Origin of the sequence: Flagellimonas aurea, assembly GCF_017313785.1 — a bacterium.
Lineage (GTDB): Bacteria > Bacteroidota > Bacteroidia > Flavobacteriales > Flavobacteriaceae > Flagellimonas > Flagellimonas aurea.
In genome coordinates, this window is the sequence record NZ_JAFLNL010000002.1 from 172,619 (window position 1) to 403,304 (window position 230,686).

Below are 230,686 nucleotides of genomic sequence, written 5' to 3' on the forward strand. Positions count from 1 at the left end.
CATTCAACAATTGGTGGAACTTTCAAATTCCATCGGTTCCACTTCTGGAAACAGTCAAGATGCCAATAGCTTGGCTGCCCACCAAAAAGCTTATTTGGAAAAAGCGAAAAGATTGTTGGAGGAAGGAATCAAAAATCTCGGTGGAGAAGAATAATTCCTCCCCTTTTATTAACGAATCAATTTTTTGTACTTGATACGCTTGGGCATGATATCCGTTCCCAAGCGTTTCTTTTTGTTCTCCTCATAATCCGAGAAAGAACCTTCAAAAAAGTATACTTGTGAATCACCTTCGAATGCCAAAATGTGTGTACAAATCCTATCCAAGAACCATCTGTCGTGAGATATGATCACGGCACAACCCGCAAAGTTCTCCAAACCTTCTTCCAACGCACGTAGCGTGTTTACGTCCAAATCGTTCGTGGGCTCATCCAATAGCAGCACGTTGCCCTCTTCCTTTAAGGTCATGGCCAAATGCAGACGGTTCCGCTCACCTCCGGAAAGCATGTTCACCTTTTTGTTCTGTTCGCTTCCCGAAAAGTTAAATCGACTCAAATAGGCACGGGAATTTACTTGCTTCCCTCCCATCATAATCAACTCTTGGCTATCGCTGAAGTTTTCCCAAATAGATTTCTCAGGGTCAATATTTGAGTGTGATTGATCCACATAGGCCAACTTGGCGGTATCCCCAACAATAAATTCTCCTTTGTCGGGTGTTTCCTCGCCCATGATCATTTTGAATATGGTAGTCTTACCGGCACCGTTCGGCCCAATTATACCGACTATACCAGCCTGAGGTAGATTAAAATTAAGTTCTTCGTACAACAATTTATCCCCAAAGGCCTTACTGACACCCTTTGCCTCGATTACATTGGTTCCCAATCGAGGTCCATTTGGGATATAAATCTCCAACTTCTCCTCTATTTGCTTTTGGTCTTGGCTCAAGAGTTTGTCATAATTTTTCAAACGCGCCTTTTGTTTGGCCTGTCTTCCCTTTGCACCTTGGCGAACCCAATCCAGCTCCCGCTCCAATGTTTTTTGACGTTTGGAGGCCTGCTTGCTCTCTTGTTCCAATCGTTTTGCCTTTTGATCCAACCAGCTAGAATAGTTCCCTTTCCAAGGAATTCCCTCGCCGCGATCTAGTTCCAAAATCCAACCGGCAACGTTATCCAAGAAATAACGGTCGTGTGTTACGGCAATTACTGTACCTTTATATTGGGCCAAATGGTGCTCCAACCAGTGCACGGATTCGGCATCCAAGTGGTTGGTAGGCTCATCCAACAATAAAACATCAGGTTCCTTCAACAATAGTCGGCACAGGGCCACCCTTCTTCGTTCCCCACCGGAGAGCACTCCTATTTTCTTATCGCTTTCAGGCGTACGGAGCGCATCCATCGCAATCTCCAATTTTGTATCCAGCTCCCAAGCATTGGATGCATCGATCTGATCTTGAAGCGCTGCTTGCTTGTCCATCAACTTTTGCATCTTGTCCGCATCTTCATATACTTCTGGAAGACCGAACATATCGTTGATTTTATTATACTCATCCAAAATGGCAACGGTTTCGGCAACACCCTCTTTCACTACTTCAAGAACGGTCTTGTTCTCATCCAGCTGTGGTTCCTGCTCCAAATAACCCACGGAATACCCAGGTGAAAAAACCACATCTCCCTGATAATTTTTATCGACCCCTGCAATAATTTTGAGCAAAGTGGATTTACCTGATCCGTTTAGACCCAAAATTCCAATTTTGGCTCCGTAGAAAAAGCTTAAATATATATTTTTAAGCACTGGGGTATTTGCCGTTTTATAGGTCTTGGTAACCCCAGACATTGAAAAAATGACTTTCTTATCGTCTGACATCTATTACTAAATTAAATTGTTAAGAAAAAGAGCCTACACCCTACCTTTTAGGGCATTGAACACCCAAGCTACGGCAAAAAAACCGATTCCGACAGCAGCAAAGCCCCAGCCCGCCACTTCATCATATTTAAAAGCTCCTAGTGCGATCATACCGACCCCCACAAAAATCATAATCCATGTGGCCCAAGCTAGCACCGTGTTTTTATTCATTCCCATTCTGTTAGTTTCTGAAGAATTTCAAATATCGTAAAAATAGGAATAATGTAAAGCCATTATCAAGGATTATGTTTCAAAAGGAAAGCTTACACCACACTTTTTTCGGACAGTGTCCAATAACTCTGACAAATCAAGGCTATTTTGATGTGACCATAGATCACTCTCAATTTTATTGCTTCTTAAACATTCATGAACCTCTAGGATTTCATAATAGTAACCAATACCTTTCAAGGGTAGGCTGAACTTTTTGGTTTCGTCTTCCTTCACCATCGTATATTCGTCCGCTTCGTGCCATCTCGATTTTAAAAATAATTGCCCTTTGTTGCCAGAAATCTCGGCTTCCATTCGCGAGCGGCTTGTAAAACCACTGTACAACATGGCCTGTGCCTTGGGATAATCAAAAATCATGCTGGTCTGGAGCTCCGTACCATTATTGTGAAATTTGGAAGTAGCCAGAATATTTTCGGGCATGCCCAATAATAGGTACGATAGAAAAATGGGGTAAATACCGATATCCAAAATTGTTCCTGAAGCCAAGTCTGGATTCAATAATCGGGAGTCCTCATCCCTGTCCAGCGCGTAGAATGCAAAATCCGCATAAAGATATTTTAGCGCCCCTATCTCACCTGTATCGACCAATTCTTTCACTTTTTTGATGGATGGATTGAACCTGGACCACATGGCCTCCATTAAAAATGCATTATGCTTCTTTGATGCATTTACCTGCTCTACCACTTCGTCCCTGTTGACCCCCATTGGTTTTTCGCACAAAACCCCTAGGCCATTTTCAAGTGCCTTAATGGATAAATCTCTATGAAAATTATGTGGTGTGGCAATGTAAACAACATCTACAGTTCCTGATCGGAACAATTCATCATAACTACCAAATGTGTGTTCCACATCATATTCTTCGGCAAATTCCTTGGCCCTTTCCATTGACCTTGATGCCACGGCCGTGACTTCCGCATCCTCTACCAACAAAAGGTCCGAAACAAATTTTCTAGCTATTTTTCCTGGGCCAACTATGCCCCATCTTATTTTGGTTTCCATATCTTCAAAAGTAATAATTATAACTCCTTATCTTTAACCAGCTAAATGAATTTGTAGTAGAATGGATTTAAACTTCAATAAGAACGAAGACCATAATAAATTAAAACTGTCCAACCTGAAGCGCAGATTGACGAAAGTGAAGCTCGGTGGCGGCAAGAGCCGTATCGAGAAGCACCATGCCAAAGGTAAACTGACAGCACGGGAACGAATCGATTATCTTCTCGATGAAGAAGCCCCATCCATTGAAATTGGAGCCTTTGCAGGAGAGGATATGTATGAGGAACACGGAGGATGTCCTTCTGGTGGCGTGGTCGTTAAAGTTGGTTACGTCAAAGGCAAGCAGTGTGTGGTTGTTGCAAACGATGCCACGGTAAAAGCCGGTGCTTGGTTCCCTATTACCGGAAAGAAAAATTTACGGGCCCAAGAAATTTCAATTGAGAACAAATTGCCCATTATTTATTTGGTGGACAGTGCGGGGGTATACCTCCCCATGCAAGATGAAATATTTCCGGATAAAGAGCATTTTGGGCGCATTTTCAGGAACAATGCTGTAATGAGCAGCATGGGAATTACCCAAATAGCCGCAGTTATGGGAAGCTGTGTTGCCGGCGGTGCCTATTTACCGATTATGAGCGACGAAGCCCTGATCGTGGACAAAACAGGAAGCATTTTTTTGGCGGGAAGTTATTTGGTAAAAGCAGCAATTGGTGAAAGTATTGACAATGAAACTCTTGGTGGTGCTACAACCCACTCCGAAATCAGTGGGGTAACCGATTACAAGGCCAAGGATGATAAAGATGCTTTGGACAAGATTAAAAATATTGTGGACAAGATAGGTGATTTTGACAAAGCCGGTTTCAATAGGGTTGAATCGAAAAAGCCTGCTGAAAATCCAGATGACATTTTTGGCATATTGCCAGCTTCCCGAAGCGACCAATACGATATGGTAGAGATCATCAAGCGATTGGTGGACGACTCCGAGTTTGAACAATATAAGGAAGGCTACGGACAGACCATTTTAACGGGTTATGCTCGTATCGATGGTTGGGCCGTGGGCATAGTCGCCAATCAACGGAAGGTGGTAAAGACCAAGAAGGGCGAAATGCAGTTTGGAGGTGTTATCTATTCCGACTCTGCGGACAAGGCCACCCGTTTTATCGCCAACTGTAACCAAAAGAAAATTCCTTTGGTGTTTTTACAAGACGTGACCGGATTTATGGTGGGCAGCAAAAGTGAGCATGGTGGAATTATAAAAGATGGTGCCAAAATGGTAAATGCTGTGAGCAATTCAGTAGTGCCAAAATTTACTATTGTTATCGGAAATAGCTATGGAGCAGGAAACTACGCCATGTGCGGAAAGGCTTACGACCCTCGGTTGATTGTGGCCTGGCCAAGCGCTGAGCTTGCCGTGATGAGCGGAAACTCAGCCGCCAAGGTACTTTTGCAGATTGAAAAAGCCAGTTTGGAGAAAAGTGGTAAACCAGTAGATGCAGAAAAGGAAAAACAGCTTTTTGATGAAATAAAGCAACGTTACGATGATCAAATATCACCGTATTACGCTGCTGCTAGACTTTGGACGGATGCCATCATCGATCCCTTGGATACCCGCAAATGGATTTCCATGGGAATAGAAGCGGCGAACCACGCACCCATTGAGAAAAAGTTCAATATGGGAGTGCTACAGGTTTAAATTTCTAGTTGCCCAAGTGCGATTTTGGTCTTGGAATAAGCAGTAATTCCGTTTGTCTACCATTAATGTAACGGAAGCCATCCTCACCAAAAAAACCGGGCTCCTCCAGCATAATTCGGATATCCCTGTTCCATTCCGGGATGTTGACAGTTGCATTCAACTCAATGGCATATGCGGTGTTAGGGTTCAATGGATAATTTTCGCCATCGTCCTTCATGACTCCACCTTGAGAATCCCACATACCTATGGTTGTACCGGCAGAATGGCCATACATGCCCATTGGATGGGTATAAATGGATGGTTGCAGACCTGCGGCCTTGGCATCTTTAAGAGCTTTCGCCAAAATCTCGTTCCCCACTTTGCCCTTGACCATATTCTGGGTCAAAAAATCCTGTACACGATTCCCATCATATAGGGCATTCACCAAAAACGACGGTGCTTCGGTTTCCTCTGGTTTTAGAACATAGGCCAATTCTTGACAATCTGTGTTCAAACGCAAATAGGTGATACCAAAATCGCAATGCAACAAATCTCCACGTTGAATTACTTCATCGTCCGGTCTTCCTGAAAATGAATACAGATGCCCTACCAATTCCTCACTGGTACGTTGCACATCAACAGTAGGGTGAAACCATGTTTCCAATCCCAAATCGGTAACTTTTTGACGCATCCACCATTCTACCTCAGTGGTTGTAGTAATCCCCGGAGTGATTACTTTTTCCGAAAAGGCCTCGGCAATAATATCATGGGTAATGTCCGTCAACTGGTTGAAAATAGTCATTTCCCGTGGTGTCCTGGTTTCTATCCAGCGTACAGCCAACTGTTCTGCGGAAACTACCTTAGATTGGTATTTTTTGGGCAAATTAGCCATGAATTCATCATAATCGGTTTTATCCAACCCATCCGCAATATTATGGTCCTCAGAAAAATTAAGTCCGATTTTCTCCGGGTTCCGTTCAACGATCAATTCCATCAAACGTTTCCACTGATTGGGCTCTTTGTCCTTATCCCAAGCGGAAATAATGCTTTTTCCGATATTATAACGGGCGACGGCCAATTTGTCAATGGTATTCTTTTCTTTATCCCTGTAAAATAGAATAATTGTCCTTCTCCTTGCATTGAGCCAAGTTGCGGGCAACATGGTTCGCAACACAGGGTCTTCGTTGTACTCTCGGGAGATCAATACCCACATATCCAAACCTGCATCGTCCATTAGTTTAGGAAGGAGATTGTTGAACCGCTCATCAAGTATTTCGTCAACGACCCTTGCCCGTTCCACTTCGGGAAGGATTTGTTGGGAAATAACAATAAAAGGTAAAAGCAGCAGTACTAGGTTGATGGTTTTTCGCATGGTTGATTTTTAAAGTTTTGAATGTACAAAACTTAGCCTATTTGTTCCAAGGTTTTTTTTCTATCCACCTTTCTTGTTGAGGTCTCTACAAAGGATCTAACAAAGTATACCTGCTTAGGAACCTCATATTTTGATATCCCCTCCAAAGCTTTAATGGTCTTTAGTAGTCCTTCTTCATCCATTGGTCCACATTCCATCACAAGAACCAATTTTTTACCTAATCGATTGTCTGGTAAACCAGCTACAAAGAAGCGTGGCTCGATTAAGGTTGAAAGCTTTTGCTCTATTCTTTCAGGAATGAGTTTGATTCCTCCTGAATTGATTATGGAATCATGGCGCCCCAACCAATGAAATTGATTTTTGCTGATAAGCTCAACCACATCATTAGTGATGATATTACTATCTGAAATTTTCGGCGCATCAATCACAAGGCATCCTCTGTCATCTTGTGAGACAGAAACATCTGGAAGCGTTTCAAATGGATTCACATTCTTCCCATCTATTTTTTTTACCGCAATATGGGTAATGGTTTCCGTCATACCATAGGTTTCATAAGCACGAACGGGCAATTTGGATAGCTCGTTCCTTAAATTCGAATCCACAGGAGCACCGCCGATTATAATTTGGCCTACCCTATCCAATTGATGTATCGAATTTTGGACCTGTAACGGTACCATGGCCACAAAATCATAGATGTTATCAGTATCTTTTAGTGGGCTTGAAGAAGGTTCTGCCATATCTAAATGCAGCCCGAGAACCATGGCACGGACCAACATCATTTTGCCGGCAATACCTGTGCAAGGAAGGCATAAAAGTGCTCTCTGTTCTGGCTTTAACCGAAAATATTCACCTGTGGCCAAGGCCGAATTGACCATGTGCTCTTTTTTAAGGACTATGGTCTTTGGTTTTCCTGTAGATCCCGATGTTTGAACTTGTACAGTAGATTTTTGGGAAGTCCAATCCAACAAAAACTCACCGATAGATTTTTGAAAAGGTTGGCCTTCCTCCACTAATTCTTCAGCGAACTTTTCAAGTCCTCCGACCGAATAGGAGGCTTTATTTAATTGAAAGGCAGGATGAATTTTATGCCAAGTCGGATTCTCCATCATTTAGTGCCATATATTCTTCTCTGGACAAAACTCTTCCAAAAAGTTTCTCCTTCCAGTTTTTCCAACCATACTTTTTAGAGAAAATAAACAGTAAAATTGGATAAATTACAAACACCGGAATTAATACATCCCATCCTAAAACCGGTTCGGAAACATCCCTGTAAATGGAATGGGTCCGGAATGCGGTCCAATCAGCGGTGACAAGGAGCGCCGTAAAGAAGTTGTTGGCCGCATGAAAACCCAAGGGCAATTCCAATCCTTCGTCCATCAATGTCAAAATGCCCAAGAAAAAACCTGTTCCTATGTAATAGATCAAGATGCCATACCCCAATTTATCAACCTCTGGATTGAGAATATGTAGCAATCCAAACAAGGACGAACTCACCACAAAGGGCAACCATTTATTTTTTGATGCGATACCGATAGACTGCATAAGATAGCCTCTTGTAAAATATTCCTCGAAACTGGTCTGGATAGGTATAAAGATGATGGAAATCAACAATAGCACTAAAAATGGACCTGCTTCAAAGGAAAACTCATAGTTCTCCGGTGAAAAATAAATATCCAAAAACACCAGTGCCGACGACACCACTCCCCATAAAACGAATGAAAACGTGATTCTTTTCCAATCGATTCGTTTTCTTGATGTGGTAAAGTCCTTAAATGAAAGTCTGTGTATGAATTTAACAGCTACCCATAAACTTACCATGGCCGCAAAAAAGGTAAGCAGCACCAATAAAAAGAAAAAATTGAGGCCCAAGGTATCGGCCATAGCTCCATAATCCGTGGATATTGAATTGATTGAGTCCGACTTTAAGATCATTGCTGCAATTAAGGGTATGCCTCCCAAAAATTGCCACCCAACGATGACAATCAGAAATCCAACAAAATATCTCCAACGTTCGGTAAATCCTTTGTATGCTTGTTCTATGTACATATTTCCTGTATTAAATCCATGTTCCAGGTCCTCGTTCGCCTATAAAAAAGTTTGCCTTCGAAAACTTTCAAAGGGCTATCAATATTATTGGTGAACAGACTTCCTGTTCCAAGCCCTTGTGGCATTTTAGTGTTCAAAGAATATGTGAACTGTGCTATTGCGTTCAATCCAATATTACTTTCCAATGCACTGGTTATCCACCAATCTATGTTATTATTTTCGGCCAAAGTTATCCATTCTTTACTGCCGCCAATACCCCCCACTAAACTTGGTTTTAGAATAATGTATTGAGGTTGTATGGTTTGTAGTAGTTTCTTCTTTTCCGTTACATCAAAAACACCGATTAATTCCTCGTCCAAGGCAATAGGAAGTGGAGTGCTTTCACAAAGATTTGCCATTTCTTCCCATTGGCCCGCTTTAATGGGCTGTTCAATGGAATGTATCTTGAACTGTGCCAGCCTTTCCAACTTTTCCTGTGCCTCTTTGGGTTCAAAAGCGCCATTGGCATCCACTCTTAATTCGATGTCCTCAGGGGAAAATCTTTCTCGGATGGATTTTAGTATGGATATTTCCTTTTCAAAATCTATGGCCCCTATTTTCATTTTGATGCACCCGAAACCATCCTTTAGTTTTTGTTCCAATTGTTTGAGCATATAGTCTGTATCCCCCATCCAAATGAGACCATTGATTGGAATCGGTGATTCCTTTTGGGTGAAATCTGAAGCGAATAATTCAAATGGATCGGTGGATTGTAAGGACAACAATGCTTGTTCAAGTCCAAACTGGATGGAGGGAAACTCTTTAAGTTGATTCAACAACTCTTCCTTATCCAAATGTATGTTGGCACAGGTCCACTGCAATTTTTCTTGGAAATCAGGTCGGTCATCCACGCTTAATCCACGTAAAATACCACATTCCCCTATACCAAATCCTCTTTCACTTTTTATGATGATGAACCAAGTTTCCTTTTGCGTCATAACCCCGCGCGAAGTACCGCTGGGAACTTTAAAATTGAGGGTATACTTTTTATAGGTTGCTTTCATGGGGTGTGGATTCAAATTTAAGTTTTTTTTGAATCCTACAAGACCGGATATGGCCAAATCAACTAAAGTTGAACCAAAAACGAACGCCCTCGACCTGTCTGTCCACATTCAATTTGGACTGAAGCTGATTGACCAACCTATTGATCAAACGAATACCCATAGAGGAGTTTGACCGTTCATCGGTATCATCTGGAAGTCCCACACCATTGTCGGTATATTCAAAATAGCCCTGGTCCCCATTTTTTCGTAGATGAATGTAGATTTTTCCGTTTTCGTCGTTTTCGGGAAAAGCATATTTAAATGAGTTGGAAACGAGTTCGTTCAAGATCAACCCGAACGGAATTGCACGGTCAATGTCCAGTTCGGTACCTTCCGCATCAATGGTGATACTGATATTGTGTCCGCCCTTTTTGTAAACGGATTGCACGCTATTGATCAAACTTTCAATATATCCCTGCATCTCAATCACGGAGAGGTCATCGTTTTGATACAATTTTTGATGAATCAATGCCATGGCCTTCACCCTACTCTTTCCTTCTTCCAGAGCTACTATTGCTGCTTTGCTTCGCGTGTTCTTCGTCTGCAAGCTCAATAGGCTGCTCACCATCTGAAGATTGTTCTTGACCCTATGGTGGATTTCTTTCAACAGTGAATCTTTTTCAACCAGCGAGTTTTCTATAATATGTTTTTGTTCCGCGATCAATCGCTGGTTTTTGATACTTTTTAGATAGGCATAAACCAGTCCAGCAAAACCCAATAAGGTAAATATCAATGAAATAAACACTAGGTTGATTCGCTCATCCTTGGCTTTCATTTCGCTGCGGGCCAGCTCATTGATACGTTTTTGCTCGTCGATAAGCCTTTGGGAATTCTCTAAATCCTCGTTGGCCACAATGGTCACCAACTGTTGTTTGATCAATGCCGACTGTTTTTTGGCCAACGAATCTTTTATTCTTTCGTTGCGCTTGTAATAGATGGAAGCATTCTTATAATTTTCCACTTTGTCATAAAAAGCAGCTAAAAGACTGTTCTTTTTAATGATCTGAAGAACGGTAATATTGTCAAATTCGGTATCCAAATGTTTTTTTGCTTCGGTAAATCGTTCCAATTGCAGATTGGCCTCGGCCAAGTACATAGTATTCTCCACCACCTCACTCTGATCGTTATTGTTCGGTGATTTCTTTAAAGTTTCAATGCTCGTTTCCAAAAGAGGTATGGCTTCCTCATATTCTCCCAGCATTACATGGCATTTAGCAATATTCCCCTCTATTTCCGCTTTTAGAAGTTCGCTTTCGAATATGTCCGATTCACTTTTATGGGTGGAAATATCGTTCATGTAAACCCCAAGGTAGGAATTCGCTTTTTTTAGCTCGCTCAAGGCGGTAGGAGCGGAATCATCAAGACGTAAATAGTTTCCAACCTTGCTGTGGTATTGGGCCAGCTTAAAGCTTTCGTTATCGGCAATGGTGGGCTTTACCTCCATTATGTACTGATTCCTGGCCTTTCTATATAAACCAAGATTGCTGTAGATATCGTAAAAGGAAACGTTGTTTGTGATGCCCAACTCCCGTTTTTGCTTCCTTATTTCAATCTGTTTGTCGAACAATTGAAGATTTGCATAGTTATCGTCGAGCACCTCCAAAACAATTTTCTGTGACTCTGGATCCAAGGAACCCTTGATATCATAAAGCTCCTTGGCCAAAGCAGTGCTCTTGTCATATTCGCCCAGATCATTGTATATCTGTGCCTGCATCACCTTATATAGCTGCACCGCAGTGGAATCTGAGGTTTTTTCGGCGTTGGCCATGTAAATTTTAATGGTATCCAACCAATCGTATGCCGAGTTCACATTGTAACGGTCCAAGGAATTGAAGAATACCTCAAAACGAGCCGATGGTAGATCGGTGTCCTCGAACTCCTTTAGTACACTTTGCTCATTATCATCAATATTCTGAGCGGTAGAGGTAAAAAGAAAAACAAAGTATACTGCGGTAAATAAAAATCTTACGTAACGTCCCATTAATTAAATTGATACAGTGACCCGGAATCTTCCAACAGCCCTATATTATTATCGTGCCCTTTTTTCCTTTATTGTACCCGATATCCTAAATCAATGCCAAAATTGAACATTATGTGAAATTAAAAGGTATGGGGTATATAAAGAACGTTAGTTTGACCACAAAATTAAATGCCAAGCTATAGACTTGACCGTTATTGTTGTGAAAGTGTTGTTTTGTGTTGTGAAACTACCCAAGCAGTATGTGAAGTTGTATTTTATCGATGTTTTCTGCTTTTTATGGAATCTCACAGTAAGATAGGATACTTGTAAAATTGAAAAAGGCCCTGCTTTTTACAACAAGACCCTTTTACGAGAACACTATATGAAAATGAAAAAATTACTTTCTGAATTATTAACACGGCTAAAATATGACCGATTCACCCATCAAGAAAAATATTGTTGCGAACTCCTTAAAAGTTGTGGTCTTTCTCTTTTAAAAGTGTGGTAGCACAAAAAAAGCGCCCTTATGGAGCGCTTATATCTTTTGTTAAATCACTTGGACGTTAGCTGTTCATCGAAGAAAGGATGAACTCCTTAAAGTCTTTTGAAATAGGTATCAAGTTATTATTGATCATAATATCCTTTGAGTTAATGGCATCAATATGATCTACGTTAACGATATATGACTTATGCGCCCTATAAAATTTATTCTTTGGTAATTTCTCCAAATAATCCTTTAAGGGGGAACGTACCAAAAACTTTTTATCGGCCGTGTTTACTTCCAAATAAACGTTATCGGCCTTAATAAACTGAATATCACTAAACTGGATTCTATAATAGAGATGCTGCTTCTTGACAAAAATAGAATCTTTCAATATGGAATTCGATGTTATCTCATCTGCTGCATCGTCATCCGCTACCTTCTGGTTCCCTTTTTTCTCGTAGTTAAAATTGGAAAGGGCAATTTCAATAGAGGTATAAAGATCTTGTTGTTCAAAAGGTTTTACCAAATAGCCATCTGGTTTTACTGTCTTGGCATTCTCTACCGTGGCGCGGTCTGAGTTGGAGGTAACAAATATGAACGGAATGTTATAGGTATCGCGAATATGCTTTCCAAGGTCGATACCTGTTTTGTCCGAGGCCAAAATAATATCGATAAGCACAAGGTCCACGTGATTATTCTTCAATACGTCCACGGCCTGCTCATAAACAATGACATTGTCCACAATCTCATAGCCGATTTCCTCCAACATGGATTGCATGTCATCTGCGATGATGACATTATCCTCTACGATCAAAATTTTTATCGGATGTTCCAAGTTCCTCTAAGTTTATTTGGTTGTATTCAAATTTACAAAAAAATATTAACAGATATTAAGAATAAAATAGCTAAAAGAAAGGTACTCAGGGCTACTTTTTTTAATTCCGTGTCCAAATCTCCAGGGTTTTGTGTCAGCCCTACTTTGCGTAAATGTATCAAAAGGGGAACAAATGCCAACATAAAAAAAGACGTTTTCCAATTTAAGTCTTCTATCCAAATAAATAATGCGAAACAGAACAAAGCCATCAATATCAAGAAAAAGTGATAACGCTTCCCATTATCGAACCCCATTTTTACGACCATTGTGATCTTACCATGTTTTTTGTCAGATACCGCATCACGAAGATTGTTCAGGTTCAATACCGCTACGCATAAAAAACCAATGGCAACAGCTGGCAAAACATCGTTCCAACCCAAGGATTTTGTATAGAGAAACTTGCTGCCCAACACTCCGAGCAAGCCAAAAAATAGGAACACAAACAAATCCCCCATCCCTCGATAACCATAAGCATTGGAACCAACAGTATACTTTATAGCGGCCCAGACGCTTAAAAGACCAAGTACAAAAAAAATAAGTATGTAAAAGAAGTTCTCCAAGCCAAAAGCCAAATAAATCAGTGCTATAGCGATTAGCATACTTATAACAATGGAGATAATTATCCCTTTTTTGAGAGATCCTCTGGTTATGGAACCACTTTGGATGGCCCTAGCAGGCCCTATCCTATCTTCGTTATCGGTTCCCTTTACCCCATCTCCATAATCATTGGCAAAATTTGAGGTGACCTGAAAGCCAACAGTGGTCAAGAGGGCCAAAATAAATATAGTACCATCAAACTGGCCTTCCATTACGGCCAATCCAGTACCTACAATGATTCCCGAAAAAGAAAGAGGGAGTGTGCGCAGTCTAGCAGCTTGTACCCAAGCCTTAGTGTTTCCCAAGATTAATACGGATCTTCTATTTTAACTCTTTGGCCATCCTTATAAGATGCCACAAATGCATCTTGGAAACCCATTTGCACCAATTGTTTTCTAAATTTCTGAGCTTCTTCCAAAGTCTCAAAATTACCCAGTGAATAGGCATAAAAAGGGTTGGTCTTCACAAAAAGTGTATTTGTCAACGCCTCGGAGGCCAAGGTCACATTGTTTTCGACAAAGGATTTTACCTGAACAGAATAGATTTTCTCTTTGTTCAAAAACTCCTTTGCCAAGTAAAACTCCTTTACCAAGCTCAATTCTTCATTCTGGGATTTCAGATTGTTTATTCTTGCCTTTATCACGTCCAAACTATCCAATGATACCAAAACATTGCTTTGGTTTTCAAAGGACTGCTTACTGCTCAGTCCGGCCGTAAACGATGTGATGGCCAACGTTCCAATTACAAAGAGACCTACAAAACCCAACAAGATGTTTCGTTGTAGTTTAATCTTTTTTAGATCTTTATTTTTGAATTTTATTTGATCGAGCAGTCTCTCGTTGATAATCTGGGCCTTGTCTATATCCTTATGAAGGTCCAACAAATCGCTTTCTTCAATAAAAGGCATATTGTATAGGGAGTTATAATTATGCGCTACGCTAAAAGCATAACAACCAATAAGTTAATCTGAATTGTTACAAAAATAAAATATTTGTTCAAAGAAAAAAACTTTATGGCTCTAAAGCTTGCAATAATCTGCTCTTCAAGACTTTTATTATAATAAATAGATGCCATCTTCTTGAATGTTTATTTTTCGCTGTCGATATAAAATGCCCGCTCCTTTTTTGAAAGCTTTTTTGCTCATGTGAAGCGTACTCATAATTTCATCAGGTGATGATTTATCGTGCAATGGTAAAAACCCATCGTTTTGCACAAGCTTGTCCAAAATCGTTTTGGCCGTGGGCTCCAGCATTTTAGAACCAATGGGCTGCAGGGAAATATCCAATTTTTTATCGTCCCTTACGTTCTTGATAAATCCTTTAAGGTAATCACCAACATTGACCGGCTTAAAAATATCACTATCAAATATGAGTCCTTTGTAACGATTATCCACGATTACTTCCCAGCCCAAAGGAGTCTTTCGGTGCACCAAAAGGTCGACTTCATCATTCTGTTCGTACGCTACATTTTCATTGGATAAAAACTTATCTACCCTACTCGAACCGGTCAACCGCATACTCTCCTCGTCCATATAACAATGAACTATGTATGTATTGCCTTCCTCCATGCGTTGGGACTGCTCCCTAAAGGGAACAAGTAAATGTTTCTCCAACCCCCAGTCCATAAAGGCTCCGTATGCCCCCACTTCTACCACTCTTAAATAGGCAAATCCGTTTCGAATGACCTTGGGCTTCAAAGTGGTCGAAATCGGACGTTCCGCATTGTCCAGATAACAGAACACCTCCATTTCTTGGTCAATTTCAAAATCCTCGGGCACATATTTGTTGGGCAAAAGTATTTCCGTGCCCTCATCATCTCCCAAAAAAAGTCCTATGCTGGTGCTCCTGAGCACCTTAAGGGTGTTGTAGTTTCCCAATTCTATCATAAGGCAAAGGTAGCTGTAAATTATGGGTATAAAAAAAGCTGCCCTAATTTGGACAGCTTCTTTACATGGTTCGTAATCTTAATTATAAACCGATTCCTTTCCAAAGTGTTTTGTCAACATATAATAGATGACAGCACGATGTTTATTTTTTTCCGACTTTCCATACGCATCAATAACGCTGTTAACAGATTCCATTAAAGCCGGTGTCTCCGCCAATCCCAATTTCTTGATCAAGAAATTGTTCTTTACCGTTTCCAGTTCCTTTTCGTCAGACCCAGAAACTTTGGAAGCATCCAAATTATAAATGGCTGGCCCCAAACCTATGGCAACTTTTGTCAACAAATCCATATCTGGAGTTTGTCCAAATTTACTTTTAATGTCCTCGGCGTACTTTTCAATTAATTCGTCTCTTTTACTCATAGTGTGTTAGTGTTCTTAATGGATTTTATAGCTAGGCTTCTAAGATATAAAATCGAAGTACCCAAGCAAAATTTTATTGTTCAAAACCCTTGGTGTTGCGACTTCTAGGATTTTTGGCCTTTCCGAGCTTGAATAAAATTCCTCCAATCCAACCTCTAATTCATTCTCGTTCTTTGCTGTGATATGGTCAAAACCATACATTTTGGCTAGATGCTTTGCAGATAGTTGGTGGCTGGTCTCAAAAAAGGTCTCAAACTCTTCGGTATCCTCCTTGCCCGGTAAGATCCTAAAAATGCCACCTCCTGAATTGTTGATGAGTACGATTCTGAAATCAGGTCTCAAATACTTGTTCCACAGCGCATTACTATCATAAAAAAAACTAAGGTCGCCTGTGAGTAAGACGGTTGGCATGTTGCTGTAAATGGAACTGCCTATAGCTGTGGATGTTGTGCCATCGATTCCACTTGTCCCACGATTGCAGAACACTTGCAAGGAAGGGTCCATGGCAAAAAGTTGTGCATACCTTACCGTGGAGCTATTGGCCAAATGTACCTGATACCCTTTGGGTATGTTTTTGATGATACGGTCAAAAGCCATAAAATCAGAAAATGGAATTTCCTTCAAATAGTCCTTGCGCTTTCTCTCGTAGTTATCTTTTCTTTTTTCCCAAAACGTTTTAAAATCGCTCTCATCAGAATCATTTGCCCCCATTCTTTTAAAAAACTGATTGGGATTGGTTTTGATGTGTTTTGTCAAACAATAAAAAGTGTCATTGGCTTTCTTGGTATCGATATGCCAATGCTGCTTGGGCTTGTACTCCCTCAAAAAAGCCTTTATTTTTTTGGACACGATCAAACCTCCAAAGGTTACCAAGAGTTCAGGTTGCAACTTTTGGAAAAGCTCTTGCCTGTTTTGAGATTTTTCAATCGGCGCTATAATGCTGTCTATACTCTCAAAAAAATCTGGGTGATGCAGGTTAGATGTAGTCTCGGTGAACAAGACCGTATTCGGGTCGTTGGCCAATATCTCCAAAACATCTTTATCAATGGCATTGGGACGATTAACACCGACCAAAACCATTTTTCTAGAACTGTTGTTCCAAATTTTGGCCAATTCATGCCAATTTTCTTCAGTCGGGGTGCCTAAGCCTGTCTCAATCTCAACGTTTTGTATCCGGACAGAAGGCTCCTCTTCCCTTCCATACAAAGGCTCCTCGAATGGAATGTTGATGTGAACGGGGTACTTTTCATCAAAAGCAACTGCCAGTGCTTTGGCAATCTCTTTCTCGTTATGCACCTGTACTTCTTGCTGACTATTTCCCAACAAGGATTCTCCATATTTTGAAATGGTCTTGGTTGCATGGGAAACGTCCTGCTTCAAATTAGCAGAATAGCCAATATGTTTTTCCAGCACATTTTCCTGTCGTATGGTCTGTCCATCGCCAATATCTATTCGATAGCTGGGTCTATCCGCAGATACCACGATCAATGGGATATCGCTATAATATGCCTCCGCTACGGCTGGGTAAAAATTCAACATGGCACTACCGGAAGAGCAAAGTACGGCAACGGGTTCTTGTAAGTGCTGCGCCATTCCCATCGCAAAAAAAGCGGCACAGCGTTCATCAACAATGCTGAAACAGTTAAAAAATGAATTTTTGGTAAAACTAATGGTCAATGGGGCATTTCGGGACCCCGGAGAGATAACTATATTTTTAACACCCTTTGATTTAAAATACAAAACCAAGGTCTGCGCAGCGGGTATATCTGAGTACATCATGGACTACAAAAATACATTATCTGGATGGTAAAAAGCCTAAATAACCAGCATCAATTTACAGGACACCCAGCATAGTCTTGCTCTTGTTCTGGGTTTCTATCCATTCGCTTTCAGGATCAGATGCTTCCGTGATTCCGCCTCCTACAAAAATAGAAGCGACATCTGTCTCCAATTGCATACACCTAAGGTTAACATATAGGGACAGCTCTCCTTGAGCCCGCAAATTCAACTCGCCCAAAAAGCCCGTATAAAAGGTTCTTTGGTAATTTTCGTTGGCCTGTATGAATTGTTGTGCCTCCTTGGTTGGAATTCCGCATACGGCAGGGGTTGGATGCAAGGCTCTGATTACTTCCTTAACCTTTAGGTTAGGTAGCATGGTGCCGCGTACCTCCGAACGCAAATGCCATAAGTTACCGGCTCGTACGGACTCTGCTTCATCTATTTCCAAGCGTTCCATGGTATGGGCCAATTTATCGCCAATATACTCGGATACCATTTGTTGTTCCTCGATTTCTTTTTCTCCCCAATCGGGCTTTTTGTTCTCCACATAGGGTAAGGTGGCAGCCAAGGACATGGTCTGTAATTTCTTATCTTTTATCTTCACCAATGTTTCTGGAGTTGCCCCGCACCACGTTCCAACTTTGGGGTGGTAAAAAAGATATCCAAAGGCATTCTGATATCTGTTCAGAAGGGTCTTGAATATGTTGATGGGCGATTTGGTCAAAGGAACCTCAATTTTTCTGGAAAGCACCACTTTTTGAAGTCTCCCCTTTTGAATTTCCCTTATGCCATTTTTCACCAGTTTGATATGACTTTCCTTTCCCGAATCATCGAGGGAAATATCCGAAGTATTTTCTGCTTCTTCGCGCGTGTAAATGCTTTTCCAGAATGTATTGGGCGTCACCAAAACTGTTTGTTCCCCCTCCTTAAAAGGGGCAAAAACAAAACCTTTTTCCGTAAAATCCAAGGGTTGATGGTGTTCCGCGTCGGTTTGAAAAACACCAAAAATATCGTTCTCTCGGGGCTTACGATAGATTACAAAGGGCAGATGATCTTTAAAACTGGCCTCTACCCTATTCCAAATTTCTTGAAGCTCCTTACTTTCTGGGTAACGCAATGGTGGTCAATTTACAGTTGGAAATCAAACGGTCCTCCTCGTCAGTGATTCTTATCTCCCACAGTTGAGTGGTTCGACCTTTGTGAAGAATGGAGGCCTTAGCATATACAAAGCCTTCCTTAATGGAACGTACATGGTTTGCCGCAATTTCGATACCGCGAACAAAAAACTTTTGACCATCCAAAAAAATATAGGATGCGGCGCTTCCCACGCTTTCGGCCAAAGCCACCGATGCTCCTCCATGTAGAACGCCATCGGGTTGGTGAACTTTGGGCGTGACGGGCATTTTGGCCAAGAGAAAGTTTTCGCCTACATCAATATAGGTAATATCCAATGTTTCCATTAATGTGCCCTTGCAAATTTCGTTGCAAACGGACAGAATCTTCTCTTTATGCTCGTTCATCCTTCTACTTTTTTGTAAAATTACATAAAGCTTTGCCAATATCTAAATCAGCAATTTTAAACATGTCCAATACCGAAAAGACTGTTACCTACACTACCGAAAATACATACTTGACCCAGAACGATTTAACCTCCAAAACCAAGAATGTATGGTTGGTTTTTCATGGAATAGGCTATTTGAGCCGCTATTTTGTGAAGTATTTTAAAGGGTTAAATACTGATGAAAATTACATTATAGTTCCCCAAGCACCTTCCAAGTATTATCTGAAAAATGAGTACAAATATGTTGGTGCCAGTTGGTTGACCAAAGAAAATACGGAAGCTGAAGTAAATAACGTCCTTAATTATATTGATGCAGTGCTTGAAGCCGAGAGCATACCAAAAGATGTAAACCTTATTCTCTTTGGATTTTCGCAAGGAGTTTCCGTAGCTACGCGATGGCTGGCCAGCAAAAAGGCGAGTTGTAAACTAGTTACATTATATGCCGGGGGCATTCCCAATGAATTAAAACCCGAGGATTTTGATTTTATGGACTTCGACTCCACAAAGATTAAAATAGTTTATGGCGATCAAGATGAGTTTTTGACACCGGATAGATTAAAAGGCGAAAAAGTGAAAATTGACAGACTGTTTCAAAACAAAGCAGAAACCTTGGTTTTTGAAGGTGGCCACGAAGTGAAGCCTGAAATTATTGAAGGTCTGCTGAAATAGGTTTAATTATTTGTCTCTTCCTTTACTGTTTCTTCTTGATAATATTCGATGTTCCTTGTAATATAGGTATTATTGGGTGTTACAATTTGTTTTACCCAATTGCTGGGCGTGTGATTATCGAACTGAAAAATATATTTATCGGTAGATTCTGTGTTCACCGTTTTCTTTACCATTCTGCTCAACTTACCATCGGTGTAATAGTAAAATCTCTTTTTCTGTGATACAAATTCCTTCCCTGCCATGTCATATAAAAAGTCTTCGCTGGTCACCACTTTTCCGTCTGCATTAAAAACTTCTTCCAAGGCAGTATTGGGCTCGCCGTCAATATATTCTTTGGTCAACACAACCTTTTGGTTGCCATTTGGTCCCTTTTTGGTAGAGGTTCTAACAGTTTTTTGTAAAATTCCATTGGTGAAGGTGCTCACTGTTTGCTCGTTCTTTACCTGGGAATATTCAAAAGTAGTATCATCAACCCCTTCATCGTTTGAGGAAATCATTTTTATCAATTTCCCTTCGTCATCATAATGGTATTGTTGCTGCTCCAAGAACTGTTTATCGTATGAGATGATTTTTTCGATAACCTTTCTGTTGGGAACTGTATCGATCTCATAGAAATTGGCCATGGAAGTAGACTCGTCCAAAACCTTGCCCTTATAACTTTCCATTCGCTTCTCCACCAACTCACCATTATCATATTTATAATAAGTAATATCCTGGTCGGTGTCGTTGTACTGTGTTACGGTCCTTGTCAATGTGCCATCTCGGTTAAACTCGAACAGTTCCTTACCGTAGTCCGTGGTTACCAAACATGACTTTACAGGGCCTTTAAGGTCAAAATCCTCTACTTTGAAAATCTGGATTTCTTGGGACCAAAGTCCAAGAACCTGTATCAATGAAAAAAAGGAAAAGATGGTGTAGTGTTTTTTCATGCTGTAAAATTACTTGTAAAAAAATCAACTGAAAAATCTGAACCGCATATATCCTGCCAGAATAGACAAGAAATCACTTAAAATTTACGTAGGGGATCAATTGGGGAAATATCCATAGAAGTTTTGGCCCCAGATATAATTTCGGTAACCAATTTTCCCGTGGCAGGTCCAAGGCTCCATCCCATCATGGCATGACCTGTGGCAATGGTTAGGTTACTTACATTCTTTGGCTTTCCTATGTAGGGAAGACCATCGGGTGATACGGGACGAAGCCCACATTTTGCATTCTGTTTTGCCTCTTCCGGAATTTGAAGTCCCCTATAATAATGTTCAACGCCCTTAGCAATGGCCTCTACCCTCTCTTTTCGGATAGTATGATTGATACCGGAAAACTCCATGGTCCCCGCAAAACGGGTAAAGCCCTCCATTGGTGTAACGGCAATCTTTTTCTCCATTAAAATGGCCGGCATGGTAATGTTTGTGGGTTCTTCCACATTGATTCGATATCCCTTCCCCGCCTGCAATGGCAATTTCAGGTTTAATTTTTTGGAAAGTTCTGATGTCCAAGACCCCGCGGCAAAGACCACTTCGTCAGCTTTATAGGATGTGTTTGCGGTCTTTACTTCTGAAATTCTTCCCTCTGAAAAAGAAAGATCGGTAACCACTTCGTTTTTATGGATGGCCACACCGGACCTTTGCAAATATTCCACCATTCTTTTCATGATTAGCGGTGGTGTGGTATGCCTGTCACATTCCCAAAGTATGGCACCCTCTGCATTAAAATCAACCCCTGGCTCCAGCTTTTTAAGCTCCTCTTTTGAAAGATGCTTTCCAACCAAACCCATTTCAGCTCCTTTTTTTACAACTTCCATTTCATGATCGAACGCCTCATTGGTCTGGTAGACCATCATCAAACCTTGATCTCCAATATTAAAATCCCCTAGATCACCGGAAGCCCGAATGCCCTCATATAACTCCCTGCTCAAAAGGTTGATATCCCTAATAACGGGCATTGCCTTTTCTACCTTGGCCCTGGTTGACGATTTTTTGAAATATAATGTCCATCGCAAAAAATCCAAGTCCAATCGCGGCTTCATATAAAATGGACTGGAAGAATTGAACATATATTTCAACCCTTGGGTAATCATCCCCGGTGAGGCCAAGGAAACGATATGGCTCGGGGTAAGGTACCCTGCATTTACGAAGGAAGCCCCGGAAGTAATATCCGATTTGTCCAGAACGGTAACCGTATGCCCTGCCTTATGTAAATAGTATGCCGTGGATAGCCCCACGATTCCTCCACCGACCACTACAACACTTTTGTTCTTGCCCATTGTCACAACTTTAAGGTATTCATCAAAAGAGCAGCCAAGATACATAAAGGCCCTGAAAATGTTAATCGGAACAAAGGGATTTCTTTATCAAACTTTTGACTATTTTTGGAAGATTTTGAAAAATACAGACGAATGAAAAAATTATCCTTACTGGTCTTGGGCTTGGCCTTTGCCTGCAATTCTTCACAAAAAACAGTTTCAGAGGCTCCGAAACCGGTTGTTGATCCTGTTCCCTATGCGGAAACAATAACTCAGGATGACCTAAAAGAACACTTATACACTTATGCTTCGGATGAGTTCGAAGGCAGGGAAACCGGTACTCCCGGCCAAAAGAAAGCGGTGGAATACATTAAGGCACACTACCAGTCCTTAAATGTACCGGCTGCACAATCCAACGGCGACTATTTTCAAAAAGTTCCTTTGGAGGTGTCCAAAGTTCCCGAAGGCAGTTTAAGCATCAACGGTACGTCCTTTGAGGTTGGTGAAGATGTATTGACCTTCGCACAAGCCAAGGGAAACTATAATACGATACTTTATGCCGGATATGGAATAGAAGATGGTGACTATTCAGACTATAGTGGAATTGATGTGAAAGGAAAGTTTGTTTTGATCAAAGCTGGCGAACCTGTAGATGATAGCGGAAACTATTTGATCACAGGAAATATGGAAAAATCAGTTTGGAGCAACGCATCCGAAGCGATTGGAAAAAAACGTGACATCGCAAAAGAAAAAGGGGCCATCGGTGTACTTTATTACGATATGTTGAGCTTTCCTCGATTCCAAGGCTATTTTCAGTTTATGAAGAACAATGACAGCGGCAGAATGCAATTGGCCGCAGATAGCAGCGATGACATCCTTATTTATTTAAATGATGAAGCTGCTAAAGCCTTGAAAAGTGATATTGAAGAGGACAATGTTCCCAAATCCATTTCTGCCGATATAAAAATGGATATCACCAGCGGAAATGAGCAAGTCGGTTCAGAAAATGTGGTGGCATTCATCGAAGGAACAGAAAAACCTGATGAATACGTGATTATCTCTTCACACTTGGACCATATAGGAATAACAGGTGATGGACAAATCAATAATGGTGCCGATGATGACGGTTCTGGAACCGTGGCATTGCTTGAGATTGCACAAGCTTTCAAAAAAGCTGCCGATGAGGGCAATGGTCCTAAGCGTTCTTTAGTGTTTTTACATGTTACCGGCGAGGAAAAAGGACTATTGGGCTCTAGATATTATACCGATGTTGAACCCGTTTTTCCATTGGAAAATACGGTGGCAGACCTAAATATTGATATGATAGGTAGAATAGACCCAAATTATGATGGAGCCAGAAACTACTTGTATTTGATAGGTTCGGATAAATTGAGCACAGAATTGCACAAGCTGTCCGAAGAGGTCAATAAAAAATACAGCAATATTGAATTTGATTACACCTATAATGATGAGAACGACCCCAATCGTTTTTATTACCGAAGCGATCACTACAATTTTGCTAAGAACAATATTCCGATCATTTTCTATTTTAATGGTACACACGCGGATTATCACCGACCCAGCGATACTCCCGATAAAATAAACTATGATCTTTTGGAAAACCGAACCCGTCTTATTTTCCATACGGCATGGGAAATTGCTAATAGGCCAGGAAAATTGGTAGTGGACAAAGCTGCTGATTAAAAGCTTGATTGACAAAATAATAAAGCCCTCTTGATGAGGGCTTTTTTTATACTCTAAAGATTTAAAACAAAAAATCCCAAACCATTTTGGCTTGGGATTTTACAAACTCAAGGGTGGAAGACCGGGTTCGAACCGGCGACCTCTGGAACCACAATCCAGCGCTCTAACCAACTGAGCTACAACCACCATTTAAAGCGGATGCAAAAATACTTTTTTGTAATGATTCAACCAAAATATTTTTAAAATTCCAGTGATTTATTATTTCAATCCATATCCATTGCCATTCCAACCTTCTGAAAATGTGATGGTCAATTATAACAACCCTGACGTATAATTTTCCGACAAAAAGCACGTTTTTAAGACCAAACACACATTTTTGAACATTTCACAACAATTAATTTCCAAAGTCGTGTTGCCAAATTATTTTTGTCACATATATTTTTAACTGGGTGTTGTCAGAAAAAAACCTCATAATCAACTGTAAAAAAACACTATATCCTATAGTGCTTTGCACCCTTTTGCTCTGTACCTCGTCCTCAGTTCTAGCGCAATCCTCCAACGAAAGAGATAGCTTGGCCTACAAGCTACAAAGTCTCAAATCGACCAATAGGTTCAACCCTAAGGATACAACCCATATCAAGCTTGTGGCCGACCTTGCTTTCTCTTATCAATATTTGGACAGTGATAGTTTATATTCCATCGCCAACAAAGCACTGGAATACAGTAGGGAAATCAACTACCCCCACGGCATTATCAGAGGGCTCGACGCATTGGGGTCCTACCATTATAATAAAGGGAACAGAGAAAAGGCCATTCCAATGTTCAAAGAGGCACTTGAACTTGCCAAGTACATTGGTGACGTAGATTCCGAATTGTCCATCATTAATACCATGGCCCAAAACTATAGCTTTGAAGGGAACTATGCGGAAGCTTTGAACCTTAACCTCAAGGGAATAGATTTGGCCAGGGAAATCAACGATCAGTCAACACTATCTGTACTCAACGAAAATATTGCCGGCTTATATGCTGACCAAAAAGATTTTAAAAATGCACTGATGTTTTATGACACCGTGCAAAAATTCAATAGAAACCTGGGCAATGAGGTCGTGGATGCAGAAACACAGAGTAACATGGCTTCACTTTATAAAGATGCCAAGGACTATAAAAATGCAATGTTCAATATCAACAGAAGCATCGTTACGTTTGAAAAGCATAAAGTTTACGACTGGCTTGCTTATGCCTATCAAGTGAAAGGAGATATTTATCTAGATCAAAAAAAATACAAATGGGCCCTCTATTGGTATGATCAAAGTGATATGCTCTTTAAACACCATATTGAGGACGACCGTATTCAAATTCAGTTGATGAATGGTATGGCAAAAGTATATTTTGGATTGGAAAACGATAGTCTATCCTTGATATATGCCAAAAAAGGATTGGCCATGTCCAACAAGATCAAGTCCTTGCAAGGTCAAATAGATTGCTCTGAAACCTTGTACAAAGTCCACAAGAAAAAGGGTGACAACACAGAAGCCCTAGCCTATCTTGAATCTTTTAAGACCTTGTCCGATTCATTGTTTATGGACAAGAACAAGCAGAGTTTATCTCTGTTGGAAACCAAGTTAGGCTACGAACAAGAGAAAAAGGAATTAATCGAGGCAAACGAAGAAGCTCTTGCCAAGCAACGGAATTACATCTATTTTTCCATTATCATACTTTTGATTTTGAGCATCATCACTTTTGTGATCAGAAGGAGTGAGAATATCCAGAAAAAACTGAACAGAGAGCTTAAGGACAAATCAAAGGCCGTGACACAGCGTGAAGCCCAGTTGCATGAAATCAATAAAACCAACACCAAGCTTTTCTCTATAATTGGTCATGACCTACGTGGCCCCATCGGTGGTCTACAGAGTATTTTGAAAATGTTTACGGAAGGAGATATCTCCACAAAGGAACTGGTCTCCTTCATTCCTAAACTAAAAACGGATGTGGACAATATTTCCTTCACATTGAACAACCTTCTTTCGTGGGGGCTTAACCAGCTTAATGGTGTGGTAACCAAACCAAAAAGATTTTCTCTGTCCTATTTGGTAAACAATAATATTAAATTGCTTTCGGAGATTTCCCAGAGCAAATCCATTAAAATCATAAACCAGCTACCAGAAAACCCACGAATTTGGGCCGATAACAACCAAATAGATATTGTAATAAGAAATATTTTAAGCAACGCAATAAAATTCACCCCAGAGAATGGGCTGATTACCATTGAAGCTGAGGAGAAGGGCGATATGTGGCAAATTTCCATTAGGGATACCGGAGTTGGAATGACCGCTGAAGTGCAAAGAAACATTTTCCGGGATTCTTCCAACATTACCACTTACGGTACCAATAATGAAAAAGGGACAGGACTTGGTCTTTCCCTATGTAAGGAGATGGTACACAAAAACAATGGTGAAATTTGGGTGGAAAGTATACCCCGCAAAGGCACAACCTTCTATTTCACCCTCCCAAAGGCTCAAAATAGATATCAAAAGGCCTCTTAGATCAAATCCCCAAGGCTGTCCACCCCAATGAATCGTTCCACAGTAAAGCCTTCCGCATATTCCACACCTATAATTCTTCCTAGGTCTCTAGCACGGTAATTTACACTATCGGTAAAGTTTTTGCTACTGATCGGTGTTTCCGGTTCTTCACTGTCTGGATCATAAAATTGAGAACTATATGCCATAATGGCCTCGGTCTTTGTTTCAATAAATCCGGATACGTCAACAACAAAATCTGGCTCCAAATTCTTCCATTGGATAAAATGATAGACCAACTTCGGTCTCCAAGCCTCTTGCCATTGGTCGTCTCCGTCCATTTTGGTCTCAATTTTCATCAAACCGCTCAAAAAGCAGGCATCACTCACCAATTTACTGCCCTTAGCGTGATCAATATGACGGTCCTCGACAGCATTGCACAATACTATTTCCGGCCTATATTTTCTAATAATCTTAATCAATTCCAGTTGATGCTGCTTATCATTTACAAAAAATCCATCGGCAAATTCCATGTTTTCCCGTACGGCCACACCTAAAATTTCTGCAGCCTTGGCAGCTTCCCTGTCCCTGATTTCCGCAGAACCACGGGTTCCAAGTTCGCCACGGGTCAAATCAACAATTCCAACCTTTTTTCCTTTGGAAACTTCTTTTGCAATGGTGGCCCCAGCCCCCAATTCGGCATCATCAGGATGCGCACCGAATACTAAAATGTCTAATTTCATATCATCTTAAGCGGTAACGCTCATGGATTTTACCTTGGCGATTGCCTGTTCAATATCCGCTATTAAATCTTCTGTTTCCTCGATTCCAAGGGAAAAACGAATCAACGAATCCTTTATCCCCTGTTTTGCCCTGTCTTCCGCGCTCATTAGTGCATGTGATGTTTGTGTCGGCGAAAGCACCGTACTTTCAATTCCTGCCAAGCTCATGGATGGTTTTATCAATTTTAGTTCCTTAAAAAATTGCGAAGCATCTATTTCTGGATTCAATTCAAAAGATAGCATACCACCAAAACCTTTCATCTGCGATTTGGCCAGTTCATGACCTGGGTGGTCCTTAAGTCCGGGATAGTACACATGGTCCACATCCTTGCTTTGGCTCAAATAGGTGGCCATTTGCATCGCATTCTCATTTTGGGCCTTTACTCTAATCGCCATTGTTTTTAAACTTCGTTCCAAAAGCCAGACCGTGTAATCGCTCAAGCTTCCTCCAAAACAAATTCCAGTTTGCCACAACTTGTCCATGTGCTCCTGTGATGCGGCTACCACACCAGCACAGATATCGGAATGTCCTCCCATATATTTTGTTGCACTGTGCACCACCACATCAATACCAAAGTCAACTGGATTTTGGTTGATAGGGCTGGCAAAGGTATTGTCGATCATGGTCAGGATTCCTTTCTGTTTTGCCAAATCGGCCACTCCCTTTACATCGGTAATGGTCAACAAGGGGTTGGATGGCGTTTCCAAATACAGCACTTTGGTATTGGGTTTGATTTCTTTTTCAAAATCTTCGACTTCCCAACCTGTGGTAAATGAATATTCAATACCAAATCGTTCAAATTGGCTTACGGCAAAATGATAGGTACCTCCATAAATGGTCTGCTGAAGCACAACATGGTCACCAGCTTGAAGAAAAGTCATCAGAGCAGTACTGATAGCGGCCATGCCGCTACCAAAAATCAAAGCAGCCTCGGTATGCTCCAAGGCTGCCAGTTTTTTGCACAATGCCTCTTGATTGGGCGTGTTGTAATATCTTGGGTATCTTTTGATGTCCACATCCTCAAATTGATAGGATGTACTCATATATAAAGGGGAAACAGCTCCCTTGAACTCCTTGTCCTCCAACTCCCCTACATGGGTACAGATGGTATTGAGTCCTTTTTTATCGTTTTTCATGTTGGTTTTCTTTAGGATAAAGATACGAAACCCATCATACTTGGACTTTCTTCCACTTTCCTTTTTTAAACCAGACCATGGCCAAAACCGCTATAAGTATTTCCGCCGAGGTGATGGCCACAAAAACGCCGGTTGCGCCCCAACCCAAAACCAAGGCCGATATATAGGCCAATGGCAATTGGAACAACCAAAAAGATATGAAATTGATTTTTGTCGGCGTTCGGGTATCCCCTGCCCCATTAAAGGCTTGGGTCATCACCATACCATAGGCATAAAAAATGTACCCCAACGCAATGATCTGAAGGCAAAGTGCCCCGCTCTTTACCACTTCTGGAGTTGTATTGAACCAAGAAACAATGGTTTTTGCAAAAATGAGGTATCCCAAAGAGACCGTGCCCATAAAATAGGCATTGTACTTCCCTGTTTTCCAAACGGACCGCTCGGCCCTATCGGGTTGTTTCGCCCCAAGATTTTGACCCACCAAAGTGGCAGCTGCATTGCTCATGCCCCAAGATGGCATCAAGGTGAACATCATTACACGAATGGCTATGGTATATCCTGCCAACACTTCGCTTCCAAACTCCGACATAATGCGCATCAAGAAAATCCAACTTGAAGTTCCTATCAAGAATTGGGCAATACCGCCCAAGGAAACTTTGATCAAATTGAGCATCACCTTAAAGTTCAAAACCAAGTCCTTGACCATTAGTTTGATTTTGCCCCAACCAAAAAACAGAATCCCCAATTGAAACAGAACTGCCGTTCCCCTACCAATGTTCGTAGCTACGGCCGCACCCTTAACGCCCATTTCTGGAATTGGACCAAAACCAAAAATGAACATGGGATCCAAAATAATATTGAGTCCGTTCGAAAGTACCAAGGCCCACATGGCTATGGAAGCATTGCCTGCACCACGGAAAATGGCGTTGATCAAGAACAAAAGTACCACGGTGATGTTTCCTCCGATCAAAAATTGGGTATACCCATATCCTTGTTCGATCAAGTCGGGTTCACCGCCCATCAGCGCCAAAATATCTTTGGCATAAATGATTCCGATGATCCCGATTATAATGGAAATCACCACTCCCAAACTAATGGCCTGTACTGCGGCAATCCGAGCTCCGTCAACATCCTTTTCGCCTATCCTGCGTGCAACAACAGCAGTGGCGGCCATACTCAACCCAATGGCCAACGCATACACCAAAGTAATCACGGATTCAGTGAGGCCGATGGTGGCCACGGCATTGACGCTTACTTTGGAAACATAAGCAATATCCACTAGCGCAAATATGGATTCCATGAGCATTTCCAAGATCATGGGAATGGAAAGCATAAAAATGGCCTTTCGGATGCTTCCAGAGGTGAATTCTGTTTCCTTTCCAGAAATGGCTATCCAGAAATACCGTATAAATTTTTTAAATGAAATTGTATGTTGACGTGTCATTATCAAAGAATTATGTGTGAAAAAAGAAGTAAAATGTCAAGTTTCCGAAAAGTGTTCGGTTACATAAATCGGGTTTCCCCAATGGTGACATCTATCGCGTACATAATTCTTATAGCTTCATGATGATGCAAATATGCAAAAAAATCCGATATATTATTAAAAAATTTTTATTTACAACTCCGACTCATGTCGTTACCTTCGTAACCAAACCAACTCAAATAATTCAAAACCATGCGTATTAAAAGTTTGATTGCCATCGGAATATTGTCCTCCATGGTGCTTTCATCTTGTAAAAAGAAACCAGAAACTGCCGAAACAGAAGAAAAAACGGGATACCAAGGTCAGGGCAAAAGCCCTGTTGTGCCCACGGTGGACAAACCCGTTCAAAAACAATGGAGAGGTGTTTGGGCCTTTAACGATAGTACTACTTTCTTTTCCAATACATTTGACGGTGCCCGTTTGAACGGTGTCGCCTACGACGGTGACGATCATTATACCATTTGGGTGACGGCAGAAAACACCCCCATAAACGTGAGCCCTTGGTATGCTTTCCAAGTATGGTCGGAGAAGCCTCGCAAAATTACAGTTCAGTTAAACTATCAGGATTCCAGAAGCAGGTATTATCCAAAAATCAGTACGAACGGAAGAGACTTTGCTCCGCTGGACAGTACAAAATTTAAGGCCATCAACCCTGGTGAGGGTGAATTTGGCATACAAGCGGCCCCAGAATCCGCAGAACTCACCATTAGTGTGACCGAAGAACCAACTTGGATTACCGCACAAGAACTATACACATCATCCGTGGTAAAGGAATGGGTGGATTCCCTGAGCCAAAAACCATTTATCGAGAATTATCCCATTGGTCTTTCCAAAGAGAAACGTACCATGTACTTGATGGAAATAAATGAAAGTACAGATTCCAAAAAGGCAATTATGATTATTTCCAGACAACATCCGCCCGAAGTAACTGGTTTTTTAGCGATGAAATCCTTTATCGAAACCATTTCTGGTGATTCTGAACTGGCCAAAGCATTTAGAAAAGAGCACACGGTTTTTGTGGTGCCATTGATGAATCCTGATGGAGCCGACAACGGACATTGGAGACATAACATGGGTGGTATTGACCTGAACAGGGATTGGCAAAACTTCAATCAGCCTGAAACCAGAAACGTCCGAGATTTTCTTGTGGAAAAGGATAAAGAGTATGATTTTGTTTTCGGAGCAGATTTTCATTCCACTTGGGACGACATCTACTACCCTATTGATACGACCGTGACCGGTGAAAAAGGAAAAATCATTTTTGATTGGATCAAGAACATCAGTGAAAGATTACCGCAAAAGAAAACCAATGTGAGCGCCTCCGACGAAATTGACCCTACCATGGTATCGAGCAAATACTTTTACGTAAATCACGGAATGCCCGCCATTGTGTTTGAGCTTGGTGACAACACCTCCAGATCTTTCTTAAAGGAAAAAGGCAAGGTGGCAGCAGAGGAAATCATGAAACTTTTAAAGGAGCAATAACCTATTTTTTGGCGTAATGCACTTTGTAGCGCCAAAAACTGATTCCACCCAGAATAAAGACCCCTAGTACTGTGTACCACACAAAGCTTGGGGTTATTACTTGGTCTCCACTAGCATAACTGTGCAGTCCTACCAAATAGAAGTTTACGCCAAAATACGTCATCATAATGCTGGCATAAGCCACAATGCTGGCAAAATTATAGACCCATTTGCCACGAAGACCGGGAACCAATCGCATGTGTAGAACAAATGCATAGATCATAATCGAAACCAACGCCCAAGTCTCCTTGGGGTCCCAGCCCCAATAACGGCCCCAGCTTTCATTGGCCCATTGGCCTCCCAGAAAGTTACCTATGGTCAGCATCACCAAACCTGCCGTTAGTGCCAGTTCGTTGATAACGGTCAGCTCCTTTATATTGATGTCCATTCGTTTTTTGTTCTTTTTGGTGGTAAGCACCATCAACAACAAGGCGACCACACCCAAGATCATTCCTACGGTCAACGGCCCATAGCTACCCACAATTACGGCTACGTGAATCATCAACCAATAACTATCGAGAACGGGTTGTAGATTGGCAATAGCGGGATCAACCCAGCTTTGGTGTGCGACCCACAATAACATACAGGTAACAAATGCGCTGGAAGCTATGGTCAACTCACTCTTTCTACCAAGTGCCAATCCAATTCCCATGGTTGCCCATGCCACATAGAGTATACTTTCATAAGCATCGCTCCATGGAGCGTGCCCGGATATGTACCAACGCAAAATCAAACCAATGGTATGCCATATAAAAAATATGATGATGGTACCTTTTAATGCATAGGCGGTAGCGTCAAGAAATTTACGTTCCTTAAAAATTTTGGCTATCAAAACAAAGAACAACAACAAACCAACTATTGCGTAGTACTTGTACAACCGGTTAAAGAGATCTAACTTATTATAAATGATCTCGATTTTTATCTTGTTATCCGATGGCAATATTTCCTCCCCATGATTGGTTTGGTTCTGCTTGAATGCCTCCAACAATTTATCCGGTTGGGAATAGTCACCTGTTACTATGGACTGTTGCAATGAATTCAAATAGTAGGGCATTGCATTCTTGATGAAATTGGCATAGAGCGAATCCTGAACCTGGTATTCGCCTCCACGATACTCCACGGCAGAGATCCATTTGTTATTTTCATCGTTCAGCAAGGGGAATATCTTCACCATTTGACCGCTCAGGGCAACGTCCAATAAACTTAACCGCTCCCCTACTTTCTTAAAATCCTTTTCGAATTTGTTAGGGTTTGCCTTGGAGGTCGCCTTCTCCAAAAAAGGCCTGAGTTTATAACTTCCTTTGGCATCAAAGAAATCTGTTGCCTTAACAAATTTTGTTTCTTCAGGAACACCGATAACCTTACGAATACTGTCATTTCCCTTATCTCCCAAGGCAATAATGTCGGTAGTGTACCAAACGCCAGGGTTCAGCATCATGGAAAGGAAAACTTGATTGGCTGAAAGGTCTTGATATTTGTCGTTCCCGCTTAATTTTCGCAAAAGTTCGGAAGCGAAAGTGTTCACGGGCTTCATTCGTCCATTTTCATCCTGTATGATCAATGCGCCAAATTTTTCGGCATGCTCTTCGGCCACAGTAGTAGCTTGGATCACAGAATCAATTTGTTTTTGGGTGGGTACCGACGAATGCTCGTGTGCATCCTGCGCATTTGCATTGATCGCAGCAAATAAAAGAGCTATCGTGGTCAACGCAGCCTTCTTTTCCTTTATTTTTTTGAGCATGACCTGTAAATCCCTGAAACGTGTTTTACCAAAAAACATAATGCCCATCAACCCGATGTAAAGCAGAAAATATCCAATATAGGTTATCCAGGTACCCCACCAATCATGGTTTACGGAAAGACCGGTACCTTTTTCATCTGGATCAAAATTCGCCTGAAAAAAACGGTATCCCTTATGGTCCAAAACGTGGTTCATATAAATATCGTAATCAAAAGGGCGATCGTCGTGTACTGTAACCTTGCTCATAAAAGAAGCATAGCCCGCTTCTGTTCCGGGATATTTTTCCGCTATAAAATCGTTCAATTCAATGGAGAAAGGAAGTTCGTATACTTTTGATCCATAGCTCAATGAAAAATCCAAGCCACCAACGTTGATCTTATCGGAGAAGTTGGCACTCCCCTTGCCTCCCAATAATTTTACCTCTTGGGTATCCCCATTTGCAGAGATGGATACCACCAATGCGTCTTGTGTTGCAGGGGTAATTTCTTCCTCGGGAACTTCGACGACCCCGTACCTACCTTTGATCAAGGGCTCGGGCACCACAAACTGCATCCCCCCCATGTTGTAGAGCGAACGTAGTTGGAGCGGCTGAATGCTGTCACTGGTTACTGTTCCCCTAAACTGGTCGGCCATACGCATAAAATCCCCTTCAAAAGGTGATTTGATACGGTAACCGTTCTCCTCATCATAAAAAATGTTGATGGCACCGTCGGTTTCGTTGTTCAGGGCAAAAAGAATATTATGGACACTGGCTATTTTCCCATTTTCCAAATAATGTTCATGTCGTTGTCCATCGCCCGCTTCCACAATTTGTAAATATTCAGCTCCATTTTCATCTGGCACCAACCCTTCTTCCGCTCCCTGGATAAAATCAACATAGGAGATGGAAAATGGTTGCCCATTAAAATCGGATTTCCATGGCAGACTGGTACGTTTCCCTTCAGGCGTTACCAAGATATCGTCCTCCAGCACCCTTCTTTTGGTTTCTCCATTGATCTCCCCATCAACAAACGCCGTTAAAAAGGTCTTGTCCGAATAAAAAACTTTTTCAGTAGCACCTTCCCTAATGGGCATCATACCCTCGTAACTGATGTAACGGGTCACAAAAGCACCAATAATGATCAAAATCCACGAAAGGTGAAGAACAAGTACTGGCCATTTTTTCCACTGCAATAACCGATATCTGTAAATATTTCCGAAAAAATTGATTACAAAAAATACCATGATGGCCTCGAACCAAGTAGCATTATAGATGTAAATTCGTGCGGTTTCGGTACTGTACCAAGTTTCCACAAAAGTTCCCATGGCCAATGCCGCAGCAAAAACCAAAAATAGAACAGCCATAAGTCTTGTGGAAAAAAGCGTTTTTTTAAGAATATCTATCATGGAAATTCGGTCTACTTTCGGCTTGCAAAAATACGGCCTTTTTAGAACTTCCTTACTGCCCAGAAGGATAAAAATCGTACATATTTGTTAATTCTCAGTATAATCCATAAACCCTAAATTTGTAGTTTTGGACATGCTAAAGATTGTGATTCTGGGTACCGGAAACCTCGCCAAACACCTGTACACTGCTTTTTTAAAAGCCGATGATGTCGATGTGGTGCAGGTTATAGGCCGTAATGTGAAAGAATTACAGCAGTTTTCCAAACATTCAACTATCACCACTGATTTTGATGCCATTGCCGATGCTGACGTATATTTGATTTCTGTAAAAGATGATGCCATTGGCGAAGTCTCTAAATATCTATCAAACAAAAAGGGAATCGTGGCCCACACTTCGGGGGCCATCGATATGAATACTTTACAGTCCGGGAAAAAAGCGGTTTTTTATCCCTTACAGACTTTTACCAAGGATAAAGAAGTGGATTTTTCAAACATTCCGATCTGTATCGAAGCTGATCATGAAAAATCCTTGAATACCTTGAAGAGTTTGGCGATGTCCATTTCCAAAAACGTGTGTCAGATTGACTCAGAACAGCGAAAAAAATTGCATCTTGCGGCCGTTTTTGTGAACAACTTCACCAATTACCTGTACAGCATTGGCGAAGAACTTTGTTTGGAAGAAGGCCTTTCTTTTGATTTATTGAAACCTTTGATCATGGAAACGGCCCATAAAATTCAGACCATGTCACCCCAGAAGGCGCAGACTGGTCCAGCTCGCCGAAATGATATCAAGAGTATGGAAGGCCACCTAGAACTCCTGAACAAGAAAGAACACATTACACTCTATAAATTATTGAGCCAAGCCATAAAACAAGCCCATGAAAAAGAATTATAAAGAGCTATTGAGCAACATTACCACCTTTGTATTTGACGTTGACGGTGTTTTTACCGATGGAACGGTTTTAATCACCTCCGATGGAGAGTTGCTTCGCAAAATGAGTGTTAAAGATGGGTATGCCCTAAAAACTGCGATACAAAAGGGATACAATGTCTGTATAATTACCGGCGGGACCAATAAAGGGGTAAAAGAGCGCTTGAAAGGTCTTGGGGTAACCGATTTTTATATGGGTGCCCACCACAAACAAGAACCTTTGGAAGAATATTTGGAGATTCATGGTATTGACCCACAAACCGTTGTTTACATGGGAGATGACATGCCGGATATTCCTCCTATGAAAATGGTCGCCCTTGCTACTTCTCCGCAAAATGCGGTGCCGGAGGTAAAGGCAATTTCCGATTATGTTTCGCATAAAAATGGTGGCGATGGCTGCGTTCGAGACATTATTGAACAGGTTTTAAAGGTTCGTGGGGACTGGAACGATAATTTTAGCGCAGAGAATGACTAAAAATCCACTTAAAGAAAAACTCAAGGACAAAAAAATCATTCTGGGCTCCGGTTCACCAAGACGGAAAATGTTTTTGGAAGAATTGGGAATCGACTTTGAGGTGCAGCCCAAATCCGTGGAAGAAATCTACCCCGATGAACTGAGAGGGGGAGAAATATCCGAATATCTGGCCAAACTAAAGGCCACACCATTTATGGATGATGTGGAAGACAATCAAATCGTGATTACTTCGGATACCGTGGTGTGGCACAACGGTGTATCTTTAGCGAAAGCGGCCAACCATGACGAAGCATTTAAAATGCTGCGCACCCTCTCGGGTGATTGGCACGAGGTAATCTCATCCGTATGTTTTACCTCAAAACATTTCCAAAAAACCGTTAGTGGCGTCACCAAGGTGAAGTTGAAAGACTTTTCGGATGACGAAATCAATTACTACATTGAAACTTGCCAACCGTTCGATAAAGCTGGAGCCTATGGGATTCAAGAATGGATAGGGATGATCGGAATCTCCGAAATTCAAGGTTCGTACAATAATGTGGTAGGACTTCCTACCGATTTGGTCTATGAAACCTTGATAAATCTGGTTTCTTGAGTTTGGATGCGTAACTTTACGTAAACCCTGTTCTATGAAACCTTCAGATTTAGCCAAGATATTAGTCAGTTTAATGGCTTTTTCCCTATTGGGAGCATGCAATGACAACCGTCAAAAAACTGATGGTTCCACATCTTCTACCCCACCAAAAGAAGACACTCCAAAACCAAAGACACCACTTTCTGATGAGTTCAAAGCATATTGGTATGCCGGTGAAGCAGAAATCACATCCTATAAACTGGAACAAGCAAGATATGGTGAGCTCAGGGATGGAAATGCAGTTTTAATTTATGTGACCGAGCCATTTTTGCCCAAGGAACAGGTAAAAGCGAACAACAACAATCCAGAAAACATATCGGTCTTAAAATTGAATGCCACTAAAAAGTTTTTGACAGGTATTTACCCCTACTCTATCATGAGCGGCACCTTTTATCCCGTTCATGACAATCAACATGCGCTTAAAACAAGTTTATCCGTACAGGAGTGGTGCGGGCACGTGTATTCCCAGTTGAACAATAGGAATCAATTTGAGTTTACTTCGCATTCTTATTTTGAAGGGGAGGCAGACCAAAATTTCTCCATGGAAAAAGCAATCCTCGAAAATGAAATTTGGACCAAAATCAGAATAAATCCAGAAAATCTTCCTACCGGTGAAATTTCAATAATACCTTCTCTGGAGTATTTAAGGTTAAGGCATCAAGAAATGAGACCATATAATGCCATTGCCCAAATTTCATCAAAAGAGGGGATTACAACCTACACTATTTCCTATCCAAATTTGGAACGAAATTTGATGATAAATTTCACGACAAACTTCCCATATTCCATCGTAAGTTGGGAGGAAAAATTTAAAAGTGGATTTGGTTCAAACGCAAAAACATTGACCACCTCCGCATCCAAAATCAAAACATTGAAAACGGCCTATTGGAAACAAAATGAAAATAAAAATCTAGTTTTAAGGGATAGTTTAGAGCTATAAGTCCTTTTAACAACCCTCGGGGAGCGTTAAAACTCTTCTAAACAAACCAATAACTGAATACAAACTACCTATATTTGATTTAACCGCTAAACGACCAACTATGAAGCATTTTTGGGTACTCCTTTCCTTAACCATATTACTAGTCACGAACACTTTTGCCCAAAAGCCCGATAAGCCTACCTCTGCTGAGCTTTTTCATGAAGTCCAAAAATTGAATTTTCTGGGAACGGCTCTCTATGTTGCCGCGCATCCGGATGATGAAAATACTAGCCTTATTTCTTATATGGCCAACCATAAAAAGGCAAGGACCGTATATCTGTCCATGACGCGTGGAGATGGCGGGCAAAACTTGATAGGCCCCGAGTTGCGTGAACTTTTAGGAGTGTTGCGAACCCAAGAACTTTTGGCGGCAAGACATATGGATGGCGGAGAACAACGCTTTACACGCGCCAACGACTTTGGTTTTTCCAAACATCCAAAAGAAACATTGAAAATTTGGGACAAAGATAAAGTCTTGGCCGATGTGGTCTGGACGATCAGACAAATTAAACCTGATGTCATCATCAATCGTTTTGACCATAGGACCCCGGGCTCGACCCATGGACATCATACCTCCTCTGCCATTTTAAGCATGGAGGCATTTGATTTGGCAAATGACCCCAATGTTTATTCCGAGCAATTGGAACAGACAACCACATGGCAGCCAAAGCGTATTTTCTACAACACATCTTGGTGGCAATATGGAAGTCAAGAAGCATTTGAAAAGGTGGATAAATCAGGTATGGTAAGTTTGGATGTTGGCACCTACTATCCCGAACTAGGGCTTTCCAATAACGAAATCGCTTCAATGGCGAGAAGTCAACACCTTTGTCAAGGGTTTGGTAGGTTGACCGATAGGGGTTCCGATATGGAATACATTGAACTTCTGAAAGGTGATATGCCTAAAAGCAATGATGTTTTTGAGGGTATCAACACGACCTGGTCCCGAGTAAAAGGAGGCGAGGCCATAGGGGATATTTTATACAAGGTAGAGGCTAATTTTGATTTCCAGAACCCATCCAAGCACATTCCCGAACTTGTCAGGGCCTATCAATTACTTCAAAAAGTGGAGGATAAGCACTGGAGGACCCTTAAATCTGAAGAGTTAAAAAATATAATTTCGGCCGCTTCAGGATTATATTTGGAGGCCAGTTCAGCAAGTGCTTCCACAACTCCGGGCAGCAAAGCAACAATCAATATTGAAACTATCAATAGGTCATCACAAAATGTAACTTTAAAAGATATTCAAATTGTTGGGGCCGGTGCCAAACTAACACCGAATAAGGTTTTGGGAGACAATCAAAAGGAGAATTTCGAGGTCAACTTTACTGTACCCGCAAACACACCATACACCAGTCCATATTGGTTGAACGAACCTGGAACCTTGGGGACCTATACGGTAAATGACCAAAGCCTAATTGGCAAACCCGAAACCCCAAGTGCCTTTAAGGCCATTTTCAATCTGGAAATCGATGGTGTGGAAATTCCATTCGAGAAATCAGTTGTCCACCGCTACTCTAAGCCAGATAGAGGCGAACTTTACGAGCCATTTGCTATTTTGCCCGAGGTTACCTCCAAAATTGATGAAAAGGTCTTGATATTCGCCGATTCCGACACAAAAAGTGTACAGGTAAAAATCAGAGCCGGGAAAAATGATGTGTCAGGTACAGTCGAATTGGACCATCCAATGGGCTGGAAAGTTTCCCCAAACAGCATTCCATTCTCCATAGCCCAGAAAGGAGAGGAAATTTCAGTAATATTTGAGGTTACCCCTCCAAGTACTGAAAGCGAAGGAAAAATTGAACCTAAAGTAAGTGTCGGCAATAAAATTTACAGAGATGAACTTGTAGAAATTGATTACAATCATATTCCAAAGCAATCCATTCTACTCCCATCAGAAGCCAAAGTGGTTCGTATGGATATAAGAAAATCTGGTGAGCACATTGCCTACATCATGGGTGCGGGAGACAATGTTCCCGAAAGTTTGGAGCAAATCGGTTACCAAGTGCATGTGGTGGACCCAAATGATATTCAACATGGAGATTTGGACAAGTATGATGCTGTAGTGGTGGGCATCAGGGCCTACAATGTTGTGGATGCCCTGAAATTCAAGCAACCCGTTTTGTTCGACTATGTCAAGAATGGTGGCACCATGATCGTGCAATATAACACAGCAGGAAGATGGGCAGGTCAATTTGAAAATATTGCACCTTACGAGGTCACCCTTTCCCGCGACAGGGTTACTGACGAGAATGCAGAAGTCAAAATATTGGCGCCCAACAATTCATTGGTAAACTTTCCAAACACCATCACGGAAAAAGATTTTGATGGATGGGTACAGGAACGGGGATTATACTATCCAAGCCAGTGGAGCTCGGAATTTACACCTATCCTCTCCATGCAAGATGAAGGCGAGACCGAGAAACAAGGCAGCCTCATAGTAGCACCCTATGGAGAAGGTCACTATATTTACACAGGACTGAGCTTTTTCAGGGAATTGCCTGTTGGGGTTTCGGGAGCATATAAACTGTTTGCAAATATGCTTTCCATTGGAAAAGATGAAGTAAAAAGAGACAATAATGTCAAAGGATAATATGGATACCAAATTCGAATGGAAGAAAGAGTACAGCATTGTTATTCTTTTGAATGCCATATATATTTTAGTGTTTTACCTCATAATGATTTTAAACAATTAAACCCTGAATGGCATTACTCGACTGGATTATTCTTGGTAGCACCCTGATTTTCATCGTTGCTTACGGTGTTTGGAAAACCCGTGGCAACAATAGTGTAGACGATTATGTTCGCGGAGGTGACGATGTAAAATGGTGGACCATTGGCTTATCGGTAATGGCAACACAGGCAAGTGCCATCACATTTTTGTCCACTCCCGGCCAGGCATTCCACGACGGTATGGGGTTTGTTCAGTTCTATTTTGGACTTCCCTTGGCCATGATCGTCATTTGTTTGGTATTTATTCCTATTTATAAAAAGCTAAAGGTATTCACCGCTTACGAGATGCTCGAAGGACGTTTTGACCTTAAGACCCGTACACTGACCGCCCTACTGTTTTTGGTACAACGCGGTTTGGCAGCAGGGATTACCATTTTTGCTCCTTCAATAATCCTCTCCGCCGTTTTGGGGTGGGACTTGAGGACTTTGAACATAATCATAGGGATTTCGGTTATTATCTATACCGTTTCGGGTGGCACCAAAGCGGTAAGTGTTACACAAAAGCAACAGATGTTCATCATAATGCTGGGGATGTTTTTTGCATTTTTCTTTATTTTGGGAGCTCTTCCAACCGATATTTCCTTTGATAAAGCCTTAAAAATAGCGGGGGCGAACAACAAACTCAACATTCTTGATTTTTCTTTTGACACCAACAACAGATACACGTTTTGGAGTGGAATCACAGGTGGTTTCTTTTTGGCCTTGGCCTATTTTGGGACAGATCAAAGCCAAGTACAACGCTATCTGTCCGGTAGGAGCGTAAAAGAAAGTCAATGGGCATTGATTTTTAATGGAATTTTTAAAATACCCATGCAGTTCTTTATTCTTTTGGTAGGTGCAATGGTGTTTGTCTTTTATCAGTATAATTCCTCCCCCTTGAACTTTAACCCCGCTGCCACCGAAGCTATCATGCAGTCAGATTACGCCAATGATTATCAAGCCCTGGAGAACGACCATAAAGAATTGGAAAAGGAAAAACGCATGGCACAACATTCTTTCTCCGCGGCCCTAGAATTAAAGGAGTACAATGCTATTGAACAGGCCAAGCAGGATATCATAAAAATCAATGAGAAAGAAACAGCAAACAGAGAAACTGCCAAGGATCTGATTGCAAAAGCGGATGCTACAGTTGAGACCAACGATAAAGATTATGTCTTTATCCATTTTATACTGAATAATCTGCCTATGGGACTAATTGGTCTTCTTTTGGCCGTTATACTCTCAGCAGCCATGTCATCAACAGCTTCTGAGTTGAATGCGCTTGGCACCATTACCGCATTGGACCTATACAAAAGGAACGTAAAAAAAGAGCATGGCCAAGAACATTATTTAAAGGCAACCAAAGCTTTTACCCTACTATGGGGCATAATTGCTATCATAATCGCAAACGTTGCCAGTCTCTTTGATAATTTGATTCAGCTGGTCAATATCATAGGTTCCATTTTCTATGGAAATGTGCTGGGTATCTTTTTACTGGCTTTCTTCTTTAAGTTTGTGAAGGGAAATGCGGTTTTTGTAGCGGCTATTGTAACCCAAATTATTGTGATCATTGGCTGGTATTTGGACTGGATGTCCTATCTATGGTTGAATGCTTTCGGGTGTGTCTTGGTAATTCTGTTGGCAATAATCACACAATTGTTCGATAACTTCTTGGGCAATTCTCCCATTGAACAATAAAAAAACCCACTAAAAAGTGGGCTTCTTTATTATTATATGGGAATAAAGCCTATTTACATTTCGGCCCATTCCTTTAAGGAATCCTTGTTCATTTTTACATAATCTTGGTTTCCGGCGGCCTGAGCAGCAGCCATGGATTTTTTAGCAGCTTCGATAGCAGCCTTTTTATCGCCCATTTTTGCGTAAATCAACGATTGTGTGCGCATCATCCAAAAAGCTTTGCCATCACCCATCTCAACAGCCTTATCAACCCATTCTTTGGCCTGTTCCATATTCATGCCCTCGGCAAAATAATAGGAACCTGCGGCAAAATAGTCATTAGCGGTCAGGTCTTTTTTGTTCGCCATGGTCGCCTCGATACTTTTGATCGCTTTCTCCACAGTTGGAACAACAAATTTTACACCCACATAGGTGTTCTCCCACATGATGCCAAGAGTTCCTCCATTATTGTGAAGGTCATCAAAAGTAATCGTGAAAGTTTCAATGGGCATCGGAATGTCAAATGTTTCAACCTTTACTGTAGCAGCAACTTTAGAGGCATCCCACTCCTGCGGAGTTCCCCAGTTGTCAGTTGCAGTGTAAAAGAATACTTCCCAAACCGCCTCAGCGGGTCTAGTGTAGATAGCGTAAGTGCCTGCTTTCAGTTCCTTCCCTTCCACAATAACATCGTCACTAAAGGAAATTGTGGTGTTTTCATTGGCACCTGTTCTCCAAATAGCTCCAAAAGGAACCAAATCGCCAAATATTTTTCTTCCCTTCATGGCGGGACGGGAATATTTAACGGTAACATCGGTCAATCCCACCTTCTGCTCCAAAGTTGAAGCCGGACTGGGCGCTGGTGTCTGTATTTGTGCCTGTAGCGAAAAACACATGGACACCGCAAACAATAAGAGTGTAAAATTTTTCATAGTTGTTGTATATATTAAATGTTCAGCAGATCAAAATTAAGATAAAGCGATGCCCTATTTGTTAATTAAATCTTAAAACAAAAATAAGCAATAATTCTTCTGATTTAATTTTTGTTTAACTATTTATTATTTTTATTAAACATTTAACTGCTATCTTTGTATAAACCACTTAGGATGCAACTGTATCAATTGAAATCTAGGCAAGTATTCCCCATAAGTAAAAAGGAGGCCTGGGACTTTTTATCAGACCCGAAAAATCTGGCAGTGATAACTCCACAACACATGGGTTTCCATATTTTGGCCGGAGCGGATAGACCCATGTTCCAAGGGCAGGTGATTCAATATATAGTAAAACCGTTTCCTTTTGTTTCCACAAAATGGGTAACTGAGATAACCCATGTTAAAGAAGGCGAATATTTTGTGGACGAGCAGCGTTTTGGCCCCTACTCCCTTTGGCACCACAAACATTTTTTAAAAGAAGTTCCCGAAGGTGTGGAAATGGAAGACATCATTGATTACAAATTGCCCTTTGGTTTTTTGGGGCAACTCACTCACCCCTTGTTGGTAAAGAAACAACTGCAGAAGATTTTTGAGTTTCGGGAGCAAAAACTTGCCGATTTATTTGGCCAAGTGGATGGAAAAGAGAACTATTTAAGCATCAGAAAAGTATAACATGAAAAAGAATATATTATTGATCGGTGGCTCTTATGGTATAGGTTTGGAAATGGCAAAAATGCTTTCCAAAGAGAATGAAGTATTCATTGCCAGTAGAAGTAACGAACATCTTTCAAACATTGACGCTACTCACATCCCTTTTGATGCCCTAAATGAGGACATTAACGATAAAGCCATTCCTGAAACATTGGACGGTTTTGTGTACTGTCCTGGAAGCATCAACCTGAAACCTTTTAAAACAATGGGAATCGACACCATTCAAAATGATATGGAAATCAATTTTATTGCTTTGGCCAGAACGGTCAAATCCATCATCAATAGAATGAACGAAGGTTCTAGCATGGTTTTTTTCAGTACTGTGGCCGTGGGGACAGGAATGCCCTTCCACACCAGTGTATCGGCGGCTAAAGGAGCTATTGAAGGTTTTGCCCGAGCCTTGGCGGCGGAATATGCTCCTAAAATTAGAGTGAATGTTATTGCCCCATCTTTAGTGGACACTCCCCTATCGGAACGACTGCTGAGCAACGATAAGAAAAAAGAGATGATGTCCGAAAGACACCCCATGAAAAGGGTTGGCAACGCAGCGGATATAGCTAATATGGCCACCTTTTTGTTGAGTTCCGATAACTCATGGATTACAGGGCAGGTTATTGGGGTCGACGGTGGAATGTCCAGCTTAAACGTGAATTCATGAAAGATAAAATCAATATTTTTTGGTTTAGGCGTGATTTGCGGCTGGATGATAACGTTGGACTATATCAAGCACTTCAAGATGATGTTCCCGTCTTGCCAATATTCATTTTTGATACCGAAATACTGGAAAATATCCCAAAAAATGATGCTAGGGTAACCTTTATCCACGAACAACTGCAAAAATTAAATAATCAGTTAGGTGCCAACCATGATAGTGGAATTGCCCAGTTTTACGATACCCCAAAAAAGGTCTTCAAGCAATTATTGAAAGACTATAAGGTGGAAGCCGTCTACACAAACCATGATTACGAGCCATATGCCAAAAAACGTGATGGTGAGATAAAATCATTTTTGGAAGAAAATAAAGTGGAGTTCAAGACTTTCAAGGACCAAGTGATTTTTGAAAAAGATGAAGTGGTGAAGGACGATGGAGATCCTTACGTGGTGTATACACCATTCATGAAAAAATGGAAGGAAAATTTTAATCCGTCTATTCATCTTGTCGAGTATGATACATTGAGTGACCTTGGTAAAAACTTGTATCCATCCAAAAATCTACCAAAACTTTCGCTGAAAGATATGGGGTTTGAGGAGTCTTCCATAAAAGTTCCCGATTTTACCGTCACTTCCGATTTGATTCAGAAATATGAAGACACACGGGACTACCCCGCCAAAGAAAAAGGAACTTCTCGTTTAGGTCCGCACTTGCGATTTGGTACCGTTTCCATCAGAAAAATGGTAAAAAAAGCCATTGATGAAAAAAACGAGACGTTTTGGAACGAACTGATTTGGAGAGAGTTTTTTATGCAGATTCTGTGGCATTTTCCACATACCGTTAATGAGGCTTTTAGAGCCAAATACGATAGAATTGAATGGCGAAACAACGAGGATGAATTCGAAAAATGGAAAAATGGAAAAACAGGCTATCCTTTGGTAGATGCAGGAATGCGCGAGCTGAATGAAACCGGTTATATGCACAATCGGGTACGTATGCTGGTGGCAAGTTTTCTCTGCAAACATCTTTTAATCGATTGGCGTTGGGGCGAAGCCTATTTTGCCGAAAAACTGCTCGATTATGAAATGGCCAGCAATGTGGGCAACTGGCAATGGGCCGCTGGCAGTGGCGTAGATGCTGCCCCCTATTTCCGGATTTTCAACCCCACTACACAGATAAAGAAATTCGATAAGGACAAAAAATACATCAATAAGTGGGTGCCAGACCTTCAAGAAATGAATTATCCCGACCCTATTGTTGATCATAAAACAGCCCGCGAGCGATGTTTAAAAACATATAAAGAAGCGGTAAGTTGAAGCTTTTTCGTTAATTTTAGTTCTCTGTTGGGACGATTTTGTTTTATCTCAAAAAAACTAAATCAAATCAACGGAACATAACTAACTCAAAACCTTTAAAATGAAGAAACTTTCAACCTTACTCCTTTTGGGATTGATGTCGCTCAACCTAGCGGCCCAAAAGATGTCCAAGGACAAAAAAGCCGTTGTTGCTTCCGTAGAAAAACACAAAGAAAACCTTATCAAAATCAGCGATTCCATTTGGGCTTTGGCCGAAACTGCTTTTGAAGAATCCATTTCTGCCGAATTGCTGGCCGATTATGCCGAAGAAAATGGGATGACCGTTACCCGTGGTGTGGCAGATATCCCAACGGCTTTTATAGCAACTTATGGTTCGGGGTCTCCCGTAATCAGTGTCTTGGGCGAGTTTGATGCACTTCCAGGCCTTTCACAAAATACCGTCCCCACCAAAGACCCAAGAATCGAAGGTGAACCAGGTCATGGCTGTGGACATAACATGTTCGGTGCCGCAAGTTTGGGAGCGGCCATCGCCATTAAAGAACAAATTGAAGCGGGGACAATCAAAGGAACTGTAAAATTCTTTGGAACACCTGCCGAGGAAAAATTCTTTGGAAAAGTTTGGATGGTAGAAGCCGGTCTTTGGGACGATGTAGATGTTAATGTAAGCTGGCACCCATCAGCTGAAATCGAAGCCGACGTACAGAGTGGATTGGCCTTGGTTGATTTTATGGTAGAATTCTACGGACAGGCTGCCCATGCTTCCGCAGACCCATGGAATGGTCGTAGTGCCTCCGATGCCCTAGAATTATATACGACAGGAATCAATTACTACAGAGAGCACATTAAACCCACATCCCGCATCCACTACCACATCCAAGATGGCGGGCAAGTGGTTAACGTGGTTCCGGATTATTCAAGACTGTGGGTGCGGGTACGTGATCCAAAGAGAGATGTAATGCTTCCCACTTTTGAGCGGGTAAAGGCCATGGCCGAAGGTGCAGCCATTATGGCCAATGTAGAGTACAAATATTCTTTGATTTCTGGTATCTACGAAACTTTGGTCAATCGTGAAGGCGGTAAGATCATGCAGAACAATCTGGAGCTTTTAGGCCCGATCACTTACACCGACGAAGAGATTAGCTATGGTAAAGCCATTCAAGAAGCGACCGGAAAGCCACAAGTGGGCATGGACGGAGAAGTCCATCCCCTGAAAGAAACACAGGAACTGCCCGGTGGTGGCTCTACTGATGTGGGCGATGTAAGCTGGAATGTACCGAACATTAACCTCGGGGTTACTGTGGCTCCAAAAGATACGCCGTGGCACTCTTGGGCCGTAGTAGCCTGCGGTGGAATGAGCATTGGGCACAAAGGAATGATCTATGCTTCCAAAGCCATGGGGATGACCATGCTGGACCTTTTTGATGACCCGAAATTGGTGGAAAAAGTAAAAGAAGAATATAAGACCAGAAAAGGTGATGTAAAATATGAGGCCATGATCGATGGTCCGCCACCTATCCCTGGCAAATAACTTAAATTACAATTTGATTGAAAAGCCTGCCCTTCGCAGGCTTTTTAATCTTGAAAAATTAAACATTACGCTATGAAAAATCCTATTATTCAAACCTTTCCGTTAAGCTCCCCTTGGCAAACCCTTGACCCTTTTTTGTTCAGTGTGTACCATTTGGACCGTTTTCCAAAAGGAAACGGAGATATGGGGCCAGATGAATCTTTGCTGAAAGGGCGAAATCTAGGTAGTGATTTTAACCCCAATGCCGAATGGCGTATGTACCACGGTCAGACGATTTCTGGGTTCCCCTTCCATCCACACTGCGGTTTTGAAACGATTACCATCGTCAACAAGGGGTTTTGTGACCATTCCGATTCCCTTGGTGCGGCCGGTAGATTTGGCAAGGGCGATGTACAATGGATGACAGCAGGAAGAGGCGTACAACATTCAGAAATGTTTCCATTGCTAAAAGATGATGAGGAAAACACGTTGGAACTTTTTCAAATCTGGTTGAACCTTCCCAAAGCCGGAAAGTTTGTTGATCCACACTTTAAAATGCTATGGAACGAGGATATTCCGATTATTGAAGAAGAAAACGCGAAAATCAAAGTAGTTGCAGGTACCTACAAAAATGTGAACCCTATTGACCCTGCTCCGGATTCATGGGCAGCCAATCCCGAAAACGAAGTAGCGGTTTGGAACATTCATGTGGATGCAGATTCAGAATATACGCTGCCAAAGGCGAATTCTTCTGAAGTAAACCGTGTGCTCTATTTTTATGAAGGTGATGAAATTTATATCGAGGACAAAAAAATCAATCCAAATTTTGGAATTGTTCTGGACCCAACGCAAGATGTCAACATCAAAATAGGTTCTGAAACAGCTCATTTTATGATTCTGCAAGGAAAACCTATCGGAGAACCCGTTGCCAAATACGGTCCTTTCGTGATGAACACACAAGAAGAAATCCAAAAAGTAATGGAGGAATACCGCCTTACACAATTTGGTGGATGGCCATGGCCACATCCTGATAATGTGCACGATAAAGACCGTGGCCGGTTCGCACTTTATCCTGATGGGAAATTGGTCGAGAAGTAATAAGAATTAAACCCTAACAATATTGGCCCCGATGGCACGCAAGCGCTCATCGATGTTTTCGTAACCACGGTCTATCTGTTCGATATTATGGATAGTGGAAGTCCCTTTGGCGGACAATGCCGCAATCAAAAGGGAAACCCCTGCCCTAATATCGGGAGATACCATGGTGGTGGACTTTAATGTGGATTTGAAATCATGCCCAATGACCGTGGCGCGATGTGGGTCGCAAAGAATGATTTTTGCTCCCATATCGATTAATTTATCCACAAAGAACAAACGGCTCTCGAACATTTTTTGATGGATAAGCACTTCTCCTTTGGCCTGTGTTGCCACAACCAAAATGATGCTCAACAAATCTGGGGTAAGTCCAGGCCAAGGAGCATCTGCAATGGTCAGAATGGACCCATCAATAAAATTCTGTATCTCGTAACCGTCTTCATGCTTTGGGATAAATATGTCATCACCCTTTCTTTCCACGGTTATTCCCAACTTACGGAACACGTTTGGAATCACTCCTAAATCGTCCCAACTCACATTCTTAATGGTGAGTTCACTTTGGGTCATTGCCGCTAGACCGATCCAGCTACCAATTTCGATCATATCGGGCAACATGGTATGCTCGGTACCTCCTAAGGCATCCACACCTTCAATGGTCAACAAGTTGGAACCGATACCAGAGATCTTTGCTCCCATGCGGTTAAGCATTTTGCACAATTGCTGTAGATAAGGCTCGCAAGCAGCATTGTAGATAGTAGTTGTGCCTTCGGCCAAAACTGCGGCCATTACAATATTTGCCGTTCCAGTAACCGATGCTTCGTCCAAAAGCATATAAGTCCCTTTCAGCTTATCGGCCTCAACTCCGTAGAAATGGTCTTCCTTATTGTATCGGAACTGTGCTCCCAATTTTATAAAACCTTCAAAATGGGTATCCAACCTCCTTCTACCTATCTTATCTCCCCCGGGTTTTGGAATATATCCTTTTCCAAATCTTGCCAATAGTGGGCCCACCAACATAATGGAACCACGAAGCCCTCTCCCATCTTCTTTGAATTTGGCGGATTGCAGATAATCAAGGTTTACATCATCTGCCTTAAAGGTGTAAGACCCCTTGCCTTTCTTCTGGATTTTTACTCCCAAATCCTCTAGAAGGGCAATCAACTTATTGACATCTACGATGTCGGGTATGTTATTAATGGTAATTTTTTCTTCTGAAAGCAATACAGCGCAAAGAATCTGTAGTGCCTCGTTCTTTGCCCCTTGGGGTGTAATTTCACCGTGCAATTGGTGTCCACCCTCTATTCGAAATGTACCCATGTATTCCTTTGGAGTTTAATATCTTTTTTTGCGGCCCCTCTGTCCTTTTTTTCCTCGGTTATTGCTGTTATTGTTGGACCTGCTTGGCTTATTTTTAAGAAACTGCCCACTTTCTGTAAGGCTTTCGTCACTTTTTGCCAAATCTATTTGTCCATCACTAAGTTCCTTAAGGTGATTAAAGATTACACTATCCTCGACCGTGTCCTTGTTCCAAACCAAATAACACTTTTTCATGTGGTTGGCTATGGCATATTCCAATCCAGATCGCATATCACCTTTGTCCCAGCTTACGGCAACATCTATCATTCTTTTGATATTGTTCCCGTAAAAACGGTACTTTGGGTGGTTCTGTGGGTAATCCAACGGTTCTGGGCGTTGTTGCAAAACCTCTTTTGACGTAATCGGAAACGGGGAATCGACATCCAATTTAAAATCGGCCATAATGAACAATTGGTCCCAAAGTTTATGCTGGAAATCAGGAACATCCCTAAAGTGGGGTTGTAAATTTCCCATTACACTGATAACGGATTTGGCCACTCTGTTACGTTCGTCGCGGTCTTCGATCGACACAGCATGATCTACCATTTTTTGGAAATGACGACCGTACTCCGGGATAAAAAGGTGTGGACGTTCCGTGTTGTATTCTAAATTAAATATTTCGTTCAAAGTAATGTGTTTAGAGATTTGATACTTGGAAAGTAATCCGATAATGTCCGCAAAGTAATAAAATTATAGCAAATAAAGGGTCTACAAAGAAATAACCCCTTCAACAACGGAAACTTCCTTATATTTTTGGATTACTGCATCCGGATCTTCCAGATCCACAGTAATGGATAAACTGGTATATGTTCCTTTTTTAGATTTTTTTGATTCGATTACGGCACCGGTATTGTCAAAAATATCTTGAATCTGCGAAATACGTTGCTCATCCGTCGGAACTATGAATTTATAGAGATATGTGGATGGCCAAGTGGTACTTTCCTGTAACTTTTCTTTCAGCTTTGCGTAAAACTCTTCTGTATCCTTATTATCCATACCTCAATTTTATACAAATATATGGCTTACCCATCAATTTTTTTTCCTTAAGTCGATTTCATTACTTTGTAATATAAATTCAAGGTCTTTGGGAAAGAAGAAAATAGTTGTCACGGGAGCACCGGGAACCGGTAAAACTTCCATCGTAAATGGACTGGAAAGCATGGGTTACCATTGCTTTCATGAAATTATCCGTGATATGACCTCAAAAGCGAAAGAAGAGGGACAAACGGAACATTATATTTCCAATCCCTTGGTTTTTGTGGATGATGCGTTGCAGTTCAACAAGGATTTATTGGAAGGAAGAACGTTCCACTACAAGGAGTCCCTTAAAATAGATGTTCCCATCAGTTTTTTTGACCGTGGTATCCCTGATGTACTGGCATATATGGATTTTTTTGGACAGGAGTACGATGATTTTTTCACTTCCCATTGCGAAAATCACAGGTACGATTCCATTTTTATTGTTCCACCTTGGAGAGAAATCTATGTTTCCGACTATGAACGAATGGAAACCTTTGAAGAAGCAGAGAGCATTCACCATTCTTTGATGAAAACATATACACAATTTGGCTATAACCCCATCGAAGTGCCAAAAGATGACGTCCCAAATCGGATTGATTTTATTTTGAAGACACTTAAAAATTTATAGTGGATAAGGATACCACAAGCATTTTAAAACAATTTTGGGGGTATGATGATTTCAGGGGATCCCAAAAACAAATCATCAGCACCGTTCTGTCCGGGCAAGATGTTCTCGCATTGATGCCTACTGGAGGAGGAAAATCTATTTGTTATCAGGTACCTGCACTGGCCAAAGACGGTATTTGTATTGTAGTCTCTCCGTTGGTAGCATTAATCCAAGATCAAGTATCCCAATTAAAAAAAAGGGGCATTAAGGCCATTGCGTTAACAGGAGGCATCCCCCCCAACGACTTGAACGACCTTTTGGATAATTGTGTCTACGGCAACTATAAGTTTTTGTATCTATCTCCCGAACGCTTGCAGCAGTCTATCGTCCAGGAACGTATCCAGCAAATGAACATCAACCTCATTGCTATTGACGAGGCCCATTGTATTTCGCAATGGGGCAACGATTTTAGGCCCGCCTACCTTGAATGCTCCATTTTAAAAGAACTGGTTCCCGGAACCCCTATGATAGCCCTAACGGCAACTGCAACTCCGCGCGTAGTAGCGGACATTGTAGAGAATTTGGAATTGGAAAATGTTGAGATTTTCAAAGATTCCTTTTCCCGTTCCAACATTAACTTTAAGGTAAAACGTTCGGAGGACAAACTGTACCAGCTCAAAAAGTATATGGAGAAAATTAGCGGGAGCTCCATTGTGTATGTGCGTTCCAGAAAAATGTCCATATCGTTGGCCAACTTTTTGATAAAAAACGGCATTTCCGCATCATTTTTTCATGGTGGGATTCCCAAATCCGATAAAGAAGAAAAACTTAACCTTTGGTTAAGTGGCAAAGTTAGGGTGATGGTGGCCACCAATGCTTTTGGTATGGGAGTGGACAAACCGGATGTGCGGTTGGTTATACATTATCAAATACCCGACAGTTTGGAAAGTTATTTCCAAGAAGCCGGTAGGGCCGGACGTGACGGGGAATCATCAACAGCAATCATCATCACTTCCAACGAAGATGAAGATAAGGCCAAAAAGCAATTTCTATCCACTCTGCCCGATGTGGCTTTCGTGAAACAGGTCTATTCCAAGCTCAACAATTATTTTCAGATATCCTACGGCGAGCTTGTTTCCGATTCTTTGTCCTTTAAGTTCAATGAGTTTTGTAAGCGATACGAGTTCAACCCGAACATGACCTTTAATGCCATTCGCATTCTTGACCAGAATTCCGTGCTATTGCTTGCTGAGAATTTTAAGGAGAAAACCACGCTTCAGTTTGTAGCTTCCAAAAATGAGATATTCAATTATTTGGACAAAAACAGGAAAACGGCCCCCATCATCCAAACCATTCTTCGCACATATGGGGGCATTACGGAATATGAGACAAAAATCGACCTATACATGTTGTCCCGAAAAACAGATGTGAACGAGGGGCGTTTAAAAAAGATATTACAGCAACTTGCAGACGATAGGATTGCGGAATACGTGAACAATACATCTGACCTGGAAATTACTTTTTTGGTACCCCGTGAAGACGACCATACCATAAACCTGTTCGCCAAGAAAATCAAAGATTTTAATCAGGTAAAACAGAACAACATGGCGGCGATGTTGGGATACGTTTCCAATAAAAAGCTGTGCCGTAGCATATACCTATTGAATTATTTTGGAGAAAAGACTGCGGAAAAGTGTGGCACATGCGATATTTGCACCAAGAAAAAAGTAGTGGCTTCTCCCCATGATTTGGAGAAAAGGGTCATGGAACTCCTGGAAATCCGCCCCCATACGTCACGACAGCTCGAAAAGGCCATTGGGGCAAAAGAAAAAGAACTTTTAAAAACGTTGGAGCGGCTGCTGGAAGATGAGCAGGTCTCCCTAAATTTTAAGAATGAGTACATCAAAAAATAATCCACTTCGCATTGTATTTATGGGCACCCCCGACTTTGCTGTGGGAACTCTAAAGAATTTATTGGAAGCCGATTTTAATGTGGTCGGCGTAGTGACTGCACCCGACAGGCCCGCTGGCCGTGGGCGTAAGGTCCAAGAATCGGCCGTAAAGCAATTTGCGGTACAACATGGCTTAACAGTCTTACAGCCTACCAATTTAAAGGATGAGGATTTTCTCGAGGAACTAAAGGCGCTAAATGCCAACTTGCAGGTAGTGGTCGCCTTTAGGATGCTGCCCAAAGCCGTTTGGCAAATGCCTCAGTACGGTACTTTTAATCTTCATGCTTCCCTCCTTCCCCAGTATCGTGGTGCGGCACCCATCAATTGGGCGATAATCAATGGCGAAACCGAAACGGGTGTCTCTACCTTTTTTATTGATGAAAAAATTGATACGGGAAACATTATCCTTCAAAAAACAGAAAGAATATTACCAGCGGACAGTGTAGGTGACCTGCACGACAGATTGATGGAGCTTGGAGCTAACCTTGTTGTAGAAACCTGCAAACAGATTGAAGCAGGTACAGTTTCCCGACAACCACAAAATGAAAACATGGTACTCAAACCCGCACCAAAAATACATAAAGACACCTGCCGGATTGATTGGAACGCACCCTTGGAAAGTATTTATAACCATATTAGGGGATTGAGTCCATACCCCGGCGCTTGGACCATGTTGGTGAACGATGGCAAAGAGGACCAAATGAAAATCTTTAAAACTGAAAAGCTTCAGGCAGAGCACAATCACAGTATTGGAAAAATATTGATAGAGAAAAAATCATTGAAAATAGCGGTGAAAGAGGGTTATATTTCGCTTTTGGAGTTACAACTTCCAGGGAAACGCCGAATGCAGGTCAACGAGGTTTTAAATGGCCTAAATCTGGAAAATGACGCCTATCTTCGCTAAAGCCTTGCTGTGATTGGGCTAGGAAATGTTGTCATTTTTTTCCCACTTTATCAACAAACGTTTCAAGTTATCAACAAAAACCCTTATTTCCCTTGGTTTTACTTGCGTGAGACGCAAATCCATATAAATTTGTTCAGCATTAAAATTATATTAACAACAATTAATTTAATTCCATTATGAACAAAACAGAATTAATCGATGCTATGGCAGCTGATGCTGGCATCACTAAAGCAGCAGCAAAAAAAGCATTGGAATCTTTCTTGGGAAATGTAGAAGGAACGCTTAAAAAAGGAGACAGAGTTTCCTTGGTAGGTTTTGGTTCTTGGTCAGTTTCCAAAAGAAGCGCTAGAGAAGGTAGAAATCCACAAACTGGAGCTACTATTAAGATTGCCGCTAAGAACGTTGTAAAGTTCAAAGCAGGTGCTGAATTGAGCGGTGCAGTTAACTAATCAATTATTTATTTAATATATGAAAGCACTCCTTTAGGGGTGCTTTTTTAGTTTATATGCGTTGTGTTTTTTGCATATGTAGAATAATATGTTAAATTTAAGTACAAGAAAAAATGTAAATGGTAAGTCAAAAGCCTAAAAAAGGGAATTTACTTGTTGCAGAACCATCACTTACCGGTGACGTTTCTTTCAACAGGTCTGTTGTACTTATTGCCGAACACAACCACGAGGGTTCGGTTGGCTTTATTCTGAACAAACCTTTGGACTACACCATTTGCGACCTTGTTTCTGATATCACCATTCCTTTTCAAGTTTTTAATGGCGGACCTGTGGAACAGGACAATCTTTATTTTATCCATAAGGTTCCTGAGCTCATTGAAAACAGTATCGAAATTTCCGATGGTATTTTTTGGGGCGGTAATTTTGAAATGACAGTGGAACTCATCAATAGTGGAACCATAACCGAACAGGACATCAGGTTCTTTTTGGGATACTCTGGTTGGGGTATCAGCCAACTGGACCAAGAACTGTCATCAAAATCTTGGGTAGTGTTGCCCAATGAATACGAAAGCAGCATTCTGGAAAAAGCTGCGAACGCTTTTTGGAAAGAAAAGATGATGGAACTTGGCGGAGATTATGTTCTATGGTCCAATGCCCCCGAAAATCCTTCGCTCAATTAACCGATACGCGCCTTAGCATTCAATTTTCCCACGAGGCTTTTTGCAACCTTGGCCTCAAATTCTTTCTTCCTGTATTTGCTGATGGGTTGAATGCCCACAATGGAATTGGTAATAAAAAGTTCGTCCACTTTTTGAAGTTCGAAGGGAGAGATGGAATCCTCGACCAAATCGTACTCTTCGGAACCTGCAATGATTTTCATCAAATTTTTACGGATGATACCATCCAAACAACCATCACTTAAGGGCGGGGTCTTGATTTCATTTCCCTTCACCAAAAATAGGTTTCCGTTAATGGCCTCTACCACCTTTTTATCGGTATTGACCAATAAACAATTGGCATAGCCATTTTCTTCCGCATACACTCCTGCCACAACATTCAATATTTTGTTGGTGGATTTTAGGTTGGAGAGCATATCTTTGTTCACATAGTAATCTTTGAACAATTCCACTTCGTACTCGCCTTCTTCAATAATAAAGAAAGGGGATTCCATGGCACTAGTCTCTATAACGTAGGATACCTCATTTGTGGATGGGGTATACAATCCTCCTTCATTTCTAAAGACGGTTAAACGGACGCGAACCGCTCCACTATACAATTTATTTGAGGTAATGGTCTTTTTAATTTCCTCTTCCAAAAACTCCAGTGTGAATTCCATTGGAATTTCCATACGCAAGATGCGCATAGAGGCCATTAACCTAAAATAATGATCTTCCCAAAAAAAGAGGGTTCCATTTACGTATCTAACCGACTCAAAAAGGGCATCTCCATATTTAAAGGCCCTGTTATTGTTCGTAAAAATTGGCTTATCCTCTGTTAAAAGTTCTCCGTTGTAATTGACCATAAAAAAGTCCCGATTTAAATCGGGACCAAAGATACGGTTTACTTGAGAATAGGACTAGGTGGAACCAAGAACCTGTTTAAGGTCGGAAACCTGGTTTTCCCAAAGCATTTTTGCCTCATCCACCTCGTCATCCTCAGCAAAGTCTGTTATAAATAGTGAAACATCCTTTGTTATTTCATCAACTATTATTCTCATTTCAAAAAATGAACCATCCTCATTTTCTTCCCATGCCAGCTTTACGAATTCCTCACTTTTTCGCTTAAGCAGTTTTGCGCGCTCTTCTGCACCATCCCAAATAAAGGTGAAAATTTCTCCACGGGAATTTACATTATCGGCATACCATTCAGACAGTCCCGAGGGAGTGGAAATATATTGGTAAAGCAACTGAGGTGAAGCTTGAATAACAAACTCCAGTTCAAATTTGACCTTATCACTCATTGTCGTGTTCTTTAAATCGTTATTTCAACTTTTGTATAATTTGGGAAGATATAAAAATAAATATCAAATAATAAATTAATAATGAATTTTGATTCAGCGAAAATTTAAACATATATTTGCACCCGCTTAGCAAAATGACGGCGAGGTAGCTCAGCTGGTTAGAGCGTCGGATTCATAACCCGGAGGCCGGGGGTTCAAGTCCCCCTCTCGCTACTAAAAAGACCACTTTAAAAGTGGTCTTTTTTTGTTTTGTCATTTCCATATTTAAAGTCAAACACTAATTTTTGGGTGCATTTTAAGCCTTTATATTTTCTTCCTGATCAACAACTTATTCACATCTTTTTAAGACAATAGAAGTATTGTTATATTCGAAAACAGGCAAATAGGCCAAATATAAAAAGACCGCCTAAAACTTTTTAGACGGCCTCTTTCTGTGTCCTCTCTTTATTGTTATTTTTTGACCATCCACTCCTTTTTAGGATGACCCTTTAAGTAATGGTCTATCCACTCCTTCATCCGCATTACAAGGTCTCTTTTGTTTTCCTCATTCAAAATGGTATGCCCTTCTCCTGGATACACCAAGAGTACATGTTCCCTTTGGAGCCGTCTCAACGCCAAGAACAGTTCCACGCTTTGATACCAGGACACATTAGGGTCTTCCTTACCGACCCAGGCCAACAAGGGTGTCTTGATCCCATGCACGTTATGAACCGGCGAATTGCGGACAAAGCCCTCAAAGTCCTCCTTAAAACTGTTGCCCATCCGAAATTGATGGTGTTCATAACGCCAAGCTTCGCCCTGTCCGCTCTTTTCATTTATAGAGAGGTACCGGCTCACTATATCGGTTATGGCAGCTCCCGCAATTGCTGTTGCAAACATATCGGTTTGGGAAATGATATAGGTCGTTTCAAAACCCCCGAAGGATGCCCCGTAAAGTCCGATCCTTTCAGGGTCGGCCAAACCCATGTCAATTACCTTGTTGACCGCCGATACCACACAGTCCAACGCACTCTCACCGGTCTTGCCCAATTCATATTTGATATCGGGATAAAGTACCGAGTATCCCTCGGAAGCCAGGACCGATGGATTCAAGTAGTCGGTATTAATGGACTCTGTGGGCACAACTGACCTATATAATCTGCCCTGTTGTTCCTCATAAATACGTACCACCAAGGGGTATTTTTGGCCGGGGTCGTAATTGGCCGGATGTACCAATACACCTTTTAACAGTTCTCCATTCTTGTTTTGATAACCGATCAACGAGGATCTGCCCCATGCATATTCTGATTGAAAGGCATTGGGGACGGCCAAGGTCTTGGGATCCTTTCCCTTTTTGAGGTGGACCAGTCGCGTCGGTTCTTCAAAGGTCTCCTCCAGATACATATAATCCTGGGTGTCCTTTGCCTTTCTTAATCCATATATCCGTTTCGGTCTATACACCAATGTCTGCAGGCCCTTTTTCTTGCTCCAAAAAAAATAACCGGAACCCTGGTCATCCCCGGACCCCTGAAGTACCAATCCCTTACCCAAATCAAATCTACCCCCCATAAAAGCGGGAAATGTGTGGGTATAGGGTTCCATAAGACTGCTTGCATGGATTCTGTATCGAATCCCCTTTTCCCTTCCCTTGGTCAACCGCTTGCGGTTCCTCCCATCGACCGTAACCTTCCAAATGTCATAACGGTCATAAACAAGGACCTCCTTCCCTGTTTTGTCCCAACCTGGGCTCCCATAGGCCATAATATTGTCCCTGTTGTCCCTTTCCATATAGGACCAATCCATGTCCAGACCCTGGGTCAAGTTGATGTGCCGCTCCGCTTTTACATCATATAGCCACCAATTTCCCTTTTTGAAATATTTCAGGTATTTACCGTCGATTGACATGGTCAAATATTTTACCTGATAGGTCAATTCATCAACAACCAGTTGTTTGTTCCCCGTTTCCAGGTCGGTGATATAAAAATCCAGATCTGCATTGCGCTTGTACTGGGGTTCATTATCCCAAAGGTTAAAGGACAAAACCCGAGAGAAATCGGGAGTGGGAACCACGTTGGGGTGCAAGGGACTCCCTATTCGTTGGACCTGGCCGGCCCCCGGTCCCCAGATGTAGTCATATAGTCGATTTGATTCCATGCCCAATGCCCTCCTCCTGGGATAAATCAATTTGTCCTTTGAATGCCATATTTCCACAACCGGTTCCTCCTCTTTGCTTTTCTCCCCCATCTTACCAGCCTTGAACATCACCTTGGAACCATCAGGGGAAATCAGTAACCGATGGTCCGCGACCATCAGCGTATCACAATCCCCGGACCCCAAGCGGGACCATTGCCCCATGGAACCTATCTTGTGGAAATAAAGGACGAGGCCTCCCGATTCACTTTCCTTCTGAAGGAATGCAAAACTGTTCCCCGAAGGACCCCAGACCAAATGTTGGAAAGGGTATTTGGATGTCATCAACAAAGTGGGCTTCGGTTTCCCTGAACCCAAATCCAGGAGATTGAGGGTATACCCATCACCTTCCTTTCTCGCAAAGAGAAGCTTTTCACCCTTTGGGGAGGCCAAATGGGACTCCACTGCGGCCAAACGGCATACTTTTCCGGTTTCCCAAAAGCGTATTTCAAGACTTTGTCCCTTATTTTCCCCTCTTGGCCTTTTTATTAGGGCCCAAGTCCCTTTTTGGCCCATTTCAATACCCAGAACAGGTTCCAATTCCTCTATCCTTCCATTGTCCAGCTCCTGTACGCGCAAAGTCCCATCTTTTTTGATCAACACCCTACTTCCATCAGGACTGAAATCCGAACGTCCCCCACCAGGGTGGACATATCGGTCCTTCCCATCTGTGGAGCGTATAAAAAGGGTGTCCTGGCCATAATCATATTGCTTGATATAGGAGACCCATTTGCCATCATCGGAAATTTCGGGCATCAAAAGAGTACTCCAACGATGGTAATCCTTTGGGGTCAGGGACTTTTTCGAGGTTACCTGCCCCCATAAGGGGCAGGTGGCCAACATCAATAAAATAAATGAGAACAAAACCTCGCGGTTTGTCTTTGGTTCCCTTTCTCCCTTTCCTGGAACAAGAGCCGGTATCCCCTTGTTTTGATGTGTTCTAATAACCATCGTTCTGGGGCCTTAGATCAGGGTTTGCCAATAGTTCCGATTGCGGTATGGGAAAAAGTAGGTGGCTCTCCTGCCAGTTCGGCTTTAACGGTCCAAGTACCTCACCGGCCTTTTGAAAACGTTTCAGATCGAACCAGCGATGGCCGAACTCGGTAAAGAGCTCGTACCTTCTCTCCCGCAACAGGGCGGTTTCCAGTTCTTCCCCATTCAGTCCGGCGAGATCTGGAAGACCTGCGCGGCCACGGATCTTGTTCAGGTCCGCCATCGCTCCCTCAAGATCTCCCAATTGCATACGGGCCTCCGCCCTGATCAAATAAAGCTCGCCCAATCGTAGAACTACGGAATGTTCCACCGAACTTCCAGAAGGCCCCCTAGCCCTGTATTTGTAAGGGTGGTACCAAATATCGGTTCCATCGGTAACGCTCTTTGTCCATTGAACGGCGCGCTGATCATTAATGGCAAAACCATCCATAAGGGATTGGGAGAGGGCTCCCATTGTGGGGGGGCCTTGCTCAAATATAAATGTCAACGCCTCCAATGTATTGTTCCCCGGCGTTCCCGGACTCAATTGCCATAGAATCCCCTTGCTCCCCTTCAAAAACACATTGCCCAGATCTTCTTCCCAGACATATTGGCCCGTGGCCCCCAAAACGACATCCGTAGCGGAAAGTGCATCCTCCCAATACCCAAAATAGAGTTGTATCCTGGCCAAAAGGGCCATGGCGACAAATCGGTTTGCCCTTACCCTATCAGCTGCCACATATTCAATGGGAAGCAATTCCATGGACTCTTCCAGATCATGGACCAGATGTTCATGTATCCCCGAAGCCCCCAATTTCCCTATGGTAGCATTTACCATATGGTCTGTTCGGGTCACATAGGGTATATCGCCAAATAGCTGGGAGAGATAAAAATGGATGAACCCCCTAAGGAAAAGGGCTTCTCCCTTTATCTGTGCCCGATGGCCCCCTGGCAGGGACATACGCTCATCCAACCCTTCCAAAATGGAGTTACAGGCATAGATCAGGTTGTAACTGTCGTTCCACAATGTGGCCACTTCGGAATTGGTCGCCAACACGGAATGGACTGTAAAATCATGGAGGGACGCGGTCTCCGAACCATAATAATCCAGTTCATCCGCATAGTGGGCCAAAATATTGCCGATACCGCGGGAACCGCCGGTGATCAGGGTGCGGTCCCGAAGGGAGGCATAGATATTGGCCAAAGCGGCGGTGGCCGTGGCGGGATCGTTAAAAACCGCCTCGCCCGTCAATTGGGAGGGTGGAAGTTCCATCTCAACAAAGTCCGTGCACCCCACTGTTATTGGGAGCCAAAGTGTCATATAAAGTTTGAACAGTAATCGTTGTTTTATCATTGCTAAGAGGTTTTACGTTAAAATGTAAGTTTAGTGCCCAGGGTGATCTGTCTCAATGGGGGCAACCGACCACCTCCCGTGAACTCGGGGTCGCCCCAACGGTATCCCGAAATTGTCAGTAGGTTATGGCCCTGTAGATAAAGGGTACAATCCATGCCGCTATCGTTCGAATTGGGTAGGTCGTACATCAGGGATATGGTCTTTAATCTCACAAATGAGGCGTCCGATATAGCCATATTGCTACTTCCGTAACGGTTAAAACCTTGGACGGCAAGTGTATTTCGGCCAGTCGTATATTGCTGTATTGGGCCGTTGTCCCCTGCTTCCCGCCAACGGTCCAATACATCGACCGGTTTGTTCGACATCAATCCAGGGTAGCTTCCGTTGAAAATATAGTTCCAGTTCTGTTGCTTCTTGAACTGAAAAAGAAAATCCAGCGCAAAAGGGCCAATGCCGAAACTGTTCACTATGCCCCCAAAGTAATCAGGGCCCACATCCCCGATCCATTGCTGGTCGTTGGGTGCCGAAATAACACCGTCCCCGTCATAGTCCCTGAATCGGTAGACCCCGGTAGCAGGGTCCACACCGGTACTTAAATACAGTTTACGTATGCCCAATGGCGCTCCCACCACTAGGCGGTCGGCATACGTAGAGGTCTCCAGTCCGGGAAAGGAGAGCAGTTCGTTCTTGGGTATGCTCAGGTTCATGCCCAGTTCCCATTTGAATTTAGGGGAATCCCATAATCGGGAAGTAATCTCCAGTTCAACCCCCCTGTTCTGGACCACAGCATCCAAATTGGCCTGGAGGCCGGTGAAGCCCGTCGTGCCCGGCATGGGAATGCCCACCAGTTGATTGGATGACCGGTTGCGGTAATAATTGCCCGCCAGCAGGATACGGTCCCGCCAGAGACCAAGCTCCAGCCCAACCTCCAATTTATCATTGCGTTCCCATCCAAAATCGGGATTGAACAGACGGGAGGGCACCAATGTTTCGACCCCATCATAATTGACCCCTCCCAAGCCATAACTCTCAAAAAATTGATAGTCCCCTATCTGGTCGTTCCCCGTGGTCCCGTAGCTGCCCCTTAATTTTCCAAAGCTCAAAAAAGGAAACGCTCCCTTGATCATGCTTTCTTCCGAAAACAGCCATGCGGCCCCAATGGCGCCAAAATTGGCGAACTGCCTACCGGGACCAAAACGGGAGGAACCATCGCGCCTGCCGGTAAGGTTCAGGATGTACTTCTTTTGATAGGCCACGTTGACCCTTCCAAAAACAGCTTGGTACCTATATGAATCATGCGTGTTCCGATTCACATCAATATAATTGGCGGCAGAGATATCGTCCAAGAGATGGTTGCTTGAAAAGCCTTCCCCATAAAGTCCCAATTGCTCTTTCCCCTCTTGTTGGAAGGTACTTCCCACCAAAACATCAATCTTGAGCCCTTTTGCTCGGCCTTGCCATTGCAACTGGGGCTCCAAGATCCAAGATGCCCGCGATGCAATTCCCTTATAAACGACTGAATATCGGCTATCGGCCCCGTAATAGGGATTGTACCTGGTCGAGGGCAGGATCCTGCTATCCTTCATCCGTGTATCGGTATAGCCCATGTTCAACTTGGCCATGAGCCCTTTAACAACTTCATATGTGGCGACACCATTTGTGGTCAGGGTCTTGGTGATCGAAGAAAAACGGCTCTCAAGATCTGCTAAGGGGTTGTTCCATGTATTGTCGGCCCAGTTCAGTTCCCCATGATCGTCATAAAGGGCGGGGGCGTTGGGGGCCAAGGTACGGGAGGTAAGGGTAAGGTCCGCTGCGGGCAGGTCGTTGTCATCGACAACATAGTTTCCGGAGAAATGGAGCTTGAAACGTCCATCGTCAGAACTATGGTCCAGATTCAACAGGACACTTCCCTTTTGATAACCGGACTCCCCGGGAAAAACCGTGTTCTCCCTTTGGTAGGTCCCGCTCATCAGGTAACGGGTGCCGTTGCTGCCACCGGATACGGATGCCTGTGCCATGGTCCGGTGCACCGTTCCCCCGATCAGTTCCTTTTGCCAGTCGGTGTACCGGCCCTGGTCCCAATTACCGTTCACATCGTGGGCGTTGGCGGGGTACTCTTCGATGCCATCATTGGCAAAGGCCTCCCTTCTCATCTCCAAGTACTGTGGTGTGCTCAACAGGTCCATGGACCGGGTGGCCCTGCCCAGGGTGGTATTGAGGTGGATGTTGACCTCTGCCTTGCCCGACCGCCCTTTTTTTGTGGTGATCAAAACCACCCCATTGGCGCCACGGGACCCATAGATGGCCGTGGCATCGGCATCCTTCAGCACCTCGATCTTTTCTATATCCGCGGGGTTGATCCCATTGAGCGGACTGATGCTCCCTCCCAGGATGCCCGAGGTCTGGGTATTGTTGATCGGGTCGGAGGCAAAGGGTACCCCATCCACAATATAGAGCGGATCGTTGCCTGCGGCGATACTGTTCCGTCCCCTGATCTGGATGTTGAAACCTGCGCCCGGTAGGCCCGAGGTCTGGGTGATGTTCACCCCGGCCATCCGTCCCTGTAGGGCCGCCAACGGATTGGAGACGGGCTGTTTTTCGATTTCGGAAGCTGTCACCTTGCTGATGTTCCCCGTACGCTCCCTTTCGGTAACGGTATAGTAGCCCGCATTGAGCACCACTTCCCCCAATTGGGTCACGTCCTCCTCCAGCATGACAGCAATTTTGTCCCTACCCGAAATGGGCACGGTAAGGGGTTTAAAACCGACCATGGAAAAGACCAGCACATCGGACGGAGAGGCTTGAATGGAAAAGGATCCGTCCAAACCGGAAATGGTCCCGATACGCTTGGACTCCACCACAAGGTTCACCCCGGCCAGGGGGTTCCCCGAAGTATCGGTCACGGTGCCGGAAACGGTGGCCTGTGGCGGTTCCAAGACTGTGCCCGCCTGCATATATAAGGCACAAGAGGGCATTAAAAAGATATAAAGGAGCATGAGTAGGGAGACCCTTCGCATACATATTGATAATTGTTTCATTTTGTTGAGTTCGTTTGATTAAAATGTCGGTTGTCATTACAATACCAAAGGACAATGGACTATCCATAGGTCATCATGTACACGGCCCCAAAAGTCACGGCAAAGACGTAACTCCCAAAAAGGCATCAAGGTTCGGGCATAGGCCACCCTGTCCAAGCAGTAATCGTACCTGGAACTAGGGTTCCTTAACTAAAAAAGACTATGGTTTCGTGATAGGGCCGGTTGCCCAAAAGGTGTATCTGTTCAATATGGGACAAAAAGATAGTTTGAACCGGAAAAAAGTGTAGCGTGCATCCCATATATAGCCTTAAGGATTAAATGGGGTTTCTAGGTTTTTTCCTAAATAGTAAATGAAATGTAGATATTAGAACATTCCTTAAATAGTAAAGCATTATTTTTGGGTTTTAGTTGGTCATAAATCGTTTAAGCAAATCTGTTTTCAAAAGTCCCCGGCCATGTCCATTTGCCGTTAAAGGATAAAGAAGCTACTTTTATGGTCATTGTAATTGATGTTGAAAAAATAAAACCGCCTTTAGCTCGGTAAACCCATATTTTCTGTGGGCAAGGGGTTTGTATTGTCGGACAGTGGTCAAAGGGTTTGCCCCCTTGGCCTGCATGGAGCCACGTCCTTGCTTTTAGTGCTAGAATTTTTGGGTGCTCATTTGAGGCGCATTTGATGTTTTTTGAAATAGGTTGAAGGGATTGTAAATGACGGATACTGGCATAGGTAATATCACTGCTGCCAGTGAACTTCGGACTGTGACTAATGGTGATTTTACAAACTTCGTTTTCATAATGATTATGTAAACGATGTGTACTCGGGAAGCCGGAGAAAAGCCTTAATGGGCAAAACCAATAAAGCGAGCCTCAATGCTTTGAACGTGGTACCGTCAAGAACCGCCACAACCAAAGTTGTGGTTCCCCAAAGACTGACATGAGACCCGCCCTATTGGTTTATATCGCGAAGATACAAATTCCAATAGATAGCGAGCTCACAGTCGGCTCATAGGGAAAATTGACGGTTTTCGTTTATGAGTGACATCGTGTTAAGAAAGTATCAAAAACTCTTTCTTTTAATTGTCGCTTAAATAACTAAAACAAATATAAAAACAAAAATTAAACGCTCCAAATAATCGGAGCATATTTATGAAAACTTTTTCAATTAAAATATCCAAGCTTGACTACGAAATAATAAATCAAGTTAGAAAATTACGTGAGAAAAAAGGCGTCTCCCAACGAGATTTAAGTGAACTTATGAATTTAAGTAAAAGTTTCGTGGGAAAAGTTGAGGCCTTAGGACAGCCCGACAAGTACAGTATTAGACATTTAGCTTTAATAGCAAAAGCTTTAAAACTGAAATCTCTCTATGAACTTTTACCAAAGTCCATTCCAGATGAGGATATTATTGAAATAGTATATACTAAAGTTCCCAAAATAAACAAGGACGGGAGTGAAAGTAAACAATTAGAAGAAAGAATAATAGAAATATGGTCAATTTAAGAGACAATACTCTTTCCACGGTCAAAAAAATTTTTGGGCAACTATATATCTGTTTACACATGTTAGTGGAAACGCCGGATATAATATACCACACTCGCCGGATTAAATCGAGTACCCTTCAAGCCAACACAAAAACCTGACTTTCATATGACTAAAATCAAATAGTGGGCACCAAATCATCATAACTGGGTGGAAGAAGGCTCAACTGATCCTGGTCATTGGTCTTCCATACTACTTTTCGGCTCATAACTAAAGTTATGAGCCCTTACAGTTTTAAACAAAAAAAGAGACTGCCTTTTTAGACCTCTTTTTATATCCATATTGCAACATATAGTTACGTTAAAAACTTACGCCATTATGAATTAAGTATTTCAATGCCCATTAAAATATCCATACATCTGGTAGACAAACAAACAGATACCTGCAATAATCAAATAAACGTTGGATGCTTTATAAAATGCTTCATAGCTGGCTTTATCTCTCCATAGGTTAATCAGTAGAATAATTGGAATCAAAGCGACGATTTGTCCCAACTCTACACCAACGTTAAAACTAATAATCTTCAGTAAAAATTGGTCTTGCCCCATATCAAAGGTTTGCAAACGTGTGGAAAGTCCCAAACCATGGATAAGTCCAAATAAAAATACCATCATCAATAAATTTGGAGCTCTGGTTCCAAGTTTTTTAAAGCCTTCCAAGTTTTCAAACCCCTTATAAAGTACGCTTAATGCTATGATGGCATCAATTAGGTATTCATTGACCTGAACCCCTAGGTACGTCCCTCCTAAAAGCGTAATGCTGTGTCCTATGGTAAAAACGGTGATAAACTTTAAAATGTCCCGAAACCCTTTCAGGAAAAAGATAACCCCTGCCAAAAACAGCAAGTGGTCATAACCTGTAAGCATATGCTTGGCCCCTACCCAAATATAGGATAACAACCCACCGCTATCCAATATCTGCTGGTCACCTGAGCTAACATCATGAGCCAGTAACAGCATTGGAAAAAGTAACATTACCAAAAGAGAGAAGCTGGCTCCTACTGGTTTTATGTACATTATTTCTTCTTGCTTTTAAAGTAAAAGAAAAGGCCGGCAACAATTACCAAACTTACAAGGAGAAAAATGTAGGATGGAAAACTTTCTTCTTCATGTGCATGATGATCTTCATCTTTATCCGTCCCATGCGCTGCACTATGACCAGAACCTACGGCGAAGGTCAGCGTGGCCCAGTTTGACTCGTGGGTGAGACCCTCTTCCTCCGACTGTACCATATAAATGGTTCTCATATGCCATACTCCTGCATTGGTTATTTCAAACTCTAAAGTACCGGCATCATCAGTACGAAGTTGCAAACCAGAATTATGGTCATGGTCCGGGGTTTCTCCACTTTTATGCGTATGCGGTTCCCCTCCATCATGGCTATGCTCAACCATACTGCTTTCACCAGATACATCCGAGCCAATAATAACCAATTGGTTGGCCAAAGGCTTCCCTTTGTACAGCAATTGTACTTTTAAGGAATGCCCGGCATGAATATCATAGGGGTTTTCTTGTGGAATAAATTCAATAGGATACCCCAATGCAGTTTTCCAGTCATCAGACAATTCCTCTCCTACTTGAAAAATAGTTTTAACGTGCTTGGAGTATTTCTCAACCGCATCCTGGTCCAGAGCATTGTTCTCTTTTCTCCATTCCAACATGTCTACCACTCCATCATGTTCCAAATAATCGTTGAACGATTTTGCATCCAATGCAATATTCTTTGCTGCAGTTGAAACACCTGCTACCCAAGTACCGGGGCCACCGGTCTTAAAATTCAAAAATGTAATACTGTCCTTTTCGGTCCATTGAGCTGAATCTACTTGGATACGCTGACCATTACCCACCAAGCTCATATCGAGCATACGGTTCCTGTCTATTACATTTTCACTTTTCTCAAAAGTGCCATTAAATAGTTGAATTGCTGCATTTGTGTTCGGGTCAAGGAAATAATTGTCCATTTTCAAGAACATATCGTGGCTACATAATAGCACGATGGCCAAAAGGCCAAAAAAAACTTTCTTCATTATGTTTTTGTTTATTAAAGATCAGGTGGTGAAATCAATTACCGACCTTGTGGTACAAATATCCACAAATCATCTATTTTGTCCATACCCAAAATTTCAAAAACATAAAAATATCGTCCGTTTTGAAGTCTGGATAGTCGGCTACATATTTACAAATCGATAGAGATCATCGGAAGCTTGCAAGAGTTTTCCCTTTAATGAAGGTTCAAGGCCTGGGTGATTTTTCAAATATTCCTCCACTATTTGATAAGCTTCTTTGGACTGATATTGCCCCACTGTAGCTGACAACCATCTTTTAGGAAAGAAAATGTCACCTGTCCTTTGAATCTCCTCCAATAAGTCCAATGCCAACGGAAGTTGTTGTATTGCGGTTTTTTGTCGTAAAGGATGGTGCAGATATCCACAAGCGGTTCCCACCCAAGATTCTTTTTCCCTGTTTTTGGTATCTCGGAACGATTTAAAAAAGGTTTCCCTCACCGCAGCATCAGATGAAAGTCCGGGCTGTAAGAATTCAAATCGTTTTATCTTGTCTGCATTATCCAATTCGGATTTGGCTGTTTCCAGAATTTCACCAGCTTTTTTATGATTGTATAGGGCCAAATCCATTGCCATATCGGTATAATCGTCCTGATTAAGCTTTAGACCTGGTATTTTCATGTTTTTGCTCCAAACGGCATACAGCCTCTCCTTGGCCCTTTCAGAATATGCTAAACCTTTCCAGAGTCCAAAAATATTTTTCTTGATATTGGGCTCATATGTATCCTCGAACAGTTCGTTCCAAAGCAAGTTTTCGACCAATGGCTGTTTTTCCGCTCTCTGTTCTTCGGTAAAGTAACTCCAAAACAATTGTGAAGCCTCCCCACTGACCATTCCATGAACAAATTCGTTTTCCTCTTGTAGGATGACATCCATATATAAATCAAAGACCTCGAGAGCAGGGATTTGCCCAGATAGAACGTTCTCATAGGCATTGAGATAGGTATATCCACGGGCGACTTCATCTTTTAGCGTTGGGATTACATTCAACTTGGACGAATCCAAAGGAAAAATACCATAGCCAAAGGCATTTGAATTATAAATTATCGTCTCGGGTCGTGGGAGTCCCTCCGCTAACTTCACATTTACAACACTATCTGATATCGTCACTGGGATGACTCTGGTGCTATCCGGATATACCAAGGTTATCTCAAAGGATTGCGGCCATAATTTATCGCTTCCGTCTTCTGCTTTTTGAGAAAGCGTGAAACTTGCTATTTTCCCATTTTCATAATCAATCCCCTCGGTTATGATAGGTCTACCAGATTGATTCACCCATACTTCACTCCAATCTTTTAGGTTTATTGACGTCCTTTCATCCAAAATCTCTACCAAATCGTTCCATGTGGCATTTCCATAGGCATAGGTCTGTATGTATCGGCGTATACCATCTCGGAAGGCCTTCTCCCCTATTGCAACCTCTAGTTGCCGCATCATAATTGGTGCCTTGTTATATATGATGCCCCCATAAAGACTGCCGGCATTTTTTAGGTTATCCAAATGTTGCCGTATAGGATTGGTGCCACGCGTTCTATCCTCACCGTAGGCACCACGGTAATGGGAAATCATAAACTGGAGCTTATGGTTGATTTCGGGAAAGGTCGGGTTCATGATCTTATCGGCCATAAAATTGGCAAACACCTCTTTCATCCACACATCGTTGAACCAACCCATGGTGACCATATCCCCAAACCACATATGGGATGTTTCATGTGCTATAAGTTTGGCACTGCCCATAAGACGGCGTTCGGTAGCACTTTCATCCAAGAAGATAGAGGATTGACGGTATTGAATGGCTCCGACATGCTCCATTCCTCCGTATTGAAATCCTGGAATGGCGGCAAAATCCAATTTCTTGAAAGGAAATTCATATTGGGTGTAATCTTTTAAAAAATCGATTGATCGCTGATGCAGGTCGAAAATCTTGGGAACACTGTAAGCAATTTTTGCTGAATCTGTTTCACGGTAAAGCATTGTCATATCAAACACACCTGGGTTTTCGGTAACCGATTCAAACTTCCCTGCAACCAAAGAAAACAGATAAGTGCTCATAAAATCGCTTTCCTCAAATGAGTAATGTACCGTTTCGCCTTTTGGCTTTGCTTCCTTTAGTGGCGCTCCGCAAAGAACTTTCCAGTCGGCAGGTGCCATAACATCCACCACATAACGTCCCTTGATGTTGGGCTGATCAAAACAAGGGAACAATGTACTGGCACGATCAGGTACCAAAAGGGTATATAAATAATTTTCATTCCGATTCAAGGACAGTTCTCCCGCATTAAAGGTAATTTCAATCGTATTAGGCCCTTCCTCAAGGTTTTTCGAAATGATAATGTGTTCTTGTTGATGAACAACCTCTTGCTCTTGACCATTTACCCGAATAGTTTTTAACAATGAAGCGGCTGCATTAAAATCCAGATATAGGGGTTGCGAAAGGTCTTGAAGGTCCACATCCAATTTTAATTTTGAAGCTATTGGACGATTTATATCAGCTGGGATATCAAAAGAAAGTCCATAGACCACATTGGACACTTGGTCAACTCGATACTCTGCCAGTTGCTGCGGAATACCCTCTGCCAATAAATCTTCTTTTTTTGTTGACTCACAGGAGGTTGAAATTATCAATACACCCACACAGGCCAGAATGCTTGTTTTCATAAAAACTTGGTTGATTCGGTTCCCTTTTGCTCATCAAGGTAGCTAAAATCATCTTGATAAAGCATTAAAAAACAAATACTTAATCCCTTACCACATAGTTGACGATATCCACTCCTGTATTCCCGGTTTTTGGGTTGTAGGCATAAACGGTGATTTGATAATATCCAGCTTCCTTGATTCCAAAGTGGCCTTGAAAGCTGTTTTGTGCTGGATTGTCCAATTCGACCTCCCCTACACTCTCTCCGTCCTTTTTGACCATGGCTTTCACTTCAATTAATTTGGAATCCCAAATTCCATCTACTTCTATTGGGCAACCGCACATCATAACGATATGGGCCTCTATCGGTAACCCTGAATCGGGTATAGATTCCAGATTAATATATTGATGGGTATTGGGCTTTAAAATATCTACCACAAAACCAGGTATTTCCAATACTATACCATCTCCTAAAATGTGTTTGCCGGGAATCAGCCAAAGTTCCGTACTGGCCTGTACACGAGCATTTTTTTTATGGATTGGCGATAGCACTTCCACCTGCACAAAAACGGGCTCGTTGATATCCAAAATGGCCAAAAAACCTGCGGTCTTATCATCGCTGAGTTCCGTATAACGTTCATGGGCACTCTTCATGATCAGGTCAGTGTTTCCCGTTGCACCAGTGGTATTACCCTCGGCCATGATCTCACCGTTCAAACTGTTACGGACGATTACGTGGGCTCCTCCAATGGAACTTCCAACGAACTTGGCATCCTTTGCCTTGGCACGTACCATGAGTTTTGTCTCGGTGGCAAAACCATGTAAACAGATAAGAAGTAATGTTAGGGATAGAATTGATTTCTTCATTTTGTTTGATTTTTCAATCCTAAAATTAAGGCTTTTAAAAAGTTCTCAGCGACGAAATCCGTTTTTTATCCCAATTCAATTACTACGAACCAACTTGTGAACGTAATTGCTTAAGTTCATCTCTGGCCGCCTGAATAAGCTGTTTTAATTGATTGGAATCCTTTTTGGGGCAAGATTGCCCCAAATGATATTCGGAGCTTTCTATAACTCTTTGACAATAGGAAATTTGTTCTTGCAGTGGACACTTGCAAATGGTCTGGCCGTATAAATTGTCCAATTGGCGCAAGGAAGGGGTCGGGGCACTATTTTTAAAAATCTTCAACATAAATCAAACAGATAATCTCGTCACACAATACTGTCACAAAAATCAAGCCACAGTATTTTGCTACTCTCCCTCCACCCTCAGCATAAACCCACGACGGCTTACATTTACTATGCTCAGTTTGGGGTCGTGCGCCAGATGTTTACGTAAATGTGATATAAAAACATTGAGACTTTTTTTGTTGAAATAGTCATTCTTGTCCCAAACCGTGGTCAAGATTTCTTTATGAGTACACAATTGATTTTTGTTCTTGGCCAATAATGCCAGAAGGTCAAATTCCTTTCCTGTTAATTTGATAGGCTTACCGTTGTGTTTGAGTTCAAAATTATCCATGTTGAGAACGTAGTCGCCAATCTCATATTCGGACACTTGAACTTCTTGTTCCTCATCCTTTACCAACCTGGCCAATAATGCATTGATACGCACAACGAGCTCTTCTTCATCTATGGGCTTTTTAAGATAGTCAACAGCACCCATTGAAAACCCTTTAAGAACATCTATCTTGAGCGACCTTGCTGTCAAAAAAATAAAGGGCAGCTCGGGATTGATTCCTTTTATCTTTTGTGACAGTTCAAATCCATCCAAATCGGGGAGCATCACATCTAAAATGGCCAAGTCAAAAACATTGGTCTTGGTTTTTAGCACAGCCTCCGAAGCATCTTTGGCCCATGTCACCACAAAACCTTTCATTCCTAAATATTCCGATAATAGATACCCTAGGGAATTATCATCCTCAACCAATATCAACTTATATTTTTTATCCATTTTTGGTCAATTTAAAGGACATGGTAAATGTGGTTCCTTGTCCTGGTTCGCTTTGCACCGTAATTTTTCCACGGTGCATTTTGATTATTTTTTGCACATAATACAATCCTAAGCCGTATCCTTTTACCTTGTGGACATCTCCATTTTTAACCCTATAATATTTTTTGAAGATTTTGGCCATATCCTCCTTGGCAATACCTTGTCCATTATCGGTAATCCTGATGAACAATCGTCCCTTTTGTTTGCTTGCGGTCAATTTTATTTGGGGATTGTCCGAATACTTTTTTGCATTTTCCAATAGGTTGCCCACCACATTTTCCAGATGGAACCTTTCGGCCCTAATAATGTATGGACCTTCTTCGAGTTCGAACTCAAACTGAATTTCTTCATGCTTGGCCAATAAACTAAAACCTTCGCAAATTCGCTCCAGTTCTGGTTTGAAATCAATCTCCTGAAACTGCAATAGTTTGTTTCCGGACTCCATGCTGGCCAACTCCAACACTTTATCGATATGCTTTTTGAGCCTGTTCGATTCGGCACGAATCAATTCCACCACGGCTTTTTTATTCTCAGGCACATCTTCTTCCAAGATTTTGCTTGCCAATCCTATGGAGAATACGGGTGTTTTTAATTCATGTGTCAGGTTATTGATAAAATCGTTTGTGGTAGTATTGATGCTTCGCTGTAAATAAAATGATCTAAGGACCCAGATTACCACTATGATTATCATCAACAAGAATAATAGTCCAGGAACGATGAGCCCCCGTAATTGTCCCAAAAAGTACTTGTTCAAATCTTCAAAACCAATCTCCAGAATAATTTCTTTTTGGAGCAATTCTGGCAAATATCCCTTCACTTTAATTGGGTAAGTAAGGTCTTCTTGCGCTTTTATGTGAGGGCGGACGGAACTCAAATATGTTATGGAATCGCGGGAATATAGTTTATAGGTGAAAGGGGCATCAATTCCGGAAAGGTTTAATTGGTAGGAGATATAGTCGTTTAAATAATATTGGGATGCCTTCTCTAGGCTATCCAGCCCGATCCTGACCTCTGATGTATCTTTTCTGATAGTATTGCCCAGTGTGTAGGTCAATGAGTTTACCGCTGAGAGCTCACTGTTTATATTATCTCTGGCCCGATCCATTTTATCAGAAAATTGGACACGGGCCAAACCTAGTCCCACTCTCAGATATTGGTATTGCACCACCAACAAACCGACAACTGCGATTATAAAAAAAATAACATAGAGGTTCCTTTTGGTCAGCATACCGCTAAATAAACAAAAATATACCAGCTAATTACCCAATGGTTAACCCTATTAGTCTTTCATTAACCTTTTTGATCTTTCATTAGTCCCTGTGCTCAAACACAAGGTTTATATTAGCATTGAGTTTAGTTAAAACATATAAAGTAGTAAATCTTCAAACCGACCTGTTCTAGGTCGGTTTTTTTATTTTAATGCAACGGAAGCCCTAATTTAATTTTTCGGCTATGGATTAAGGTTTTATATACTTTATCTTTGGATTCCAAATTTTATGCATGATAAGTATTTTTCAGAAGAAAATTTACTTGGTCGATTATTTGAGCGGCCTTGTGGATATCCACAACCACATTTTACCTGGTATTGACGATGGCGCCAAAACTATTGGGGATTCGTTGGAGTTGTTCAAAGGGTTTTCCGATTTTGGGGTGACTAATTTTATATGCACGCCACACATCATGCACAATTACTATGACAACACTCCTAGTACAATCAAAAAGGCACATGGTCAACTTTATAATGAATTGCAAAAAAATGATGGTTTGCAAGTCAATTTGGAGTATGCCGCTGAACACATGATCGATGATAATTTTGAAAACATACTCCATGGCAAACAAGTAATGCCTTTGGGAAAGGATTATTTGCTAGTTGAAATGTCGTATTTACAGCCATCCTTCAATTTTGATGTGGCCGTTGACCAAATCGCCAAGCACAAATATTTTCCAATACTGGCACACCCGGAAAGGTATATGTACTATCATGGCAAATATGGGAAGTATGCGTCCTTAAAATCTGAAGGAGTCTTGTTTCAGCTCAATCTATTGTCGTTGAGTCCCAAATCCTATGGAAAGGCTGTGCATAAAACAGCTGAGAAACTATTGAACGACGGTATGATCGATTTTGTAGGAAGCGATGTCCACAACATCAGGCAATTGATGTTGTTGAAAGAAATCAAAATATCAAAAAAGACATTGGATCATCTCTTCCCTATCATCGAAAATACAATTCAGACCTTTTATTGATCTTTAGGAGAAGTTCCACCATTTTTTAACGGACTTTCCGTAACCGTAGCCGTATTTTCCACCATAGCCCAATTCGGATTGCTTTACATTGTTGACCACAAAGGACAGTCCTTTTAATTTGCCTTCCTCTTTCAGCTTTAATGGAAAATCGATGACTTTAAGTTCAGTTGCACCCGCCTTGACCACATATAGAATTTGGCTGGCATACTCACTGATCAACAACGTGTCGGTCACTACCATTAATGGTGCGGTGTCCACGATAACATAATCGTACATTTTGGATACCTTCTCAAATAATTCGCCCATTCTAGGGTTCATCAGTAGCTCTGTTGGGTTTGGCGGTATTTTTCCAGAAAATATAAGGTCTATTTCGTTTTCATTGATGTGAGCCGGAACGGTGATGTCCTGTACCTTCAAATCAGAATTGACGAGAAACTCTGTCAGTCCTGCCTTTGTACTCCTTCTGGTTTGAATACCCTTTCCCATCTCAACATTTTCGTCACTGGAAAAGAAATCATACAGTTTAGGGTTTCGGATATCCGCTCCCAACAATAAGACCTTCTTCCCTGTATCAGCATAGATCTTGGCCAGATTGGATGAAATGAATGTTTTACCCTCTCCAGGAACGCTGGAAGTTATAAATATAAGATTGTCCGGTTTCGATTTCTGGCTCTTTTGAATATAGTTAAGGTTTGTCCTTAAGATTCGTAAGGACTCCGCCAATACTGAACGATCGTCCTTTTTTACAATCTTTCGATCCTTTTTTCCAATCTTTGGAAGTTCGGCAATAACAGGGATATTGTTCCCTATGACACCTTCCAAATCCTGTTTGCTATTTAACGTGTTGTCCAATAATCCCGATACATAAATAAACATGAACGGAAGTACAAACCCAAGGAACAAGGCCGCCACATAATTGATCATTTTGTTGGGGGCCACTGGGGCAGAACTGGTGCTATATGCAGCATCCACAATGGATGATGGCGGGGAAGCTGAGGCAAAGGCTATTTGAGCCTCCTCCCGCTTTTCCAAAAGGTATAGGTACAGAGACTCCGTGGTCTCCAATTTCCGTGTAATATCACGTAGTTCGCGTTCATTTCCGGGTGCTGAATAAATCTTACTGTTGATTCGGGATTGTTGTCGGGCCAAACTATTTATTTGCAATTCCAGGTTTCCCGTGGTATTGTTCAAACTCGAAAGTAAACTACTTTTTAAGGTATTAAGCTCCTTGTCCAAATTTTGAACCACAGGATTCAGATTACTGGAACTTTCCAACAACCTGTTTCTTTCTGCAACCAATTGATTGTACCGCGCGGTAGTTCCTGTAATCGTTTGGTCGGAGAGCCCAAGGTTTGATGGCAAAATCTCATAACCGTCTTGGTTTTCGACCATGTCCTTCATGGAAGATGCCATATTCAATTGCAAAGAAGCACTTTCCAACTGTTGTCTGTTCTCCATACCCACACTTAAGTTGATATTGGACTCGGATGATATATCCGTAATTCCACGATTGGTCTTGAACTCTTCCGCGGATTGGTCGACATTGTAAAGGTTAGAGTAAATCTCGGTAATACGGGCATCAATAAAATTAGAAGTCTTGTCCGCGGCAATCTTTTTGTCCTCAATAGCATTTTCATTATAGACTGCTATAAGTTCATTGATAATGTCCTGTGCCCTGTGCTGAATCCTGTCCTGAAGATAAAGGGACAAAATATTCGAAGACCGTTCCAATGGAGTAATTTGAACACGGCCTCGATAACTATCAGCAACCACAGTAGCGGGTCTGATTACAATTCTAAATTCATTATCCTTGTAAATCTTTATGTTTTCAACACTTGGCGTTATGATCATATCTCCCAATGGAGTTGAAATATTGGAGCCAAAAGTGTTTTGTTTATAGGGCTCATCTTCCTGTCTCTTGTAACCAAATGTTGCATCGGACATTACATTCAAATAAAAGCTGAAGCCAGATTGGCTTACTATGGAATCCGATTCTTTAAAATTTAAATTGAAAGGAGAGTCTCTGTATATCTCAGAATCTAGAATATTACCCAATCTAAAAATTTGTGTGTTCAGCTGAAGCTTTTTTACAACTTCTACAAAGTTAGACCGAGATTTGATGATTTCAATCTCATCGATAATTGGATTCATCTGTCCCTGAAAAGCACCCAAATCCTGAAAAACCGCAAGTTCGGGGTTATTGTTCCCCTCCATCTCTATTTTGATTCGAGCCTGGGCATCATAGAGCGGTGCTGTATAGCGATTGTAAAGGAAAGCTATACCTAAACAAAACATAATAGCGAGTAAAAACAAATACCACTTACTCGTATATTGTCTAATTATTTCCTTGAAATCAATACTTTTAAATGAAAACTTGTTTTCCAAAGATTACTATTTAAGAATTTGAAATGGTATTGTAAATTAATTGCGCGTCAAGAATAACGTAGTTGTTACTATCAAAGAAAGTATGGAAAGTGCTATCGTAGTTCTATTGTCCAATGAAGAAGAGACAGCAGCCGATTTGTTTGGTTCTACATAAACCACATCATTTTGTGTGAGGTAATATGCTGGAGAGTTCATTACATTCTTGGAAGTCAAGTCCAACCTATTATAAACCTTTACGCCATCAAAGTCCCTGATTACCATTACATTTTCCCTTCTACCTTTAATGGTCAGGTCTCCTGCCAATCCAAGCGCTTCCAATATTGTCACTTGTTCCCCAATAATTGGATAGGTTCCCGGGCTACGTACCTCTCCCAATACAGTTACGGTGAAGTTTCTCAATCTTACATTAATAATTGGATCTTTTAAGTAAGATGAAAGCCTTTCCTTAAGATCAACCTTAAGTTCCTCCGGGGACAACCCCAATACATTTACTTTTCCAATCACAGGGAACTCAATATCCCCGTTTTTATCGACGATATAGTCCAATGATTCCGATTGTCCGTTGGCCGCAACCCCTATGGTCAAGTTAAAAGGAGCACTAGCTTCTGGGTTCAAGGTCGCCACATAAATACTGATCACATCATCCACCTTAAACTTGGGTTCAAATCTGTTTTCGGTAACAATTGTTTCAAAATCCTGTGAATCTTGAAAATACACAACTTTTTTTGATGATGTGCATGAGACCACAACACAGGATATGGCAAGCAGTATTATGGCATGTTTAATTTTTTGATGCATCGGGAAAGTGTTTAGTTATTGAATTGAGGATATCCAATCTTAGAGGTTTTCGGTGTTTCCTTTATTGGTGTTTTCTTGTCCAATTTACAAAAATCTGAATTGTTGGATATATATTCCGGAACTATGTCCTTCATTAATTTTACCACATTGTCCTTAAAGAACAAATTGGAAATACAAAGTTCGTCTATCATGGTTCGAGTTCCCACATAATCGATTTCACGCACCTTACTGATCATAATCTTGTCATGATAGGTAGGAAGCGTATTCTCACCATTTGCCAAAAGCTCTTCATACAGTTTTTCACCTGGCCTTAGCCCGGTTACCTTGATATCGATATCATCCGGATAGTGAAGACCTGAGAGTCGTATCATATTCTTGGCCAAATCCATAATCTTAACGGATTCTCCCATATCAAAAATAAAGATTTCACCACCTTTGCCCATGGCCCCGGCTTCCAATACCAATTGTGAAGCTTCTGGAATGGTCATAAAATATCTGGTAATGTCTTTGTGCGTTACAGTCAATGGGCCTCCCTTTTCGATTTGCTTTCTGAACAAAGGAATCACGGATCCATTTGATCCCAGTACATTCCCGAACCTTGTCGTTATAAATTTTGTTTTTCCCTCTTGCTGTCTACAGCTAATGTACATTTCTGCAATTCGCTTGGTCGCACCCATAATGTTGGTCGGGTTTACCGCCTTATCCGTCGATACGAACACAAACTTTTCAACTTCATATTCGCAAGCGAGATCGACAATGGTCTTGGTACCGGCAACATTGATCTTGATCGCCTCATATGGATTTTGCTCCATAAGGGGTACGTGCTTATAGGCTGCCGCATGAAAAATCCGATCGGGTTTATATTGCTCAAAAAGCACACGCATCTTGTTCTTGTCCCTAATGTCGCTCACAATGGGCACGTAATTGAAAAAGCCGGCCTGTTTCAACTCCTGCTGTAGATCATAAAGAGCTGATTCTGCTTGGTCTATCACAATCAAAGAGCGATAGTTGTATTTGCAAATCTGCCTTACCAATTCACTTCCTATAGAACCAGCGCCCCCGGTCACCATAATGACTTTGTCATCAAAATCCTTCATCACCTTACTATTCTTGATCTCAATAGGTGGACGGTCCAATAAATCCTCAATTTGAACTCGCTTGATCTGCGAAACCTTGAGCTCTCCATTGATCCAGTCCTCGACAGGAGGGACAATCTTTACCTTTACTGGAAGATCTACAATCTCATTGACAAGGATCCTCAATTGTTTGGGATTGATGCTCTGTATAGAAAAAATTACTTCTGAGATATTGTGGAACTTGACAAAATCCTCGGTCAAAATCGACTTGTCATATACCTTGACCCCATTGATCTGTTTTCCTACTTTCTGCAAGTTATTGTCTACAAAACCAATGACCTTTGCTCCCATCTTAGAGTGATTGGTCAATGTATTATATGTAATGATTCCTGATTCCCCGGCACCATAGATAATCAAGTTCTTAGTTGGTACCTGATTACCGTTCATCAAGCTTTCAAAAGCAATCTTAAATACCATCCGAGATGCGGACAATGCTATGAAGGTAAGCAAGCTATTGATTATTATTATGGACAAAGGGATGGTGAATTTTTCAAAGAACACCATATACCTATTGAACATTACAACGCCAATGGCACCTATACTTGCCAAACATACAGCATTAAAAATGGCATAAACATCCTTTATACCGGTGTGTCTTACCACACCCTTATAACTACCTGATATAAGGAAGGCCAAAAAGAACAATACAACTACAACTGGCAATTGCATCCACAACTGCTCCACATCAAAATCGAAGCTCAGGTTAAACCTGATAAAGTATGCAAGAATAAAGGAAAATGAAACTATACAAAGGTCTATCAAAAGTACGGTCCACTTTGATGCGTATCGCTGGCCGGTCCTAAAAAAGAATTCTTTTATCATTTTAATTCACTTTTGATAATTCCACAAATTCTTTCCAGATCACTGGTTTCCAAACTGGACCCACTTGGCAAACATAGTCCACGATTAAACAGGTCTTCACTGACACCGTTTACATACGAACTATTATTTTTGAATACTGGCTGTAAATGCATTGGCTTCCACAAGGGCCTTGATTCTATGTTCTCGTGTTCAAGGGCAATTCGTATTCCCTCCCTGTCCTCAAAAGAAGGGGTTAAAATACATGTGAGCCAACGGTTGGATATACTACCCTTAGGTTCTTCCAGAAATGTGATTTTGGACTGGTCCGACAGGTGCTCCCTGTAGTATTCATAATTTTTTCTTCTTGCGGCCACTCTATCTCCCAAAACCTCCATTTGCCCTCGTCCAATACCCGCTAGCACATTGCTCATTCTGTAATTGTAACCTATATGGGAGTGTTCGTAATGGGGAGCATTATCTCTCGCCTGTGTGGCCAAGAAAACAGCCTTCTCCTTTGTCTTTTGGTCTTTGCAAAGTAGGGCACCTCCACCTGATGTAGTAATAATTTTGTTTCCATTGAAGGATAGGATTCCAATCTCACCAAAACTTCCGCAATTAAATCCTTGATACGAACTTCCCAGTGCCTCGGCACTGTCCTCTATCACAGGAATGTCATATTCCTTTGCTATGGCGTGGATTTCATCCACCTTATAGGGCATACCATATAAATGCACTGCTACAATGGCTTTGGGTTTTTCACCATTTGCCAATCTATCCTCAATGGCCTCCTTTAATAATGCAGGGGAAATATTCCAGGTTTCTTCTTCACTGTCCACAAATATGGGCGTGGCACCCAAATAAGTAATTGGATTTGTGGAGGCGGCAAAAGTAAAGCTCTGGCAAATCACCTCATCACCATGGCCTACACCTAAAAGTTCAAGACCTAAATGTATAGCTGCCGTTCCAGAGCTCAAGCCAGCTGAATGAACATTGTTGCCTATAAAATCCTCAATTGATTTTTCAAATTGTTGTACGTTGGGGCCCAAAGGGGCTATCCAATTGGTTTCAAAGGCTTCCTTTACATAGGCTTCCTCATTTCCGCCCATATGGGGTGGCGACAACCAAATTTTTTTTAATACTGTGGTTTCCATTATCAGTTTTGGGTTGATATAAGTAGGACAAGAATTTCTTCTCGAAAGTAAATGTAATAGTAAAATTGGGGCTGGAAACCATTTCGCTTTACTATTCGCCAAACACAAAAAATAATCGATTAAGTGTTGGAATGATGGTAAGTTGAAAGAATTGCAATCAGGTGAAAGTTGAAAATTTACGTTTACGGCACTGTACTTTTTAAAGTGTATACAAAACCCTCCATACTGTCTAAAATAACGACACAAATTAGTTTTACTAAAAAGTAGTCCGCGAATTCCATTAATTCCCCATTTTTGTATAAACTTTTCAACTATGAGAATTCTGGTAACCGGGTGTGCAGGATTTATAGGGTATCACTTAACCCAAAAATTGATTGAAAATGGCCATAATGTGATGGGTATCGACAATCTCAACGATTATTATGATGTCCGGTTAAAATTGGACCGTTTAAAAGAGCTTGGTATCGATTCGGATAATGCGCTTCATCAAAATAAGGCAGTGGCAAGTGATTCTTTTAAAAGTTTCAAATTTGTTAGAATGTCGATTGAAGACCGCGAAAATTTGCCACAATTGTTCAGTCACAATCATTTTGATGTCGTTTGCAATTTGGCCGCGCAAGCTGGGGTACGTTACAGTCTTGAAAACCCAGAAGCTTATGTGGACAGCAATATTGTAGGTTTTTTGAATATTTTGGAATGTTGTAAGAACCATAAGATAGAACATTTGGTGTATGCCAGCAGTTCCAGTGTGTATGGAATGAACAAAAAAATACCCTTTACTACCACCGATTCTGTAGACCATCCCATAAGCCTGTACGCTGCCTCCAAAAAGAGCAACGAGTTAATGGCCCACACATACAGTCACCTTTATGGTATAAGAACCACCGGGCTGCGTTTTTTTACCGTGTATGGTCCTTGGGGACGACCTGACATGGCCATGTTTTTGTTTACGGACGCCATCCTAAAGCATAAACCGATAAAAGTCTTCAATCACGGAAAGCTTGAAAGGGACTTTACCTATATAGATGATATCGTACAAGGAATTACCCAAATAGTTGAAAACAGGCATACGGCTGCCTATAATTCTGACAACCTTTATCATCTGTACAACATCGGAAACAGTAAAAGTGTCAAATTGCTAGACTTTATCGAAGCAATAGAAGATGAGATTGGCTTAAAAGCATCTAAAGAAATGATGCCCATGCAACCAGGGGATGTGGAAAAAACTTGGGCCGATGTATCAGGACTGGAAAGAGATTATAACTACCGGCCGAACACTCCCATCAAATCCGGTATTCGAAAATTCATTACTTGGTACAAAACCTATTATAGCAGTAGAAACGAAGTACATGGAAACGGAAGCACATCAGCATAAAGTTTGTTCAATCACGGAGACACCATTTTTCTTAATTAAACAGCCATTTTGACACTAAACATGTATTTTGTCCGTTTTATCAAAAGTTCACCTAAAACCAGCGTGGTTCTAATTACTTTTCTTCATATTTGCTCGAAATTTTCTTAAACACCCATGGATATATCACACCTTGACCTAAACAAAGAACATTCTATTTTAGTTACGGGAGGAGCTGGATTTATTGGCTCCAACCTATGTGAAGCATTGTTGGACAATGGAAATAAAGTAACCTGTTTGGACAACTTTTCCACAGGTAAAAGAGAAAATATCGCCCACTTACAATCCAATCCCAATTTTAAATTGATAGAAGGTGATATTAGAAATCTGGATGATTGCCAAAAAGCCTGTGAGGGCGTTGATTACATTTTACATGAAGCCGCTTTGGGGTCGGTCCCTAGATCTATAAACGACCCTATTACAAGTAATGAGGTGAATGTTTCCGGATTTTTGAACATGTTGGTTGCAGCGCGCGATGCCAAGGTGAAGCGTTTTGTATATGCTGCCAGTTCTTCAACTTACGGGGATTCCGAGTCACTACCAAAGGTTGAGGACAAGATAGGGAAGCCTCTATCCCCCTACGCAATCACTAAATATGTGAATGAGCTTTATGCCGAAATATTTTCCAAAACTTATGGGCTTCAAACCATAGGACTGCGTTATTTCAATGTTTTTGGAAGAAAGCAAGACCCAAATGGGGCCTATGCCGCGGTAATCCCAAAGTTTGTTATGCATTTAATGCAGCACGAATCACCGGTCATTAATGGAGATGGTTCTTTTTCCAGGGATTTCACCTATATTGATAATGTCATCGAAATGAATGTAAGGGCACTGACCAGCACCAACAAAGAAGCCGTGAACACAGTATACAATGTAGCCTTTGGAGAGCGGACCGACCTAAACGAACTTGTTGGGCTACTAAAGGAGTTTTTAGGTGAGTTTGATGCCGAAATAAAACGAATCGAACCAAAATATGGCCCTAATCGACAAGGAGATGTCCCCCACTCCCTAGCCTCTATTGAAAAAGCAAAAACCCTACTCAACTACAGTCCCAAATACGATATGAGATCAGGGCTCAAAGAAGCCGTGAATTGGTACTGGAAGAATCTTAAATAAAATACGAGAACAAAATGAACTTAACGATAATAGGAACTGGATACGTTGGATTGGTGACAGGAACTTGTTTTGCCGAAATGGGGAACAAAGTGACCTGCGTTGATATTGATGAAAAGAAAATAGAAAACCTAAAAAAAGGGATTATTCCCATATACGAACCTGGTCTTGAGGCTATGGTACAACGTAATGTTGACAATAAAACCTTATTCTTCAACACCCAGCTGAAGGATTGTTTGGCAGATTGCGACATGGCCTTTATTGCCGTGGGCACTCCGATGGGGGAAGATGGTTCTGCGGATTTGAAATACGTACTCAATGTTGCTTCCGAAATTGGAAAGCACATGAGCCAACCTCTCATCATTGTAGACAAATCCACAGTTCCAGTTGGGACGGCCGACAAAGTAAAGGAGGTTATCCAAGAAGAGTTGATCAAAAGAAATACCAACATCGATTTTCATGTGGTTTCAAACCCTGAATTCCTAAAAGAAGGGGACGCCATTGGTGACTTTATGAAACCGGACAGGGTTGTTGTTGGTACCGAGGATAAAGCTACTGCAGAGAAAATGCGCCAGCTCTACGCTCCATTCTTTAGAAGTAGCATGGACCGTATGTTGGTGATGGATGTGCGTTCTGCAGAAATGACCAAATATGTTGCCAACGCCATGCTTGCCACAAAAATTTCGTTCATGAATGAGGTGGCGAACATTTGTGAACTGGTGGGCGCTGATGTAAACAAGGTAAGAATTGGAATTGGGTCCGACAGCCGAATTGGTTACAGCTTCATCTATCCCGGTAGCGGCTACGGAGGGTCATGTTTTCCAAAAGATGTTAAGGCACTTAAGAAGACAGCTCAACAACATGGCTATCAAGCACAATTGCTCAATGCCGTAGAGGATGTTAACGATAGACAGAAATTGGTCATCGCTGACAAGGTTATCGAACATTTTGGGAAAGACCTATCTGGTAAAACATTTGCCGTATGGGGTCTATCCTTTAAACCAGGAACGGACGACATGCGGGAAGCCCCCTCAATTTATATCATAAACAAACTTACAGAACTCGGGGCCAAGATACAGGCCTATGATCCCAAAGCGGTTCACGAAGCCAAAGAATTTTATTTAAAGGATAACAAAAAAATTGAGTACGCCGACTCTAGGTACGAAGCACTGGAAAATGCCGATGCGTTGTTGCTTTTGACAGAATGGAAGGAGTTTAGGTCACCAGATTTTATGGCAATCAAGAATAACCTTAAGAACCCTTTGATTTTTGATGGTCGTAATCAGTATGATGGGGAACGAATGGAAAGTATTGGTATCAGGTATTATCAAATCGGAAAAAAATAGGATTCTAAGAACAACAAAACACGCTATCCAAAAGCAAAACGGTACAACAAAAACACTAACATGAACAACAACAAAATAGCTGTAATAGGATTGGGGTATGTAGGCCTGCCCTTGGCACGATTGTTTGCCACAAAGTATCCTGTTGTCGGTTTCGATATCAACGAAGCTCGAATTAAAGAACTACAGACCGGAGTGGACTCCACACTGGAAGTGGAAAACGATGTGCTTCAATCGGTGCTTGTAGATAAACCATTGGACTCCAATGGACTTTACTGCAGCAATAAAATCGATGATATTGCCCATGCCAATATATACGTAATTACCGTCCCTACCCCTGTCGATAAAAACAATAGACCCGATTTGACCCCATTGAAAAAATCCAGTGAAACAGTGGGCAAGGTGTTGAAAAAGGGTGATATTGTTATTTATGAATCTACTGTATATCCCGGGGCTACCGAAGAAGAATGCATCCCGGTACTCGAAAGTGTAAGCGGATTAAAGTTCAATGAGGATTTTTATGCAGGATATTCGCCTGAACGTATCAATCCGGGGGATAAATTACATACGGTTGAAAAAATATTAAAGGTAACCTCTGGCTCCACTCCAGAAATCGGAAAGGTTGTGGATGAGCTTTATTCCTCAGTAATTACAGCTGGCACGCATTTGGCGCCAACCATAAAAGTTGCCGAAGCAGCTAAGGTTATTGAAAATTCCCAAAGGGACATCAATATTGCCTTCGTGAACGAGCTTGCCAAGATTTTCAATCTCATGGACATTGATACTCATGCTGTTTTAGAGGCGGCTGGGACCAAATGGAACTTTCTGCCTTTTAAACCAGGGTTGGTCGGTGGACATTGTATAGGTGTCGACCCCTATTACTTGGCACAGCGTGCCCAGGAGTTCGGCTACCATCCGGAAATTATATTGGCGGGTAGACGCTTGAACGATAGTATGGGAGGCTACGTTGCCTCTGAAATTATCAAATTGATGGTGAAAAAAGACCTGCGCATCAAAGGGGCAAAGGTTTTGGTATTAGGGATTACTTTTAAAGAGAACTGCCCAGATGTGAGGAATACGCGCGCGGTGGATGTGATCAAGCAATTGATGGATTATGGCACCGATGTCACTGTATATGACCCTTGGGCCAACCCTGCCGAGGTGGAACATGAGTATGGTTTATCCATCACTAAAAACCTTCCTAATGAAAAGTTTGATGCCGTTGTGCTCACCGTCGCCCATCAAAAGTTTTTGGAAATGGAGTTAAGGCCATTGCTCAAACAAGATGGTGTACTTTATGACGTGAAGGGCATTATTAAGGAAGCTGTTGAAGCTAGGTTGTAATAGTTAAGCCCAACCAAATAATTATAATCATATGAGCCAAATCAAGAAGGGGGCTGCTCTTAACTATGTTAGTATTCTGCTCACCAATTTAATTGGACTTATTCTAACACCATACATAATAAGTTCTTTGGGTGATTCGGAATATGGTATTTATACCACTGTAGGAGCTTTGATTGGAACCTTCTCGGTTCTTGATTTTGGTTTGAACAATACAATTATTCGATTTGTTGCTAAATATCAAGCTGAGAAAAAAACAGAGGAAGAAGAGAATTTTTTAGCCATCACCATGATTCTTTATTTAATAATCTCCTCTATTGTATTATTAGTGGGGTTTGGTATTTATTTTAATTTAGATCACTATTTCTCGGAAATGAATCTAGAGGAAATCAAATTGGCCAAAACTATATTTTTAATTTTAATCTTTAACATTGCCATTGGACTTCCTGGGGGCGCATTTACTGGAATATCACTTGGGTATGAGCGTTTTATTTTTCCAAAGTCAATTAGTATTATAAGATATATATTAAGGTCGCTATTGGTGTTTTTCTTGCTTTACTTTGGAGGAAAGTCAATGTCCATAGTGATATTGGATACTATTTTCAATGTAATCGTTATTCTTACAATGTTTTATTTTGTAAACAAAAAGCTGAAGGTAAAATTTAAACTTCACACTTTTAATAAAAACTACGTAAAACAAATTTTTGCTTATTCTGTTTGGATATTTATTTACAGTATTGTTGCTCAATTTCAATGGAAAGCCGGACACATTGCTCTAGGTAATATTTCCACACCAGAAGTACTGGGTATCTATGCTGTCGGATTAATGCTTGGTGGTTACTATGGCGCGTTTTCAAGCGCCATTACAAGTGTTTTTGTTCCTAGGGCCACACAAATGATAGTTCTTGGCGCTAGTCCTGAAAGTTTAACTTCCGAAATGATAAAAATAGGTAGAGTCTCGTTATTTGTTCTAATGTTTATTCTTGGAGCTTTTGTTCTTTATGGCAAACAATTTGTCACCCTATGGGTCGGAGATAACTATCATATCTCATGGACAATAGCCCTTTTGATCATGCTCGCTTATACAATACCATTGGTTCAAGGATTTACTGGTCCCCTAATCGAGGCAAAAAACAAAGTCGCCTTTAAATCAATTACATACTTAATCTGTCTGTTATTAGGTACTTTGTTGGGATATATTCTCGCGATGTATTATGGTTCACTAGGTATGATATCTGGGACCATCATTGGATGGATGGTAGCCCAAAATATTATGAACGTCTTTTATCATAAGGCTTTGAAATTGAATATTTTTAGATTCTTTAGAGAAACATTTAATAAAATTTTACCGTCGCAAATATTAATTACTTTGATTGGAGGGGCAATTATGTTCATACCGGGAGTTGGCTGGTTAAATTTTATATTAAAGATTGGCCTTTATGGTATAGTTTACTTCCTCGTGATGTATTTTATAGCTGTCAATGATTATGAAAAAGGATTAATAAGGCAGGTAACCAAAAAACTTTCTAAATAGAATAGATATGATGTTTTTTATCCGAAGCTTAATTTGGAGGGTTTTAGGATTAAACTTTAAAAATGTTCTCAGAATTCATGACTACATTTTCCTTAAAGATGACCCCTACACCACCTTAGGTCATCGTACATATGAAAATGGCGCTCTAGTATGGAGATGGACTAAAAGTGAAATAATAATTGGAAAATATTGTAGCATCGCAAATAATGTAAGATTTATTGCTGATGAGGGTCACCATACAACCTCCAAAATCACATCCTTTCCCCTAGCCATTAATTTGTATAAAAATGTAAATGAATCTGAATTTAATAAAAAATGGAATGTTGAACAAAAAGAGGGGATAACCATTGGTAATGATGTTTGGATAGGAATGAACAGTATCATCCTTCCAGGTGTTCATATTGGAGATGGCGTCACCATAGCTGCCAATTCAATTGTAACTAAAGATGTACCTGACTACTCAGTGGTCGGTGGTAATCCTGCCAAAATCTTAAAATTTAAATTCAATAAAAGTCAGATTGATATTCTAAAGAAAATAAGTTGGTGGGATTGGGACGAAGATTTAATCAAGGAAAGAATAGATGATTTCTATACTAATCCAGAAAGTTTTATTGAAAAGTATCAACTATGAAAAAGATATTATTTTTAATTGAATCCTTGCATTTGGGAGGGGCTGAGAAGAGTCTGATAAGTTTGTTGAATAATCTAGACCTTGATAAATATGAGATAGAAATCCTTCAATATAAAAAAGGCGGAGAATTTGAGAAGTTCATTCCAGCGGAGATTAAATTATCATCTATAGACTACAAACCTAGCTTACTAGAAAGAATTAAATTTAGAATTTTTAAGTTTTTAAACTACAATAAAAAATATCACAATGCACAACTGCTTTGGAAATCAATTAAGACCTCAATTCCAAAACATGAAGGGCACTATGATATAGCTATTGGTTGGGGGCAAGGTTTTGCGTCCTATTTCATATCCCAAAAAGTTAATGCTTTAAAAAAAATTGCTTGGGTAAACATTGATTATGAAAAGGCTGGTTATTATGCCCCTCAAGATAAATCTATATATAAAGAGTTTGATAAAATAATTGGGGTTTCTCCATTTGTCCAACAGGAAATGAAAAAAACCTATCCAGAATATGACGTTATATTTATTAGAGATATCATCGACGAAGTAGAAATAAATTCTTGGAGTCTTCAACAAAAGAAAATTGAATTTAATAAAAATAAGGTTAACATCGTAAGTGTAGGCAGACTTGCAAAACAAAAATCTTTTCAATTTGCAATTGAGGCCGTTAATATACTCACTAATAAAGGCCACAACATACATCTTTATATAATTGGAGAAGGCTCTGAAAGGGAATATTTAGAAAATCTGATTTCAGAAAAAGGATTGAAAAACTGTATTAGTCTGGTAGGGTATGAGGAAAATCCTTTTCCTTACATCAAAGATTGTGACATCTACTTGCAATCTTCAATTTTTGAAGGATTAGGCCGTACTATCATTGAGGCTGGAATTTTAAATAAGCCCATTGTTACCACAAATTTCCCAACAGCATCACAGATTCTTACAAATAACGAAACAGGACTAATTGTTGGCATGGAACCAATGGAAATAGCAAATGCTATCGACAAATTAATTAATGATGAAGATCTTACGCAAAAGCTTACCATGAACCTTAAGTCACAATCTCAAAAAGAGACCCAAAAATCGCTGGCTTTAATGTATAAATTGTTTAATGAAGATTAAGCTCCTTAAATTATTTTAAAATATATGAAAGTACTAACCATCACCTGCCACGATGTTTATAATTATGGTGCTAGCCTTCAAGAATACGCCCTTTTGGAATTTTTGAAAGAAGAAGGCCACACATCTGAAACAATAAACTACAAACCACCATACCTTAGCAATCACTTTAACCTTTGGCAGGTTTCGCATCCCTTCTTTAGTCGAAATATTTTAACCCGTTTAATCTATCTAGTTTTAAAACTTCCCAAAAGGCTTTATAACAGGAAAAGGAAAAGGAATTTTGATGAGTTTACAAAAAACTATATTCCTTCTACCCATACCCTTTATAAAAACAATGAGGAATTAAAAAATTACCTTCCAATTGCCGAAGCATATATCTGTGGAAGTGATCAAATTTGGAACTCATTTTTTGAGAACGGTAAAGACCCTGCATTTTACTTGGACTTTGTTCCTTCCAATAAATTAAAAATTTCCTATGCTGCGAGTTTTGCCATTGATAGTTTGGAAGAAAATTTAAAACCGTTCGTAAAAGAAAAGGTTTCCCGTTTAAACCACATAGCGGTTCGGGAAACATCTGGTGTAAAAATCCTTAATGACCTAGGGATTGATAATGTCGTCCAAGTTTTGGACCCTGTGTTTTTATTGAATAAAGATCATTGGGCAAGCATTGCAAAACCAAAAAAAGTTCATGAAGACTACATTTTCATCTATGATTTTGATTATAACCCTGCAATACAAGAATTCGCTCAGAAGGTTCGAAAAAACACAGGCTACAAAATAATCAGCATGAACGAGTTGAACACCTATTCGGACTACAATTATTATCTAGAAGGTCCAGAAGTCTTCTTAGATCTTGTTAGAAACGCAAAACTGGTAGTTGCAAATTCCTTTCATGCAGTTGCCTTCTCTATTATTTTCCAAAAAGAGATGGTTGTTTTCAACAGAAAAGAGGCCATAAATACGAGAATGAGGGACCTATTGAACCTTTTCAATATACATGGTCGTCTTTTTGGCAAAAATGATAATGTTTCTTGGGATAACTTAGGTACTATCAATTACGATGAAATTCAGGGTAGTATTCATCAACACATTGAATATTCCAAAAATTATTTGAGAAAGGCCTTAAACAATTTGGAATTGAATTAAAATAAGTCATTATGAGACTGTTGTATATTACAAATCAAATAAGCGGTCCGGGCGGGTTGGAAAGGGTTCTATCCATAAAAGCAAGTTATTTTGCCGATGAACTTGGACATGATGTACACATTTTGACTTTAAATGACACAACAGACTCCCTTTTCTTCGATTTTAGTTCTGCGATCCAAACACATAATATTGAACTAAAACGCTCCCCTATCCATTATATTAAAGGTTATTTAAAAGGTATCAAGAATACAATTTCCAAGGTTGACCCCGATATTATTTTGGTTTGCGATGATGGGTTAAAGGGCATGCTCCTTCCCCTTTTTATAGGGAAATCAAGGCCAATGATCTATGAAAGGCATGTTTCGAAAAACATAGCTTTTAAAAATGAAAATCCATCACTAGTGCAAAGAATAAAAAATAGCATACAATTTAAATTGATGTCTTGGGGTGCATCTAAATATGATGCTTTTGTAGTATTGACAAATGGAAATCTTAATGAGTGGAACCTTTCTAATCTTACGGTTATTCCCAACCCCCTATCCTTTTCTCCACAAATTAATTTTTTGGAAAAAAGTAAATCGGTAATAGCTGTGGGTAAACATTGCTTCCAAAAGGGATATGATCTTTTGGTTGAATCATGGAAGTCTGTCAACCAAAAGCATCCTGACTGGAAACTTGAAATTTATGGTACAAAAAATCCGCATTTCTCTGTTACTCCCCTGATTGACAGATACAATTTGAACAGTTCCATACTTCTTCACAATCCTACCAAAGACATTGCCTCCGAATTCCAAAGAACAGCCATTCATGTGCTTTCCAGTAGATTCGAAGGTTTTGGAATGGTTATTACGGAAGCTATGGCATGTGGATTACCCTCTATTTCTTTTGACTGCCCATATGGTCCATCAGATATCATAATCGACGGAGAAAATGGGCTATTGGTAAAAAATGGAGATACCGAAGCTTTATCCAACGCAATTTGTCAACTTATTGACGATAAAGAATTGCGGGAAAGATTGGGAAAGAACGCCATCGAATCCATAAATCGTTATAAGATCGAGAAAATCGCAAAGCAATGGAACAGTTTATTTAAAAGCTTAACCACCTAAAGGTTACAATTCAACTAAAGATTAGGTCTTTTAAAGAAATCCGTTTTAAATGCGCCTTATATCTTATACTTTAGAAGATAAATTTTAAAACCCCACTAACCGTAGAATGAAGACCATTGTTATTTTAACAGACCAGCTCCATAAAATTGGAGGCATCAATAGTCTCATTCAATTGAAAGCGAATCATTGGGTCAACAGCAACTATGTTGTCCATATCATAACCACAGAACAAGGCGCAAACACTCCATTTTATGAATTTGACCCTAAAATTGGAATACTTGATTTAGGTATTGATTACGACAGAAACCAAAGTTATTTCGGAAAAAAAAATCTTCCTAAAGTCATCAAGAATTTTTGGTTGTTGAAGAAGTCGCTAAAAAAAATCAGTCCCGATTTGTTGATTATAGCCAATCATATTCCGGTGACCTATTTTTTTCCATTTTTAAAGTCCAAATCCAAGGTTTTAAAGGAATATCATTTTACTCAATTTTTTCGGTCACAAAAAAAAGTTACGCTATTTAACAGATTTGAAAACTATATTGAATCCAGGTTGGACTTTCAAGTGGTTTTGAACAAAGAAGAAACAACCTTTTACAACTCGGATAAAGTCCAGTATATTCCCAACCCTATTCCATTTACTCAATTAAGAACTCTCAATAGTCATGAAAGGGAACCCATAGCCATTGCTGCGGGTCGTATATCTCCCGTGAAACGTTTTGATGTTCTTCTTGAAATTTGGGCAAAATTCAAAGAATGGGATGATTCTTGGTGTTTGGAAATTTATGGGGATGGTCCTAAAAATGAAGTTGAGCAGCTCAACGACCTAATCATTAAACTTGGTTTGGAGGATTCTGTTACAATTCTAAAACCGGTCAACAATCTTTCCGAGATTATGGGGACAAGGGGGATGTACCTTATGACTTCAGAACAAGAATGTTTTCCTATGGTATTATTGGAAGCACAGGCCTCAGGACTTCCAATTGTATCTTTCGACTGCCCCACAGGCCCACGAAACATAATTAAATCAGGGGAAGATGGTATCTTGGTGGAATTGGACAATCAGGAAGCATTTGCAGAAACAGTATTAAGACTAAGCTCGGATGAGAGCCTGAGGCAAAAACTAGCCTTAAACGGGCTGGAATCCGTTCAACAATATCTTTTAAGTAATGTAATGCAACAATGGGAAGATAAAATACTAAGTAAGATATAATGAGAAGGTTATTTATTAAGATATACAGATTTGCCTTTATACTCCATGGTATCGGGTTTTTACGATCTCCCAATAAAGAGACCATTATAGAGGACATCTATTCGCAAAAAAAGAAACCTTCCAATAGGTCTAGAATATTTTTTGACCTCCTTGAAAAGCTTGCATCCGACAAGTATTTTAGAACATTGTTTTATTTTAGAACCCGCGGGTTCCTAAGTAATTTTTTACGCATATTTTTCCCCCGGGACCAGCGGTTTACAATAGACATCAACACAAAGTTGGGAGGTGGCGTAATACTGGCACATCCCTATAGCAGTATTATCAATGCGGAATCTGTTGGTAAGAATTTATATATGAACCAACTGGTTACCATAGGTGAAAACAATGGGAACAGACCAAAAATCGGAAACAACGTAAAGCTGTACACCAATGCCACTATTATTGGAGGTATAACCATTGGTGATAATGTAGTTGTCGGCGCAGGATCAGTAGTAGTAAAGGACGTTCCTTCCAATTGTATAATAGCTGGTAATCCGGCAAAAATTATTAGATACATAAAGTAAATTACATGTTTTCATTTGTACCATTAGAGTCATATTATCCACTTTATATAAACATCTGTCTTTTATTGGTAATCTTCACCTTGTTCCACACTTGGGTTCTAAAAATGGATAATCATGTAAATTTGGTTTTTACTAATATAGCGGGAGGGGGGTTATTACTTTTTATCACTCTATATATTGGCCAAAGAGAGATTAGTGGTATTTACTTTGGTGATACCATAAATTATGCAAGAGCCTATCAGAAATATGCCTTAGGCGGAGAATTAAATGAAGAAGGAGATTTAGGGTGGAATATCTTTATGAAGTTTATAGCATCTTACGCTTCTATTTCTACATTTTTCACAATAATAGCCTTTCTATACATCTTCCCGCTTTACAAAATATCGGTAACTTATTTTAATCAATATTGGTATTATGCTTTTATTATGTTTTTGGTTTCCTTTTCCTTTTGGACCTATGGAGTGAACGGTATAAGAAATGGCACAGCCTGTTCCCTATTTTTGTGGGGTTTATGTTACGAACGTAAAAAAGTTGTGATGGCATTATTTTTTTTCTTGGCGATTTCATTTCACAAAACACTTTTGCTCCCTATAATTGCTTATCTAGTCACCTATATTTATAATAATCCTAAGTTTTTCTTTTACGGATGGGTATTATGCATTCCGCTTTCCCTCGTTGCTGGAGGTTTTTGGATAAATTTATTTTCCAGTTTGGGTTTTGGGGATGATCGACTTTCTGGCTATTTAACCTCAGCACCAGCAGACGGAACTTTTTCGAACACAGGTTTTCGATGGGATTTTCTTTTTCATTCCGCTTTCGCGGTCTTTGCAGGTTGGTACTTTGTGCTAAAAAGAAAATTTCAGGATACTACTTATAATAAACTATTGATTACTTATCTAATATGTAATGGATTTTGGATTTTGGTGATTACTGCTAATTTTTCCAATCGTTTTGCTTATTTATCTTGGTTTATGATGGCTATTGTAATTATATATCCTTTATTAAAAAAGCAATTCTTCGCAAATCAGCATTTTATTATCGGTAAAATTTTGTCAATCTACTTTTCGTTTACGTATTTAATGTTCTATTTATATTATAACTAGTTAATTATGGTAACTTTAACTGTATTTACTCCAACATATAATCGAGCCTACTGTCTTGACCAGCTATACGATAGCCTTGTTAGGCAATCAAATAAAGACTTTTGTTGGCTTGTCATTGATGATGGGTCATCTGACAACACAAAGGAATTGGTACAATCGTGGATTGATGAGAAGAAAATCTCAATACAATATTACTACCAGAAAAATCAAGGAATGCATGGAGCTCACAATACTGCATATAGTTTAATTCAAACCGATTTAAATGTATGTATAGATTCTGATGATTATATGCCTTATAATGCTGTTGAATTGATTCTTTCTAAATGGTTTGACATTAAACATAAAGAAAACCTTTCGGGAATGATTGCGCTAGATGGCGATAAAAGTGGAAAAATCATTGGAACCCCTTTACCTTCAAAATTGAAAACCTCCACTCTATCTAGTTTATATCAAAAACATAATGTTAACGGTGATAAAAAAGTTATTTATCGGACAGATGTGGTTAAACAATACCCTAAATATCCCCTATTTAAAGGTGAAAGGTTTGTACCCCTTGGAACACTTTATTTAATGATTGATCAAGATTATGAATTAGCACTAATAAATGAAATTGTTTGTATTGTCGAATATCTACCTGATGGTTCATCATTAAATATATTCAAACAATATATTAATAATCCAAGAGGGTTTAAATACTCGAGACTAGTTGCAATAAAATATGGGGTGACCTTTAAACAAAGGTTTAAAAATGCTATTCACCTTGTCGCAACAAACATACAATTGAAAAATATTAATCCAATTCAAGGCAGTCCACGCGTTATGATGTCAATTCTAGCTATCCCCATGGGAATTTTACTTTACTTGTACATTAAGATTAAAATATCTAACATAAGTATAAAAACAAGAAAATGAGCACCAAAATATTTATAACCGGAGATTTTTGTCCTATAAATAGAAATGAAATAATTCTAAAAAATGAAAGGTATAATGATTTGTTCGGAGAATATGTCGAATATTCTCGTATGGCTGATTTATCGATTACCAATTTGGAATGCCCACTAACCCAGTGCAATAAAGGAATAGATAAAACTGGGCCCCATATTAAATCATTAAAATCTGCCACAAAGGCATTAAAATATGCAAATTTTCAACTGGTAACTTTAGCCAACAACCACATAATGGACTATGGTTCAAAAGGATTAAAAGACACAATCGAAGCTTTAAATTCGAGTGATATAAATTTCATAGGAGCAGGTAAAGATATTAATGAAGCTAAAAAAGCTTTCTACTTTATAAGAGAAAGTCTGAAAATTGGAATATTGAACTTTTCAGAAAATGAATTCTGTACTACCCAAGGAAACAACTATGGTGCAAATCCTCTGGACACCATATCTAATTTTTATGATATCCAAAGTTTAAAAAAAGAAGTAGATTTTGTTATAGCAATTGTTCATGGGGGAAGAGAGCATTATCAACTACCAACTCCAAGGGTTAGGAAAACATTTAGATTTTTTGTAGATGCGGGTTGTGACGTTGTTCTTAGTCATCATACACATTGTTTCAGCGGTTATGAAAATTATAAAGGAAAACTAATTTTTTATGGCTTAGGAAATTATATTTTTGATTATAAGAAGAAGTATCAGGTTGGAAACTGGACAAAAGGTTATGGGGTAATGCTAAATTTTCAATCAAAAAATGTGACCTTCAGTCTTCATCCTTTTAAGCAAGGTTTAAAAGAAAATCCATCTATTCAAAAACTTTCTGAGCATGAATTACAAAAGTTTGAAATAGATATCAGCGAATTAAATAGGGCTATTGTAAACGATTCTATATTCCATAAGAAATGGTCTGAATATTTATTAACTCAGAAAAATACTTACAAAGATCTACTTTACATTCAAAATAAGTATTTAAGAAAGTTAATATCAATGAATCTCTTCCCTCGAATCTATCTTAAATCCAGAGCCCATGAAACATTACTTTTAAATCTATTGAAGTGTGAGACGCATCACGAAATAATCACAGAAACATTAGATAAACCAATACCATAATGAAAATCTTGACCATTATAAATTCCTTAGGCACTGGTGGTGCCGAGAAATTAATTGTTGATATGCTGCCACATTTTGAACAAAATGGACATACAATAGATTTATTGTTACTATTAAAAGATGATAATAGTATATTTACGTCTCAAGTTGAAAATAAAGGTATAAACATTATTTATTCTCCCCATTCTTTATATTCTTTTAAAAATATTCTATTTATCCGACGTTTATTAAAAAACTATGACATTGCCCACGTGCATTTATTCCCAGCTCAATATTGGACTGCATTGACTTTTAGCCCCACTCCCATTGTTGTAACTGAACATTGTACCACTAATAGGAGAAGAAAGTATAAATTTCTATGGCCAATAGAACGAATTACCTATGGAAGGTATAGAAAAATTGTGGCAATTAGTGAAAAAGCACAAAACACTCTGAAATCTTGGCTCAAGCTATCAAAAAGTAAATTTCTAGTCATAAATAATGGAATCGATTTAGATACATTTTATAACGCTAAATCCAAATCGATTGTAGGCATACCAAATGATTCAATAAAAATAATTATGATAGGTAGGTTTAATCCTACCAAAGATCAACCTACCGCAATTAAAGCAATGTCTCTTCTACCAGATAATTATCACTTAATACTAGTGGGTGACGGAAGTTTAAAAAATGATTGTATAAGATTATCAGAAAAAATAAAGGTATCCGAAAGAGTTCATTTTTTGGGAAAACGAAGCGATATTGCCGAATTATTAAAATCTTGTGATTTAAATCTTATTTCATCTCACTCAGAAGGATTATCCATATCTTCTCTTGAAGCACTTGCCAGTGGAAAGCCTCTAATATGTAGTGATGTTCCTGGGTTAAGGGAAATAAATACTAATATTGGTCTTCTTTTTGAGGATAATAATTTTAAAGAATTAGCTAAACAAATACTTCGCATAATCAATGATAATGAACTATATAATAAAGTTGTGGAAAATAGTTTAAAAAAGGTAGCTTCTTATAGTATTAAACAAACTGCCGAACAGCATATCAATCTTTACCACAAAATATTAAACAAATAAACTTATGGCTTCATTAGCTGACAAAATATACCTTAATAGCCCGCACTTCTTTCAGGGAATTTTGATTAGTTTTTATAACTATAGAGCTTATAAAGCTAGATATGGTAAATTTTATAAAGATTATTTGAATGAATATAAGCAAAGTGAAAAAATAAAATTAAATGAATTATTAGAAATTCAGGACAAGAAATTGGTTGACCTTTTCAACCATGCAAAAAATAATTCTCAATTTTATTATGATTTATATAAAGATATCCATTTAAAAGAGGGTAGTAGCCTGAACGATATAGAAAAACTTCCGATTATAAATAAAGAATTGCTCAGAAAAAACATTTCTAATATTAGTACAATCCCTAAGAACCAAGGGGTTATAAGTAAAACAGGTGGTACTACTGGTAAATCTCTTGAAGTAATTTATACAAAAAAAAATTTACAGGAGAGATTCGCAATTTTAGATTTATTTAGAAATTCTCATGGGTATGAATTAGGAAAAAAAACAGCTTGGTTTAGCGGCAAAAATCTATTGAGCAAAAAGGACATTAAGAAAAATAGATTTTGGAAAACTGATAGTTTTCACAATGTACGCTATTATTCAACCTTTCATATCCATCAAAAGTATTTAAAGTTTTATATCGAAAACTTAATTCGCTATAAACCTGAATTTATGGTTGGGTTTCCATCTACAATGTATGAATTAGCCAAATATGGTATAGATAATAAAATAAGTTTCCCTTCTGGTACTATTAAGGCGATTTTTCCAACTGCAGAGACAATAACTCAAGAATTAAGGTTTGTAATTGAATCATTTTTTAAAACTAGATTATATAATCAATATGCCTCTTCAGAAGGAGCCCCTTTTATTATTGAATGTAATCACGGCCGTCTACATCAAGATTTAAGAAGTGGGGTTTTCGAAGTATTGGATGAAAATAACAAGCCTACCAACAAAGGTAGATTAGTTGTTACTTCTTTTACAAGTTACGGTACTCCATTAATAAGGTATGATATTGGAGATGTGATTGAATTAACTAATGAAAAGTGTACATGTGGCAATTCTAATCCCATAGTGAAATCTATTTTAGGTAGAATATCAGATTATATCTACTCTGAAGAAATGGGAAAGATTAATCTTGGAAATGTATCCAATTGTTTAAAAGGTGTTACCGGAGTTATTAAATTTCAAGTAATTCAAAATGTTTTACATGAAATAGATATCATTATCCAAACTGATGAATCTTTTAAGAAAAAGGACGAGCTAGTCTTATTACGTAACTTTCGTTATAGGTTGGGAAATAAGTTAAAGATTAATCTAATAAAATCTAAAAATATCCATGTTGAGAAAAGTGGGAAATTTAGAATAGTTAAGAATAATTTAAATCTTTAGAAGTGTAGTGTAGATACCCCAAAAATTAGGGCAGTAAGTTTAATCATTAAATTTACTGAATATGACACGAAGAAAGTTTACCCCGAAGTTCAAGACCAAAGTGGTCTTGGAAGCCTTGAAAGAGCGGCATAGCCTTGCCGAACTTGCCCAGAAGTACGAGATACAAAAGGGGTAAGGCTACAATTCCATGGATGCCCAATGGTGCAGGGAAACATTGGAAGAGGCCATAGGTGAGCACGGGACACCTGAGATCCTAAATACGGACCAGGGGAGCCAGTTTACTGCCGAGGAGTTCACCAACTATGTTTTGGGTCAGGGTATACGCCTGAGCATGGACGGTAAGGGAAGGGCCACGGACAATGCCTTTATCGAAAGGCTCTGGAGGAATGTAAAGTATGAGAAAATCTATCTGAACCCTCCAAGGGACGGTATGGACCTTTATCTTTTATTGGCAGAGTACTTTGATTATTACAACCATGAAAGAAGACATCAGTCCATCGACTATGAAAGACCCATTGATCTATTTAAAAGAGCGGCTTGATAATTATATTAGTTTTGTAGGGAAACTGTCCTAAAGATCGGGGTATCTACATAGCAACAAGGGAGGCCACCAAAAAGTGGTCCATGCCCATCAGGAACTGGGGTATCATTTTAAACCAGTTCCTTACGATTTATGAAAAAAGGGTCAGACTCCAATAAAGTCCAACCCCCGTTATTTTTAACTTACACACTTATTGGGATAGTGTCATTGTTTAATTCATTATCCTCTTTCCAATTTTATTAAAGTTTGCTAAGACCTAAATTTAAATATCTCAAATTAAAAATCCTAAATGAGAAGGCTATAATTTTTCATTATTACCTCTCAATACAATCATTATTTGTAATCTCAACATTAGTTAAAACAACACCGTCATTAACAAAGATACACTCTCGTTGTAGTGGTGTACCAGAAGAATAAAAAATAATATCATTATTAGTAACTACGGAATTAGGAGCGTCTTTCATAAACTTCATCCCGTGAGAACCGACACTACCTTCAATAGTATTTCCTTCAAAAATCATTTTAAATCCTCCATTTATTTGTATTTCTCCCATCGAGTTATCCCGAATTTGGACATCATTTGCTCCAAACAAACTAGCCGGCGCACCTGAATCGGTACCTGATTTTGTCCCTTTAATTCTATTAGATAAAATTTTAAAGTTTGAAGAAGAAGAATTACTCCAAGTATTTGTTACCACCATTGCAAAAGTACTGCCTGACAACATATTAATATCATTATTTTGAATTATCACGTCGCTTATTGCATTATATGAAACTATTCCCCTATTACGTCCTCGAATAATATTGTTCTCTATTACAGAGCTTGAAAGTCCTAAACTCGAATTTGTAGAACCTGCACCCAAAGTTATACCTACCTCGCCTTCAACCTCATTATCTCTAAAAACTACGCCATTACCAGCAATATTAACAGCAACCCCTTCATTATTTTTTATAACGTTATTATAAATTTCATTATTGAAAACAACATCATTTCTATATGTGTTAGTTGCTGCTCCTGCTGCTATAGTACCATTATCAATCACATTGTTTCTTATAATTAAACCATCTACCGTTGTAAAAGAAACACCCGTATTAATCATTTCATTGTTCTCAACCACGATAGGACCATTACCGTGGGAAATTTGAAATGATCCTGCTTTAGGGTTTACGTTTGGATTATTTACAATTTGCTTATTATTCCTTATGTATATGTCACTTACTCTTTCATACTCCAATAACTCTCCTGTACTTTGATTCCTTCCTCTAAATGGCTCAATATTCAAATTTGATGATGGAGCAACTCCTTTGGATATAGGCATGTCTATGCCTCCATCAACCAACTCATTTCCTTCAATGAAAATATTTTTACCATTAGTAATAACTAAATTAGTTTGTCTAGCACGTAAAAATTTATTGTTTTTTAAATAAATATTTTCAGACGAAATATGTCTTGTTTCGTAATAAAAGTATATTCCTCCAATCGTTAATCCTACTCCTGCTTCGATAAAACTAGCATCCTCAATAACAATGTTTTTACCTCCCTTTATAGCCATAGTTTTGACCCATTCATGTGTGTTACTTGTTGTACCATCTGAATCAACAAAACCAGAATTATAGTTATGAGTTTCCCTATCGCCATAAAAATTACCTCCAGTTATTGTAACATTATTTTCATCATAAATTGCAATAAGGACAGGTCTGAAATGACCATTAGGTTGCATTCTTATATGTACATTATCATTCATCTCTAGGTGAAAATTCGATGGTAAGTTAATTGCATGTTCTTCTGGAACACCATCACTTAGTAAACCATCTACCTTAAAAAAAGCATCAAAATCATCAATCATAAATTTATTGCCACCTAAATTATGTACCGTATAAAATAACCCTTCAAGGGAATCCCGATTATTAGTGGCTACTTCATCACCAACTGTGCCCTCGATAATCCCCCACCTTTCAGGATAAAATAAAAAAACCTGACTTTTTAAACGCACATCTCCTTCTATATTCAAATCTTTATTAAGCAAATTACCATCAATGGTACCCTGAGCGGAAAAGTTCAACGTTCCGTTTATAATTTCACCACCTGCAAAAACAAAAGTGACTCCGGAAGGTACCGTTATGGTTTGTCCTCCCAAGTCCATGCGACAGGCTATTTCCAAGGTCGAGTTGCTTTCAATACCATCCAATGTATAATCACATGGGGTATTATCTATCTTGAGTCCCTCTGAGGAATCAAAATCAGGGCCATTGTCCGTTTCTCCCAAATCTGGAGTATCTTGGTCATCGGAACCATCGGAATTTCCATCATTATCTCCATCCGAACCATCAACGGTTTCATCATCAGGGTCTTCCAAACCAACTAGGTCTATAAGGTCTTCATCTTGCGAACAAGAGATAAATGAGGCTTGAATTAGGCAAAGAAAAATTACCGAAAAGAAAAGTAATTTTGGGGTGTTCTTTTGCATCAGTTTCTTTTTAATTTACAAATTTGTTCTTTTAAGTTCAAAAAACGACAAAATGTGTCTTTTTTTCGACGAAATACATCAACACTTACGTTCAATACCAAACAATTAGACGTTGAACCTATCGATTTTAACAAAAAAATCGATGAAATGCATCTTTCCTATGCTTTTTCCAGTTAACCCTCAAATCCACTTTATCTATAATTTATCACACTAAATCTAAAAGTAATTTTTATTTAACCCATTTCAACATATATGGAATTATATTTGACATCCTGAAAAGTCCCCATATTTTTAAATCAAATTGCTACCTAACCCATCACCTATTCCATGAAGCAAAAGTTAATAAGGATAACCACAGTGCCAATTTCACTCGGGGGACTGTTGCAGGGACAATCTAAATTTATGAGTCAGTTCTATGAGGTTGTCGGTATCTCATCGGATAAGGAAAACTTGGAAAAAGTGGGGGCCAAGGAAGAAATAAGGGTGATTCCCGTAAACCTTACAAGAAAGATAACCCCTATTCAGGATCTTAAGGCGTTAATAACTCTTTATAAAATCCTAAGAAAAGAAAAACCGTTCATTGTCCACTCCCATACACCAAAGGCAGGAACAATCGGCATGATGGCCGCGCGCATGGCCGGTGTTCCCCATAGACTACATACCATTGCGGGATTGCCGCTTGTGGAGGCTACCGGACTAAAAAGAGTTTTGCTGAACGCCGTAGAAAAATTGACCTATTCCTGCGCAACTAAAGTATATCCAAACTCTGTGGGATTACAGGAAATCGTATTGGACCACAAGTTCACGAATACAAAAAAATTAAAGGTGATTGGCCATGGCAGCTCAAACGGTATAGACACCTCCTATTTTGATCCAAGCTTATATTCCACACCAACAAAACTTGAACTTCGCAAGAAACTAAAGCTTACCGATGACGACTTTGTATTTGTATTTGTCGGCCGATTGGTAGGGGACAAAGGAATCAATGAACTTATTGCCGCATTTAAAAAAATCTTGGAGGAGCATACCAATGTACAACTTTTGCTGGTGGGCAATCCTGAAGAAGAGCTTGATCCGATGTTGCCCGAAACAGAGGAGTTCATCTTCAAGTCCGATAAAGTAATTGCCACGGGATGGGCAGATGATGTGCGCCCTTATTTTGCCATCAGCGATTGTTTGACGTTTCCCAGTTATCGTGAGGGCTTTCCCAATGTAGTAATGCAATCTGGGGCAATGGGACTTTATAGTATTGTTAGCGATATTAATGGTTGCAATGAGATTGTGAAAGAGGGGGTCAACGGAACCATTATACCTACAAAAAATACCGAGGCGCTCTTCAACGCGATGAAACACGTGTTGGATAACAAAGAGAAGTTTGCCACAGAAAAAGGTGTTTATCGGGAAATGATCAAAAAGAGATATGAAAGGTCCTTTATTTGGAACGAACTCTTAAAAGAATATCAAGAGCTGGAAGGCACCAAAGATTGATTCAAAACATACAGTTTACCCAAAGCTACATTTCAATATCTGAAGGATTCTGTAAAGTTCAATACTAAATGGAATTGAGGCCAAACCCTCCTTTTAATCTAGAACTTTTACAATTCGTCTAAAATATCATTTCCTTAAACCATTAATCAATGCATTTTGCCATTGTTGACCTAATTTTAAAGAGCCGTAGTGTTTTTTGTTTTTACTAAATAGAATATAATCCCTAAATCCCTGTTTAACCTCATATATGTACAGCGCTTTTATTAAACCGGTCATGGATTTTCTAATTGCATTAGTTTTACTAGTGCTCCTGTCGCCATTATTGTTGGTCCTAATACTTCTATTATCGGTCGTTAACCATGGTAAACCCTTCTTTTTACAACCACGTCCTGGAAAAGGCGGAAAAATCTTTAAGATTATTAAGTTCAAGACCATGCGCGATTTTAAACCTGGTTCTTCAATCGATATCCATAGCCCCAAGCGAGTAACACCTATAGGTGGATTCGTTCGCAAATACTCTCTGGACGAGCTCCTGCAATTAGTAAATGTGCTTAAAGGTGATATGTCCCTTGTAGGCCCAAGGCCCTTGTTGGTTGAATACTTGCCGCTTTATAATGAAGAGCAGAGCAAACGGCACAATGTAAGGCCGGGAATAACAGGGTGGGCCCAAGTAAATGGTAGAAATACAATCGATTGGAATCAAAAATTCAAATTGGACGTTTGGTATGTTGAAAATATTTCAGCTATGTTGGACCTAAAAATCATCTATAAGACATTTATAAAAGTGGTCAAGAAAAGTGACATCAATCAAAATGAAAACAAAACAATGCCCCAATGGGCAGGAAATTGACCCATCTATATAAATTAATCTCCCTGAACACTATAACATGAAAAAAGTAAGAATCTATGGCGCTGGCGGACATTCTCAGGTCATTCGAAAAGTTCTCGAATTAAACGACATCGTAGTTACCGACACTTATGATGACAAGCCCTCGGCTGTTCACAGTGCTTATCAAAATACCAATATTGAAAGTGGGGCGAGGGATGGAAAGGATGCATTCCCCCACGAAGGAGACCCAGTAATCATAGCGGTTGGCAATAACCTACAACGAGCGGAAATTGCCGAATTTTTGAAAAGTACATTTGAGAAAGCCATTCACCCTTCATCAATAATCGCTGAAAGCGCAATAGTTGGCGAGGGAACAGTAGTTTTTGCAGGCGCAATCATACAACCGAACACTACGGTCGGCAAACATGTGATTGTAAACACGGCAGCAAGTATTGATCATGATAATTGTATTGGCGACTATGCCCATATTTCCCCAAAAGCGGCCTTATGCGGACATGTGGAGGTAGGAGAAGGTTCACATGTGGGAGTTGGAGCAGTTGTGATACCAAAAATAAAGATAGGAAAATGGTGTACCATCGGAGCCGGAACAGTGGTTATTAAAGATGTGCCGGACTACGCAACGGTAGTGGGCAATCCCGGTAGGGTCATTAAGATCAATAATCCATTTGTATCTCAATAATTTTTAATGGTAGTTCAGATTTAAACGTAGTGGAAGGTCAAAATAAAAATATAAGATTATATGGTGCTGGGGGACATTCCGGGGTTATTAGGGATGTGGCTGAACTTACCGGTTACAAGATCATTGACATTTTTGATGACCATCCATCCGATAGTGTGCATTGGGATTCCGATATGGTCAAAATTGGTCTTATATCTTCCAAGGACTTTCCGCATGAGGGACCTCCTTTTGTAATTGCGATTGGTGACAATAAAACAAGGGCGGAACTGTCCCATAAAATAAAAGCTGCTTTTAAAACATTGGTACATCCCTCTGCGGTCATAAGTAAAGAGAGCAGTATTGGTGAAGGAACAGTAGTATATGCAGGAGTGGTAATTCAACCTAATACAACCATTGGAAAACATGTAATAGTAAATACTTCGGCAAGTATTGATCACGACAATTATATAGCTGACTTTGTACACGTAGCTCCCAAAGTAGCCCTTACAGGTCATGTGGAGGTCGGGGAAGGTTCATTTATAGGGGCTGGAGCTGTTGTAATACCAAAAATAAAAATCGGTAAGTGGTGCACCATAGGTGCCGGAAGTGTCGTTATAAAGGATGTCCCGGACAATGCGGTCGTGGTTGGAAATCCTGCGAAAATTATCAGATATCAAAATTTAAACGAAAGTAATGGAGAATAAAATTCCTTTCAATCTAGTATTCATTGGTTCGGGAATTTCGTCAACCTTCACCTTGTATCATACCCTCAAAAAACTGGAGAAAAAAGAACATGGTGACACAACTCGAATTGCTGTTGTGGAAAAGTTTGAAACCTTCCATAGTGGAATTCCCTATGGTGAAAGGTCGGGAAGCACAACCTTGTTGATCACTTCACTCAAAAACTTTTTGCCGGAACCCGAATTGTCCGAGTTTATAGAATGGCTCAACGAAAACAAACAACGGCTTTTGGATGAGCTTAAAGAACAAGGAGGACCATTATCCTTGGATTGGATACAAAAGCACCATCATGAACTAGAGAACAACCAATGGGAAGACCTCTTTATCCCAAGAAGATTCTTTGGTTATTACATGAACGAAAGAATAGGGACAATTGTACAGGCCCTAGAAAGGCAAAAAAGAGTATCGGTTTCATATATCAGAGGTAAGGTAATCGACTTGACACGAAATGATGTGGCATGGGAAATCCATTTTAAGGAGCAATCTCCCATTTTTGCAGAAAAGGCCATCTTGGCCATTGGGTCTTTGCCTTCCAATTACATATGGAAAAGAAAAAAAAGATTTCAAAAAGACAACTTTCTCTTGATCAACGACCCTTATAAACCAAGGCTATCAGAAACCATCGAGAGCATCAGGGAATTTGCATTTCAATCCAAAGAGGCCATAAATGTTTCCATTATCGGAGCCAATGCCAGTGGTCTAGAGATGCTTTACCAACTCAACGACCATCCAGACATCAAGGAAAGGATCAATCATTTTTATATGATTTCCACTCAAGGGCTCCTCCCCGATTCAAAAATAGACCATACTAAGCTAAAGCAGTTCAAAACAGTCCATTTGGATGGTTTAAATAAAAAAGAATCCTTAACAGCATCTGAAATTGCCGAAGCCGTATATCAAGATCTGGATTTAGCGGACAATATACAATTGGGTGCTTCCAGTACCGTCGGTATTGTATCCCAAAAATTCGGGGCGCTCCTGGAAAAGCTCGACCGGGATGAGTTGGAAATATTCGCCTGTCATTATGGAAACCAGATAGGCAGAAGACAGCGCTGTGCAGGGGAACATTATGCCAACGTGGCAAAGATTCTAAAAAAGAAAAAACAGTTTACCCACATTGCCGGTAGATTCTCGGATATAATTCCAAACCCTTCAGGATATGAGCTTGCATATACGGACAAGGACAATTTGCATCAAACTGTTGGGGAACCAATACATATTGTTATCAATTGTATTAGTGGGATTACGTTTTCGCATCCCAATATTCCAAAATTGATCGCTAGTCTGGTTTCCAAAAATATGATTCGGGCAAATGAATCCGAGATAGGCATACGAGTGAACAACGAGTTTGAGGCCGCTGAGGACCTTCATGTCATAGGCCCTTTGTTGGCTGGGAATATCATTGAGGGCAAAGCAGTTTGGCACGTGGAGCATTGTGGAAGAATCATTGCTTTTTCGAAAATGCTCTCTGATTTTTTAGTGGATGATTCCCCATATGATTTTAATCTCGACATCATTGAGCTGGACCAGCAAGAAGGCATAGACTCCTACAAGCATCTGATAAAAACAGAATGGAACAACAATCCATATTATTTATACGAGTACTTGTCCCATCACCAATCGGATAATAACAAAATCATAGCGTTCAACTTTAAGGTAAACGGTGCATCAACCATAATAATGCCCATGATACTGCGAGAAATTGAAGCCTCAAAAGAACCATTTTATGATATTATTTCACCTTATGGCTACAATGGGCCACTCTATGAAGAGGGGGTAAATGAGCAAATAATCAAAACGTTTTGGGAGCTTGTTGATGAGTGGTACACTAAAAACAATGTGATTTCAGAGTTCGTTCGGTTTCATTTAAATGGGAACCATCAAAATTACACGGGCGAAACCGTGTCAACACTGAACAATGTCTTCGGACCATTAATGGACACGTTTGGGGAACAATGGGATTCCTTTGTTTCCAAAGTGAGGAACAACTATCGCAAGGCAGAAAAGGAAAACCTAACCATTAAGTTTTATGAAGGAAAAGCCATTGAACCCCACCACCTAACTTCCTTTTATGACATCTATGTAAGTACCATGAAAAGGAACGGAGCTTCCAAGATGCTGTACTTTTCTTTGGAACATTTTGAAAACATGATCCTTAACAATAAGGAAAATTTCACCATAGTACTTGTATATAAGGATGATATTGCCATATCCACGGAACTTATTATTCACCTCAACGATTGCCTCTACGCATATTTGGGCGGTACCTTGTCCGACTATTTTGCTTGTAGACCAAATGATTTTCTAAGAGTGGAGGTCATACGTTGGGGAATTCAAAAAGGAAAGAGCCATTATATTCTTGGTGGGGGCATCACCAATGGCGACGGACTGTACAAATTCAAGAAATCCCTGTTTCCAAATTCCACTGACCGTGTTTTTTATACGGGGAGAAAAATCATAAACAAAACTAAATACGATGAACTTTGTGAGTTGGTCTGTGGACCTGTGAACGAAAAAGAGACAGGGTCCTTTTTTCCACTTTACCGGATGAACCCTTCATCATAGAGATGAACCAAACTATTGTATGTTTAGAGTTATTACAGAGGAAAATGAATGGAACAGGGCAATAAGTTCTTTTGAAAAAAAGGACTTTTACCACTCCTATGATTACCATCAGGTCTGCATAAAGGACAATGAAGTGGCCAAACTTCTTTTGTACAAATCTGGCAATACTTCCATCGCATTCCCTCTTGTAATAAGACCTATAAATGGTAGCGGTTTTTTTGATGCCACCTCGGTATATGGATATGCTGGACCATTGATTTCCGGGCTTACCTCCCACTTCGATTTTCAAGATTGGAAAGAACAAATGCTCGGGTATTTCTTGGATGATAAGATCATCAGCATTTTTTCAAGTACAAACCCTTTTATAGATAACCAAGAACAGCTTCTTTCCCACATGGGCGAAATCGAGTCCCTTGGCGACATTGTTTATTTTGACTTGAAGCAATCCAAAGCACATCTAAAACAGTATTCAAAGACTACAAAGAGATACATAAAGCGAAACAAAGAGCTTTTTGATATTAGGGAAGGAAATTCTGAAGATGATGCTCGTCAGTTTTTGGAAATATATTATCAAAGTATGGAACGCGTAGGCGCCAATAGTCAATACTATTTTAAACTTCCATATTTCATCAAACTTTTACGGAACCATAGCTTTTTTGATTCAAGCTTTGTATTCGCCACCTCAAAAGAGAACGGAGATGTAGCCTCTGGGGCCTTTATCATCCGTACCAAAGACCACATCGTTCAATATCACTTGTCCGGGACGGTAGATGCTTACAGGCACCTGTCCCCTATCCGTGGGGTTATTGATTATGTGAGGTGCCAAGGTAAGTTGGACAGTTATAACTTTTTTAACCTTGGTGGAGGTGTTGGAAGCAAAAACGATTCTTTATATGATTTTAAGGCATCCTTCTCCAAAAAGACAGCTCCTTTCAAGGTCTGGAAATATATTTCCAATATCGAAGTTTACGACCAACTGTGCACAATTGCACGAGAGAAGGAAGGGGAAGAAAATTCAAATACCAACTACTTCCCGGCTTACCGAACCAATTCCTATTTTGGTACTCCATAACTTTCAGGTGTGAAGAATAACGGAACAGGGCCTTCTAAACAGGAGTCTGGCTGTTTTCAAGCTGCTTCTTGCGATGTACATCAAAACCCTCGATAAAAGCATTGGGGTCTTCGGCAACATCTTTGCCAAGTAAGGCCTTTTTAAAAGTCTGAACCAATATTTTAACATCCATGAAAAGTCCAATATTATCTACATATTCCACATCTAGAGCAAACCTTTCTTCCCATGTCAAAAAATTTCTTCCGGATATTTGTGCCAGTCCCGTAATACCGGGGCGTACCAAATGTCTTTTTTTCTCCACCTCGTTATAAAAAGGTAGATAGTATGTTCTCAACGGCCTGGGGCCAACCAAACTCATATCTCCTTTTACTATATTGATAAGTTGTGGGATCTCGTCCAAGGAGGTCTTTCTTACAAAGGCCCCTACTTTGGTAATCCGTTGATTGTCGGGCAGCAATTTTCCGGAATCATCGGTTTTGTCGTTCATAGTCTTAAACTTTAGAATATGAAAGACCTTTTCATTTTTACCTGGCCGTTCTTGCGTAAAAAAAGGAGTTCCCCTAAAATCGATCCAAAGTAAAATGGTGACTAAAATAAAGATTGGAGAAAGCAAAATCAATCCAATAAATGATGCCGTAAAGTCAAAACATCTTTTAAAAAAATTACTGTACACCTGAATATAAGTTTAGTTATTTTTCAATTTGAAAATGTATTAATTCTGATTTTCCATCAGCTTCATACTTTCAATGATCAACGGAAGTCCCTTACTTGAAAACTTCGGATATAACGTATCAAAAGTATCTCCCTCATCTATTCTAACAGGTTCTTGGCACAAGATGGTTCCACGATCGAACCTGTCATCGATAATATGTGTCGTAATACCTGTTACCTTCACCCCGTAATCAAGGGCATCCTGTATGGCTGTCTTGGTTGCCAAAAAACTAGGAAACAAGGAGGGATGTATATTCGCTATTTTATTTGGGAACGCATCCAACATTTGCTTTCGGATAAGGTGTTCGAACCCAAGAAGGAAAATGTGCGTTATCCCGTTTTCCAATAAAATATCGACCATTTTAGCTTGATGGTCCCGCTTATTGTCAAAATCTTTCAAGGGCATACGAACATGCTTTATCCCATTTAGCTTTGCCTCATCGGCCGCGCCACAGTTCTCCTGTTCATAAATGACCATCCCTATTCTATCAATTTGACCATTTTCGGCATGCCATGCAATGGCATCTTTGGCATTTTTGCCCCAAAAACTACATAAAAAGGCCCATTTGATGTTTCTATCCATATAAAGTGTTCGTTAATAACTTCCGCAAATAGGAAAGGTAAAACCATACTGATTGACCACTTCCCGATTCGGTAAAAATAAATGATGCTGTTGCAATAGCATCTGCTCCAACAATTGCTAAGATAATCCGGGGCATGGCAATACACCAAGAATTTCTGCCGAACGTCTTTATTTTACCCATGACATGGCGAACATCCTTAAATAGTGTGTTCATCGATGAAACTTGTGAGATTAACTCGGTCCTGTGTTGAAATATCCAATTAATCTTACTTTTACAATGAACCGACCAATAGTTTCCCAAACACAAGGATTATCCATGCTTTTTAATTCTTTTGAGTTCCTACTTTTTTTCCCCGTAGTACTTTTTGTGTACTATGTGCTCCCTCATAAACTGCGGTGGCTGTTCTTATTGGCCTCAAGCTATTATTTCTATGCCGCCTCTGAACCCTACCTGATTATTCTATTGCTCATATCCACTCTGGTGGATTACTATTGTGGCCTAAAAATCGGTGACGTAGTTTCCAGAAGGAAAAAATATTACCTATGGCTCAGCATAGTGGTCAACATAGGTATTCTTGTTGCTTTCAAATATTTGTTTTTCTTCATTGATTCCACAAACAACATCTTGGAATATTTTGGGGTAGAGATCTCCGCTTCCGAACAGATACAGTCGTACAGAATTGATCAAATCTTGTTACCGGTAGGTATCAGCTTTTATACGTTCCAGACCATGAGCTATACCATAGAGGTTTACCGGGGCAATATGAAGCCCGAGAAACACCTTGGTAGATTCGCCCTTTTTGTAGCTTTCTTTCCGCAATTGGTTGCTGGTCCTATTGAAAAGGCCACTAGGCTGTTGCCTCAGTTAAAAAAAACGATTTCTCCCGATATATCCCAAATCAAAAGAGGAATGATTATCATGGCATGGGGGTTCTTTTTAAAAATTGTCGTGGCCGATCGTTTGGGCATTTACGTGGATGCTGTTTATGCTGATCCAGACGGTCATCAGGGACTTCCCTCTTTGTTGGCAGCTTTCTTTTTTGTATTCCAGATATACTTTGATTTTGCTGCCTATACTTATATAGCTATCGGAGCTGCTAAGACTATGGGGATTTCATTGATCAATAATTTTAACAGACCCTTGTTCTCGATCAGTATTACGCAGTTCTGGCAACGTTGGCATATATCCCTAACCCAATGGATAAGGGATTATCTCTATAGTCCCTTGAGAAGAAAAGCCCATTTAAACCGGGTGGTCTCCGTACTATTGGTCTTCTTTATCATGGGCCTTTGGCACGGGGCAAATTGGACCTTTGTGGTCTGGGGATTGATCAATGCCCTGTTTTTGATAATAGAAGTGGCTACCAACAAATGGCGGAAAAATAGTTTTGACCGTTTACATGTCCCTTTAAAACTTAGGGCTCTATTAGGTTGGGCAACCTCTTTTACCTTAATGATGGTATCCCTGATTTTCTTTAGGTCGGCATCAATGCAAGAAGCTTTCAACTTTATTGGTAATCTCTTTGTTGTACCAAACTTGCACATCAATGTACTCAATAACTATTTGGAGCTCTTTTTGAGCATCCTTTTGATTTTTGGTGTACAATGGGTTCACTTTGTTAAGGGGAACAATAAGATATATGAATTGGTGGAAGGGCGACCGGTCTGGGCTCGGTGGTCCATGTACTTGGCATATATCGCCATTATTGTGATGCTCGGCATCAACAGGCAAGAGAGTTTTATTTATTTTCAATTCTGATCACAATGAGATTTTTTATCCTAAAGCTCCTCCTTTTTTTAGCGCTGTTGGCCTCGGCATATGCCTTTTTGGTCAATAGACTTTCCGAAGGCTATGTGGATATGTATTATCCTAAATATACCCAAGGTGCCAGTAGTTTGGTCATTGGACTCTCGAGGGCAGATCAAGGAATTGACCCCAAAACGGTCACCGAAAATATCAATCAGGAAATAGATCTGCCATTGATAAATTTCGCCGCTAACCAATACTATTATGGAGAGGTATATCTGGAGGCCATCAAAAAAAAACTCATAAGGGCCAATGGCAAAGGAGTGTTCATACTAAGTGCATCTCCGGGTAGCTTTACCGCCCCTATTGGCTTTGGAGCCGAAGGAATCAAAAAAATGGACGAGAAAGCGGCCATAGGAAAAACCGAGGACTTCAACTCGAACCCCAACTATAGTTACATCATAAACTGTTATGGAGAGGGGCTTTACCATGCCCTGCTTGCCCAAAGGGAACCAGGAAATGTAATTACGCATGACAATGGATGGAACGAGGTCTTGGTATCTGGAAGCGACTTTACCCTTAGCGATGCTTTGAAAATGGACTGGAAAAGGCAAAATCTTGCCTATTTTCAACGTAGACTACCGAAGGAAGAAACAAAAAGCTATAGATGGGAATGGTTTGGAAAGACCATTGAATACCTTATGGACAAGGGACAGGTAATTTTGGTAAGAATGCCGGCCGACAAAGAAATTATTGATTTCGAAAACGAGAATTCCCCAAATTTTAGAAAGTCAATGGACAGCATTACAAAAGTTCACCAAATTCCTTACCTCGACTATTCCAAAAATGCCCCTGGTTACAAAACCTACGATGGATCGCATCTACACTCTGAAAGTGCCATTCAATTTTCTACACAATTGGCCAAGGATATGGCCGTTCATATAAAAAGATGAAATCTGCTTGACAAGTGAAAAAAAACATATAATTCCCCCACCACCTGATGGTCCGTATACCTCGGATACCTTCACATCCATTTGGTCACAGCACTTTGCAAGAGGTTTGGACACCATGAATTGTGATAGTTTTGAAGGCATATCATTTTATAAAAAGGGAAGACTTCCCGTATATAACAATGTAGGGGCCACAAACACTAAAGGGATCCATTATTGTGTCAATCCCTCAACCATGCCCATTGCAAATGACAATAAGGTCTATCTTATTTATGATGTTCCGGATTTTGGATTCCGCAGGGAACAAATACCAAATGGACTCCGATTGATTTCTATACCACAATACGAAGGTTATATTTGTGATTTGGCCAATGAAGGGTCCGCCGAAGGATACCTCACAAGCAACCTAAGCTCACGGAGCCGGTCCAAGTTGAGGAATTACGGAAATAAGTTGAAGAAAAAGTATTCAGTGGAATACCAGATGATATGGGGCGATGTACCAGAAAAAGAATATGACGACCTTTTTGAAAAATTCCATGACCTTCTTGTACGCAGGTTCGATGAAAAACAGATAGTGAACAACAATCTGGACCCAAAAGAATGGTCGTTTTTCAAGGATGTTACCTTGCCAATGATGCGCAACAATGAAGCAGGTTTATTTGTTGGCTCTGTTCAGGGCAATCCAATAGCCATTACACTACTCAATTTTTCAAAGGACCATGCCTATGACGTCATACGGGTTTTTGACATCGATTTTTCAGAGTATAGGATAGGCAGTCTCAGTATAGTTGAACAAATAGATTGGTGCATTAAAAACAATTTTAAGGTTTTAGACTTTTCCAAAGGTCATTTTGATTATAAGGAGAGGTGGAGCAATCGTTCCTATTTCCTGAATTATCATATTTGGTACAATCCCAAGAGCTTGATAAGCTGGGGGCTTGCCCAACTATTGGCTACAAAGTTCAAACTTAAGTATTGGGCCCGTAGACAAGGAATTCATAAAGGCTTACATAAAATACGCTATAAATTGGGACACAAACCTAAGTGAAAAGTTGAGCAATGACTGGCCTTCCCAAGCACTATACCGACCATTGCCTGTTTCAGTTATATCTGAACAAAACCCTGCATGCCGTACACCAAGGGAATGTTCGGAACCTGCTTGTGAACCGCTATTTATCGTTTGCCCCTTCAATCTATCAAGAACAAGGGAGGCATTTTTATATGATCAAGGATATACCTGACTATCTTGATTTTCAGAAACATGTTCCCATGGATTGGGGTATCATCGGTGTGCCACAATATAATGGACATTTGGTCAACTTGTTTCCTTTCCAGAACCTTTCGGAGTATTTGAACAACCAACTCAGTAAACGCAATATCAAAAATCTTAGGAGTAAAAAAAAGAAATTAGAATCCTTGGGGGGGATTGAATACAAGGTATTGTCCGGTGATTTGGCAGAATCAGAATATGAAAAAATATTCGACCATTTTAAAGAACTATTGTCCAAAAGGTTTGATCAAAAAGGAATCCTGAACAGGGACCTTTCCCAATGGCAGCAATTGTATGGTTTTACACTACCCAAGTTACGTGCTGACGAGGCCAAATTGTTTGTTATATATAAGGATGAACTGCCCCTATGCATTGCCTTGAACTACATTGTGGACCATGTAATGTTCAGTCATATCCAAACCTACGACATTGATTATGCAACATACAATTTGGGAGATATCCATATGCAGTTCCAGCTGGAATGGTGTTTCTCCAATAATATCTACATCTATGACGTTTCCAAGGGTACGAACCCTTACAAGGAAAAATGGTGCAATCATCGTTATCGTTTGTTCCACGAAATCGTATATTCCAAAAAATCCGTGGCGGGCATCATAAGGGCCAAGTCAAAAAAAATAGAACTGAACATCTTGCAATGGTTCAGAAATATGGGGGTTTTGGGAAATCTAATACAAGTGGACAAATGGTTATATGCCATAAATAAATGGCGCAAATAGGTTATTTTCAATGACAGGTGAGGGTCACTAATTATGCCGAGAATTCTTAACATACTATCCAATCACATCGATTTTCATGAACTCGTCCTTCTTGAAAAAAAGACGGACAAATTGTATCGTTCAATAAGAAATTCATTTACCGGTAACTTCGCATATCAAAAAGCCTTGCCCCTAAAAACCCTTTCCAATAATGGACAAAGGCCCATGGTACTGACCAGTGTTCCAAGTTATATAAATACCGAACTGGACCTAGGGTCAGATATTGTCATCAAAAAGGTAAAGACATTCCCTGGTTCCTTGATAAAACTATCGGCCTATGAAAGTTACGAGGAGTACTTAAAAAAGAACTTTGCTCAAAAGGGACGGTCTCATTTTATCAAAAGTCAAAATCTCTTGGATGAATGTTTTACCGTTCGCTACAAAATCTATTACGGCTCCATTGAAGAAGAAGAATACCAGATAATCTTCAATGCTTTTGAGCAAATGCAGGCCAAGCGATTTGAAGAAAGGGGCATGCGGTACCATACCGATCCAATGCTGTCGGAATACCGAGCAAAAACCTTGGGACTTGTTCGTAGTAAAGAAGCTTGCATTTCGGTCATCTATAATGGGGATAGACCCATCGCCATAAGTCTGAACTATATACTGGGAAAAATTGTTCATGGATTCACCAAAACCTTTGATTCGGCCTATTCCAAATTTAGTCTAGGCAATATTGAACTTCTCAATGTCATAAAGTGGTGCTTTGATGAAGGGTTTGAAGTGTTCGATTTTATGAAAGGAGAGTATAGCTACAAAAGTAGGTTTGCAGATACCTCCTACCCTTTTTTGATAGAAACCATCTACTCCAAAAAAGAAGCTTTATCAAGGGTTTGGGGTCATTCCGTTTTCTTTGGATTGAAACTTTTCTATTTTGTCTATCACGCTACAAAATCCATTAGATCGATCAATACCCAAAAATCAACGGACAGCTCCAAGAATAACATCAAGGTTCAGAAAACACTTTTGGACAGCACCACCGTAGGGATTGATGAAAAGAGAGTTCATTTCAATGAAATACAAAGCCAATATATCCAAAGAGCAATTTGTGATTATTGCTATCGAAGGCGGGAACAGATGGATTCCTTGAAGTTTTATAAAAAAAGGGACCAAATAAAAATGATCTCCCAAAAAGAAGTTTTGATATTTCAGGTCAATGGCCCAATGGATACAAAAGAAAACAGACAATGAAGAACGTTTCCTTTTTAGCAGAGCTGCTCGAAAAAGACACTATTGCAGAGCATGTAACATCTATCTCGCTGAAGGACGACCCTAGCAGGGTCTATCTGAATACCGACGATGAGCCGGAATCCAGTGGAGAAAATGTCCTCTATACCGATGTGCCGGGATACTTGAACGTTTCTTTTGCTCAAAACGGTCAAAAAAAATTGGAAAAATCAGTGGCTACTTTTGAGGGTTCTTATATTGATTTAAAGAAATACAATAACCTTGACCATTTCTTAAAAAGTAAATTGAGCCCCAAAAGAGTGTCGAGGTTAAAAGCCTACAAAAGAACATTGGAAAAGGTGTTCCCGATAGACTATCAATATTATTATGGTGAGATACAGGATCGCACTTATGAAAAATTGATGAACAACTTGAAACGGATGATCACCACCCGTTTCAATGAAAAACAAATGCACCATATGGCGCTCACGGAATGGGACCAATTCAAGGAACTCGGAAAAGGGCTTATTCGAGAAAAAAAAGCATCCTTGATCGTTATTTATCATGGTGATGAGCCTATACATATTTCCTTCAACTATATCTGGAAACGATTGGTTTTTGGCTATGTCAGGGGCTTCAATATTGATTACTCCAAGTTTTACCTGGGGTATATCGATATCATGATCCAACTACAATGGTGTTTTGAGATGGGTTTCGAAATCTATGACCTTTTGCGTGAAAATATGGAGTACAAACTTCGTTTTGCGGATCATACCTATCTCTATGCCTGCCATATAGTGGTTGCCAAACCAAGATCTTTTTCTATGGTAAGCCCCTTGATAACTTGGCTCTCGCTCTCCCTAAAATTTGACATGTATTATCCCTTCATGTCAAGATTAAGAGCCATTTACCACCGAATTCCATTCTTGCCCAAAAGAAAGGAAAAAAGAATTCAGCCCTTATACCTATTGGAAAAGCTGGACAAGGAACAATGGGCAAAAATGGACAAGGAAAAATTCTCCCGAATTCAAATAGCTTCTTTGAAACAGCCCTATGGTAAAAGAGCCGTATATCACTTTTTGTACCTTTCCAAAGAGCAGCTGGAGCATCTCAAACTTTACATCAGTTTGGATGATGAACGTACAATTATTTTGGAATGCCCCAACAGTTTAGGAAAAATCATTTTCAAAAATAGAGCGGAAAAGCATGGGAAATAAACCATCCAACAAGATCATCTTTTTAAGATCACTATTGGCGGAAGAAAAATTTCCTGATGTCATTGAACGTGTGTTGGATTCCAGAAACGGCCTTCCTCTCTATGAAAAACCTTCAGCCAAACCACTATTGATAGAAAATAGGTCCTTTGTCCTTCAAGATGTGCCCGGTTACGTAGATTTGATATTGGATCAACATCAGAAAAAGTTTTCAACCCATACCATTATTACTCAACATACGCATGTAATCGAGCTTGAGCGATATTTGGATGGGAACCAATACATGGAGCAACATTTTGGTCCAAAAACCCGGTCTTCACTTAGAAGGTATAAAAAACGCTTGGAGGAATGTTTTGATATCCGATATGAAGTATTTCAAGGCAGCATCGACAAGAAATGGTACAATGAAATCTTTGAGCAACTTAGAACACTTATGATTCGAAGGTTCAAAGAAAAGAACGAAGAGAACTATGAACTGCCGCATCTTGACCAAATCAAGGCTGATCTGTACCCGATGCTATTGCAAAATCGGGCAACATTATTCGTCATATATGCAAATGGAGAACCGGTAAGCATTCGTATCAACATGATGAAGGATAAACTGGCCTTTTACATACTCAGTGCGTACAATCCGGATTATGATGTTTTTCGATTGGGAAAGTTGGATATGTGGCAGAACATTTCTTGGTTCATAAATCAAGGCTATACCACATACGACTTGCTAAAAGGATATGCCTACATCAAAGAAAAATGGGCTGACAGAACGTATGCCAACAACCTGGTTTTTGTAAATGAAGCTTCAAATTTATGGGACCGGCTAAAGTTCTTCGTTAGACTAACGAGTGTACGATTTAGGCATACCATGGTAAAAAAATTAAAATATATGGGGTTGGACAAAATCATACACCGAATAAAAAGGAGAAAGGTAAATCATCTTGACAAAGCCAACTACGTGGTTTTGCCTTTTAAAGAAACGGAAGCTATCAAAACAATCCATAAAAATGCCCTGATAAACCTTAAAGAAAACAAATCACTGATTGCACCGATTATTGAACTTGCATATAAGCACCGTTCCCGTTTCGACCAGATACAAGTGTTCCTAAAAAACGGAAAATCCAAGGAATACTATATCCATATCAAGGACCGTTACTATGTACTAACGTTATGTTGATTCCTTCCAAAACCACAGACCAATGAGAGCAAGGTTTCTTCTTGATATACTTTTGGGGCCTTCCCATATCGAAACACCGGTTCTTACGGTCAAGGTCGATGAAAATGGCTCATATCAGGTTTCATTGGCCGAAAACCAAGATAAGCATGGGGCTTACACCTTAATCGATGTACCCGACTATCAACCCGTAAGGTTTTTGGAATCCCTAGAATCCCGGAACAGATTTACTTCCCCCCTATACCAAGGCTATCTTATTCAATTAAACAGATACAATAATTTCGAGGATTATTTCAGGTCGCGTTTTAATGCAAAAGGGGCCAGAAATCTGAAGAGGCAAGGTAAAAAGCTTTTCAAGGAAATTCCTGCCCGCATGGTCACTTACTATGGAAAAACCGAAAGAGGAACGTTGGACATGCTGTTTGAAAGCTTGGGAGAGTTCCTTGAAAAACGGTTTGAGCAAAAGGAGGTATCCAATTATGAAATACCCTTGTTGCCCCTGTACAAAAAAATGTTCCGAAAATTGCTTCCAGAAAAAAAGGCCGTGATATTTTCCTTGTTCGATGCGGATGATCCAATAGCTTTGGGCATCGGTTTTGTTTATGGAGACACCCTTTATCTTTTCAATATCGCTTATGATGTTGACTACTCCCAATATGGGCCGGGAAACCAAATTATGATGGGGGCCGTGGCTTGGTGCTTTGATAAAGGAATCACCCGTGTGGATATGGGCCGGGGCGACTTTTTACACAAAAGAAAATGGGTAAATACTTCGTACACTTATACACAAATAGACTTGTACGACCCTAAAAATGTTGGAAGCAGATTGCAGGCATTACTTTCTTGGACCTTGAACACCTCTCGTTTTTATGGAATCCGATTCCTAAAAAAACTCCAAGTGCACCAATTGGCCAAAAGATGGTTTATCTGGAAATACAGGACCAAACAATTCCTGAGCAATAAAAACGACCATTACACAAAAAATATATCGGAGTCCTGACCATGAGCAAAGTAAAACACATAAATATCTTTCAATCCCTTTACGAACGGGGGAGTTTGCCCATGGAATTTGCCCATTCAAAAATAATGGACATTTCTTTGCAGTTTGATGCATATTCATGGGCAAAACAGGAAAAATATGCTTTTTCGTGTCGTTTAATTCCGTCCTATTTTATCATTGATCAAGCGAAATCTTCATACAATATCAAGACCGTCGACCAACATAATTGGGGGTACTCCATTGATCTCTCCAATTGCTCCTCCATTGATGACTACCTATCTTCCCAGTTCAAGTCGAAACCAAGGAGTATCATTCGACGCTATGTCAACAGATTGGAAGCCTGTTTTCCCATATCATACAAACTGTACCATGGAGAACTTGAAAAGGAGGTTTATTATGACGTTTTTGATGCTCTACGAGATATGATCAAGAAACGGTTCCAAGAACGCGAGGAGACCCATAAAGAAATGTGGAGATGGGAGGCGCTAAAACAAAACACCTATCAACAAATCTTAAACAAACAGGCCTCGTTGTTTGTTATTTATGATGGAACCAAACCCATAGAGATATCCTTGAACTATCATTTGGGCCCGGTTCTTTTCAGTTCGGTATCCTCATACGACCTTGACTATGGCAAATTTGGCCTAGGACATGTAGAAATCTATAAACAGTTGGAATGGTGCCTATCCAATGGATATAGATTATTTGAAATGGGTGTCGGTGGAATGGATTACAAAAGAAAATGGAGCAACCATATCTACCAGTTTTCTCATTGGATAATCACCCCAAAACGAAGTTTGCTCCTAGGGTTGGTAGGAAAGATTGAACTCTGGAAGGTTCGTTTAAAAGAATATCTAAAATCAAAAAAAGTGAATGAGTTCAGGGACAAGCTCATGGAAAGCTTTAATTTTGGTAAGGCAAAAAAAATAGTTTTGGATGAAGTTGATTTTTCAACTGAAGCGGTCAATGGTCATACCAACCTTCAAATGCTAACGCTGTTAACTCCCAAGGAGGTGGAACAGATAGAAGGGCTTAGAAAAGCTATTAACGATTATCTCTATACCAATACACTGGCCTATTGGGAAATCAAGGTGTATAAACCAAAAAATGAGACAGACACCTATGTAGTCCAACATGGGAATTCCAAAAAGTCTTTCTTTATTTTCAAAAACCAAGGTTAGCCAAATAAAAAAAATACCTATCAAAAAAGACAAATAAAAATCAGGTTATGGTTCGCCCAAAACTTTATGTAAATCCGATTCGATTATTTCTGCAATAATAGACCTCCCATAATTGTTCCAGTGTTTGTCATAAACCAGGGTTGTTTTTCTATGTGAATTATTGATTTCAGTACCAAAATCAATGTGCTGGAAACCATTATTGTCTAAATAGTCCAAAAATAGTTTTGAAGTAGTCGACTCGTCCATTAATAAAACTGTCTTGTTCTTATCGTAGCCATAAAGAGACACCAAACTCTTGAAATTTTCCAAATAGATCTCATCCTTATTAATATTAGAAATGGTTTTATCTGGTTTATCCTCTCGGTTTTGAATTATATCCTTCTTCTCCCTTACCCAAGTTCTGACCGAACTTAAGACTCCTATTTCGGAAAAATAAACCAATAATTTACTTTTCTTGAAAATCTTGTTTAAAGGAGATTCTAATTTAAGCCTTTCATTCTGCACATTGTATTCGCCCCGATTTAAATCGTTGGAAAATTTCATCTTGATATAAATACGATCAATCATTCTAAAATCCTCTTTGTATGCGTCTATCAAATGTAACTGATCGGCCATATCATATCCAGAGTAGCCATATTCGAATACCTTAATCCTATCTTTAAATTTCTGTTCCACCTTTCTCCCTATAGACATTTTATATGGTTGGTGGAACCCTTCAATAAATGAATCCCCAACTAAAGCGACTTCAAATCCATCTTTGGTGGGTTCAAATTCTTGATAGGAATTGAAACCTGAACTGTTTATGTTATATCTTATAAAATTTTGGTTTCTGTTGCCTGTAATGGAATAACCTACTTGGCCTGGAATCCACTTTTCAACCTTTTTATCATCCACGAAACGTGATGGTTTATCTTCTCCTAGATAAAATATTCTGACCAATACCTCTAGAGAGATTACAATAAGAAATGAATAAACGCCTAATTTGAGTATTAATTTTTTCATGGTTAAAACTGGAAATAAATGAACGATCTATCAAAACCACTGTCATAGAACAATAGCATGGTAAAAATCACCAAGGTATACGCCAAAAAACGAACAGCCTTGGACTTGAACTGGAACGGGTTCCGTTCATCCCTTCGAATCCGATACTCATAAAGCACAAATACGGCCAAAAGGATAAAGTAGTCCAACATACGATACCCATTGGGATGCTCATAGGGAGCATAACTAAAATCACTGAATATCCTCCCAATAAAATTAAAGGAATCTGTCAAGGATTCGGATCTAAAAAAGATACGGGAAAAGGTGACGATTCCAAAAGTAAGTACCAATTGGCCCAATTCTGTCAAAGAAGGAAAAAGGGAGTTATCCCCTACTACATTATCCTTGTAAATGGTATTCCTTCCCATCAAAAAAACCGGGATGTAAGCCAAGGCATGGAAACCTCCCCAAAATATAAAGGTCCAATTGGCCCCGTGCCAAAATCCGCTCACCAAAAATATGATACAGATATTTCGTATTGCCCTTCCCTGACTCACGCGCGACCCTCCCAACGGGATATAAACATAGTGCCTAAACCAAGTGGATAGCGATATGTGCCACCTTTGCCAATACTCGGCCACATTTCTTGAAAAGTTAGGGAACTTGAAATTGGACATCAATTCCACGCCGAACAATTTGGCCGTACCAATGGCTATATCGGAATATCCGCTAAAATCCCCGTAGACCTGAAAACTGAACAGTGTTACACCCAGAATCAATGTGGAGGCCGGGTATGTTTCATGGTTCAAGAAAATATCGTCCACAATAGGTGCTATACCATCCGCTATCACCAACTTTTTAAAAAGTCCCCAAAGAATGAGTTTGAGCCCGCTTACTATTTGATCGTAGTTAAACGTTCTTTTATTCGTAATTTGATGTAATAAATTGGAAGCCCGCTCGATGGGACCGGCCACCAACTGCGGAAAAAACGCTACAAAGGTTGCGAAGGACAGAAAATCGTGGCAAGGCTTTATTCTTTTGTAATAAATATCCATGGAGTAGGACATCGTTTGGAAGGTATAGAAGGAAATCCCCACTGGCAATATAATCTTGAGTGTCCAAGTACTTTTGATGGAATATCCCATAACCTCAAATAGATCTATAAAGGAATCCACAAAAAAGTTATAGTACTTAAAGAAACCGAGCAAGGATAAGTTGAAAATAACGCTTATCCATAACCATATTTTTTGTCTTTGCTTATCATTTTCACTTTTGTGAATCATTATACCCACAAAATAGTCTACCATGGTGCTGGCAACAATTAAAAACAAAAACCTCCAATCCCATAATCCATAGAAGAAATAGCTACCCGCCAAAACAAGGAAATTCTGGAATTTTAAACTCTTATTGAGGACAAACCAATAAAGTGCAAACATTATTGGCAAAAAGATGAAATACTCGAGTGAGTTGAATAACATGGCTAATGTTTATTTATGGTTTTTCTTTTCTTTAAAATTCAATGATCAAAAACTCGGACCTCCTATTTTTTGAATGCTTTTCCTCGGTACAATAAACCCCATCAGCACACTCGTTGGCCAATTGTGTTTCCCCAAAGGCCTCATATACAATCCTGTCCTTTGAGATTCCTTTGGACACCACATAATCGACTGTTCTTTGCGCCCTACGCTCGGATAGCCATTGATTATATTTTTCCGTACCCCTGGAGTCCGTATGGGCGGTAACTTTAATGTTCAAATTAGGTTCTTCTTCCATAATATTGACCAATTTGTCCAACAGCTCCTTATCCTCTGTGGTCAAATATGATGAATTGAATTTGAAATATACGTTCCCCAATTGGTGCAATCTTGTCTGTAACGCATTTCTCTCGGCCTCTTTTGCTTCCTTCTTCGCCTTTTCGGCAGCTGCCAGTTCGGCCGCTTCTTTTTCTTTTTGCAATTGCTCTGCAAGCAAACGAGCTTTTTCATCAGCTCTTGCAATGGAATCTTGTACTCGCTTTTGCTCCTTTTCCATTTCCTGTAAAAGCGCCAGTTTTTCTTGACCTTTTCGGGAAAGCGCTTTCTCCACTTTGAACCTGTAAGCAACAGCAATGGCATGTTGGATATGGTTGGTAACATTTTCCGTATTCATGGCCCATTTTCCCGTAGTATTAAAATCCAATCCCCAATGATCCGAAAACCAAGTTTTAAAACCGAGCACGCCATTATAGGTTCCCCTACCCTGATTATTCGCGTCGGTATATCCTGCACCGATACCAATATAGGGATCAAAAAAACCGGTATGTCCCAATATTTTGTTCAGGTCATAGCTTACCCTAAAGTCAAAGCCCCAATAATCTATATCCTCCGTTAAGGTGAGTTCGTCAACAACCTTACCTTCTCTGTATCGGTTATGAGATCCGATAGCCTCCAACCCAACACCATTCTTGAAATAACGCCCTATACTAACCCTCGATGGATAAGGAGCAATATTCCAACCAGAGCGGACATCAAAAAGTTCACGGAATTCGTCTCCGGAGTCATCAACGGCATTGGTTCCAAGCGAAACCATCCAATAACTCTGAACAATACTGTCCTTTTTTGTGAGTTCCATATCTTGAGCAACTCCAAGAGTAAAACAAGCCAATGCCATCACTATAATGGTAGGACGTAGAATATGCATTCTTAGTGATTTGAGGTTTATGCTTTCAAAGCTATGCCAAGCGTTCCAATCTGGGAACTTTGCCCTTTCAAGTGCGTTATTTATCGATAAGAAGTAGGAATAATTTTGAAAAGACTATTCCTCAATCTTTTGGAATACCACGGTTTTATCGACCAATGGCATTTTGTAGAGATAAAATGGGAAGTATATGGGTTGTATAGACATTTCTTCTTTGGAAACGTTATGCACCTCTATGGCTATCAACATTTCTTGGTCCGTTTCCTTTAATTTGGATAAAACCGTTGTTTTTTCCCCGTGCTGTTCACCTAAACAAACCAAAATCAACATTTCCTTGGAAAAGTCGACCACCGGCACCGGCAATCCAGGTTTACGTGTTTTGTTGATTTGCTTATAAAATTTGCCCAATGTTTTCGTATCCCTGATTACACGGGTTTCAAAAGAATCAATATTGGTAAAGTTTTGATGCTCGATCAATGTCAAACCATCAATCTGCTCGCCAACGGTGGAGCTTTCAGGCTTTTGAGCCTTGCAGGAAAGTAAGCAAATCGACGCTATGAGGAGAAAGTATTTGATATTAAAATGTGTTTTTAAAACGTGATTTAAATGCCTTTTCATAAAGGTCTTCATATAAGGGAAGAATGTGTACAATGTCGAATTTAGAAGCTACATTGAAAGCGTTTTCCTTGAACCTTTCGAGGGTTTCATCGTCCTTCAAAATCTCAATGGCCTTTGTTGCCATGGTCTCTACATCGCCAACATCCGCCAGATAACCAGATACACCATCGATATTAACTTCTGGTATACCTCCCGTATTGCTGGAAACTATCGCTACCTTATTGATCATGGCTTCCAATGCCGCCAAACCAAAACTTTCAGTTTCCGAGGGCAACAGAAACAAATCGGAAAAGCAAAGAATACGGTCAATCTCATTGCTGTTACCTAAAAACAGGACCTTATCCTTAATTCCCAATGAATCACACAAATCTTCTGCTTTTTCCTTTTCCGGGCCTTCACCCACCATGATAAGTTTAGCTGGCATTTCCTTTTGGATGCGATGGAATATTTTGATGACGTCCGGAATACGCTTTACCTTTCTAAAATTACTTATGTGTGTTATGATGCGTTCATTTTCCTTCGCCATCATACTACGTTGGCAATCGGTGTAGGTCTTTTTGTACTTTGTTGTTTCTATAAAATTAGGAATCACCTCGATTTCCTTCTCTAAATCAAAAAGTTTTAAAGTCTCACTTTTAAGGGCTTCGGAAACAGAGGTCACCACATCGGATTTGTTTATACTGAACGTTACCGCTGGTTTGTAAAAAGGGTGCTTGCCCACCAAGGTAATGTCCGTTCCATGGAGCGTTGTGATCATAGGGATAAAAATCCCATATTCCTGAAGCATTTTTTTTGCCATATATCCAGCATAGGCATGTGGAATGGCATAGTGCACGTGCAACAGTTCAATATCATATAGTTTAATGGTGTCCACCAACTTACTTGACAGGGCCAGCTCATAGGGTTGGTAATGGAACAACGGATATTCCGGCACATGCACCTCATGAAAATGGATATTGTTTCCCAAAAGTTCCAATCGAACAGGCTGACGGTACGTGATAAAGTGTACTTCGTGCCCCCGTTCTGCAAGGGCAATACCCAATTCCGTGGCAACAACGCCACTACCGCCAAAGGTCGGGTAACATACAATCGCTATTTTCATAAGAACAAATCTACGGCAATATTTTATACCTAATTAATAATGGAATCATAAATGGCCTGCTGTATACGGGTCCTCAGCCCCGATTTTATCAGCAAGGTGTTTGTTGCGGACGGATAGGTCCTGTTGGACAAAAACACATAAACGATTTCCTCATCAGGGTCTGCCCAAGTATAGGTGCCTGTAAAACCACTGTGTCCAAAACTCTTTTGGGAGACACATCCACAAGTTGGGCCACTTTCATTCAACTGTGGCTTATCAAAACCGACACCTCTCCGTACGTTCTTATTACAGAAATAGCAAGTATTGAAACGTTTTACCGTTCGTGCATTAAAAAACTGTTCCCCACCATAATAACCTCCCTGTAAATACATCTGCATAATTTTGGCTACCTCATTGGCTGTACTAAAAAGACCTGCATGGCCTCCTACTCCGCCCTGCATGGCCGCACCCATATCATGGACATAGCCCTGCACAGTTTGATATCTGTAATAGTCGTCCTCTTCCGAAGGAACTATCTCTTCCTTGGAAAATTTTTTTAAAGGGTTAAACGTTGTTCGCTGTAAACCCATGGGCCTGTACAGAAATTCATTGACCAATTCATCAATGGGCCTACCGTAGGTTTTTTCTATATATTCCTTAAAAACATAGTAGCCCACATCACTATATCTATATCGATTGGATTTGAGGCTTTGTCTTCCAATTCTATTGTAAATGGAATCTTTGTATGATCTGGTCAAATATAAATGTTCGGCCACTTTATAGGGAAATGCCTCGGATGGATTAGGACTATAAAATTCTGATGATGGTTTCCTGTCCTTGTCCAAAGTGTCCAAATAAAAAGCTATCCAGGAAGGTAGGCGCCCATAATGCGACAGTGCCTTGAGCACTGAAACATCTTTGAGCTCGGTATCCGCATACGCTGGGATTAGGTCTTTAAATGTATCGTTCAAAGCTATTTTTCCTTCCTCTTCCATTTTCATGATCATGGGCAAAGTAGAAAGTATCTTTGTCAGTGAAGCTAGGTCGTAAATGGATTCTTCAGATATTCCTTCTTCAGAATCATAAGTAGGGTGACCAAAATTCTTATTGTAAATAACCTTTCCTTTTCTGGCAATCAATACCTGTGCACCTGGAAACATTAAGGAGTCCAATCCCTGCTGTACCAATGTGTCCACCTCGGCCAATAATTCCGAACTCATACCGACCCTTTCCGGTATACTGTAGCCCAAACGTTGAATGGGTTCCACAGCAACTCCTGTTCCTACGGGGAACTCATCATGGGCCGAGACTGGAAGTTTTCCCGTGGCTCCTATAGCACCAAATATCACCTCTGCCACCTTTTCTTGAGCTATCTTACTGTTCTGATACCCTACCACTACGCCATCCATGGTATCAAAGTTGAGAACGTCCAACAAAGCATAGGGTCTTGCAAAAAGGGCCAAGATGGTATTACTGGTTCGCAAGCGGGAGATTTCCTCCATCCAAAAAAGTTCGTTCTTGGAAAATTTATATCCTTTCCAAGGACTTGAATTGTCTTTATGAAAACCGATAATGACCAAGTTGTAATTGGCGAGGTCTTTTTTATATTGTGCAATATCCTTGGCTTTGATGTGGGTTACCTTATAGTATTTGTTAAGTGATTCATGGAAAGTGCTCCCGGAATCATCGCCAAAATGTACGTATGCAATTTTCTTGTTGTCCAATTTTTTGATGGGCATCAAGGAAAAGTTGTTTTTCGCTACCGTTATGGCCGCTTCAATGGCCTGTTCATAGATTACATCGTTCTCAACTCCGTTTAAATCCTCGTACAAATTCTCCAAGTTCACGGGTTGATAATTATACAGACCAGCTTTGTATTTGGCCATTAATATCTTTTTGACGGATTCTGCCAGTCTTTCCTCTGTAATCAATCCCTCACCATATGCCTGGATGAAAGTTTCTTTTGCCTTGAGCACATTCTCGGGCATCAATAGCAAATCGTTACCTGCCAAAAAAGCTTCCAGTTCCACTTTGCCCACTGGAGCAAATTCGGATACCGCCTTCATATTCAAAGCATCGGTGATAACCAAACCTTCAAAACCTAACCGGTTCTTTAAAACTCCGGTAACGATACTTTTGGACAGGGTCGAGGGATGCCCTTCCCTACTCTCCAAGCTGGGAACATCCAAATGTGCTACCATGGTAGAGCTAAGTCCAGCCTCCATTGTTTTTTTGAAGGGATAAAGTTCTATGGAATCCAACCGTTCCACGGAAGAGGTGATGATAGGTAAGGATTTATGGGAATCCGTGGCGGTATCTCCATGACCTGGAAAGTGCTTGCCACTTGAAAGCACGCCGGCCTTTTCCATTCCCCGGACAAAAGCACGTCCTTTTTGGGCCACATTTTTAGGGTCTTCCCCAAAAGAGCGATTTCCGATAATAGGGTTCTGTGGGTTGTTGTTCACATCCAAGTCCGGAGCAAAATTAATGTGTACGCCCAAACGCTTGGCATGTTTTCCAATCTGATAACCTACCTTTTCTACAATGGTACTATCCCGAATGGCTCCCAAGGTCATGTTCCACGGAAATGCATAAGTAGAGTCCAAACGCATGGCCAGTCCCCACTCTGCATCGGAACCGATTAGCAACGGTACTTTGGAAACGGATTGATATTCGTTGGCCAATTTAGCTTGTTGTAGCGGTCCGCCCACCAAAAAGATGACGCCTCCTATACCTTGTTCCTCAACAAGGTCCTTGACCTTATCGGTCGCAGCTTTGCTTTGATTCGATGCAACGCTTACCATGAACAACTGTCCTACTTTTTCCTGCAGGGACATGTTCGCGTATTGATTTTCGACCCATGCCATTTGAGCCACCGAGTCTTTGACAATCAAGGGATTTGACTGTCCAAAGGTTTGAATACATATGAGTAGGAAAAAGGGGAATTGGAGTATTATCCGCATAAATATCTTGTCTTGAACCTCAACTTAATGCCAATAAAAATATTGCATTTCGTCGAGGAAAGTATGGAAATTAAGATAAATTAAGGGTTTTGCTATACAAATCTGGAGTGCCAACTTTCGCTGGCCGGGACTTCCCAGTTTTCCAAGTATTCCTGTTTGGTAGCCACCAAGTTATTGAATACGATGGTACTTGGGGAAACTGATTTCGCCTTGGCCAGTTTCTTAAAATCGATCAATGGCTTATAGGCTATAAACTCCCCTTGTTTAAAAGAAACGTTCATTCTATCCAGTAGCTCCACATTATATTTTTGCTCCAAACTTTGGATAAAGTGCACAGAGGCGTCAATGGAACATCCCGAAGCACTGACATTGGTCTGGTCCAATCCAATGACGATAAACCGTTTGTATTTTATCTCAAAACCTGCATGCAGGTCACTTCCATGGGCCGTCCATTCCTTTAAAAAAGCGGTCAGGCTTTCCTCCAGTTCTTCCTGTTCTTCCTCCGTAAAGCTCCTGTTGGCTTGGTATATCCAAACTCTGGAGTGGTCTGGCAATTCATTAAAATCTGCTAGCATATTTTTTTTTCAATAAGGTCTCGACTATGCTCGACCTGAAATTTAAACCTTCATTTTACAATCCTTGGGAATTCGCCAATACTTCGGCTACATCCAAAACCGTGACGCTGTCCTCCTTCTCATGTGCCTTGATACCATCCGTCATCATAGTGTTACAATAAGGACATCCAGTGGCTATAATATCGGGGTTGGTCTCCAAAGCGCCTTTTGTACGCAGCACGTTGACGTCCATATCTCCCTTTTCGGGCTCTTTGAACATTTGTGCACCACCAGCCCCACAGCACAGTGCCGTTTTTTTATGGCGCTTCATTTCCACCAATTCTGCATTGGTTTTGGCTAGAAGTTCCCTTGGAGCATCAAAAACGGAATTGGCCCTGCCCAAATAACATGGATCATGAAAAGTGATTCGTTTTCCTTTGTATCCGTCCCCAGTTAGGGTCAACCTACCCTTATCGATAAGTTCTTTTAGGTATTGCGTATGGTGCAGAACATCATAGTTCCCTCCCAAACTTGGATACTCATTTTTTAACGTATTGAAAGAATGTGGGTCACAGGTTACAATTCTCTTAATTTCATAGCCATTCAACAACTCTATGTTCATCATGGCCTGCATCTGGAACAAAAATTCATTTCCTGCCCGTTTTGCCACATCCCCTGTTGAACTTTCCTCTGTTCCCAAGACCGCAAAATCAACATTGGCCTTGTTCAGCAACTTTACAAAAGCTCTTGATATCTTCTTGGCACGATCATCAAAACTACCGGCAGAACCCACCCAGAACAATATCTCTGGCTGTTTTCCTTCTGCCATAAACTCCTGCATGGTCTTGACCTTCAATTGTTCGCTCATAGATTTAGATTTATTCGTTTACCCAGTTTAGACGGTCCATTTGGTTGTACGGCCAAGGGGCTCCGTTGTTTTCGATATTGGACATCATATTGTTCAATTCGGTAGGCGCCGCGGACTGCTCCATCACTAAGTACCTACGCATTTCCACGATAATGGATAATGGGTCGATGCTTACGGGACAGGCTTGCACACACGCATTGCACGTAGTACATGCCCAAAGTTCCTCGGGTGTAATATAATCGTTCAATAATTGTTTGCCATCGGAAACAAACTCTCCTTTATTGGCGTCCATGATTTTGCCCACTTCCTCCAATCGGTCACGGGTGTCCATCATTATTTTTCGAGGCGATAGTTTTTTACCTGTTTGGTTCGCCGGACATTCTGATGTACATCGCCCACACTCGGTACAGGTATACGCATTGAGCAATTGCACCCAATTCAGGTCCATGACATCGGATGCCCCAAATTTCTCAGGCTCGGCGGCATCTTCTTCGGCTGGAGCCGCATAAGGGTCTGCATCAGGGTCCATCATCAATTTGACCTCCTTGGTGACCGATTCCAGATTATTGAACTGCCCCTGTGGCTTTACCTTACCGTAATAGGTATTGGGGAACGCCAACAGAATGTGTAAATGTTTGGAGTAATAGAGGTAGTTCAAAAAGGCCAAAATTCCTAAAATGTGTAACCACCATGCTGTTCTTTCGATCCATATTACTGATGATTCCGAAAGGCCATCAAACAATGGAACAATAAATTGGCTTACTGGAAATGCTCCTGCTTCGTGATAATGCTCGGCACCCAGTTGCTGCAACTGAAAATCGGCCGCATTCATGGTAAGGAACAATACCATCAGTACAAACTCAATATACAGGATCATATTTCCATCGGTCTTGGGCCACCCTTTCATTTCGGGTTTTATGAACCGTTGAATCCTAATAATGTTTCTTCGTATCCAAAAAACCACTACGGCCACGATGACCAGCAGCGCCAATATTTCAAAAGAGCCTATCAAAAAATCATAAATAGAACCTAATGGTGAAAACAACCTGTGCGTTCCCAAAAGCCCATCGAGGATGATTTCCAATACCTCGATATTTATGATGATAAAGCCCACATAAACAATAACGTGCATAATGCCCGCTACAGGTCTTACCACCATTTTCGTCTGGCCCAAGGCTATCCTTGCCATGTTCTTCCAGCGTTGCGATTTGTTGTCGCTTACATCAACATCTTTTCCCAGCTTAATGTTCCGGGTCAACTTTTTTACATTACGTGCAAAAAAGCCAATGCCCGCTATCAGGGCCAAGGCAAATATGATATTGGGCAAATATTCCATCTACTGGTTATTTTCTTTTTGTTCGGTAGGATTTTCCTCTTGTTCGGCAGGGTCATCCTCTGGAAGTGTGTACTCTTTTTGCTTTTTACCGAATACCGAAACGTTCACGTATCGTTTTGGGTTTAACCTAAAGTCCTGAAGCAACAGATCGAGTTCCCGGGATGCTTCGGCCAAGTTATTGTAAAGGGCATCATCCTTGTGCAATTTTCCTAAAGAACCTTCGCCCTGCTCTATCTTGGCCAGAATACTGTTCAACTTACCAACCGTGCCTTGGAACTGCTCCAGAGTTCCGCCCAAATCGGCATTGACCAAGGAATCGGAGAGTTTTGAAAAGTTTGAGGTAATATGGCTCACATTTTTTAAAGAGCTGTCCAGTTGCATTTTGTTATTTTCCAATAAAACATTCAAATTGTCCGCACTTGTCTTAAACGATTTTACCAACTGGTTCAAAGAGGCTATGGTTTGCTGAAGTTGCTTTTTGGTAGGGTCGTCCAATATCTGGTTTACGTTCATCAAAAGTGAATCTGCATTGGAAACCGCTCCTTCTACCTTCATTTGCAACGGCGTGAGTTTCTGCTGTACTAATTCGGTAAGCCCCGGTTTTATTTTGGATTGTAGCGTATCTCCCGATTTTGCCGGAGGCGCATTATCCAATACTGGTACAATTTGCACTCCCTTACCCCCAATAATACCTGTATCGAACAATTCTGCTATACTATTACTAGAGAACTCAAATTCGTTGGTAACGGTCAAGGTTACCAATAGTTTTCCAGACCCGTCCCTGAACCTGATATCTGTGACATTACCGACATTAAAGCCGTTGATCGTCACCTTTGTTCCCGGTTGCAAACCTCCTACATCATCATAAACGGCGTAAAAAGTCTTACTTTTTTCAAAAAGAGCGGAGGATTTTAAGTAGCTAAGTCCAAAGATCAAGGCCACTATTCCAGCGACTACAATGATCCCAGTTTTTATTTCCCTGGATAGTTTCAAAAGATTCGGTTTATGTTTTAAACAAAATTAGGAATAATTTTCACAAGAGGGTATTTGAAGGATTGCTACTTCAATGCGTCCGTTATCGGAACCCTTACCCCATTTTTGTATGCAACAATATACGATGTGGTATAACCCTTTGCATCCGCATCATTTTTCAACCGCTTCGCCGCTTCATAATTGTTGGCATTGCCATACATATATCTATACATGTTCTTATATGGCTCTTTGGACAATTGATCCAGCCCGTTAAAATTATCCGGTCTTAAAGGTATCGTTTTTCCACTTGCCATTAGCTGTACTTTAAAAACTACTCCTGTATCCTTGGATTCCACAACAGTTTCTTTTTCTGATTCGGATGAAGCGACGGTATTTGTTTCTTGTTTTACCGGTTCCTTTTCAACTGCTGTTTCTTTGATTGTTTGTTTAAGCGTTTCTTCTTTGACATTATCAACAACTTCGACATCTTCAATCTTTTCATCAGGAACGGAAATTGAAGTAGTAAGTCCCATTTCTTCTTTATACGCCAAAACCGCTTTGGCAATGGCATTTCCCATTTCTTCCTGTCCTTTTTTTGAATTAAGGTAGCTTCCTTCATTCTTGTTGGTCAAAAATCCAGCCTCGACCAAAACACTTGGCATAAAGGTCTGGTGCAGTACAATGAATCCCGCTTGCTTGACTTTTCGGTCCTTACGCTTTAACTGTTTTGTAAAATTGTCCTGAAGCTTTTTGCCCAATTGTATGCTCTGGTCCAAAAACTCTTCCTGCATAATGGTAAGACCAATTACCGATTCAGGGGAATTAATGTCATACTCGGCATACCGCTGTTCGTAATTATCCTCCAAATAGATTACAGAGTTCTCTTTCTTGGCCACCTCAAAGTTTTGACGGTTGGCATGCAATCCCAACACATAGGTCTCGGTACCATAAGCATCGGAACTATGGGCATTGCAATGTACGGATACAAATAAATCCGCATTGGCCTTGTTGGCAATCTCCCCGCGCTCGAACAAATCTACAAATGTATCGTCATCACGTGTATAGACGACCTTAATGTCTTGATGCTTCTCCAGCTGTTTTCCTACATTGAGTACAATGGCCAAGGCAATTTTTTTCTCCAAATAACCGTTTCCAATGTTTCCGGGGTCATGTCCACCATGCCCTGCATCCAAAACAACAACAAATTTATCCTTCGATTGAACCTCGGTATCATTTTTGTTGAATGAGGTCAAAGGAAGGGCCAGAAGTATAACAACTAAAAATGCCAACCGACTTTTATTCATAAGATTTGAGTAATTATAGTGTCCAGTAATGGTTAAAAATATTGTAATCCCCAATTAGTAGAACAAAAAATATATGTAAGTTTGATCCCTGAACTGGGCCAACTAGCACAAAAATAGGATTTATCACGTTGCAACCAAATAAACATCTTTTACTTTTCCTATTTGTTCTTCTTTGTGGCATCGCTACCTTAAGTGCTCAGGAAGATCCAATTAAACCCTTGCCCATCAAGGCCATCAAGGACACAATTTATGCTCCTTTGCTTCCTCCGAACATCCTTAGCGGTTCCAGCGAAACTGATTCTGTTGAAACAGATACCGTGCCAAAAAAGCAACCTTTGCTATTGGATAAAATAAAATATAAGGCTAAGGATTATGTAAAGTTAAGTCAAAAGGACAATAAAATTTACCTGTACGACGAAGCGGAAATCTATTACCAGGACACCGAACTCAAAGCTGGTGTAATTGTAATGGATTATGTCAAAAATGAGGTATATGCTGGCCGTATGAAGGATTCGTTGGGGAATTACTCCCAATTGCCTTTTTTTAAGCAGGGAAGCCAAGAGGTACGGCCCGATTCGATACGGTTCAATTTTGATACGCAAAAAGCATTGATCTGGAATTCGAGGACGGAACAAGAAGCAGGTCTTGGACAATTGGGAAGTGATGCGATGAAAGTATATGCCGAAAAGACCAAAAAAGAGAACGATTCCGTCTATTTCTTGAACGAAGGTAAGTTGACCACCTCCAACGATACTGTTAACCCGGACTATTACATTAGGGTGCGAAAGGCAAAGTTTGTCCCCAAAAAGAAAATTATCGCAGGGTACAGTAACATGTACATCATGGATGTGCCCACGCCTATAGCGCTTCCCTTTGCCTATTTCCCTTTGACCACCGGAAGGGTGGCCGGTATCCTCTTCCCTACCTTCGGTAACGACCCAAGAAGAGGGTATTTTATACAAAATGGTGGGTATTACCTGCCCATAAGCGACTACGTTGATCTTAGTATTACGGGTGATTATTATACCAATGGCAGTTATGGGTTACAGGGTAGGTCCATTTACTCCAAAAGATATAAGTTCAATGGAAACGTAAATATAAGCTACGAGAACCTGGTGACCAGCCAAAGGGGATTTGATGATTACAGTCGAACGAGCAATTATAATATTCGGATTTCCCACTCTCAAGACCCAAAGGCCAGTCCAAATTCCCGATTTTCGGCTTCCGTTAACTTAGGTTCCAGTCAATATTATTCGAACTCCCTGAACCAATTTAACCGGAACAATTCACAAACGAACACCTTTGCATCCTCCATAAGCTACTCCAAAACATTTCCAGAATACCCGTCCGTAAATACCAGCCTTACGTTGAGCCACACACAGAACAACCGTTCGGAAGAAAGGACGATAAACATGTCATTGCCGACCTTTCAGGCAAGCATGGAGCGTATCTATCCATTTGTAAAAAGGGATGCGGTGAAAAAAGGTGTTTTTGAGAACATCAATTTTCAGTATGATGTGAATGCGCAGAACAGCATCACCACTACGGAGGAAAACTTTTTTAAAAGTGGAATGTTCGATGATGCCCGTATCGGGGCCCGCCATAGAATACCAGTTGCTACCAACTTTAAACTGGCAAAGTACCTTAGTGTGAGCTTGAACGGTAACTACGAGGACGTATGGACCATGGAAACCATAAGACGCCGGTATGATGCCGAAATAGAGGAGGTAGTGACGGACACCATTTCCGGATTCGATAGGTTCAACAGGTACAGTTTTGGTACCAGTATCGGAACAACGGTCTATGGGACATGGAACCGTGGGGAGGATAAAAAAATACAGGCCCTGCGCCACGTAATGCGTCCCTCTATAAGCTACAGCTACACACCTTCCTTTGAGCAATTTTACGATAGCTATATTGATGAAGATGGCGATCAAGTGGAATACACCCCCTACGAAACCAGTTTATATGGGAGGCCTTCATTGAACAAAGGGAGCTCCTTGAGTTTTTCCCTTCAAAACTCCTTGGAAGCCAAGGTGAGGGACAAAGATTCAACGGCAACAGAGCCAAAAAAGGTCAAGATTCTTAGCAACCTGAGTTTCAATGCCAGTTATAACCTTGAAGCAGATTCATTAAAGCTCAGTCCAATAAATATGAGCGGTGCAACGGAAATCATAAAAAATGTGCCCATCAACTTTGCTGCTACGTTCGACCCCTACGCCATCGACAACAGCGGTAGGCGGATAAATACCCTTAACATCAACAATGGAGGCGGTATCGCCCGTTTAACCTCGGCCCGAGTCAACACCAGTTTCTCCCTGAACAGTGAAATGTTCCAGAAGGGAGGGGCCAAAGACAAAAGCGATGAAGAGGTGCAATCCAACTTTAGTGACAACCCTTTTGCCATGGATGATGTTCGAGGGGAACAGTCGCGTTTTAACAGAGGAAGGACTAATGAGAAGGACAGTAATAAGGGCGAAGAGCAACAATTGTACAACAACAAATTGCCATGGGATGCAAGGTTCACCTACGTTGCCTCTTACAACAATAGTAACAGGCAAAGTGAGATAACCAACCACTCCCTGATGTTTTCGGGCAACATTCAGCTAACGCCCAAATGGGAAGTAGGGTTCAACTCCGGTTATGATTTAAAGAACAAGGGCTTTGCCGATACCCGCTTTGCATTTAAACGCGACCTTGGTAGTTTTAGGCTCAGTTTTGACTGGACACCTTTTGGAAGATACGAGCGCTGGTACTTCTTTATTGGGATAAAGAGTTCCATTTTAAGCGATATTAAATGGGAAAATAGAAGCCAGCGTTAATGCATTCTATTTTATCTTTACCCTAGATTCAATAAAAATATTCTCATGAAAAAAATAATCAACACCTCAAAAGCACCAGCTCCAATCGGGCCATACAATCAAGCAGTACTCGTAAAAGACACCCTTTACATTTCTGGACAGATTCCCATAGACCCAGCTACGGGAAAATTGGTCGAGGGCGACATCAAGAAGGAAACAAAACAGTCCATGGAAAACCTAAAGGCCATTCTGGAAGAAGCGGGAATGACTTTTGAGCACGTCATCAAGTCCTCTATTTTTATAAAGGATATGAACCAGTTTGCCCAAATAAATGAGGTGTATGGAACTTATTTTGATGCTGATACTGCCCCCGCCAGAGAAACAGTAGAGGTTGCAAACCTTCCCAAGTTTGTTAATGTAGAAATATCGATGATAGCGATTAAATAGTTTCCTTGTGAAACTCTACCAAGCCTTCTATAGGTCTTCTTCTGATAACACCAAGAATCAGGTCGTTTCGTTCAATACAAGCTTTTAATTCATCTTGCAAGAAATGTGCAATACTGCCCACGAAGCTTACGGGAACCTTTGTTGCCAGTTCATATTGCATGATATAGTTGTTAACGAACTGCTGTAGACCTTTCTCAATGACCCCCTTGCAGTAGGGATGTTCCTTGTTCTCTATAATGAATCGGGCAAAAGTGGCCAAATAGGTATTGGGGTTGGGCTGTTTGTAGAGATGTTCTTTGATTACATCGGCATCGAGATCGTATTCCTTGGCAAACTTCATTCCCAAATCCTGTGGCATTTTGTGAAAATAATAATCCCTGATCAGTTTACGGCCAAAGAAATTACCACTACCATCATCCATTAGGATATATCCCAAAGATGTTACCTTTTGTATCAACTGGTGACCATCATAATAACTACAATTGGACCCTGTACCCAAAATACATACAATGCCCTGCCTTCCAATTTTTGTAGTGGCGTAGATGGCCGCATAGGTATCTTCCCGTACTTCTGCCTTGGCATTGGGAAAGAAATCCTTAAATATGGCCTTTAAAAAATTCTTCATTCTATCGGTTCCGCAACCGGCACCGTAGAAATAAAGCTGACGTACTTTTTCTTTGTTCTTGGACAGTTCAAAATTGTTGGCCAACCTATCCTCTATCACTTCTTTGGTAAGCACTTCCGGGCTAAGTCCCAGGGTTTGGGTAACAAAAAGCTGTTCCCCTTTTTCATCAAGGGCAATCCAATCGGATTTAGTGGCGCCACTATCCACGATCAAAATCATACGTCGAGATTTTTTATATTAAAATCCTGAAGAGGGTGAAAAAATCCCTCTTCAGGAAAAAAATTATTTGAGATAAATATTTACAGGCTAGCTGCGTGCAGTGCCAATTCTACCAATTTATTGGAGTACCCTGTTTCGTTATCGTACCAAGATACTACCTTGAAGAATTTGGAATTCAATTCGATTCCTGCATCTGCATCAAATATGGATGTTCTAACATCGCCCACAAAATCTTGAGAGACCACCAACTCCTCAGTGTAGCCCAAAACGCCGGCCAATTCACCTTCAGAAGCGGCCTTCATTGCAGCTTTGATACCTTCGTAAGAAGTTTCCTTTTCCAATTTAACGGTCAAATCCACTACAGAAACGTCAGCAGTAGGTACCCTAAAGGCCATACCTGTCAATTTACCTTCCAATGAAGGAATAACTTTGGTTACGGCTTTGGCCGCACCTGTAGCTGCTGGAATAATGTTCAAAAGGGCACTTCTACCTCCTCTATAATCCTTTTTTGAAGGACCATCAACCGTCAATTGGGTAGCTGTGGTAGCGTGTACCGTTGTCATCAAGGCCTCTGCTATACCGAACTCATCGTTAAGTACTTTGGCAATTGGCGCCAAACAGTTGGTAGTACAAGAAGCATTGGAGATAATGGTATCCGTTGCTTTTACATCTTTGTGGTTAACGCCCATTACGAACATAGGAGCATCTTTGGATGGAGCAGAAATAACTACTTTCTTGGCACCACCATCAATATGTGATTGGGCCATATCCAATGTGGTAAATATACCGGTACATTCTGCAACGATTTCAGCACCAACAGCGTCCCATTTCAAGTTCTTTGGGTCGCGCTCTGCAGTAATCCTGATAGTGTTACCGTTTACTACTAGATTTCCATCCTTAACTTCTACGGTACCGTCAAAGTTTCCGTGAACGGAGTCGTACTTTAACAAGTAGGCTAGATGCTCAACATCCAACAAATCGTTGATTGCCACAACATCCACATCACCTCTTTTTACGGTTGCTCTAAATACCAACCTTCCTATTCTACCGAATCCGTTGATTCCTATTTTCAAATTTGACATGTTTACTTTTTTTGTGTTTAAATTTAAGTTGTCATTATATCGGAAACTCTAATGAGTTCTTCGTCTATTTCTGTATGGGCCTTAATGGCTTCCGCCAGTGGGGTAAGCACCAATTTAGTATCCCGGATACCGACCATAAGATTGGTCTTACCCTCCAATATACTTTCTACTGCCTTTACTCCCATTCTACTGGCCAACACGCGATCAAAACAAGTTGGGTTGCCTCCTCTTTGCATGTGCCCGAGTACGGAAACCCTAACATCATAGATGGGCAGATGTTCCTCTACATATTCCTTGAGCTCAAATACGTTTTTACCGATTTTATCACCTTCTGCAACAATGACAATACTGGACGATTTTCCAGAAGCCTTACTTCGTTTCAGTGAATCCAACAAACGCTCCAAACCAAGATTCTGCTCCGGAATCAATATCTCTTCCGCTCCTGCTCCAACACCCGCATTAAGTGCAATATGACCAACATCGCGCCCCATTACCTCAACAAAAAAGAGCCTGTTATGGGAGCTAGCTGTATCACGTATCTTATCAATGGCATCCACCACTGTGTTTATAGCGGTATCAAAACCTATGGTAAACGATGACCCCAGGATATCGTTGTCAATGGTACCGGGAATTCCGATTACCGGAAAATCATATTCTTCTGTAAACAAAAGTGCTCCTGTAAAGCTTCCATTTCCTCCAATTACAACAAAGGCATTGATACCTTCCTTGGTTAATTGGTCGTATGCTTTCTTCCTTCCTTCCTTGGTTCTAAATTCTTCGCATCGGGCAGATTTTAATATAGTCCCTCCCTTGTTGATAATATTGTTTACACTACGTGCATCCAAGGTTTTAAAATCTCCTTCGATCATCCCCTGATATCCACGGTAGATTCCAACACACTCAATATTCAAATATGCACAAGTACGGACTACGGAACGAATTGCGGCATTCATTCCAGGAGAGTCTCCGCCAGACGTAAAAACTCCTATTTTTTTGATTTCTGAAGCCATTCAAATTTTTAAGAGATCAAAACTAGGAAACTTTATTCAAATTTTAAATGTCTTAATAATTTATTTGTTTTTAAGGCCTCTCTCAAACGTTTTCGTAATAAATTAGTACAAAAACATTTAAAAATATAAAATATATCAGATTGATTATGGCCGATTTATAGGCTTTTCCGAAAAACGAATCAGGCTATCCTTCCCCATGACCTGAACCTGTCGTTCTTTAGGTAACGAATCCTCCGCTTTTGATGGCTCTTCCCGCTTATTGAACACCTTTCTCATCAACTCTCTAAAACTATCAAAATCCACCTGATAGGACAATCCCAGTCCTTGGGTATAGCCCTGCCGTTCGGCCAAGAATTGTTGTATTTGATTTTCCCGGTTAAATATCTTGGCGCTCAATGTACCTTCATCGTTCAACAGCACTTGTACTTCCACATCTCCTGCTACCACGGTCTCTGAAACTCCCCCTACCGGCACCCCTACTCTTCCGTTCACCAAGATTCGGTCGGATAATTGGGTGGATACCGTTACCCCTATCCTGTCCTCTGTGGCAATATCTGCATTAGGATCGTTATAGCCCTGTTCGTAGGATACACCAAAATTTAGTTTATCATTATTGCCCGATAGGATTTGATTGAAAAGTCCGGAAGCAGTCTGAATCAGGTTGCCGGTTACGGCCTGTTGATTGATTCCACCTGATTGCGGGTTTACAAAGGTACCTTGGGCCAGCAAGAAAAACGCATTCCTTTCCTTAATTGTAGGGTCTTGCAATCGATACTCAAGTTCTGATTGCACAACGGATGTGGTGCCCGGAAAGTCGATATCGAACGTAATATTGGGGCTTTCAAGTTCACCATCCAATCGCACCACGACCTCGGTAGGGATTCTACCCGTGTATCCAGCGTTGTCCAAAAGTGGGGCGGGGTTGGCATTCAGGGAATATACGGCTTCCAGACCCAATTGGGCCGCCAATGGATCTTGCTCCCATAAAATGGTACCACCAGGGCGTACTTGAAACTTTTTATCGATGACACCGCCATATTTAAAGTTATATTCTCCTGTGACCACTACAAAATCCCCATACATATTGAACTTTCCATTGGTATTGATCTCTATCAACAAGATACCTTCACCAGTTCCCTTCAGAGAACTCCCTGTGGTCTGATCGACCACTATCTCCACTTCAGCCTCAGGGGTTACGGCAAGATCAAATGCCATTTCCAGTCCTTGGTATTCTTCCAGGATCCGTTCTTCTTCCAAGGCACCTTCCCCTCCCCGCTCTATAAAGTTGATAAAGGAATAATCACCTACGCTAGTTACATCGCTCAATGGAATCTTTAGCGAGGTTCCCCTTGCTGTGCTGGCATCCACCGATATGGTCAAAGCATCTACGGAACCATAAATACTTCCCGTTCCATTGATAAATCCTTGTCCGTAGTACAGTGATTCCTCATCGTACTCGGTATTCAATATCATAAAACGATCGTTTTTGGTATCAACATCCAATCCAAGATACCAATCATCAAAACCTGTATGGCTAATGGTCCCGTCCAAGGTTGCAGTGGTTCCCTCTTCCACATCCGACAATAGCACATTTTCAAAATAAAAGGTCTGATCAAAGAGCCGTACCTGAGAGCGCGGAGCAAAATCATAGTCTACGTTAAGGTATGGAATTCCAATACCAGCTTCGTCCAAGGTCAACAAACCGTTGATCGATGGATTTTTGACATCTCCTGTAATCACTGCATCCCCGCTTATAAAGCCCCGAATATTCGAGATAATATCCTGTCCCAATGGCTTAAAGGGTTCCATGGCAAAATCCTTAAAATTGGCCGTTAGGTCAAGTTCCTGTTTGTTATTGATATTGGTTACCCTACCATTTACGCTCATACGTTCCTTTCCATCATCATTGAGCCAAGTACTGACACCAAATTCGGTAAGATCGTTGTTCCCATAGATTCCGACCTCCAAATCACCCATTCGCATGTCGTTTACGCTAAAGTTCTTGATGTTCAGGCTGGAGGTGGGCAAATAGTTACCATCTTTCTGTAAAATGTTGAGAAACCCCTCCACTTCTCCATTGAGCTTTAAACTATCTATGGTCGGAGTGATCTTGTTGAGAGATACCAATTTGAACTGAAGATCCAAATCTTTATACGTTGAATCGGCCAACTCGCCCCTTAACCGGATTTGTTCCTCGTTATTGTTGTCCATCACCACATCCTCTATCCGGATGCTGTCCAAGGAACTATTGAAGATGACCTTGTTCTTGTCGTTTCCATTTTTGTTGAGTACCCACGTATTGCCCTTGAAACTGACATCAGATTTTTTTAGACCGATCACGGAACGGTTATTCTCGTTGAACGTATGATAAAAATTGAGGTTGTAACTGTCATTGAACTCGCTCCCTCCCTTGAACTCCGTTCTAAAGAAAAGCGTATCCTTCAAGGTGGTATTGATCAAACTAAAATCCTTGATATCATAATACACTGTGGACATGTCCTCAACGGATACGAAGGTGTTGAACAACGGGTTTTTATTATCGATCTTTAATTCAATATTATCGAACTTATTGCCGAACGCTTCAATACTGGGAGATCTAAAGGTGAGCTTAAAATCACTTTGGTCGGCCCGAATGGCCCCTCGGATAAACGTGTTTGCATCAAAAGCAATTTCTGGTACGAACACATCAACGATTTTATTGTAAATTTTAAAATTGAAATCAAGGTATTGCCCATCGGAAATCTTGAAGGGCTGGTAATTGGTATAAATGCTTCCTACTGAGTTCTGAACCAATTGGCCCAGCTCATTTATTTTGAAGCTGCCCCTCATATACCCAGTAATAATATCCGGAGAGTTGATCTCTATGGTACGGATAGTATCGCTATCAAAAGAGGATACCACACTAAAATCCTCAAAATAATAAGTGTCATTTTTATTTTGATATGTGGTGTTGGAAAATCGCAGTTGTCCGGCCATATCGTCCAGGTTGTTACCTTCGATATCCATGTTGACATGCCCCTTGAAAATTGAAATGCTATCATTGATGAATTTCAAAGCTTTTAAATCCGCGTAATCGACGGCTGCAACAAAGTTGAATTTGTTCTCGCGCTCACCAAAGTTGGCCAACCCTTGAAAATCGAACCTGAAGTTTTCGTCGTTACAGAGAAGAACCCCATCGAACAATTGATTCCTTAGGATACCTGATACTTTTATTTTGTTGTATTCGTAGCCATTGAATTCAAATTTGTAAACATCACCGGAAATCTCCGTGTTCAAACTCTCTGCAACAAAGCCCTTTCCTTCCACATTCATATCCATCGACGCCAGCCCCAATTGGCCATTGTCTATAAACTCTCCGAGATTAAAATCGATCAAGGATATAAAACCAATGTAAGAAGCATCCTCAATTGTCTGCACATTGGTCATTTGCAAATCAACATAACTATCCCCTACTGCTGTATTCAGGTTTACGGTAACGTCTATTGATGTTTCTGTAATTTCCGTATCGCCACGTACGGTAAATTGCCCTAGTTTTTGGACCGAAGCTGGAATGTTGTCCCCCAAGATTTTGGGCAATATGCTCCGTAGTTGGTAATAGCTGGAGGTCAGGTTATCTATATCGCCCCGCAGTACGAAAGGAGCCTGCTCGCTGAACATGTTGTCGAACCTAAAATCTCCACGTATACCTGTATTGTCCGTAAAAAGAAACAGATCATCTACTTGAAGCTGATTAAGTTTACCGCTAAAATCCCCAGTGAAGTTCACAATCTTATCTTGCCCAAACTCATCAAAAAAAGCATTCACTTCGTTGAGGGCAACAGTGGATTCTGTAAAATTCGCCTCTATTTCCACCAAGTCCACAAAGTTTGCCAAATCCTCACGTTCGTACTTAAACATGAGGTTCCCTTTGAGCTCGGACTGTTCGGTATCTATCAATAGGGAATCAAAACGCATGTATTCCGTGGTATATTGAAAATCCGCAGCAAGTTTCTCTAACCGGATTCCCCTTTTGGCCAACGTGGACAAGTTTTCAATTTTTAAAGAAACATCTGGCCCAAGGATTTGAAAGTCATGTGCCAGAATGTCTATTTCGGAAAAGTTCAACACTTCGGCAGCTTCCAAGTTTTCATCTACCAACCTGAACTTTCCATTATGGATCTCTACCTCTCCCGAGGACAAGAAAAATGGAGGAGTGCCTGGGTCACGAGGTTTTCCATCATCCAACTTATCCACAAAAACATCCAAATTAGTCTGAGATTCGTCTTTGTAAGTCTTTAAATTGAAGGTGAGACCGTCCAATTCCATATCGCCAAACTCCATTTTATTATTGGCCATGTTCCGAAGGTTTAGAACCGAGGTAGTGAGTTTGCGTATATAAAAAAGAGTGTCCTGTTTGTAGTCTTCCACATAAACGCCCTTTAAGCCCGCATTTAAATTAAAGAGCGATATACTTACCCTATCAACTTGGATATTGGTCCCAAACTCCTCGTTCAACCTATCCGTTGCATATTTTCCCAGTCTGGTCTGGACCGATGGCATGGAAAGGACCAATGACCCCAAAACCAGAATAAGGATGATGGCCATTAGGATACGCAACAGTATTTTACGAAGTTTTTTGATAGGGCTTTTATGTTTTACCTTTGATGACCAATTTTTGTTCCAAAACCTGTGGAAAATTCAAAAAAATATATTCTAGCAATCGAATCATCCTGCGATGATACTTCGGCGGCCGTACTTTGCAATACAAAAGTACTGAGCAATGTTGTAGCCACACAAGAAATTCACAAGCAATATGGAGGTGTTGTCCCAGAATTGGCATCCAGGGCACATCAACAAAATATTGTTCCCGTAGTGCACCAAGCCTTGGCCAAAGCAAATATCGATAAAAAACAACTATCTGCCATAGCCTTTACCAGAGGGCCCGGACTTATGGGGTCATTGTTGGTCGGGACTTCATTTGCCAAGTCGTTGGCCCTGGGACTGAACATTCCCTTGATCGAGGTCAACCATATGGAAGCCCATATCCTGGCCCATTTTATCGAGGATGACGCCCAACGCTCCCCCACATTTCCTTTTTTGGCCATGACCATTAGTGGTGGTCATACACAAATTGTGAAGGTTACCGACCACTTTACCATGGAAGTTTTGGGTGAGACCTTGGACGATGCCGTTGGCGAAGCGTTCGATAAAAGTGCTAAATTGATGGGACTGCCCTACCCTGGCGGACCACTCATAGACAAATATGCCAAACTGGGAGATCCTACCGCCTTTACTTTTCCCAAACCAAAGGTTGATGGTCTAAATTTCAGTTTTAGCGGATTAAAGACCAGTATTCTTTATTTTTTGCAACGCGAGACCCAAAAAAACCCTGATTTTGTTGACCAAAACATAAACGACATCTGCGCTTCGGTACAATATACTATTTTAGAAATTCTAATGGAAAAACTTCAAATGGCTGTTGAGCAGACCCATATAACCCAAATTGCCATTGGTGGCGGAGTGGCCGCCAATTCGGGAATCCGTGGTAGATTAAGAGATGCCGAGGAAAAGTTGGGCTGGCAAACCTTTATTCCTAAATTTGAGTATTGCACGGACAATGCCGCCATGATCGGTATTGTGGGCTATCTCAAATTCAACAAAGGGGAGTTTTCCCATCAAAATATTGCTGCCAAGGCACGATATGCCATCGGCAGCTAACTATTTAAACCTTCGCTATGCAACTTTTTTACAACGCCAAATTGGACAATAGCGCCAAGCAATTTGTTTTTCCTCCGGACGAAAGCAAACACATCGTAAAGGTGCTCAGAAAATCCGAAGGGGATACCGTCCAAATTACAAATGGCAAGGGCTACCTGTTCGAAGCAGAGATTTTGGAGGCGGACCAAAAAAGATGCAAAGTGCGCATTATTTCGGAAAGTAGGACCATTCCCAAAAGGTACAAACTGCACATGGCAGTGGCACCTACCAAAATGAACGATCGTTATGAATGGTTTTTGGAAAAGGCCACGGAAATCGGCGTGGATGAGATCACCCCTATTATTTGTGACCATTCCGAAAGAAAGACCATCAAGCTGGAACGGATGGAAAGAGTGCTGCAATCGGCCATGAAACAATCTTTGCAAACCATTTTACCCAAGATCAACCCGCCCATTTCTTATAAAGAGTTCATTGAAACGAATATTTCTGTGGGCTTCAAGTTCATAGCACATTGCCAGAACGGGGAAAAGATGGAATTAAAACGAAGAGTAATCGCAGATAACGATGTTACCATACTTATCGGTCCAGAAGGTGACTTCTCCAAGGATGAAATCGACCTGTCCAAAGAAAAGGGGTATATCCCCATTTCCTTGGGTCAAAATAGGCTTCGTACCGAGACTGCTGCCATTGTGGCTTGCACAACAGTTGCCATTATCAACAACTAAACACCGGCACTTCATTTTTTTACAAATGATTATCCTATTTTTAGGGCCGGTTAACCGTTTCTCATGAAAAAGAATATGTTTTTGATGGGTTTGCTACTTTTATTTATAACAAATCCAACAACCGCCCAACAAATAGCCATACTCAAATACGGGGGTGGCGGTGATTGGTATTCAAACCCCACCGCACTGCCTAATTTGATACAGTTCTGCAATACCAACATAGATACCAAAATAGATGTGCAACCCGAAACTGTTGAGGCCGGGAGCGTTTCTATATTCAAATATCCATTTTTGCACATGACCGGACATGGAAATGTATTTTTTAATGATGAAGAAGTCCAAAATTTACGGACCTATCTTTTATCCGGCGGGTTTCTGCATATTGATGACAACTACGGTATGGAACCCTACTTAAAAAGGGAACTGGAAAAGCTGTTCCCGGACAGACAGTTGGAAGAGCTTGGGGCGGACCATCCTATTTTTTCCCAAAAGTTCACTTTTCCGGATGGGTTGCCCAAAATCCATGAACATGATGGTAAGCGTCCTCAGGCGTTCGGAATATTTGAAAAGGGACGGCTTGTTTTGCTGTATACCTACGAATCCGATCTAGGTGATGGCTGGGAAGATCCTACCGTACATAACGACCCTGAAGAAGTTAGGACAAAGGCTCTTCAAATGGGGTCAAATATAATTGAGTATGTTTTTAAAGGTTGATCAATGAACTCCAGAACAATAGCCAACGGAATATTGAGGGCAGCGGCCATAATGGTAGGTGTGGTACTCATCTGCTGGTTCTTTTACAAAATACAGTCCGTACTGGCCTATTTGGCCATAGCCGCCGTAATAGCGTTGCTGGGACGTCCCATTGTCAGATTTTTGAGGGATAGGCTAAGATTTCCGAACACATTGGCAGTAGTGGTCACCATGATATTTATGTTGTCCTTTTTCTTGGGGATACTTGCGTTATTTATCCCGCTTGTTGCCGAACAGAGCAAAAATCTTTCCCTGTTGGATATGGAAACGCTCAAGAGCGACCTTAATGTGCTCTACCTTCAGGCATTGGATTATTTTGGAGCATCCACACGGAGCGTGAACAATATGCTGGACGAATCTAAAATCGAAGAAAACGTGCTCAAGGGACTGGACCTAAAATTCATTCCCAACTTCATCAATTCGATTGTCAATGTTTTGAGCAATTTTAGCATTGGTCTATTTTCAGTACTCTTCATCTCCTTCTTTTTTTTAAAGGACAGTAAATTGATGCAAAACGGTATCCTGACCTTTGTTCCCGATAACAAGGAAAGTAATCTGGTTAAATCCGTTGAAAAGATCAATAATTTACTTTCAAGATATTTTGCCGGCATACTACTACAATTGTTTATTCTCTTTGTAATTTACACTATATCCCTCTTGATTGTAGGAGTTGAAAACGCCATCGTGATCGCATTCCTCTGTGCCCTTTTCAACATCATTCCATACATAGGTCCGATCATAGGTGGGGTAACTATGGTTCTTTTAACAATGACCACTTTTATCGATGCCGATTTCAGCACCGTAATTCTCCCAAAAGCGATCTATGTTTTAATAGGTCTGACGGTGGGACAATTGATAGATAATTTCTTTTCCCAGCCCTTTATTTTTTCCACAAGCGTTAAATCGCATCCGTTGGAAATCTTCTTGATCATTATCATCGCCGGACTTCTTTTTGGCGTGGTGGGAATGGTTGTTGCGGTACCTGGATACACGGCGATAAAGGTGATTTTGAAGGAGTTTTTAGCCGAAAACTCCTTTGTTAAAAAGCTAACTAAAAATCTATAGCTTTAGTTTGAATAAACTAATTTTAAATACTGGTCCACAGGATTTTATATTAAAAAACATTTCAACTGACATCATGTCAGTTCTGTTGACGAAACCTCCTTTTGAGGGAATTCACCAAAAAGAGTTGGCGGAACAGATAGAAGCGAAAAACAAGTGTAAGGAAAAACTCCCAACCTGGTTCCACACACCGCACATTTATTACCCCAATAAGCTAAACATTGAGCAAACCAGCTCAGAGACAACGGCAGCATATAAAGCCAGGTTAACAGATGGAAAATCACTCTTGGATGTTACAGGAGGGTTTGGTGTTGACAGCTACTTTTTTTCCAAAAGAATCACCACCATTTTTCACTGTGAAATCAATAAGGATTTGAGTGAAATTGCATGCCATAATTTTAAAGTTTTAGGGCAAAAAAATATTGAATGCCTTCCTGAGGACGGCATTGAATTCTTAAAAAATTCCTCCTATAATTTTGATTGGATATATGTAGATCCTTCTCGAAGAAATGATGCAAAAGGAAAAGTATTTTTGCTGGAAGATTGTCTGCCCAACCTACCCGAACATCTCCCCATACTTTTTCAAAAAACCCAAAATATCCTGGTAAAGACTTCCCCGCTTTTGGATATAAAATTGGGTATTGAAGCGTTGAATTTTGTGAAGGAAGTACATGTAGTTGCCGTTCAAAATGAAGTAAAGGAACTTTTGTTTGTTTTGGAAAAGGAGTACCATGGAAGTATCAAAATAAGAACCATTAACATTACTCAGGTACGGGAAGAAACCTTCGATTTTGAACTGGAACAAGAGCAAGCTTGCCAAGTTTATTTTAGGGAACCGTCATCCTACTTGTATGAGCCCAATGCCGCTGTTTTAAAGTCAGGAGGGTTCAAATCCGTTGGAAAGAGCTACAACCTTGCCAAATTACATCCTCATTCCCATTTGTATACTTCGGATAATATCATTGACTTTTCTGGAAGAAGATTTAAAGTTATACAAGCATTGCCCTATTCAAAAAAATCAATTAAATCAATGGGTTTGACCAAGGCAAATATTACTACACGCAATTTCCCCATATCAGTGGCCGAGCTCCGCAAGAAACATAAAATAAAGGATGGTGGAAATAGGTACCTTTTCTTCACCAAATCCATCGATGATTCATTGCTAGTATTGGATTGCGAAAAAATACAGAACTAGTCCAGATTGGCCATCCAATCAAAAAAGAGGTCTATCCAACCTTTCAATTTTTTATCCTTCAAAGCCAGCGAAAATCCGTGACCACCTGTTGGGTACACATGCATGGTGGTCGGAACATTATGCTCCCTCAAAGCATCAAAAAACATGATAGAATTTTCCACCGGAACAGCATCATCATCCATAGCATGCAACAAAAAAGTTGGTGGCGTATCCTTGTTCACATGTTTTTCGTTGGATAAATAATCCACTTCATCATTCGTTGGTTTTTCTCCTAATAATGACGTTCTGGAACCTGTATGGGTACTTGGCGCCCCCAACGTAATAACGGGGTAAATCAATGCCATAAAATCTGGACGGGCGGATAGATCATCAGCTTCATCCTGTTTTTCATATACACTTTCACTGTAGTGTGTCCCCAATGTTGAAGCCAAATGTCCGCCTGCTGAAAACCCTATGATCCCTATTTTATTGGACGCAATGTTCCATTCTTCTGACTTGGCCCTGACCAATCTAATGGCGCGTTGTGCATCTTGCAGGGGCACTACATTTTTACCTTCGGTAATGGATGTTGATCTTGGCAATCGATATTTTACCACAATTCCAGCTATTCCATTGGCTGTCAAAGTCTTGGCTATATCGGTTCCTTCCCAATCATACGCAAGACCATAGTATCCACCTCCCGGGAAAATAACAACTGCCTGTCCGGTCATGTTTCTTTTTGAAGGAAGGTACACTTCCAATGTCGGTTTTTGAACGTTTGTCACCCAAAGAATACCATCATCAGATTTACTTATTACCTCTTCTTCATTAGATTGATGTTGATTAGGTATGGATTTTGGCCAAAGTGGCAATATGGTATCTTGTGCCGACATTCCAACTGAAATTAGCACCAAAAATATGGTCGATTTTTTACGTGTTTTCATAAGGCTGATAAATCAATCGTTACATTCCCATTTAAAATTGGCCACCCGGTCATTGGAGGCTGCGGATAGATTGTAATGCCACCACTCGGTTCTTATGGACCAGAAACCATGTGCTTCCATGGTTTCTTTTAGTAATTTTCGGTTGTCCAATATCTTTTGTGGCAAATCCACATTGTCGTGATAGGCCCTTTTTCCAAAGTAATCAAAGTCAGTCCCCATATCCAGTTCATTGCCTTCCATGTCCACTAACGTAATGTCCACGGCTCCACCTTTGTTGTGAATAGAGCCCTTATCAGGATTGGCAACATATTGGGGGTTAGGAACAATTTCCCACATTTTATATTGGACGGAATTAGGACGATAACAATCATAAAATTTGATTTTGACGCCCTTTTCCATAAAGTCCTTGTTGGCTTCTATTAATGCTTTTGCTGTTTTTACGCGGGTGTAACACTCGGCACAATCGTAAACTTTGGCCTTTAGGAAATTATTCTCAGTCGCATAACGCATATCATAGGCAAAATCCTCGCTAAAGTCGGCAAGCCTTACGAAAGTAGTGTCGGCCAAACCCTCGAAGGATTTTAAGGCAGGTTTGGCAACCTTATCCGTCGAATCTTTTGATACAGAATCCAAAACCATTTTAGTTTCAACATCTGCAGTATTATTTTGATCAGTCTTTTTCCTTTGATTACAACTTATTGTAAGAAGAAGTGAGAGTACAACAACTGAATATTTCATAGGGTTTATTTAATTCGTTTTTTACTGGCCAACCAGGTGTACAATGAATCCGTGGTGTATGCTCTATCCCACGCATTATGACCAACGCCCTTATATCTCGTATAGCGAACATCGTATCCCATTTCCCGCAACTTATCGACCATCTTATCAGACTCCTCAACATTGATCACATCGTCTTTATCTCCATGGAAAACCCATATGGACATTTCTTTGTCTATCCAATGGGCATAGGGCAAGGGAGCCATGCCACAGACCACGGCCATGGCGGCAAACTTTTCGGGATATTGTGTTGCCAATTCCCAAGAGGCACTTCCTCCTCTGCTCAATCCGGTTAAATAGATCCTGTTCATATCCACCCGATTAGTTTGGACAACGGAGTCCAACAATTGGACGACCGCATCGGTATTCCACCATTTTTTTTCGTGTGGATTTTGTGGGGCAAGTATTAAAAATGGAAATTGCTTACCCTCAACCAACATTTTGGGCGGGCCTGTATCTTTGATTTCCTCCACATCCCTACCTGACTCTCCGCCACCATGAAGAAAAAGCAACAAGCCAAATTCCTTGTTCGTGGATTCAAAATAATCCTCAGGATAGTAGAGGTAGTATTTTAAATGTTCTTTGGTAACGGTTTCCAGCTCATCTTGAACCAAATGGGATTGTCCGGCACAGGCCTGAAGCATCAATAGACCGAAAAAAATAAAAACCCGGGATAGTTTGTTTTGCATTGTAGTTGCAAGTTACAAAAGTTTCTTCGCTATATCCTTCCAAGTATCTGCCCTCTCAAATTCGGTTACATTGGTGTTATGTGGCGAAGTAAACATAATGGACCTACCATCAAATGGTCTTAAGTTTTTGCTCCGGTCATCAATCAACACATCACCCTTTAAAATATGTTTGTTACCGCAAAGTATCCGGTTTTGCCATGGAATAAATGGAAAATGTGCATCCAGCCAATCTGACTTTTCCCGTAAAGATTGTGGAAACTCCATAGCTGCGGAGGCAATGTAGACCTCATGTTTTTTGCTCAAATCCTCGAGTACTTCTTGACTATCGGGCATCACCTTTAAACCGCCAAAAAATCCATCGCGTCTTGTATGGCCCTTTATGGATTCTTGATGTATTTCGGGGACAATTTGCCAAAATTCCTTACCCATACAGTCCTGGATTTTTACTTGGGCATTAAATTCCTGATTGTAGATTTCCAGATGTGCGGTGTAAGCATCTGCAATAACTTCGTCCATATCGACAAAAATGACCATAGAAATATATTTAAGTTGTGAAGTACGCAAAAACTGAAGGAAAAATCAAAGTTTTCAACAATTCAAAATACAAGATTTACATTTTAGTCATAAGGGTACGCTACATCGACCAAATACGTATTTAAGAATTACTTAACGTGATTAAACGTCAATAAAAAGCCGTTCAAAAAACACTTTAAAAACCGCAAGGTCAAACATCTATCCCACAATACTTTTGCAGCCGAATTTGAAAGATATGAAAGGGTTTAGCTGCATATTGGGTTTGATGTTTTTTTTGGTTTTGAATACCTCATGTACATCCACTTCTGTAGAAGAGGTTGAGAGTTTTCATTATGAAGCTCAAGTATCACCTATGGAGATGCAGATTCTAGAACTCGTTAACCAACATAGGGATTCAATTGGTTTGAACACACTTGAATTTGACAAAATTGCCTACGATTTTGCCATTGAGCACACCAAAGATATGATCGATAAAAATGAAATCAGTCATGATAATTTTGATCGAAGGTCTTCTGACTTGACCATAGCAGCCAAGGCCAACTACGTATCAGAAATTGTGGGACGGAATTATATTACCGCCGAAGGTATTGTGAATGCATGGCTAGAAAGTGAAACGCACCGAAAAGCCATTGAAGGAGATTATATGTATACTGCCGTCAGTGCAAAGGCAGATTCTGAAGGTGTTTTCTACTTCACTCAGTTGTTTTACAGATAGTTAAAAAATCATTGCTTTTCATCGATTAAATTTAATTTTCCTACAAAACAAAAAAATATTTTTTTTATCAGGAGGCAATCTTCGCTATCCCCTGATTTTGCTGGTATTCATACAAATATCTAAAGATCAATACTTTATTCTATTGTCCTATTTTCAATGTAGTATTTTCTTACTTCGTAAGAAATTTGACATTTAATTGCGTTTTCAATAATAATGAAAACATTTTTTTATGAATAAAGTATTACTTTGCTGTAAAAAGTGCTTATTAGCTATTTTGATGCTGTCTATGAATTGGACTGTAGGAGCACAAACCTTCGCGACAACCATCAATAGCGAAGATGAAGTTGACAATTCTGCTAATGCAATCGACGGGAACCTTTCCACCCAAGCCACTATCAGGGCAAATTCAGGTATTGCTGTAGGAATTGGTGCCTATGATGGGCATTTGGAATTAGAATTCCCATCTACATTACTATCGAACACTCAATCTTTTGTAAAAATTGATACAGAAGAAAACTTATTACCTTCTCTATTGGGGGGTAGTTTAGGGGGACTATTGGCGGATGTTCTAGGAACGGTGCTTATAGGCAATCAAGAATTTACGGTAACCATAAGTAATAATGGTGCCATGGTACTACAGCAATCATCAAGCGATGCCAATGCATTTTCCTCTGATCAACTTAGGGTGGTCACGGACGCCAACAATGAATTTTTTCTAGCCATATCTCCAAATGCGGATTATAACCGTATCAGAATCGATAACCAAATAGGTGCCGTCCTTGGGTTGTTCAATACTCGTACTTTAGATGTATTCGGAGCGTTTTCTGGTAGTGATCCCAATGCATGCGGAACTCCAAGCTACACTTCCTTTGACGGAAGCGGCATTTCCTTGGATCTACTGGGACTAGGAGGGGCTGGTGTTACAGATCCACACTTGGCCATTGATAGTGATCCAAACACTGCTTCTGAGATAGGTCTTGGTGTTTTAGGGGTGGCCGCAAGTATCGAACAGACTGTTTATTTTGATTCTCTATCACAATCCGGGGATAATTTCTACGTTCAACTTGCCATTGACCCATCACTACTAAGTTTGGGATTGGCAGACAACATCCAGGTAATCGCACAAAATGGTTCTAACTCACCTACCTTTAACGGAAGCCTTTCCTCATTACTGGGTTTGGACCTTTTAGGGCTTTTGGAAGCAGGTCAAGTCGCTACCATACCCATAGATCCTACTGGTCAGGCCAATAGAATAACGCTACGTCTATCCTCGCTATTAAATGTTGACATTGCACAATCCATCAATCTATATGAGGTGTTCCGTGCTCCTGCATTGCCCGATTTGGATGCCGATTCCCAAGATGTAAGCATCTGTTCGGGGGAATCTGTTGATTTGGTCGCCACAACGGTTGGTGGGGCCGAGCTGAGATGGTACGATGCACAGACTGGTGGTACACTTTTGGCAACGGTAAATTCAGGAGCCCCATACACAACCCCTGTTTTAACATCCAGCACTACCTATTTTGTGGCTTCCGCAGATCCAGCGTGTCCAGAAGAGTCACCAAGAATTCCAGTAGAGGTAAATGTCGTGGATATTCCTACAGCCGCCGATATAGACATTTCTGGAGATGAATCACCTATATGTTCATCCAACGATGTGGTACTGATCCCATCAAGCGATATTGATGGAACCTACACTTGGTTTTTTGATGCCAATGCGACCAGTGAAATTACTGATGGACTTACCGTTGGTTCGGTGACCTATTCCATAGACCCCCAAGATGGATCACTTACCATTACCGGATTGGACGAAGCTGGTAGTCCCTATACCTATTTTGTAAGAGTGACCGAATCATCTGCAGGTTGTGAAAACCCTGCTGGAGACTTGCAATCTGCAACAGTGGAAATTGTGGACTCGGGAGCAAGTATCTCTATAGATGCCACACCAGAGATCACTCTGGGTATACTGGCGGATATTTTTCAACTGGACCCTACATTTAATGTCTCAGGAAGTATAAGTGGAGATGCCAGTCCTGGCGATGCCATTATCCTGAACGTAAATGGTCAAAGTTTCAATGGCGTCTTGGATACAAATCTGGATTTCAGTGTAGACGTGAATGGCATAGACCTATCCTTGGATGCCAACAGCACCATTGATGTATTTGTGGATGCCGGCCTATGTACGTTGACCGGGGGCATCGAAATCGACATCCCTGATTTGATCATCGATGATTTGGTTCAGACATTCTGCGCATCGGATGACCCTACCCTTCTGGATTTAGTGGTCAATGTGGACGATGTCGTCTTCTTTGACAGTCTTGATGCAGCCCTTGCCCTAGACCTTGGCACACCCATGGTTGACGGCGAAGTATACTTTGCCGGGATCTTGGACGTTCCCATTGAGGTACTGGTACGTGTAGGCATTTCAGTAAACCTTATTGATCCCCCGGCTCCAACCACTAGCGAAACTGAGCAAACTTTTTGTGCAAGTGAGAATGCAACCTTGGCCGACCTTCAAGTCAACGAATCCAGTGTTCTGTTCTATTCGGATGCCGAAGGAAATGATCTTCTTGACCCTTCCACACCACTTGTAGACCAAGACTCCTATTTCGTTTCCAATGTAAGTCCAGAAGGCTGCGAAAGTACATCGTTATTGGAAATATCCGTAGTGGTGGAAGAAGGAGAGCCCATTACCCTCAGCGGCCAATCCGAAGATACATGTCTGAATGAAGAATACACCTATACTACCGAAAGTGGTAAACAAAATTACTCCTGGACAGTTACCGGAGGAGCAGTTGTTGACGGTGGCGGCACATCCGATGACTTTGTTTCTGTTACTTGGAACAGCCTTGAGAACAATTCTGTAAGTGTAGCATATGACGACCCTATTTCTTGTACATCCACAGATTCATTTCAATTGGGTGTTGAAACCATAGAATGTGGGGAGGTATTGGATGAGGAGTTTTGCCTACGGGTCTACAATGAATTTTCTCCCAACAATGACGGCTTCAACGATTTCTTTGAAATTGAATGCATTGAAGACTACTCCAATACTATTGAAGTTTTTAACAGGAATGGGAATACTGTGTTCAAAGCGGTCGATTATCGTAACACGTGGAACGGTATAGCAAATGTGAACGGAATCCTGAACAAAGGAGACCATCTTCCTTCTGGAACATATTATTATGTGATCAACATTCCAGAACTGGACCGGAACCTCGTAGGCTGGTTACAACTCGCCCGATAGTCCAAATATTAAAAATCAATTCCATCAATTATGATAAAGAACATTCAATATAAAATGGTTGCTTCTCTGTGCATAGTCTTGGTTCACCTTGGCACAAAAGCGCAACAAGCTCCACAGTACACTCAGTATATGTACAATACCACTGTACTCAATTCCGGATATACCGGTACATCTGCCAACTTTGAGGCAAATGTACTGTACCGTTCACAATGGGTAGGTTTGGATGGGGCTCCGGAAACCCAATCCTTTACCGTTCAGGGAAGGACTGGTGAAAAAATAGGGCTCGGATTAACAGCGATCAACGATAATATCGGAGCGTCCAACAATGTTCGCGTCAACGGCCATTTTGCTTATGAACTTACCACCGGGGCAACCACAAAACTATCCCTTGGAATCAATGCAGGGGCCGATATTCTAAGCATTGACTGGTCCAAAGGAGTCTTTAATGACGATTTGGACCCTGTTTTTAGCGAAAACCTGAACAAAACAAGGCCCATCGTTGGGTTTGGGGCATTCTTTTATAGCGACCATTGGTATTTGGGAGCTTCGACAGATAATTTTCTGAATTCAGAAATATATAATGATGATGACCGGGAGGTAACCGATAGAAAAAGTCAATATTATTTTATGGGAGGATATGTATTTGACCTATCCCCATCCTTAAAGTTCAAGCCTGCACTGCTTACAAAACATATAGCAGGTGCACCCTTAACGGTAGACATCTCGGCCAACTTCTTGATTCAGGAAAAAGTGAACCTTGGTCTGGCCTACAGATACGACGATGCACTAAGTGCATTGGCCGGTTTTCATTTAAGCAGCAAGTTCTTTATCGGCTATGCTTACGATTACTCTTTGACCGGACTGGAGAACTATAATGATGGTTCCCATGAAATCATTCTAAAGTTTACTGTTTTTGATAGGAGCAAAAGAGCATTATCACCCCGATTCTTTTAAAAAACCGCATCATGAAAAAAATAATACTACTCCTAGTCCTCGGATACTCAATTGCAGGTATCGCACAGAGCAAATTGGAAAGGGCTGACAAATACTTTGATGAGTTCAAGTTCGAAAAAGCAATTGCACTTTACCATGATCTTGCGCCGGAAAGCAGAAAAACTTCCGTTCACGTAATACAGCGTTTGGCGGATGCCCATTTTAATATGAGCGAATACCAGAATGCGAAGGATTGGTACGTGAAACTCTATGCCATGCAAGGACAAAATGTTGGCGAAAGCAACATTATAAAACTTGTGCAATGTTTAAAAGCCAGTATGGAACCCGAAAAAGCGGATCAGTTGCTCAAGGACTTTTATTCTTCCGATCAAGATAGGTTGAACATGATTCTGGCACAAAAGGAACAGTTGGAAAGTCTTAAGGAAGAAAATCCAAAGTTCGAAATCCAAAAATTGGCATTTAACAGTAAAAAATCCGATTTCGCACCGGCAATGTTCAACGATATGCTCGTTTTTGCTTCGGCAAGGGATACCCTTAGGTCCAGCGGTAAAATTTATCCTTGGAACAATCAACCTTATCTGGATGTGTACCTGACCAACCCGAACGTTGCTGATTATGTTCCAGAAAAGTTCTTGGACAATATGGACTCGGATTTCCACGACTCCAATGTAGCCTTTGCCCCAGGGTCACAGACCGTATATTTTACCCGAAACTACATTAAAAAGAACAAGTTGAACGCCAACAGCGATGGCCTATCCAATATGCAGATCTTAAAAGGTAGTATTTATCAGAACAAGCTTATAGAGGTTACATCACTTTCGTTCAATAGTAAAAATTATTCCTGCGGCCATCCTGCGATAAGCCCGGACGGTAAATTCTTATACTTTACCTCCAATATGCCCGGAGGATATGGGCACAGTGATATTTATATGGTAGAACTCGGAATGGACGGGGATGCCATATCACCACCAAAAAATTTGGGAAAACAGATAAACACCAAGGGACGTGAAATGTTCCCCTTTGTTGATGGTGACACCCTCTATTTTTCTTCCGATGGGCATTATGGCCTTGGTGGATTGGATGTTTTCGGCTCCGCCATATTATCTGAAAACAAGTTTGAATTGCCCACTAATTTAGGGGAACCCATCAATGGAAATATGGATGACTTTTCCCTGATCTACAATGCTAAAAAAGACCTTGGTTTTTTTGCATCCAACCGATTTGGGGGTGCTGGGGATGACGATATTTACCAGATAAATAAGGCCAAACCAGTGGACTGCTTGGTATATTCCGGCTATGTCTTGAACAAAAATACAGGGAATCCCATTCCTATGTCCAAAATTGAACTTTACGATGGCGCAACAGGATTTGTAAGTGCGCTTCAAACAGATGAGAATGGCTATTTTAACATCACCCTGCCTTGTAACAAGGAGAATAAACTTGTATTCTCCAAACCCCGTTTCACCAAGGAGGAAGTAAACATCATTACCGGAGAAAACCCTCAAGAACCCTCCGAGGAAAATATGATCTACCTCACTCCTTTTGAAAGCCTGGTCGTAAAGGAAGGAGACGTTGAAAAAATTAAGGTCAATCCCATTTATTTTGAATATGACAAATCCGATATCACCCCTAGAGCGGAAATAGAGCTGGAAAAAGTGCTCTACGCCATGAGGGAATTTCCTGGTATCAAAATAAAAATCGAATCCCATACCGATTCTAGAGGTAGTGACCAATATAATTTTAAACTATCGGACGATAGGGCAAAATCCACCATGCGATATCTTATATCCAAGGGTATAGATCATGACAGAATTGTAAGTGCCGACGGTTATGGGGAATATCGATTGAAAAATAGATGCTCCAACGGTGTCAAGTGCAGTGAGCAAGAACATTTACTCAATAGACGTTCGGATTTTATCATCGTTGAAAAAAATGAAAGTCTGGAGAACGTCCAAAGATAATGTAAGCGGTAATCCTATTGTGGCCATGGATATGATTTTGAAATTTTAAATCCAAAGGTCAACCCCCTTAATTCCCCAAGACAAAACCAAGTATCCATAGTTTGCGGGTACTTGGTTTTACTTTTGGCAAATATCCACTACCTTCACATATTACAATTACGCAAAGAGATACCCATATTTCTTTACGTTAAAAACCAACCTTGCATGCTGCCAAAAGGAAATTTCCCCGAAAAAGTCTTTTTGAATGGAGAAATCGTATCTGCCGAAGATGCCAAAATATCAGTTTTTGATCGAGGTTTTTTGTTCGGAGACGGCATTTACGAAGTTATGGTACAATTGGAGAACGGCATATTTTACAAAAAGGCCCACTTGGACCGATTACAGGACAATTTGAACAAAATCGGTATCCCCTACGATGTCAAAAATATTGATGACGCATTGGAACCACTGCTCAAAGCCTCGGGTCTCACGGAAAAATCTTGTTTGATCTATATGCAAGTAACCCGTGGAACGGCTCCAAGAAAACATTCCTGCCCAAAAGATGTTCCTGCAAGCGTGATGATGTATGCGCTGCCCTATGCGCTTCCCCTGATCAACCCAAAACATATGAAAGCCATTTTAGCTCCTGATTTTAGATGGCATCGATGTGATATCAAATCCATCTCCCTGCTGGGAAATATTATGGCCAATGAAGCTGCAATGAACGATTTGGCCGATGAAGCTGCGTTGGTACGTGATGGTATGATTTCGGAGGGCTCGCACACCAACATCTTTTTTGTAAAAAATGGAACCGTGATCACTCACCCTGCTGACAATCATATTTTGAACGGTATTACTAGGATGATTGTACTGGCACTTTGTCAAAATCTTGATATTTCAGTAATCGAAAGACCTATTGGCGAAGACGAAATTGAACACATGGACGAAGCATTTTTTACAGGTACAACGACCCAAATTGCATCCATTGCCATATTAGGTGAGCATCAATTTTATGAAAACGACAATATTGGCAAAACAACAAAAAGACTCCAAGAGACATTTGCCAAACTAAGAACCATGGACACATCTCAATCAAAACTCTAAAGTTTACTCTTTGAAACGAACCACTAAAACTTCAATTATGAAACAAATCACCTTAGGCCTAGTTTTGACGTTTGCTTTATTTGGCAATACAATGATGGCTCAAGAAATCGAAAAAAAGTATTCCAAAGAAGTAGAACGCTTGACCAAGAAAAAAGAGGTCGGGCAAGCTTTTGATATCATAAGGTCACAAAAAGACCAGACCACTCATGACCTGATTACCTTGACAGAGGTCTTGGCCCCTCCATTTATGGAAGATGAAAGAGGCAAAGTATTTGCCAAGATGCTGGAAGAAGCGGGGGTAGACAGCTTATGGACAGATAAAGTTGGAAATGTTATCGGATTACGGAAAGGAACTTCTGGTGAGCCTGGCTACGTGGGTGTTGACGCTCACTTGGACGTTGTTTTCCCCGAAGGAACGGATGTTACCGTGAAAAAGGTCGGAGATACCCTTAAAGCACCTGGAATTGGTGATGATACCCGAGGGCTGGCCATGCTTATAAGTATGCTTAAGGCCATGAACAAATCTGGAATAAAAACCGAAAAAGACCTGCTTATCGTTGGTTCTGTTGGGGAAGAAGGTCTCGGTGACCTCCGTGGCATGAAATATATGTTCAATGAATCCGGATTGGATATTGATTCATGGATAGCTATTGATGGGGGCAGCCTCGGCAGGATAAGTAATGCTGGATTGGGCTCCAAAAGGTATAAATTGCTCATTAAAGGAAAAGGAGGGCATTCTTGGGGGGCTTTTGGACTCGCCAATCCTCATCATGCTTTGGGAAAAGCCATCGATATCTTTTCAAAAAATGCTTGGGAATATACCTCTGGCGACATTACAAAAACAAGCTTCAATGTGGGCAGGATCGGTGGAGGAACTTCGGTCAATTCCATTCCATTTGAATCGTGGATGGAAGTCGATATGCGAGCCATTGACCCTAAAAATCTTGATGAAATCGAAATCATTTTTAAGGAATCCGTCAAAAAAGCAATTACAGCGTATAATGCCAGCGGTGTGCGAGGGAGGGTTACTTACGAACTTATTAAAATTGGCGACAGGCCATCGGGGGAATTGCCAGCTTCCCTGCCCTTGGTCCAGAGAACCATGGCCGCCACCAAGTTCTTCGGGGAAACCCCTAGACTGGGGCGTGGTTCCACCAACATCAACATCCCTGTTGCCAAAGGAATACCTGCGGTCTGCATTGGCCGAGGCGGACAAGGTGGTGGGGCCCACTCCCTTCACGAATGGTACTTGAATGATGAGGAAGGAGATGAGTCCATTCAACTTGCCTTATTGATTACATTGGCCCAAGCAGGCCTTAGCAAATAGCATATAAATAAACATGGTTTGCCCTTTTGAGTGAGCAAACCATGTTTATCTAGTTTCGACCAAAAAGTTATTTTGTTTTGGTAAAAACCAAAGCTTTGCCCCTATTTTGCGTTACCACAATGTAAGGGTCTCCCCCTCCAGCTCTTTCCACCCGTACCATATCCTTAGCATCTCCGGTAACCTTAAAACCACTTTCCTCGGCATTTTTAAATTCAAAACCTCCTTTGTTATCGCCAAGCAATATTCCTCCATTGAAAGCATCATACCTTCCAATAAAAGCCTCATTGCCAAAATCGTTCCCTATCATTAGAATGTCGGTCGTGGTGTTCCCTCCATTGGTGGTTATCATGCATTTGATTGGTGCCGATTGTGTCTCCCAAGGAAGTTTTCGCATTTTAAATTGTCCAGTTCCATCATTTTCAAAATAGGTGGTTTGGTCATGGTTTGCCATGAGCTCATCTGCTCCTTCAAGCTGTTCTGGAGTGAACAGGTTATCTTTGGTAGTTTTGGCGTACTCCCTAAAATAATTGAACTTTTTCCTGAACAGGGGGCTTTGCCCTATTAGGTCTCCCCAAAAATTGACTGGATAGGGGTTGTAAACAGTATCACCAAAATTGCCCTTAAAGTAAGCGAACATTACAGGGTCAATGGCCCCATTGTTATCAAAATCTTTGGCCAACATGGTAACCGGCCTTTCCTGTGATGGCTGGTACAAATTGTTTTTTCCTAAGTTTCCGGCGATCAAATCCACATCTCCATCATTATCAAAATCTTGGGCCAACACGCATTCCCACCATCCGGAGAGTTGTTGCATCCCGGTTTGATCCATCCTTTGAAAAGAGTCTTTTTTATTTATAAAAACGGTCACGGGCATAAACTCTCCTACCAAAATCAAATCCTTTAAATCATCATTGTTTAAATCGGCCCATTTGGCATCGGTGACCATCCCTGGTTTTCTAAGTTCTTTACTGTAGGCATCGGTGACATCGACCAATTTTCCCTTTTCGTTTTTCAACAGATAGCAATCATCTGGCTTGGGATACTGGGAAAATGGTGTGCGTCCTCCAACAAATAGGTCAACATAGCCGTCGCCATCAAAATCCTCCGCTTCCACCACTGAACCACTTGAATTTATTTTTGGCAATTTATCCGTTGATCTTTCGAACTTTCCATTTCCTTGATTGATCATAAGATAATCTTGATAGTACGGTGAGTCAAAATCAAATTCGTTACTGCCTGCTACCATGTAAATATCCAGGTCTCCATCGTTGTCCAGATCAAAAAGGGAAATACTTGTTTCCTCTCTTTTTTTACTGGCCTCATCTTCAAATAGCGCCGTACCTTTAAAGGTCCCATCTGAATTTTGGGTAAAGATCATTGGTGAGTAGCCAGATGAGCTTCCAATGATAAAATCTTCGAAACCATCTCCATTGATATCGCCCTTTGCTAAACTTGGGCCATTCTGGGTTAGTTTGTGCGGAAGGGTAGGCTGCACATAAAAATCGGCCTTATCCGTCTCCTTGTGAACGTAGTCGACGCCAACTAGGTCAGAAACTTCCTGATATATCGGCTTGGTTTGTTTAGGAGCCAAAGGAAATGCCAGCTCTTGTTGGTCCAAGGGTTTGGCCTCGCTATGATTAACGGTCAACTTTTGATTGACTTCTAAATTTTTCATAGTTTGAAATCTTCCATCGGGCCACAAAACCTCAAGGGATTGTATTGTTTTTTGCGCTCCAAGACCGAAATGTGCCATGCTCTCCACTGTGGAAAGGTATCCCCTGTTCAATTGATGTTCGTAATATTGAAAAGTACCATCATTGAACCGTATAGCTACCTTGGTTCCAAGCCCTGCAGTATTGGATTTTGGTCCTTTTAAATTTAGTTGTAGGTAATTATTGGTCCCTGTTTCCTTGCTTTCTAAGTTATTTTTGAAGAGAAACGCCTCATCATTTATATTACTTACCACATAATCCAGATCACCGTCACCATCCAAATCAGCGAAAGCAGCTCCGTTTGAGAACGAAGGAATGTTGAGTCCCCATTCTTTGCCTACATCCTTAAATTTCCCGTCACCCTCATTACGATAAGCATAGTTTGGTATTTTTACAACAGGAATGGAGTCCAAGATTTGAGCTGTGCTCAAATATTTTTGAACATTAAAATTGAACTCACCAAAATCGAGATCGGTTATATCCCTTGGGAAGCCATTGGTGATCAATAAGTCTTTGCGACCATCGTTATCGGCATCAACAAAAAGTGGCGACCAACTCCAATCTGTTTTGGCAACGCCTGCCATAAGTCCAATTTCACTGTATGGCATGTTGGGGCCTTGTCCCATTTGAAGCATGTTACGCATATACTGATAGTCGTAACCATACCTATCGTTCATGTAGTAATCGTTATAATTTGTTGCCTTGATGGTAGTTTTTAATCTATAATTTGTTTCCCCGAGCATATCCAAGGTAAGAATATCCAAGTAACCATCGTTGTTAAAGTCGGCAACATCGGAACCCATGGAAAATTTGCTTTGGTGTTTTACATATTCCCCAATTTTATCTGTAAATGTTCCATCTCCATTGTTTATATAAAGGATATCGTTGCTCAGATAATCATTGCTTACGTAAATATCGGGCCATCCATCATAATTTAGGTCGGAAATGGCCACACCAAGTCCATATCCTTCAATGGTAATGCCTGCATCCAATGTTACATCGGTAAAGGTATTGTCGCCATTGTTACGATATAGACGGTCGTTACTTAAAGACGAACCGTCGGTTATTTTTTCTCTGTAATTGGCAGGCAAAATATGTATGTCTACATTATTGAGCACATAAAGATCCAAGAGGCCATCTTTGTTGTAATCAATAAATGCAGCGTTCATGCTGTTACCTGTATCAGCCACGCCATACTCTTTTGCCATTTCCTTGAAAATAGGAACGCCATTATCATCCACACCTTGGTTAATGTACAACATATTCGCCTTTTCTTCCGGGCTTTCATACATCGCCGCGCAGACATAAATGTCAAGAAGTGAATCATTATTGATATCGATTACCGCTGCTCCTGTCTTCCACTTATCCAATGCCTCGACACCTGATGCAGCAGAAACATCCTTGAACTTGAAATCTCCTTGGTTAAGGTAGAGTTTATTGGCGACCTGATTTCCTGTGAAAAAAAGATCGGGCTTGCCATCATTATTAAAATCCCCAACTGCTACGCCTCCCCCATTGAAGATATACTCACTGGTAAGGATATTAAAGCTGTCGGTCTCGACTATCTTATTATTGAATGATATACCGGAGTGATTCGAGGAAACCTTTGAAAACAACGTGTCCTCTTTTTTCTTTGAGCAAGAAGCAATCAGTAATAACGAAAGTGCAATTAAAATATAACTTTTATTCACTGTGCTGAAGTTTTTAATTTTGATGAAATTTAAACGGTCTTAAAGCTGTTGTCTCCGTTCCATGAAAAAATTGGATATGTTTATGTTGATGGATATACCCAATTACTAAAAATACAAATTCGATTTTTCCAACTTGCCTATCTATGATTAATATTGATTAAAAACGAATTAATTTTTAATTAATAGGATTTGTCCCTAATTAAAATAGGTTGCCAATAAAATTGACAACCTATCTCTCTACTCGAATTAAATTAAACTAACTCAGATCTACTTATCATTATTGCCATAGAGGGCTCTGTTCCAATACATTTCCACTTTGGTCAATAGCATTGATAGGAATAGGGAACAAATCGTGTTTTGGTTGATATTCATTGAATTTTGAATCATAACCAGCCTGATCTAAATCCTCTGCTTCGTTTTCTATATAGGTATTGATTGTTTCCATGGCATTGCCCCACCTTCTTAGGTCGAACAATCTGTGTCCTTCCATACCAAATTCCAAACGACGCTCAAAACGAATTGCTTTTCTAGCAAAGGCTTGGTCCGGAAAAGATGCGTAAAGCTCTATTTGATAGTTGGCCGCATCTGTATCTGGAATAGGATCATCGTTTTCATCCAAGGCCTGTACATATGTCATGTTCTTTGCCCTGTCTCGTACCCTGTTTACATACTGCAGTGCCAAAGGTAGGTTTGGGGAGGTTTGTTCCACAGCAGCTTCTGCCGCCATTAGCAATACATCTGCAAAGCGCATAACGTTATAGTTGATACCGGACCAGTCCGATCCCCAACCACCTGTTCCGCGGTTGGCACCAACTTCATCTGCTTGGTATACGTTCTTCTTGGGCAAATAAGGTCCTGAAATATCACTAAATGTTGCTCTGATCCAGGCCTTCCCTGGATTACGCCCAAAACCGTTATAATCGATTCCTCTACGGGAAACTGTATAATCCAACCTTGGATCTAATGGTCCTGTATGAGGTGTAAAATCTGTTGGGATTTCTGGTGTCTCTTCATTGTCATCATGATCAAAAGTGGAGTTGATTCCATAATCACTGACTACATCGGTAGCGGCATAAGTATCCAATAGTGGCAATCCAGAACCATCTGTCTGATATGCATTTACCAAATCTTGAGTTGGCTGATAAAAACCACAACATGTACCCAAAGGTCCACCACCTGGGAAATTTAATGTACCGGCACCGTTACCATTAAAAGAACGTCCATCATCTGATGCAAACTGAATGGCAAACATTGATTCAAGACTATTCTCTCCTGCAGCATTAAAATTGTCTACAAACTCCGTGTTTAATGTATACGGTCCATTATTGATAACATCATTGAACAATGGCAAGGCCTCGTCATACTTTCCTTGGTACAAGTATGCCTTTCCTAAAAACGCCTTGGCCACCCAAGCATTTGCCCTACCAACAATTATCTCATCGTCCAACCTTTCTATAGCAGCTTGAAAATCAGCTTCTATTTCGGCCCAGATAGGTCCAGGATTGGGTTGATTGAATTCTTCATTCACCAAATTCTCTACGGAAATAAAAGATGGATATCCATAGAACTTTTGAAGTTCAAAATTAAAATACCCTCTTAAAAAATAAGCTTCACCAGCTTGTCTTGTAAAGTCTTGGTCTGTGATCTGATCAATCAACGCCAAAACTGCGTTACTCCGGTTTACACCGCCATAAAGCGCACTCCATCTTCCTAAAAACCAACTGTTACCGGTTTGCCAGTCCAGGGTCTCTACTTGGAACAAGGCCGTGTTGTCACCGTCAGTACTTCCACGATGCGCATCATCGGAAACCACATCGGTCCACCAGTTGTCACCTCCAGCAGCAACGCCCTCTCCTTGTCTGTTTACACGCTCACCATCCATGGCCGAGTATGCTGCGGTCAACTTTAGCTCTACACCGGTAGCTGTCTGTAAATCTTGATCAGGTATGTTCCCGGTGGCCGCTTTCTCTGTAAAATCATCTGCACAGGCCCATAGCAATAGACCTACCAGCATTGTTGAAAATATTATCTTCTTTTTCATTTTTTAAAATTTAAGATTAACTCCAAAGGAATAAATTGCAGCCAAAGGGTAGTTATTGTCCGAAACCCCTATAGTAAGGTTGTCTATAGCTCCCCCATCAAGTCTAGGCTGTAGTTCTGGGTCTACTCCATCGTAACCTGTAATGGTAAACAAATTGGTTCCCTGAAGATACAAACGAACACTGTCCATTCCTAAATAGCTTGAAACCTCTTCGTCGAAAGTATAACCTATCTGTAGGTTTTTCAATCGCATATAGGAACCATCCTCTACAAAAAATGAGTTTGCCGTACCCTCGTTGTTTGTGATACTCTGGCTAAGTGCCGGTAATTCGGCATCCAAGTTGTCAGGAGTCCAAGAATCCAATACCCTCACACTTCTATTCGCGTTAAAGAACGTAGGGAAATCGGTGTATACCTTATCATTATTGAATATATCGTTTCCTTGTGAACCTTGGAAGAATGCAGACATATCAAATCCTTTGTATGCCATTCTCAAGTTAACACCATAAGTGAAATCAGGGTGAGGAGAACCGATAAAAGTTCTGTCATCATCATTGATAGTCCCGTCCCCATTAATATCTCGGTATCTAAATCTACCAACACCATCAGCATTGGTTGCAAACCCTTGGCTTGGTGCATTGGCCACTTCGGCCTCAGAAGCAAAGATGCCATCCACAATTCTACCATAGAAAGAGGAAATGGGTTGACCTTCTTGTGTTCTGGTTACAGTTCCTGTAGTTCTAAAACCACCAAATCCTGTTTGGAAAGCACTGATTAAATCAAGTACTTCGTTCTTGTAATGTGAAAAATTAACGTCGATACCATAATTAAAGCCGGAATCGGTTTGATCTGAAAAGCTTAAAGTGGCATCCACACCTTTATTTCTAAATGAACCCAAGTTTACATAAGGAGGGGCTGCATCCAAAGCTGTAGAACTATATAAGCTACCATCTTGATTGATCAAATCTTTGGTCGTAATGGTAAAATATTCTGCAGAAAAGTTCAGTTTATTGTCAAAGAAGCCCATTTCAATACCAAAGTTGGTGGTCTCTGAAGTTTCCCATTTTAAATTTGGATTCCCAGCTGCTGACAATATTGCCCCCTGAGTTATACCTGCAGCACTTCCATTATAGGCGTAATTTGCATACTGCTCACTTAATATAGAGAAGTTTACTGTTGGGTTGTCCACTGGTAAGCTTTGGTTACCCAACTGTCCCCAAGAGCCTTTCAACTTTAATCTGCTCATAAAGGAATCAGTCGGCCAGAAGTTTTCGTTGCTCACGACCCAACCTCCACTAAACGAAGGGAATATATCGCTCTTATTGTCTCCAATAAATCTTGAAGATTCATCACGACGAACCGTAGCGGTCAAAAGATATTTGCCATCGTAGTCATAGTTGACCGTACCAAACACTGAGAACAAAGATGATGCATTGTCATAGGCATAAGCCACGTTAGGTGCACCACCACCATTGCTCAATAAATAATAATCAGGTCTTTCGTAGAAATAGTCGGTTCTGGAAATCTCCTTCCCTTTACCATGGTTGTCCAATGCTTCAATACCAATAAGGGCATTGATACTATGATCTCCAAAAGATTTGTTGTAGTTCAACGTGTTTGTCCAAACCCATTCGTAAGTATCCTGGTCCGCTTCGGTCAAGGTATTCGTAGCAATTGGTTCGGAAGATTCTGGAATCAACGCTCTGAAACGTCTATCGTTATAAGCCCTGATAGACCCACCAAATGAGGTTTTGAACTGCAATCCGTCCAAAATATCAACTGTTGCATAAATATCACCGAAAACCCTGAAAGTCTTAGCAAAATTGTCTTTCTGTCGTGTGGCCTCCGCAACAGGGTTGTTGGGATTGGAAAGACCTGTATCGTTACTGTAGTTACCACCAAAATTACCATCAGTATCATATACAGGCACCAATGGTGACATTCTTTGTGCAAAATTGAACCAAGATTGCCCTCCACTTCTGTTATCAAAAGAAATGTTGGCGTGTTCCCCTATTCGGATTCTATCTCCGACTTTAAACTCCGAGTTCAACCTTACGTTTCCTCTTTTAAATCCTGTGTGAATCTGGATACCTTGACGGTTCAAATAACCCGCAGAGAAAAGAAATTTGGATTTTTCATTACCATTCTCCAATGTAATGGAAGCATTTTGGGTAATGGCACTTCTATAAATTTCATCTACCCAATCAGTTCCATTTGGAGCAACATTCATTGTCACTGGCACCCCTTGGATAGTTTCTGGCACAACAGGAGTTGGGCCATTTCCATACTGTGGATGGGAAGGTGTACCGCCATCATTCAGTATACTCTGCCATAGCATTTGTCCATGCTGGGCAGGTGTCAACATTTCTGGTAAGTTGGTAGCCACGGAAAATCCGGTGTACATATCCAAAGATACTCTTGCTCTATCCAAATTATATCCACCACTCTTGGTAGTTACGATAATAACCCCGTTTGATGCCCGAGCACCATAAATAGCTGCGGCACCATCCTTAAGTACGTTCATCTGTTGGATGTCAGCTGGGTTTATTGAGTTCAATATACCAGGGTCATCCGTTTGGACACCATCAATAATGTAAAGCGGATCGTTACTGTTGCCAGAACCGAAACCCCTAATACGAACAACAGGAGCAGATCCTGGCTGTCCGTTGTTGGTTATGGTAACACCCGAAACCCTACCTTGTAAGGCCTCTGCTGCGTTGACCACAGGCGTTTTGGTAGCCTCGGCAACATCAACCGTTCCTACGGAACCTGTCAATTCACCTCTGGTCTGCGTACCATAACCCGTTACAACTACCTCATCCAAGGCAGCGGCATCTTCCTGCATGGTCACATCCATAGTAGAATTACCGTTTACCGGAATTTCTATGGTTTTAAACCCTACATAGGAAAATATCAAAGTTGCATCGGAAGCTGCAGTAATGGAGTAGTTTCCATCAAAATCTGTCTGTGTTCCATTAGTGGTACCTTTTACAATAACATTGGTACCTGGCAAAGGTGTTCCAAAATTATCCACAACCGTACCCGTTATGGTTAATTGGTAAGGGGGCGAAGTAGCATCACCCGAGTCCGGGGCCGCTGCAAACGCAGATCCACCCACCAACATCATTGTCATTGACAAAAAGAATGTCTGAAAAGCCTTTAGGGCACCAGACAACCTTGTCAAAACTTGAATTCTGTTTTGATTCATAGATAGTCTATTTAGTTTAGTTATTTCTAATGATCTCGACCGTGCATATTGTCTCAATCAGGAACAATAATAGTTATTTTTTTATAATTGGCAATATTTTAACAGTAAATATTGAATATGACAAAATCCATACTTTCAAAATATAAATCTGGCAATCCTAAAAAAACGTTAATAATACTGGGCGTAGAGCGGGATGTCAATTATAGCAATGACATATTTACTTGTTCAGAAAACAAAAAACAAACAAATTAGTCCATCCGTGTTACAATTATAATAAGTCTCTTCTCCAGTCTTGAAAATGGCAGCAACCATTTAAAAAGGATCATCCCAAAAACTAAATTATAGTTTTTCTACAGCAATTATAGCCAGCATCTCCTGTTTTTATTGTATCAATTTGATACAATAATGCCTCTGTTTTTTTATTTTTATATTTTTTTAGTGTAAATTTTGCGATGTTTACAATATGTTGCCTTCAGAAAACAAATACCTAACCAACGTTTCTTTTGATACCGTAATCTTTGGTTTCACAGGGGAAGAACTAAAAATTTTGGTGCTCGAATACCAGAACACAGGTTTATTTGCATTACCTGGAGGCTACATTAGAAGAGATGAAAATTTATTGGATGCCGCTAAAAAGGGCATTATGAGGCGTACGGGCCTCAAAACAATTCACTTGGAGCAGTTCCATACGTTTGGAAAGTTGAACAGGTCCAATCCTGAACCATCAAAAAGGATTGCCAAGGGCCTGGGCTATGAAATGCCAGATGACCACTGGGTATTGGATAGGTTCATTACCGTAGGGTATTACTCTTTGATCAACTACAATCAGGTTCGCCCAACACCTAATAAGTTCTCCGATTCTATAAATTGGTACAGCATCAACAACCTCCCTCCTTTAATGATGGACCATGAGGAAATTGTAAAAAAAGCACTGGAAGCCATCAGAACCGACCTCGGTAAAAAGCCCATAGGAACCAATCTGTTGCCCGAAAAATTCACTATGAAGGAATTACGAAAGGTATACGAGGCTATTTTGGACAAAAAACTTCGACGGACTACTTTTCAACGTAAAATTCTAAGTATGGACATCCTCATAAGGCATGAAAAACTCTACACCGGAGCGGCAAACAAGGCGCCTTACCTTTATAGCTTTAATAAAGAAAAAATAGAAAAATTATAAACCATTGAACAACGTCCATTAGAATTGAGCAAAAAATTATAACCTTTAGAACCTAAACTAAATACCAAAATGCCAAATTTTAATATTGATGCAGACCCAAAACATACGTATGATGCCATTGTAATAGGCTCAGGGATAAGTGGAGGTTGGGCTGCCAAAGAACTCTGTGAAAAAGGGTTAAAAACCTTAGTTCTTGAGCGGGGCCCTGTGGTAGAACATCCTATCGACTATACTACTGCTAATTTGGATCCATGGGATATGGAACTCCGTGGTGGGCTTACCCCAGAACAAAAGGAAAAACATTATAAAGCAATAAGGTCTGGGTTTATAGGGCAGGACACCGAACATTTTTTTGCCAACGACAAAGAAAACCCGTACACAGAGGTTAAGCCATTTCTTTGGATACGTGGACACCAAATGGGCGGTCGCTCCCTACTTTGGGGAAAACAGACCTATCGTTGGAGCGAGATGGACTTTGAGGCAAATGCAAAAGATGGTCATGGTGTGGATTGGCCCATTCGCTATAAAGACCTAGAGCCATGGTACACCTATGTGGAAAAGTTTGCAGGTATCAGTGGAGAGGCTCTTGGATTATCACAACTGCCGGATAGTCACTTCCTCCCGCCCATGGAATTGAACTGTGTGGAAAAAGACATCAAAAAACGTATCGAAAGAGACTTTCCCGGAAGACATATGATTATTGGTAGGGTTGCTCACTTGACACAGCCCCTTAACGGAAGAGGGCAATGTCAATATCGAAACCGATGCAGTCGAGGGTGCCCCTACGGTGCCTATTTTAGCAGTAATGCCGTAACGCTACCAGCTGCCAACGCCACAGGAAACCTTACTTTCAGGCCTTATTCCATTGTACAATCCATAATGTACGATGACAGTACAGGAAAAGCATCCGGTGTGCGCATCATTGATGCCGAGACCAATGAGGACGTTGAGTTCAAGGCCAAAATCATTTTCTGCAATGCCTCAACGTTGAGTACTACGCAAATTTTACTGAATTCCACTTCTAACCGTTTTCCGAACGGAATGGGGAACGATAGTGGTGAACTGGGCCACAACCTTATGGACCATACTTATCGTGTTGGGGCCCTGGGAAGGGTTGAAGGCTATGAAGATAACTATTATAGTGGGCGTAGACCCAATGGCATTTATATTCCGCGCTACTGGAACATTGATGAAAAATCAAAAACCGACAAGTTCCTTCGAGGTTTTGGTTTTCAAGGCGGAGGATACCGAATGGGCAACAGTGAAGCTGCCAACCGTAAGGAATTCGGCGGCGATTATAAGGACAGTATCATGAAACCGGGACCTTGGGAATTCTTTATTACTGGATTTGCCGAATGTTTGCCATATCATGATAATAAGGTTTTCCTCAACAAAGAAGTGACCGATAAATGGGGGCAACCTACCCTATCCATTGATGCCGAATACAAGGAAAACGAACTGGCCCAAAACAAACAAATTCAGGAAGATGCTGTGGAAATGTTGGAAAAAGCTGGTGTAAAGGATATCATTGGTTTTGATAACGAGCACGAACCTGGATATGGAGTTCATGAAATGGGAACGGCACGAATGGGACGTGACCCAAAATCTTCCGTTTTGAACGGCACCAACCAGATTCATTCGGTGAAAAACGTATTTGTTACCGATGGAGCCTGTATGACCTCCAACTCCTGCGTAAACCCATCATTGACTTATATGGCACTCACGGTACGAGCCGCTAATCATGCCGTAGAAGAACTTAAAAAACTCAATATTTAACCTCATGGACCGTAGAAAAGCTTTAAAATTTACAGGAAGTATGGCCGCATTGGCCGTTTCAGGCCCGTCCTTGCTATCATTGTTACAATCATGTAAAAATGAAACCAGAATCAATTGGCAGCCCATATTTTTGACCATGGATGAAGCCGCATTCATATCCAAAATCGTGGATATGATATTGCCCCGGACAAAAACCCCGGGAGCTCTCGATGTAAAAACGGACATATTCATTGATAAGGTCTACGCCAATCTTTACGACGCCGATGCTCAGGAAGGGGTGAGAAAAGAAATAGAAAAATTCAATCAAGATTGCATTGCGGATTTTGGTGACAGTTTTGTAAACCTCTCCGAATCGGACCAAATCAAGGTTTTGCAAAAAGCGGAAGAGAATTCAGGACAATTCGGAAGCGGCGTGTGGGGAACCACCGTGGGTAAACCTGAACCCGTAGGTTTCTATCGTTCCTTAAAATCAACGGCGCTCTGGGGCTATTTCACTTCGCAAGAAATCGGTGAAAATGTTTTGAATTATGATCCCATACCAGGGGGATATAACGGTTGCATCCCTTTAAGTGAGGTAGGCAACAAATGGAGTCTGTAATATGGACTCCAAACCCTTTTATATCAACCGAAGAAAGTTTTTGGCCAGTTCCACGGCAGCTCTGGCACTCTCAACATTTGGTGCCTACGGCCTTGATTTGATCTATGCTCAAAAAAAATGGAGAGTCGGGCTTATTGGTTGTGGCTGGTACGGTAAAAGCGACCTCTTCAAACTCATTCAAGTGGCCAATGTAGAAGTGGTATCACTTTGTGATGTGGACAAAAAACATCTCGAGGAGGCTGCCATTTTGGTGGCACAAAGGCAATCATCCGGAAAAAGACCTCGTTTGTACCACGACTATCGTAAAATGCTGGCTGAAAAGGATTTGGACATAGTTTTGATTGGCAGTCCAGATCATTGGCATGCCCTACAGGCGATTGAAGCGATGGAATCCGGAGCACACCTCTATCTACAAAAACCTATTAGTTTAGATGTTTTGGAAGGCGAAGCTATTTTGAGCACTGCCCGGAAACTTGGAAGAAAAGTACAAATAGGTACCCAACGCAGAAGTACACCACATTTGATAGAGGGCAAGAAAAATATCATCGATGCCGGACTATTGGGAAAAATATCCCATGTAGAAATGTGCTGTTATTATCACATGCGATGGAACGCCAACCCTCCCGTACAAGAAGTCCCAGATTATTTTGATTATGATTTTTGGTCGGGACCTGCCCCACTCCGCCCCTACATTGGGCTGCCTCACCGAAGTTGGCGTGCCTTTATGGAATATGGTAATGGCATTGTGGGTGATATGTGTGTTCATATGTTGGATGCGGTACGTTGGATGCTTGACCTTGGTTGGCCCAAAAAAGTAAGCTCTACTGGGGGAATCTATGTTCAAAAGGATTCCATCGCCAATATTTCCGACACCCAAACAGCCATTTTCGAATTTGATGAACTAAACTGTGTATGGCAGCATCGTAGCTGGGGCAATCCGACGGACCCAGATTATCCATGGGCATTTTTCATTTATGGTGAAAAAGGTACGTTTAAAGGAAGTGTTCATCAGTATGAATTCATTCCCAACGGAGATGGAAAAACCATAAAAAAAGAAGTGGTGTACGAACGTGAAAAGTATCCCGAAGATTTAAAAGAGAAGGATATTGAACTACATACCGCACCTGCTACCCGAGGACACATGTTGGACCTATTGGACTCCATAGAAAATGACAGACTACCTGTGGCAGATGTACAACAGGGCCATATTTCAACGGCTAGTTGCATCATGGCCAATCTTGCCATGAAATTGGAACGACCCTTGGCGTACAATCCTCAAGAAAAGGTGATAATCAATGATGCCGAAGCTTCTAGTTTACTGAAGAATACGTATAGAGGGCCATGGAAGCACCCTTTCGAATCCATTTGAAAAACTTTAATAAGTTGTGTCAAACGGTGGCACCTGAATATATTATGAAAAATATCAGCCTCCTACTCTTCTGTATTTGTTTATGCACCATATGCCCGGCCCAGCAAAACAATAAACGAACCATTGTGACCACAGATGGTGAAATCGACGATGTGGATACCTTTATCCGCTTTTTGATGTACACCAACGAATTTGATACAGAGGGACTTATATATTCCAGTTCCATGTGGCATTGGAAGGGAGATGGCAAGGGCACCACCATGGTATCGGAAATGGAAATGACCCGAAACATGTATGGGGAGCGGAGCGAATTGCGATGGCCCGGTACCACTTGGATGGAAGAATTATTGGCTGAATATGCCAAGGTTCACCCAAATCTTCTTTTGCACGACAAGAATTATCCTTCAGCAGAAGCACTTTTGGCATTGGTGAAGGTGGGCAACATCGATTTTGAAGGTGAAATGGACAAGCGTACCGAAGGTTCTGAATGGATCGCCCAAAAATTGATGGACGATGATCCACGGGAAATATTTCTTCAAGCATGGGGAGGAACTAACACCATTGCCCGTGCCCTAAAATCTATTGAGGAAGATTATTCAAACCATAAGAATTGGGAAGAAATCAAAGAGACAGTATCCAAAAAAGCCATTATCTACACCATAATGGACCAAGATGCCACTTATAAAAACTATATAGGACCCAACTGGCCCAAAATCCGTGTTTTCTACAATGCCAACCAATTTTGGTGCTTTGCCTATCCATGGAAAAGAGTGGTTCCAAAAAGCCAACAACCTTTTTTGGAAGGTAGTTTTATGGGCCCCAACATCATAAATGACCATGGTCCGCTTTTTAAAAAATACTATTCCTACGGGGATGGACAAAAACAAGAAGGAGATCCCAATCATTTTGAAGGTGACATTTCCAAAATTACAAATACCGAACGGGGCAGCTTTTCCAAATATGATTTTATATCCGAAGGAGACTCGCCGGCATTCCTGCATTTGGTAGATGTGGGATTGGACAACTACGAAGACCCGTCCAGAGGTGGTTGGAGCGGTCGTTTTGTACAATCAACAGAAAATCCATACCGATATGAAGACGGGGAAGCTGCTTCCGACCTAAATCCAGAGACAGGAGAAATGGACAAAAGCTATCCACAGACCCGATGGATAAAGCCTATGCAATTGGATTTCGCGGCTAGGGCGGATTGGTGCGTTAAACCATTTTCCGAAGCAAATCACCCACCCAAAGTTACTGTAATGGAGGGGAACACAATAGTCTCAGCAGCAGGGGAAACAGTTACGCTGAACATATCCGGAAAGGATGTAGACGGACATCCTGTTTATTTTAAAGTTTGGCCCTATGCGGAGGCAGGAGATGGTACGGTACAGATTGAATTGAATATGGATAAAGCCAAAGTAGACGTTCCAAAAACAGCAAAGGCTGGTGAAAAATACCATGTGATAATAGAAGGTACGGATACCGGATTTCCTGCTTTGACAAGATACCAGCGGGTAATCATTGAAATTAATTAACTTTCAATTTTCTGATTGAGCACATAAAACTAAATAACAATATGCATACTTTAAAACAAAACCTCAAACTGGGCAGCTTGTTCCTAGCAACAATTTTTGTGGGTTGCAGTCCCAAATTTACAAAAGAAACCAAAGAAGGTTTCAACCTTGTAAAAAATGAAAATGGGGCAACCCTCGGATATAGTCAAGATTCTGGTGTCTCAATCTTGACCGTTGACCAGATGGCATTTAAAGACCTGAACAAAAATGGCACGCTTGATCCTTATGAAGACTGGAGGCTCACGGCAGATGAAAGAGCCAAAGACCTTGCTTCAAAAATGAGTGTGGAGCAAATAGCTGGATTAATGTTGTACAGCGCGCACCAATCCATTCCCGGGGGAGGTAACAGTTTTTTTGGTGCAGTCACGTACAATGGAAAACCCTATAAAGAAAGTGGCGCTAAACCTAGTGACCTCTCTGATGCACAGAAGAAATTTTTGCTCGAAGATAATTTACGTCATGTACTGATTACCAGCGTTGAATCACCAGGAGTGTCTGCACAATGGAACAATAATGCACAAGCGATGGTTGAAGGTATCGGGTTGGGTATTCCAATAAACACAAGCTCAGACCCAAGACATGGCAGTGATTCCTATGCAGAATTCAATGCGGGTGCGGGCGGAAAAATTTCCATGTGGCCCAGTACATTGGGACTGGCAGCTAGTTTTGACCCATCTTTAATGCAACTGTTCGGGAAAATCGCTTCCCAAGAATACCGGGCATTGGGAATTGCAACTGCGCTTTCCCCTCAAATCGACCTTGCCACAGAGCCACGTTGGTCCCGTTTTGATGGCACCATGGGAGAAGACCCAAAGCTAGCGGCAGATATGGCCCGTGCCTATGTGGAAGGTTTTCAAGCATCGGAAAATGGCGATTGGGGCATGCAAAGTGTCAATGCCATGGTAAAACACTGGCCAGGTGGCGGACCGGAAGAAGGTGGTCGTGACGGACACTTTGGCTATGGGTCCTATGCCGTTTATCCCGGAAAAAATCTGGAAGATCACTTAAAGCCCTTTACAGAAGGTGCATTTGCCCTGGAAGGGCCAACCAAAATGGCAACTGCCGTAATGCCCTATTATACCATATCATACGAGCAGGATACCAAAAATGGGGAAAACGTTGGAAATGCCTACAACAAATATTTGATTACTGACCTTCTGCGTGGAAAGTATGGTTATGATGGCGTAGTCTGTACAGATTGGGGCATCACAGGCGATGCGCCCAACGTATATGAGTTCAGGGGCAAGCCATGGGGTGTAGAAAATTTGAGCGTTGCTGAAAGACATTATAAAATTATCGAAGCTGGTTGTGACCAATTTGGGGGCAACAACGATATGGGTCCAGTTATAGAGGCCTATCAAATGGGGGTTGAGGAACATGGAGAAGAATACATGCGGAAGCGTTTTGAAACTTCTGCTGTTCGCTTGCTGAAGAACATATTTAGAACCGGGCTTTTTGAAAATCCTTATTTGGATGTTGCACAAACAGAAAAAATCGTTGGCAATTCAGAATTCATGGAGGCAGGGTACAATGCGCAGCTCAAATCCATAGTGATGCTGAAAAACAATGAAAAAACACTTCCAGTGGAGAACAAGAAAAAAGTCTATGTGCCCCAGCGTTATGTAGCTCCCACAGTAAATTGGTTCGGGGTAGCTACCCAAGCACGCACGGAACACCCCTTTAACATGGAAGTTGTCGCCAAGTATTTTGAGGTAGTGGACAATCCCGATGAAGCTGATTTTGCCCTTGTTGGTATTGAAAACCCAAATGGCGGAGTCGGTTATGATGTCACTGACACCGAAAATGGTGGCAATGGTTACGTTCCCATAAGCTTGCAATACGGCACTTACACCGCAACCAATGCAAGAGAGCAAAGCATAGCGGCTGGAAGTCCGCTGGAAGAAGGTGTGGACAACCGTTCCTACAATGGTAAAACGACCACATCCATAAACATTTCCGATATGAGCTTGGTGACCGATACAAAAAGAAAGATGGGAGACAAGCCTGTTGTGGTCATTGTAAGAGTAGCTAAACCTTTGGTATTTGCGGAAATTGAATCGTCGGCTGATGCCATATTGGTGCATATGGGCGTTCAGGACCAAGCCCTAATGGACATAGTTTCGGGCAAAGTAGAACCTTCAGCTTTGCTACCATTTCAAATGCCCAAAGATATGTTGACCGTTGAGCAACAATTTGAAGATGTGCCACGGGATATGGATCCTTACACCGACACTAATGGCAACTCCTACGATTTTTCCTTCGGGCTGAATTGGAGTGGAGTAATTGATGATGAAAGAACCCAAGCATATAAATAGATAGTCGAGCAAGATACTTTAAGGTCCTCAATTATTTGGGGACCTTTTTTAATTAAAATTTTACATCAAAAACGTTTTATCGTGTATCTGTGATTTTAACCCCAAGAAAAAAATAATTAAAGTACTATACATTAGTTTTGCGCCACTTAAAATCACTGAAAACCAAACCAATTTTTTGAATGCCCACCAAAGAAAATCCCGAGAAAAACCTTTACATCCTTTCCTTTCTCAATTCCATTCGCCCTTTGAGCCCAGAGTTAAGGAATTACCTTGCTCAAAAAATCAAAAGTTGTTCTTTCGAAAAAAATGAACTCATCAATAAAGCTGGTGAAGTCTGTGATTGTCTGTATCTGATCAAAAAAGGAATGGTACGTGGTTATTTTATAAGTGATGCGTCGGAAATCACCACTTGGATTGATTCTGAAAATGAAGTATTTACTTCCATAACTGGCTTCTTTAGAAATCAAAAAAGCGAAGAGTACATACAAAGCCTTGAAAACACGTATTGCGATTACTTGAAATATGAGGATTACAAATATTGCCTAAACCATTTTCCGGAAATGAGGCACATCAATCGTATTTTGCTCGAAGAATATTACATATTGGCAGAGCAAAGGGTATACTTGGCAAGAATTCCAAATGCTCGCAAAAGGCTTGAATTTTTTATGGCGAACATGAAACCCCAAATTATGGACAGGATTCCGAGAAAACACCTTGCCTCCTACCTAGCCATAAGACCGGAAACCTTATCCAGACTTATGAAGGACAAAAATTGAATTGACACTTTTTTTGAGCAAGGTTATTTTTCAAATTATCAATACAGGGTTTTCTTACAAAAATCCATTTCCTCTTTTATAATATTCTGAAAACCCACGTAAAACCCCACTTCACCGCCTACAGTTCCACAGATTCAAAAGCCATCTTTTCTGAACCACACACGGAGCAAGTGTACTCCTCGGGTACGTCCTTAAATTTTGTATTGGGTTCGATACCAAATTTTGAATCTCCCACTTCATTATCATATACCGTCAAACATTTTTGGCATTGATAGACCTTCTTGGGTTCTCGCTCATTTATATCCTTCTTTTTTATTGATGTCTTCTCCTTTTGTCCGAGTTGCTGGAAGTACGCTTTGCTCAATTCAATCAAAAGATTGGGCAATTCCTTTTTATCCACATCTTGTGCATAGATCAAATACTGCCTTGTGTTGGGGTCAAAATCTTTAAAATAGCGTACATTATAGGTAGGTTTTACTTCAAAATCCAACCCTATTTGAGTGGTGGGATTCTTCTCAATGACTATGGATGAAAAATGGGATTGTTTACCTACATCTTTACTAATACCAAAGGTGAGTCCGTATGTACTGATGTCGTTCTGATCAAAATTATTGACCAAATATTGTTTGAGTTCCAAGGCTTCTTGATCATCCACGGGCAAGTGCCAGTTCATTTCCAATTGGGAATGCCGTACATTGATTCCCCTTTGACCGAGAAACCTCTCCAATTCAGGCCTACTTTCCTTGGAAATTCCCTTCACAATAAACGATTTCCAAGGGGTGATGCATATTTTTCCGATACTGTTGTCCAAACAAAATCCACAGAATTCCTTTAAGAATCCAAGGTCATAGCGGTTATTGCGCCAATAAAGCCCCAACCAGTATTGGTCTAAGCCCATCCGGTTCATCCCTTCGTAGTATGGAAAAGTAACAAATGGTATTTGGAGTTCTTTCTTTATGGTCCTGTTGTTGTTGGCCTGCAGTTTTTGATTCAATAGGGTAAAGAGCTGATCTACATTGTCCATGGCATGGTACACTTCTTCTACGGCCCTACACACTGAAACAATGTCCCAACTGTAAATCAGCACTGGGTAATAGGCACTTTTCTTCCAATGGGGCAATACTATGTTCAAATACCAGTAATCTTCATCTTCGGATGCCACAAAATTGAGGTTTCCACTAAAAATAGGCACCAAGCGTTGTTTGGGATCGGTAATATTGATTTTCAATCTTGGCATAAAATCAAACTGCTCCAAGAGGTACAGGTAAGTGGAACCTTTGAGCCAATGGGTGCCATCAAAAATATCTGACGACACGTAAGAACAAACAATATTTTGGTAAGATCTGTCAGCTACGATATCCGTTTTATATTTTGATGTATTTTCCAACTGTCCCTTATACTTATTGTCCAGCGGAAAGAGCAGGTCCTGCCTTGAGCCAAAGTAAACTTCCGACAATCCGGCCGCCTCGAGCATGGCAACACTGTCCTTGAGCTCGCCTGGAGAGGTAATGCCCCCGCTTATCAATATCCTGTGCAAATCGTCGTTCATGATTTTAAACCAGTGTTGCTTTCAATTGTCCGTTCAATATCGCTTGCACCTCGGGCTTACAACTTCCGCAGCCCAATCCGGCCCCAGTTTGAGAACATAGTTGTGAAAAATCCGTACATCCGCCCGTTATGGCTTCCTTAATGTTCCCATCCCCCACTTGACTACAAGAACAGACCAAACTTCCTTTAAGCGGCTCCATTGTTGATGTACCCCGTAGCAATTCCTCCCTTTTTTCAGAGAGTTCTATTTCTTCTTCAATGAGTCGCTTAAACTCTGCGAACTCATTTTTATCACCCATCAAAATAGCTCCTTTCAGGGTATCATCTTTAACAATACATTTTTTGTAGAACCGCTTGCTCACATCCATTAATAAAATCTCTTCATAGGAAGGATCGTCCTTTGGGGCATTGACCATTCCAATGCTGCAGAGGTCAAGATTTTCAAACTTTAAAATGTTCATCAATACGGAACCTCCATAAATGCTCCCTAAATCCCCTAGAATGTAATTTGCTGCTACATCGGCCTGTTGTTCCGCTGCCGAAGTGATGCCGTACAGCGCATTCTCAAACTCAGTGATTTCGCCCAATGCAAAAATGGACGGATCGCTCGTTTTGAGATAAGGGTCCACCAAAACCCCTCTTCGGGTCTCCAACCCGGCACTTGTTGCCAAAGATATGTTGGGTCTGGTTCCGATAGCATAAACAATGGCATTACAACGTAGAGTCCTGCCTGTTTTTAGATTGACCATCAAAGTATATTGAGATTCCTCTTCCTCAAAAATGGTGCTTACCTCGTTGTCAAAAAACAATTGAATTCCCCTTTCTGAAACATCTTCGGCCAATAATTTACTGGAAACTGGATCTAACTGGCGTTCCATTAACCTGGGGGCACGCTGTATTATGCTGATATTGATATTGATTTTTTTAAGTGCTGCTGCGAGTTCTAGACCGAGCAAACCTCCTCCGACGATGACCACGTGCTGTTCGTTTGTTGGGAGTCCCGTTTTGGACAAATAGTCTTTGAGTCGGTCCGCATCGCCCCTTTCCCGCATTGTGAATCTTCCCGGTAGGTCCATCCGTACTTCATTTGGCACAAAAGCGCGACTCCCAGTTGCCATTACCAAAAGATCGTAATTGTGTGTGCCTCCCAAATCATCGGTCACCGTTTTTTCTTTGGCATTGATGTCTTTGACTCCATTGTTAGGATACAATGTGACCTTGAGCTTTTCCAGTTCTCCTTGCTTCAATTTTTGAAGGGCTTCCCAAGACAGTTCTTCATTCACATATTCCGGGAGCAAGACACGGTTGTAAAAGGGATGCTCCTCTTTGGAAAACACATGGATTTCATCCATTTTGTTCTTTTCCCGATAGGTTTGGATAAAACGGTAAGCTGCCGCACCAGCTCCAACAACAACTATTTTTTGCGAGGGCTTCTTATATTTTTCAACCTGAACGGCACAGTATTTAAAATCGGGTTCTTTGGATACGGGGTCTACAATATCATTGGTAAGATTGTTGGCCCTACTAAAATCATTGTTCAGGATTTTGCCCCAGTGCATAGGAAGAAAAACCACCCTTTCGCGAATATCATAATTGATTTTTACCTTGACCCTAACATTGCCCCGCCTACTCTTTACCACTGCAATATCACCTTCCTTAAGGTTTCGCACATAGGCATCTACCTTGTTCATTTCAAGGAAAGGGGATGGGATATGGGTCAATAATCTTTTTACTTTTCCCGTTTTTGTTCGAGTATGCCATTGATCCCTGACCCTTCCGGTATTGAGCACCAATGGAAAGTCCGTTGTTGTGATTTCTGATTTGTTGTACAGGTTTCTTGGTGCATTGAAATGTACTTTCCCATTTGCAGTGAAATATTTTTGATCTTGGAAAAGCCTCGGTGTTCCCTTGTGTTCGGGCGAAGGTACAGGCCATTGAAAGCTTCCTTCTTTTTGAAGACGTTCGTGGGACAGTCCAGAAATGTCAATGTTGGTCCCCTTGGTCATTAGGCAATATTCATCATAAACTTCCGAGACATTGTTGTAGTCAAAACCGCCATATCCCATTTTTTGGGCAAATCTCCACAAGATTTCTGCATCTGGCAATGCCTCACCGGGAGCATCAATGACTTTGGGCAAATAACTTATCCGACGCTCGGAATTGGTCATGGTGCCTTCTTTTTCCAACCAACCTGCTGCCGGCAACAACAAATCCGCATATTTTGTGGTCTCTGAATTATGGGAAATATCCTGAACAATCACAAAATTGGCCTTTTCGAGAGCTTTTTCAATTTTTTTGGCATTGGGCAAACTCACAATGGGATTGGTGCAAATGATCCATATGGCCTTCATTTTTCCGGATTCCAGTGCATCAAACATTTCCGTTGCCGTGAGACCGGGCTCGCCATTGATTTCCTTGCCTCCCCAAAATTGTCGGACTTCTTCTCTGTGTCTGGGGTTTCCCAAATCGCGATGGGCCGCCAACAAACTGGCCATCCCTCCTACTTCACGACCTCCCATGGCATTGGGCTGACCTGTTAACGAAAAGGGTCCGGAACCGGGCTTGCCAATCTGTCCCGTCAACAAAGAAAGGTTCAATAGCGAAACATTTTTATCCACTCCAATAACGCTTTGGTTCAATCCCATGGTCCACATACTAATGAATCCCTTGGCATCTGAAATCATCTTGGCGGCCTTACGGATTTCCTCGGTGGTTATCCCACATTTTTCTGCAGCCTTGCGAATGGAAAGTTCAAAAGCCATTTGTTTGCATGCTTCAAAATTAGAGGTGTGCTTTTGTATGAATGATTTGTCAATCTTTTTCTTTTCTATCAACCATCTGGCCATGGCATTGAAAAGAATCACATCGGTGCCCGGCAAAATTTGTAAGTGCAGGTCTGCCAAGGCACACGTCTGTGTCTTACGTGGATCCACTACGATCAATTTAACCTTGGGGTTTTGTTCTTTGTGCTTTTCAATTCTTCGAAACAAAATTGGGTGACACCACGCAGGATTGGCGCCGGCGATCAAAAAACAATCTGCCAACTCTATATCGGCATAAGCAATGGGAACAGCATCGTTGCCCACGGTTTTCTTGTAGCCCACCACGGCAGAACTCATGCAAAGCCTGGAGTTGGTATCAATATTATTGGTTCCCAAAAAGCCCTTGGTCAGCTTATTGGCCAAATAATATTCCTCGGTAAGGCATTGCCCAGACACATACAGCCCAACACTGTCCGGGCCATATTTTTCCATGATACTTCCAAAAACGGCAGCTGCCCTTTTAAATGCAATATCCCAAGTAACCTGCTGCATGGGATGATTTCTACTCCATCGCATTTCTGGATAAAGTATTCTATCCTTGGTATCCTGGGCGACGTAATTCAAAGTTTTTCCTTTGGTGCAGAGCATTCCCTTGTTCACAGGGTAATCCTCATCCCCTTTAACGGACAATATGCCCTTGGCATCTTTGGAAACCTCGATGCCGCACCCCACTCCACAATACGAGCAAATAGTTTTATGTGTGTCTTTTTTCTGCATTCTGGCAACACCGTATTTTTTCGATGTTGAAAATTAAAAATTTACGTATAAATACGTAGTGATAATTTAATAAAAGTGATGCCCTAAATCGAGAGAATGATAAAAATTGTGGCAAAAGGTTGAAAAAATGAAACCTAGACTAAATTGTATTTGTTTGCCTTTTTGGAAAGATCTATCAAATTTTTCACTTCCATCTTCTTCATCAGATTGAAACGATGTGTCTCGATGGTACGTTTACTATTCTGTAGTTTCTCTGAAATCTCTTTGTTCGTATATCCTGCCAAGACCAATTCCAATACTTGAAGCTCCTTGTTGGTCAAATCAAAAGGAGTGCTTTTATTGGCTTTGGACGATGATTGATTTGTCTTTTTATCAGAACTGAACAAGTTGTTCACCAATACGTTGGAAATATCCCCACTAAAATATTTACCGCCTTCTTGAACCATGTGGATTGCCTTTACAAACTCCGCTTTGCCCGTATCCTTTAAAAGGTAACCGTTGGCGCCTGCCTGTACGGATTTTAGAATATACTCCTCGGAATCGTGCATGGAAAGAATGATGCACTTGGTATTGGATTTGCCTTTGGCATTAAGACGCTCCACGGTCTCGATACCTCCCAATTCAGGCATTCGGATATCGATTATCAAAATGTCCGGAGACTTTTCATCAACCATTTTAAGTGCATCCAAACCATTGGACACTTCTCCAATCACATCCAAACCTGGCTCTTCTTCCAACAAGGCACGTATGCCGTCTCTGACCAAGGAATGGTCGTCGGCCAAAACAATGGTAATGATCGCTTTTTGTTCCGAATTTTGCATTGCACAAAAATAATCGAATTATTGAAATACGTAGAACATAAAAAAGGCCGCCCCATTTAAAAAATGGAACAGCCTTGACTCCAACTAACTCTACTCATTAATTTTCTTTATTCGTTGAGAACAACTTTGGTTTGATGATCAACATGGCCCATGCCCAATTTTGGGTACTGGCGGCATCTGTCTCGGCCACCGCCTTAAGTTCATACATACCATCTGCAGGGAACAATTGGGAATATCCCACTTTTAGTGCATAACCATTGAATTTTTGGGTAAACACCAAATCGACTTCGGTTCCCAAAGAGTTTTCCCCAGTTGGTAGGTCTTGCTCTCCCCTAAAATTTAAAACCTTGGCCAAGAGGCTAGATTTTTCTCCTAATTTTATATTGGTGCTGATATGAACATCAAACAATCCAATGGAATTGGCATGATTGCCCACATAGAAATAATCCATAAAACCATTGAATTTATGATTGGTGCCATATAAAGGGAAAAAAGCACTTGTCTCGCCTTCAACTTGGCCGTCATTTCCACTTATGATTTCAAATCCAGCTCCTAGACCGATAGTGTTCGATGCCTTATAACTGGCATCGAACCCCAACAAGTACGCCCCCTTTACATCCAACTCCCCTTGCCTCTCCCCTGTTTGTAGAAATGCATTCGCGGCCAGTCTAAAATCTCCTTTTTTATACGCAAGGTGCGCACCCAATGTCTGCAAATTACTTACTCCATTTGCGGTATCGTTACCATCAAAATTTTGAAAGCCGTTATTGAGCATCAACAAACTTGCTGCAAAACTTTCCCATTCTTGTTTTAGGTAGAGCATCTGCATGGTCTTATAACTGAAAAAGCCCATGGTATTATAGGTATTTCCAATGGATTGAAACCCACTTGGATTATCAAAGTCCTGATTAAAGGCAAAGGCAGCATCAATAACAAAACTATCTTTGGAATACTGTATGAGGGCTGCATCATGGTTTCTGGCCTGTTGGGTCCAGTCCACTTCGCCCAAGATACGTTGGTCATCATAGGAAAGTACCTGTCTACCCAATTTGGCGGACCAGCCAGAACCGAGCTCAAGTTGGGCCCAGGCTTCGAAAACAGCAAATGAATTGTTTTCATCCTCAGGCTGTAATTGACGGTTTTCACCCCATACAAAAACATCCTGAAGACTCAGGTAGAACCTATACTTTTCGGTTTGGTAATCCGTATTTAAGCGGATCCGCGTAGCGGTTGCAAAACCAGGGTCGGAGGCATCAGACATCAAACTGCCAAAACCATTTCTATACTCTGTTCTTGGTCTAAACTGCCCATCCACTACGAATTGGGCAAAGGAAAAATGTACTCCCATGAGGCATAGGCACACCAAGAGCCTTTTCTTATTGAAAAACTTCATATTGCTTACTATTTGGTTGAATTATTAGGGAAACTAAAAGTGCTAACTTTCCACGGTGGATATGGCCATTTTACCTTCCGTTTCTTGAAGTACGGCTTCTTCATCTGCGGTAGAGAATTTAATGGCAAATGCACTGATAGCCGCTACGACCACGAAAATTCCAATGATAAAATATCCGCTCGACACGGCACTCGAGGCCGCTGCCGCTTGTGCAGCTTTTACAGCTTCTTCACCTAAGCCCTCATTGGTCTTTATGGCAATGCGTTCGGCCATTGCCGATTTGGATTTTAAAAAAAGTGCGGCCAAAAATGCACCAACATTTCCCCCTGCCCCAACGATTCCCGAGATGGAACCAATAGCTTTTTTGTTGATAAAGGGAACTACGGAAAATGTTGCGCCTTCGGCCATTTGAACTGTAAGACTAAAAGCCACCAAAAAGATGATTCCCACTGCAAGACTTGTGGTCAATGAGAATACGGAGAGCATAACGCCTTCGGCCATCAAAATAAAAGTCAGGAACAAAACCCTTCCACGCAGACCTTTTAACTTTCCGAAACGATCACCGAAAAAGCCGCCCAAGGTACGGGCAAAAATATTCATCAGGGCAAAGGACAAAACAATGTTCCCTGCCGTAATCCTCTCCAAGCCAAAGGTGTTTTGCAAATAATCGTCCATGGTTCCATAAACGGTAAGCTCCATACCAAAACAAGCAGCATACACCAAGAACAATATCCAAACACGGTAGTCTTTCAAGGTGCTCACAAAAGATACTTTATCCTTCTTCAAAACCGGCATGTTTCCTGTTTTCCGCAATTCTGCAAAATTGCCCTCTGGAGTATCTTGGGTAAAGAAGTAGTATACAAGCCCCATTAAAAAACATACTATTCCAGCAATAACCATGGAGTAACGCCATGCAACTTCATCGGCAACACCAAAACTTACCACAGCTGCAGCAATTAAGGGCATTCCCAATCTGTTGGCACCACCACCAAGATTTCCCCAACCGGCCGATGTGGCATTTGCAGTACCCACAATGTTGGGAGCGAACATAATGGAAGTATGGAATTGGGTAATAACAAAGGAAGCCCCTATGAATCCGATAAGAAATCTACAAAGTAAGAACTGTAAGGGTGTTTGTACCAAACCTATCAAGATCACAGGAATAGAACCAATAATCAACAACCACGTGTAGCACAGTCTCGGCCCAAACCTATCGCACAACTTACCGATGAGCAATCGGGCAAAAACAGTACCTGTGACCGCTAAAATTATAGAATTCCATTTTTGCGATGGGGACAATCCCAAATCCTTAACAACATCCGGCATAAAAGGAACAATGCCAAACCATGCAAAAAAACAAATGAAGAAAGCAATGGCAGAAATCCAAAACGTTCTAATGGGGATACTTTTAAGATTCAAAAGGTTTAATCGTGTGGCTTTCATAATACTTAGATTAATTGATTAGATAATCAAATCTAAGTATTTATACGTATTAATTAAATTATATGACGATTTTATACGTATTTTTACGAGATAACACAAAGGACCACTGTCATATTGTGACATTTTAAAATTGAGCCTTGTGTTACTGATAATTTGAAAATAAACATTGAAAACAATGTAAGCCATACTATATTAAGGTATGGGTTTAGAGCTCCATACCTACCACTCTTTGGATGGCATCTTCAAAAAATGAAGGATGGTCAGCCACCACATCGCCCACAATAATGATTCCAGGGCATGATAAATCCAATTCGCTGGACATATGGACAGCATCATTTAAGGTGCCCGTAATACAATTCTCGTTTGGCAAAGTTCCATTTTGAACAATGGCAAGCGGCGTGTAACCTTCTCTATACCTCCCTATTTCCAAAGCTATATCTACCAATTTACGGACTCCCATCAAAATGACCAGTGTTGCGGAAGATTGAGCGGCCCATTGAAAGTCCCTGGAGAGCCCCCCTTCTTTTGTTGTTGCGGTAAGGACCCAAAAACTGTTGCTCACCCCTCTTTTGGTAATGGATATTCCTTGACTTGCAGGTACCGATATAGCACTGGAAACACCTGGTACCACCTCCACTGGGATTCCAAAAGATTCCACATATTCAACCTCCTCCATTCCTCTACCAAATACAAAAGGATCACCTCCTTTTAGCCGGACCACATGACCATACCTAAATGCATTTTCCACAATAAGGGCATTGATTTCATCTTGACCAAAGCTATGTTTTCTACACCGTTTTCCTACGTATATTTTCGGAATATGCCTTGGAGCTTCGGTTAGTAAATCAGCATCCGTTAATGCATCGTACAGAACAACATCGGCCCGTTTCAAAGCGCGCAACCCCCTAACAGTAACAAGGTCTGAAGAGCCTGGGCCTGCACCGACCAAAGTTACTCTTGCCTGTTTCTTATATTGCTTCATTATAAATATTTGTTTTGATTTTTATGAATTCCACAACAAGAATACGTATTTATTTTTAAATAATCATCAATTATATACGTAATTATACTTAGTTTTGATTTATATTTCAAAATCATATGTATATGAAAACTGTAATTGTAGTGGGCAACGGAATGGTGGGATATAAGTTTTGTGAAAAATTTGTATCCAAATCCTCCAGCGATGAATATAAGCTTATTGTCTTCGGCGAAGAACCTAGACCTGCGTATGATAGAGTCCACCTCAGTGAATATTTTGAGAATCAAGATGCAAATGCCTTGGAGCTCGCACCTGCCTCTTGGTATAAAGAGAATAACATTGAACTTATTACAGGACAGCGGGTCACAGATATCAAAAAAGAGAATAAGGAGATCCATACCGCTTCGGGCAAATCTTATACCTATGATTATTTGATTTTGGCCACAGGCTCTGTTCCCTTTGTACCCCCTATTTCCGGTGTTGAAAAAGAAGGTGTTTTTGTCTACCGAACCATAGAGGATTTAGAGGAGATGATGGCCTATGCCTCACAAATTAAAGCCATTAAACCCAACGGGAAAGCAGCTATTTTAGGAGGAGGCCTCTTGGGGCTCGAAGCAGGAAAGGCTGTTTTGGACATGGGCCTGGAAGCCCACGTTGTGGAATTTGCACCAAAACTGATGCCCCGACAATTGGACACCCGAAGTAGTAATGTGCTCCAGTTAAAACTGGAGGATATGGGAATACAGGTACATTTGAGCAAGGCAACCAATAAAATCTTGGGCGACAAGGTAATCGAAGGAATGGAGTTTGGAGAAGATGATAGGTTGGACGTGGATATGCTCATCATTTCGGCAGGGATACGCCCCCGGGACGAGCTTGGTAAAACATGCGGACTGGAAATGGGAACACGAGGTGGAATCATCGTTGACAATAGAATGCGAACATCCGCTAAAGATATATTCGCCATTGGCGAGGTGGCCTTGTACAACCAAATGATATACGGCCTTGTCGCTCCTGGCTATGAAATGGCCGATGTTGCGGTGAATCAGATATTGGGCAATCAAGAAGTAATTATGCCAGAGGATATGGATATGTCCACAAAACTTAAATTAATGGGTGTGGACGTAGCCAGTTTTGGTGTTCCATACATGCCTGCAGAAAAGGGGTTGTCCATCATCTTTGAAAACAAGACAAAATACCTCTACAAGAGAATCAATGTAAGCCATGACGGAAAAACGCTCTTGGGAGGGATTCTCGTTGGGGATGCCGCAGACTATAATATTCTGCACCAGATGTACCTGAACGGTATCGCTTTGCCCGATAATGCCGAAGAATTGATCGTAGGGGCACGCGGCGAAGGAGGCTCTGCTTTTGGTAGTGCCATGGATTTGCCCGATACCGCCCAAATCTGTTCCTGTGAAAGTGTTTCCAAAGGAAACATCTGCTCCTCTCTTTTGAATGGCAAGTCCAATTCTCTAAAAGAAGTTATAAATTGTACCAAAGCCACAACGGGTTGTGGCGGATGTAAGCCCATGGTGGTGGAGCTGGTCAATGAGACGCTAAAATCCATGGGAAAAGAAGTGAAAGATGTTATCTGCGAACATTTCGAATATACGCGACAAGAACTCTACGGCATCATCAAGGTAAAAGGTATCACAAGTTATGATGAGGCTCTTGACAAATGCGGACATGGTGATGGTTGCGAAGTGTGCAAGCCTGCACTAGCCTCCATTTTCGCCACCATCTATAACCATACCGCCAACAAAGAAGACGTAATACAAGACTCTAATGATCGTTTTTTGGCCAATATCCAACGAAATGGTTCCTACTCGGTAGTGCCACGAATACCCGGGGGTGAAATAACTCCCGACAAACTGATCGTTCTTGGAGATGTGGCCAAACAATACGGTTTGTACACCAAAATTACGGGAGGCCAGCGCATTGATTTATTTGGAGCTGAACTGAACGATCTTCCCAACATCTGGAAAAAACTTATTGATGCTGGTTTTGAGAGTGGCCATGCCTACGGTAAATCCTTACGTACCGTAAAAAGTTGCGTAGGCTCCACATGGTGCCGATACGGTATGGACGAGAGTGTAAGCTTTGCCATTGCCCTCGAAGAACGCTATAAAGGAATTCGGTCTCCTCACAAACTAAAAGGAGGGGTATCGGGATGTATTCGTGAATGTGCCGAGGCACGCGGAAAGGATTTTGGGGTGATCGCCGTAGAAGGCGGTTGGAACCTTTATGTATGTGGAAACGGTGGTGCCACACCAAAGCACGCTCAATTATTGGCGGAGCAAATAGACAATGAAACGGTCATCAAATATCTGGACCGCTTTTTAATGTATTACATCCGGACTGCTGCGCCACTAATGCGTACTGCCGCTTGGCTGGAAAAACTGGAAGGTGGCATGGAGCAACTCAAAAAGATTGTGATCGAAGACAGTTTGAACATTGCCGAAGAACTCGAAACTGACATGCAGGGCCTTGTGGAAAAGTATGAATGTGAATGGAAGCAAGCTGTGGAAAATGAAGAAATCGGCAGGCGCTTCAAGCATTTTGTGAATACCGATGAAAGGGACGATAATTTGGTCTTTGTTCCCATGAGGGAACAGAAAATGCCAGAACCATGGACCAACTAAATTACAAATACTATGGAAGCATTATTTCAACAATACAGCCCGGTTGCTTTGGACAAGGTAACGGTTTGGTTCAAAGCTTGCCAAGAGCATGACATACCAGAAAACGGGGGCGCATGTGTAAAATACAAGAACAAACAGATTGCGCTATATCATTTTAAACGGAAACAAAAATGGTATGCCTGTCAAAACCTATGCCCCCATAAAATGGAAATGGTATTATCGCGGGGCATGATAGGGGATTCCGAAGGTATTGCCAAAGTGGCCTGCCCCATGCACAAAAAAACATTCTCTTTGGAAACTGGGGAAAATCTCAACGGAGACCTGCCCTCGATCGCTACTTTTCCCGTAAAAGTGGAAAATGGCTTTGTGTATATTGGTTTTTCTGAATAGCTTTAAGAAAAACCAATGAATATGGGCAGGTCCGAAAAACTTTTGGAAGCATTCAAATTGTTTGATGACGCCAATGCACAAGACCCCAACAAGGAAAGCTTTGAAGGAAAATTGTATCCAAAAGAGTTATTGTATGCACAGCGTATGACCGATATTCTGAATGAATTTGAACCGGATGCTTCGGAAGCATTGCAATTAACGGCACGTTGCCAGCACATTTGCAGGTGGGAAATATCTAGGGAATCCTATGAAATGAATCGGGTGGGCTACCTAAAATGGAGGCAAGAACTCAAGAAATTCCACGCAGAAAAAGCAAGCAATATACTAAAGAAAGTAGGCTACGATGAAGATATTATTGATAGGGTATCGTTTCTATTGCTCAAAAAACAATTAAAAAAAGATGAGGAGACCCAAACATTGGAAGATGTTATTTGCTTGGTCTTCTTAAAATATTATTATGAGCCGTTCCTCATAAAGCACGATGACGATAAAATTATCTCCATTTTGCAAAAAACTTGGAAAAAAATGTCAGAAAAAGGTCATAAAGCGGCCTTGGACTTGGCTTTTTCGGAAAGAGGAATGGAACTGGTCTCCAAGGCCCTATCCAACTAATGCCTAAAATGGGCGCCGATAAACAAATGAAAAGGAGCAATCAGCAGCAAACATTGGAGGTCTCAACCTTCTTGAGAATCCGAAAGTGGTATCTATTGGCACTATCGGCCATTGCCCTTACCATTATCATAGCCCAAATCCTTATCCAACAGCACCTCAACTCCCAACTGAACGACTCCCGAGTAATCAACGTGGCGGGTCGACAACGTGCCTACAGCCAAAAATTGGTCAAGGAGGCTTTGTTGCTCAACCAAGAAAATCTTGAGGAAAACGAGCGACAGGAGCTTTTAAAAGAACTGAACAGTACGCTTTATATCTGGAAGACATCCCACGAAGGGCTTCAAATGGGGAACGACAGTATTGGGCTTCCCAAAGAGGACAATGTGTCCATTCTAGAGCATTTTGATGAGCTTTCCATACACCATAGTGCTATGGTCGACGCTGTAAAAACAATGCTTTCCCAAAAAGATGCTTCTGGGCAAGCATTGGATGTTCTGTTGGCCAATGAAGGTCCCTTTTTAGAAAAAATGGACGCCATTGTCAATGAATATGATACCATCAGTAAGGAGCGATTGCAAAAACTTAAGGTGAAGGAATACCTTTTGTTGTGTTTTTCTCTATTGATTTTGATTTTGGAGGTCCTGTTTATCTTCAGGCCATTGTCAATTCAAATCAAGGAAACCATACGTAATCTGGTTAAAAGTCAGTTACAATCGGAGCAAGACGCCGAGGAAATCAAAAAAATATTCGAAGAAAAGGAACGTTCGCTACAAGAGTTGAAAGAACTGAACTTTGTTATTGACAATGCCGCACTCTTTGCAAGTGCCCGTAGTGATGGCACCGTTGTTTTCATCAGTAAAAAATTCTTGACCCTTCTGGAGGAATCCAACATTCCCCCCAACACACATCTTTCCGAAATATTGACCACCGATGAAGGACAACAGCAATATCTTGGAGAGATTTTGACGAAACCCCGAAAGAGCATCAGAACGGAGGAAATTGAAATCAAGACCAAAGCGGGCAACAAATTGTGGTTGGACATGTCCATTATTCCCATGCACCAAACAAGCCTAAAGCAAAGTGTTTTGCTGTTATGTTCTGATATAACTGAGCGCAAGAACAATCAAGAAAAGGTAGAACAACTTACGCTTCAAAATTATGAGGATCGTATGCGCCAGAAACAATTACAGGCCAGTCTTATCGTGGAAGGTCAGGAAGAGGAACGGAAACGTATCGCCAAGGACATCCATGATGGCATTGGGCAAATGCTTACGGCGTTACGGTTCAATATCGAATCCATCAACTTGGACCAAAAGGAGCGCACAAAAGAAAAAATAGCTTACCTAAAAGAGCTTACTTCCGATTTGATCAAAGGGGTGCGCACCGCCACCTTTAATCTTACTCCTCCCGAATTGGGCGACCACGGTATTTTTCCCGCGTTGCAAAAAATGACTTCGGAATTGAGTAAATTAACGGGAAAGAACATTTTGTTCGAGAACAAGGCAGAACAGAACATCCGTTTTGATTCGTTGGCGGAAACCAATATTTACAGGGTTACACAAGAAGCCGTGAACAATGCCATTAAATATGCGGATGCCAACTATATTTTGGTTTCCATAAACCATACGGACAATTTGTTGAGCGTGGTGATAGATGATGACGGCAAAGGTTTTGACCCGACCGTTTTGGACCGTCCTCCAAAAAACAACAGTGAAGGCGGAATGGGCGTATTTTTTATGAGGGAGCGCATCAGTTACATAAACGGTAGATTGTTCATCAATTCCAACCCCGGTGAAGGAACACGTGTTACCATCAATTACAATTTGAACGAGACCCAAAAGCCAAAAAAAGAAACGTATGAAGATTAGGATAAAAGGAAATTCGATACGGTACAGATTGACGAAGACCGAAGTGGAAACCTTTTGCAAAACAGGAATGTTCAAGGAAAACACAGATTTTGGCCATAGTGTATTCAGTTATGTGCTAAAAGCTAAGAAAGGCATTGATAGCCTAGAGGCCTCTTATGAGGAAAATACCATTACCCTGTACCTGGACGATAAGAAACAATCGGGATGGGACATTTCGGATAAGGTTGGTTTTAGCGGCACAATGGATTTACCCAACGGAAAACAGCTTTCGTTATTGGTTGAAAAGGACTTTGCTTGCTTGGATAACACCGCCGAAGACCAATCGGACAATTATCCCAATCCAAAAAGTGACAGCAACATATGCTAGACTTGCAAACATAACTGGCATTGTTTTATAAATACAAATAGGTGCAAATGCCTTTTATTGATATCTATGAAAAAAGTAGCACCGCCTGTTTTTACAGAAAATATTGAACCTGAACATCATATTTTATTCTGCCCTGTATTTACAACCTTGTTCAGATGGTAAACAAAAACATAATAGGTAAGCAGCAAAACCAATATCCAACCGCAGCTTATAACTACTATACCAGTAACCGAGGTATGATAACGACAAACCAATTGCACATACATACTGACCATCATAAAAATATATATACCCCAGTTTATAAATTTCCATTTGCCCAAAATGGGTTTGTGCTGTTTCTTCCTTTGAATTGCTCTTCGCTTTAGGGTAATCCATATACCTGATAGCACTAACGATGATATCCCCAAGCCCATAAAAAACCATATAATCTTGGTCACCAATCCTCCCCAATATCCAAAATGCAGCGGGTCGGCGATATCATTGACCCACATAGTTTTACTTATTGTTTGAGCATTTTGAACTCCGATCACTTCATAATTATATGGATTTACATAAACCCTATTGGCACGCTGCCGAACCAATGGCACATCTGATTTGCCCCTTAGATAAACAGGGCTTTCATAATCAGTAGGTATGTTCATGTCTTCTACCCTGAAATGCGGAATTGCTTTTTGTGCTACATTGACAACTTTATCATAATCAATATCATAAGCGAGGTCCATACTATCCGTAACTGTATAGTTTTCCAGTTTGGGGAGTTTGGGATTGACTTTTATACGCACATCGGTGATGTTTGCTCGTTCTATAAAATACCATATTCCCGTAATCGAAAACAATATGGAGAACGGAATCGACCATAACCCGATCAATCTATGGAGGCTTCTGAAAAACACTAGCGGTCCTTTTTTTACTTCAAGTACAAACAGTTTTCGCCACCATTTTTTATAGAAGAACAAAGCCGTTAAAAAGGAGATCAGCAGCAGAAAGGCAAAGCTCAATACTATAAAATATCCAAACTGATAAAAAGGCATGAATAAAAAATAGTGCAGGTCCCTAAAAAAGCGTTGAAAAGTGAGGTTGGCATTCCCCTGAATTTTTCCTGTATATGGATTTGCAAAGACATAGGTCTGTCTGCCGTTGTCCTTCATGTAAATAATATCGCACAAGTAGGGTTCCTCCGTACGCATCCAATAAGAAACCTGACCTTCTGGATATTGCTTTTCAAGGTTGGCGAGAATTGTATTTCTCGAAGCAAACTCCTTTTGTGGCTTTGCCCTTATTTCTGAAATAAAAAGCCAGTCCAACTCATGGCTAAGGGTCGCAATAGTACCAGAAAAGCATACTATAAAAAATAGTATGCTCAACTTGGTTCCGATCCAACTGTGGATTTTAAAAAGTTTCTTTTTTGATAATTTCAATTCTAAAATGTATATGAGACTGTTGCCATAATATTTCGGGGCCTCCCAGGGAAGGCTCTCAAGAAATCATATCCTCCTACCCAATGCGTCTTGTCGAACACATTATTAAAGTTCAATTGTATCTGAAATTTATCAACCTGATAATAAACCGCTGTATTGACCAATCCATAGCTTGGAAAAATAGGAATCAACTCTGGGTCTCTTACAATGGAACCGTTTCGTTCCCCTACGTAATCGTAACCAAGTCCAAAGCCCAAACCATTAAAATCGCCTCTATCAATGATATATTTTGTCCAAAAATTGAAGGTATTTCTGGGTGCATTTGGTTTTTGATTGCCAAAAATAGCGATTGTGGATTCATCCGCTTCGGTAAAATATGCATGATTGTAGGCGTAGTTCATAATAACACTCCAATTGGGCATAATCTGTCCATAAACATCAACCTCCACACCTTCCGATTTTTCTTCACCAACCTGTTGTAATAAATCGGAGTTGCTGGAATCATTGGCGTTGTACAAAGCTCCTTTTTGGTTTAGGCTGTAAACTGCCAAAGTAGCACTCAGCCTTTTGTTGAACCACTCGGATTTTACTCCTGCTTCGAACAATTCACTGGTCAAAGGATCAAAAGGTCCTCCAGCTTCGGGATTATTTATTTCGGTCGCTGTTTGGGGTTGATATCCCTTAACCCAAGTACCGTAGAAGTTTATGTTAGGCGTAGCCTTATAGACCATACCTATTCTTGGTAAAAAAGCATCCTGTCTTACTTTTTCTTCCGCATCGGTATTGTAATTTAAGTAATCGGTAAAATCATCGTACCGAAGGCCCACCAAAAGATTGAACTTTTTGTAGGTGAACTGGTTTTGTAGATAAATACCATTACCGGTTTGTTTGTATCTATCGTAGTTTCTAATAGAATAAACGTAATTGCTCATGTCCCGCATGGCATTCCCGTTCGTAGAGGTCAAATCAAAAGGAGCTACATTGGCAACAGGGTTTCCATCCTCGTCAAGCACATAATTATCAATATTGGCGACATTGAAGGAATTGGTTGCGGTTCCATTTTGTAGAAGATAGGCGTTTGCTTCCAATTGCGAACCTCCGGGTTCAAGCTCTTGCTGAAAATAATCGTAACCCACCAAAAGCTTATTCTTTATGTCACCAAGGTCATAATCAAAATTGAGGTAGTTCGTAAAGTTCTGATTGTTCCAAGATCGCTTACGAATAAACACCCTCATGGCCACTTGGGTAATATCAAAAGAACCATCACCTAACGCTAAAAAGTTATTGGCGGTCCTATGCTCCAATAAGTCTTCATCATAAGAGGAATTCAGATAGGTACTGTTAAAACTTATGTTTTCATTGAACTTATGCTGGAACGATAATGTAACATTTAAGTTTTGTTCGTTCAAATAGTCATTTTCTGCACTTAAAGATGTTGTTATTGGTGTTGAGTAAAGATCCCCGTCCCCAAAAACTGCCTGTCCACGATCCAAGCGCCCTTTGTTGTCCTGATAGACCACATCGAAGTTCAAACGAGTCTTTTCGTTTGGAATAAATGAAAATGAGGGAGCAACAACAATATTCTTGTTGAATTGCAAATCCCTAAAACCATCCGTGTTTTGATACCCGATATTTAAACGGTACAGCAGTTTGTTGTCTTTGGTCATCGGTCCTGTGAAGTCGGACAATAATCTAAAAGTGTTGAAGCTGCCCATACTGGCACTGATGGATTGTTTGGTTGTTTCCAAAGGTTTTTTGGTAACTGTATTTATGGTTCCCCCGGGTGACGCATTTCCAAACAAAGCAGATGCTGGGCCTTTTATAACTTCAACTCGTTCAACATGCGGAATAATCTGTTGGCTCCAGAAACTGGTCATCATTCGAGAACCATTTAAAAGTATGCTACTATTACGTTGTCCTTGAACACGAAATCCTCTCATGGTCAAATCATTATAAAATGAAAACTGGTTAACACCACTAACATTCTTAACTACATCATTGACCGTAAACGCTGCTTGGTCCAAAATGACTTCTTTTGTCACATAACTCACTGCCTGTGGCACATCAACCAGTTTGGTGGCTGATTTTGTAGCAACAAATGATGTTGTGTTTTTGTAATTTCTTTCCTTTCTGCCGATTATCTCAACTCCTTGCAATTGTGTAGCTGATTCGCTTAAGATAAAATTCAACTCTAAGAAGGTTCCTTCCTTTAAGGTGATTGGGTTTTCAATAGTTTCATAGCCAATATAGGAAGCTTGTGCAATATAGTTGCCCGGTGCAATACCCTCTATTCTATAAACACCATTATCGTCGGTAACCGTACCAATATTAGAGTTTAAAATAATAACATTGGCATTTGCAATTGGCACTCCTGCATCGGAGATAACTTTTCCTTGAACGGAAGAATTTTGGCCAAAAGTTATGCTGAACGCTCCCAACAAAAAGAAATATAACAAGTAAATTTTATTCATTCTGAATTTATTTATATCTATTCTAAATAATTGGCTGCGAATTTAAAGCGAACCATTTTTTGTCGCAAATTTTAATTAGATTAATTTTAAATAAATCTTAAAAGAATGATTTAAACAACTGATTACAAAACCTTTAATAACGTTAAATTTTAGAGTGTATTGGAGCTGCAAATGAGCATTTTCTCTGGTCGAGGTAGCCTTGTTGGCTACAGAAGTACACAAATCAGGATACTAGGAACCTATAATATAAATACCTTTTTTAATCATTATAAATTAGGTCTTGGAACTTGTTCCTGATCAGACCATCAAACAGATGAGTGATGAAATTCATTTTCTTGCGAATAGACAGAAATCAATGACTTCCTATAGGTATGGTTATTTTAACAGTAGTGCCCTTGTTCTCTTCCGATTGAATTGTTAACATCCCTTTGATACTGTCCACCATTTCAATGACAAGTTGAAGTCCCAGGCCATATCCTTTTTCATCATTGGTGCCACGCTCACTCAAAACACCTGTCTTCCTTAAATTTTGCAGCTTTTCTTTTGGGATACCCTTACCATTATCCTTCACTTCTATCAGCAGGGATACGTTATCTTTTGCATCGATTATATCAAGGTTTACAGCTATTCTTCCTTCTGGTTCCGTAAACTTGATGGCATTGGCGATAATGTTCCCTGCAATGGGAAGAAGTTTTTTTCTTGGAAAACTGTAGTGGTTTTTTTCTTTGTTGAAGACCACTGCAAAATCAATCTTTTTGTTCAAGGCCGGTAAGGCATAAAGGTCTTCCAAATGTTTTTTGAATTCTGAAAGAGTGAAATAATTTTCTTTAAGCTGCTCTTTTTGTCTTTCCAGAATATCATCGGTCAAGTCGAGTAGCTTGGCTGCAGAGCTTTTTATCATTTCTAAGTACAAATCGAACTCACTCTGTTCTAGCGTTTCATTTTCGGCACTTAATGCAAGCCCAAGGATACCTCCAATCGGACCTCTAACATCGTGCGCTATTTGATTACGTTGGACGATAGCCCTGTCCAACTGATCTTGCAATACGTCCAATTTCATTTTGTTCTCCAGCTTCTTTACGATTTCGTCCGCAACAAGCCGCAGGAGTTTTTTCTTTTCTTCCGATATGTTCTTTTCCTGATAGTCGATTACACAAAGAGCTCCAATGCTTTCCCCCGTTTCCACCATGAGTGGGAAACCCAGATAATACTTGAATCCATCTTCCTTAACATAGGGTTTGTCCTTGAAGCGAGTGTCTTTACCAAGATGTTGGACTTCCATTGCGTTCTCAGATTGTATGGTATATTGACATATGGATTCTTCACGATCTATCTCGAACAATTCGAAATTATAAGATGATACCGTCCACTGCGAATGGTTATCGATCAAATTGATAAGGGAAATGTTCGTACCTGCAATATGGGCCGCCAATTCGACCAAGCTTTGGAACTCCTCTTGAAGGTTTCTATAGTCAAGATCTAACTCGCTTAGTTTTTTGATTCGTTGATATTCGATATTGTTTCTCTCACCTTTGTCCATGGGCTTAATTTTTAATAAATGAAAAAATGGGGCTATCCAAATATGGATTTGATATTTTCAATAGATAACATTTTTTTGATCTCCTACCAAAATTAAGTGCCGGTCATAACTAGAGAATCCGGGCCGTTTTCATTCATTTCGATGTGCTCATTGGAAGACATGTCTCCCAACGAGCGAGCTATGCAGTATATAATTGTTATGGGCCTCTTTACAAATATCGAACTTTTCCTGGGCATCCTCCAAAGAGAAGAACCAATTAGCGTTCAGGCACTCATCCCTAAATAATCCATTGAAACTTTCGATAAAAGATTCTCCGTTGATTTTCCTGGCCTTGAGAAGTCCAGTTCGACCTTATTTTTATAGGTCCACTTGTCCAATACCTTACTGATGAATGTACTTCCATTATCCACCTTGATACGCGCAGGCAGCAGTTTGTTCCCAAAAGTAATGGCTTCCATTACCTGTACCACATCACCTCTTTTGAGAGACTTTCCTCCATGGATGGCCAAACACTTACAGCTCTAGTTATCCATACTAAAACAGTATTGAATAGTAGTTGCTATTCTGTAAAATTGGCAATATCTGATATTAAATCGATATGTAATACCCCATATTTAACCAAAATTTGAGTGCAAATTGAGTGCAAATAAAAAAGGCCTTAAAGAATTCAATCTTTAAAGCCTTGATTTTCCAGTGATTGCGGAAGAATTTGAACTCCATTCGCTACCCCCCTATTTTTACTGGCTTTTATCTTGCTCATGTTTTGTTACTAACTGAATTACAGACCAATAATAGTCTTCTGTCTCCGTAGACTCCAAAATAAACTATAAAATATTAAACCTGTCCTAAAAATAGCTTGAATCAAATTTTAATCCAGGGTATCTTTGATAATATCTTACGGTAAAGTAATAGTAACATATGAGAATCTTGGAATGAATTAGGCAAAAAAATAAATCAAGTGGGCCATACAAAAAACTAACAATTATTTGTTTTAAGCAATGTTCAGTGCTTCAACTGACTGTATCTTAATTTTCTCTTTCAATGAGTCCGCTTCTTCATCCATTCTTGTTTGCAAAATCTGATTCTTGTTCCAAAGCACATCAATATTATCTTGTGGGTCCATAATGATCAGATAGATCCATTCATTCTCCAATAACGATTTTATATTTTTATTTCGGTCAACGATGGCGTTGACTCTTTCCTTCGGAGCTTGAATGACAACGGTTAGTCTGAACGGTGTATGATGCGCCTTATCCTCCGATTCGTAAAGCGACTCCCAAGGCAGACCCATTTTAAGATCTCCACCGTTGCCTTGAACAACGCCGTACTGTCCGGTTATGTTGTGGGTCGTTTTGGTTCCTGCCCCAAATTTTTCATTGTCCACAGTGGCAAAATAGTAGTGGTTGTTTATCCATTGTGTGACCACCATAGGCCCTTGCATAATTGCTTCCAATGCCCTCCCTTCCTTATCCATTTTCCAATCGTAGGAGTGGAGAAAGCAACGGCCATCAAGGTTATGGTGCATTGTGGTTTTCCTTGGTCCGATAACAAAGCTTGCGTTTTTGGCAAGCCCCCATTCGGGCCTGGTCTCCCCCCAATTGGTTGCGTTTATTCTTGCAAGGCCAACACTGTTTTTAATGGCGCCAAGCCTATCCTGGGTGGCAGAAGCCCGCGCTTTTACAAGATTCTTTTTTATGTTGACCATGTGATTTTGATGTGATTCTGGTACTTGGGAATCAAACAGTTCTATCTCATCCGTTGTGGTATTGTGTTCCGCCCCAACAAATATGGTGGAGCTTGGAATATCAATACCATGTTCCGAAGAGAGGAATTCCCTGACCTGAAGGTTATTTGTCATTTTGGCCAGCATCCGCGCATTGTGCCTTCCGGGGCTTGCTGCGCAGGCTCCGCAATCCAAACTTGATGCAAATGGATTATTGGCCGAATGACTTCCGTGTCCTACAAAAATCACGACCGGAGCAAAGGATTTCCAGCCCATCAGCTCAAATCCAGATTTTACAATTGCCGCCTGATCCGCAATCGATATGGACGCATTGGAATGGGCGTTCCGAAGTTCCGGTTCACAAATGTTCTCGTAACCGGGCTTTTTTCGTTTCCTCCCTGCCGGAGCAATCGTCCTCGCAACAAGGTTCAACCCATAATATAGGCCCGATCCTTCAACAAAACCAAAGGTTGATGGGAGCATGTTCTTCATCCGCTTTAAGAAGTAGTTCCAAAATTTGGTGTTTTCCACCTTTTGGTCCATACTTTTCTTTTTGGTTTGATTTTCATCCGTGGCCACCTCGAAGACTTTATAACTAGAATCCACGATGGGGGGACAGGATTTTTGCACCACATCATCTTTGGTATTTTCATAATCCATCGCTATTCCAAAGAATCCTGCGTAGCCAAATGTCTCATAATTACCAGCGGACTCCACATGCCTTCGGATCAACTCAGATCTCGTATCGATACAAAAGACCAATTGCGCATCGGGCATGTCAGGTTCAGTGCCATAGGACTCTTCTTCCTTCGGTGCGTCCTTCAGCATCCGGACCAATTCCATTTGCCAACTTTTCTCCCAAGCTTTTAACCAGATATGCTGAAGTTCCATCATCTCATGGTCGGTTTCCGTAGCCTTTGTTTCGGGCAAAAGTTCCATGCCCAACTGTTTGGCGGACCACAGGCGCACGGCGAGGTACTGTTCCAAATCAATGGGATACTTCTTCTGCCATAGGGATTGGTTTGCGCCGCGGTGTTTGATGTAACCCGTCCAGCCGGGCAACGCTGCCAAATGAAACTTTACAATATCGTGAATCTCTTCATCGGAAAAACGGGCCAATAGACTTTCCAAGGTTTCTATCGGAGTTTTTGGGATCTCGCTCATATTTATCGAGCCAAGGTGTTCGTCATAGGATGCCAACTTCCTCCATGCGTTATAAAACCCAAGCTCTTTAAAGGGCATTTCCCATTCGGCCAAGCCCTCGTCCAAAAAAGCCGAAAGCCATTTTACCATCCGTCTATCCAAAACATGGTGGGGATTTTTTATATCAGAACTCTGTTGACGTTCCATTAATTGCAAATAGTGTCCGGGCGATTTTTTATAACCGCTTTTTTGCAGCAGATCTTTGAGTTCCGATATCTCGATGTCTCCATTGTCCAAAGCATTCCTGTACAAAGTACCTTTTGGATACACCGACGCCCCCAACATTTTTTGCACCTCTTTAACGGCTGTGGGAAAAGATACCTTTTCGTACCCGCTCAGAGGATTGGATGTTACAAAAGAATACAAGGGCCAAGTATTGCCCACATAATTGGAAGCCTTTTCGATAACTAATTCAAATGAGTTTGGATTCATTGGATTTTCGTTTTATACATTAAGATTGTGTTTTTGTTAGCTTGGGACATATTCATTAATTTGACGTAGAGCCATGGTATTTGACGATACACGCCCAACTTCATAAGGAAAAAACCAACCAGGAATATGAGTCCAAAGCCAATTTGCAATGGTGATAGGGGCGATGGAGCAGCCACTACCTCCATACCTGTCATAAATGTGGTTACCCAGTTGTACATCAAGGCATAGGCCCCGATTCCCGCAACAAAAAGGATTGGTGGCAAAATCAGCTTCTGGATTCCTGTGAAAATATGTTGCTTTACGATATTATAGGTTGCCTGTCCGACAGCAATGGAGGCTATCAATGTTAGAAAGATTCCACTGTCCCATTCCATGCCCTTACCTGTCAATCTAGTAAAAATGAAGGCCCCAACAACACTGTAGATAAGGACAATCAAGGCCTCAAACCATTTAATGCGGATAACAGGCGGCTGCGCGGGGGTTGATTGTTTTACTCCCTCTCCAGAAGACAGGAACAAATACGCCTTATAAAATCCGTGCAAAATCAAGTGGGCTATGGCCGCATTGAAAAAACCAAGACCACACTGCATGATCATAAAACCCATTTGGGCCATGGTGGAGCATGCCAAACGTTGTTTTACGTTGACCTGAATCAATTTTGCGAATTGGGCCGCAATTGCTGCCATTCCCCCTATGATGAACAAAAGGTTCATGGTGTGCGACTCAAGAATGATATAGGCCAAAAGGGTCAATAAAATTCCCGATCCATTGACAAACCCGGCATGCATGAGTGCCGATGCAGGTGTTGGCGCCGTCATGGATGAAAGCAACCATTTATGGAATGGAAATATGGCAGATTGTATCAGTGCCGCGATAATGATGCATAAAGCGGAGGCTACAATTAAGGGATAGGGCGTTTGTTTCACTGATACCATCAGACCGCTCAATGTAATGACGTTATGGTAAGCCGCTAAAAAAAGAAGTCCACAGCTTAAAAACACTCCACTGGCCAAAAAATATTGCTGGGCCAAGCGCCTGGCTTCCCGTGCTTCGCCCCATCCAGCGTCCAGCCCGATCAATGAGGACATAACAACACCCATCAAGAACCAACCCAGTAGCAATGGGACCATGTGGTCGGATATCAAAAACAATATCACCGAAGCGGTAAAGCCGATACACAACCACATAAACTTGGCCTTTTGCCCACTGTGTTTAAAATAGGAGTTAGCATAGGTGCTGATTATGGCACAAAAAAAGGTTACAATGGTGGATAACAGTACAGTAAATCCATTGATTCTAAACAGATTTCCCCATTTCCATTCCGGTATGTCCGGGTAATTTATTATTCCAAAAATCAATAGTCCCATAAAAAACAGCCAAAATAAAACCGGGGTCAACCCGGTCGCTTTGTACTTTTCGGAACGTGATGGGAGTATGTTCGTTATTTGAGTCATTCTTGTTCGATTCAGATTAAAAAAATGGTTATTGTGCTTTCTCTTCTGTGACAATCCGGTTGACCCCTCCCCGTATTCTTGCAAACATGATTACGCTCAGTATAAAGCAACAGGGTAGAATTCGATCCATAAAAATGGATTCGTTCAAATAGGACACCACAATCAATGCTATCATAGTGGCTAGGGCCAAGAAGGTTTGAATGGTGTTGGATATTTTTTTCATGTGTTTGGATTTTGAATTTGTTTGCATTTGCAAAAACTGAAACGATTGTTCTAGTCCACGTACTTTATTTCCAATGTTCCGTTGATGACGATTTGCTTTCCCTTGGCCCGGGCATGATCGATGATGTTGCGAGCGGTCAATTTTTCTTGTTCCAACTCCCCGATTCGGCTATCCAGCAAATTGGTCTTTCCCAAATGATTGCCTTCCCAAATTTTCAACCTTTGGATTTTGTGAAAGTTTATTTTTTCATCGATCAGGGCAGTGATTACATCCGATGCTTCCGTTGGGGTAAATGTTCCATCCACCAACTGGATTTTTCTTTGATCTTTGACAACTTCCGATACTACTTTTGCTTCCATGAGTTTTTGATTTTTAAAATTTTTCCGGTGCAAAGTTTAGATATAGAATTCATTAATTTTTATTTATATTTATAATATTATACATTAATAATATTTATGTATTACACTTTGCACCAACTCCAAATATTTTTAAAAATATCTGAATTACAGAGCATTACAAGAGCTTCCGAGGAGCTGCATTTGACCCAGCCTGCGGTATCGATACAGCTTAAAAATTTTCAAGATCAGTTCCCGATTCCACTTACCGAAGTGGTGGGGCGACAATTGTTTATCACCGATTTTGGAAAAGAAATAGCACGGGCTGCCGAAAAAATCATCAATCAGGTCGAAGAAATCAATTACAAGACCATGGCCTATCAGGGAAACCTATCGGGTCGGCTCAAAATATCGGTCGTATCCACGGGAAAATATGTGATGCCCTATTTTATGGCCGATTTTATGACAGAGAACAAGGGAGTGGACCTTATTATGGATGTGACCAACAAATCCAAAGTAGTAAGAAGCCTGGAACTGAATGAAGTTGATTTTGCCCTGGTTTCCGTGCTGCCGGAAAAGTTAAAAGTGGACACCGTGGAGCTTATGCCCAACAAATTGTTCTACGTGAGCAATTATGACAGGAAATTTCCAAAAGCGGTATCCAAAAAATATCTGTTTGAAAAAATTCCGTTGATTTACAGGGAACCGGGCTCGGCCACACGGAACGCCATGGAGAGCTTTATTGAAAAAAACAATTATTCGGTGCACAAAAAGATCGAACTTACCTCAAATGAAGCTGTAAAACAAGCTGTTATTTCAGGGCTGGGATGCTCGATCATGCCCCTTATCGGAAACAAAAATGCCCTTAAAAACAATGAGCTGAAAATAATTCCCGTAAGAGGTCTGCCCATCACCACAACATGGAATCTCATTTGGCTGAAATCCAAAAACCTATCTCCCGTAGCCGTGGCATTTTTGAATTATTTAAAGGATAGAAAGGAAGGTATCATTCAGAAAAAATTTAGTTGGATCGAAGACTTTATCAATGTTTGATCTAACTACAATAATAGCTTAAAGGAGGCCCAGAAAAAATCGAACTATTTCCGCGGATCCCATGTTTCAGCAGAGGTTTCCATAGTTTGAATATAAAATATTGACTATTTGTCAATTCCTATAATTTAACCCTTCATGCCCATGAATAAGTTCAAAGGTTTGTATGAGTATATTATATAAGGCTTTGTCTTCTAGCCTTTTGAACAGCCTCTAACTTGTTGTGGACCTGAAGCTTCTTATAAATATTCTCGATATGCTTCCTTACCGTACTTGGCGATAGGAAGAGATTATTGGCAATCACGGTATAGCTTAACCCTTCCGCCAGTTGTTCCAATACTTCTTTTTCACGTGAACTTAACGAAACGTCGTCTTCCTGTACGGACAGTGACTCTTGTTTTTCGGGATATCGTAATAATTTAAGGGTCTTTACCGCAATGGAAGGACTCATTGCCGCGCCTCCTTCAATGGTCTCGGTAATGGCGTTGTACAGCTTATGTCCTTCAATCTCTTTCAGCAAATACCCATCGGCACCGGCCTGAATGGCGTTGAAAATATTCTCATCATTATCAAAAACGGTAAGCATGAGCACCTTAATGTGGGGATATTTCTGTTTTACGATACGAACGGTTTCTATACCATCCAGCACGGGCATTTCTATGTCCATAAGCACCAGATCAAGGTTGTGGTTCTTTTCCAATTTGGACAGCAACTCACTACCGTTGTAGACCATGTACTTAATGTCCAAATCCTCAAAATCTGACAACTTCTCTTTAATGGCACGAGCCAAGAAGGTATTGTCGTCCACTATGGCCAGCTTGATTTTGTTCATAATCTATACTTTTTATGGTGAAAGAATTATGCTTTTACCTGCAATGTTACCTTGGTGCCTTTATCGATTATACTTTCTTGATTGAAATAAATGCTGGCTTTTTCGGCCCTGTTCCTCATTATATGAAGTCCGTTTCCTGTCGACTCCTTTGATGTATCAAAACCCTTTCCAAAGTCCTCTATTTCAATCTGCACCATTTTATCAAAATCAGTAAACCGGACTTCAATATGTTCACTCCCTGAATATTTTACGGCATTGTTCACGGATTCTTGAATAATTCTAAAAAGATTCATTCCCACAAAGGCATTGAGCACCTTATTGTTCGGGGTTCCCTCAATTTTCACATTGATCTTATCATCTGTTGCCTCATGAACAGTTGCCGCCAATTGCTGGATCCGTTCCTTGATGTCCTCCAAACTGATCTCATCCTTGTTCATGGCCCAAATGGTGTCCCGAAGTTCCGAGATGGTCACCAAGGAAAATTGTTTCATTTGGGTGAGCTTTTCCATAAGGAAAACCTCGCCTTTATCGATTCCCCGTTTGGCCGAATCGGTGATGGAGGTCAAATAGGTAAGCTGCGAACCGATATTATCGTGCAGGTCTCGAGCAATTCGTATACGCTGTTCCTTAAGATTTTCCTGTGCCTTGGCTTCGGCCATGGCCTTTTCCAGAGCAGTCTCCCTTGCCATGTTCCTTGCTTTTATTTTTTGCTCCCGGAACACCACAAAACCTACGATCAACAGTATTGCCAAAAGAGCTCCGCTGCCCATCAGCATATTGTTGCGCTTTTTTATGGACAGTTCACTTTCGACCAGTTCGTTCTGTTGGCGAAGGATTTCGTTCTCTTTTTGTTCGGTCTCATACTTTTCCTTCAGATTGAGCACTTCCTTGGTCCTTTCCAAACCTTGCAGACTGTCGAGCACCTCCTTATGTATTTGTAGGTAACCATACGCATCCTTGTACTTTCCCATACTTTCACTTACGGATGACAGGGTCTTCGACAATTCCACCTGCGCCAAAACAATTTCATGCTCCAATGCTTCGTCATAGGCTTCCAATGCCAAGTTTTCTGCTTCTTGGAACTTCCCTTGCATCAGGAGTGTTTTGGCTATGTCATTTTTAAGATGGACGGCCACATACCAATCGCCCTTTTCTTGCTGTATTTGCAGGGCCTGGGTAAAATATTCCTTCGCTTTGTCCAATTCGTTCATACCTTGATAACCATATCCCAAATTATAAAGTGGCGATGCTGATTCGAATGGCGCACCCAATGCATTAAAACTACGGTACGACTTATCGGAGTATTCTATGACTTTTTCGTAATCCTTAAAGTGTAGATAAACACTGGCCAGATTATTATAGGTCAATGCTACGTAATACTCTTGCCCCAATTGCTGGTAAAGTTCCAAGGCCTTCTGAAAATAGTCCCCTGAGAGTTCCCATTCATGGACAGCTTGATATCTACTGCCCAAATTATTGAGGCTTCCGGCAATCCAGATGGAATCTTGGGAAGCCTCAAACTCTTTCAGTGCATTTAATTGGTAGGCAACCGATTTGTCCACTTCGCCTGTTTTTTCGTAAGCATTGGACATATTGGTATAAAGTGCCCCTATGGCAAAATGGTCTTCTGAATTTTCAATGGCCGGCAAAGCGTCTTGATAATATTTTAGCGCTTGGCCAGAATTGCCTTTCCCGTTCTCAAGTATCCCGAACGATACCAAAATCCTTGCCACGAGATAATCATTTTGCTGCCTTTCGGCTTCGGTATGGGCCAATTTGATATAATACCAGGCACTGTCATAATCTATGGAACGAAACTTCATCCCTATGTCTTTCAATGCCATTACCTTGTCCTCGCCCGATTTTTGCTCTAGTTCAGCTTTTAAATCCCGTATTTGCTCTTCCAAGCTTTGTGCCGAAAGCGGTGCGCAACAGATCAACATCAATACCAGTACAAGCGGTAGCGTATAAAAGTTTTTTATGGAGGACATTTTCTAAAAATAGCATAATTTTTCAGGCGGGACGTACTTATTTTTCAAATTTAATCGGCCTTGTCCGCCAGTTTTTGCACCACGGCACCCAAGTAAGCATTCAACCCTTTTTCGGCACCTTCCAAATATTTTTTGGGATCACACTTTATAATGGAATAATTGGCCTTTTCCTGATGGTCCACACTCCACACGCGAAGCACGCCCATGTCGGTTCCCAATTTGTCCCGGTCCGGGGTTTGGGCCACATCGAATTTTTGCCGTTCCATGACCCCAGAGACTTCGACCCCTCCCCGAGGCACAAAGTGGCCCATATCGAACATGATGCTGCTTTCCTCACTTATCACAAAGGTGGTCTCCGCTTTTACCCTCGCATTTCCTGCATGACGGTTCAGCGTTCTTGACACCTCGCTTTGACCGTCCTCAAAAACATTCACCACCAGAACGACCTTGTTGAAGATGAAATCGGTTTTTTGGTTCACTACCCTGCTTTCCGTGTTCCCTGCATAATCGGCAAAGCCTGCAAGGGGTATTGCATCTTTGCCCATGGTCCTGAACGGAACCACAAATTTCTGGGTGGTGGGCCTGGTGAGGATGGTACCGAATTCCTTCCCCTTTTCAGGTCCTTGGCCGGCTGTGAGTTCCCATCTTTTTTCACGGTTCTTTTCATACGCCTTGTTGTTCCAGAGTTCTTCAATTGGGGCAATCTCAAAACCCTTGGATTTCAAATTCGCCACATAGTCCTGAAATAATCGATCCGTCAATTTTTGGAGGTCATCAGGATCAAGGCCATCCAGCACCAAGGTCAGCGATGCCTTTGCATCTCCCTTGAGTCCTCCTCTCCAAAGCTTGCCCCCTTTTTTGGAATCTTCGAGACTAAGGGCCGTTTGGTAATTGACCTGAAAATCGGAGATCATCACCTTTTTGGGGCTTTTTCTATAGCTGAGATTGGCTGGGCCAAGGGTTTTGATCTTTACTTCGCCCACAGTTTGGGCGGAAATGGCAAGGATGGCAAACAGGAACAGTACCATCGAAAAAGCTATTTTCTTCATTTGTTTTTAAAGTTTGGATTGATACTTCTTAGTGAAGCAAACATAGACCCGAACCCTTTGGCAATCAATACGGCAATTGCCGTATTGATTGCCCCCATCTACCTCTGATCAGACATCAAAATAAAAATAGCCGAGGAGACCAATACCGCATGCGGCACAGATCAATATGGCATTGATACGACGTAGCTTCGGGTTCAGGTCCTTGGACTTGGCATATCCCTGCATACCGATGGCCAACAACAATACCGGCAAACTGACATACAGGTTAAAGAGATAGAACCACAACCAGCCGGTGCAAAACGCCCAAATGGCCAAAGCAGAGGTCAGCGGGGGAATATAACGATCCATACGCCCCACCGATTCGTCCGGAAAACGGAAATACAGAAAAGTGGAAAGCAACACCATTGGCCCGATCAATGCAATCAACAAAAGAACAATCCCCATCATGAGTCATCGGTTTGGTCAATATTGCACTATACCAAGTAAAATTCTTCTTGGTCCATGGTCAATAAGCTAATGGGCGTGTTTCCATATTGTGTGAAGTAAATGGTGATACCGTCTCCCGCGGAAAGTTTGTCGTACAACATTGTGTTCACTGTGATTGTTCCTTGGCTAGTCCGTATGCTGTTCGAGTTGGACCTTCGGTTGGAGGTGATGCTTATTTTGTCCTCCACCAATGCGGCCACCCCTTTTTTATGGGCACTGAATGTATTTCTTCGGTAATTTCTATGGACCCTATAAAGTTGAAAAGCCTGGTATAAGGGAACCGCCCAAAGTGGAAAAAGAAACACTGCAAAACCCCAAAGCCCGCTGACCAGCAATAAAATACCTATGGAAACAAACGGAGCGGCCAAGAATAAACGTCTTTTCAACGCTGCGTACCAAATTCTTTTAAGGGCCTCAAAATCTTTTTGGGTATAGCGGGTATGTGGAATCCGTTTTTCAAGGAACCTATCCGACTCCGTACGGGGAAGGGAATCATTTGCTGCATCGGACAGGGAAAGAATATCGAGCTTGAGCGTACTTTTGGATTTGGGTGCCCGGTCCATCACCACATCCATCCCCACCTTTACTTTGGCATATTCCCTGTAGTCCACCGAAAACTCCTCATCATCCAGATACAGATAATACTGCCTGGTGGTCCTCGTTTTCCCTCCCGTTCCCGATCCTCCGCCCGTGGTCTGTATGTTGAGTCTTTTGTCCGTTACCTTCCCTGAGATGCGATGTTTTATCCCGCGCCGCAGATCGATGGTGGTGGTGCCGATCATATAGGCGATGACGCCAAAAAAGAACAGGCAAAAACCGATGAACACATACATCACAACGGTATCCCCTACAAAACTGTTCTTGAAATCCTTGAACACAAAGGAAATGAACAGCAGGAACATCCCGATCACGACCACGGGGAATATCAGCATGGCAAACAGTTGTCGCCTGAGCTTTTTGATATCAGCGGGCTCTAGCGGTAATTTTTCCTTTAGTGGCATGAAATAGGTCTTTGCAGGATGTTATCAATATCCAGTATAGATGAACGGTGCCCAAAAATAAGGGTGGGTCTGGTCGCCGTACACCCCTTTGATAAAGTTTCGTTTCACTTCGGCCAAGGCCTTGGGTGTTGCCATGATCTTGTTGAACATCCTATCATAGAGTTCCACGCTCAAAAACATGGTTCCCGAATCGCTCACGCTCCAAAGGGAGGTCAAGGTGCTGTTCACCCCCGCATTGAAAAGAGCCTGGTTGAGCCCCTTGATGCCATCACCTGGCGACTCAATGCCCAAGGCGGTCTGGCAGGCGCTCAGCATCACAAAATCGATGGGAAGGTCCAGTTTTTCCACTTCACCCACGACCAACATGCCATCTTCCCCATCCACAGGTGTGGGTTTGACCGTCATGGCAAAGGAACTCAAATCGAACACATAGGGGTGCACGCTGGCATGACTGGAAAGATGGAGCGCCCTATACTTGCCCAGTTCATTGGCTTTACTCATACGTTTGAGTTCATTCTCCGTCATCATATCATCGAGTCGGGTGTCCGTAAGCGGTACTTGTTTCTGAATTAATACCACCTCGTTTCTTCCTCCCTGCAAAAAGCTCATGGGTTCTTTTCCTTGAAAGGTAGCAAAGGCATAGTCCAAGGGCAGACCTTTTTCCAGGTCTTCGCGAACCCGGTATCGCAACTTCTCAAGGTCGGCGATGGAACTTAAAGGTGCCTTGGGAGCCGAATGTAGCTCATAGGTGGCCCCTCCAAAGGCCAAAACATTCTTTTCAAACTTCTTTTTGGGTTGTTTTCTGAGGCTGAACAGCAAGGAGGCACTCGGGATGTAACCCATCTCGAACCGCTCGGCCAGATAGCGGCCCTGACCATCCATCAACGCATCAAAAGGAATGGTTGCTGTCAATCCCTCCGGACTGATGGTGAGCTTGGTGATGCCCTGCAATTTCTCCTCCAATCCATCTACAAACGTGATATAAAATCTGCGGAGCAGGTCCGGCATCTTCTCTTTTTGATAGAACACATATTGCCCATCCACCACTTTGGCCTCCATGTGTTTGCGAAGGTATTGGGTCATCAGTTTGAATTCCCCAGGTGCAAACATCCCATCCTTTCTTGTCTTCGTCCCGTTCAGGTAGTCCAGATTGGGCTGGCGAAATTCGTTTTTGGCCATTTCCTTTTCCAGTTCGATGAGTTCTTTGTCGTCCGACAACAAATCGGTAAAGGCCCCAGCAGATCTATTGTATTTAACGGTGACATCATTCTTGCGCACCAAACACATCAAATAGGTACCTTCATAGGTACTTCCTTTGGAGACATCGATGAAGGATAGATAGGCCTCATTGGTTCCCAGAACGGCCTGAAGCTCTTTCCAAGGAAGTTGCTTTATCGTGCTCCTTTTATCGTTCAAAAGGGAATAGGATCGGTTGGATTCGATGACGTCATAAATTTTATCGAACTGTCGGGTCTCATAATAGGAGGCTGCCAACATTCCATTGATCCGTTGGAACTTATCCAGATAGCCCCTTTGTGCCAAAGTGGACAAACCTTCCAATACCTTGATTTCTTCTTCCTTGGCTTTTTCAAATTGTTTGGCGGCTTCTACATATTTTTTCAGTCCCACCAATGTTACGCCGTCATTATAGGCATTGCCCGTTAAGACCACAGCCCCTTCGCCAAGAATATTTTCTGTACCAGACAGCCCGTCCGTCACAAAAGCAGCGTATGGCTGGTTTTCCATCCCGGGAATTTTTAGGAACTCCTGGGCCTTTTTGCGTACGGACTTGCCTTTTTCCACATCCTTGTTGAAAGCGTAGGCACGTAATAACACATAATAGGCCTCGGCGACATATTCGGGTGATTTCAGCTTGGGCAATAGATTGATGTAGCCATCCGCAATTTGGGAAGCCTCATCGTGTTTTTGCTGCTCGGTCAGGGCCATGACCGTATAGAAATAGGTTTTTGCCAACACCGCAGTGGAGGACGCCTTTCCTTTGAGCTGATCGATCATGAAGCTACTGGATGACAACACCTTATCCCACCGTTTTAATGCCGCTTGCACCCGTACCAGTCTTAAAAAAGCCCTATACCTTGAGGGCAAAGAATAGTTTTTCTGATCAAAAACGATCTTTTCGAGATGGGGTTCCAATATTTGCCCAAAGGAAAAATTGACTTTTTCCGATAACTGGGCCATATAGGCCAAGGCATCCACATAGAGTGCCCTGGAGATCAGTCCCTCCTCCACTGCTTTTTCAGCATTTACCCAATCGGCCAGTATTTTTTCGGCAGTGGCATTATGGGCAATGTTTTCATACGTGGCCCCTAGACTTGAGCCCAGGTTTTCAAAAGTTGCCTTTGCCCGAGTTATGCTCCGGTTGTTGTAGTCCGATAGAAATCCGTTCGCCATCTGCACTGTTGTGGACAATTGGGGGTATTTGGCCAAGGAATTCACATAATCGCTTAAAGCCCGGTGGTCCCGTTGCATGGTTGCCTGATCTTGGCCCACGGACTGCATGTTTTCCAAAAAAAGTTTGGCCTCGGTTGGCCTATTGGCAAATACGGAATAGGTGAACCCATAAAAGCCCGTTTCGGGGTTATAACTGTCAAAGGCCATAGCCCATTGTGAGAACATCACGGCATCATCGGATCTATTGTTTCCATAGAGGGCACTTGCCATCCAACCAAAGGTTCTGGAATTTTCAGGATATACCTCCAAAAGTTCCCCTGCGGATACCAATCGGGCATTAAGATTATTTAGTCTTCCTGCTTCCAGATAGGCGGCATAGCTGGGATGTGATGTGGGATCGTTCGGAGGAATGGTCAGTTGTGACCAACCACATAGATGGGCGCAAAGGAACGCCACTAACATAAAATTTCGCATGGTACGCTTTTAAAATGAAGTTTGGAAAGACTATAAAGATGTTGTCAACTGACCGTACTTGTACATGGCGGCCTCGTGGGTGTTGTTCTGATTCCTTTTGAGGTATTGCCCGCTTATGGCTCCATTTTGCATTTGCATGATTTCCTTGCTTCCATCAAAATGCCATATCATTTGTAGGCCATCAACAATACCTTCGACGAACTCTGAAAAAATGATTTTTTTCTCCGACATCAAGAATTCCATGGTCATACCATTCTTTTGCCCATTTTTCCAATTGCTGTAAACGGCATCGTTGTCGTAGACCTTGACTCCCTTGCCGTTTTCACAGTTGCCCATCACGCATGGTGAAACACCTGTGGTCACCAACGGGCTGTTGCTGATATGTCTGCCATTTTGGTAATCCCTGAATTCGTATCCTGCTTTGTTCCTGATCACATGCAGTCCTTCCCGTTTTCCATCCACAAACCCCCCAAAGGCATACATATTTCCTTCGCTTTCGTAGCTGAAGAAACCTTCCTTCTTTCCATTTTTGAACATGCCCCAATACCTGCCAAATTCGCCGGTCTGGTTGCCTATTCCCTGCAAAAGCTGATTTTCATGGAAACCGACCTGATAGCCAATTTCCTTGTTGCCTTCCGAAAGTGTTGCAAACCCATATCCGTTTTGGCAATCGCCTTTGACACATTTGATGCTTTGTTGGGCAAATGTAGCCAAGGTTGAAAGTACCGCAAGAGCCAAGGTCAATCTAAATTTTCCCATGGTAGTTGGTTGTTAAACAGTTATGACACAAACCTAAGGGGAAATAAAAACCACCTCAATACGGCAATTGACGTATAATGTTGCATAGGAAAAATTCATTTGGGATTATTGGAGTTTCCATCAATTTACCTAAAAAGACATTTGGCTTTTAAATGCAAATTCTGTTCAAACATTTTTACTTTAACCCATTCTGTACCTAGACTTTACCGTGAGCATATCCTCCCTCAGTTTAGTATCCACTACCTTGGCATAGATATGTGTTGTCTTCAAATTGGAATGACCCAACATTTTGCTGACTGATTCTATGGGCACCCCGTTGGCCAAGGTAACGGTAGTGACAAAAGTGTGCCGGGAAAGATGAAAGGTTACTTTTCTATTGATTCCACAAAGCTCAGTAACGTCCTTTAAATATTCGTTCAATTTTTGATTGCTCATTACCGGTAATATCCGGCCATCCTTTGATTCTTCATTGAAATGTTGGTATTTTTCCATTATCTGCACGGGAATGGGCAACAAAGGTACACAGGTTTTGGTATTGGTCTTTGTCCTTCTGGTCCTGATCCATTTTTGGCCATGTATGTCCATTACAATGTCATCATTGGATAGTTTCTTTACATCCACATAGGAAAGGCCGGTAAAACAACAGAACAGGAAAACGTCCCATGTCCTGTCCAATTTCTTGTTTTGGAATTTACCTTCCATTAAGAGATTCAATTCGTGGTCGGTCAATACTTCCTTTTCAGTAGGCTTCCAGGAGGCTTTCCAATGGAAGAAAGGATCTTTTTTTATCCAACCATAGGCATGGGCTATTCGCATGATCTTTTTGAAATCGTCACATACTTTGAAACCGTATTCCTACCTCCGGCCCTGAACACCAATAAATGATGTTCAAACCTTTGAATGAACTGTAGATCCACTTTTTTGATGGGAAAATCATCTTCATCAAATTCTTTTTGTTTAAACTTCCTTAAATGCTTCAAGGTCCTATTATGTTGGTAATATCTTCCAATAGAATACTCCCTGCCTACCAGTTCCCGGATCCCTTCATTGTGCTCTTGGAAAAGGACAATCAACATTCTTTCATTTTTTTCGGTCGTAAATAACCTATCCACGATGTCCTGTGCCGTATAGGACTTTCCTTTGGCGACCAACTTTCCATGGATGGTAAAGAGCTTGTGCCTCATTTCATCCAGATATGTATTAATCTCATAAGCTTCCTGCCCTGGTCTCCTGACCCTACCGGCCGCTTGGATCCAGTCGTCCGCCCTTACTCTCCGCTGAAGCCTTATTTCCTTGCGTTGGGGACCAACTGAAACGCGGAGATGGATAGTGGCCCAATCATCTAATTTTGTCCGGCTTTTCTTATGTAGAGTAAAATGGAAAAGGAATCTTTCATGGACTCTTGGTTTGATTAGATTTCAATTTTATTGGTTAATGGGCCTAAAATGCCTGTATATCGGTTTTTAACAGCTTTTTAGAAGGTCTTTTAAGGATTTGGCAATACTAAAATTGTCAACCCAATTGTCCACTGAGCCCAGTGTTTCCGTTTGAAATCAAATAGAGGCAATGAAAATGAAAAAGCCTGTAAATAATTGATTTACAGGCTTTTCTAATGACTTTGAAATGTATTAGTAATCGCGTAAGGATTTGAACTCCATTCGCAATCCCTTGATTTTATTAGCTTTTACCTTGCTGATGTTTTGTTACTAACCGAATTACAGACTACTAAGGGTAATCTCCTTTCGTATGAACCAAAACTAATCAATATTTATTAAATAGATTTAGAACTAGCTCGAGTTAAAAACTTGGCGCATTAATTAATCTATTTTCTGTTTAGATTTATCCATAAAATATCCAATGGCCCCGCCAATCAATGTAAAGACCACTACTCCAATCAATGCATCCCAAATAATATCCATCCCACTGCCCACAAATCTGTCCACATCATCCACAATTGTCACAAAATTTTTCACATACCCTGTGATGCCACCTGCCATACGTTGAACCATCTCGGATTGAAAATAGTAGCTAAAAGGAATTCCTAATAATGCTCCTATAAGGGCAAAGGTCACCATCTTACCTGCCATTTTGTTCAGCACCAGATACACTCCCAAATAGGCCAATAATCCTAACGGAATAAACAACAAAGTAAGGACAACAAATACAACCCTCATGATGATAGGTTGTAGGTTCAATTTTAACGCGAGCTTGCTATTTACTCCCAATAAAATCTTTTCGGGACGAGTTATGAATTGGATTATTTTCTGTGTATCCATTTGTTTTAGGTAATGATTGTTGGTTTAAAATTAAGATTGACATCTCTAATCTAAAATCGCTAATGATTTTCTGCCCTTTCCCACTTATTTTGTGTAGCATATCCTTTATTCTTTGCGAAAATGTGTATTTTCATTTTGACTTCAAATTGATTAATCGGTTGCCATATGAAATACACCTTTACCTTGTTGTTATTCTCCATTGTAGTGCATTCTTCCGCACAACAATTTCAAATGGAACTAGATTCCCTGATCAAGAAAATTGACTCAAGTCCGGTTGCCAATCAAGAAACCATCGACTTAAGAAACCAATACATCAAACAGGCCCTTTTTGCCAATCCTTCCGATACTACCCTCTTGACATTTTCAAAAAAAACGGTAGACTTGGCAAGGGACTTGAGATATTGGAAAGGACTTTTGGTGGGATATGAACGTGTGGCCTTAGTGTATCAATATTCCTTCTCCAACCCATACAAGGCCCTGGAATATTATCACAAAGCCTTGGGTCTCATGGAAAAGGACAAGGACTTGCAATCGCTTGGATGGGGTATTTATGGAGGTATCGGCACTTTGTACTATGAGCAGGAAGAATACGGCAAGGCCTTGGAGCAGTTTAAAAAGGTCTTACATAACGATAAAAACCTTGAGCTGACCGCCACTGCTAACATTGCCAATATTTTCGGATCATTGAACCAATTGGATTCTGCCATTTATTATTACAAAAAGGCATTGAACTTGGAACAGGTAACAAACAATCCAACATACAAGGCCAACCTGTATAGCAATCTATCATTGATTTACAGTCAGGCAGATCAATTGGACGCCGCATTGGCATCTGCAGAAAACAGTATCGGCCTTATTGAGCAATATGGAATTGAATTTGTAAGACCCACGGCCTACGCCAATGCCTCAATGGCCTACTTGGGCAATAAGGATTATGTTAATGCTGAGCTATACGCCAACAAAGCATTACAACTGAGTGAAGCACAGGGAAATGTTTTTCTTCAAAAGTCCGCTTGGGGCACGCTGGCCGATGTGTACTCGGCCAAAGGAGAATTTTCCAAGGCGTTGGAAGCCTACACTAAATTTTCAGTATTGAAGGATAGCCTCAACAACCAGAACCGGAGGGTAGAAATCAACCGCAGTCAATTGGAGTTTGAATTTGAAAAGGAAAGGACCATTGCTCAAGCGGAAATCGATAGGCAGTCTACCATCAAAACGGCTTCGCTCTTGGGGGGTGGAGGTCTTTTAGCAGCATCGGTATTAGGATTTGTGCTGTACAAAAGACGAAGGGATGTCTTGGAACAGAAAAAAGATGCAGAATTCAGGGCATTGGTTGCCGATACGGAATTAAAGGCCTTGAGAGCGCAAATGAATCCACATTTTATATTCAACGCTCTCAACTCCATAGGTGATTATATCCTTAAAAACAACAATGAAACGGCATTGGAATACCTTACCAAGTTTGCCAAATTGATGCGAATGGTGCTTGAAAATTCAGAAAATAAATCCATTCCTTTGGAAGAGGACCTAAAGTTTCTTGAACTCTATCTTCAGGTTGAGGCCAAAAGACAACCTGGTAAATTTTCATATCATATTCAGGTTGATGAAGCACTCGAAGTTGAAAATACATTGGTACCCCCATTGCTGTTACAGCCTTTTATTGAGAACAGTATCTGGCATGGATTCCGGGATAGAGATGGAATGGGACAAATTCAAATAACCATAAATGAAAATCAAGACATGCTCATTTGCTCCATCGAGGATAATGGACGGGGAATAGAGCATACAGCAAATGGAAATGAATCCAAAAAGTCTTTCGGGGTGGCAATTACTGAAAATCGACTCAAGATTTTGAACAAACAAAAAAACAAAGAAGGTAGATTGCAAGTTATCGACCTTGGAGAACAAAAGGGTACGCGGGTAGAAATCAGCTTACCACTTGAACACCTTTTTTAAATTGGAACAAAAGCCCATATGAAAATAGCTATAGTAGATGATGAACAGCATTGCATAAATCACCTAGCCAACTTATTGAAACCGCATAGCGCTGATATGCAATTGTTCATTTTTGAAAATGCAGATAATGCCATTATCGGGTTGGAAAAAATACGCCCCGATATCGTTTTTTTGGATGTGCAGCTCCATGACAAAACGGGTTTCGATGTATTGTCGTCCGTTTCAAAACGAGATTTCAGCCTAATTTTTACCACGGCATATGAAACCTATGCCATAGAGGCCTTCAAATTTTCTGCCATTGACTATCTTTTAAAACCAGTGGACAAGGATGATTTTGAAATGGCCCTCCAAAAAGCCACGGATAAGATAGAACAAACACAACTACATGACCGGGTCAAGGTACTGCTCTCCCATATTTCTACCAATAACAGCCCTAAACGCATCAGTGTTCCCTCCAATGATGGATATGTTTTTCTATTAATGGAAGATATTGTTCGTTGCCAGGCCGATGTAAACTATACCCATATTTTTACAACCGATGGTAAAAAATATACAGTTTCCAAAACCCTAAAACATTTTGAAAGACTTCTGGAGGGAGACCATTTCTTTAGAATCCATAATTCCCATCTTATTAACCTGTTATATGTAAACTCCTATCATAAAGATGGCTTTACTATCCTCAAGGATGGTATGAAATTAGAAGTATCCACCCGTAGAAAAGAGGCATTCATCAAATTATGCGGGAAATTATGAGTCAGAAGATTATCGTTTATTTGAACTTTGAAATACTTGACCTAGGATTTTCTTAGGTTGCATGTTGTGTCCGGTTTTTTTATTTCTTTATCTGTTCATTTAATTCCTTTGTTAGCCTTTCTACCATTTCAGGTCTGCCATGAAATTGTGCAGGAGTATTCTGAAAAAGTGCAATCTTCCATACATCATTCTGTCTTATTGCGGTTATAGTCTGGATGGCATTCGCTGCCGGATTAATATCCTTTTGTCCGGGTGGTATCATCCCAACAATAGCACTAAGAGTGGCGACTTCTGAATGTAATAAGCGGACATCCTTAATTTTCCATACGTAATCCGCTGTTTGATGGTGCTTAAATATTATCCCAATTTCAGTTTCAATTTCGTTTTTACCATTATATTGACTCCCATCAAAACCTATTGATATTCCATTATCTGTAAACAATGATCCCATTTTGGTTGCATCTTGTTTGTTCCAAGCGGTTAGTAAATCAGTGTGCAACCTTTCTATTTTTGCTTTGTCCATCTTCTTTTCGTTTAGAAGTCAACTTAACCATTTACTTTCGCATGTCCAAATCGTTCTACAATGACCGCCAATGATACGTTTGGTCGCATGTACGGGACCTAAGTTAGCAAACAAACATCCTGCGGAATATCCTTTTGGAGATTTCCAATAGACAATGAACTGGCAATTAGTTTTTTTACCGTGTCGTGCTTCAATATTCAAAAGTTTCATAGTGGGTCACATTTTTCTCAAATTCCAGCAGATACTTTTTGTCTTCTTCATAATATCTTGCATTTTCAAAATCATCTCCGGCAAATTTCTTGATACTCTCATAAGAGTTCCATTCGGTTATGGTCAAGAAATGACATTTATCACCATCTATGCGTCTCAATATTTTTGCAGATAAATTTCCGTCAACGTTTCTATAATCCGACAATCCAGTTTCTTCAACATATTTTAAATATTCATCTGCATGTTTAGATTTTGTCATTCCGTGCCAAATTCGGGTAATTTTCATTTTTTCCATTACATTTTGTCATTTGATTTATTAAGTCTGTTTCGACATTGCGTTTTAAATTTGAATTTTATTTATTGAATATTGGCCTAAACTAAAACAACGTAAATAAGCCCAAAACAAGTTAAATTATGTTAAAAAACAACGTGTTTGCAAATTGTTTGCAAAAAAAATAGGCCTCAGAAAGTAAAACTCTCCAAGGCCCTTTATTTACTGGTGATCGCGGAAGGATTCGAACCTTCGACCGTCTGCTTAGAAGGCAGATGCTCTATCCAGCTGAGCTACGCGACCAAAGTTTGCGGGTGCAAAGATACTAATGTAACCGATTGTAAAAAATATTTTTTTGATTTCTTGTCTTTTTTATCAGAAGTCTTTTACAATCGGTTACTAACTCTTTTACTTAAATCCTATCTCTTTCAATCCTTTATGACTGATTTTGATTACTTCCAAAGGTTTCTTGTCCCATGTCATATCCTGTTCAACAAAGTACTTTTCCATTCCAGATATGTCTTTTTTATCCAAAATTCTTCTAAAATCTATGGTCCCCTCACCTACAGGAGCAAATTTTCCTTCTTCATCCATATCCTTCACATGCCATAGTTTAAATCTGCCTGGATATTTTTCAAAATAGGATACCGGGTCTGCTTCCGCTCTGGTAACCCAATACAGATCCATTTGGAAGTTCACATACTTAGGGTCGGTATTCTCCAACAAGTAGACAATAGGCTTTATTCCATCTTCATTGTTCTTATACTCAAAATCGTGGTTGTGGTAAAGCAGTTTTAAACCGGCTGCTTCGCATTTTTTTCCGATTGTGGTCAAAATTTCTGCAAAGTCCTCCATGGTTCCTTTCATTCCCATAGTACGGTTCTCTGGATCAAAAGTAAACATGCCCATTGGAGGAACCGGGATGGTAAAATATTCAAAACCGGCCGCCTTGGTATCTGCAATCTGCTGATCGGCATTCTCCAAAGTTACACCGCCCATGTGCGTGCTGACAGGAGTTAATCCAATACTCTCTACATACGATTTAAAATCCTGGGGGTCCATTCCATAAAATTTTCCATCCGCATAACCTGCCGCTTCAATATAAGCATAACCGGCATCCGCAACTTTCTGCAAGGTTGCCTTGGCATCTTCTCCCATATTTTCCCGCACGGTATAAAGGGCAAGTCCACCAAAGCTCTCCTGAGCATAAAATGTAGTAGCGAAAAGCATTGAGGCCAGGGCAAGAATCCCTTTTGTAATAATTCTTTTTTTCATTATTAAAGTTTGAAGTTAATTTTAGTTTCTATGTGGTTACAAGATACTGATTATTGGTTTTATGAAATATGGGTAAAACTAAAAAATCCGTTAAGTAATTAGCTACTCAACGGATTCTTCAATAACAGAAAAAACAGATAATTCTATATCTCACTCATTCGTATGGCTAAATTAACCTTGATTTCGTTGTCCACCTTGATCATGCCCAGCATTTTTTTGGGCGGTTCCAGTTCAAAGTCACTCAATTTGAGCTCCAAGGTCCCCTTGACCTGAATGTTTTTTGTTTGTTCGCAATAGAGCTGAGTCTCAATAGTACGCTTAACACCTGCTATTTCTATCTCCAAACCTACATCTACCCTTCCTTTATTTGCTGCAGGAGGGTCTACGTAGAGTAGTTTCAAGTTTACCTTTGGGTGACGTTCTGTTTTGAGCAATTCCTTAAAATCCTTGTTGATGGCCTTTCCGCCACAATCAAAACAATCGTTCACTAATTTCAGCTCCGCATTTTTAAAGACGATATGCTCGGATTTTTCATCGTAGATCAAACGGATGGGCATTTCCAGTTCCTCCAAATTGTATACGCAACTGAACTGATTTACATTGGTAGTGCCCGAAATCACCACCTCGCTTTCCGAGGCTACCCTCACCTTGGTTTCTCTTTCGGGGTCGTTGAAGCTTAGCCCGATAAAAAAAAGCAATCCGAAGAATATAGTTTTTGTGATATGTGGCATTGAGGTCAACATGATAACTAAAATACTAGTTTTAAGGGTAAAGACCTAGGACATTGCTGTCCCAGGCCCTTTTAAAATCAATTGTATCGGTTAGAAACTGATGACAGCTTCCAATAAAAGTCCTTTGAACTCACCATCGTGGAAAATACTTGTGGTGTCATAACCATCGTATTGTTGGTTTACGTATTCTATTTTGGCCAAGATGTTCTTGGTCAAGAATACACCTCCACCCAATTGGAATCTGTCAATGGTAATCTCTGATCCTGATGGGTCATCGGATGTCACGGTATTGTATCGGGTACCTACGAAGAAGTTCTCTGTGCCCCCAAATCTGTAGATCAGTTCACCTGCCAATTGAGTGGCGGTTCTGTCATCTGTTTCGGCATCAGCTTTTCCTGAAGCAGTCTCAAAGGTTCCAAAGAACTCCAATCCTTTATATTTCACAAATGGGTTGATCATAAAGGCGGTAATCTCATTTCTAAGACCGGGGTTGTATCTACCAGATCTAAAGTTACCAGAGGTTGATGCCTCAGTATCCTCCATTACCAAGTAGTATCTAGAACCTGAACGGTCCGCACTATAAAGGTATACGTTACCTGATTTGCCTGTACTGTACATGGAACCTGTAAGTCTCAACCTCAAATCCTCACTAACTTGGGCATCATACCCTAGTTTTGCCAAGATTGAAGCTCCAGTGGTTTCTGGATTGTTCACCGCTTGGTTCAACTTACCATTGGAAAGTCCAAACATGGCAATGAATCCATTTTTTCTGAAGTAAACTTCACCACCCACCTCTGTGGTAAACGCATCCATGATCAAGTTACCAACAAATGGGTTGTGCATGGCTTGGGCGTTATCGGTTCTTCTGAAGTGCGCATCACCGTAGTTGTTTTCCATATGACCGACTTTAATGGTCAAATACTTCATGGCTTCTTCCAAGAACCCAGGGCTGATAAAGTCCAAATTATCTACTTGAAAATAACCTCCTTTAACATATGGCTCTGGGTGGTGACGAGATGATAAATAAGTTCTTAAGTGCATTCTCACACCCTTTGCCAATGCCACGTCCAAATCCAAGTTGGCGGTTGCTAGGTTAAAGTTGTCGCCGATTGGAATAAGTTCCACAGCTCCAGAGTTCTCATGATCAATAGCTTGAAATTGTAGCGTGGATGATCCACCTACCCTTACTTTAATGCCATCAAAGGTGGAAACAGTATCTTTTGGGGCTTCAAATACATTCACTCCATTTTTATCGGGTGAACGGAAATTGTCGAGGTTTCGGTTTTGGGAATATCCCATAAGGCCTACAAGGAATGCAGCAGCCAATAATCCGTATTTTGTGTATTTTTTCATCGTTGTATATTTATTAGTTGAGTATTAAGATTTAATTATTTCCAAACTGTGTTGTAATGAACTTCGATTTCATCACCTGTGGTAATTGTTCCCAGAAGGGCTTTTGGAGGATCAATTTTATAATCGGTCATTTTTAGGCCTTTCTTACCTTCCAGCAATACCTTTCCTTCATTAATGGTCAAATTGAAAGGAAGGTCTATTGTATTTGTGCTTCCGGCAATGGTCAGGTTACCTGTAGCAACCACTTTGTATTTGTTGGATGCCGATGTCACCGGAGAAATGCTCTTCACACTTTTTAGTTCAAATACAATTTGTTTGTGGTCTTTGGTCTCTAAAGCCTTATAGGTATTCTTGTCCATGGCCCCTTTACCGCTTTTTAAGCTTTCGGACTCCACTGTAAACTTTAGGGAGGTGATTTTCGGAAGCTCTGCGGTATTGTCCAAAGCAATCAAGCCTGATTTTTGCTCCGCAATCTCTTCCCAATCATGCAGGGTAGAAGTTCCTGTCACTTTAACTTCTCCTTCCCCATTGTTCAGCTTAAAACTTTGTGCTGAAAGTGCCAAGGGAACCAGAGTGAATGTTATCCAAAGGATAGCTGCCTTTAAAAGCGATTGTCGATGTGATGTATGATATTGCATAGTTTTTGGTTTTTGTTGGGTCAAAGATCTATTACGGAGTTTTCCTAAAAGATGATATATGTCAGGTTTTTCCTAAATGGTTGATTTTTAACAGCAGAACCGTCAAAATTTTCTTTCTTTTTTTAAAAAAAGTTGGATTAATCATTTCTGTGGTATACAAAAATCATTCAACCGATCGTGTTTGTCCAGCGATTTTCCCAAGAGTGAACTTTGACTTCTCCTCAGAGCCAAAAGACTGATTTTTATCATATTCTAACCTTCTTCCAGCCACTACTTTTACGTATCAATTTTAACACATATCAATCTTTAATAGATATACATATGGACACACTTGTAGAAAAACAGCTCAGCGTATACTCATTTGGCAATAAAAAAGCAGATGGTGGACGCGATATGAAGAACCTGCTTGGGGGCAAGGGCGCCAACTTGGCCGAAATGAGCCGAATCGGTATCCCTGTACCTCCCGGCTTTACCATTACAACTGAAGTTTGTACACAATATAATGAAGAGGGACGTGATGCGGTCATTGATCGCATAGAGCCCGAAGTAAGGAATGCCATAAATCATATTGAAGAAACCATGGGGGCCATATTTGGCGATGATGAGAATCCATTATTGATATCCGTCCGCTCCGGTGCAAGGGTCTCCATGCCCGGTATGATGGATACCGTTCTTAATCTTGGACTTAATGATGAATCCATAAAAGGTGTCATCAAAATGACCGGAAATGAAAGATTTGCCTGGGATTCCTATCGAAGGTTCATCCAAATGTACAGCAGCGTGGTGATGGGCCTCAAACCAGAATCAAAGGACGATCTTGACCCTTTCGAGGAAATCATCGACCACTTAAAGGATAAAAGAAGAATTGAGCAGGACACCCAATTTACCGTTCAAGACCTTCAGGATTTGGTGTATGACTTCAAGGACATCGTTAAAAAAAGAACAGGACAGCCCTTTCCCAATAATCCTTGGGACCAACTCTGGGGTGCCATTGCCGCAGTATTTGACAGTTGGAACGGAGATAGGGCCATATACTACAGAAAAATGCACGGATATCCCGAAGATTGGGGAACCGCCGTGAACGTACAGGCCATGGTCTTCGGAAACATGGGTGAGGATTCCGGTACAGGAGTTTGCTTTACCAGGGATGCCGGAACCGGGGAAAACAAGTTCAATGGTGAATATTTGATCAATGCCCAGGGCGAGGATGTTGTGGCCGGTGTCCGCACTCCACAACAGATTACATTGCTGGGTTCTCAACGTTGGGCCAAATTGGCACAAGTGGAAGAAGAGGAGCGCAAAGAAAGTTATCCTTCCCTAGAAGAACTCATGCCCGACATTTACAAGGAACTGTTCGAGTATCAAAATAAGCTTGAAACACATTACCAAGATATGCAGGACATGGAGTTTACCATACAACAGGGCAAACTATGGATTTTGCAAACCCGTAATGGTAAACGTACTGGAGCTGCAATGGTAAAGATCGCCATGGATTTGCTCAAAGAAGGATCAATAGATGAAAAAACGGCCCTAATGCGCATAGAGCCCAATAAACTGAACGAACTTCTACACCCTATCTTTGACCCAGAAGCCTTGCAAGAAGCTGATGTGATCGCCCAAGGACTCCCCGCCTCCCCAGGTGCGGCCACAGGACAAATCGTTTTCTTCGCAGATGAGGCCAGCAAATACAAAAACAGCATTTTGGTACGTGTGGAAACATCTCCCGAAGATGTGGAAGGCATGAACATCGCCAAGGGCATCGTAACGGCCCGTGGAGGTATGACTTCCCATGCTGCCGTTGTTGCCAGAGGTATGGGAAAATGTTGTGTCTCAGGTGCCGGTGCTCTCAAAATCAACTATAAGACCCGAACTTTAAAAGTCGGTGACCACGAGTATCACGAAGGCGACTGGATTTCCATCAACGGTTCCACCGGAAACATCCTGGAAGGAAAGATTGCCACCAAGGAACCTGAATTGAGTGGCGAATTTGCCGAATTAATGGAACTCTCTGACAATTATGCGACCATGGAAGTCCGTACCAATGCCGATACGCCCAAAGATGCGCTTATTGCACGGAACTTTGGGGCAAAAGGAATCGGGCTTACCCGTACCGAGCATATGTTCTTCGAGGTAGACCGAATCAAAGCCATGCGCGAGATGATTTTGGCAGACACTATCAAAGGACGCAAGCAAGCGCTCAAAGAACTATTGCCAATGCAGCGCAAGGACTTTGAAGGAATTTTTAGGGCCATGGAAGGTCTTCCCGTAACTGTTAGGTTATTAGATCCGCCGTTACATGAATTTGTGCCCCATCAATTGGCCACACAAAAAGAGTTGGCCGAAGAGCTGCACATTTCCTTGGCCGCTGTAAAAGGAAAAGTGGCAGAACTGGAAGAATTCAACCCGATGATGGGCCATCGTGGCTGTAGATTGGGGAACTCCTATCCTGAAATCACTGAAATGCAGACGCAGGCCATTTTGGAGGCTGCCCTCAATGTGAAGAAAGATGGCATCAACATGAAGCCCGAAATTATGATTCCTTTGGTAGGAACCGTGGAAGAATTCAAACAGCAAAAGGCCATAATCGATACCGTTGCGCAAGATATCTTTAAAAAGAGAAAGGATACCGTGGAATATTCCGTAGGTACCATGATCGAGGTACCAAGAGCAGCCTTGATAGCGGACAAGATTGCCGAAACAGCAGACTTCTTCTCTTTTGGAACAAATGACCTTACCCAAATGACGTTTGGATACTCTAGGGACGATTCCGGCAAGTTCTTGCCCACCTATCTTGAAAAAGGTATTTTAAAAGAAGACCCATTTGAAGTATTGGACCAAGAAGGCGTAGGACAATTGGTGGAACTTGGAACCCTACGGGGACGTATGACTAGGGCCAACCTAAAAGTAGGCATATGTGGCGAACATGGTGGCGAACCAAGTTCTGTTGGCTTCTGCCAAAAAGTGGGAATGAACTATGTGAGCTGCTCACCCTTTAGGGTGCCCATTGCAAGGGTTGCAGCGGCACAAGCAGAAATAGCATAGCTGCAAATACCTAACCATTCTGTTTTTTAATCCCCGACGCTTTATTTTATAGGGTGCCGGGGATTTTCATAAGTAATTTGCGTTCTTTGTCCCATGCAAGCGGAGAAAAACATGACCAACGAAAAAACTGCGGTCCGAACAACATACTTCAGCATTGCCGGTAACATAACCTTAGCACTGGTAAAAGGGGCTGCAGGATTTTTTGGAAACTCATACGCCTTGATTGCGGATGCCATTGAGTCCACTACGGATATTTTTTCATCTGCCTTGGTTCTCCTAGGGTTCAAATATGCGGAAAAGCCGCCCGATGAAAACCATCCTTACGGACATGGGAAGATAGAACCGCTCATTACGTTTATTGTTGTGGCATTTTTGGTGACCTCGGCAACCATAATCGCCTACGAGAGCATTCAACACATACAGACGCCGCATAAAGTCCCGGAACCATGGACCTTGTTCGTATTGACAGGTATAATTATCTGGAAGGAAATTTCGTTCCAGATAGTCATAAGAAAAAGTAAACAGACACAGAGTTCATCACTGCGAGCGGATGCTTGGCACCATAGAAGCGATGCCATCACCTCTGTAATGGCCTTTCTGGGCATTTCGATAGCACTCATATTTGGTGAAGGCTACGAAACCGCGGATGATTGGGCAGCACTCTTGGCTTCAGGGTTCATCCTTTACAACAGTTATTTGATCTTCAGACCTGCACTTGGTGAAATCATGGACGAACACCAATATGATGACCTTATCGAAGAAATTAGACAAAGGGCGCTAGAAGTGGAGGGTATATTGGGTACGGAAAAATGCTTTATCCGAAAATCAGGAATGAAATACCATGTAGATCTTCATGCTATCGTAAGTGGGGATATATCCGTGGAAAAGGGACATTGGATCGCCCATGCCCTAAAGGACCATTTACGTAAGGTGATTCCAAACCTGGGACATGTACTCATTCATATAGAACCGGACCAATACACTTATAAATAACCCTTTACAGTTTGGTCTATCGGTCAAATGAGCTATCTTTTTACTCTAATCCGACCGTTATGACCAGAATTTCCCTTTTATTTTCCTGTATCGCACTTTTGGTGGTATCCTGTGGACAGCCAAAAAATTCAAAATTTGACATCGCCGTTAGTTTTGATGAATCCGTTAGCACCAAAAACAAAGACGGACGATTGTTGTTGATGCTTTCAAACGACGATTCAAAAGAACCTCGATTTCAAATCAACGATGGACTCAATACCCAACTCATTTTCGGAATGAACGTCGAAGCTATGGCACCGGGGCAACCCATTACTTTTGATGAATCCA

185 protein-coding genes, 3 tRNA genes and 1 pseudogene (2 of these 189 cut by a window edge) are annotated in these 230,686 nt (G+C 41.0%); 89 read left to right on the forward strand and 100 right to left on the reverse strand.

What is annotated here, in order from left to right:
- Positions 1–154, forward strand: the end of a protein-coding gene (locus J0656_RS04255) for a hypothetical protein (RefSeq protein WP_207031782.1). 527 nt of this gene lie to the left of the window's left edge; the window shows 154 of its 681 coding nt (coding positions 528–681); the start codon falls outside the window, past its left edge; its stop codon occupies positions 152–154.
- A gap of 14 nt (positions 155–168) precedes the next feature.
- Here the strand turns inward: J0656_RS04255 and ettA are convergent, their stop codons facing one another.
- The 3 genes from ettA to J0656_RS04270 all read right to left on the reverse strand — a co-directional run bounded on the left by ettA (position 169) and on the right by J0656_RS04270 (position 3,126).
- Entirely contained in the window at positions 169–1,860 is a 1,692-nt protein-coding gene (ettA, locus tag J0656_RS04260; protein ID WP_207031783.1) for an energy-dependent translational throttle protein EttA, read from the reverse strand.
- Between the two features lie 33 nt (positions 1,861–1,893).
- Entirely contained in the window at positions 1,894–2,076 is a 183-nt protein-coding gene (locus tag J0656_RS04265) for a CAL67264 family membrane protein (protein ID WP_108244157.1), read from the reverse strand.
- A 66-nt stretch (positions 2,077–2,142) separates the two neighbouring features.
- Complete coding sequence (locus J0656_RS04270; RefSeq protein WP_207031784.1) at positions 2,143–3,126, reverse strand: Gfo/Idh/MocA family protein; 984 nt, start codon at positions 3,124–3,126, stop codon at positions 2,143–2,145.
- A gap of 61 nt (positions 3,127–3,187) precedes the next feature.
- Here J0656_RS04270 and J0656_RS04275 point away from each other — a divergent pair, with 61 nt between their 5' ends.
- Positions 3,188–4,816: an acyl-CoA carboxylase subunit beta gene (locus J0656_RS04275; protein WP_207031785.1), complete on the forward strand. Its 1,629-nt coding sequence runs from the start codon at positions 3,188–3,190 to the stop codon at positions 4,814–4,816.
- Between the two features lie 4 nt (positions 4,817–4,820).
- Here the strand turns inward: J0656_RS04275 and J0656_RS04280 are convergent, their stop codons facing one another.
- The 13 genes from J0656_RS04280 to J0656_RS04340 form a co-directional block, all read right to left on the reverse strand.
- A complete protein-coding gene (locus J0656_RS04280) occupies positions 4,821–6,167 on the reverse strand; it encodes a M24 family metallopeptidase (RefSeq protein ID WP_207031786.1) in 1,347 nt (448 codons plus the stop codon).
- A gap of 32 nt (positions 6,168–6,199) precedes the next feature.
- Positions 6,200–7,276, reverse strand: a complete 1,077-nt coding sequence (locus J0656_RS04285; RefSeq protein WP_313789981.1) for an AMP-binding protein — start codon at positions 7,274–7,276, stop codon at positions 6,200–6,202.
- Positions 7,251–8,213: a CPBP family intramembrane glutamic endopeptidase gene (locus J0656_RS04290; protein ID WP_207031787.1), complete on the reverse strand. Its 963-nt coding sequence runs from the start codon at positions 8,211–8,213 to the stop codon at positions 7,251–7,253. The genes J0656_RS04285 and J0656_RS04290 overlap by 26 nt, the downstream gene beginning before the upstream one ends.
- The gene (gene menC / locus J0656_RS04295) at positions 8,204–9,256 is read right to left on the reverse strand and encodes an o-succinylbenzoate synthase (RefSeq protein ID WP_207031789.1); all 1,053 of its coding nucleotides are present in this window, start codon (positions 9,254–9,256) and stop codon (positions 8,204–8,206) included. The genes J0656_RS04290 and menC overlap by 10 nt, the downstream gene beginning before the upstream one ends.
- Positions 9,257–9,314: 58 nt before the next feature.
- Positions 9,315–11,276: a histidine kinase dimerization/phosphoacceptor domain -containing protein gene (locus J0656_RS04300; protein WP_207031791.1), complete on the reverse strand. Its 1,962-nt coding sequence runs from the start codon at positions 11,274–11,276 to the stop codon at positions 9,315–9,317.
- 542 nt (positions 11,277–11,818) lie between these two features.
- Positions 11,819–12,574, reverse strand: coding sequence for a LytR/AlgR family response regulator transcription factor (locus tag J0656_RS04305; protein ID WP_207031793.1), 756 nt, complete (start codon positions 12,572–12,574; stop codon positions 11,819–11,821).
- Between the two features lie 32 nt (positions 12,575–12,606).
- Positions 12,607–13,515 carry a 1,4-dihydroxy-2-naphthoate octaprenyltransferase gene (gene menA / locus J0656_RS04310; protein ID WP_207031795.1) on the reverse strand — a complete coding sequence of 303 codons (909 nt, stop codon included), beginning with the start codon at positions 13,513–13,515 and terminating at the stop codon, positions 12,607–12,609.
- Positions 13,516–13,517: 2 nt separating this feature from the next.
- The gene (locus tag J0656_RS04315; protein ID WP_108244167.1) at positions 13,518–14,117 is read right to left on the reverse strand and encodes an SPOR domain-containing protein; all 600 of its coding nucleotides are present in this window, start codon (positions 14,115–14,117) and stop codon (positions 13,518–13,520) included.
- A 147-nt stretch (positions 14,118–14,264) separates the two neighbouring features.
- Entirely contained in the window at positions 14,265–15,095 is an 831-nt protein-coding gene (locus tag J0656_RS04320; RefSeq protein ID WP_207031797.1) for a CvfB family protein, read from the reverse strand.
- Between the two features lie 78 nt (positions 15,096–15,173).
- Positions 15,174–15,515 carry a DUF2853 family protein gene (locus J0656_RS04325; RefSeq protein ID WP_108244169.1) on the reverse strand — a complete coding sequence of 114 codons (342 nt, stop codon included), beginning with the start codon at positions 15,513–15,515 and terminating at the stop codon, positions 15,174–15,176.
- A 39-nt stretch (positions 15,516–15,554) separates the two neighbouring features.
- On the reverse strand, positions 15,555–17,294 hold the full coding sequence (gene menD, locus J0656_RS04330) for a 2-succinyl-5-enolpyruvyl-6-hydroxy-3-cyclohexene-1-carboxylic-acid synthase (protein WP_207031800.1): 1,740 nt from the start codon (positions 17,292–17,294) through the stop codon (positions 15,555–15,557).
- A gap of 55 nt (positions 17,295–17,349) precedes the next feature.
- Positions 17,350–18,411, reverse strand: a complete 1,062-nt coding sequence (locus tag J0656_RS04335; protein ID WP_237688844.1) for a chorismate-binding protein — start codon at positions 18,409–18,411, stop codon at positions 17,350–17,352.
- Positions 18,392–18,814 (reverse strand): PaaI family thioesterase, encoded by a 423-nt coding sequence (locus J0656_RS04340; RefSeq protein ID WP_207031802.1) that lies wholly within the window; start codon positions 18,812–18,814, stop codon positions 18,392–18,394. Before J0656_RS04340 ends, J0656_RS04335 begins: the two co-directional genes overlap by 20 nt.
- A gap of 62 nt (positions 18,815–18,876) precedes the next feature.
- On the opposite strand from J0656_RS04340, the gene J0656_RS04345 reads away from it, so the two are divergent.
- On the forward strand, positions 18,877–19,524 hold the full coding sequence (locus J0656_RS04345) for an alpha/beta hydrolase (protein WP_207031804.1): 648 nt from the start codon (positions 18,877–18,879) through the stop codon (positions 19,522–19,524).
- 2 nt (positions 19,525–19,526) lie between these two features.
- Here the strand turns inward: J0656_RS04345 and J0656_RS04350 are convergent, their stop codons facing one another.
- Both J0656_RS04350 and J0656_RS04355 read right to left on the reverse strand, forming a co-directional pair.
- Complete coding sequence (locus tag J0656_RS04350; RefSeq protein ID WP_207031805.1) at positions 19,527–20,453, reverse strand: hypothetical protein; 927 nt, start codon at positions 20,451–20,453, stop codon at positions 19,527–19,529.
- 77 nt (positions 20,454–20,530) lie between these two features.
- Positions 20,531–21,787: an NAD(P)/FAD-dependent oxidoreductase gene (locus J0656_RS04355; RefSeq protein ID WP_207031807.1), complete on the reverse strand. Its 1,257-nt coding sequence runs from the start codon at positions 21,785–21,787 to the stop codon at positions 20,531–20,533.
- Between the two features lie 132 nt (positions 21,788–21,919).
- Between J0656_RS04355 and J0656_RS04360 the strand changes: the two genes are divergently transcribed.
- Positions 21,920–23,470 carry a M28 family peptidase gene (locus J0656_RS04360; RefSeq protein ID WP_207031808.1) on the forward strand — a complete coding sequence of 517 codons (1,551 nt, stop codon included), beginning with the start codon at positions 21,920–21,922 and terminating at the stop codon, positions 23,468–23,470.
- Between the two features lie 111 nt (positions 23,471–23,581).
- Here the strand turns inward: J0656_RS04360 and J0656_RS04365 are convergent.
- Positions 23,582–23,657, reverse strand: a tRNA-His gene (locus J0656_RS04365).
- Between the two features lie 316 nt (positions 23,658–23,973).
- Here J0656_RS04365 and J0656_RS04370 point away from each other — a divergent pair.
- Positions 23,974–26,013, forward strand: a complete 2,040-nt coding sequence (locus J0656_RS04370) for an ATP-binding protein (RefSeq protein ID WP_313790177.1) — start codon at positions 23,974–23,976, stop codon at positions 26,011–26,013.
- Here J0656_RS04370 and bshB1 read toward each other — a convergent pair.
- Genes bshB1 through J0656_RS04385 form a run of 3 tightly spaced genes read right to left on the reverse strand, consistent with a single transcriptional unit; the run spans position 26,010 to position 29,352 of the window.
- On the reverse strand, positions 26,010–26,732 hold the full coding sequence (gene bshB1, locus J0656_RS04375) for a bacillithiol biosynthesis deacetylase BshB1 (RefSeq protein ID WP_207031811.1): 723 nt from the start codon (positions 26,730–26,732) through the stop codon (positions 26,010–26,012). The genes J0656_RS04370 and bshB1 overlap by 4 nt on opposite strands.
- 6 nt (positions 26,733–26,738) lie before the next feature.
- A complete protein-coding gene (locus tag J0656_RS04380) occupies positions 26,739–27,908 on the reverse strand; it encodes a trans-sulfuration enzyme family protein (protein ID WP_207031813.1) in 1,170 nt (389 codons plus the stop codon).
- Positions 27,909–27,942: 34 nt separating this feature from the next.
- A complete protein-coding gene (locus J0656_RS04385) occupies positions 27,943–29,352 on the reverse strand; it encodes an MATE family efflux transporter (RefSeq protein WP_207031814.1) in 1,410 nt (469 codons plus the stop codon).
- A 231-nt stretch (positions 29,353–29,583) separates the two neighbouring features.
- On the opposite strand from J0656_RS04385, the gene J0656_RS04390 reads away from it, so the two are divergent.
- A complete protein-coding gene (locus J0656_RS04390; protein WP_207031815.1) occupies positions 29,584–30,876 on the forward strand; it encodes a M14 family metallopeptidase in 1,293 nt (430 codons plus the stop codon).
- A 1-nt stretch (position 30,877) separates the two neighbouring features.
- Here the strand turns inward: J0656_RS04390 and J0656_RS04395 are convergent, their stop codons facing one another.
- The gene (locus J0656_RS04395) at positions 30,878–34,042 is read right to left on the reverse strand and encodes a cytochrome c biogenesis protein (RefSeq protein ID WP_207031818.1); all 3,165 of its coding nucleotides are present in this window, start codon (positions 34,040–34,042) and stop codon (positions 30,878–30,880) included.
- A gap of 133 nt (positions 34,043–34,175) precedes the next feature.
- Between J0656_RS04395 and J0656_RS04400 the strand changes: the two genes are divergently transcribed.
- From J0656_RS04400 to J0656_RS04425, 6 genes are all read left to right on the forward strand, one after another.
- Positions 34,176–34,937 (forward strand): Rossmann-like and DUF2520 domain-containing protein, encoded by a 762-nt coding sequence (locus tag J0656_RS04400; protein ID WP_207031820.1) that lies wholly within the window; start codon positions 34,176–34,178, stop codon positions 34,935–34,937.
- A complete protein-coding gene (locus tag J0656_RS04405; RefSeq protein ID WP_207031822.1) occupies positions 34,921–35,448 on the forward strand; it encodes a KdsC family phosphatase in 528 nt (175 codons plus the stop codon). Before J0656_RS04400 ends, J0656_RS04405 begins: the two co-directional genes overlap by 17 nt.
- Positions 35,441–36,040: a Maf family nucleotide pyrophosphatase gene (locus J0656_RS04410; protein WP_207031823.1), complete on the forward strand. Its 600-nt coding sequence runs from the start codon at positions 35,441–35,443 to the stop codon at positions 36,038–36,040. Before J0656_RS04405 ends, J0656_RS04410 begins: the two co-directional genes overlap by 8 nt.
- A gap of 34 nt (positions 36,041–36,074) precedes the next feature.
- Positions 36,075–37,019, forward strand: a complete 945-nt coding sequence (locus J0656_RS04415) for a septum formation inhibitor Maf (protein WP_207031824.1) — start codon at positions 36,075–36,077, stop codon at positions 37,017–37,019.
- Positions 37,020–37,119: 100 nt separating this feature from the next.
- The gene (locus J0656_RS04420; RefSeq protein ID WP_207031825.1) at positions 37,120–39,651 is read left to right on the forward strand and encodes a PIG-L family deacetylase; all 2,532 of its coding nucleotides are present in this window, start codon (positions 37,120–37,122) and stop codon (positions 39,649–39,651) included.
- Between the two features lie 110 nt (positions 39,652–39,761).
- Complete coding sequence (locus J0656_RS04425) at positions 39,762–41,468, forward strand: sodium:solute symporter family transporter (RefSeq protein WP_207031826.1); 1,707 nt, start codon at positions 39,762–39,764, stop codon at positions 41,466–41,468.
- 53 nt (positions 41,469–41,521) lie between these two features.
- Here J0656_RS04425 and J0656_RS04430 read toward each other — a convergent pair whose 3' ends face one another.
- Positions 41,522–42,376 (reverse strand): DUF2911 domain-containing protein, encoded by an 855-nt coding sequence (locus tag J0656_RS04430; RefSeq protein ID WP_207031827.1) that lies wholly within the window; start codon positions 42,374–42,376, stop codon positions 41,522–41,524.
- A 174-nt stretch (positions 42,377–42,550) separates the two neighbouring features.
- On the opposite strand from J0656_RS04430, the gene J0656_RS04435 reads away from it, so the two are divergent.
- From J0656_RS04435 to J0656_RS04455, 5 genes are all read left to right on the forward strand, one after another.
- Positions 42,551–43,048 carry an SRPBCC family protein gene (locus J0656_RS04435; RefSeq protein ID WP_207031828.1) on the forward strand — a complete coding sequence of 166 codons (498 nt, stop codon included), beginning with the start codon at positions 42,551–42,553 and terminating at the stop codon, positions 43,046–43,048.
- Position 43,049: 1 nt separating this feature from the next.
- Positions 43,050–43,745 (forward strand): SDR family NAD(P)-dependent oxidoreductase, encoded by a 696-nt coding sequence (locus J0656_RS04440; protein ID WP_207031829.1) that lies wholly within the window; start codon positions 43,050–43,052, stop codon positions 43,743–43,745.
- Positions 43,742–45,055 carry a cryptochrome/photolyase family protein gene (locus tag J0656_RS04445; RefSeq protein ID WP_207031830.1) on the forward strand — a complete coding sequence of 438 codons (1,314 nt, stop codon included), beginning with the start codon at positions 43,742–43,744 and terminating at the stop codon, positions 45,053–45,055. The genes J0656_RS04440 and J0656_RS04445 overlap by 4 nt, the downstream gene beginning before the upstream one ends.
- Positions 45,056–45,155: 100 nt before the next feature.
- The gene (locus J0656_RS04450) at positions 45,156–46,583 is read left to right on the forward strand and encodes an amidohydrolase (protein ID WP_207031832.1); all 1,428 of its coding nucleotides are present in this window, start codon (positions 45,156–45,158) and stop codon (positions 46,581–46,583) included.
- Positions 46,584–46,655: 72 nt separating this feature from the next.
- Entirely contained in the window at positions 46,656–47,660 is a 1,005-nt protein-coding gene (locus J0656_RS04455) for a pirin family protein (RefSeq protein WP_207031834.1), read from the forward strand.
- A gap of 6 nt (positions 47,661–47,666) precedes the next feature.
- On the opposite strand, the gene murA is transcribed toward J0656_RS04455, so the two are convergent.
- From murA to J0656_RS04470, 3 genes are all read right to left on the reverse strand, one after another.
- Positions 47,667–48,974 (reverse strand): UDP-N-acetylglucosamine 1-carboxyvinyltransferase, encoded by a 1,308-nt coding sequence (gene murA, locus J0656_RS04460; RefSeq protein WP_207031836.1) that lies wholly within the window; start codon positions 48,972–48,974, stop codon positions 47,667–47,669.
- 15 nt (positions 48,975–48,989) lie between these two features.
- Entirely contained in the window at positions 48,990–49,640 is a 651-nt protein-coding gene (locus J0656_RS04465; RefSeq protein ID WP_207031838.1) for a DUF4290 domain-containing protein, read from the reverse strand.
- Between the two features lie 81 nt (positions 49,641–49,721).
- Complete coding sequence (locus tag J0656_RS04470) at positions 49,722–50,009, reverse strand: DUF493 family protein (RefSeq protein ID WP_207031839.1); 288 nt, start codon at positions 50,007–50,009, stop codon at positions 49,722–49,724.
- 88 nt (positions 50,010–50,097) lie between these two features.
- Here J0656_RS04470 and J0656_RS04475 point away from each other — a divergent pair, with 88 nt between their 5' ends.
- The 5 genes from J0656_RS04475 (at position 50,098) to J0656_RS04495 (ending at position 54,625) form a co-directional block, all read left to right on the forward strand.
- Positions 50,098–50,661 (forward strand): AAA family ATPase, encoded by a 564-nt coding sequence (locus J0656_RS04475; RefSeq protein WP_207031841.1) that lies wholly within the window; start codon positions 50,098–50,100, stop codon positions 50,659–50,661.
- Positions 50,661–52,553: a RecQ family ATP-dependent DNA helicase gene (locus J0656_RS04480; protein WP_207031843.1), complete on the forward strand. Its 1,893-nt coding sequence runs from the start codon at positions 50,661–50,663 to the stop codon at positions 52,551–52,553. Before J0656_RS04475 ends, J0656_RS04480 begins: the two co-directional genes overlap by 1 nt.
- Positions 52,534–53,496: a methionyl-tRNA formyltransferase gene (gene fmt / locus J0656_RS04485; protein ID WP_207031845.1), complete on the forward strand. Its 963-nt coding sequence runs from the start codon at positions 52,534–52,536 to the stop codon at positions 53,494–53,496. Before J0656_RS04480 ends, fmt begins: the two co-directional genes overlap by 20 nt.
- A gap of 176 nt (positions 53,497–53,672) precedes the next feature.
- On the forward strand, positions 53,673–53,945 hold the full coding sequence (locus J0656_RS04490) for an HU family DNA-binding protein (RefSeq protein WP_014034238.1): 273 nt from the start codon (positions 53,673–53,675) through the stop codon (positions 53,943–53,945).
- A 119-nt stretch (positions 53,946–54,064) separates the two neighbouring features.
- Positions 54,065–54,625: a YqgE/AlgH family protein gene (locus J0656_RS04495; RefSeq protein ID WP_207031847.1), complete on the forward strand. Its 561-nt coding sequence runs from the start codon at positions 54,065–54,067 to the stop codon at positions 54,623–54,625.
- Here J0656_RS04495 and J0656_RS04500 read toward each other — a convergent pair.
- Together J0656_RS04500 and J0656_RS04505 are read right to left on the reverse strand one after the other, a co-directional pair.
- Entirely contained in the window at positions 54,622–55,467 is an 846-nt protein-coding gene (locus J0656_RS04500) for an aminotransferase class IV (protein WP_207031849.1), read from the reverse strand. The two genes, J0656_RS04495 and J0656_RS04500, sit on opposite strands and share 4 nt — an antisense overlap.
- A 54-nt stretch (positions 55,468–55,521) precedes the next feature.
- On the reverse strand, positions 55,522–55,905 hold the full coding sequence (locus J0656_RS04505; RefSeq protein WP_166247892.1) for an START-like domain-containing protein: 384 nt from the start codon (positions 55,903–55,905) through the stop codon (positions 55,522–55,524).
- Between the two features lie 139 nt (positions 55,906–56,044).
- On the opposite strand from J0656_RS04505, the gene J0656_RS04510 reads away from it, so the two are divergent.
- A tRNA-Met gene (locus J0656_RS04510) sits at positions 56,045–56,118 on the forward strand.
- A 237-nt stretch (positions 56,119–56,355) separates the two neighbouring features.
- On the opposite strand, the gene J0656_RS04515 is transcribed toward J0656_RS04510, so the two are convergent.
- From J0656_RS04515 to J0656_RS04525, 3 genes are read right to left on the reverse strand one after another with little or no spacing between them, the layout of a single operon-like run.
- Complete coding sequence (locus J0656_RS04515) at positions 56,356–59,025, reverse strand: prolyl oligopeptidase family serine peptidase (protein WP_207031851.1); 2,670 nt, start codon at positions 59,023–59,025, stop codon at positions 56,356–56,358.
- Entirely contained in the window at positions 59,015–60,400 is a 1,386-nt protein-coding gene (locus tag J0656_RS04520) for a RagB/SusD family nutrient uptake outer membrane protein (RefSeq protein ID WP_207031852.1), read from the reverse strand. The genes J0656_RS04515 and J0656_RS04520 overlap by 11 nt, the downstream gene beginning before the upstream one ends.
- Positions 60,401–60,417: 17 nt before the next feature.
- Positions 60,418–63,438, reverse strand: coding sequence for a SusC/RagA family TonB-linked outer membrane protein (locus tag J0656_RS04525; protein WP_207031853.1), 3,021 nt, complete (start codon positions 63,436–63,438; stop codon positions 60,418–60,420).
- A 1,146-nt stretch (positions 63,439–64,584) separates the two neighbouring features.
- Between J0656_RS04525 and J0656_RS04530 the strand changes: the two genes are divergently transcribed.
- On the forward strand, positions 64,585–64,938 hold the full coding sequence (locus J0656_RS04530) for a helix-turn-helix domain-containing protein (RefSeq protein ID WP_207031854.1): 354 nt from the start codon (positions 64,585–64,587) through the stop codon (positions 64,936–64,938).
- A gap of 371 nt (positions 64,939–65,309) precedes the next feature.
- On the opposite strand, the gene J0656_RS04535 is transcribed toward J0656_RS04530, so the two are convergent.
- From J0656_RS04535 to J0656_RS04565, 7 genes are all read right to left on the reverse strand, one after another.
- A complete protein-coding gene (locus tag J0656_RS04535; RefSeq protein ID WP_207031855.1) occupies positions 65,310–65,993 on the reverse strand; it encodes a HupE/UreJ family protein in 684 nt (227 codons plus the stop codon).
- Complete coding sequence (locus J0656_RS04540; protein ID WP_237688845.1) at positions 65,993–67,003, reverse strand: DUF4198 domain-containing protein; 1,011 nt, start codon at positions 67,001–67,003, stop codon at positions 65,993–65,995. Before J0656_RS04540 ends, J0656_RS04535 begins: the two co-directional genes overlap by 1 nt.
- A gap of 141 nt (positions 67,004–67,144) precedes the next feature.
- Complete coding sequence (locus tag J0656_RS04545; RefSeq protein ID WP_207031856.1) at positions 67,145–69,697, reverse strand: M1 family metallopeptidase; 2,553 nt, start codon at positions 69,695–69,697, stop codon at positions 67,145–67,147.
- 79 nt (positions 69,698–69,776) lie between these two features.
- Positions 69,777–70,541 (reverse strand): hypothetical protein, encoded by a 765-nt coding sequence (locus tag J0656_RS04550; RefSeq protein WP_207031857.1) that lies wholly within the window; start codon positions 70,539–70,541, stop codon positions 69,777–69,779.
- An 82-nt stretch (positions 70,542–70,623) separates the two neighbouring features.
- A complete protein-coding gene (locus tag J0656_RS04555; RefSeq protein WP_207031858.1) occupies positions 70,624–70,866 on the reverse strand; it encodes a hypothetical protein in 243 nt (80 codons plus the stop codon).
- Between the two features lie 60 nt (positions 70,867–70,926).
- Entirely contained in the window at positions 70,927–71,628 is a 702-nt protein-coding gene (locus J0656_RS04560) for a response regulator transcription factor (RefSeq protein WP_207031860.1), read from the reverse strand.
- Complete coding sequence (locus J0656_RS04565; protein WP_207031862.1) at positions 71,621–72,895, reverse strand: sensor histidine kinase; 1,275 nt, start codon at positions 72,893–72,895, stop codon at positions 71,621–71,623. The genes J0656_RS04560 and J0656_RS04565 overlap by 8 nt, the downstream gene beginning before the upstream one ends.
- A gap of 272 nt (positions 72,896–73,167) precedes the next feature.
- Between J0656_RS04565 and J0656_RS04570 the strand changes: the two genes are divergently transcribed.
- On the forward strand, positions 73,168–73,911 hold the full coding sequence (locus tag J0656_RS04570; RefSeq protein WP_207031864.1) for a tyrosine-protein phosphatase: 744 nt from the start codon (positions 73,168–73,170) through the stop codon (positions 73,909–73,911).
- Positions 73,912–73,914: 3 nt separating this feature from the next.
- Here J0656_RS04570 and J0656_RS04575 read toward each other — a convergent pair whose 3' ends face one another.
- From J0656_RS04575 to J0656_RS04590, 4 genes are read right to left on the reverse strand one after another with little or no spacing between them, the layout of a single operon-like run.
- Positions 73,915–76,296, reverse strand: coding sequence for a GumC family protein (locus tag J0656_RS04575; RefSeq protein ID WP_207031865.1), 2,382 nt, complete (start codon positions 76,294–76,296; stop codon positions 73,915–73,917).
- A gap of 36 nt (positions 76,297–76,332) precedes the next feature.
- Positions 76,333–77,094 (reverse strand): polysaccharide biosynthesis/export family protein, encoded by a 762-nt coding sequence (locus J0656_RS04580; RefSeq protein WP_207031867.1) that lies wholly within the window; start codon positions 77,092–77,094, stop codon positions 76,333–76,335.
- An 11-nt stretch (positions 77,095–77,105) separates the two neighbouring features.
- Positions 77,106–79,052: a polysaccharide biosynthesis protein gene (locus J0656_RS04585; RefSeq protein ID WP_207031869.1), complete on the reverse strand. Its 1,947-nt coding sequence runs from the start codon at positions 79,050–79,052 to the stop codon at positions 77,106–77,108.
- Complete coding sequence (locus J0656_RS04590; protein WP_207031870.1) at positions 79,049–80,182, reverse strand: DegT/DnrJ/EryC1/StrS family aminotransferase; 1,134 nt, start codon at positions 80,180–80,182, stop codon at positions 79,049–79,051. The genes J0656_RS04585 and J0656_RS04590 overlap by 4 nt, the downstream gene beginning before the upstream one ends.
- Positions 80,183–80,495: 313 nt before the next feature.
- On the opposite strand from J0656_RS04590, the gene J0656_RS04595 reads away from it, so the two are divergent.
- The 18 genes and pseudogenes from J0656_RS04595 to J0656_RS04675 all read left to right on the forward strand — a co-directional run bounded on the left by J0656_RS04595 (position 80,496) and on the right by J0656_RS04675 (position 98,853).
- Positions 80,496–81,557 carry an NAD-dependent epimerase gene (locus tag J0656_RS04595; RefSeq protein WP_207031871.1) on the forward strand — a complete coding sequence of 354 codons (1,062 nt, stop codon included), beginning with the start codon at positions 80,496–80,498 and terminating at the stop codon, positions 81,555–81,557.
- A gap of 153 nt (positions 81,558–81,710) precedes the next feature.
- Positions 81,711–82,709 carry an SDR family oxidoreductase gene (locus J0656_RS04600; protein WP_207031872.1) on the forward strand — a complete coding sequence of 333 codons (999 nt, stop codon included), beginning with the start codon at positions 81,711–81,713 and terminating at the stop codon, positions 82,707–82,709.
- Positions 82,710–82,723: 14 nt separating this feature from the next.
- Positions 82,724–84,052: a UDP-glucose dehydrogenase family protein gene (locus J0656_RS04605; protein WP_207031873.1), complete on the forward strand. Its 1,329-nt coding sequence runs from the start codon at positions 82,724–82,726 to the stop codon at positions 84,050–84,052.
- 60 nt (positions 84,053–84,112) lie between these two features.
- On the forward strand, positions 84,113–85,393 hold the full coding sequence (locus tag J0656_RS04610; RefSeq protein ID WP_207031874.1) for a nucleotide sugar dehydrogenase: 1,281 nt from the start codon (positions 84,113–84,115) through the stop codon (positions 85,391–85,393).
- A 31-nt stretch (positions 85,394–85,424) separates the two neighbouring features.
- The gene (locus tag J0656_RS04615; protein ID WP_207031875.1) at positions 85,425–86,924 is read left to right on the forward strand and encodes an oligosaccharide flippase family protein; all 1,500 of its coding nucleotides are present in this window, start codon (positions 85,425–85,427) and stop codon (positions 86,922–86,924) included.
- Between the two features lie 346 nt (positions 86,925–87,270).
- Positions 87,271–87,409: pseudogene (locus tag J0656_RS20420) on the forward strand (DapH/DapD/GlmU-related protein); the annotation flags it as partial.
- Positions 87,410–87,551: 142 nt separating this feature from the next.
- Positions 87,552–88,679 (forward strand): glycosyltransferase, encoded by a 1,128-nt coding sequence (locus J0656_RS04625; RefSeq protein ID WP_207031878.1) that lies wholly within the window; start codon positions 87,552–87,554, stop codon positions 88,677–88,679.
- 24 nt (positions 88,680–88,703) lie between these two features.
- On the forward strand, positions 88,704–89,825 hold the full coding sequence (locus J0656_RS04630; RefSeq protein ID WP_207031880.1) for a polysaccharide pyruvyl transferase family protein: 1,122 nt from the start codon (positions 88,704–88,706) through the stop codon (positions 89,823–89,825).
- 11 nt (positions 89,826–89,836) lie between these two features.
- Positions 89,837–90,934: a glycosyltransferase family 4 protein gene (locus J0656_RS04635; RefSeq protein WP_207031882.1), complete on the forward strand. Its 1,098-nt coding sequence runs from the start codon at positions 89,837–89,839 to the stop codon at positions 90,932–90,934.
- Between the two features lie 106 nt (positions 90,935–91,040).
- A complete protein-coding gene (locus J0656_RS04640; protein WP_207031885.1) occupies positions 91,041–92,144 on the forward strand; it encodes a glycosyltransferase family 4 protein in 1,104 nt (367 codons plus the stop codon).
- Positions 92,144–92,707: an LbetaH domain-containing protein gene (locus J0656_RS04645; RefSeq protein WP_207031886.1), complete on the forward strand. Its 564-nt coding sequence runs from the start codon at positions 92,144–92,146 to the stop codon at positions 92,705–92,707. The genes J0656_RS04640 and J0656_RS04645 overlap by 1 nt, the downstream gene beginning before the upstream one ends.
- A 104-nt stretch (positions 92,708–92,811) precedes the next feature.
- Complete coding sequence (locus J0656_RS04650) at positions 92,812–93,810, forward strand: EpsG family protein (RefSeq protein ID WP_237688846.1); 999 nt, start codon at positions 92,812–92,814, stop codon at positions 93,808–93,810.
- A 6-nt stretch (positions 93,811–93,816) separates the two neighbouring features.
- A complete protein-coding gene (locus J0656_RS04655; protein WP_207031890.1) occupies positions 93,817–94,722 on the forward strand; it encodes a glycosyltransferase family 2 protein in 906 nt (301 codons plus the stop codon).
- Positions 94,719–95,861: a CapA family protein gene (locus J0656_RS04660; RefSeq protein ID WP_207031892.1), complete on the forward strand. Its 1,143-nt coding sequence runs from the start codon at positions 94,719–94,721 to the stop codon at positions 95,859–95,861. Before J0656_RS04655 ends, J0656_RS04660 begins: the two co-directional genes overlap by 4 nt.
- Entirely contained in the window at positions 95,861–96,928 is a 1,068-nt protein-coding gene (locus J0656_RS04665) for a glycosyltransferase family 4 protein (RefSeq protein WP_207031893.1), read from the forward strand. Before J0656_RS04660 ends, J0656_RS04665 begins: the two co-directional genes overlap by 1 nt.
- Positions 96,929–96,932: 4 nt before the next feature.
- The gene (locus tag J0656_RS04670) at positions 96,933–98,312 is read left to right on the forward strand and encodes a phenylacetate--CoA ligase family protein (RefSeq protein WP_207031894.1); all 1,380 of its coding nucleotides are present in this window, start codon (positions 96,933–96,935) and stop codon (positions 98,310–98,312) included.
- Between the two features lie 61 nt (positions 98,313–98,373).
- Positions 98,374–98,487, forward strand: a complete 114-nt coding sequence (locus J0656_RS20480) for a transposase (RefSeq protein ID WP_470295088.1) — start codon at positions 98,374–98,376, stop codon at positions 98,485–98,487.
- 12 nt (positions 98,488–98,499) lie between these two features.
- The gene (locus J0656_RS04675) at positions 98,500–98,853 is read left to right on the forward strand and encodes an integrase core domain-containing protein (RefSeq protein WP_207031895.1); all 354 of its coding nucleotides are present in this window, start codon (positions 98,500–98,502) and stop codon (positions 98,851–98,853) included.
- Between the two features lie 314 nt (positions 98,854–99,167).
- Here the strand turns inward: J0656_RS04675 and J0656_RS04680 are convergent, their stop codons facing one another.
- On the reverse strand, positions 99,168–101,321 hold the full coding sequence (locus tag J0656_RS04680; protein WP_207031896.1) for a right-handed parallel beta-helix repeat-containing protein: 2,154 nt from the start codon (positions 101,319–101,321) through the stop codon (positions 99,168–99,170).
- A gap of 327 nt (positions 101,322–101,648) precedes the next feature.
- On the opposite strand from J0656_RS04680, the gene J0656_RS04685 reads away from it, so the two are divergent.
- The 6 genes from J0656_RS04685 (at position 101,649) to J0656_RS04710 (ending at position 108,695) form a co-directional block, all read left to right on the forward strand.
- Positions 101,649–102,809 (forward strand): glycosyltransferase family 4 protein, encoded by a 1,161-nt coding sequence (locus tag J0656_RS04685; protein ID WP_207031897.1) that lies wholly within the window; start codon positions 101,649–101,651, stop codon positions 102,807–102,809.
- Between the two features lie 247 nt (positions 102,810–103,056).
- Positions 103,057–103,659 carry a sugar transferase gene (locus tag J0656_RS04690; RefSeq protein WP_207031898.1) on the forward strand — a complete coding sequence of 201 codons (603 nt, stop codon included), beginning with the start codon at positions 103,057–103,059 and terminating at the stop codon, positions 103,657–103,659.
- Between the two features lie 37 nt (positions 103,660–103,696).
- Positions 103,697–104,338 (forward strand): acetyltransferase, encoded by a 642-nt coding sequence (locus J0656_RS04695; protein ID WP_207031899.1) that lies wholly within the window; start codon positions 103,697–103,699, stop codon positions 104,336–104,338.
- A 29-nt stretch (positions 104,339–104,367) separates the two neighbouring features.
- Entirely contained in the window at positions 104,368–105,021 is a 654-nt protein-coding gene (locus J0656_RS04700; protein ID WP_207031900.1) for an acetyltransferase, read from the forward strand.
- Positions 105,011–107,623: a GNAT family N-acetyltransferase gene (locus tag J0656_RS04705; RefSeq protein WP_207031901.1), complete on the forward strand. Its 2,613-nt coding sequence runs from the start codon at positions 105,011–105,013 to the stop codon at positions 107,621–107,623. Before J0656_RS04700 ends, J0656_RS04705 begins: the two co-directional genes overlap by 11 nt.
- A gap of 19 nt (positions 107,624–107,642) precedes the next feature.
- Complete coding sequence (locus J0656_RS04710) at positions 107,643–108,695, forward strand: GNAT family N-acetyltransferase (RefSeq protein WP_207031903.1); 1,053 nt, start codon at positions 107,643–107,645, stop codon at positions 108,693–108,695.
- Positions 108,696–108,729: 34 nt separating this feature from the next.
- Here the strand turns inward: J0656_RS04710 and J0656_RS04715 are convergent, their stop codons facing one another.
- Both J0656_RS04715 and J0656_RS04720 read right to left on the reverse strand, forming a co-directional pair.
- Positions 108,730–109,368 (reverse strand): sugar transferase, encoded by a 639-nt coding sequence (locus tag J0656_RS04715; protein ID WP_207031904.1) that lies wholly within the window; start codon positions 109,366–109,368, stop codon positions 108,730–108,732.
- Positions 109,369–109,407: 39 nt separating this feature from the next.
- Positions 109,408–109,989: a formyltransferase family protein gene (locus tag J0656_RS04720; RefSeq protein ID WP_207031905.1), complete on the reverse strand. Its 582-nt coding sequence runs from the start codon at positions 109,987–109,989 to the stop codon at positions 109,408–109,410.
- A gap of 277 nt (positions 109,990–110,266) precedes the next feature.
- On the opposite strand from J0656_RS04720, the gene J0656_RS04725 reads away from it, so the two are divergent.
- Genes J0656_RS04725 through J0656_RS04765 form a run of 9 tightly spaced genes read left to right on the forward strand, consistent with a single transcriptional unit; the run spans position 110,267 to position 120,462 of the window.
- Positions 110,267–111,748 carry an MBOAT family O-acyltransferase gene (locus J0656_RS04725; RefSeq protein WP_207031906.1) on the forward strand — a complete coding sequence of 494 codons (1,482 nt, stop codon included), beginning with the start codon at positions 110,267–110,269 and terminating at the stop codon, positions 111,746–111,748.
- A gap of 5 nt (positions 111,749–111,753) precedes the next feature.
- Positions 111,754–112,689, forward strand: coding sequence for a hypothetical protein (locus J0656_RS04730; RefSeq protein WP_207031907.1), 936 nt, complete (start codon positions 111,754–111,756; stop codon positions 112,687–112,689).
- Positions 112,690–112,696: 7 nt separating this feature from the next.
- Positions 112,697–113,734: a GNAT family N-acetyltransferase gene (locus J0656_RS04735; RefSeq protein WP_207031908.1), complete on the forward strand. Its 1,038-nt coding sequence runs from the start codon at positions 112,697–112,699 to the stop codon at positions 113,732–113,734.
- Positions 113,735–113,745: 11 nt separating this feature from the next.
- A complete protein-coding gene (locus tag J0656_RS04740) occupies positions 113,746–114,693 on the forward strand; it encodes a GNAT family N-acetyltransferase (RefSeq protein ID WP_207031909.1) in 948 nt (315 codons plus the stop codon).
- A gap of 33 nt (positions 114,694–114,726) precedes the next feature.
- A complete protein-coding gene (locus tag J0656_RS04745) occupies positions 114,727–115,923 on the forward strand; it encodes a GNAT family N-acetyltransferase (protein WP_207031910.1) in 1,197 nt (398 codons plus the stop codon).
- Positions 115,920–117,116 (forward strand): GNAT family N-acetyltransferase, encoded by a 1,197-nt coding sequence (locus tag J0656_RS04750; RefSeq protein ID WP_207031911.1) that lies wholly within the window; start codon positions 115,920–115,922, stop codon positions 117,114–117,116. Before J0656_RS04745 ends, J0656_RS04750 begins: the two co-directional genes overlap by 4 nt.
- On the forward strand, positions 117,106–118,284 hold the full coding sequence (locus J0656_RS04755; RefSeq protein ID WP_207031912.1) for a GNAT family N-acetyltransferase: 1,179 nt from the start codon (positions 117,106–117,108) through the stop codon (positions 118,282–118,284). Before J0656_RS04750 ends, J0656_RS04755 begins: the two co-directional genes overlap by 11 nt.
- Positions 118,285–118,306: 22 nt before the next feature.
- On the forward strand, positions 118,307–119,281 hold the full coding sequence (locus tag J0656_RS04760) for a GNAT family N-acetyltransferase (RefSeq protein ID WP_207031913.1): 975 nt from the start codon (positions 118,307–118,309) through the stop codon (positions 119,279–119,281).
- 2 nt (positions 119,282–119,283) lie between these two features.
- Complete coding sequence (locus J0656_RS04765; RefSeq protein ID WP_207031915.1) at positions 119,284–120,462, forward strand: GNAT family N-acetyltransferase; 1,179 nt, start codon at positions 119,284–119,286, stop codon at positions 120,460–120,462.
- Positions 120,463–120,507: 45 nt separating this feature from the next.
- Here J0656_RS04765 and J0656_RS04770 read toward each other — a convergent pair whose 3' ends face one another.
- The 11 genes from J0656_RS04770 to J0656_RS04820 all read right to left on the reverse strand — a co-directional run bounded on the left by J0656_RS04770 (position 120,508) and on the right by J0656_RS04820 (position 133,815).
- Entirely contained in the window at positions 120,508–121,464 is a 957-nt protein-coding gene (locus J0656_RS04770) for a hypothetical protein (protein WP_207031917.1), read from the reverse strand.
- 2 nt (positions 121,465–121,466) lie between these two features.
- Positions 121,467–122,921 carry an MBOAT family O-acyltransferase gene (locus tag J0656_RS04775; RefSeq protein WP_207031919.1) on the reverse strand — a complete coding sequence of 485 codons (1,455 nt, stop codon included), beginning with the start codon at positions 122,919–122,921 and terminating at the stop codon, positions 121,467–121,469.
- Positions 122,922–122,952: 31 nt separating this feature from the next.
- Positions 122,953–124,122, reverse strand: a complete 1,170-nt coding sequence (locus J0656_RS04780) for an OmpA family protein (protein WP_237688847.1) — start codon at positions 124,120–124,122, stop codon at positions 122,953–122,955.
- A 114-nt stretch (positions 124,123–124,236) separates the two neighbouring features.
- Entirely contained in the window at positions 124,237–124,737 is a 501-nt protein-coding gene (locus tag J0656_RS04785; protein ID WP_207031921.1) for a hypothetical protein, read from the reverse strand.
- Positions 124,697–125,839, reverse strand: coding sequence for an N-acetyl-alpha-D-glucosaminyl L-malate synthase BshA (bshA, locus tag J0656_RS04790; RefSeq protein WP_207031922.1), 1,143 nt, complete (start codon positions 125,837–125,839; stop codon positions 124,697–124,699). Before bshA ends, J0656_RS04785 begins: the two co-directional genes overlap by 41 nt.
- A gap of 29 nt (positions 125,840–125,868) precedes the next feature.
- Entirely contained in the window at positions 125,869–128,781 is a 2,913-nt protein-coding gene (locus tag J0656_RS04795; protein ID WP_207031923.1) for a serine hydrolase domain-containing protein, read from the reverse strand.
- A gap of 92 nt (positions 128,782–128,873) precedes the next feature.
- Positions 128,874–129,356: an ABC transporter ATPase gene (locus J0656_RS04800; protein WP_207031924.1), complete on the reverse strand. Its 483-nt coding sequence runs from the start codon at positions 129,354–129,356 to the stop codon at positions 128,874–128,876.
- 55 nt (positions 129,357–129,411) lie between these two features.
- Positions 129,412–130,203 carry a (Fe-S)-binding protein gene (locus J0656_RS04805; RefSeq protein WP_207031925.1) on the reverse strand — a complete coding sequence of 264 codons (792 nt, stop codon included), beginning with the start codon at positions 130,201–130,203 and terminating at the stop codon, positions 129,412–129,414.
- A 10-nt stretch (positions 130,204–130,213) separates the two neighbouring features.
- Complete coding sequence (locus J0656_RS04810; RefSeq protein WP_207031926.1) at positions 130,214–131,539, reverse strand: 4Fe-4S dicluster domain-containing protein; 1,326 nt, start codon at positions 131,537–131,539, stop codon at positions 130,214–130,216.
- A complete protein-coding gene (locus J0656_RS04815) occupies positions 131,540–132,532 on the reverse strand; it encodes an MlaD family protein (protein ID WP_207031927.1) in 993 nt (330 codons plus the stop codon). It lies immediately after the preceding gene.
- A gap of 65 nt (positions 132,533–132,597) precedes the next feature.
- On the reverse strand, positions 132,598–133,815 hold the full coding sequence (locus J0656_RS04820) for an N-acetylmuramoyl-L-alanine amidase family protein (RefSeq protein WP_207031928.1): 1,218 nt from the start codon (positions 133,813–133,815) through the stop codon (positions 132,598–132,600).
- A gap of 128 nt (positions 133,816–133,943) precedes the next feature.
- Between J0656_RS04820 and J0656_RS04825 the strand changes: the two genes are divergently transcribed.
- Together J0656_RS04825 and J0656_RS04830 are read left to right on the forward strand one after the other, a co-directional pair.
- Positions 133,944–136,637 (forward strand): putative LPS assembly protein LptD, encoded by a 2,694-nt coding sequence (locus tag J0656_RS04825; RefSeq protein ID WP_207031930.1) that lies wholly within the window; start codon positions 133,944–133,946, stop codon positions 136,635–136,637.
- Positions 136,638–136,682: 45 nt separating this feature from the next.
- Positions 136,683–137,063 (forward strand): RidA family protein, encoded by a 381-nt coding sequence (locus J0656_RS04830; RefSeq protein WP_207031932.1) that lies wholly within the window; start codon positions 136,683–136,685, stop codon positions 137,061–137,063.
- On the opposite strand, the gene J0656_RS04835 is transcribed toward J0656_RS04830, so the two are convergent.
- The 4 genes from J0656_RS04835 to J0656_RS04850 all read right to left on the reverse strand — a co-directional run bounded on the left by J0656_RS04835 (position 137,056) and on the right by J0656_RS04850 (position 144,619).
- The gene (locus tag J0656_RS04835; protein ID WP_207031933.1) at positions 137,056–137,907 is read right to left on the reverse strand and encodes an N-acetylglucosamine kinase; all 852 of its coding nucleotides are present in this window, start codon (positions 137,905–137,907) and stop codon (positions 137,056–137,058) included. The genes J0656_RS04830 and J0656_RS04835 overlap by 8 nt on opposite strands.
- 80 nt (positions 137,908–137,987) lie before the next feature.
- Positions 137,988–138,989, reverse strand: a complete 1,002-nt coding sequence (gene gap / locus J0656_RS04840) for a type I glyceraldehyde-3-phosphate dehydrogenase (protein ID WP_108244267.1) — start codon at positions 138,987–138,989, stop codon at positions 137,988–137,990.
- A 23-nt stretch (positions 138,990–139,012) separates the two neighbouring features.
- Positions 139,013–139,999 (reverse strand): 6-phosphofructokinase, encoded by a 987-nt coding sequence (pfkA, locus tag J0656_RS04845; protein ID WP_207031935.1) that lies wholly within the window; start codon positions 139,997–139,999, stop codon positions 139,013–139,015.
- A 144-nt stretch (positions 140,000–140,143) separates the two neighbouring features.
- A complete protein-coding gene (locus tag J0656_RS04850; protein ID WP_470295089.1) occupies positions 140,144–144,619 on the reverse strand; it encodes a translocation/assembly module TamB domain-containing protein in 4,476 nt (1,491 codons plus the stop codon).
- Positions 144,620–144,667: 48 nt separating this feature from the next.
- On the opposite strand from J0656_RS04850, the gene tsaD reads away from it, so the two are divergent.
- The 5 genes from tsaD to J0656_RS04875 all read left to right on the forward strand — a co-directional run bounded on the left by tsaD (position 144,668) and on the right by J0656_RS04875 (position 149,431).
- Positions 144,668–145,696, forward strand: coding sequence for a tRNA (adenosine(37)-N6)-threonylcarbamoyltransferase complex transferase subunit TsaD (tsaD, locus tag J0656_RS04855; RefSeq protein ID WP_207031939.1), 1,029 nt, complete (start codon positions 144,668–144,670; stop codon positions 145,694–145,696).
- 17 nt (positions 145,697–145,713) lie between these two features.
- Positions 145,714–146,421, forward strand: coding sequence for a 16S rRNA (uracil(1498)-N(3))-methyltransferase (locus J0656_RS04860; protein WP_207031941.1), 708 nt, complete (start codon positions 145,714–145,716; stop codon positions 146,419–146,421).
- A 63-nt stretch (positions 146,422–146,484) separates the two neighbouring features.
- On the forward strand, positions 146,485–147,135 hold the full coding sequence (locus tag J0656_RS04865) for a DUF4159 domain-containing protein (protein WP_207031943.1): 651 nt from the start codon (positions 146,485–146,487) through the stop codon (positions 147,133–147,135).
- 3 nt (positions 147,136–147,138) lie between these two features.
- Complete coding sequence (locus tag J0656_RS04870) at positions 147,139–148,239, forward strand: AI-2E family transporter (protein ID WP_207031944.1); 1,101 nt, start codon at positions 147,139–147,141, stop codon at positions 148,237–148,239.
- A gap of 73 nt (positions 148,240–148,312) precedes the next feature.
- Positions 148,313–149,431 carry a THUMP-like domain-containing protein gene (locus J0656_RS04875; RefSeq protein WP_313790181.1) on the forward strand — a complete coding sequence of 373 codons (1,119 nt, stop codon included), beginning with the start codon at positions 148,313–148,315 and terminating at the stop codon, positions 149,429–149,431.
- Here the strand turns inward: J0656_RS04875 and J0656_RS04880 are convergent.
- The 4 genes from J0656_RS04880 to J0656_RS04895 all read right to left on the reverse strand — a co-directional run bounded on the left by J0656_RS04880 (position 149,428) and on the right by J0656_RS04895 (position 152,354).
- Positions 149,428–150,354 carry an alpha/beta hydrolase gene (locus J0656_RS04880; protein WP_207031946.1) on the reverse strand — a complete coding sequence of 309 codons (927 nt, stop codon included), beginning with the start codon at positions 150,352–150,354 and terminating at the stop codon, positions 149,428–149,430. The two genes, J0656_RS04875 and J0656_RS04880, sit on opposite strands and share 4 nt — an antisense overlap.
- A 12-nt stretch (positions 150,355–150,366) precedes the next feature.
- A complete protein-coding gene (locus tag J0656_RS04885; protein ID WP_417946501.1) occupies positions 150,367–150,993 on the reverse strand; it encodes a M15 family metallopeptidase in 627 nt (208 codons plus the stop codon).
- Between the two features lie 104 nt (positions 150,994–151,097).
- Positions 151,098–151,820: a carboxylesterase family protein gene (locus J0656_RS04890; protein ID WP_207031948.1), complete on the reverse strand. Its 723-nt coding sequence runs from the start codon at positions 151,818–151,820 to the stop codon at positions 151,098–151,100.
- A 12-nt stretch (positions 151,821–151,832) separates the two neighbouring features.
- Positions 151,833–152,354, reverse strand: coding sequence for a 5' nucleotidase, NT5C type (locus J0656_RS04895; protein ID WP_207031949.1), 522 nt, complete (start codon positions 152,352–152,354; stop codon positions 151,833–151,835).
- A gap of 235 nt (positions 152,355–152,589) precedes the next feature.
- Between J0656_RS04895 and J0656_RS04900 the strand changes: the two genes are divergently transcribed.
- From J0656_RS04900 to J0656_RS04925, 6 genes are all read left to right on the forward strand, one after another.
- Positions 152,590–153,069, forward strand: coding sequence for a CAP domain-containing protein (locus tag J0656_RS04900; protein ID WP_207031950.1), 480 nt, complete (start codon positions 152,590–152,592; stop codon positions 153,067–153,069).
- Positions 153,070–153,355: 286 nt separating this feature from the next.
- Positions 153,356–156,316: an Ig-like domain-containing protein gene (locus tag J0656_RS04905; protein WP_237688848.1), complete on the forward strand. Its 2,961-nt coding sequence runs from the start codon at positions 153,356–153,358 to the stop codon at positions 156,314–156,316.
- A 30-nt stretch (positions 156,317–156,346) separates the two neighbouring features.
- Complete coding sequence (locus J0656_RS04910) at positions 156,347–157,270, forward strand: PorP/SprF family type IX secretion system membrane protein (protein ID WP_207031952.1); 924 nt, start codon at positions 156,347–156,349, stop codon at positions 157,268–157,270.
- Positions 157,271–157,281: 11 nt separating this feature from the next.
- Complete coding sequence (locus J0656_RS20335; protein WP_207031954.1) at positions 157,282–159,231, forward strand: OmpA family protein; 1,950 nt, start codon at positions 157,282–157,284, stop codon at positions 159,229–159,231.
- 204 nt (positions 159,232–159,435) lie between these two features.
- Positions 159,436–160,314, forward strand: a complete 879-nt coding sequence (locus J0656_RS04920) for an aminotransferase class IV (RefSeq protein ID WP_207031956.1) — start codon at positions 159,436–159,438, stop codon at positions 160,312–160,314.
- 37 nt (positions 160,315–160,351) lie between these two features.
- Entirely contained in the window at positions 160,352–161,641 is a 1,290-nt protein-coding gene (locus tag J0656_RS04925; RefSeq protein WP_207031958.1) for a M20/M25/M40 family metallo-hydrolase, read from the forward strand.
- A 67-nt stretch (positions 161,642–161,708) separates the two neighbouring features.
- On the opposite strand, the gene J0656_RS04930 is transcribed toward J0656_RS04925, so the two are convergent.
- The 3 genes from J0656_RS04930 to J0656_RS04940 all read right to left on the reverse strand — a co-directional run bounded on the left by J0656_RS04930 (position 161,709) and on the right by J0656_RS04940 (position 170,292).
- A complete protein-coding gene (locus tag J0656_RS04930) occupies positions 161,709–165,044 on the reverse strand; it encodes a VCBS repeat-containing protein (protein ID WP_313790182.1) in 3,336 nt (1,111 codons plus the stop codon).
- A 277-nt stretch (positions 165,045–165,321) separates the two neighbouring features.
- Positions 165,322–167,085: a RagB/SusD family nutrient uptake outer membrane protein gene (locus tag J0656_RS04935; RefSeq protein WP_207031959.1), complete on the reverse strand. Its 1,764-nt coding sequence runs from the start codon at positions 167,083–167,085 to the stop codon at positions 165,322–165,324.
- A gap of 3 nt (positions 167,086–167,088) precedes the next feature.
- Entirely contained in the window at positions 167,089–170,292 is a 3,204-nt protein-coding gene (locus J0656_RS04940; protein WP_207031961.1) for a SusC/RagA family TonB-linked outer membrane protein, read from the reverse strand.
- Between the two features lie 463 nt (positions 170,293–170,755).
- On the opposite strand from J0656_RS04940, the gene J0656_RS04945 reads away from it, so the two are divergent.
- The 7 genes from J0656_RS04945 (at position 170,756) to J0656_RS04975 (ending at position 179,880) form a co-directional block, all read left to right on the forward strand.
- The gene (locus J0656_RS04945; protein WP_207031963.1) at positions 170,756–171,472 is read left to right on the forward strand and encodes an NUDIX hydrolase; all 717 of its coding nucleotides are present in this window, start codon (positions 170,756–170,758) and stop codon (positions 171,470–171,472) included.
- Positions 171,473–171,541: 69 nt separating this feature from the next.
- Complete coding sequence (locus J0656_RS04950) at positions 171,542–173,248, forward strand: GMC oxidoreductase (protein ID WP_207031965.1); 1,707 nt, start codon at positions 171,542–171,544, stop codon at positions 173,246–173,248.
- Positions 173,249–173,252: 4 nt separating this feature from the next.
- Positions 173,253–173,846, forward strand: coding sequence for a gluconate 2-dehydrogenase subunit 3 family protein (locus J0656_RS04955; protein ID WP_207031967.1), 594 nt, complete (start codon positions 173,253–173,255; stop codon positions 173,844–173,846).
- A 1-nt stretch (position 173,847) separates the two neighbouring features.
- Positions 173,848–175,215, forward strand: a complete 1,368-nt coding sequence (locus J0656_RS04960) for a Gfo/Idh/MocA family protein (RefSeq protein ID WP_207031969.1) — start codon at positions 173,848–173,850, stop codon at positions 175,213–175,215.
- 44 nt (positions 175,216–175,259) lie between these two features.
- Complete coding sequence (locus J0656_RS04965) at positions 175,260–176,750, forward strand: DUF1593 domain-containing protein (protein ID WP_207031972.1); 1,491 nt, start codon at positions 175,260–175,262, stop codon at positions 176,748–176,750.
- Between the two features lie 41 nt (positions 176,751–176,791).
- Positions 176,792–179,104 (forward strand): glycoside hydrolase family 3 protein, encoded by a 2,313-nt coding sequence (locus tag J0656_RS04970; protein WP_207031974.1) that lies wholly within the window; start codon positions 176,792–176,794, stop codon positions 179,102–179,104.
- Positions 179,105–179,283: 179 nt separating this feature from the next.
- Positions 179,284–179,880 (forward strand): Crp/Fnr family transcriptional regulator, encoded by a 597-nt coding sequence (locus tag J0656_RS04975; RefSeq protein ID WP_207031976.1) that lies wholly within the window; start codon positions 179,284–179,286, stop codon positions 179,878–179,880.
- A gap of 118 nt (positions 179,881–179,998) precedes the next feature.
- On the opposite strand, the gene J0656_RS04980 is transcribed toward J0656_RS04975, so the two are convergent.
- The 6 genes from J0656_RS04980 to cobA all read right to left on the reverse strand — a co-directional run bounded on the left by J0656_RS04980 (position 179,999) and on the right by cobA (position 189,606).
- Positions 179,999–181,429 (reverse strand): rubredoxin, encoded by a 1,431-nt coding sequence (locus J0656_RS04980; RefSeq protein ID WP_207031978.1) that lies wholly within the window; start codon positions 181,427–181,429, stop codon positions 179,999–180,001.
- Positions 181,430–181,433: 4 nt separating this feature from the next.
- Positions 181,434–184,967, reverse strand: a complete 3,534-nt coding sequence (locus J0656_RS04985) for a nitrate reductase (protein WP_207031979.1) — start codon at positions 184,965–184,967, stop codon at positions 181,434–181,436.
- Between the two features lie 134 nt (positions 184,968–185,101).
- Entirely contained in the window at positions 185,102–185,788 is a 687-nt protein-coding gene (locus J0656_RS04990) for a response regulator transcription factor (protein WP_207031980.1), read from the reverse strand.
- A 97-nt stretch (positions 185,789–185,885) separates the two neighbouring features.
- Positions 185,886–187,181, reverse strand: coding sequence for an alginate export family protein (locus J0656_RS04995; protein WP_207031981.1), 1,296 nt, complete (start codon positions 187,179–187,181; stop codon positions 185,886–185,888).
- 42 nt (positions 187,182–187,223) lie between these two features.
- Entirely contained in the window at positions 187,224–188,624 is a 1,401-nt protein-coding gene (locus tag J0656_RS05000; RefSeq protein ID WP_207031982.1) for an MFS transporter, read from the reverse strand.
- A gap of 205 nt (positions 188,625–188,829) precedes the next feature.
- Entirely contained in the window at positions 188,830–189,606 is a 777-nt protein-coding gene (gene cobA / locus J0656_RS05005) for a uroporphyrinogen-III C-methyltransferase (RefSeq protein ID WP_207031983.1), read from the reverse strand.
- 122 nt (positions 189,607–189,728) lie between these two features.
- Here cobA and nirB point away from each other — a divergent pair, with 122 nt between their 5' ends.
- Genes nirB through J0656_RS05030 form a run of 5 tightly spaced genes read left to right on the forward strand, consistent with a single transcriptional unit; the run spans position 189,729 to position 195,485 of the window.
- Positions 189,729–192,248, forward strand: a complete 2,520-nt coding sequence (gene nirB, locus J0656_RS05010) for a nitrite reductase large subunit NirB (RefSeq protein WP_207031984.1) — start codon at positions 189,729–189,731, stop codon at positions 192,246–192,248.
- Between the two features lie 12 nt (positions 192,249–192,260).
- Positions 192,261–192,638, forward strand: a complete 378-nt coding sequence (gene nirD, locus J0656_RS05015) for a nitrite reductase small subunit NirD (RefSeq protein ID WP_207031985.1) — start codon at positions 192,261–192,263, stop codon at positions 192,636–192,638.
- A gap of 21 nt (positions 192,639–192,659) precedes the next feature.
- Positions 192,660–193,250 (forward strand): DUF4202 domain-containing protein, encoded by a 591-nt coding sequence (locus J0656_RS05020; RefSeq protein ID WP_207031986.1) that lies wholly within the window; start codon positions 192,660–192,662, stop codon positions 193,248–193,250.
- An 8-nt stretch (positions 193,251–193,258) separates the two neighbouring features.
- Positions 193,259–195,118: a PAS domain-containing sensor histidine kinase gene (locus J0656_RS05025; protein ID WP_237688849.1), complete on the forward strand. Its 1,860-nt coding sequence runs from the start codon at positions 193,259–193,261 to the stop codon at positions 195,116–195,118.
- Positions 195,108–195,485 carry a DUF7009 family protein gene (locus J0656_RS05030; protein ID WP_207031988.1) on the forward strand — a complete coding sequence of 126 codons (378 nt, stop codon included), beginning with the start codon at positions 195,108–195,110 and terminating at the stop codon, positions 195,483–195,485. Before J0656_RS05025 ends, J0656_RS05030 begins: the two co-directional genes overlap by 11 nt.
- A 116-nt stretch (positions 195,486–195,601) precedes the next feature.
- Here J0656_RS05030 and J0656_RS05035 read toward each other — a convergent pair whose 3' ends face one another.
- From J0656_RS05035 to J0656_RS05075, 9 genes are all read right to left on the reverse strand, one after another.
- Complete coding sequence (locus J0656_RS05035; RefSeq protein ID WP_207031990.1) at positions 195,602–196,903, reverse strand: PepSY-associated TM helix domain-containing protein; 1,302 nt, start codon at positions 196,901–196,903, stop codon at positions 195,602–195,604.
- Positions 196,904–196,905: 2 nt separating this feature from the next.
- A complete protein-coding gene (locus J0656_RS05040) occupies positions 196,906–199,374 on the reverse strand; it encodes a TonB-dependent receptor (protein WP_207031992.1) in 2,469 nt (822 codons plus the stop codon).
- 352 nt (positions 199,375–199,726) lie between these two features.
- On the reverse strand, positions 199,727–200,914 hold the full coding sequence (locus tag J0656_RS05045; protein WP_207031994.1) for a GAF domain-containing sensor histidine kinase: 1,188 nt from the start codon (positions 200,912–200,914) through the stop codon (positions 199,727–199,729).
- Between the two features lie 147 nt (positions 200,915–201,061).
- The gene (locus J0656_RS20425; RefSeq protein WP_207032230.1) at positions 201,062–201,235 is read right to left on the reverse strand and encodes an integrase core domain-containing protein; all 174 of its coding nucleotides are present in this window, start codon (positions 201,233–201,235) and stop codon (positions 201,062–201,064) included.
- Positions 201,178–201,423 (reverse strand): hypothetical protein, encoded by a 246-nt coding sequence (locus J0656_RS20430; protein ID WP_207031996.1) that lies wholly within the window; start codon positions 201,421–201,423, stop codon positions 201,178–201,180. The genes J0656_RS20425 and J0656_RS20430 overlap by 58 nt, the downstream gene beginning before the upstream one ends.
- Before the next feature lie 482 nt (positions 201,424–201,905).
- A complete protein-coding gene (locus J0656_RS05060; protein WP_207031997.1) occupies positions 201,906–204,272 on the reverse strand; it encodes a DUF2309 domain-containing protein in 2,367 nt (788 codons plus the stop codon).
- Positions 204,269–205,726 carry a proton-conducting transporter transmembrane domain-containing protein gene (locus tag J0656_RS05065; protein WP_207031999.1) on the reverse strand — a complete coding sequence of 486 codons (1,458 nt, stop codon included), beginning with the start codon at positions 205,724–205,726 and terminating at the stop codon, positions 204,269–204,271. Before J0656_RS05065 ends, J0656_RS05060 begins: the two co-directional genes overlap by 4 nt.
- Positions 205,727–205,754: 28 nt before the next feature.
- The gene (locus J0656_RS05070) at positions 205,755–205,949 is read right to left on the reverse strand and encodes a hypothetical protein (protein ID WP_207032001.1); all 195 of its coding nucleotides are present in this window, start codon (positions 205,947–205,949) and stop codon (positions 205,755–205,757) included.
- Positions 205,950–205,999: 50 nt separating this feature from the next.
- Positions 206,000–206,308: a hypothetical protein gene (locus J0656_RS05075; RefSeq protein WP_207032002.1), complete on the reverse strand. Its 309-nt coding sequence runs from the start codon at positions 206,306–206,308 to the stop codon at positions 206,000–206,002.
- A 96-nt stretch (positions 206,309–206,404) separates the two neighbouring features.
- Here J0656_RS05075 and J0656_RS05080 point away from each other — a divergent pair, with 96 nt between their 5' ends.
- Entirely contained in the window at positions 206,405–207,337 is a 933-nt protein-coding gene (locus J0656_RS05080) for a LysR family transcriptional regulator (RefSeq protein ID WP_207032004.1), read from the forward strand.
- Between the two features lie 172 nt (positions 207,338–207,509).
- Here J0656_RS05080 and J0656_RS05085 read toward each other — a convergent pair whose 3' ends face one another.
- The 10 genes from J0656_RS05085 to J0656_RS05130 all read right to left on the reverse strand — a co-directional run bounded on the left by J0656_RS05085 (position 207,510) and on the right by J0656_RS05130 (position 218,614).
- Positions 207,510–208,166 (reverse strand): response regulator, encoded by a 657-nt coding sequence (locus J0656_RS05085; RefSeq protein WP_207032006.1) that lies wholly within the window; start codon positions 208,164–208,166, stop codon positions 207,510–207,512.
- Between the two features lie 26 nt (positions 208,167–208,192).
- Entirely contained in the window at positions 208,193–210,157 is a 1,965-nt protein-coding gene (locus J0656_RS05090; RefSeq protein WP_207032007.1) for a tetratricopeptide repeat-containing sensor histidine kinase, read from the reverse strand.
- A 50-nt stretch (positions 210,158–210,207) separates the two neighbouring features.
- Positions 210,208–211,206 (reverse strand): hypothetical protein, encoded by a 999-nt coding sequence (locus J0656_RS05095; protein ID WP_207032009.1) that lies wholly within the window; start codon positions 211,204–211,206, stop codon positions 210,208–210,210.
- A gap of 108 nt (positions 211,207–211,314) precedes the next feature.
- The gene (locus tag J0656_RS05100; protein ID WP_207032010.1) at positions 211,315–211,653 is read right to left on the reverse strand and encodes a hypothetical protein; all 339 of its coding nucleotides are present in this window, start codon (positions 211,651–211,653) and stop codon (positions 211,315–211,317) included.
- A 26-nt stretch (positions 211,654–211,679) separates the two neighbouring features.
- On the reverse strand, positions 211,680–212,693 hold the full coding sequence (locus tag J0656_RS05105) for a hypothetical protein (protein WP_207032011.1): 1,014 nt from the start codon (positions 212,691–212,693) through the stop codon (positions 211,680–211,682).
- A gap of 24 nt (positions 212,694–212,717) precedes the next feature.
- A complete protein-coding gene (locus J0656_RS05110) occupies positions 212,718–215,579 on the reverse strand; it encodes a CHAT domain-containing protein (RefSeq protein WP_207032012.1) in 2,862 nt (953 codons plus the stop codon).
- A gap of 30 nt (positions 215,580–215,609) precedes the next feature.
- Entirely contained in the window at positions 215,610–216,338 is a 729-nt protein-coding gene (locus tag J0656_RS05115) for a hypothetical protein (protein WP_207032013.1), read from the reverse strand.
- Between the two features lie 180 nt (positions 216,339–216,518).
- Positions 216,519–217,154, reverse strand: a complete 636-nt coding sequence (locus J0656_RS05120; RefSeq protein WP_207032014.1) for a site-specific integrase — start codon at positions 217,152–217,154, stop codon at positions 216,519–216,521.
- Complete coding sequence (locus J0656_RS20340; RefSeq protein WP_313790184.1) at positions 217,145–217,750, reverse strand: phage integrase SAM-like domain-containing protein; 606 nt, start codon at positions 217,748–217,750, stop codon at positions 217,145–217,147. The genes J0656_RS05120 and J0656_RS20340 overlap by 10 nt, the downstream gene beginning before the upstream one ends.
- Positions 217,751–218,155: 405 nt before the next feature.
- A complete protein-coding gene (locus tag J0656_RS05130; protein ID WP_207032016.1) occupies positions 218,156–218,614 on the reverse strand; it encodes a PspC domain-containing protein in 459 nt (152 codons plus the stop codon).
- A 165-nt stretch (positions 218,615–218,779) separates the two neighbouring features.
- Here J0656_RS05130 and J0656_RS05135 point away from each other — a divergent pair, with 165 nt between their 5' ends.
- Both J0656_RS05135 and J0656_RS05140 read left to right on the forward strand, forming a co-directional pair.
- A complete protein-coding gene (locus tag J0656_RS05135) occupies positions 218,780–220,570 on the forward strand; it encodes a tetratricopeptide repeat-containing sensor histidine kinase (RefSeq protein ID WP_207032018.1) in 1,791 nt (596 codons plus the stop codon).
- 18 nt (positions 220,571–220,588) lie between these two features.
- Positions 220,589–221,323, forward strand: a complete 735-nt coding sequence (locus tag J0656_RS05140; RefSeq protein ID WP_207032020.1) for a LytR/AlgR family response regulator transcription factor — start codon at positions 220,589–220,591, stop codon at positions 221,321–221,323.
- 79 nt (positions 221,324–221,402) lie between these two features.
- Here J0656_RS05140 and J0656_RS05145 read toward each other — a convergent pair whose 3' ends face one another.
- From J0656_RS05145 to J0656_RS05175, 7 genes are all read right to left on the reverse strand, one after another.
- Positions 221,403–221,846, reverse strand: a complete 444-nt coding sequence (locus J0656_RS05145; protein ID WP_207032023.1) for an SgcJ/EcaC family oxidoreductase — start codon at positions 221,844–221,846, stop codon at positions 221,403–221,405.
- 190 nt (positions 221,847–222,036) lie between these two features.
- Positions 222,037–222,315 (reverse strand): hypothetical protein, encoded by a 279-nt coding sequence (locus J0656_RS05150; protein ID WP_207032024.1) that lies wholly within the window; start codon positions 222,313–222,315, stop codon positions 222,037–222,039.
- A gap of 238 nt (positions 222,316–222,553) precedes the next feature.
- A tRNA-Arg gene (locus tag J0656_RS05155) sits at positions 222,554–222,630 on the reverse strand.
- A 105-nt stretch (positions 222,631–222,735) separates the two neighbouring features.
- Positions 222,736–223,602, reverse strand: a complete 867-nt coding sequence (locus tag J0656_RS05160) for a sugar phosphate isomerase/epimerase family protein (RefSeq protein ID WP_207032026.1) — start codon at positions 223,600–223,602, stop codon at positions 222,736–222,738.
- A gap of 143 nt (positions 223,603–223,745) precedes the next feature.
- Positions 223,746–224,333 carry a YceI family protein gene (locus J0656_RS05165; protein WP_207032028.1) on the reverse strand — a complete coding sequence of 196 codons (588 nt, stop codon included), beginning with the start codon at positions 224,331–224,333 and terminating at the stop codon, positions 223,746–223,748.
- A gap of 90 nt (positions 224,334–224,423) precedes the next feature.
- The gene (locus J0656_RS05170; protein ID WP_207032030.1) at positions 224,424–225,686 is read right to left on the reverse strand and encodes a hypothetical protein; all 1,263 of its coding nucleotides are present in this window, start codon (positions 225,684–225,686) and stop codon (positions 224,424–224,426) included.
- Between the two features lie 35 nt (positions 225,687–225,721).
- Complete coding sequence (locus tag J0656_RS05175) at positions 225,722–226,324, reverse strand: YceI family protein (RefSeq protein ID WP_207032031.1); 603 nt, start codon at positions 226,322–226,324, stop codon at positions 225,722–225,724.
- 321 nt (positions 226,325–226,645) lie between these two features.
- Here J0656_RS05175 and ppdK point away from each other — a divergent pair, with 321 nt between their 5' ends.
- The 3 genes from ppdK to J0656_RS05190 form a co-directional block, all read left to right on the forward strand.
- Entirely contained in the window at positions 226,646–229,366 is a 2,721-nt protein-coding gene (gene ppdK, locus J0656_RS05180; RefSeq protein WP_207032032.1) for a pyruvate, phosphate dikinase, read from the forward strand.
- A gap of 111 nt (positions 229,367–229,477) precedes the next feature.
- Positions 229,478–230,359, forward strand: a complete 882-nt coding sequence (locus tag J0656_RS05185; protein ID WP_207032033.1) for a cation diffusion facilitator family transporter — start codon at positions 229,478–229,480, stop codon at positions 230,357–230,359.
- Between the two features lie 59 nt (positions 230,360–230,418).
- On the forward strand, positions 230,419–230,686 hold the 5' end (the start) of the coding sequence (locus J0656_RS05190) for an alpha/beta hydrolase-fold protein (protein ID WP_207032034.1). The gene runs 1,463 nt beyond the window's last position; 268 of the gene's 1,731 nt are visible here — the first part of the coding sequence; it begins with the start codon at positions 230,419–230,421; its stop codon lies off the right edge, out of view.

Bases quoted from the DNA above. Each gene is read 5' to 3' on its own strand.
- ettA (WP_207031783.1), bottom strand. From the start codon at position 1,860: ATGTCAGACGATAAGAAAGTCATTTTTTCAATGTCTGGGGTTACCAAG.
- J0656_RS04265 (WP_108244157.1), bottom strand. From the start codon at position 2,076: ATGGGAATGAATAAAAACACGGTGCTAGCTTGGGCCACATGGATTATG.
- J0656_RS04270 (WP_207031784.1), bottom strand. From the start codon at position 3,126: ATGGAAACCAAAATAAGATGGGGCATAGTTGGCCCAGGAAAAATAGCT.
- J0656_RS04275 (WP_207031785.1), top strand. From the start codon at position 3,188: ATGGATTTAAACTTCAATAAGAACGAAGACCATAATAAATTAAAACTG.
- J0656_RS04280 (WP_207031786.1), bottom strand. From the start codon at position 6,167: ATGCGAAAAACCATCAACCTAGTACTGCTGCTTTTACCTTTTATTGTT.
- J0656_RS04285 (WP_313789981.1), bottom strand. From the start codon at position 7,276: ATGATGGAGAATCCGACTTGGCATAAAATTCATCCTGCCTTTCAATTA.
- J0656_RS04290 (WP_207031787.1), bottom strand. From the start codon at position 8,213: ATGTACATAGAACAAGCATACAAAGGATTTACCGAACGTTGGAGATAT.
- menC (WP_207031789.1), bottom strand. From the start codon at position 9,256: ATGAAAGCAACCTATAAAAAGTATACCCTCAATTTTAAAGTTCCCAGC.
- J0656_RS04300 (WP_207031791.1), bottom strand. From the start codon at position 11,276: ATGGGACGTTACGTAAGATTTTTATTTACCGCAGTATACTTTGTTTTT.
- J0656_RS04315 (WP_108244167.1), bottom strand. From the start codon at position 14,117: ATGCCTTTTATTGAAGAAAGCGATTTGTTGGACCTTCATAAGGATATA.
- J0656_RS04320 (WP_207031797.1), bottom strand. From the start codon at position 15,095: ATGATAGAATTGGGAAACTACAACACCCTTAAGGTGCTCAGGAGCACC.
- J0656_RS04325 (WP_108244169.1), bottom strand. From the start codon at position 15,515: ATGAGTAAAAGAGACGAATTAATTGAAAAGTACGCCGAGGACATTAAA.
- menD (WP_207031800.1), bottom strand. From the start codon at position 17,294: ATGATGTACTCAGATATACCCGCTGCGCAGACCTTGGTTTTGTATTTT.
- J0656_RS04340 (WP_207031802.1), bottom strand. From the start codon at position 18,814: ATGAACGAGCATAAAGAGAAGATTCTGTCCGTTTGCAACGAAATTTGC.
- J0656_RS04345 (WP_207031804.1), top strand. From the start codon at position 18,877: ATGTCCAATACCGAAAAGACTGTTACCTACACTACCGAAAATACATAC.
- J0656_RS04350 (WP_207031805.1), bottom strand. From the start codon at position 20,453: ATGAAAAAACACTACACCATCTTTTCCTTTTTTTCATTGATACAGGTT.
- J0656_RS04355 (WP_207031807.1), bottom strand. From the start codon at position 21,787: ATGGGCAAGAACAAAAGTGTTGTAGTGGTCGGTGGAGGAATCGTGGGG.
- J0656_RS04360 (WP_207031808.1), top strand. From the start codon at position 21,920: ATGAAAAAATTATCCTTACTGGTCTTGGGCTTGGCCTTTGCCTGCAAT.
- bshB1 (WP_207031811.1), bottom strand. From the start codon at position 26,732: ATGAAATTAGACATTTTAGTATTCGGTGCGCATCCTGATGATGCCGAA.
- J0656_RS04380 (WP_207031813.1), bottom strand. From the start codon at position 27,908: ATGAAAAACGATAAAAAAGGACTCAATACCATCTGTACCCATGTAGGG.
- J0656_RS04385 (WP_207031814.1), bottom strand. From the start codon at position 29,352: ATGACACGTCAACATACAATTTCATTTAAAAAATTTATACGGTATTTC.
- J0656_RS04390 (WP_207031815.1), top strand. From the start codon at position 29,584: ATGCGTATTAAAAGTTTGATTGCCATCGGAATATTGTCCTCCATGGTG.
- J0656_RS04395 (WP_207031818.1), bottom strand. From the start codon at position 34,042: ATGATAGATATTCTTAAAAAAACGCTTTTTTCCACAAGACTTATGGCT.
- J0656_RS04400 (WP_207031820.1), top strand. From the start codon at position 34,176: ATGCTAAAGATTGTGATTCTGGGTACCGGAAACCTCGCCAAACACCTG.
- J0656_RS04405 (WP_207031822.1), top strand. From the start codon at position 34,921: ATGAAAAAGAATTATAAAGAGCTATTGAGCAACATTACCACCTTTGTA.
- J0656_RS04410 (WP_207031823.1), top strand. From the start codon at position 35,441: ATGACTAAAAATCCACTTAAAGAAAAACTCAAGGACAAAAAAATCATT.
- J0656_RS04415 (WP_207031824.1), top strand. From the start codon at position 36,075: ATGAAACCTTCAGATTTAGCCAAGATATTAGTCAGTTTAATGGCTTTT.
- J0656_RS04420 (WP_207031825.1), top strand. From the start codon at position 37,120: ATGAAGCATTTTTGGGTACTCCTTTCCTTAACCATATTACTAGTCACG.
- J0656_RS04425 (WP_207031826.1), top strand. From the start codon at position 39,762: ATGGCATTACTCGACTGGATTATTCTTGGTAGCACCCTGATTTTCATC.
- J0656_RS04430 (WP_207031827.1), bottom strand. From the start codon at position 42,376: ATGAAAAATTTTACACTCTTATTGTTTGCGGTGTCCATGTGTTTTTCG.
- J0656_RS04435 (WP_207031828.1), top strand. From the start codon at position 42,551: ATGCAACTGTATCAATTGAAATCTAGGCAAGTATTCCCCATAAGTAAA.
- J0656_RS04440 (WP_207031829.1), top strand. From the start codon at position 43,050: ATGAAAAAGAATATATTATTGATCGGTGGCTCTTATGGTATAGGTTTG.
- J0656_RS04445 (WP_207031830.1), top strand. From the start codon at position 43,742: ATGAAAGATAAAATCAATATTTTTTGGTTTAGGCGTGATTTGCGGCTG.
- J0656_RS04450 (WP_207031832.1), top strand. From the start codon at position 45,156: ATGAAGAAACTTTCAACCTTACTCCTTTTGGGATTGATGTCGCTCAAC.
- J0656_RS04455 (WP_207031834.1), top strand. From the start codon at position 46,656: ATGAAAAATCCTATTATTCAAACCTTTCCGTTAAGCTCCCCTTGGCAA.
- murA (WP_207031836.1), bottom strand. From the start codon at position 48,974: ATGGGTACATTTCGAATAGAGGGTGGACACCAATTGCACGGTGAAATT.
- J0656_RS04470 (WP_207031839.1), bottom strand. From the start codon at position 50,009: ATGGATAATAAGGATACAGAAGAGTTTTACGCAAAGCTGAAAGAAAAG.
- fmt (WP_207031845.1), top strand. From the start codon at position 52,534: ATGAGTACATCAAAAAATAATCCACTTCGCATTGTATTTATGGGCACC.
- J0656_RS04490 (WP_014034238.1), top strand. From the start codon at position 53,673: ATGAACAAAACAGAATTAATCGATGCTATGGCAGCTGATGCTGGCATC.
- J0656_RS04495 (WP_207031847.1), top strand. From the start codon at position 54,065: ATGGTAAGTCAAAAGCCTAAAAAAGGGAATTTACTTGTTGCAGAACCA.
- J0656_RS04500 (WP_207031849.1), bottom strand. From the start codon at position 55,467: ATGGTCAATTACAACGGAGAACTTTTAACAGAGGATAAGCCAATTTTT.
- J0656_RS04505 (WP_166247892.1), bottom strand. From the start codon at position 55,905: ATGAGTGATAAGGTCAAATTTGAACTGGAGTTTGTTATTCAAGCTTCA.
- J0656_RS04515 (WP_207031851.1), bottom strand. From the start codon at position 59,025: ATGGTTATTAGAACACATCAAAACAAGGGGATACCGGCTCTTGTTCCA.
- J0656_RS04520 (WP_207031852.1), bottom strand. From the start codon at position 60,400: ATGATAAAACAACGATTACTGTTCAAACTTTATATGACACTTTGGCTC.
- J0656_RS04525 (WP_207031853.1), bottom strand. From the start codon at position 63,438: ATGAAACAATTATCAATATGTATGCGAAGGGTCTCCCTACTCATGCTC.
- J0656_RS04530 (WP_207031854.1), top strand. From the start codon at position 64,585: ATGAAAACTTTTTCAATTAAAATATCCAAGCTTGACTACGAAATAATA.
- J0656_RS04535 (WP_207031855.1), bottom strand. From the start codon at position 65,993: ATGTACATAAAACCAGTAGGAGCCAGCTTCTCTCTTTTGGTAATGTTA.
- J0656_RS04540 (WP_237688845.1), bottom strand. From the start codon at position 67,003: ATGAAGAAAGTTTTTTTTGGCCTTTTGGCCATCGTGCTATTATGTAGC.
- J0656_RS04545 (WP_207031856.1), bottom strand. From the start codon at position 69,697: ATGAAAACAAGCATTCTGGCCTGTGTGGGTGTATTGATAATTTCAACC.
- J0656_RS04550 (WP_207031857.1), bottom strand. From the start codon at position 70,541: ATGAAGAAATCAATTCTATCCCTAACATTACTTCTTATCTGTTTACAT.
- J0656_RS04555 (WP_207031858.1), bottom strand. From the start codon at position 70,866: ATGTTGAAGATTTTTAAAAATAGTGCCCCGACCCCTTCCTTGCGCCAA.
- J0656_RS04560 (WP_207031860.1), bottom strand. From the start codon at position 71,628: ATGGATAAAAAATATAAGTTGATATTGGTTGAGGATGATAATTCCCTA.
- J0656_RS04565 (WP_207031862.1), bottom strand. From the start codon at position 72,895: ATGCTGACCAAAAGGAACCTCTATGTTATTTTTTTTATAATCGCAGTT.
- J0656_RS04570 (WP_207031864.1), top strand. From the start codon at position 73,168: ATGATAAGTATTTTTCAGAAGAAAATTTACTTGGTCGATTATTTGAGC.
- J0656_RS04580 (WP_207031867.1), bottom strand. From the start codon at position 77,094: ATGCATCAAAAAATTAAACATGCCATAATACTGCTTGCCATATCCTGT.
- J0656_RS04585 (WP_207031869.1), bottom strand. From the start codon at position 79,052: ATGATAAAAGAATTCTTTTTTAGGACCGGCCAGCGATACGCATCAAAG.
- J0656_RS04590 (WP_207031870.1), bottom strand. From the start codon at position 80,182: ATGGAAACCACAGTATTAAAAAAAATTTGGTTGTCGCCACCCCATATG.
- J0656_RS04595 (WP_207031871.1), top strand. From the start codon at position 80,496: ATGAGAATTCTGGTAACCGGGTGTGCAGGATTTATAGGGTATCACTTA.
- J0656_RS04600 (WP_207031872.1), top strand. From the start codon at position 81,711: ATGGATATATCACACCTTGACCTAAACAAAGAACATTCTATTTTAGTT.
- J0656_RS04605 (WP_207031873.1), top strand. From the start codon at position 82,724: ATGAACTTAACGATAATAGGAACTGGATACGTTGGATTGGTGACAGGA.
- J0656_RS04610 (WP_207031874.1), top strand. From the start codon at position 84,113: ATGAACAACAACAAAATAGCTGTAATAGGATTGGGGTATGTAGGCCTG.
- J0656_RS04615 (WP_207031875.1), top strand. From the start codon at position 85,425: ATGAGCCAAATCAAGAAGGGGGCTGCTCTTAACTATGTTAGTATTCTG.
- J0656_RS04625 (WP_207031878.1), top strand. From the start codon at position 87,552: ATGAAAAAGATATTATTTTTAATTGAATCCTTGCATTTGGGAGGGGCT.
- J0656_RS04630 (WP_207031880.1), top strand. From the start codon at position 88,704: ATGAAAGTACTAACCATCACCTGCCACGATGTTTATAATTATGGTGCT.
- J0656_RS04635 (WP_207031882.1), top strand. From the start codon at position 89,837: ATGAGACTGTTGTATATTACAAATCAAATAAGCGGTCCGGGCGGGTTG.
- J0656_RS04640 (WP_207031885.1), top strand. From the start codon at position 91,041: ATGAAGACCATTGTTATTTTAACAGACCAGCTCCATAAAATTGGAGGC.
- J0656_RS04645 (WP_207031886.1), top strand. From the start codon at position 92,144: ATGAGAAGGTTATTTATTAAGATATACAGATTTGCCTTTATACTCCAT.
- J0656_RS04650 (WP_237688846.1), top strand. From the start codon at position 92,812: ATGGATAATCATGTAAATTTGGTTTTTACTAATATAGCGGGAGGGGGG.
- J0656_RS04655 (WP_207031890.1), top strand. From the start codon at position 93,817: ATGGTAACTTTAACTGTATTTACTCCAACATATAATCGAGCCTACTGT.
- J0656_RS04660 (WP_207031892.1), top strand. From the start codon at position 94,719: ATGAGCACCAAAATATTTATAACCGGAGATTTTTGTCCTATAAATAGA.
- J0656_RS04665 (WP_207031893.1), top strand. From the start codon at position 95,861: ATGAAAATCTTGACCATTATAAATTCCTTAGGCACTGGTGGTGCCGAG.
- J0656_RS04670 (WP_207031894.1), top strand. From the start codon at position 96,933: ATGGCTTCATTAGCTGACAAAATATACCTTAATAGCCCGCACTTCTTT.
- J0656_RS20480 (WP_470295088.1), top strand. From the start codon at position 98,374: ATGACACGAAGAAAGTTTACCCCGAAGTTCAAGACCAAAGTGGTCTTG.
- J0656_RS04675 (WP_207031895.1), top strand. From the start codon at position 98,500: ATGGATGCCCAATGGTGCAGGGAAACATTGGAAGAGGCCATAGGTGAG.
- J0656_RS04680 (WP_207031896.1), bottom strand. From the start codon at position 101,321: ATGCAAAAGAACACCCCAAAATTACTTTTCTTTTCGGTAATTTTTCTT.
- J0656_RS04685 (WP_207031897.1), top strand. From the start codon at position 101,649: ATGAAGCAAAAGTTAATAAGGATAACCACAGTGCCAATTTCACTCGGG.
- J0656_RS04690 (WP_207031898.1), top strand. From the start codon at position 103,057: ATGTACAGCGCTTTTATTAAACCGGTCATGGATTTTCTAATTGCATTA.
- J0656_RS04695 (WP_207031899.1), top strand. From the start codon at position 103,697: ATGAAAAAAGTAAGAATCTATGGCGCTGGCGGACATTCTCAGGTCATT.
- J0656_RS04705 (WP_207031901.1), top strand. From the start codon at position 105,011: ATGGAGAATAAAATTCCTTTCAATCTAGTATTCATTGGTTCGGGAATT.
- J0656_RS04710 (WP_207031903.1), top strand. From the start codon at position 107,643: ATGTTTAGAGTTATTACAGAGGAAAATGAATGGAACAGGGCAATAAGT.
- J0656_RS04720 (WP_207031905.1), bottom strand. From the start codon at position 109,989: ATGGATAGAAACATCAAATGGGCCTTTTTATGTAGTTTTTGGGGCAAA.
- J0656_RS04725 (WP_207031906.1), top strand. From the start codon at position 110,267: ATGAACCGACCAATAGTTTCCCAAACACAAGGATTATCCATGCTTTTT.
- J0656_RS04730 (WP_207031907.1), top strand. From the start codon at position 111,754: ATGAGATTTTTTATCCTAAAGCTCCTCCTTTTTTTAGCGCTGTTGGCC.
- J0656_RS04740 (WP_207031909.1), top strand. From the start codon at position 113,746: ATGACTGGCCTTCCCAAGCACTATACCGACCATTGCCTGTTTCAGTTA.
- J0656_RS04745 (WP_207031910.1), top strand. From the start codon at position 114,727: ATGCCGAGAATTCTTAACATACTATCCAATCACATCGATTTTCATGAA.
- J0656_RS04750 (WP_207031911.1), top strand. From the start codon at position 115,920: ATGAAGAACGTTTCCTTTTTAGCAGAGCTGCTCGAAAAAGACACTATT.
- J0656_RS04755 (WP_207031912.1), top strand. From the start codon at position 117,106: ATGGGAAATAAACCATCCAACAAGATCATCTTTTTAAGATCACTATTG.
- J0656_RS04760 (WP_207031913.1), top strand. From the start codon at position 118,307: ATGAGAGCAAGGTTTCTTCTTGATATACTTTTGGGGCCTTCCCATATC.
- J0656_RS04765 (WP_207031915.1), top strand. From the start codon at position 119,284: ATGAGCAAAGTAAAACACATAAATATCTTTCAATCCCTTTACGAACGG.
- J0656_RS04770 (WP_207031917.1), bottom strand. From the start codon at position 121,464: ATGAAAAAATTAATACTCAAATTAGGCGTTTATTCATTTCTTATTGTA.
- J0656_RS04775 (WP_207031919.1), bottom strand. From the start codon at position 122,921: ATGTTATTCAACTCACTCGAGTATTTCATCTTTTTGCCAATAATGTTT.
- J0656_RS04780 (WP_237688847.1), bottom strand. From the start codon at position 124,122: ATGCATATTCTACGTCCTACCATTATAGTGATGGCATTGGCTTGTTTT.
- J0656_RS04785 (WP_207031921.1), bottom strand. From the start codon at position 124,737: ATGAAAAGGCATTTAAATCACGTTTTAAAAACACATTTTAATATCAAA.
- bshA (WP_207031922.1), bottom strand. From the start codon at position 125,839: ATGAAAATAGCGATTGTATGTTACCCGACCTTTGGCGGTAGTGGCGTT.
- J0656_RS04795 (WP_207031923.1), bottom strand. From the start codon at position 128,781: ATGCGGATAATACTCCAATTCCCCTTTTTCCTACTCATATGTATTCAA.
- J0656_RS04800 (WP_207031924.1), bottom strand. From the start codon at position 129,356: ATGCTAGCAGATTTTAATGAATTGCCAGACCACTCCAGAGTTTGGATA.
- J0656_RS04805 (WP_207031925.1), bottom strand. From the start codon at position 130,203: ATGAGCGAACAATTGAAGGTCAAGACCATGCAGGAGTTTATGGCAGAA.
- J0656_RS04810 (WP_207031926.1), bottom strand. From the start codon at position 131,539: ATGGAATATTTGCCCAATATCATATTTGCCTTGGCCCTGATAGCGGGC.
- J0656_RS04820 (WP_207031928.1), bottom strand. From the start codon at position 133,815: ATGAATAAAAGTCGGTTGGCATTTTTAGTTGTTATACTTCTGGCCCTT.
- J0656_RS04830 (WP_207031932.1), top strand. From the start codon at position 136,683: ATGAAAAAAATAATCAACACCTCAAAAGCACCAGCTCCAATCGGGCCA.
- J0656_RS04835 (WP_207031933.1), bottom strand. From the start codon at position 137,907: ATGATTTTGATCGTGGATAGTGGCGCCACTAAATCCGATTGGATTGCC.
- gap (WP_108244267.1), bottom strand. From the start codon at position 138,989: ATGTCAAATTTGAAAATAGGAATCAACGGATTCGGTAGAATAGGAAGG.
- pfkA (WP_207031935.1), bottom strand. From the start codon at position 139,999: ATGGCTTCAGAAATCAAAAAAATAGGAGTTTTTACGTCTGGCGGAGAC.
- J0656_RS04860 (WP_207031941.1), top strand. From the start codon at position 145,714: ATGCAACTTTTTTACAACGCCAAATTGGACAATAGCGCCAAGCAATTT.
- J0656_RS04865 (WP_207031943.1), top strand. From the start codon at position 146,485: ATGAAAAAGAATATGTTTTTGATGGGTTTGCTACTTTTATTTATAACA.
- J0656_RS04870 (WP_207031944.1), top strand. From the start codon at position 147,139: ATGAACTCCAGAACAATAGCCAACGGAATATTGAGGGCAGCGGCCATA.
- J0656_RS04875 (WP_313790181.1), top strand. From the start codon at position 148,313: ATGTCAGTTCTGTTGACGAAACCTCCTTTTGAGGGAATTCACCAAAAA.
- J0656_RS04880 (WP_207031946.1), bottom strand. From the start codon at position 150,354: ATGAAAACACGTAAAAAATCGACCATATTTTTGGTGCTAATTTCAGTT.
- J0656_RS04885 (WP_417946501.1), bottom strand. From the start codon at position 150,993: ATGGTTTTGGATTCTGTATCAAAAGATTCGACGGATAAGGTTGCCAAA.
- J0656_RS04890 (WP_207031948.1), bottom strand. From the start codon at position 151,820: ATGCAAAACAAACTATCCCGGGTTTTTATTTTTTTCGGTCTATTGATG.
- J0656_RS04895 (WP_207031949.1), bottom strand. From the start codon at position 152,354: ATGGTCATTTTTGTCGATATGGACGAAGTTATTGCAGATGCTTACACC.
- J0656_RS04900 (WP_207031950.1), top strand. From the start codon at position 152,590: ATGAAAGGGTTTAGCTGCATATTGGGTTTGATGTTTTTTTTGGTTTTG.
- J0656_RS04905 (WP_237688848.1), top strand. From the start codon at position 153,356: ATGAATTGGACTGTAGGAGCACAAACCTTCGCGACAACCATCAATAGC.
- J0656_RS04910 (WP_207031952.1), top strand. From the start codon at position 156,347: ATGATAAAGAACATTCAATATAAAATGGTTGCTTCTCTGTGCATAGTC.
- J0656_RS20335 (WP_207031954.1), top strand. From the start codon at position 157,282: ATGAAAAAAATAATACTACTCCTAGTCCTCGGATACTCAATTGCAGGT.
- J0656_RS04920 (WP_207031956.1), top strand. From the start codon at position 159,436: ATGCTGCCAAAAGGAAATTTCCCCGAAAAAGTCTTTTTGAATGGAGAA.
- J0656_RS04925 (WP_207031958.1), top strand. From the start codon at position 160,352: ATGAAACAAATCACCTTAGGCCTAGTTTTGACGTTTGCTTTATTTGGC.
- J0656_RS04935 (WP_207031959.1), bottom strand. From the start codon at position 167,085: ATGAAAAAGAAGATAATATTTTCAACAATGCTGGTAGGTCTATTGCTA.
- J0656_RS04940 (WP_207031961.1), bottom strand. From the start codon at position 170,292: ATGAATCAAAACAGAATTCAAGTTTTGACAAGGTTGTCTGGTGCCCTA.
- J0656_RS04945 (WP_207031963.1), top strand. From the start codon at position 170,756: ATGTTGCCTTCAGAAAACAAATACCTAACCAACGTTTCTTTTGATACC.
- J0656_RS04950 (WP_207031965.1), top strand. From the start codon at position 171,542: ATGCCAAATTTTAATATTGATGCAGACCCAAAACATACGTATGATGCC.
- J0656_RS04955 (WP_207031967.1), top strand. From the start codon at position 173,253: ATGGACCGTAGAAAAGCTTTAAAATTTACAGGAAGTATGGCCGCATTG.
- J0656_RS04960 (WP_207031969.1), top strand. From the start codon at position 173,848: ATGGACTCCAAACCCTTTTATATCAACCGAAGAAAGTTTTTGGCCAGT.
- J0656_RS04965 (WP_207031972.1), top strand. From the start codon at position 175,260: ATGAAAAATATCAGCCTCCTACTCTTCTGTATTTGTTTATGCACCATA.
- J0656_RS04970 (WP_207031974.1), top strand. From the start codon at position 176,792: ATGCATACTTTAAAACAAAACCTCAAACTGGGCAGCTTGTTCCTAGCA.
- J0656_RS04975 (WP_207031976.1), top strand. From the start codon at position 179,284: ATGCCCACCAAAGAAAATCCCGAGAAAAACCTTTACATCCTTTCCTTT.
- J0656_RS04980 (WP_207031978.1), bottom strand. From the start codon at position 181,429: ATGAACGACGATTTGCACAGGATATTGATAAGCGGGGGCATTACCTCT.
- J0656_RS04985 (WP_207031979.1), bottom strand. From the start codon at position 184,967: ATGCAGAAAAAAGACACACATAAAACTATTTGCTCGTATTGTGGAGTG.
- J0656_RS04990 (WP_207031980.1), bottom strand. From the start codon at position 185,788: ATGCAAAATTCGGAACAAAAAGCGATCATTACCATTGTTTTGGCCGAC.
- J0656_RS04995 (WP_207031981.1), bottom strand. From the start codon at position 187,181: ATGAAGTTTTTCAATAAGAAAAGGCTCTTGGTGTGCCTATGCCTCATG.
- J0656_RS05000 (WP_207031982.1), bottom strand. From the start codon at position 188,624: ATGAAAGCCACACGATTAAACCTTTTGAATCTTAAAAGTATCCCCATT.
- cobA (WP_207031983.1), bottom strand. From the start codon at position 189,606: ATGAAGCAATATAAGAAACAGGCAAGAGTAACTTTGGTCGGTGCAGGC.
- nirB (WP_207031984.1), top strand. From the start codon at position 189,729: ATGAAAACTGTAATTGTAGTGGGCAACGGAATGGTGGGATATAAGTTT.
- nirD (WP_207031985.1), top strand. From the start codon at position 192,261: ATGGAAGCATTATTTCAACAATACAGCCCGGTTGCTTTGGACAAGGTA.
- J0656_RS05020 (WP_207031986.1), top strand. From the start codon at position 192,660: ATGGGCAGGTCCGAAAAACTTTTGGAAGCATTCAAATTGTTTGATGAC.
- J0656_RS05025 (WP_237688849.1), top strand. From the start codon at position 193,259: ATGGGCGCCGATAAACAAATGAAAAGGAGCAATCAGCAGCAAACATTG.
- J0656_RS05030 (WP_207031988.1), top strand. From the start codon at position 195,108: ATGAAGATTAGGATAAAAGGAAATTCGATACGGTACAGATTGACGAAG.
- J0656_RS05040 (WP_207031992.1), bottom strand. From the start codon at position 199,374: ATGAATAAAATTTACTTGTTATATTTCTTTTTGTTGGGAGCGTTCAGC.
- J0656_RS05045 (WP_207031994.1), bottom strand. From the start codon at position 200,914: ATGGACAAAGGTGAGAGAAACAATATCGAATATCAACGAATCAAAAAA.
- J0656_RS05060 (WP_207031997.1), bottom strand. From the start codon at position 204,272: ATGAATCCAAACTCATTTGAATTAGTTATCGAAAAGGCTTCCAATTAT.
- J0656_RS05065 (WP_207031999.1), bottom strand. From the start codon at position 205,726: ATGACTCAAATAACGAACATACTCCCATCACGTTCCGAAAAGTACAAA.
- J0656_RS05070 (WP_207032001.1), bottom strand. From the start codon at position 205,949: ATGAAAAAAATATCCAACACCATTCAAACCTTCTTGGCCCTAGCCACT.
- J0656_RS05075 (WP_207032002.1), bottom strand. From the start codon at position 206,308: ATGGAAGCAAAAGTAGTATCGGAAGTTGTCAAAGATCAAAGAAAAATC.
- J0656_RS05080 (WP_207032004.1), top strand. From the start codon at position 206,405: ATGTATTACACTTTGCACCAACTCCAAATATTTTTAAAAATATCTGAA.
- J0656_RS05085 (WP_207032006.1), bottom strand. From the start codon at position 208,166: ATGAACAAAATCAAGCTGGCCATAGTGGACGACAATACCTTCTTGGCT.
- J0656_RS05090 (WP_207032007.1), bottom strand. From the start codon at position 210,157: ATGTCCTCCATAAAAAACTTTTATACGCTACCGCTTGTACTGGTATTG.
- J0656_RS05095 (WP_207032009.1), bottom strand. From the start codon at position 211,206: ATGAAGAAAATAGCTTTTTCGATGGTACTGTTCCTGTTTGCCATCCTT.
- J0656_RS05100 (WP_207032010.1), bottom strand. From the start codon at position 211,653: ATGATGGGGATTGTTCTTTTGTTGATTGCATTGATCGGGCCAATGGTG.
- J0656_RS05105 (WP_207032011.1), bottom strand. From the start codon at position 212,693: ATGCCACTAAAGGAAAAATTACCGCTAGAGCCCGCTGATATCAAAAAG.
- J0656_RS05110 (WP_207032012.1), bottom strand. From the start codon at position 215,579: ATGCGAAATTTTATGTTAGTGGCGTTCCTTTGCGCCCATCTATGTGGT.
- J0656_RS05115 (WP_207032013.1), bottom strand. From the start codon at position 216,338: ATGGGAAAATTTAGATTGACCTTGGCTCTTGCGGTACTTTCAACCTTG.
- J0656_RS05120 (WP_207032014.1), bottom strand. From the start codon at position 217,154: ATGCGAATAGCCCATGCCTATGGTTGGATAAAAAAAGATCCTTTCTTC.
- J0656_RS05130 (WP_207032016.1), bottom strand. From the start codon at position 218,614: ATGGATACACAGAAAATAATCCAATTCATAACTCGTCCCGAAAAGATT.
- J0656_RS05135 (WP_207032018.1), top strand. From the start codon at position 218,780: ATGAAATACACCTTTACCTTGTTGTTATTCTCCATTGTAGTGCATTCT.
- J0656_RS05140 (WP_207032020.1), top strand. From the start codon at position 220,589: ATGAAAATAGCTATAGTAGATGATGAACAGCATTGCATAAATCACCTA.
- J0656_RS05145 (WP_207032023.1), bottom strand. From the start codon at position 221,846: ATGGACAAAGCAAAAATAGAAAGGTTGCACACTGATTTACTAACCGCT.
- J0656_RS05150 (WP_207032024.1), bottom strand. From the start codon at position 222,315: ATGACAAAATCTAAACATGCAGATGAATATTTAAAATATGTTGAAGAA.
- J0656_RS05160 (WP_207032026.1), bottom strand. From the start codon at position 223,602: ATGAAAAAAAGAATTATTACAAAAGGGATTCTTGCCCTGGCCTCAATG.
- J0656_RS05165 (WP_207032028.1), bottom strand. From the start codon at position 224,333: ATGCCACATATCACAAAAACTATATTCTTCGGATTGCTTTTTTTTATC.
- J0656_RS05170 (WP_207032030.1), bottom strand. From the start codon at position 225,686: ATGAAAAAATACACAAAATACGGATTATTGGCTGCTGCATTCCTTGTA.
- J0656_RS05175 (WP_207032031.1), bottom strand. From the start codon at position 226,324: ATGCAATATCATACATCACATCGACAATCGCTTTTAAAGGCAGCTATC.
- ppdK (WP_207032032.1), top strand. From the start codon at position 226,646: ATGGACACACTTGTAGAAAAACAGCTCAGCGTATACTCATTTGGCAAT.
- J0656_RS05185 (WP_207032033.1), top strand. From the start codon at position 229,478: ATGACCAACGAAAAAACTGCGGTCCGAACAACATACTTCAGCATTGCC.